Genomic DNA, 230,686 nt, shown 5'->3' on the forward strand with positions numbered 1-230,686 from the left:
ACGAATCGCACGTTACGGTTCCACAAATTGGTGCGATGTATAAAGGTGACCGTTCGCGTAAAGAGACATTGGTGGAGTTTGGCTTCCGTTTACCTTCAGCATTGGATAACCGTCCGATGAAGTTTGAAGAATTTGAGGCGATTTCTCCACAGACGATATTTGTATCAGCGACACCAGGTAACTACGAGCTGGAAAAATCAGCCGATGAGATTGCTGATCAGGTTGTACGCCCAACGGGTCTGCTCGATCCGGAATTGGAAGTACGTCCGGTATCGACTCAAGTTGATGACTTGTTGTCTGAAATTCGCATTCGAGCGGCGAAAGATGAGCGTGTTCTGGTGACGACGTTAACCAAGCGTATGGCAGAAGACTTGACCGAATACCTTCACGAGCACGATGTGAAAGTTCGATACCTTCACTCAGATATCGACACCGTTGAGCGTGTCGAAATTATTCGCGACCTTCGTTTAGGTGAGTTCGACGTGTTGGTAGGGATCAACTTGTTGCGAGAAGGTCTCGATATGCCCGAAGTATCGCTGGTGGCGATCTTGGATGCAGATAAAGAAGGCTTCTTGCGTTCAGAGCGTTCATTGATTCAGACCATTGGGCGTGCAGCTCGTAACATCAAAGGTAAAGCGATTCTTTACGCAGATTCGATCACTAAATCGATGAAGAAAGCAATGGACGAAACGGACCGTCGCCGTGAGAAGCAAAAGGCATATAACGCAGAGATGGGCATTGAACCTCAAGCCTTGAAGCGCAATATCAAAGACATTATGGAGCTGGGGGATATCACTAAGTCCAAACGTCAACGGAACACTAAGCAAGTTCCGTTATCGAAAGTGGCAGAGCCTTCGCAAACCTACGAAATTATGTCTCCACAGCAGTTGGAGAAAGAGATCAGTCGTCTAGAAGCGGCGATGTACCAACATGCTCAAGATCTGGAATTTGAATTAGCAGCGCAAAAGCGTGACGAGATTGAGAAGTTACGCGAGCAGTTCATCGCTAACAGTTGATTGATTGTTTCATTCCATGCCTAAGTGTTTGTGTTTACATAAATCGCTTGGGCACTTTCTTTCCCCTTACTCAACAGACAAAAAAGAAGCCAATAGGCAGTCGGATCTATTGGCTCGTTTTGTGAACATATCGTTCACTAACAACGTCAGTTGGCTAGGTGACCCGAGGGGTCATTAGTTTAAGAGCATGGTTTGTGCCATAATTTAACCTGTTGATATTCGGTTTAGTTTATTTAGAATACCCACAATCTTACGAATGATTATTTGCAAAATGCAAAGCGTAATGCGATTATTATTTAAAACACAACAAAAAATCGGCTAGGCTATGCAACAAATAACAGAAGGTCAAAAGTCTCGTTATCTACTAATGGTAGAAGACACCGCATCTGTCGCGGCATTGTACCGTTCTTACCTAACGCCACTCGGCATCGATATCAATATTGTTGGTACAGGCAGAGACGCAATCGAAAGTCTGAACCACCGTATTCCTGATCTTATTCTGCTCGATCTTCGTCTACCTGATATGACGGGGATGGATGTATTGCACGCAGTGAAGAAAAGTCACCCAGACGTGCCAATTATCTTTATGACTGCCCATGGCTCTATCGATACTGCGGTAGAAGCAATGCGTCATGGTTCTCAAGATTTCTTAATTAAACCATGTGAAGCTGACCGTTTACGCGTCACGGTAAATAATGCGATCCGTAAAGCTACCAAGCTTAAAAATGAAGCGGATAATCCGGGCAACCAAAATTACCAAGGCTTTATTGGCAGTAGCCAAACCATGCAGCAGGTTTACCGCACTATTGACTCGGCGGCGAGCAGTAAAGCAAGTATTTTCATCACGGGTGAAAGTGGTACTGGTAAAGAGGTGTGTGCCGAGGCAATTCACGCAGCAAGCAAACGTGGTGATAAGCCGTTTATCGCCATTAACTGTGCTGCCATCCCTAAAGATCTGATTGAGAGCGAGCTATTTGGTCACGTAAAAGGTGCATTTACTGGCGCGGCAAATGACCGACAAGGTGCGGCTGAGCTTGCTGACGGTGGCACTTTGTTTCTTGATGAGCTTTGTGAGATGGACCTAGACCTCCAGACAAAGTTACTAAGATTCATTCAAACGGGGACGTTCCAAAAAGTCGGTTCTTCGAAGATGAAGAGTGTGGACGTACGTTTTGTTTGCGCAACGAACCGCGACCCTTGGAAGGAAGTGCAAGAAGGGCGTTTTCGTGAAGACTTGTACTATCGTTTGTACGTGATCCCATTGCACCTTCCACCGCTGCGTGAGCGTGGCGAAGATGTAATTGAGATTGCTTATTCGTTGCTTGGTTATATGTCTCACGAAGAAGGCAAAAGCTTCATCCGCTTCTCGCAAGAGGTGATTGATAGGTTCAATAGTTATGAATGGCCGGGTAACGTTCGTCAGTTGCAAAACGTACTGCGCAACATTGTGGTATTGAACAACGGCAAAGAGATTACGTTAGACATGCTGCCACCGCCGTTGAACCAGCCAGTGGTTCGTCAATCGGCATCAAAATTTATTGAACCTGACATTTTGACGGTGTCAGACATTATGCCGCTTTGGATGACTGAGAAAATGGCCATCGAGCAGGCGATTCAAGCGTGTGATGGCAATATTCCACGCGCTGCGGGCTACTTAGATGTCAGCCCATCGACGATTTATCGCAAGTTGCAAGCTTGGAATAGCAGGGACGAAAAACAAAACGTATGAGTATGAACGTATTAAATCAGCAAAAGATTGAAGAGCTGTCTGCTGAGATAGGCAGTGATAATGTGCCCGTTTTGCTTGATATTTTTTTAGGGGAAATGGACACCTATATAACCCGATTATCTGATCTTAAAGGCAATGAGCAATTGATCTATTTGAAAGAGATCAGCCACGCACTCAAAAGCAGTGCCGCAAGCTTTGGTGCAGATCGACTGTGTGATTTGGCTATTGCGATCGACCGAAAAGCGAAGTCGAATCAGTTAGCCGAGCAGGGTGAGGATGCCACAGAGATGCTCGCTTTGCTTGATGTCACACGCGATGCCTATCGCTCTTGGACAAACTAGCGCTTTGTTGACGCTATTCAATGAGCACTAAAACATAAAGCCCTTCCGGTGTGGAAGGGCTTTTTCATTCGAGCAAATGGCTCTAGCTGGAGTCGTTTTCTCGATGCGAACTTTCTAGTTCGACGGCAACTGGTTTTCAATCGCAAGTTTGAGCTTGTCTCGATCATGACGCCAATCGCGATTAGTAGAAGCTAACGACTCGGTGACCACATTCCAGTTCTCAAGCACCTCTGGCTCTGTTTCTTCTGCCAATACGACATCAATCTTTCTTCCTTGGCAAGCACGCTCGCACCATTCGAGTTTTTGCTTCATTGTCATACGCCCAGCAGGACCATACTCTGGACTCAAGTTGGCGACAAAAATCACTTTTGCAGTTTGATTTGCGGCAATAGCTTTACCCAATTCAGGTAGGAGTAGTGGCGGCATAATGCTTGTTAAGAAACTTCCGGGACCAAGAATGATGGCGTCAGCTTCAGCAAGCGCTGTCACAGCTTCTTTGGTTGCGGGAACTTCTGGTGATAGATCGAGGCGACGCAAATCGGTATCCATCTCATCGACGTTGGTTTCGCCTGTAACCCATTGCCCATCGACCGATAATGCGGTGAGATCGGAAGGGTGCTCAGACATAGGCAGAATGTTGACGTCGACTTTCAACATATTGCGAATAAGGTTAATCGCTTCTAATGGGCGTACCGATAGGTTATCCAGAGCGGTCAGCATTAGGTTACCTAGGTTATGTCCGTCGAGTTCGCCAGTACCTTTGAAGCGATATTCGAACATCATGGAACTGATTGATGGCTCAGTGATCAACTGGTTGATACAGTTACGCGTATCACCCCATGCAATACCCCCTTGGCAATGGCGAATACGACCGGTTGAACCGCCATTGTCGGTTGTAGCAACAATGCCAGTTGCATTGCTGCCAAAATCTTTTAATGCTGCCAACATACGGCCTAGACCGTGACCACCACCAACTGCGACCACTTTCTTATCGGTGTAGATATTCATTACGTTCTTCTAATAATCTTGTAAAAAACGACTACAATTTAACTTAATGAGTGCCAAAGGGGTACTCACTAAGCGGTAAATTGTGTTTCTAGAGAGTTTTTTATCACTCAAGTCTGGATTCCATTACAAATATTAAGTATTTTACACGGCAAAGCTATCAGGGGTTTACCTCCTCTGGTTGCCATAACTCCGAGCTCACTATGCTAAGTCTAAGGATAGGCGTTTTGAGCCAGTGACATTCTGTCACAAGGGCATAATTGGAAATGATTATGCCTCCCGTGTTTGGAAAGGTGTTCCGTGGCGCAACAATTCGAAGACAAATTTCATCGTAAGTTCTATTACTTGCGTCTGTCTGTGACTGACGTATGTAATTTCAAATGTACCTATTGCCTTCCTGACGGCTACAAGCCATCGGGCAATAAAAACTCGTCTTTTTTATCTCTCCCTGAGATCAAGCGTGTCGTAAGAGCGTTTGCAGATTGTGGTACCTCAAAGGTCCGCATCACAGGTGGTGAGCCGAGTTTACGCAAAGACTTTACTGACATTATCCATTCTGTCGCAACGACGCCTGGCATCAAAAAAGTCGCTACAACGACTAATGGCTACCGCATGGCGAAACAGGTTGCTGATTGGCGTGAAGCTGGGCTGACTAATATTAATGTTAGTGTGGATAGCCTTGACCCCCGCATGTTCCATCAAATTACTGGTGAAAATAAGTTCACTGAGGTGATGAATGGTATCGAGCGCGCATTTGAAGTGGGTTATGAGCAAGTCAAAGTTAACGTGGTGCTGATGAAAGACCTCAACCACAGTGAGTTGCCTGCTTTTCTTAACTGGATTAAAGACCGTCCAATCCAATTGCGTTTTATTGAGTTAATGCAAACAGGAGAAATGGATGAGTTGTTTGCTAAGCACCATGTTTCTGGTGTTGCGATCCGAAATCAATTAATCGCCAACGGTTGGTTACTGAAAGTCCGTTCTCATAATGATGGACCTGCTCAGGTTTTCGTTCATCCTGATTACAAGGGTGAAATTGGTCTTATCATGCCTTATGAAAAAGACTTCTGTGAGAGCTGTAACCGACTTCGTGTCTCGGCTATGGGTAAACTGCATCTTTGTCTGTTCGGTGAACATGGCGTGGAGTTACGTGACCTGTTAGAGCGCGACGAGCAAGAAAGCGAATTGATTGAACGTATTCAGGCACAGTTGCAAACGAAATCCGTAAGTCACTTCTTGCACGATGGCAACACTGGTATGACGCCGCATCTTGCGTCTATCGGCGGTTAACTCCAATCAGATTTCTCATCAGGAGCAGACGTGGCTTCTGATGATTTTTCCAGAATCGATACCTTGCGTATCAAAAAGCAAATTAAAGAATAGGTGAACAAATGGGTCACGCTGAAAGCAAATTTCAACCTGCAAACATTGCCGTTCTAACGGTATCTGACACTCGTACTGAAGAAAACGACACCTCTGGTGGTTACCTAGTTGAACACGCGAAGGAAGAAGGTCATAACGTCGTTGATAAGCAAATCGTAATTGACGATATGTATAAGATCCGTGCGATCGTTTCCCAGTGGATTGCGGATGAAAACGTACAAGCAATCATGATCACTGGTGGTACTGGTTTCACTTCACGTGACAGCACTCCAGAAGCACTTAAGCCTCTATTCGATAAAGAAGTAGAAGGCTTTGGTGAGCTGTTCCGTTTGGTTTCTTATGAAGAAATTGGTACTTCAACCATTCAATCTCGTGCGATTGCTGGTTTCGCTAACCACACTGTTATCTTTGCAATGCCCGGCTCTACAGGTGCGTGCCGCACAGGGTGGACGAAGATCATCAAGCAACAACTAGATGCAAGTCATCGTCCTTGCAACTTTATGCCACACCTATCTGTATAACCTTTCCTAAAAGCGAAGGAAAAACCATGACCCAATTTACACACATCAATGCGTCTGGCGAAGCGAACATGGTCGACGTGTCAGCTAAAGCGGAAACGGTTCGTGAGGCGCGTGCAGAAGCATTCGTTCACATGGCACCTGAAACTCTGCAATTGATTGTTTCTGGCCAACATCATAAAGGTGATGTGTTTGCAACCGCACGCATCGCTGGTATTCAAGCGGCAAAAAAAACGTGGGACCTAATTCCACTTTGCCATCCTCTATTGCTTTCGAAAGTAGAAGTACAACTTGAAGCAATTGAAGCTGAGAACATGGTACGCATTGAATCCGTTTGCAAGCTAGCAGGTAAAACTGGTGTTGAAATGGAAGCGCTAACGGCAGCTTCTGTAGCTGCATTGACGATTTACGATATGTGTAAAGCGGTACAAAAAGACATGGTTATTGGTCAAGTTCGTCTTCTAGAGAAGACGGGTGGTAAATCTGGTCACTTCAAGGCGGAATAATGATTAAAGTTCTTTTCTTTGCTCAAACGCGTGAACTGGTTGGTATCGATGCGCTTGAGCTCGATGATCAATTCAACAATGTTGAAGCGATTCGTGCTCACTTGGTTGAAATTGGTGAAGGTACAGAAGGTAAGTGGGATCTCGCCCTTGAGCCTGGTAAATTGCTCGCTGCAGTAAACCAATCTATTGTCCCACTGGATACTGAAGTGAAAGAGGGTGATGAAGTTGCTTTCTTCCCTCCAGTGACAGGAGGTTAAGATGGATCCTCGTGTTTCTGTACAGGCTGAAGACTTTTCTGTTGATCAAGAATATCAGCGCTTGTCGGAAGGCACTGCGTCTGGAGCCGTTGTTACGTTTATCGGTAAGGTTCGTGATATGAATCTTGGTGATAATGTGATCGGTCTGCACTTAGAGCATTATCCTGGAATGACAGAAAAAAGCCTGATCGATATCTGTAATGAGGCGGAATCACGTTGGCCATTACTTGGAGTCCGTGTGATACATCGTGTTGGTGACCTTGATACCGGCGATCAAATTGTGTTCGTAGGAGTCTCAAGCGCTCATCGAGGTGCGGCATTTGATGCTTGTGAATTCATTATGGATTACCTAAAGACTAAAGCGCCATTCTGGAAAAAAGAACGTACAACGAGCGATAACCGCTGGATTGAGTCACGAGATACTGACCATCAAGCTGCGCAGCGTTGGGAAAAGTAGAACCGTTTTTTATTCTGCGACCAAATCTACTAAAGCCAGATGTTTATCTCATCTGGCTTTTTCTTTTTTTACGATAAAAACGGAGTTTACTTCCTACTTTGACCTGCCGATAAATTCATCACCTTTCCTTCCTTTCACCTCTCGGTGACCTTGTTCACAATAAAAAATATCGAACAAGATATATGCAATTATTAATTAGACTCAATGTGTCACAAATGTTAATTTTTATACATATATCTAGCATAAGATGCTACCAAAGAGTTTGAATTTAGATTTATCGACAGTTTTGCCTGCCAAATGAACTTGCAAATCTGCATTTATCTACCCAATACAAACTATGTAGTATTTATTGCTAAATATGAGCACTAATTACAGAATTATTAGTTTTTTTGCTACATTTTTATGGCAAATTACTTCAATGATTGCTAATGTGTGCCGCAGTCTTTGTAAGGTTTTAGTGTTTTGTGCTCAGAAAGTGTACTAAAAAATTCTAAAATTCTGACCGTTCCAGTCCCTTGCAGAGAAGTCATGGATGCTAATGAAAAACTTGGAGTTTTACGCATGTATAAGAACAAAATCACCAAAGCCCTTCTTCTAGGTGCTGGTCTGGCAGTGGCTGCCTCTTCTTCTACCGCTTTCGCTGCTGACGTTCCAGCAGGCACTAAACTAGCAGATAAACAAGAACTCGTTCGTGGTAACGGTACTGAAGTTGCAACAATCGACCCGCACAAATCTCAAGGGGTTCCAGAGTCGCATGTGATTCGTGATCTTCTTGAAGGCTTAGTGAACCAAAATGCAGACGGCGACACCATCCCTGGTGTAGCTGAGAGCTGGGAAACCTCAGACAACAAAACTTTCACCTTCCATCTACGTAAAGACGCAAAATGGTCTAACGGCGATCCTGTAACAGCGCAAGATTTTGTATACAGCTGGCAGCGTGCGGTCGATCCTGCGACGGCTTCACCATATTCTTGGTACATGGAATACACCAAGATGAAGAATGCAAAAGACATCGTTGCGGGCAAAAAAGACAAGAGCGAGCTCGGTGTTAAAGCGACTGACGACCACACGCTAGTGGTTGAGCTAGATACCGCCGTTCCTTACTTTGTAATGATGGCTGGTCACACAACAATGAAACCAGTACATAAAGCGACAGTTGAGAAGTTTGGTGATCAGTGGACGAAACCAGAAAACTTCGTAGGTAACGGCGCTTATGTCGTAAACAACTGGGTTGTGAATGAGCGTCTAGAGCTTGTTCGTAACAACGAATACTGGGATAACGACAAAACGGTTATCAACAAAGTAACGTACCTTCCAATTGAGAACGGTGTTGCTGAAATGAACCGTTTCCTATCTGGTGAAATTGATTTCACGTCTAAACTGCCGACAGAGCACTTTAAACGTCTGAAAAAAGAGCACCCAGAATCAGTATCGGTTGAAGGTAGCCTGTGTACTTACTACTACTCATTCAATACTAAGAAAGAACCATTCAACGACGTTCGCGTTCGTAAAGCGATTTCTTACGCTATCGACCGTAACATCGTAGCAAACGCAATTCTTGGTCAAGGTCAGAAGCCTGCTTACTTCCTAACGCCTGAAATTACAGCGCACTTCAACCCTGAGCTACCAGCTTACGGCAAGATGACGCAAAAAGAGCGTAATGCAGAAGCGGCACGCCTATTGGCTGAAGCGGGTTACGGCAAAGACAACCCACTTAAATTCTCTCTTCTATACAACACGGATGAGAACCACAAGAAACTAGCAGTAGCACTAGGTTCTATGTGGAAGAAAACTCTAGGTCTAGACGTAACGCTAGAAAACCAAGAGTGGAAAACTTACCTATCGACTAAAGACCAAGGTGATTTCGAAGTGGCACGCGCCGGTTGGTGTGGTGACTACAACGAAGCATCTTCATTCCTAACCCTAATGGTTAGCTCGAACACAACTGGTGGTCAGCACTGGGGTAATAAAGAGTACGATGCTCTGATTGATAAAGCGATCAAATCGACTTCTGAAGAAGAGCGTACCAAAATTTACCTAGAAGCTGAGCAACTGATGGCGAAAGATATGCCAATTGCGCCTATCTACCAGTATGTTCGTTCTCGTCTATTAAATCCGCACGTTGGTGGTTTCCCTGCAAACAACGCGGAAGAAAAGATCTACACCAAAGATCTTTACATCAAAGCTGACTAATTAAAGTCACTTCAAAACTATAAGAATAAGGCTCACACGCACCATTGAAGGAGCGTGTGCAGCCTATCATTTACATTTTAACTGTCACAGACTGAAAGAGTGAGTTTATGCTTAAATTCATCGCAAAAAGGATATTTGAGGCGATCCCAACCATGTTGGTTTTGATCACCGTATCTTTCTTTCTCATGCGTTTCGCACCGGGTAACCCATTCTCGAGCGAGCGCCCATTACCGCCAGAAGTTATGGCGAACATTGAAGCTAAATACGGTCTAGATAAGCCTGTATTTGAGCAATACACCACATATTTGACCAACGTTATCCAAGGTGATTTTGGTCCTTCATTCAAATACTTAGATTACACAGTAAATGAGCTAATCTCTGTTGCGTTACCAGTATCAGCGAAGGTTGGTTTTATCGCCTTTATCTTCACTGTAATTTTGGGGGTGACGGTTGGAACCATAGCCGCACTCAAGCAGAATACTTGGGTGGACTACGCCATAATGTCAACGGCGATGCTCGGGGTAGTTATGCCGTCCTTCGTATTGGCTCCTGCTCTGATTTACTTGTTCTCTCTCCATTGGAATTTATTCCCCGCGGGTGGTTGGCATGACGGAGGGTGGCAATACATTGTGCTACCTGTGATCGGTATGTCATTGCTCTACGTGGCGACTTTCGCACGTATCACTCGTGGCTCGATGATCGAAACATTGAACAGTAACTTTATTCGTACCGCTCGCGCAAAAGGTCTAAGTTACCGTTACATCATCCTGAAACACGCACTAAAACCAGCTCTGCTTCCTGTTGTGTCATACATGGGACCAGCGTTTGTAGGTATCATCACAGGTTCGGTTGTTATCGAGACCATTTTTGGTCTGCCTGGTATCGGTAAGCTGTTTGTCAACGCTGCCTTCAACCGTGACTACTCGCTAGTAATGGGTGTGACCATTCTGATTGGTTTCCTATTCATTCTATTCAACGCTATCGTTGATATTCTGCTAGCAATGATTGACCCGAAAATTCGCTACTAACAGGGAAGTATGGTTATGTTAACGAAAAAAGAGAATCTTGAAGCGGTCGAGAAATTTGCAGAGAACCTGGAAGTTGAAGGCCGTAGTTTGTGGCAAGACGCCCGTATCCGCTTTATGCGTAACAAAGCGGCGATGGTGAGCTTGTTCATTCTTGCACTGATGACCCTAGCGGTAATCTTCTTACCGATGATTGCCCCTTACGCTTTTGATGATACTGACTGGTATGCAATGCACGTTGGTCCGAGTGCTGAGCACTGGTTTGGTACAGACAGTTTAGGTCGAGACCTTTACGTACGTACGCTGATTGGTGGTCGTATCTCTCTAATGGTTGGTGTTCTAGGTGCATTAGTTGCGGTTGTGATTGGTACACTTTACGGTGCGGCTTCTGGCTTCATTGGCGGTAAAGTTGACCGTATCATGATGCGTATTCTTGAGATCCTATATGCGGTACCGTTCATGTTCCTAGTTATCGTACTGGTAACATTCTTCGGTCGTAATATTGTTCTTATCTTCGTCGCTATCGGCGCTATCGCATGGCTAGATATGGCTCGTATCGTACGTGGTCAAACGCTAAGCCTGCGTAGTAAAGAGTTTATTGAAGCGGCACACGTTTGTGGTGTGAGCAACTGGAAGATCATCACTCGCCACATCGTTCCAAACGTATTGGGTATCGTAGCGGTTTACTCAACACTACTTATCCCAAGCATGATTCTAACGGAATCATTCCTTTCATTCCTTGGTCTTGGTGTACAGGAACCAATGACAAGTTGGGGCGCACTTCTACAAGAAGGCTCACAAACAATGGAAGTAGCAATCTGGCAACTGGCATTCCCAGCAGCGTTCATGGTTGTGACTCTATTCTGCTTCAACTACGTTGGTGACGGTCTGCGCGATGCGCTGGATCCAAAAGACAGATAATTAAAAATAGAAAGAATAAAGGAAGCAATGATGAGTTTATTAGATGTCAAAGATCTGCGCGTCGAATTTACCACGCAAGATGGTATCGTAACCGCAGTAAACGATTTGAACTTCTCTCTGAATCAAGGCGAGACCCTAGGTATCGTAGGTGAGTCTGGTTCAGGTAAGTCACAAACTGTATTCGCAATCATGGGTCTACTGGCTAAGAACGGTATTATCTCTGGTAGCGCGAAATTTGAAGGTCGAGAAATCCTTAACCTTCCAGAAAAAGAGCTTAACAAGGTTCGAGCGGAACAGATCGCTATGATCTTCCAAGACCCGATGACCTCTCTTAACCCATACATGAAAGTCAGTGATCAGCTAATGGAAGTACTGATGCTGCACAAAGGTATGGGCAAAGCAGAAGCATTCGAAGAGTCTGTTCGTATGCTTGAAGCGGTAAAAATCCCAGAAGCTCGTAAGCGTATCACTATGTACCCACACGAGTTCTCGGGCGGTATGCGTCAACGTGTAATGATCGCAATGGCGCTGCTGTGTCGTCCAAAACTGCTTATTGCGGATGAGCCAACAACGGCATTGGACGTTACGGTTCAAGCGCAGATCATGGATCTGCTGAACGAACTGAAATCTGAGTTCAACACTGCAATCATCATGATCACGCACGACCTTGGTGTTGTTGCAGGTTCATGTGACAAAGTACTGGTTATGTACGCGGGTCGTACCATGGAGTACGGCACAGTGAACGAAATCTTCTACAACCCAAGCCACCCATACGCAGAAGGTCTATTGAAGGCTATTCCTCGTCTAGATACAGAAGGCGAGATTCTGCCAACGATTCCTGGCAACCCGCCAAACTTGCTTCGTCTACCACCTGGCTGTCCTTACCAAGATCGCTGCCATCGCGTGATGGATCGTTGTAAGCGTGAAGCACCAATTCTGACGCCATTTGGTGATGGTCGTCAGCGTGCATGTTTTTCTGAATGGGAGGCTTGGAGCAAATGAGTACAGATAAAAAGCTAATTCTGGATGTATCTGATCTGAAAGTTCACTTCAGCATTGCATCAAAATCTGCGTGGCCTTGGTCAAAACCGTCAAGCCTAAAAGCGGTAGACGGCGTAAACGTTCGTTTATACGAAGGCGAGACCCTTGGTGTAGTAGGCGAGTCCGGTTGTGGTAAATCGACATTTGCTCGCGCCATCATTGGTCTGGTGGAAGCAACAGACGGTGAAGTGGTTTGGTTGGGTCAAGATCTGACAAAAATGAAAGACGTCCAACGTCGTGAAACGCGTAAAGAAATCCAAATGATTTTCCAAGATCCTCTGGCTTCTCTTAACCCACGTATGACGGTTGGTGACATCATCGCTGAACCATTAGAAACATTCTACCCAGAGCTGACTAAGCAAGAAGTGAAAGACCGCGTAAAAGAGATGATGGCGAAGGTAGGTCTTCTACCAAACGTTATCAACCGTTACCCACACGAATTCTCTGGTGGTCAGTGTCAGCGTATTGGTATCGCACGTGCTCTGATTTTAAAACCTAAGATGATTATCTGTGACGAGCCAGTATCAGCACTGGATGTATCGATTCAGGCTCAGGTAGTTAACCTATTGAAAGAGCTGCAAAAAGAGCTTGGTCTTTCATTGGTGTTCATTGCGCACGATTTATCAGTTGTGAAACACATTTCTGACCGCGTACTGGTTATGTACCTAGGTAATGCTGTGGAGCTGGGTGAAGCAGATGCGTTGTTTGCAGATCCAAAGCACCCATACACTCGTGCACTAATGTCTGCTGTGCCTATTCCAGATCCGGAAATTGAACGCAGTAAGAAGATCCAGATGTTAGAAGGTGATCTACCATCTCCGATCAGCCCACCATCGGGCTGTGTATTCCGTACTCGTTGCCCTCAAGCAACGGATGAATGTGCAAAGACAAAGCCAAATATCCAAGGTTCTGATATTCATGCAGTTTCTTGTTTGCACGTAGCAGTGTAATTAAATTCGGCCTGTGACGGGCTTAAGCGCGGCTCCTTTTATAGGGTCGCGCTTTTTTTATGCCTACGATCTAGGCTTGATTTAGTTCATTCGAAATTCTTGAACAAGTTGAACTAAGCGGTTGGATTTTAAGCTTTGCATGATTCGCTAATATAGTGGAAAACAGAATCTGAGGAGAGCAGTCATGGGTAAGTTAGTTGAAGGTGTTTGGCACGATGTATGGTACGACACTAAATCAAGTGGCGGTAAATTCGTGCGAGAAGATGCAGGGTTTCGCAACTGGATTAAAAACAAACCGGATGCAACCTATCAACCAGAGTCTGGTCGCTATCACTTGTATGTTTCACTTGCTTGTCCTTGGGCGCACCGAACGTTGATTTTTCGCAGTCTCAAAGGGTTAGAAAAACACATCTATGTCACAGTGGTGTGTCCTGATATGCTAAACGAGGGCTGGCAGATGGGACTGCCTGAGCCATTATTTGGTCACTCCCGTATGCATCAAATTTATACTGAAGCTAAACCGGATTACACTGGTCGAGTTACAGTGCCAGTATTATGGGACAAGAAGACCAATACCATTGTGTCGAATGAATCGTCAGAAATCATCCGAATGTTTAACTCTGAGTTTAATGAGCTAACAGGCAATCATGATGATTATTACCCGGAGCAACTTCAAAGTGTGATTGACGAATGGAATGATTACATCTATCCAAACGTGAATAACGGTGTTTATCGTTGCGGGTTTGCCACAACTCAAGAGGCGTATGAAGAAGCTTTTGATTCACTCTTTGATGCTTTGGATAAAATTGATGCCCATCTCGCGACGCATCGCTACTTAGCAGGTAATAAAATCACTGAAGCGGATTGGCGCTTGTTTACTACTCTTGTGCGTTTTGACGCGGTGTATGTTGGTCATTTCAAGTGTAATAAACAACGTATTGCTGATTACGCAAACATTCAAGGTTATTTGAAAGAGCTGTATCAAATAGAGGGTGTGGCAGAAACCACGGACTTCTACCACATAAAGCGTCACTATTATTTTAGCCATACTGGCATCAACCCAACACAAGTGGTACCGAAAGGTCCTGAATTAGATTTGGATTCACCTCATGGTCGAGAATCTATCTAAGTTTAAAACCTCTAAGAAAAGCGCCATTTGATGTGGCGCTTTTCTTTTTTCTCAATATCTTCTTAGCATCACAGCTTCTTCCTACCAATCACATAAACTGATGATATAACAACCGATCTTTGACCGAGGTGGGGTATGGATATCAATGAGTTTGTCAGTGGCGAGCATCTAATTTGGAATCTGTTTGTTGCTCTGCTTTTGGGTGCGATTGTGGGAACACAACGTGGCTGGGTGATGCGTAATAGCGTCGAAGGCAGTCGCGTTGCAGGTATCCGCACCTTTTCTTTAGTCGGTTTGCTTGGTGGCTTGGTTGGGATTCTTGCCAATCTGTATACGCCTTTGCTACTCGGCTTTGCTCTTATTGCCTTGGTTATTCTTGCTTGCATTGCGTTTGTTATTCAGCAGAAAAAGAGTGAAGACATCAGCATTACTGGTGTCGTCAGTTTAGTCATTACGTTTGTTCTTGGTAGTTTGGCTGTATCCGGTGAGCCGGCTCTTGCTGCGGCAGCTGCCGTTATCACCGCAGTTGTTCTGGACAACAAGAGAGAACTTCATCAGGCGCTTCAACGCCTCCAAGAGTACGAGCTTGATGCCGCTTTGCGCCTGCTGCTCATTTCCATCGTCTTGTTGCCGCTCTTACCTAATCAAGCTTACGGTCCTTGGAATGCACTTAATCCTTATGAGATTTGGTGGATGGTGGTGTTGATTGCCAGTATTTCATTTGTGGGCTACTTTGCGATTAAAATTGGTGGGGCGAAGCGAGGCATTTTGTTTACTTCTGTCTTCGCTGGCTTAAGCTCATCTACTGCGCTCACACTGCAGTTCTCCCATCTTTCACGCGAACAATCGAGTATCAGCCCTTTGCTAGCAAGCGGCATACTATTGAGTTGCGGTACCATGTTTCCTAGGCTGCTAATTGTGCTGTCAGTGATTAACCCTCAGTTAGTGACATTGTTGTGGCCCATCGTCATGATTATGATGATTGCTCTTTACTTCCCTGCTTGGTGGATATGGCGTCGAAGTGAGGTAGGGAAGGTGGAACAATCAAATAAACAAACCAATCCTTTGGCATTGCAATCGGCGTTGTTCTTCGGTGTCGTATTGGCTGTGATTATGCTGTTATCGCATGCACTGTCTGATCTGTTTGGTAATGCTGGTGTTCTGATACTATCTGCGCTATCCGGCATTACAGATGTCGATGCTATTTCCCTTGCTCTTGGGCGACAAAGTACCCAAACCCTAAGTGTGGAAACCGCGGCACTGGGTATTCTGATCGCGGCATCAGTCAATACAGTGGTGAAAATGGGGATGGTTGTCGCAATAGGGGATAAGGCATTGTGGAGAAGAGTTGCACCCGTCATGGTTGGATGCGTGCTTTCTGGCGCTATTTTGTTTTTGGCTTTGTATTGATTTATCCGAACACGAAATGAAAAAAAACCTCGCCGTGGCGAGGTTTTATTATTTTGGAAGAAGCGAAGTTATTAGTTAACTGCTTTTTCTTTTGCTTGGTCAGCTTGATCTGCCTGAATCGCAGTTAGAGCAACTGTGTACACGATATCGTCTACTAGTGCACCGCGAGATAGATCGTTTACAGGCTTGCGCATACCTTGAAGCATTGGACCGATAGATACTAGGTCTGCTGAACGTTGTACCGCTTTGTAAGTCGTGTTACCAGTGTTTAGGTCTGGGAATACGAATACTGTCGCTTTACCTGCTACTGGAGAGTTAGGCGCTTTAGAAGCTGCCACGTTTTCCATGATTGCTGCGTCGTACTGTAGAGGACCGTCGATCACTAGGTCTGGACGTTTCTCTTGAGCAATCTTAGTTGCTTCACGTACTTTATCTACGTCTGCACCCTTACCAGATTCACCAGTAGAGTAAGAGATCATAGCAACGCGAGGGTCGATACCAAATGCCGCTGCAGAATCAGCAGATTGGATAGCGATTTCAGCAAGCTGTTCAGCTGTTGGATCTGGGTTGATCGCACAGTCACCGTAAACCAATACTTGATCAGGTAGCAGCATGAAGAATACAGAAGATACGATAGACGCATCAGGTGCAGTCTTGATGATTTGGAACGGAGGAACGATAGTGTTTGCTGTGGTGTGAACCGCACCAGAAACTAGACCGTCTACTTCGTCGTTCTCAAGCATCATTGTGCCTAGGAATACTGAATCTTGTAGCTTCTCACGAGCAACAACTTCAGTCATACCTTTCGCGCCACGTAGCTCAACTAGACGAGCAACGTAGTTTTCACGAACTTCATCAGAGTTGATGATAGTTACGCCAGCACCTAGCTCAACGCCTTGTTGTGCAGCAACGCGACGGATTTCGTCTGGGTTACCTAGAAGCACACATTCAGCGATACCGCGCTCAGCACAGATAGCCGCAGCTTTAACTGTACGTGGCTCGTCACCTTCAGGAAGAACGATACGTTTGCCAGCTTTACGAGCGAACTCAGTTAGCTGGTAACGGAATGCTGGAGGGCTTAGACGACGAGACTTCTGAGTACCTTCAGTCATAGACTCGATCCAGTTACCGTCGATGTGACCAGCAACGTGCTCGTTGATGAACTCAATACGCTCTTTATCGTCTGCAGGTACTTCGATAGAGAAGCTCTGTAGGTTTAGAGAAGTCTGCCAAGTGTTACCTTGTGCTTTGAAGATCGGTAGACCAGTTTCGAACGCTGGCTTACAAAGACCAGTGATCTCTTCAGGGATGTCGTAACCGCCAGTCAATAGAACTGCACCGATATCAACACCGTTCATTGCTGCAAGTGCTGCTGCAACGATTACGTCTGGACGGTCTGCAGAAGTAACAAGTAGAGAACCTGGTTTGAAGTGCTCAATCATGTTTGGCAGAGAACGTGCACAGAAAGTGATGCTCTTAATACGACGAGTCGCAATGTCACCTTCGTTGATGATGTCAGCATTTAGGTGCTGAGCCATATCGATAGCACGAGTAGCGATCAGATCGATGCTCCATGGCACGCAACCTAGTACACGAATTGGAGAAGTGTTGAAGATTTCCATCACTTTCATTTCGTTTTGCTTCGCGCTGTCTGCATCGTCAAAGATTTCAGATAGGTCAGGGCGAGTACGACCAGCTTCGTCAACAGGTGCGTTTAGCTTGTTGATGATTACGCCAGAGATGTTCTTGTTCTTAGTACCACCGAAGTTAGAACATGCTACTTCGATGCGCTCTTTAAGTTGAGCTGGGTTATCTGTACCAGGAGTTGCAACAAGAACGATTTCCGCGCCTAGAGTCGCTGCGATTTCCGCGTTCACTTGGTTAGCGAATGGGTGCTTACGAGTTGGTACTAGGCCTTCGATAAGCGTTACGTCTGCATCTTTGTTGATTTGGTTGTAACGCTCAACAACAGTTTCTAGCAGCTCGTCCATGTTGTCGTTACCGATTAGGCTTTCAGCAACAGACATCGCTAGTGGTTGACCGATCTTCATATCGCTGTTGTAACCAACGATAGTTGAAGTTAGATCAGGTTGATCACCGCCAGAACGTGGCTGTGAAATTGGTTTGTAGAAAGAAACCTTAACGCCTTTGCGCTCCATTGCGCGAAGAACACCCATGCTTACGCTAGTTAGACCAACACCAGCACTTGCAGGGATAAGCATAATAGTACGAGACATTCGTAGAGTACCTTTAGCTATTGGGGGATAAAAGCTCAACTCTTATTCCATGAATAATTCAGAGAATAGGAGTTAAGCCCCTAAGAAATTCTTTTGGAAGAAAAACTGGCTAGCCGAGTGGCTAGCCAGTTCAATCTATTAAAGACCTGCTAGGCGTGCAGTGTCTTCAGCAATTACTAGCTCTTCGTTAGTAGAGATAACCATTGCTGGGATACGGCTGTTAGCTGTAGTGATAGTACCTTCGCCGCCAAAACGTGCTTTAAGGTTAGCTTCACCATCAACTTCGATACCGAAGATACCTAGACGGTTTAGAACCATTTCACGGATAGGACCAGAGTTTTCGCCGATACCGCCAGTGAACGTGATTGCGTCTAGACGACCTTCCATAGAAGCAGTGTAACCAGCTACGTACTTAGCTAGACGGTGACAGAACACGTCCATTGCACGAGTTGCTTCTTCTTTCTCACCGTAGTTGTCTTCAACGAAACGACAGTCAGAAGTCACTTCAGTTAGACCAGCAAGACCAGACTCTTTAGTTAGCATGTTGTTGATTTCTTCAACAGAGTAACCTAGAGCGTCGTGTAGGTGGAATACGATAGCTGGGTCGATATCACCACAACGAGTACCCATTACTAGACCTTCAAGAGGAGTAAGACCCATAGAAGTGTCTACAGATTGACCGTTCTTGATTGCACAAACAGAAGCACCGTTACCTAGGTGACAGTTGATGATGTTTACTTCTTCAACTGGCTTGTTTAGTAGGCCTGCAACTTCACGAGTGATGAATAGGTGTGAAGTACCGTGCATGCCGTAACGACGGATACCGTGCTCTTTGTATAGTTTGTATGGAAGAGCGTATAGGAAAGACTCTTCAGGCATAGTTTGGTGGAACGCAGTGTCGAATACAGCAACGTTTTGAAGCTCTGGGAAGTTGTGTTTAGCAGCTTCGATACCGATGATGTGCGCTGGGTTGTGAAGCGGTGCGAAAGTCGCAGCGTCTTGAATACCTTTTAGTACGTCATCAGTGATTAGTGCAGATTGAGTGAACTGCTCACCACCGTGTACGATACGGTGACCGATAGCGCCTAGGTTAGCTTTAAGCTCTGGCTTAGAAGCAAGAATAGTTTCAACCATGAACGCTAGTGCTTCTTCGTGTGCTGCACCGTTGCCTAGTTGAGCTTCGTGTTTACCGTCAAGTTTCCACTTGATACGTGCTTCAGGAAGGTGAAGACATTCAGCAAGACCTGATAGGTGCTCTGCACCTGTTTCTGCATCAACAACAGCAAATTTAAGAGAAGAACTACCGCAGTTTAAAACTAAAACTAGCTTAGACATGTGTGACTACCTGTTATTCGTCTGATCAAAATCAGTTAAAGGATGAAAAATTAATCACAAGAATAGACGATACCGCCAAGGGTGCGTACTAATCTTGGTCAAAAATTGTTCTAATTCCGTATAAATGAATAGTGATGAACCCATCCACCACTATGAAGCGATCCGTGCAGAATAAAATCTCGGAGTTGCTTAAATTGTAAATAACGGCAACAATGAGATTGAGGGTCTGCAAAGGATAGCGATAATAGGCAATGATAACAAAAAAATTTTGAAAGAATATTAACTTTCATCAATTTTTTGCGCCTTCAGTTGAAATGTTCAACTATTTTTTAGTGAGAGAGCGGTATGAGCAAACAAGTCGGATTGATCCATAGCCTGAAAGACGGCCAGAGTTACATGGAGATCTGGCCGGTTCGTAAAGAGCTGAACGCCATTTTTCCCGAACAACGCATTATTAAAGCAACACGCTTTGGCATTAAAGTGATGCCAGCGGTTGCAGCAATCAGTGTGCTCACTCAAATGGCTTTTAACAATTATGATGCGCTTCCTCAAGCCATTGTGGTTGCACTGTTCGCAATCAGCATGCCACTGCAAGGCATGTGGTGGTTGGGCAGCCGTTCCAATACTAAGTTGCCACCTGCTTTAGCATCGTGGTATCGAGAGCTGCACCAAAAAATTACCGAAACAGGATTTGCTTTAGAGCCTGCTAAAGCGCGTCCAAGATATAAAGAGCTCGCAGTAATTTTAAACCGAGCTTTTCGCCAACTGGATAAGACTTCATTAGAGCGTTGGTTCTAATCTTCTTGTTCGGTCATCAACTCATTGAAATGGAGTGTGCTTTTAGCCACTCCATTTTTTATGCCCGCAACATGGTTTTTTACTCTTTGCTTATTTGTAATCACCGCCTCTCGTGCCGATTGTGAGATCACAAATGTTACTTTGTTGTTAAATCTTACTTTTCTTTCCTGAGACTTAGCGTTAATAATGATAATTAGATGCACAAAAAGTGCGCAGCTATAAACACAACATCCCATCTTCTACTTCAAAGACTCGTGAGTACGTCAGCAACATTGTGCTTGCAGTTCAAGGACGAAGAAACATCAAGGAGTCATGATGAAAACAAAACGTTTACTCGCCATTGCTATTCTTGCTACGACCACGGCTTTTTCTTCCGCTAGCGTTCTGGCTAAAACCGCGACAGTCGCGGTATCACAGATTGTTGAACACCCTGCTTTGGATGCAACTCGTCAAGGGTTGTTAGACGGTCTGAAAGCCAAAGGGTATGAACAAGGGAAGAACTTAGAGTTTGACTACAAGACAGCGCAAGGTAATCCAGCAATCGCCGTTCAGATCGCACGCCAGTATGTAGGAGAAAGCCCAGACGTCCTCGTGGGTATAGCAACGCCATCAGCACAAGCTTTGGTCTCTGCGACTCGCTCTATTCCTGTTGTGTTTACTGCAGTGACGGACCCTGTTGGTGCCAAGTTGGTCAAATCGATGAGTCAACCAGGAAAGAATGTCACAGGACTCTCTGATTTATCTCCGGTCGCACAGCACGTTGCGTTGATTCAGGAAATCTTACCTTCGGTGAAATCCATTGGCGTGGTTTACAACCCAGGGGAAGCAAATGCCGTCACCTTGGTACAGTTATTGAAAGAGAGTGCAGAGTCAAAAGGATTAAAAGTTGTGGAAGCGACGGCACTGAAAAGCGCAGATGTACAATCTGCAACTCAAGCTATTGCAGCGAAATCGGACATCATTTACGCACCAACAGATAACACGGTTGCAAGCGCGATTGAAGGAATGATCGTTGCCGCAAACCAAGCGAAGAAACCGGTATTTGGAGGCGCGACGTCATATGTTGAGAAAGGGGCTATCGCAAGCTTAGGTTTTGACTACTACCAAGTCGGTGTTCAAACAGCCGATTACGTGGCAGCTATTCTTGAAGGGCAAGATCCGGGTAAGTTAGATGTAAAAGTGGCGACGGGCTCCGATCTTGTCGTGAATGAAGGCGCGGCAAGTAAGCTTGGTATTCAATTGCCAGGTTCTGTTGTGAAACGTGCAACTAGTATGCAGTAAGCGTTGTTTTTAGGTCGGTGTTCTGCCGACCTGATTTATGCAGAAAGGAGCAGTTATGTCTGCATTTGCTTTTTTTGGTGCGCTCGAGATAGGGCTTATCTACGGCTTGGTCGCTTTGGGCGTTTACCTTACGTTTCGTGTCCTTGACTTTCCGGACCTAAGCGTTGACGGTAGTTTCCCTATGGGGGCGGCTGTTGCAGCAACAGCCATCGTTGCGGGCATCAACCCTTGGTTAGCAACGGGACTGGCGATAATCGCTGGTGGCATGACCGGGTGGGTCACCGCTTTTCTTGCCGTTCGTTGCGGCATCCTTCATCTTCTTGCCTCAATCCTGACCATGATTGCGGCATTTTCCATCAACATCCGCATCATGGGAAAACCGAATATGGCGCTACTAGGCGAAGATACGATTCTGACGCCTTTTGAAGCCATGGGAGATGCAATGTACATCCGACCATTGGTCGTGGGCGTATTGGTTTTACTCTCTGCGTTATTTGTTGTGCGCCTTCTAAATAGTGATTTTGGTTTAGGGTTAAGAGCAACAGGCGTAAACGCTCGAATGGTCGCGGCACAAGGAGCCAGTACGGGATTCTACACGTATTTTGGTTTGGCATTATCCAACGGGTTTGTGGGTTTTGCTGGGGCTCTGTTTGCTCAAACAAATAGCTTTGCCGATGTCACGTCTGGTGTAGGGACGATTGTGGTTGGTTTAGCGGCGGTGATCCTTGGTCAGACTTTGATTCCAGGACGCAAAATCTGGGTTGCTGTTTGCGCGGTAATTATTGGTTCGGTGCTGTACCGTCTGGCGGTTGCTTTTGCGCTGAGTTCCGGCATGTTTGGTTTGCAAGCATCGGATCTAAATCTGGTGACAGCGGTGCTGGTGGCGGTCGCTCTAATTGCACCGAAACTTAAACAGAGGATGAAAGCAAAGCAGCGAGTGAGTAATGCCAAACAAGCGGCATCCAAAAACGGCTCAGGGGAGGCGCTATGATTGAACTTAATGACATTCAGGTGACGTTTAACCCTGGTACGATTTTAGAAAATCGAGCCTTAAAGAGCGTGTCCCTAGAGGTTCCTGAGCATCAATTTCTTACGGTGATTGGCTCTAACGGTGCGGGGAAATCAACTCTACTCGGAGCCGTGACGGGGGAAACGCCAATGATTGGCGGAAAGGTGATCATTGATGGGAAAGACGTGACACGGAAAACCGTTGCTCAGCGTGCTACTCAATGTGCGAGGGTGTTCCAAGACCCATTGGCTGGTACATGTGGCGAACTTTCCATCGAAGAAAATATGGCGCTTGCTTACATGCGAGGAAAACGTCGTGGTTGGGGAATGGCTCTTTCTACTAAACGCCGTAAGCTGTTTCAGGAACGCATCAGCATTCTTGGCTTGGGGTTAGAAGATCGCTTAGGTGACAGCATTGGTCTACTCTCAGGAGGACAGCGACAGGCTGTCAGCCTTGTAATGGCAACACTTTCAGACAGTAAGCTGTTGTTGCTTGATGAGCATACCGCCGCGTTGGACCCTCGTATGGCAGCGTTTGTTATTGATTTAACTAAACGCATTGTTACTGAGTTCGACCTTACTGTGATGATGGTGACGCATTCCATGAAAGACGCGTTAGCGTGTGGTGACAGAACCGTCATGCTTCACCAAGGTGAAATAGTGCTAGATGTGGCAGGGGAGCAACGTAAAAATATGCAAGTTCCCGACTTGCTTGAAATGTTCTCTAAAGTGCGCGGAGAAGAGCTGGCTGACGATAGTCTCCTACTAAACTAGCATTGACTGCTCACATCGACTACGCCTACCAAACGTGATCCTCCTTAAGAAAATGACCCATACGGTATTTTTAAAAGGAGGATTTTTAGGCAGAAGCTCTTTATTAAAATAGTGGAATATTCCAATACAAAGAGCACTTGCCATGTCCCTTCCATTTATCTTCCATAGCCAAACGAAAGATGGTCTTGAATTCGATGGGAAACGGCTGACCGTCGTTCTCAAAACGGATGACACCCAATTCGATTGCATCCATGTAAGGTGCGAGCCTGATAATGAAGAATATCTCATTGAGATGCAGCCTCATGGTAAAGCTGGTGAGTTGCAGTTGTGGAAAGGTCAGTTTGCTCCAAACAAAGATCGAGACGTGACACATTACGTGTTTAAACTTGTTAAGGGGGCGAGCCAGTTCTGGTTAGACGCGAGAGGTGTGCATAAGCGCGTTCCGCCCAAAGAGTTTCACTTTAAGTTAAACGTACAATCTCAGCCGCCAAGCTGGGTTCAAGAGCAAGTCTTCTATCAGATCTTCCCAGATCGTTTTGCTGCTAGTCAGGAGCATACCGCTATAAAAAATGCTTATGCACATCACGATTCAAGTGCCATGGTGAAGGCGTGGGGAGATGCCGTTGGAACGCACCAAAATACGGGGGCTCGCGAGTTCTTTGGTGGGGATCTAAAAGGCATTGAACAAAAGCTGGATTATCTATCCGGTCTGGGTGTAACAGCACTTTACTTTAACCCAGTTTTTACAGCGCCAAGTAATCATAAATATGACACAACGGATTACTTCCAGATTGACCCTATGTTTGGCACGAATGAGCAGTTTGCGCAGTTGTGTGAGCAAATTCGTGGCAAACAAATGAAGATTGTTTTGGATGCTGTGTTTAACCACACGTCGGTTCATCATCCTTGGTTTGATATCAAGCAAGAAGGTCAGGGCGCGTATGGAAATCCCAATTCAGATTTCCGTGATTATTACTTCTTCGAAGGTCAAACCAACAACTATATTGGCTGGAAAGGGATTGGTAACCTCCCTGTTCTCAATTTCGAAAATGAACAGGTACGTGATTACATCTACCAAAGTGAAGAAGCTGTGATCAAACATTGGCTCAAACCTCCGTATTGTGTAGATGGTTGGCGCTTCGACGTTATCCATATGCTAGGCGAGGGCGATGGTGCGAAGAATAATGCCCACTATGTGGAAGCTTTCCGTCAAGCTGCTAAGTCCACCAATCCGAATGCATATGTGTTAGGTGAACACTTCTTTGAGGCAACGCAGTGGCTACAAGGTGGACAAGAAGATGGAGCGATGAACTATTATGGCTTTGCCCACCCTGTACGTGCGTTATTTGCCAAACAAGACATTATGTATGATCCGATTGATATCAATGCGTTGGATTTCAAAGAATGGGTAGATGAAGCTCGTGCCAAAGTACCGTTTGCAAATCAGCTGTCGCAGCTTAATCAATTAGACAGTCATGATACCGCCCGTTTTCTGACGCTATTAAATGGAAATGAAGAAAAAATGCAAATGGCGCTTGCATTATTGATGACTTACGTTGGAACACCTTGTCTTTATTATGGCAGTGAAGTTGGACTAGAGGGAGGGCTCGACCCAGACAATCGACGTTGTTTCCCTTGGGACCAAATAACGACTTCTAAATGGTTCCCTTTGTATAAGGAATGGATAGAAATCCGTAAGAAATACAAGGCACTACAATGTGGTAGCTTACAATGGCTTCATTGTGGTGAACAAGTCATGGCATATGTGCGTCAATGGCAAGATGAAGCAATAGTTGTGGCATTTAACCTTAGCGACAGTGACCAAGATGTTAACCTACCATTGTGGCAACTTGGCTTAAATGCTAAACACCTGCATCAATTATTAGACAAAGGTGAACTAATGCCTGTTGAACGTTATTTTTCTGTCAATATCCCAGCAATGAACTGCAAAGTATGGCAGATGGAGTGACTTCGAGCGCCTTCTTTATTAAAATTTATGAATACATAAGTGAAAAACTATAAATAGCCCTTCGATAGCCTAAGCTTTCGAAGGGCTGATATTATTATAATCAATGGTGTTCAATGGGTACTAAAAGGCGATTTAGCCTCAAGTTTGTCATCTTCTTCCCCCTACTATTATTCCTTGCCGTCATGGTGGTGACTGCAAAGAACTACTATGACGCGATGAATCGCTACATTACATTAGAGTACGCGCAAGTTGATCGTGCTATTAATCGTGCTATCAAAGTATTAACGGCGCTGGATTACAGCTTTGTTAACTACTCCAACCCAGCTCACCCTCTGTTTCAAGAGCACAATCATATGATCAAAAATGATCTGTGTTTTGTTTGGCCGATTGATGTGCTGCTTTTAGAAAACAAGCACTCCGGAGGTCTGCCTGCCGTTGAACTTGACTACATGATTGTTGGACAAAAAGAACTGTGTGAACCAGGAACTAAACTGTTTAAGTTGGCAGAACAAAAAGCAGGGTTTGCTCCGTCTTTGTCATTTCTACATGATATCGAATCACATGTGATTGGTATTCACTATATTGATCAGCGTGGGTATGTTATTTCTTCTCCAGATACTTACGCTCAGTACTTTTCCAAAGCACTTTGGGAGACTTTAAAGGCGAGACCTTTCTGGCAGAAAACAGCGCAGGAAACCGTCAAAGTAACCATGTCTGGTCCCGCACCGATGTTAGATCGGCACGATGGGCAAGTAGTGAGCCTGACTGTACCTATCTACGAAAAGGGTAAACACCAAGGCGTTTTATCCATAGATTTTGATGTGGATAACTTACTTGAAACGAATGAAAACCTAATAGGTAAGTTACATATCATCTCTGGAATGATGGACATACCTAAGCATGTAATCCGTTTACAGCCAATAGAACATGAGCGTTTGAGCTCAAATCATCGCATATTCTATGAATACAATTGGTGGGATGAATTTAAGAATTTATTAGTCTTTGAAAAGTACAGCGTGGCTGTAGCGTTTTTCATCTACGTACTGAGTACTGTGGCCTTGTTCTTAGTGAATACCCGTACAGAGCGCCGTTATTTCCAAGAACTAGCGGCAAAAGACCCAATGACGGGGCTGCTAAACCGCCGTGGCATACAAGCGGTTTGGCGCAATAAAATGACCAAAAAACATGTTGCGCTCGCAGTGTTTGATATCGATGACTTCAAAGCAATCAATGATACACATGGTCATGATGTCGGCGACGATGCTATCCGTCTGGTTGCAAAGTGCATACGCGAGAACATCCGCCACTCGGACGTCGCATCCCGTTTTGGTGGCGAAGAGTTTGTCTTAGCGATTTATGATGAAGACTTTGACAGTATGCTTCGCATCTTAGAGCGTGTGCGAAGCGCAATTGCTAAAAACTCACGAAAAGTGGTGTCTGGTGGGTTCACAGTGTCGGGAGGGGTTGAGTTTCAGTCTTCTCCTCAACTGGAAAGCTTTGATGAGCTATTCAAACTTGCCGATGAAAAGCTTTACGAGGCGAAGAGCACGGGCAAGAACAAGATTTGCTATTAAGAATAGAGAAATACAAAAGGGCGATATCATCGCCCTTTTTTATGTACTAATGGGTTTACTCCGCGCTAAGCGACGTGAGATTGCAACTCATCTCGGTAGCGCTGAATATGTTCAACAATAGGCGCGGCTTTGTTAAACGTGCGGATTTCTCTAAATAGCTCGTTGGCTTCTGGGTAAGCTTGACGTAGATAGGAGAACCATTGTTTTACGCGGTTAGGGTAATACAGACCTTTGTCGCCCTTCATCTCAAATTGAGAGTAGTAAATCAGCAGTTCGACAACTTCTGACCAAGCCATTGGCTTATGATCGTATTTCACCATGTTACCAAGGTTTGGGATATTAAAGGCACCACGGCAAACCATCAGAGAATCAACGCCAGTCGTTTCGATGCAGCGTTGACCATCTTCGTAATTCCAAATCTCGCCATTTGCGATTAACGGGATATCAAAACGCTCGCGGATCTTTGTGATGTATTCCCATTTGATTTCAGAAGCTTTATAACCACCTTGCTTTGTACGAGCATGAACCGTTAACTCATTCGCGCCGGCAGATTGAATCGCGTCAACGATTTCAAAGCAGTCTTCAGGGTTTTCCCAACCTAAACGGATTTTTGCGGTAACAGGAATATCCGTAGGTACTGCTTCACGGCACGCTTTTACGACGTTATGGATCAACTCCGGATGCTGCAATAAAGCCGCTCCACCTTTACTTTTATTCACCAATCGAGCAGGGCATCCGAAATTAAGATCAATGCCACGAGCACCAAGTTCTGCCGCCTTGATTGCGTTTTCTGCCATCCAATTAGGCTCTTGTCCAAGTAATTGAACATGAACAGGTACGCCAGACGCGGTTTGTGACCCTTGAAGAAGTTCTGGACACAAACGGTGGAATACGTGATCAGGTAAAAGCTGATCGATCACTCGAACAAATTCTGTCACACACAGATCATAGTCGTTAATTTCGGTCAGGATTTGGCGCATCAAATGGTCCAAAACGCCTTCCATTGGACCTAATACAACTCGCATAGTTTACCTAATACACTTTGGTGGGAAAAAAGAGGGCGATTGTAGCGATGTGAGTGAAGTTTGTCATTAAAAGACTCATCAGCATCGAGTGACATCAACGAGCATCCTATATACCCAAGCATCTCGAGGTTACTTGGGTATAAGCTCTGGGGTATAATGCCGCCAAATTTATGAGAAACCAGATGTCATGCAATACACATTAATTGAGAAAGGTGAAGTTCAGTTCGATGAGTCTTCATTGTTTTTGGAAGGGGCAGTGCTCGCTGCTAACCTAACCACAAAACCATTAGCGCCAGAAACGTGGCTAGAGCCACTGCTTGGTGAGGGCTTTAAAGCTCTTCAGCCTGTCATCGAAGAGCAAATTCACAAACAACACAATTACATCCTGAGAAATGAGTACTCGATTCTCGCGTTGACCAACGATGATTCAGATCAGTTAGCTGACTTTGCTGAAGGTTTTATGTCTGTATGGTCCATGATTGAAGAGCAATGGCATGATGTCGTGCTCAACGATGGCTTAGAGCGTATGTTGCAAGCTTTGCTTACGACAATGATGCTAGCGATTGATGAAGAGCAAACGCAACAGCAAATGCGTGATGCGGGTATTGAAACACCGCCAGCACTAATGGATTTTATTGATCAGCTTGATTTGATGATTAACGAAGTGGCGCTTGGTGCTGATGAGCTAATGGTAGGTAAAAAATCCAAGAGCTTGAATCCGTTTAAGGATGTCGGTCGTAATGACCCTTGCCCATGTGATAGTGGTAAGAAGTTCAAGCAGTGCTGTGGTAAGTAATTGAACTAAAGATAAAAAGCCGACCATGAGGTTGGCTTTTTTGATTGGTTTAATCTGCTTTTAGTCCAATCAGTTGGAGCGTTACTGAATAGGGTTTTTACGCTTTCCGCCAAAGAACTGGGCAATCACAATAAAGGCAAGGGCGACTAAGTTACCTGCAAAGATCACCACAAGCCACTGAGGCATGGAAAGACCAAGGAACTGCCAAACGACCTTCGCACAATCGCCGTATGCTTCAAACATCCACGGAACCAATTGGTTTAATGGTGCCCAGCTAGGGAATGTGACAAACAAATCGCACGTTGCAAATGGCGATGGGTTGAACTGATAGTCCACATGTTGCATCGCTAACATCAAGCCTTTGTAAGCACTTGCTCCCCATGCGGCGAGCGCAATCCAACGTACTAATGGGTTATTGGGTGCAACAAGACCAATCATGGCAGCCACGCCAATCCCCATCATAGCGACACGTTCATAAATACACATGACACAAGGTGCCAGCATCATTACGTGTTGGAAGAAGAGGGCGCAAGCTTCAAAAAAGATGATAGCTAAAAGAAGGAGGAGCCAAGATAAGCGTCCCTTCGAAAACTGGTTTAGTGATGCAAAAATACTCACGATTACGATCCTGTTTGAAATATAAAAAAGCTCTGATTACTCAGAGCTTTTTAACTTGGATAAGTTTCCTAATCAACTCAAATTTTTAGTGTCCACCTGACACAACTGGAGCTAGATCACCACTACTAGGTACAATCCAGCCTGCATCGTAGAAGAATGCTGTCGCTGGTTCTAGGAAGAACATGATACCCATCAGACCAACAAGCGCTAATACAACCGTGTAAGGAAGCGCCATGATCACCATGCGACCGTATGATAGACGAATCAATGGTGCCAGTGCTGATGTTAGTAGGAATAGGAATGCGGCTTGACCGTTTGGTGTTGCAACTGACGGTAGGTTAGTACCTGTGTTGATTGCTACTGCCAGTAGGTCAAACTGCTCACGAGTGATCAAACCTTCCATCAATGCCGCTTTCACTTCATTGATGTAAACCGTACCAACAAACACGTTATCCGATACCATCGATAACAGACCATTTGCTACGTAGAATAAAGCGAGCTGTGTGCCTTTATCTTCTACTGCGAGTACAGAGTCAATCACAGGTTTAAATAGTTCTTGGTCAATAATTACCGCAACAACCGAGAAGAAAACAGCAAGTAACGCGGTGAAAGGCAGTGCCTCTTCAAACGCTTTACCCATTGAGTGTTCCTCGATAACACCAGTGAACGATGTTGCTAGAATAATCACTGAAAGACCAATCAAACCAACGGCTGCCAAGTGAAGCGCTAGCGCAACAATCAGCCAAACCGCGATTAGGCTTTGAACCCATAGTTTTGCAACGTCTTGGTTAGTACGAGTCTTGCGCTCTTCACGGTCGAAATCTACAAGGATCTGACGAACGTTATCAGGCAACTGCGCACCGTAACCAAACACTTTAAGCTTCTCAACAACGGCACAAGTAATCAGACCGCAGAAGAATACAGGCAACGTTACTGGAGCCATGCGGATCAAGAACTCACCAAAGAACCAACCTGCTTGGTCAGCAATAATCAAGTTTTGAGGTTCACCAACCATGGTTGTTACACCACCGAGCGCGGTACCCACACCTGCGTGCATCAATAGTGAACGCAAGAAAGCACGGTAGTTCTCAAGGTCGTCACGTGTTAGCTCAGTAATCGTGTCATCTTGAGTATGGTCATGATCACCAATTGGGTTACCAGAAGCGACTTTGTGGTAAATCGAGTAGAAACCTACCGCTACGCTGATAACCACCGCGATTACAGTCAGTGCATCTAGGAATGCTGACAAAAATGCTGCGGCGAAACAGAACGCGAGGGAGAGTAGCGTTTTCGAACGAATACCAAGCAGGATCTTTGTAAAGATGAACAGCAGAAGCTGCTTCATAAAGTAGATACCGGCAACCATGAATACCAATAGTAGAAGTACTTCGATATTCGCAACTAGCTCATGCTTCACCTGGGCAGGGCTAGTCATCCCGATAGCGACCGCTTCAATTGCAAGTAAACCACCTGGCTGAAGTGGGTAACACTTAAGCGCCATTGCTAGTGTGAAAATAAATTCCGCAACTAACAACCAACCTGCAACAAATGGGTCAATTAGGAAGAAGACAATCGGGTTAATAATTAGGAAGGCTATAATGGCAACTTTGTACCAATCAGGCGCTTTACCAAGGAAATTCTTGATAAAGGCATTTCCGAGCGACATCGGCATGATAATTCTCTTTATAACAAAATTATGAATAGACACTACAATAGTGCTTAAGTATCTGTTTGTTAGACTTATTATTTAGTCTTTTAAAACAATAACTTAGAAAAACAACAATCCATTGTTTTACTGTAGTCTTGCCAAGTTACTTCCCCTGAACTTAAGCACCGCTCACTTTCGACCGCAACTCTACACCCCGGCATTTATTAGTCAATAACAAAACGTGATGCTGCCGACTAAAACTGCTTTTTATTTGTAATAACGCGATCAAAACGGCGTTACTATACCACGAAAAGATTAAAAAAAATCACCTTGGAATTTAAAACCAAGTCAATTACTAGAAAAGATAAATTAAGAAAGAATATTAATCGTAAAACACAAATTTATTTTGCATATTTTGAGCAGAAAAGTGTGACGAGGTAGGCTTTATTTTTCCTGAGTTTGTGGTCTGTACATTTTATTCAAAATATAAATTTTGCGCGTTTGGTTCCAAGTGGTTAACGTTTTAAATTGAAAATATATGTAGAGTATTAACTCTATATTGGGATTTCGTTTCATTTATTGATCGTTAATTTTCGCAAATCGTTAAGTAGTGGTATGATGAGTCGTATCGACCCTTAGAAATCAAGATTGGATAAAAACAGAATGGTCATTAAGGCTAAAAGCCCTGCGGGTTTCGCAGAAAAATACATTATCGAGAGCATTTGGAACGGCCGTTTTCCTCCTGGCTCAATTTTACCCGCTGAACGTGAGCTATCTGAACTAATTGGTGTTACCCGTACGACTCTACGTGAAGTACTTCAACGTCTTGCTCGTGATGGCTGGTTGACTATTCAGCACGGTAAGCCAACCAAAGTGAACCAATTTATGGAGACATCTGGTCTGCATATCTTGGACACGCTGATGACTCTAGATGTTGATAACGCGACAAACATCGTCGAAGACCTGCTTGCTGCACGTACTAACATCAGCCCTATCTTCATGCGTTATGCATTCAAAGCAAACAAAGAAGCGTCTGAGCGTACTATTCAAAACGTTATCGAGTCATGTGAAGCTCTAGTAAAAGCACCTTCATGGGACGATTTTATCGCGGCATCTCCTTATGCCGATAAGATTCTGCAAAGCGTGAAAGAAGACACGGAGAAGGATGAGGCGAAACGTCAGGAAATCCTGATTGCTAAGACGTTCAACTTCTATGATTACATGTTGTTCCAACGCTTAGCGTTCCATTCTGGCAACCAAATTTACGGTTTGATCTTTAACGGTTTGAGAAAACTGTACGATCGTGTGGGCAGCTACTACTTCTCAAATCCAGCATCACGAGATCTAGCGCTGCGCTTCTACCGCCAACTTCTAGAAACGTGTGAAACCGGCCAACGTGATCAGCTTCCTGTTGTGATTCGTCACTATGGTATGGAAAGTGCTCAGATCTGGAATGAGATGAAGCAAGAACTGCCGACCAACTTCACGGAAGACGACAGTTAATCAGCGCTCTTAGCAAAAGATTCAAATACAAAACCGCAGGCATGTACCTGCGGTTTTTTTATTATTATTAGTAGCTCACCGAGAGCAGTCAAACCATCATCGAATCGTTAAGCTAAGGACAGTCTGGGCAATGGTAGGTAAAGGGTCTCTATGATGTCTGAGAGCATCTGGTCATAGGTATTGAACACAGTAAGGGACAAATCAGAAGTAATGTCGTACAACTCCTCTTCGCTCAGTGACAGTATTTCACCTTCTATATATTCATTTAGAGATTGAATCGACCTAGCGGACATCGGAGAGGCAACGCTCAAGGGGCTAATTACTGCCAATTGATTGAGTCTTCTAATCATTACCGATGCGTAATTTCTCATCCTTTCAGGTCCTCCTCTGTCTTGCATGTCTTGAATGCTGATACGGAGCTGTGTCAGCGTTTCTAAGCTATCAATCACGGTTTGCCAATTCATATGGTACTCGTCATGTAACTCGTCTCTCTGGGCAATAGCGAGCCATGCGATGGTAACCTCATCCATTAAGAACAAACTATGGCGGATCAGTTTGCCATGCTCCATCTGATTCCGTGCTACCGTGTTGTCCTGCCATTGTTCTATCAACTTATCGATTTTGATTTGCAGCACGCGATACATGGGTTTGTTCTCAAAGCGAGAAGTTTCCACGAGCTGATGCAGTTTATAACCTAACTCCTGATGAATTTGCTCTATCTCTTTTTCATGATGTTGTTGGTATTGGATAGAGTAGTGGGTCACCGCTCGGTGACGGCGTAGTAGGTGAACCACATCGCGTAATAAGGTGAGTAATTGATATTTGCGAGCATGTTGTTTTTCTCGCTTCGCTGCCAAATGATAGATCCCTGCCAGAATGGCAATCGAGATCAAAGTAGAAATCAAAACAAACATAACCAACTCCTTGTTAGTGCTGTTGACCTAGCAACTAAGTAAGAGCATCTTTGATGCCAATAGTTAAGTTGTTTTAAAACAGTAGCTTAGCTTTTTTATGGATAAAGAACTGTACGATTTTGGTGCGTAATTTCACCAAAAGTGTGAATTTTGTCAAAAAAAATCCCCGCCAAATTGGGCGGGGATTTTTACGTTTGATCGTAAAGTGACGAATTACATTACACGCATGCCTGGTTGAGCACCTTCATGTGGCTCAAGGATCCATAGGTCGCTGCCACCAGGGCCCGCTGCTAGGATCATGCCTTCTGACATACCAAACTTCATCTTACGAGGTTTTAGGTTCGCTACCATTACGGTTAGCTTGCCTTCTAGCTCTTCAGGTTTGTAAGCTGACTTGATGCCAGAGAATACCTGACGAGTTTCACCGCCGATGTCTAGTTGGAACTTAAGCAGTTTGTTTGCTTTTGGCACTTCTTCACACGAGATGATGCGAGCAATACGCATATCAACCGCTGCAAAAGCATCGAACTCAATCTCTTCAGCGATTGGATCTTTATCTAGCTCAGTTTGGCTAGCTTTGTTCTTTTCTGCTTCCGCTTTTTCTTTTGCTGCCATTTCTGCCGCAGCGTCTTCCTTCGATGCTTCGATCATCGCTTCGATGTTCTTAGGATCGATACGGTTAAACAACGCTTTGAACTTAGTGATCTCGTGACCAGTCAGTGGTGCAGCGATGCCTTCCCAAGTTAGCTCTTCGTTTAGGAATGCTTCAGTACGCGCTGCTAGTGCAGGCATCACTGGTTTTAGGTAAGTCATCAGCACGCGGAACAGGTTAATGCCTACAGAACAGATTTCTTGCAGTTCCTGATCTTTGCCTTCTTCTTTTGCAACAACCCAAGGTGCTTTTTCGTCAACGTATTGGTTTGCTTTGTCTGCTAGTGCTGTGATTTCACGGATCGCACGACCAAACTCACGAGTTTCGTAAAGCTCTGCAATGCGGTCTGCTGCTGCAACGAATTCGTTGTATAGCTCAGGTTCTGCAAAGTTTTCAGCCAACTTGCCTTCAAAACGTTTAGAGATGAAGCCAGCGTTACGAGAAGCTAGGTTAACGATTTTGTTTACTACGTCAGCGTTAACACGTTGAGTGAAGTCTTCAAGGTTAAGGTCTAGGTCGTCGATACGGCTGTTTAGTTTTGCAGCGTAGTAGTAACGCAGACACTCTGGGTCTAGGTGGTTTAGGTAAGTGCTTGCTTTAACGAACGTACCTTTAGACTTAGACATCTTCGCACCGTTTACTGTTACGTAGCCGTGTACGAATACATTGTTTGGTTTACGGAAACCGCTGCCTTCTAGCATTGCTGGCCAGAATAGTGAGTGGAAGTAAACAATGTCTTTACCGATGAAGTGGTAAAGCTCAGTTGAGCTGTCTTTCTTCCAGTATTCGTCGAAGTCTAGACCTTCAGTCTTGTCACATAGGTTCTTGAAAGAAGCCATGTAGCCAACTGGTGCATCTAGCCATACGTAGAAGAATTTGTTCTTCTCGCCTGGGATTTCGAAGCCAAAGTAAGGCGCATCACGTGAGATGTCCCACTGTTGCAAACCAGACTCGAACCACTCTTGCATCTTGTTAGCAGTTTCAGATTGTAAAGAACCTGAACGAGTCCACTCTTTTAGCATGCTTTCGAACTGAGGTAGGTCGAAGAAGAAGTGCTCAGAGTCTTTCATGACTGGCGTTGCGCCAGATACTGCTGATTTCGGGTTAATCAGTTCAGTTGGGCTGTACGTCTCACCACAGTTATCACAGTTGTCACCGTATTGGTCTTCTGACTTACACTTAGGACAAGTACCTTTTACGAAACGATCCGGTAGGAACATTTCTTTCTCAGGGTCGAACAACTGAGAGATAGTGCGGCTAGAGATAAAGCCGTTTTTCTTCAGCTCAAGGTAGATGTGAGACGCTAGCTCGCGGTTCTCGTCTGAGTGTGTGCTGTGGTAGTTATCAAAGCTAATATCAAAGCCAGCGAAGTCTTTCTGATGCTCTTCGCTTACTGCAGCGATCATCTCTTCTGGTGTAATTCCCATCTGTTGTGCTTTTAGCATGATTGGCGTGCCGTGAGCATCGTCAGCACAGATGAAGTTTACAGTGTTGCCACGTAGGCGTTGGTAGCGAACCCAGATATCAGCTTGAATGTGCTCAAGCATGTGACCTAGGTGAATCGAACCATTAGCGTACGGAAGGGCACAAGTTACCAGCAGTTTTCTTGGATCGTTTGCCATACTTAATAATCGCTTTTTGATAGGTATAAAAAATAGAGAGTAATACTACCCCATGAGCTTCCTAACGCCAAGGCATCAAACCATGGATTGCCTTAGTTTTTTTGGGGTTCTGAATCTCGCCGCTGGGTGCTACGATTAGATGCATAAAGGAGGTCTCATGCATCAGTTCACTTCAAAACAAGATTTTTGTCATTGGCTCAACCAGTTCCAACATCCACAGTTGGTGGAAAACTGGGCGGACATTCACGGTATTGTCGTGATTCCCGCACAAGGTGGCATTCAAATCACTTTACCTTTCGCGAGTAACGAACTTCAAGTTTCGTTATCCGATTGGATACAAGAGCAACAAGCATCAGGTGACGTTCCTGCATTTGATTTCCAGATTGAGCTCAACGTTAAAGCACTTGAGACTCAAGTCACCAATGCGGTAAAGGGCGTTAAAAACATTATTGCGGTAAGTTCCGCGAAAGGTGGGGTTGGGAAATCAACCACAGCAGTAAACCTTGCCCTCGCAATTGCGCAATCCGGAGCAAAAGTCGGTTTGTTAGATGCCGATATCTATGGTCCATCGGTTCCTATGATGCTTGGTCAAGAAGACGCTAAGCCTGAAGTTAGTGATGCTAAGTGGATGGAGCCTATTTTTGCCCACGGAATCTATACTCATTCTATTGGCTACTTAGTCGATAAATCGGAAGCAGCCATTTGGCGTGGTCCCATGGCCTCTAAGGCCTTATCACAGCTACTGACAGAAACGGATTGGCCAGAGCTTGATTACTTGGTGATTGATATGCCACCGGGTACGGGGGATATCCAACTAACGCTGTCTCAGCAAATTCCAGTAACAGGTACGGTGCTTGTTACAACACCGCAAGATCTCGCATTGGCGGACGCACGTAAAGGTGCGGCGATGTTCCATAAAGTCAACGTGCCTGTTGTCGGCGTCGTTGAGAACATGAGTTACCACATTTGTAGTCAGTGTGGGGCTGTTGAGCATATTTTCGGTACTGGTGGTGCAGAGAAAATGTCACAAGAATTTGGCTTGGCGCTGCTTGGGCAAATTCCGCTTCATATCTCTATGCGAGAAGACATTGATGCTGGTATTCCGACCGTGGCGAGACGTCCGAATAGTGAACACGCTGGTTATTATAAACAACTTGCTGATCGTGTTTGTTGTACAATGTATTGGCAAGGCAAAGCCAAACCTGATGCAATCAGTTTTACTATGGTGAACTGAGTTTAATATTAGCACTGGTTGAATATTGTTCATTTAAACGTTTGCTCGGAGGTTAATCCTCTGAGCTCACAGAAACTTATAACGAAACCCTAATTCCAACTAGTAACGAACGGGTGAACTCCCTATAATCACGCAGTTTATCTTTTTATGTGACTAGAAAATCATCATCGGGTGCAAATTAATGTCTGATAATAATCAATGCGTCATCGTAGGTATTGCTGGCGCTTCTGCTTCTGGAAAAAGTCTGATCGCGAGCACTATTTACAATGAGCTTCGCGAGAAAGTGGGCGATCATCAAATCGGTGTCATCACGGAAGATTGCTACTACAACGACCAAAGCCAACTAAGCATGGAAGAGCGTGTAAAGACTAACTACGACCACCCGAGCGCGTTAGACCACGACCTGCTGTGTGAACACTTAGAAAAATTGGTTCGTGGCGAAGCAGTAGAAGTACCTGAGTACAGCTACACTGAGCACACTCGTACAAGCAATACCACTCCAATGACCCCTAAAAAGGTCATCATTCTTGAAGGTATCTTGCTTCTGACTGATCCGCGTCTTCGCGACTTAATGCACGCGACAGTATTTATGGATACGCCATTAGATATCTGTCTATTGCGTCGTGTTAAACGTGACGTTGAAGAGCGTGGTCGTACAATGGAATCTGTTCTTAAGCAATACCAGCAGACAGTACGTCCGATGTTCATGCAATTTATTGAACCTTCTAAGCAATACGCGGACATCATCGTACCTCGCGGTGGTAAAAACCGTATCGCAATCGATGTTCTTAAAGCGCACATTGCAAAACTTCTGAAAGCTTAAGCGTTTAGACGGCTATATCGCTTTATTTTTGTATGAAGAAGTGGCACCTTAGGTGCCACTTCTTTTTTTTGTTTTTAAATTAGTCAGTTGCACTACAAAATCGGACATTTTTCACGCTTTCGTGGAACGGTCAGCGATAAAACAAGTCTGTGCTTATAATTGTAAAAACACTCGAGCAAGGAAAAAGCGAATGAAGAAACTGCTCTTAATCATTGCCATTCCAATTGTGGCGATCTTAGCTGTCATTTTAGGGTTGGTTATTTTTGTCAATCCAAACCAATTTAAACCACTTATCGTGGAGCAAGCGCAAAAGCAAACTGGATTGGAACTCGTAATCGAAGGGGATATCAGCTGGCAGTTTTTCCCGTCGATTGGTTTCGAATTGGGTCGTACTGAACTGAGAAACCCACAAGGTTTTAGTCAACCAAACCTATTTAAAGTCGAGACAGTAGGTGTTGATGTCTCGGTTACCCCGCTATTAAGCAAACAGCTGGAAATTGGTAATGTCACCCTTGATGGTGCGGAGTTCTATCTTGAAACACTGAAAGATGGCACGAAGAACATTGATGCGTTAACCAAAGCACAAACTCAACAAGCAGAACAAACGACCGAAGCTTCGCCAGAAAAAGCGGCAGACTCACAAAGTGCTGCTTCTGATTGGACGATCAATCTCGCTGGAGTCAGCATTTCAAATGGCTATGTTGAAATCCAAGACAAGCAAACAGGTAGCTACACTAAGCTTTCTGACATTTCTTTAAACCTTTCTCAGTTTGCTTTTGATAACTGGACAACGGCTGATTTCGGCATGAAAGGTGAGATGAATGACCAAACGTTCACAGCACAAGGCAAAGCGGACTTTAAAGTAGCAAAAGGTCTGGCGAGCTACGCGCTGAAAAACATCAACTTTGATGCGACTTACGCTGATCCTGCAAACAAAATTGACTCAGCAACTATTGGCCTAGATACGTTTGAGTTCGATAAAGTGAATAACTTGAGCTATGCATTGAAAGGTGACGCTGGTGGTATGAAGCTCGATATGCAAGGTGGTGGTGAGCTAAGTATCGATAAGGCGATCAGTAAGGTACAACTGAATAAGCTGACGTTGAATGCGACTTTTGAGGGAGATGCGCTACCGCAATCACCAATGAAAGTTGATATGGTCTCTGATCTTTCATTCGACCTCACTAAGAATCATCTGAGCTTTGTGCTCGAGAAACTTACGGCGAACGCAATTGCGCTCGATGGTAAAACAGATGTGACTCTGGGTGATATTCCTAAAGTACGTTTTGCAGTGCATAGTCCTAATATCGATTTGGACGAATTCCTTGGCTTGAATAAGCAAGCTCCTGCGGGTGATAAACCAGCATCAGGTGGCAACAGTAGTGCATCTACTGGTCCTGAAGTTGAGCCGGACTTGTCTGCACTAAAAACGCTTGATGTGAAAGGCAATATTACGATTGACAAATTTAAGGCGGCTAATGCGAAGATGGAAGCAGTGAAAGCAAGCTTCTCTGTTAATCGTGGTGTCTTTGATCTTACTTCATTCAGCTCTAAGTTGTACCAAGGCACGATCACTGCGACAGCCAAACTGGACGCGCGTAAATCACCTGCCACATACTCTGCGAAGAAATCAATCAAAGGTGTACAAGTCCAACCGTTACTTGTCGATGTAGCAAATAACGACATGCTGGAAGGTACTGGTAACATTGATGTCAATGTGAGTGGTAAGAGCCTAACGCCAACTGGCATCAAAAAGAACCTTGTTGGTACAGTGGTGATCAATTTTGCAGATGGTGCTGTGAATGGCATTAACGTTGCTCAGCTAATCCGCGAAAACTACGCGCGATTTAAAGGTCAAAGCATTGAAGGCACAGATGAAGTTAAGAAAACCGACTTCAGTGCGATGACCGCGACGTTGAAGTTAAATAAAGGCACGGTCTCAACGGATAACATGAAAGCGCAGTCTCCACTTCTTCGTGTTCGTGGTAAGGGGCAGGCAAACTACTTGAATGAAACTGTTGATTTCACCATTAGTACTTCGATAGTGGGTTCATTGGAAGGTCAGGGTGGTAAGACCATTGATGAATTGAAAGACATCACTATCCCTATCAACGTTTCTGGCAAATGGGCAGATCCTAAGTTCAAGCTAGTCTTTGATGACGTGTTGAAACAAAAAGCTCAGAAAGAAATTGATCGTGGAGTAGAGAAGCTCACGGACAAGATCAAAGATGAGAAAACAAAAGAGGCGGTAGATGGTTTGTTGAAGAACTTGTTCAACTAAAGGACCAACCTTCTTTATGAGGATATAGGTAAAGTAAAAGGGTTGGCATTGAGCCAACCCTTTTTAGTCTTTTCGGAAGCAACGGCGGACGCTTACCAATCTATGCCTTTCAGAGCTTTAACTCCGGATTCAAAGGCGTGCTTAACGTTTTTCACTTCTGATACTGTATCTGCCATTTCAATCAAAGTACGGTGCGCTCCACGTCCTGTAATGACGACCGATTGCATTTTAGGGCGATTATTTAGTGCTTCGACGACTTCGTCTAAGTCTATGTACCCGTAACTCACCATATACGTTAGTTCGTCGAACAGAACCACATCAATTGATTCATCGGCAAGCATACGCTTACATTCTTGCCAAACAAGTTGGGCGGCTTCAGTATCGGCTGTTTTGTTTTGGGTTTCCCAAGTAAAGCCTGTTGCCATAACTTGGAACTCAACACCTAGCTTTTCAAGTAGGTTACGCTCGCCGTTATCCCATGTACCCTTGATAAACTGCGCTACGCTGCACTTCAAACCATGACCAACTGCACGCGCAATTGTACCAAAACCGGAAGTCGATTTGCCTTTCCCATTACCAGTGATGATCAGTAATAAACCTTTCTCCTCTTGGGCGGCTGCGATTTTCGCGTCTACCTGCTCTTTTACTTTTTGTTGGCGCGCCTTGTGGCGTGCTTCTTTGTTTTCGTCGATAGACATAATGCTTCCTCAATTCCTTTTTTGAACTGACCCAAGCCGATTTGGGTTCATTGAATTATCTCGTTATGATAGACCAACAGTTGATGAAGAAAAACCATCGATAATTCAGGGAATAAAATGAAGAAATTACTCGTTGTTTGTATGGGAAATATTTGTCGTTCGCCAACTGGTGAAGCGGTATTAAGATCTAAAGCCAAAGAACTGGGCATATCAGTGGAAGTGGACTCTGCAGGGACCATTGGTTACCACGCCGGAAATCCGCCTGATGCTCGCGCCATGCAAGCGGGAAAGCAACGCGGTTATTCGTTCAAAGGAATGCGTTCTCGCAAGGTAACAGTTGGGGACTTCGATGAATTTGATATGGTGTTAGCTGCAGACAAAGCCAATCTCGCCGATCTGTTGGATATTTGCCCGGTAGAACACCGTCCTAAAGTGTCGTTGTTTTTAAGTCATGGTGACTCTGATTATGACGAGATCCCAGACCCATATTACGGTGGCGATGCTGGTTTTGAACTGGTACTGGATTTGATTGAAGAGGCGTCAGAAGCGATTTTGAAAAAAATCTGAGTATTTATTAGCTTAAATTGATAGCAAAAGGGATGAGTCATGCTCATCCCTTTTTGTTTTTATTAACCTGCAAGTACGTCGGTTGCAACCTTATAGCTTGGGTCTTCTTTTACGTTGATTTCAACCAAGCTACCTGCTTTATCTAGTAGCTTACGGCAATCTGGGCTCAAGTGACGTAGGTGAAGTGTTTTACCAAGTGCGGCGTAACGCTCAGCCAACGTTTCAATCGCTTCGATTGCAGAGTGGTCTGTTACGCGAGAGTCCGCGAAATCAACGATGATGTCTTTTGGATCGCCATGTGCGTTAAACAATTCTAGGAAGTTTGCCGCAGAACCAAAGAAGATAGGACCGTGGATCTTGTACTCTTTTGAGCCTTCTTCATTTAGACGCGTATCTGCGTAGATGTGCTTAGCATGTTGCCATGCAAACATTAGCGCAGATGCAATCACACCCACGGCTACTGCAACAGCTAGGTCAGTCAGCACCGTCACTACTGTTACAAGAACGATAACGAAGAAATCTTGCTTAGGTACGCGACGTGCAAGTTTGAAGGTTGCCCATTCGAATGTACCGATAACCACCATGAACATGACACCAACGAGTGCAGCAAGTGGAATCATCTCAATGAGTGAAGAAGCAAACAGGATGAACATTAGCAGAGCGATAGCCGCAACGATGCCTGATAGACGACCACGACCACCTGAGTTTACGTTGATCATTGACTGACCAATCATCGCACAACCACCCATTGCACCAAACACAGAACACGTCATGTTTGCCATACCTTGACCGATACATTCACGGTTAGATTGACCGCGAGTGTTAGTCATTTCATCCAGCACTGTTAGTGTCAACAGAGACTCGATCAGACCGATAGCGGCAAGGATGATTGCGTAAGGTAAAATGATTTGCAGAGTTTCTAGAGTGAAAGGTACCGCTGGAATAGAGAAGGTCGGAAGAGAACCCGCCAAAGTCGCTGCTTCATCGCCAGACATAGTACGTAGGAAGTCAACTACGGTACGTGTTTCTAGATCCAAGCCAACAACAAGTGCAGTAACGGTCACGATCGCAACCAGAGAAGAAGGCACTGCCGTTGTGATCTTCGGTAGGAAGTGAATGATAGCCATTGTTAGCGCAACCAGACCTAGCATTAGCAGCATTTGGTCTTGTGGTAGCCACGTTAGCATACCGTTAAGGTCTGGTGCTTTGAACTGACCTAGTTGTGCAAGGAAGATAACGATAGCCAGACCGTTTACGAAACCAATCATCACCGGATGAGGAACGATTCGGATAAATTTACCTAGCTTAAATAGACCGGCTGCAATTTGAAGAATACCCGCCAACATAATTGCGGCAAATAGATATTGAACACCGTGAGTTGCAACAAGCGACACCATAACAACTGCCATTGCGCCAGTCGCACCGGAAATCATACCTGGTCGACCACCGAAAATAGAGGTGATAAGACCGACAATAAAGGCTGCGTAAAGACCAACCATAGGGTCTACACCAGCAACAAATGCAAATGCTACGGCTTCAGGAACCAATGCGAGCGCAACAGTTAGACCTGATAGCACGTCGTTTTTTACGGAGTGCTTAGAAAATTGAGGAAATTCGAACATGTTTTGTATTGAGTTCTCTTGGCGATGAATTTCTCCCGACACATATTCGTATTTGCACAAGTACTGCTGGTGAAAGTGAAGTCACTTCTATCAGCACAAACCGTATTAAAAAAAGAGCCGCATCAGAATGGTGTCGAAAACTTGAGTCGGCGAATGCTACCGAAAAGTGTGATTAAGTTCAACAATGAAGGGGATATTGACGCACAAATGTGATCAGTCATTGATATTAATATAGCTAATTAGAGTTAACACTTACTTCAACAAAAAAGGCTGCCGATTGGCAGCCTTTTGTTTCGTATTTCGCTTAATGCGATGACAAAGTAAAACTTAGTTAAAGTTCGGTTTTGTCATTACTGCTGATGCACGGTTTGTTGCTACTTGGCTACCTGCGCCTTTCGGTGCGTAGCGCTCAGCTTTAAACGGTGCCGCTGTAACCGTAATTTCGCGAAGCTCTTGAGGACCTGGCGCTTTAGTCATTGGAGCACTAGCGCGTGGCTTAGCAGCTACTTTGATAACTTCTGCTTTAGGTTTTTGCGTTTCTACTGGCGTTTCTGCTGTAACTTCTGTTACCGCTTCTTCTGCCACTTCAACGGCTGGTTCCTGAGCTGGAGCTGTTTCAACAGCAGATTCAGTCACTTCGACAACAGGTGCTTCAACGATTGGCTCTACTTGCGTTGTTTCAACTACTGTAGCTTCAGCTTGCTCAGCAACGGCAACCTCTACCACTGGCGCTTCCGCAACAGGCGCTTCTACTTTCGCTTCTACAGATTCTTGAACTTTCGTTTCAACTGCTGGTGCTTCAACAACTGCAGGTTGTTCACGACGGATGATTACTTTACCCATCGCCATTTCAGGGCAAGCAAAACCACCTTGAATTGCAGGAACTGCTGCTGCCGTTACCACTACTTCTTCCTTCACTCGCTCTTCCTTCTTAGGCGCTGGTTTTGGAATGTAACGTGGCATCACTTTACCCATTGCCATCTCAGGAGATGCTACACCACCTTTACGTAGGCGGAATGGGTTAGGACGACGATCGCGACCACGACGACGACGTTGACCGCTTGCACGTAGGTGACGTGGTGAACGGCGGTTACGACGCTGTTTAGACTCTGCTTTGTTGTCTTGTTGCGCTTCTGCTGCTGCCTCAACTGGCTTCTCAACAGTTGCTTCAACTGCTTCAACAGGTTGTGCTGGTACTTCCAGCTCTGCTTGCTCAGCCGCTTGCTGGTCTTTAACACGTACAGATTTGTTTAGTTTGCGACGTTGACGGCGCTCTTTCACTTTCTCTGCTTTTGCGTTTGACTTCGCTTTATTTTCTTCCGGCTTCGCTTCTGAACCAGTACGAGCTTCAGCAGCTAGCTGCAGACCTTTTTCCGCGACTTTCGCGTTAACTTTAGGCTCTTGTGCTTTTTCAGCTTGTTGAGCTCTAGGTTTACGTTTCTGGTTGCGGTTTTGCTGCTTGTTAGGCTGCTGTTGTGTTTCGTTCTGCTCAGTCGCTTGTTCTTCACGCGGTTTACGACGACGTTTGTTATCGCGGTTGTCACGACCTTCGCGGTTATCACGCTGGTTGTTGTTGCGACGACGATCGTTGCGGTCACGCTTGTTGCGCTTGTTATCGCGGTTTGGTTTTTTCTCTTCTTTCTTAGGTTCTTCTTTAACTTCTTCAGAACCACTGAATAGGAAACTACCAATTGCTTTAAACAGACGGCTGAATAGACCTGGTTTTTCTTCTTGCGGAACTGCTTCTTTCTTCTTCGCTGCTGGAGCAGGTTTAGAAGTTGCTGCTGGCGTAGGAGCAGTTTGCGCTGGCGAAGCAAAACCTTTTAATACAGGCTCTTCGATACGCTTAGGCTTGACATCAACCTCTGCTGGCTCTTTGCCTTCTGCTTCTTTCATTGCTTCCAGTTTCTTAGGAAGTAGGTAAGAAAGCAGGTCAAACTCTTCGCCTTCTCGAACACGGATAACTTCGAAGTGAGGCGTTTCCATGTCTGAGTTTGGCACAACCGTAATCTTCACTTCTTGAATACGTTCGATGTGGTTGACCGAGCGACGTTTTTCGTTCAGAAGGTAAGATGCGATCGGCACAGGCACTACTGCTAGTACTTGGGCTGTATTGTCTTTTAGAGCTTCTTCTTCGATCAGGCGAAGTACAGAAAGTGCTAGAGATTCGTTATCACGAACAACACCTGTACCGCTACAACGAGGACAAATATGGTGGCTTGCTTCTGCTAGAGAAGGGCTCAAACGCTGACGAGACATCTCCAACAGACCAAAGCGGGAAATGCGACCGATTTGTACACGAGCACGATCTAGACGAACGGCTTCACGCAGACGGTTTTCAACTTCACGCTGGTGGCGCACCGGTGTCATATCGATAAAGTCGATAACCACCAAACCACCAAGGTCACGTAGACGCAATTGACGAGCGATTTCGTCTGCTGCTTCTAGGTTAGTATTAAGCGCTGTTTCTTCGATATCGCCGCCTTTGGTTGCGCGAGCCGAGTTGATATCGATAGATGTTAGAGCTTCCGTTGGGTCGATTACGATAGAACCACCTGATGGTAAGCGCACTTCACGTTGGAAAGCCGATTCAATTTGGCTTTCGATTTGGTAGTGGCTGAATAGTGGTACTTCGCCTTCGTATTTCTTAACGCGGCTGATGAAATCAGGACGTACTAGTTTGATGTGCTCTTTAGCACGCTCATAAATGGTGTTGCTGTCGATTAGGATTTCACCGATATCACGACGTAGGTAGTCACGGATTGCACGAACGATTACGTTACTTTCTTGGTGGATTAGGAAAGGAGCAGGGTTAGAATCTGCCGCGCCCTTAATTGCACCCCAGTGGTTAAGTAGTACGTTCAAGTCCCACTCAAGTTCTTCTGCACTCTTACCTACGCCAGCAGTACGTACGATTAGACCCATACCTTGCGGCAGTTCTAAAGTGCTTAATGCTGCTTTTAGTTGAGTGCGCTCGTCACCTTCGATACGACGAGAAATACCGCCGGCACGAGGGTTATTAGGCATAAGAACAAGATAGCTACCCGCAAGAGAAATGAAAGTAGTTAGAGCTGCGCCTTTACTACCACGTTCTTCTTTTTCCACTTGAACGATAACTTCTTGACCTTCAGTCAGCACTTCTTTAATGCTTGGGCGACCTTGGTAAGTGTAACCTTCTGGGAAATATTCGCGGGCAATTTCTTTGAGAGGGAGGAAACCGTGACGCTCAGCACCGTAATCAACAAATGCGGCTTCTAAGCTTGGTTCGATACGTGTGATACGTCCTTTGTAGATATTCGCTTTTTTAGATTCATGACCCGGACTCTCGATATCAAGATCGAAAAGTCGCTGGCCATCAACCAGAGCGACACGCAACTCTTCTTTTTGAGTTGCGTTAATTAACATTCTTTTCATTGAAAATTTCTCGTTGTCTTTTCTTTTATCTTTCTTTTCAACTTGTCACTGGCTTTTCGCTCTTTCACGGTGCCTGATCCCATGGCTTATATTTTGCAGCCTCCCGGCTGGAAGGGGATGCTCTAGGGCACTTCAGTCATCACAAATTGCTTTGGGTTTCGTTGGAAACGTTAACTTGTGACCCGCTATTCGGGCGGTAGATACTCAACGTGAATATGCGAGGAGTAGAGTGACAAGTGTGTTGAACTCAACGTGTCTTACGCCAATGCTGCACCTGACGTTCAACAATCTACTCACATTGCTTGGGGATAAATGATTGGTAATGAACAAAATGTAACCAAACCTTCCTTAGCAGCTGTGAACTATAGCAGTGCAGGTGGATATCAGCAATCTGCTTTAGCGCAAACGATGGAAAATTTGGCGCTAAATTCAATTTTTGTAATTTATAACTGGCTGTTTCATAAGCACTTGAGTCTTGCAAACTGAGAAAGACACAAATCAAAACGAGAAGTTGATAAAGGCTTTTAATAATCTAAACAAAAGCTTGGCGAGTTTTAGAACAATTTATGACAACGAGTGTTTCTTTTGCAGCAAGAATAATGTGAAGTCACACAGATTTGGGTTTACAATACCGCGCATGAGCGAAATAAGAACAAAAGTCCAGTTCGTTGATATCGACGAAGATATGGCAGGTCAACGCATTGATAATTTTTTGCGTAACCAATTAAAAGATATCCCTAAGAGCATGATTTACCGAATCGTGCGTAAGGGGGAAGTGCGCGTCAACAAAAAGCGTATTAAAGCCGAGTACAAACTCAAGGCTGGCGATCTCGTACGTATTCCACCAGTAACGGTAGAGAAAAAAGAGGACGACGTTGCGCCAAGCACTAAGTTGAACAAAGTAGCAGAGCTAGAACATATGATCATTTTTGAAGACGATCATATGCTGATTCTAAATAAGCCCTCTGGTACAGCTGTGCATGGTGGCAGTGGTCTTAAATTTGGTGCTATCGAGGCACTTCGTGCGTTACGTCCGCAAGCTCGCTTCCTTGAACTTGTTCATCGTATCGACCGCGATACTTCTGGTATTTTATTGGTGGCTAAGAAGCGTTCAGCATTGCGCCATCTGCAAGCGCAATTTCGCGAAAAGACCGTGAAGAAGTTCTACTTTGCCCTCGTGATGGGGGAGTGGAAAAGCAGCTGTAAGGTCGTGAATGCGCCGCTACTTAAAAACGAAGTGAATAGCATCGTGCGTGTGAACCCAAATGGGAAGCCGTCAGAAACTCGATTCAAGATTCTGGAAAAGTTTGACCAAGCAACGCTTATCCAAGCTAGCCCAATTACCGGTCGTACTCACCAAATTCGTGTGCATACTCAATACACGGGTCACCCAATTGCATGGGATGATCGCTACGGCGACCGTCGCTTCGATGCTTACACTGGGCAAGTGGGCTTAGACCGTTTGTTCCTTCATGCAGCGAACATCAAGTTCCAACACCCATCGAATGATGAGTGGATGGAAATCAATGCGCCGATGGAAGCGAGATTAGAGAAAGTACTCGCGGGTCTGCGTAAGAAGTAGAGGTGAGAGCGGGCTTCACCCTATGGGATAGCAAGACTGCTTCGCTTCGAAAGATGAGAAAAGAGATCCCCAACTCGCTCGTTCCTCACTCTTGAGGATGACGCGCTGCGACTTCTGAATCTAAGTGGGTAATTCTTATTTTTAGAGGAATGGGCTGACACAGCGTCTTTCCCGAGAGCGACGAAAGAGCATTGTCGGGAATCTCTATCTTAGATATAGAGTGATTAGTTTGACGCTGTGATTTTAATCTTCTCGCACTGGCATTTAAAAAAGGGTTGGCGCTTTCTCATGCCAACCCTTTAACGTTTATTAACTATCAATACCTATTACACAATATCTTTTACATAGTACTTTTTACAAAACCTCAAACCCTTGCTTTTGTAGCATGTCGATCAAGTCAATGAGAGGCAGACCTACTAGCGTATTCGGATCTTTGCCGGCTAATTTGTTGAAAAGACAAATTCCCATTCCTTCGCTTTTAAAGCTGCCAGCACAATAAAATGGTTCTTCTCTGTCGACGTATCGTTCAATCTGTTCAAGCGTCAAATCTCTAAAATGAACTTCGAAGGTGTCGAAGCCGACTTCAGTGTGATTCGTGGCTGTATTATGTACCGCAAGCCCAGTATAAAAAGTGATGGTTTTACCGCTTTGAGCCAATAATTGCTTGATTGCATTCTCTCGGTCTAATGGTTTGCCGACTATCTTGTCGTCAATAACACAAACTTGATCGCTCCCGATCACCAAGCTGTCTTGGTCGGTATCACAAGATGTCGCTTTTCCAATCGCAAGCCTTTGCACCAAATCTAAAGGCGTTTCGTTGGGGAAGGGGGTCTCATCGCATTGCGGAGATAAACAAGTAAACGGTACTGATAGCTTTTCCAGCAGTTGTTTACGAAAAGGGGAAGTTGAGGCTAAAACCAGTTGGTAATTTTTCATTTTGAATTACAATTCACGCGAGCATTTCCAATAGGATAATCGATCAAAATTGATTCTGGCTAATGCTCTATATGTTAAGCGTAAAAAAGTACAACTTTTTTGCCTTTTTCTTTGACTAATTTTGATTTGGAAGATAATATTCGCGCCCTATGCAAAAGGTAAAAATACCGCGAACGGTTGATCCAGCAAAGTCCGCACAGAAACGATTAGATTACGATGGCATCATCCAAGCTAGTCTTTTCAAGCGCTTAGCGGAAACAACTGAAGGCGTAAAACGCGACGCAGAAGTCTCATTGTCATTTGATATTGATGAACAGCGACTTGTTGTTATCTCTGGTAAAGCTAACATCGAAGTTGATTTAGAGTGTCAGCGTTGTAATGAGGTATTCACACACATGTGTGAAGTTGAATTCCTTTACACTCCTTACTACGGTGAGAAGACGGAAGAGGAAGCACCAGAAATTTATGATTTGGTAGATCTAAATGAGTACGGTGAATTAGACCTTATACAACTGGTTGAAGACGAGTTCATCTTAACATTACCTCAAATCGCAATGCACGATGATGCGGATTGTAGCGTTGACTCAAATAACATGGTTTTTGGTGAAATTCCTGAAGAAATTGAGGAAGAAAAACCGAATCCATTCGACGTTTTGAAAAATCTGAAAAAGTAACTGGTGTGGTAGCCGCTTCTTCTTTAGGTTTTTAACCCAATAGTATAGGAGTAGGGTCAATGGCCGTACAGAAAAACCGTAAAACTCGTTCTAAGCGCGGTATGCGTCGTTCACACGATGCGCTAACTACAGCTGCACTATCTGTAGACGCGACTTCTGGTGAAACTCACCTACGCCACAACGTAACTGCTGAAGGTTACTACCGTGGTCAAAAGGTTATCAACAAGTAAGGTTGAACCTTTGCAAAGTATTACCGTTGCACTTGATGCAATGGGCGGGGATTTCGGTCCACGCGTAACAGTGCCTGCCGCCGTGCAGGCACTGTCTCATTTCCCAGAGCTAAAAGTGATTCTTATAGGTGATCAATCTCTGATCACGTCTCAATTATCTCAACTTGGTACCTCTACCAGTTCTCGTTTGAGCATTCTTCATAGCGAGAAAGTGATTTCTAATTCAGAAAAACCGTCTTTGGCCCTTCGCAATAGCCAAAATAGCTCTATGCGTATGGCGATTGATCTGGTTTCTGAAAATGAAGCTGATGCTTGTGTGAGTGGTGGTAACACCGGCGCATTGATGGCGCTGTCACGTTTTATTCTTAAGCTGCTTCCTGGTATTGAGCGTCCTGCTTTAGTTTCTGCGTTACCGACCATCAGTGGAAAACGCACCTGGATGCTAGATTTGGGAGCAAATGTGTCGTGTGATGCCGACAGTTTATTCCAGTTTGCCGTGATGGGCAGTGCATTAGCAGAAGAACACCTAGGTCGACCTCCTCGTGTTGCGGTGCTGAACATTGGCGCAGAAGAAATCAAAGGTAACGATTTAGTCAAACGCTGTGCTGAAATGCTTTCTCAAACCGACGCCATCAACTTTGTCGGTTATATTGAAGGTAATCAAATTTTGCATGACGTAGCCGATGTCATTGTTTGTGATGGCTTTGTCGGTAACGTATGCTTAAAAGCCAGCGAGGGAACAGCTCAACTCTTCATCGAAAAACTAAAAACCAGCATGATGGAATCGACGATTAAGGGTTGGATTGCTAGAAAGTTGTTTTCTCGGCTATTTAATGAACTAAAAACACTGAACCCCGACCAGTATAACGGCGCAAGTTTGCTAGGATTGCGCGGCATTGTCATAAAAAGCCATGGAAGTGCGGATGTATCTGCGATTGTCAATGCACTTGGCGAGGCAGTACACGAGGTCAAACGACAAGTACCAAGCCGTATTAGCGATCGTTTGGAAGCGGTTTTACTCGAGAGGCATTATTAGTCTTCATGTATAGCAAAATTTTAGGTACTGGCAGCTACCTGCCATCTCAGGTGCGTACTAACGCAGACCTAGAGAAAATGGTAGACACAAGTGACGAGTGGATCGTAGCTCGCACGGGTATTAAAGAGCGTCGAATTGCAGCAGAAGATGAGACTGTTGCGGACATGGCATTCTACGCAGCTGAAAACGCTATCGATATGGCCGGCATTGATAAAAATGATATCGACCTAATTATCGTTGCTACCACGAGCAGTAGCCATACTTTCCCTTCATCTGCGTGTCAGGTGCAGGCAAAGCTTGGCATTAAAGGTTGTCCTGCTTTCGACTTAGCCGCTGCTTGTTCAGGCTTTGTATACGCAATGTCTGTAGCTGACCAACACATTAAATCAGGTATGTGTAAAAACGTACTTGTGATTGGTGCTGACGCATTATCGAAAACGTGTGATCCGACTGACCGCTCAACTATCATCTTATTTGGTGATGCGGCAGGCGCGGTGGTAATTGGTGCGAGCGAAGAACCTGGCATCATTTCGACACACGTATATTCAGATGGTCAATTTGGTGATCTTCTGAGCCTTCCTGTACCTGAGCGTGGTAAAGATGCAGATAAATGGCTGCACATGGCGGGTAACGAAGTTTTCAAAGTGGCAGTAACTCAGCTTTCGAAGTTAGTGAAAGACACGCTTGAAGCAAACGATATGCACAAGTCTGAACTAGACTGGTTGGTTCCGCACCAAGCCAACTACCGCATTATTTCAGCGACAGCGAAAAAGCTTTCGATGTCACTAGACCAAGTCGTGATCACACTTGATAAACACGGCAACACATCAGCAGCAACCGTGCCAACAGCACTGGATGAGGCGGTACGTGATGGTCGTATTAAACGTGGTCAAACTCTACTTCTTGAAGCGTTTGGCGGCGGATTCACTTGGGGTTCTGCCCTGGTGAAATTCTAAGTTTCACAAGATTCAAAATTTAAGATGCGCTACGGTGCATCTTATTTCTTTTTACTTTGCTTAAAGGAAAACAACATGAGCAAGTTTGCTATCGTATTTCCAGGTCAAGGTTCACAAGCAGTTGGTATGCTTGCTGATCTAGGCGAACAATATGACGTAGTAAAACAAACATTTGCAGAAGCATCTGACGCACTAGGTTACGACCTATGGGCGCTTGTTCAAAATGGACCTGCAGAAGATCTAAACCAAACTTTCCGTACTCAACCAGCTTTGCTAGCGTCATCTGTTGCTATCTGGCGTGTATGGCAAGAGCTTGGTCTTGAGCAACCAGCAAACCTAGCGGGTCACAGCCTAGGTGAGTACTCAGCGCTTGTGTGTGCTGGCGTGATTGACTTTAAAGAAGCAATCAAACTGGTTGAGCTACGTGGTCAACTGATGCAAGAAGCGGTACCTGCGGGTACTGGTGCAATGTACGCGATCATCGGTCTAGATGACGAAGCAATTGCAAAAGCTTGTGAAGAAGCAGCACAAGGTGAAGTCGTTTCTCCAGTAAACTTCAACTCACCTGGTCAAGTTGTTATCGCAGGTAGTAAAGACGCGGTAGAACGTGCTGGTGCACTATGTAAAGAAGCAGGTGCTAAGCGTGCACTTCCTCTTCCTGTTTCAGTGCCTTCACACTGCGCACTAATGAAACCTGCAGCAGAGAAACTAGCTGTCGCGCTAGAGTCTATCGAATTCAACGCACCACAACTTCCGGTTATCAACAACGTTGATGTGGCGGCTGAAACTGATCCTGCAAAAATCAAAGACGCACTTGTTCGTCAACTTCACAGCCCAGTTCGTTGGACTGAGAGCGTGCAGCTAATGAACGAACAAGGTGTAGAAAATCTTCTTGAGCTTGGTCCTGGCAAAGTTCTGACAGGTCTGACTAAACGTATCGTGAAAACACTAAGCGCAGCAGCAGTTAACGACGTAGCGTCGCTAGAAGCCGCTAAGTAATCTGCTCACGATAAGAAAAGGAAAACACAACATGATGAATCTAGAAGGTAAGATCGCTCTAGTGACAGGCGCAAGCCGTGGCATTGGTCGTGCGATTGCTGAACTTCTTGTTGAACGCGGTGCAACGGTAATCGGTACTGCGACTTCTGAAGGCGGCGCAGCGGCGATCAGTGAGTACCTAGGTGAAAACGGTAAAGGTCTAGCACTTAACGTAACTGACGTTGAGTCTATCGAAGCAACACTAAAAACCATCAATGATGAGTTTGGTGCAATCGATATTCTAGTAAACAACGCTGGTATCACGCGCGATAACTTGCTAATGCGTATGAAAGATGACGAGTGGAACGACATCATCAATACAAACCTAACGCCAATCTACCGCATGTCTAAAGCGGTTCTACGTGGCATGATGAAAAAACGCGCTGGTCGCATCATCAACGTAGGTTCTGTTGTTGGTACTATGGGTAACGCTGGTCAAACAAACTATGCAGCAGCAAAAGCGGGTGTGATTGGTTTCACTAAATCAATGGCTCGTGAAGTGGCTTCTCGTGGTGTAACAGTGAACACGGTTGCTCCAGGTTTCATCGAAACTGACATGACTAAGGCGCTAAATGACGACCAACGTGCAGCAACGTTGTCGAACGTGCCAGCAGGTCGTCTAGGTGACCCTCGTGAAATTGCATCAGCAGTTGTATTCCTAGCTTCACCTGAAGCGGCTTACATTACTGGTGAAACTTTGCATGTAAATGGTGGCATGTACATGGTTTAATGCACAGTTCGTGCAAAATAAGCTATTTTACTTTATGAAAAATAGCCTATAGTTGCTGTTAACTGTCATTAAGTTGTCATGCTCATGCGCAAGATTTGTGCATGATTTAAGTCAAAAATGTATTGAAATTCGGTTAAATTCGCTAATTTTGTGGTTTGACCAGCAAGGACCCCCTTGCAAACTTCAATAGTTCGAATAAACTACGGAATCATCGCATTAGGCGAAATCTGTAAAGGAAAAGAAAAATGAGCAACATCGAAGAACGCGTAAAGAAAATCATTGTTGAACAGCTAGGTGTAGACGAAGCAGAAGTTAAAAACGAAGCTTCTTTCGTTGACGATCTAGGTGCTGATTCTCTAGACACTGTAGAGCTAGTAATGGCTCTAGAAGAGGAATTCGACACTGAGATTCCTGATGAAGAAGCAGAGAAAATCACTACTGTTCAAGCTGCAATCGACTACGTAAACAGCGCTCAGTAATTATCTCTCCCAGGCGGTCTCCTAGACCGCCTGTGTTCTTTCTAACTTCTTCTATCCTCTCATAGAAACATTCAATTCCCGGAGAATTATATCGTGTCCAAGCGTCGTGTAGTTGTCACTGGCATGGGTATGTTGTCACCGGTAGGCAACACAGTAGAATCATCTTGGAAAGCCCTGCTAGAAGGTCAAAGCGGTATCGTAAACATCGAGCACTTCGATGCAACGAACTTCTCGACTCGTTTTGCTGGTCTTGTAAAAGATTTTGATTGCACAGAGTACATGTCTAAGAAAGATGCTCGTAAAATGGATTTGTTTATCCAGTACGGCATTGCTGCGGGTATCCAAGCATTGGATGACTCTGGCTTAGAAATTACCGAAGAAAACGCGGCTCGAGTTGGTGTAGCAATCGGCTCAGGCATTGGCGGTCTAGACCTAATCGAAGCAGGTCACTCAGCGCTAGTTGAGAAAGGTCCTCGCAAAGTTAGCCCATTTTTTGTTCCTTCGACCATCGTAAACATGGTTGCGGGTAACCTATCTATCATGCGTGGTCTTCGTGGTCCTAACATCGCGATCTCTACTGCATGTACTACAGGTCTTCACAACATCGGTCACGCGGCTCGTATGATTGCATACGGTGATGCGGAAGCTATGGTTGCTGGTGGTGCAGAAAAAGCATCTACGCCACTTGGTATGGCAGGCTTCGGTGCTGCAAAAGCACTATCGACTCGTAACGATGAACCGCAAAAAGCATCACGTCCTTGGGATAAAGGTCGTGACGGCTTCGTTCTAGGTGACGGTGCGGGCGTGATGGTTCTTGAAGAGTACGAACACGCAAAAGCGCGCGGTGCTAAGATCTACGCAGAGCTTGTTGGCTTCGGTATGTCTGGTGACGCTTACCACATGACTTCTCCAAGTGAAGATGGCTCTGGTGGCGCACTGGCAATGGAAGCGGCGATGCGTGACGCAAACATCACAGGTACTCAAGTTGGTTACGTGAACGCTCACGGTACATCAACACCAGCAGGTGATGTGGCTGAAATCAAGGGTGTGAAACGCGCACTTGGTGAAGAAGGCTCTAAGCAGGTTCTTGTCTCTTCTACTAAATCTATGACTGGTCACCTTTTAGGTGCAGCAGGCTCAGTAGAAGCAATCATCACGGTTCTTTCATTGGTAGATCAAATTGTTCCACCAACGATTAACCTAGATGATCCAGAAGAAGGTTTAGATATCGACCTTGTGCCGCATACTGCGCGCAAAGTTGATATGGAATACGCAATCTGTAACTCGTTCGGCTTCGGCGGTACTAACGGTTCGCTTGTATTCAAAAAAATCGCTGAGTAAAAGTCTCTAACACAGTTTTAGAGTAGCGATACTTGTATTCTAACGGCTCGATGCTTAGCATTGAGCCGTTTTGTTTTATTTGTCGATCAGAAAGCAAGGGTATCTGAATGTTCTGGGTAAATGGACTGCCACAAACACATGTTCCACTCGGTGACCGTTCTTTCCAATATGGTGATGGCTGTTTCTCTACCATCAAAACCAAGAAAGGGCAGTTGGAGCATTGGCAAGCGCATGTTGAACGTATGGAAGCATGCTTAACGACATTACAAATCCCTTTTCCTGATTGGCGTACGGTCTTGGATTGGGCGATGTCGGCAACTTTAAAGGATGAATCTGCCGGAATCAAAATTCATATTAGCCGCGGTTGTGGTGGTCGAGGGTATAGTCCTAGCGGTGTCGAAGGTCCGGTTGTCACTATCTCGAATTTTACATTCCCTGCTCACTACCTTGCTTGGCAAGAGCGTGGCGTGCAATTAGGTGTTTGTGAAACCCGACTTGGAATCCAGCCATTACTTGCCGGACATAAGCACAATAACCGTATAGAGCAGGTGCTCGCAAAGGCAGAAATTGATGGTACTGAATTTGCTGATGCTGTGACGTTAAATGTGCAAAATCATGTCATTGAAACTACAATGGCAAACCTTTTTTGGGTTAAAGATGAAAAGGTGTTCACACCCGGTTTGTGTTTATCCGGTGTGGCTGGCGTGATGCGCCGTAAGGTTTTGGAATATCTCCAAAGCGAAGGTTACTCAGTGCAGGTAGCCGATTTCACACTGACAGATTTGCTCGATGCAGATGAGGTGTGGATGTGTAATTCACTATTGGGTGTAGCACCGGTTTCCGGTATTTCAGCACCAGAGAACAAGATTGACTTTCCAATTGGGAAATTGACTCGACGACTTCAAGGGAATCTAAATACGTGATTAAAAAACTGTTTGCGTTTGTTGTACTGATTGCTGTTATTGGTGCAGCAAGTGTTTTTTACGTTGTTTCACAGACTAAGCAATACGTTAACTCGCCAATTCTTATTGAGCAGCCTCAGCTGTTTACCGTTGAAAATGGCACCAGCTTTCACCGAGTAATGCGTGACTTGGCGAAAGGTAACATCATCGAAGCTTCAGACTACACTCGTTTAATGCCTCATCTCTATCCGGAGCTTCTTCAGGTGCGAGCAGGCACTTACCAACTAGAACCTAACACCTCTCTATATGACACGTTGGAACAACTAAACACAGGTAAAGAACATCAGTTTGCGATTACCTTTGTGGAAGGCAGTCGCTTTTCTGAGTGGGTTGAGCAGTTAAGTGCAGCGCCTTATGTCAAACATGATTTGACCGGATTATCGGAAAAGCAGATGGCTGAAAAGCTGGGGATAGAGCGCGAAAAGCTTGAAGGCTTATTCCTTGCCGAAACCTATCACTACACAGCTGGTACAAGTGAGAGTCAGATCTTAGAGCGTGCTCATAGTAAGCTGAACAAGATTTTGGATGCTCAGTGGGAAGAGCGCCAAGAGAAACTGCCATTAAAAGACAAATACGAAGCGCTGATTCTTGCTTCTATCATTGAAAAAGAGACGGCGATAGACTCGGAGCGTGAGCGTGTCGCATCTGTATTTGTAAATCGTCTTAACAAACGTATGCGTCTACAAACAGACCCTACAGTTATCTACGGTATGGGAGATGCCTATGATGGTAATATCCGTAAGAAAGATTTGCGCACTCCTACACCATACAACACATACACAATCAATGGTTTGCCACCAACGCCGATTGCCATGGCGGGTGAAGCTTCGATTGAAGCCGCGTTAAACCCTGAAAACAGTAACTATCTATATTTCGTAGCAAGTGGGAAGGGCGGACATGTATTTTCGAAATCACTTGCTGAGCACAACCGTGCTGTACGTGCCTATTTAAGAGAACTAAGAAAGAACAAATGATGAAAGCAAACTTTATTGTCGTTGAGGGCCTAGAAGGCGCGGGTAAAAGTACTGCAATTAAAACGGTTTTGGATACGCTGAAAGCTGCAGGTATTGAAAATATCGTTAATACTCGTGAGCCCGGTGGAACCCCTCTCGCTGAAAAGATGCGTGCATTGGTTAAAGAAGAGCACGAAGGCGAAGATTTGAAAGATATGACGGAGCTGCTTTTACTCTACGCAGCTCGTGTCCAGCTAGTGGAAAATGTAATCAAGCCAGCACTTGCAAACAATCAATGGGTGGTGGGTGACCGCCATGACTTGTCTTCTCAAGCTTACCAAGGTGGTGGTCGTCAAATCGATGCGTCGCTGATGAAAAACTTACGCGACACTACGCTTGGTGAGTTCAAACCTGCTTTTACGTTGTACATGGATATCGATCCTCGTGTTGGTCTTGAGCGTGCTCGTGGTCGCGGTGAGCTAGATCGAATTGAGAAAATGGACATCAGCTTCTTTGAACGCACTCGTGAGCGTTACCTAGAGTTGGCTAATGCAGATGACTCTATCGTAGTTATCAATGCAGAGCAGTCGATTGACGAAGTGGCACATGATATCAGAGCTGCACTAAATGTATGGCTTGCAGCTCAGTAAGCTGAGGGTAGATTGAGGTGATTCATGTTAAATGACTTTCCATGGTTACAGCCCGTTTGGGATAACCTCAAAATCAGTTTGAATTCAGAGCGAGTTCCTGGAGCTTTGTTACTACAAAGTGAGAAAGGACTGGCAGTTGAAAAACTGGTTGAACTCTTCAGCCACTCTCTTTTGTGCCAAAACTACACCAGTGAAGCGTGTGGTTTTTGCCACAGTTGTCAGCTAACTCAATCTAATAGTCATCCAGACTTACATTGGGTTAAGCCGGAAAAAGAAGGCAAATCAATTACGGTTGATCAGATCCGCGCTTGTAATCGTCTTGCTCATGAATCATCACAGCTAAATGGATATCGCGTGTTCATTATTGAACCTGCGGAAGCAATGAACGAGTCTGCGTCCAATGCGTTGTTGAAAACACTAGAAGAACCAGGGCAGAAGTGTTTGTTCTTGCTTGTTACACAGAACCATGAGCGATTACTGCCAACGATTCAAAGTCGCTGTCAGCAATGGGTCGTGGCTACGCCTTCAACAGAGCAAGCTATGAGCTGGATGAGTGAGCAAGGGGCTTCTCAAGTGCCCCCTTATGCGCTTAAGTTGAATATGGGTTCACCAATAAATACGCTGGAAGCAGCAAAAAGTGGTGAGCTGGATGAGTATCAAGCGTTTGAGCGCTGCTTGATTGAGACTTTGTCTTCGCCTTTGTCAGATGTGTTTCGGTGCGCGACGTTAATGGCTAAGAATCCAGACAAAGCGTTAGACTGGGCGTGGTATTTGTTGACCGATGCCCAGAAAGCGCAATTTGGTGTTACGGAAGTGGATCTGCTTCCTGGCGCCGCTCAGTTTCAGCCCGGTAGATATAACGGTCTGTATCAAGCGGCCCAAAAGCTGCTTGAATTGAAAGCTCAACGACAAACCTTTCCAGGCTTAAACCTTGAGCTACTATCTATGAATTGGTTAATTGAATCACGAGAGGCATTATGTTCGTAGATTCGCACTGTCATCTAGACAAATTGAATTACGATGACCTTCATATTAATGTTGAAGACGTTATCAACAAAGCTAAGCAAGCTAATGTTACTGAGTTATTGTCCGTTGGTGTGACTTTGGACTCTTTCCCTAAAATGCTCGAAATGATCACACCTTACAATAACGTTCACGCGTCTTGTGGTGTTCATCCTCTTGATGTTGAAAGTGCCTTTTCGATGGATATCTTACGAGAGTACGCGTCCCATGAAAAAGTTGTGGCGATCGGTGAAACGGGGCTGGATTACCATTACAAACCAGAGACCGCCGCACTGCAGAAAGAGCGTTTTGAGCAGCAAGTTGACCTAGCAGTAGAATTAAACAAACCACTGATTATTCATACTCGTAATGCACGTGAAGATACATTAGAAATTCTACGCAATGGCGGAGCCGAAAAATGTGGTGGCGTCATACACTGTTTTACTGAAGATCTGCCTTTTGCAGAAGCTGCACTCGATTTAGGGTTTTACATCTCAATTTCAGGTATTGTGACTTTCCGCCAAGCGACGGAATTGAAGGATGTTGTGAAAGCCCTACCTCTTGAAAAGTTGCTTATTGAGACGGATTCTCCGTATCTTGCCCCTGTTCCACATCGTGGAAAAGAGAACCAACCAGCCTATGTTGTCGAAGTTGCTGCCTATATTGCACAGCTGAAAGAGTGTGCCTTGTCTGAAGTTGGGCAAAAAACCAGCGAAAATTTCCGAAATCTTTTTTTGCGATGAAAAATCAATAGGCAGATTAAAAAAGGGGCTTTTGCCCCTTTTTTGTTGATAAATGCACCAAAAAGATCATTTAGTTTAATGTTTACTAAATTTGTTGATTTAACCGCATCCAAATCCCTCAAATGTAATTTTGTTACTAAAAATAACATCGACCTTTATTTTATTTACGCCTTAAAATTAATTATGTAGATAATAAAATCTTTATAAAACAATAATATAAGTTTAATGCAAACCTTTTCATCGACGGTTTTTAGGTGTGATCTGCGACTTGTTTTGAAACTAAATTTCGTAACTGTGTGGAAAGTTTGAGGGCCATCAATATATATTTAGAGCCGGAAAATATAATGCAACGTGTGGTTACATTTTCATTGGGTGCTAACATTTAGGCTACGGGGGTGTGCCGTTAGTGCCCAAATAATACTTATAATTTATCAGGAGCATAAACATGTTTAAGAACCTTTTTGCAAACCTGCAAAAAGTTGGTAAAGCTCTGATGCTACCAGTATCAGTATTACCAGTCGCAGGTATCCTACTAGGTGTTGGTGCTGCCCACCTAAGCTTTATTCCAGAAGTGGTTTCTAACCTAATGGAACAAGCTGGTGGTTCAGTATTCGGCCAAATGGCACTTCTATTTGCTGTTGGTGTAGCACTAGGCTTCACAAACAACGACGGTGTAGCTGGTCTAGCTGCTATCGTTGGTTACGGCATCATGACAGCAACGCTAGGCGTTATGGCTGGCATCATGGGCGTTGAGAAAATCGACACAGGTGTACTAGGTGGTATCCTTGTCGGTGGTGTTGCTGCTTGGGCATTCAACCGTTTCTTCAAAATCCAACTTCCAGAGTACCTTGGCTTCTTCGCTGGTAAGCGTGCTGTGCCAATCATCACTGGTTTCGCTGCGATCATCCTAGGTGTTGTACTATCTATCGTATGGCCACCAATCGGCGGTGCAATCTCTGCATTCTCTGACTGGGCTGCACACCAAAACCCACAGCTTGCGTTCGGTATCTACGGCGTAGTTGAGCGTTCTCTAATCCCATTCGGTCTACACCACGTATGGAACGTACCATTCTTCTTCGAAGCAGGTACTTGTGTGAACGCTGCTGGTGAAACTCAAAACGGCGTACTAACTTGTTACCTAGTTGCAGATGATGCATCTCGTGCTGCTGGTAATGGCTTCGGTCAGCTAGCGGGTGGTTACATGTTCAAGATGTTTGGTCTACCAGCTGCAGCAATCGCTATTGCTCACTGTGCTAAACCAGAAAACCGCGCGAAAGTAATGGGTATCATGGCGTCAGCTGCACTGACTTCATTCCTAACTGGTATTACTGAGCCAATCGAATTCTCATTCCTATTCGTTGCTCCTGTCCTATACGGTATCCACGCTCTACTAGCTGGTTCTGCATACGTTGTTGCTAACACTCTAGGCTTCGTACACGGTACTTCATTCTCACATGGTCTGATCGATTTCCTAGTTCTATCTGGTCACGCTCAGAAGATGGGTCTGATGGTAGCTGTTGGTCTAGTTTACGCTGTAATCTACTACGTAGTATTCCGCACAGTAATCACTGCTCTTGACCTTAAAACTCCAGGTCGTGAAGATGAATCTGAAGAAGCTGTTGCAACTTCTGGTTCTGACATGGCAGGTGAGCTTGTTGCAGCATTCGGCGGCAAAGCAAACATCACTGGTCTAGACGCATGTATCACTCGTCTACGTGTAGCGGTAGCTGATACAGCTGCTGTTGACCAAGACAAGCTAAAACAACTAGGCGCTGCTGGTGTTGTAGTTGTAGCAGGTGGTGTTCAGGCTATCTTCGGTACTAAGTCTGATAACCTAAAAACTGAAATGGATGAGTGGATTCGTAACCACGGCTAATCTCAGTCATTCATAGAAAAGAGGAGGCTTCGGTCTCCTTTTTTTGTGCCTGTTTTTCATGCTGAAACCACGACGACTAACGGCTTATCTTTAATTTAACGTCCCACATCGTGACACAATACGCAGCCTTACAGTTGTAGCGTTTTTCGTACCTCTCCCTTACTCATTGCTGACATACCAAAACTAAATCATGTTTGAATTATGCACGCCGTTTTTTTTAGAGTGATGACGTGTATGAAAAAACAAATAATGCTGGCAGCAGCACTGTTACCTAGTGTAAGTATGGCAGCAAACCAACCGACGAATTTTTCCGTTGGTATGGCAGTGGATCAGCAATTGAGTGTCGTAGTTGAAATCGATGATAAATATCGAGGTATCATCGGTAATGACGGTATGGCATTTGACTATATCGCGAAACGTGGTTCTTTTGAGCAAAATATGCCGCTGACCTGGTATGTAGGTGTTGGTGGTTGGTACGAGTGGGATGATGAATTTGGTTTTCGTGTTCCGCTTGGCGTGAATTGGGATCTTTCAAAAGGATGGGATCTCTATGCGCAAATTCATCCAGAGCTCGATCTGTATAAAGGACCCGATCTTCAAATTGGTGGAGCTCTTGGGGTTAAATACAGCTTTTGAGTTAAAGCAGATACAAAAATGCCGGCATCAACGCCGGCATTATTCTTGATAAAGGATCGGTATTATTGCTGCTTATCCATCGCTCGCTTGATGCACACAGCTGCGCCACCCCAAGTGATGCCAAGACCAATAACCATCATAATAATTGCACTTGTTGTCATTACGCTTTCTCCTTGCTTACCACGTTAATCAGTACACCAAAAACAAATAGCGCGGCAATCATTGCCCAGCCAAGAGTTAGGTCGTAGCCACCGTAACCTTCTGTTAGAAGGGCATATAGCTTAGTTGCTAGGATAATTGCTAGCATGATTGGAGTAACAAAACGTAGGCAGACTACAAACCATTGACCAATAGAGAAATCTGAACGCTCATTTACATAGTCACGAACTTGTGGCACTTGTTTAAGTAGCCAAGCCATTAAGACGATTTCAACCAGACCGCCAACCATGATGCCGACGTTATTAGCAAAGTGGTCGACAAGGTCAAGTAATAATAGACCTCCGTTGGTTGCAAATGCCATTGAGACAATAAAGCCAATACCAATCACCACGTTTGCCGCTTTTTTACGGCTCCATTTCAGTTTATCGATAACTGCAGATGTTACTGCTTCCATGATTGAGATGTGCGAGCTTAAGCCAGCTACAACGAGAGCAAAGAAGAACAGCGGACCAAGAATATATGGCGCTGGTAACAAATTGATAGCGGCAGGTAGCGTTACGAACGCAAGGCCAACACCAGCAGAGACGACTTCAGTCAGTGGTTTACCTTGCTCTTGAGCCATGTAACCAAGCACTGAGAAGATCATGATACCGGCTAAGATGGAGAAACCACAGTTGATAAGGACAGTCATGAAGGCGTTATTCGTGATGTCTGATTTCTCAGGCAGATAACTGGAATACGCTAGCATGATGGCAAAGCCGATACTTAGGGTAAAGAAGATCTGTCCGTACGCAGCTGCCCACACTTTCACGTCCCAAATCTTACTGAAATCAGGCTCAAACATGTAGTTTACGCCATCTAGTGCCCCAGGAAGGAAAATCATACGACCGATCAAGAACACGACCATGATGAACAAGATTGGCATCATGATTTTTGATGCTCGTTCGATACCTGATTTAACACCACTCACAATGGCCGTGTAGGTGATTGCCCAAGCAATCAGCATGGATACTGCGATCTTCCATTGAATGCTGCCCAAATCCGTTGGTGAGTTATCACCAAGTTTTAGGTATTCACTAAAGAAGAAAGCATTGGTGTCAGAACCCCAACTTTGGGTAAACGACATACCAAAGTAAGAAATTGCCCAGCCAATAACAGCGACGTAGTAAACGGCGATAACCGCAGCTACACCCACTTGGAACCAGCCAAGCCACTCAAACTTGGCGTGGATTTTAGCTAATGTTTTCGGAGCAGAACCACGGTATTTTTGACCCATACTGAATTCCAGAATCATAAATGGAATACCAGCAGTAATCATGGCGAAAAGGTAAGGAATAAAAAAGGCACCACCACCGTTCTCATAAGCCATATAAGGGAAACGCCAGATGTTACCCAGACCGATGGCTGAACCGACTGCAGCTAAGATGAATCCCGCACGGGATCCCCATTGTTCTCGCTTCATATTTGACTCCTGTACAACTCCCTAAGGAATGAAGCTCTTCTTGGCAGGTGTAAATCCCAGCAGAATAAAGGGCAACTGTTATCCGTCAGTTTTCTATCCTAAATTCGGTATTATTGTTACTTTCTGGTTTTTTACTTTGTTTTGCCAATGAAGAATTAGAATTAAATGCTTTAAATTTTGATGTGTGTTTGCAAAAGCTGAAATATTCTTCTGCTTTCTGTCTTCAGACTAACTTTTTACATTATTTATCGCAATAGATTCTAAATGTTAACGGCGAGATTTTATCTGGTTTAAATATTGTTAAATCGTGATTTGCTAGGTTATCTGATCAGTGAGGTGGGGTTATTTTCAGAGTATATGACTGTCTTATTGATGTGATATTGGTCAAATAAACTCTTTTTGATTATTAGGGCGTATCTCTGCGTTCGATACACCCTATAGACGATTTGGCGTCAAAACGATTCTTTAGAAGTGAAAGCCGTTAGAAGCGGAAGCTAAAGCCAATATTGGATTGAAATTGGTTCATCCAGTCGGTTTCAAACTTGATTACACAAGAAGAACCATCAGTAGGAAGCACGCATGCTCCTGAGGTGTCATTGTCAACAACGGTACCTAACCAACGAACTTGAGCGGTCAATGCAAAGTTTTTAGAAAATGTGTACTCAAGTCCTGCGAAAGCACTAGCTGAGAAACCGTATTTGTCATCCACCCAATCAGCATCAGCATATGAAGCACCCAATCCAAGCCCAACATAACTTTGCCAACCTGTCGCCACTGGATAGTAGATGCTGCTTTGAAACTGCAGATAATGGATGTCTGCTGAGTTGTTCACATCTTGTAGTTCAGAAGACTGATTCGAATAGAACAAACCTAAGCGACCCATTTCAAAAGGAGTCTCTACCGATAAAGCGTAGTTAATTGAAGGGTCAAGATCGTAGGTGCGATTGTTTTCATCTTCTACTTTGCCTCCTCCCGTGAAGCCAATGTAGGGAGTGACGATAACGTTTGCTTGAGCTGCCATAGAACAGCCCAATAATACACTCCCAACTAGCCAGCCAATTTTATTGTTCATTTGCTATCTCCTTATTATGACTAAGCTAATTGTGATGCCTTAGTCAAAATCGTGCGACTAAATTAGGCAATTCTTGAACATAATTCACACTGGTGTTATTAATTTGTTACAACAAAAGGAGGTGTCTATGGAACACGATCTAAAATCAGCCCTACTCATCGTCGTTACGGTATTCGCAGTTTTACTCTCTTTTGGCATCATTGCGATTACGACGGCTTAAACTAACGGCATTACGCCTATGATACGCAACAGCGGTATTATCACTGATAGCCATGCTGAGCTCGACATTCAAGTGTATGAGCAGTTTAGAAATGGCAAAACTGCCCTTGTCGCACAAGGAGGAGGGCAGAGAGGGATTTTTACCGCTGGTGTGCTAGACGCATTTCTTCTCTCTAATTTCGACCCATTCGACGAATTCTATGGTACGTCTGCCGGAGCGCTTAACCTTTGTGCTTTCCTTTGCCGTCAGCATGGTATGGGTAAAGCCTTTATAACCGATCTGACCACGGCTCCCGAGTTCTTCCATCTGATCCGCTACATTCGTAAAAAACAGTACTTAGGTTTGGAGTGGGCGCTCGAACGTATTCAAGATTACCCTTATAAACTCGACCTGGATCTTGGTCGCTCTGCGCTAGGTCAAAGAGGAGCGTTTGCTGCGGTCACTAACGTCGATACGCTCTCAGACCACTACTTACCAATACTCGGTGGTGATTGGCTCAATACGATGGTGGCTACATGTGCTATTCCAAAACTGTATCAAGGTGCTGTAAATGTAAACGGGCAGCATTTTGTTGATGGCGGCGTTTCTGCATCGATTCCCGTTCAAGAAGCGTGGCGTAAAAATGCACGAAATATCATAGTGATCCGCACTGAGCCTTTCTCTGAATCGGAAGCCAAAGTGCAAAGTGAGCTTGGTGAAGAAGGGATCAAATGGTACCGAGAGTCCATAAACTCGGTTCAAGAATCTTGGCAAGATAAGGTCCATCAATGGAAGGAAGATTGGAGCAATTTCTTGCAGCAAAAAATTAACGCAGCACATCAATCTAAATTGTCTGGCAGAAAGTTATTAAATGGTGGGCGCTGGCTATTTGGAGCCGATAACCTCTATCGTTTGAGCCATTTGATTGGTGAGAATTTTGATTCTGGATTAGCAGACATGTTGATGATCCACTATCAAACCTTCGAGTTGACGCAAGCTTTCCTTAGCGCACCTCCTGATGATACTTTTATTTTGCAATTGGCGCCGAAAGAGGAGCTGCAATCCTCATCTCTTTTAAGTGACCCTGAAGCTCTTGAGCATGATTATCAGCTTGGTTTGCAAACCGGTTTTAACCTGATTCAGCTTTACGACAAATTAAATATGGAAGGTCGAGAGACAGCCTAGATAATAAAAAGGGCACCATTTCGGTGCCCTTGCTTATCAAGTGTTGAACTTATGCTGACAGGATTCGCATGCAGTTGGTTGAACCAACCACGTCCATAACATCACCTTGAGTGATGATCACCAAATCCCCTTCATCCAATAAGCCTTGTTCTTTTAACGTCACAATTGCATCGTGCGCGGTAGTTAGACCTGCGCCACCTTTTGAGTCAAAGTACACCGGAGTTACCCCACGATAAAGCGCAGCACGATTCAGTGTCGATTCGTTGCGTGATAACGCGAAAATAGGCAGACCTGAACTCAAACGAGACATCATGAGCGCGGTGCGGCCAGATTCGGTCAAGGCAATCATCGCTTTTACGCCTTCCATGTGGTTAGCTGCGTACATAGTGGACATTGCGATGGTTTCTTCTGCGGTTGCAAAGGTGCGATCTAAGCGATACGTCGACAAGCTTGCTTCAGCCATCTTCTCTGCGCCCATACATACTTCTGCCATGGACTTGACAGTTTCTACTGGGAATTGACCTGCTGCCGTTTCTCCAGAAAGCATTACCGCATCTGTACCATCTAGCACGGCATTGGCAACGTCCATGACCTCTGCTCGGGTTGGCATCGGTGCCGCAATCATAGACTCCATCATTTGAGTCGCAGTAATCACGATGCGGTTTAAGCTGCGAGCACGACGGATGAGTTTTTTCTGCACGCCAACAAGCTCTGGATCACCAATTTCTACACCCAAGTCGCCGCGAGCAACCATCACTACATCGGACGCAAGAATAATGTCATCAATCGACTCGCTGGTGGCTACCGTTTCTGCTCGTTCAACTTTGGCAACGAGTTTTGCTTCTAGACCTGCATCTCTTGCCAAACGGCGAGCATAGTGCATATCTTCGCCATTACGAGGGAAAGAAATCGCAAGGTAATCGACTTTGATTTTTGCGGCAGTGAGAATGTCCGCTTTGTCTTTCTCTGTTAATGCATCGGCAGATAAACCGCCACCTTTCTTGTTGATACCTTTGTTATTAGACAGAGGACCACCAACGGTGACGCGTGTATGAACTTTATTTCCTTCGACACTGGTGACTTGCAGTTGAACACGTCCATCGTCAAGGAGCAGGATATCGTTAGGTGAAACGTCTTGCGGTAGCTCTTTGTAATCCAAACCAACGGACTCTTGGTTTCCCTCACCTTTTGGTAAATCGCTGTCTAGTGTGAATTTGTCACCGACATCAAGATGAATTTTGCCATCTTTGAAGGTGGATACGCGGATTTTTGGACCTTGTAAATCACCAAGAATGGCAACTTGACGTCCTAGTTTTGCTGCAATAGCACGGACTTTTTGCGCGCGTTGAATATGATCGTCACTGGTACCGTGAGAGAAGTTCATACGGACGACATTTGCTCCAGCTTTGATGATCTCTTCAAGGACATTGTCTTTATCTGTTGAAGGGCCAAGCGTTGTAACAATTTTGGTTCTTCTTAATATGGAAGTCATAGATTCTCCGAAGAATGCAGGTGTAGGACTAGATAACTCGAATTCTATTCTCGCTAAGTATATGCACAGTATGCGCGGATTGTTGGCATTTAGGTCAAAGTGCTGAAAAAACATCAACACACAGGTGTTGCAACCTAATTTGATGAATAAAATAAGTCATTTTTCAAACAATTTAACAGGAGTCGATTTCTAGTTATTTGATTGAATACACAAACAAACATGTTTATACGTGATGCTTGTCACGGGGATTTATCAATTCACTTCACAATTACTTCGCAAAGTAAAAAAATTATCCCGTTATAGAATTTCGGAGTGCAAGATGTACATGGCTCAACCGGGCCATATTGATCATATCAAACAGGTCAATGCTGGTCGTGTATACAAACTAATTGACCTAAAGGGTCCAATATCTCGAATCGATTTATCCAAGCAAAGTGAGCTTGCGCCTGCGAGTATCACTAAGATCACTCGAGAATTGATTGAAGCCCACCTGATCCATGAAACAACGGTACAGGAAGCAACCAGTCGCGGTCGTCCTGCGGTGGGGTTACAGGTCAATAATGAAGGTTGGCAATTCTTGTCGATGCGTTTAGGTCGAGGCTACTTGACGATTGCACTGCACGAGCTTGGCGGTGACGTTCTTATCGATACCAAAATCGATATCCACGAACGTGACCAAGATGATGTGCTGGAACGTTTACTCTACGAAATTGATGAATTCTTCCAAACCTACGCCGATCAACTTGATCGTGTTACCAGTATTGCGATTACTCTGCCCGGTCTAGTGAACTCAGAGCAGGGTATCGTGTTGCAAATGCCGCATTACAATGTTGAGAACCTAGCGTTAGGTCCTGAAATATACAAAGCAACAGGCTTACCGGTTTTTATTGCCAACGATACGCGTGCATGGGCACTAGCAGAGAAACTGTTTGGTCATTCACAAGACAACGACAACTCGGTTCTTATCTCTATTCACCACGGCTTAGGCGCAGGTATTATCTTGGATGGTCGAGTGCTACAAGGTCGACACGGTAACATCGGTGAACTCGGTCATATCCAAATCGATCCGAATGGCAAGCGTTGCCATTGTGGCAATATTGGTTGCCTTGAAACCGTTGCCAGCTCACAAGCGATTCGAGAAGAGGTTGTGACTCGTATTGCTCAAGGTGAAGCTTCAGTTCTTGCTGAACAAGAAGAAATGAGCATTGAAAGTATCTGTGAGGCGGCTGCAAATGGCGACCCTTTGGCTGTCGATGTTATCGAGAAGCTTGGTCGTTACTTAGGCTCTGCCATTGCGATTGTTATTAACCTATTTAACCCAGAAAAGATCTTAATTGGTGGGGTGATCAACCAAGCGAAAGAGGTGCTTTATCCTGCTGTTCGTCGTTGTATTGAAGAACAAAGTTTGCCGGTTTACCACCAAGACCTTGAACTGGTGGAGTCTCGTTTCTATAAACAAGCGACCATGCCGGGAGCGGCTTTGATTAAGCAAGCACTGTACGACGGTCAGTTGTTGATGAAGGTGATTGAAGGTTAATTTTTCTGACATCAGAATAGGGCATTTACAGAGGGTGAACAGGAAGGTTCGCCCTTTTTTGATCATATGAGCAGAGAAAACTCGAATCTGAGCGCTGCTTCATTGCTATATCAATAGCATTAATGTAATTTTCGTAAGTATTGTAGAACACTCATAAAAAAGTATTACTTTGTTGTTCCAACACAGTTTTCTATAAAGAGTGAAAGGTAGTCGTTCAAAGTTAGGTAGTGGTATGTCCGGAGTGTTAAATACGGTTGATCAGCGTACAAATCTAGTAGGTGAAAACCGACTAGAGCTTTTGCTGTTCACGCTAAATAGTCGCCAGTTATTTGCGATTAACGTTTTTAAAGTGAAAGAGGTGATCAAACTGCCTCCGCTTACTAAGCTGCCAGGTTCTCACTATAACATTCGTGGTGTGGCATCTTTGCGTGGCGAAGCTGTGCCTGTGATTGATTTACGTTGCTCGATCGGTTTCCCTCCATTGCGTGGTGAAGTTGAAGAAGAGAACTTGATCATCACCGAGTACAACCGTTCTATTCAAGGTTTCCTTGTAGGACCGGTTCGCAACATCATCAATACTGCATGGACTGAGATTCAGCCGCCACCATCTACATCAGGACGCTCTAACTACCTAACTGCTATCACCCAAGTGAAAGATGGGGATTCATCTCAAATCGTTGAAATTATTGATGTAGAAAAAGTACTGGCTGAAATCGTTCATTATGACGTGACCATCTCTGACGGCATACTAGATCGAGAACTGGCTCAAGCGATGATTGGACAAAATGTCCTCATTGTCGATGATTCATCAACCGCGCGTAATCAGGTAAGAGACACCTTATCTCAGCTTGGTTTGAACATCATCGAATGTCGCGACGGTTTAGAAGCATTAACGGTTCTTAAGCGTTGGTGTGATGAAGGCAAAGACATCGAAAAAGAATTGCTGATGATGATTACGGATGCGGAAATGCCAGAGATGGACGGGTATAGGCTGACTCATGAAGTGCGTTCTGATTCTAGAATGTCCAAGTTGTTTATCACCTTAAACACATCTTTAAGTGGTAGCTTCAACGAAGCCATGGTGCAAAAAGTGGGGTGTGATCGCTTTATTTCTAAGTTCCAGCCTGATCTTTTGGTTGAAGTTGCACAAGACAGAATGCGTCAAGTTTTATATACGTAGAATTAATCAGTGAGCCCTAAATTAATCCATAAGGATAGGTGATTAATTGAACGGTGATTGCTAAACTGTTTTACATATTTCTGAGAATGAAATATGTAAAGTATATCGCGTCACTTTTCACCTATGAGTCTATTTAGACTTATCAATATAGGGTACTTCCGTTTAATGATATGGTTAACATCGAAAGTCATCATGACTTTATCCTTGTTACTGTATAGGAAATACAAGACTAAGCGTACGGAAACGATGACTGAAGATTAATTCAGCAGAATCAAAAAGGGAGGCTTGACCTCCCTTTACTTTTTTCGGTGCAATGCCTTTTTCTACCTCTAAAACATGATTGCTTAATGGAAGTCGCGTGATTTACTTTTCAGCTCAGCAAGATTGTGCGTGCAATCGATGAGCTTACCTGCGATCACGTGCGTGACTTCGCCTTCACGCTCTAAAATTCCTTTGACCATCAACACCTTTGAAGTGAGATAAGCTTGCTTTTGGGCGCGTGCTGTTGCTCGCCATACCACCACATTGATGTTGCCTGTATCGTCTTCCAAAGTGAAAAAGGTCACGCCAGCAGCGGTGCCGGGAGATTGTCTGCCTGTGACAACACCGACAACCGTCACTAAAGATTTATGCTCTTTTTCGACTAACTGCTTCATCCGAGTAAAACGCGGTAACTTACCAGCTTCTTCCAGCAACGTAATCGGATGGCGACTTAGTGATAGTCCGGTACTGGCATAATCTTCAACTAAGTTCTCGTATTCAGAAGGCTGAGCCTGGTAACTTACCATTGGCTCTTCCATGTGATGGAATAAAGGTAAGTCTGATAGTGAATCCATCGCTGCCCAGCGAGCGTTATAGCGATGACCTGAAAGGATTTGAAACGCATTAGCAGAAGCGAGTAACTCAATATCGCGGCGGTTTCTTAAGATTTGCTTCACCTCTTGGATAGCGCGATAGCCGGAGTTTGGTCGTCGTTCAACTAGCCGAAAGGCGCTTTCCTGATTAAAGCTCTTTACTAAGCGAAAACCCAGTTGCACACCAAGGCGACCATTCGGACGTTTGACCAAATGGTGCTGATAGGAGGAATGATTGATGCAAACAGGCAGCACTTCAACACCGTGTCGGCGCGCATCTTGAATCAATTGTGAAGGGCTATAAAAGCCCATCGGTTGGCTGTTGAGTAGGGCAGTATAGAACTCAGCAGGGTAGTAATATTTCAACCATGCAGAGCAGTAAGCTAGCACAGCAAAAGAGGCCGAGTGACTTTCCGGGAAGCCATACTCACCAAAGCCGCAGATTTGGTCGAAGATGCGCTCAGCAAATTCCAAGTCATAGCCTCGCTCACGCATTCCGTCGATCAGCTTAGGTTTGAACTTGGCAAGATCGCCGTTCTTCTTCCATGCCGCCATTGCACGGCGTAATTGATCGGCTTCACCACCACTAAATCCTGCCGCTACCATCGCCAGTTTGATTACTTGTTCTTGGAAAATCGGCACGCCCATAGTGCGCTCTAGTACGCTTTTCACTTCTTCTGATGGATAGCTGATTGGCTCTTCACCATTTCGTCGTTTTAAAAACGGATGCACCATATCGCCTTGAATTGGACCCGGGCGAACAATGGCAATTTGCACCACCAAGTCATAGTAACGCGCGGGTTTTAAACGGGGCAGCATGCTCATTTGCGCGCGAGACTCAATTTGGAACACACCAACGGTATCGGCTTTTTGGATCATACGATACACGTACGGATCGTCTTGCAATCGCGTGATCTCGGCAATCGACAGTGATCGCTGATGGTGTTTCTCGACCAATTGAAAGCATTTACGGATCGCGTTTAACATACCGAGCGCGAGGACGTCGACTTTCAGTAGTTTTAAACTTTCTAAATCATCTTTATCCCATTGAATAATGGTGCGATCTTCCATCGAAGCGTTCTCAACAGGCACCAGTTCGTACAAAGGACCAGAAGAAATCACAAAGCCGCCAACGTGTTGGGATAAATGGCGCGGAAAGCCAATGATCTCGTTCACCAACTGGATAAACTGCTGACCTTTTAACGACTCTGGCTGCAATCCTAATTCGATGATTTGCGCTTGCCAACCTTGGCTGCGATCACGTCGATTAACGTTTTTGATGAAGAAATCCAATTGAGTTTCTTCAATCCCCAACGCTTTGCCCACTTCACGCACGGCACTTTTAAAGCGATAGCTGATAACGGTGGCTGCCAGAGCAGCACGCTCGCGCCCGTACTTTTTGTAAATATATTGAATGACTTCTTCACGGCGCTCGTGTTCAAAGTCGACATCAATGTCTGGCGGTTCTTTTCTTTCTCGGCTAATAAAGCGTTCGAACAGGACCGAGATTTGCCTAGGATCGACGGCAGTGATTTCTAAGCAGTAGCACACCACCGAGTTCGCTGCGGAACCTCGCCCTTGATAGAGAATGCCTTGTTGTTTAGCAAACATCACAATGTCGTGAATGGTGAGAAAGTAATAGTGATATTGCAGCTCTTCAATGAGTGTTAATTCATTCTCAATGGTTTGATGAATGTCTGAGGGTACGCCCTCAGGAAAACGTCGCTTTTTACCACGCTCGACCAACATACGTAGATAAGTAGTAGGAGTGTAACCGTCCGGAATCAGTTCTGTTGGGTATTCGTATTTCAGCTCTGAAAGCTTAAATGCGCACAAGCTCGCAATATGAGTGCTTTCTGCTAGCCATTCGGATTTGTAAATTCGAGATAGTTTGTTCAATGGACGCAGTGCTCGCTCGGCATTGGATAAGCGACCAAAGCCAAGCTTGTCGACGCTACAACTATGTTTTACGGCGGTTAAGACATGTTGCAATGGTAAGCGCTCAACCGCATGCATTAAGACGCCACCACAAGCGGTAATTGGTAATTCGAACTCGCTTGCCAGTAACTCACAGTGTGTGGTGTAGGCATTATCGTCGCTGTCTAAATGACGTTGAATCGCGACCCATAATCGATGAGCGTGGTGTTGTTGGAGCCAACGCCCCCAATAATGGTCGCTTTCTTGATGAGTAGGGAGCCACAGTACTAAACAGTGACGAATCGACATCAAGTCCCATTCAGACAATTGATAACTGCCTTTCTCGCTACGTCGCCTTGCATTAGTGATGATCCGGCACAGCTCTGCATAAGCTTTACGACAAGGACAAAGCAGCACCACTTGGCACTCATCATTGAGCCAAAACATGCTGCCGACAATTTGCTTGATGTCGAGTTTATGCTGCTCGATGGTCGTATGGGCTTTCACAATGCCCGCGACGGAGCACTCATCGGTGATTGCAATGGCTTGATAGCGATAAAACGCCGCCTGCAACACTAATTCTTCTGCATGAGAAGCGCCAGTGAGAAAGGAGAAGTTGGACTGACAAAACAGTTCTGCGTAACTCATAACGATCTAATAAAAATAACTGTCGATTTAACAAAAATAGCCATGGAGAAACCAATGTTTGTGCTGATCGCGAAATACCCATAACCAGCGACCTTGCTTGGTGTGCGCAATGTAATAATCACGCATGATCTCATCACCATCCCACCATCCAGAGACAATACGCTCAGGTCCATGTACTAGAGATATTTGCTCTTGTAGCGCGATAGGTGCGGGCAATTGCATCGCGGGGCGCAGTAGAGCAGGAACGGTGTTAATTGAGACATCTGGCTCATCGGCTGGGCGATATTGGCTAGCTTTCTCTGGTCTTGGATCGCAGGCAATATTGGGTTTGAGTATTGCGCTTTTGCCCAATTTAGCTTGCAGTAAAGAGAGCAGCTCTAATGCGTTCATTTGCCCTTTTTGCCCAGCAAAAAAATCGCGTGCAGAACTTAAAGGCTCACCTTGGCGTTCTACTTTTAACGTCAGACCGATAACAGGGCCGTTTAACGTGACGGATTCCAAACTCAAACTCGCGAGCTGTTGCCAACGTTGGCACAAGTAATCACCTTGTGCGGATGTGAGCGGAAGGTGCTGTGCTTGCTTGTCTCGCTGGTGGAGGGTTAAACAGAGTTCAAACGCGACTTTATCACGCAGCTTGAGAAAGGTTTCGAGCTGGCGAAGCAACTTAGCTAGTGGCTTTTCAATCCATTGGACGTTTTCAATCTCAAACAGCAGTTCTAAATAAACTTGGAAGGATTCGGTAGGGTGATAAAAGTCGACAGGGTGCTTAAACTGTCCAGTCAGTCGGCCAACGTAGTTCACCAAATCAATATCGAATCGGCGTGCAATGTCTTGTAGTGGCAGTTCAAGTAAGCCTTGCAGTGTGGTGACGCCTACACGTTGTAACTTCTCTACAGTAGCGCTTGATAAATCTGTCAGTGTTAACGGTAGTGGCGATAAGGCTTGTTGTATGGCAGATTTGTCTTCGTTGATGACGTTCGTCCCTGCTAATGCCATCAATTTGGCAGAAAAAGGCGAAAAGCCACATCCGAATTGAAAACTCAGTTTCAGCTCCGATAAGTGAGCTCTGACTTTATTCCAATAGTTTTGGAGCCCTTCATACAGATTAAGCATTGGAGTTGCGCGCAGTAAAATACCTTGGTTTGGCATCAATACGACGTCAGATGTGATCAAATACAGCCATTGCGCAATTTCTTGTAACTTGCTCAATTCGGTTTGCGGATGATAAGGATGCACTTGCAAATCTCGGCACAAAGAAGCCGCGCTACCCAAGCCCATATTTGGTTTAATGCCTTGTTGCTCGGCAATCTCGTTGTATTGAATGATCCGACAACGTTGGCTTTCTACAATCACCACGGGTTGCTCTTGGTTATCGCCAAAGAGTGCGTCTAGCTGCAGGCGAGGGAAGTGCAAATAAATCCACAAAGCCATACTACTAACCTTGATTCGCCAATGGGAAATTGACCACAGTTGATGGAATGTGAGTCGTGGTTGGCATCACCAATTGTGGGTAGTGGTGTTGGAAATTGATGTCGACACTACCTTTGCTCCAACCGCCTTTTCGTTTGAGAACTTCCACGCTAACGCCTTGTCCATGACCTTGCAATTTCAGACTCAACGAAACAGGTAAAGACAAGCGGTTTGTCATATTAGGTTTGAGCATAAACAGAGGGCAAGATCCTTGCTCGCTCGCCACTTGCAGACGTTTTACTTGGTGGATCTCTAGCTCATCTTGCCACAGCAAAACGTTGGTACAAACACCGCTCTTGAGGCACTGCTCCGCTGCCCATAATGCATCGCGCTGATGTTCAGGCGTGACCACCCACACCTGGTTGATGTCTAGCCCAATGCCGTGTAGGAACAATGAATTCATCAATGCTGGTGGCTGAATGAATGCCGTGACTCCTCTCGAAAGGGATGCTTTTAAGTAAGGCGCAAGCAAACGCAGCTCGCCAATGCTGCCTATGGATTCCATTTCCACCACACCGTGAGGAGGAAAGCCGCCACCAAGCAGAGCATCTAGCTCCGGAAAACCAGAACTATTAAAGAACTGATGATCGTCAGCTTTGGTTAGATTTGCTTGCCAAACAAGATGCTGGCTTTTTAAGTGTTGGATGATGTCTTGCATAAATAAAATACCTGTATATACATACAGTATATTTCTGTGATGGAAAGTCGCAAGATTTTTATAGGCAGAAATACGAAAAAAGGCAGCATTTGCTGCCTTTTCAATCAATTATGTGAGGTAACCTAAGTGGGTTATTTACGCTTTGGTTGAGCGTCGATGCACTGACCGTTTACATCAGTGACTGCTGGGTCCATCAAGTGAAGGTAAAGCGGCATGATGTCCAGCGGTGTTTTTAACGTGTTTGCATCTTCACCTGGGTAGGCTTTTTCACGCATACGAGTACGAGTTGCACCAGGGTTAATTGCATTCACACGTATTGGTGTATCACTCAACTCATCAGCCAAGACTTGCATCATACCTTCTACAGCAAACTTAGAAATAGCGTATGGACCCCAGAAAGCACGACCAGAGTGACCAACGGTTGAAGAGGTAAAGACAATACGACCCGCTTCTGATTTACGCATGATCGGTAGTAGTGCCTGAGTCATCAGTACTTCCGCTTTCACGTTGATCTGCATGATGTCGTCGAAGTCTTCTTCATTGATTTGCTCAAACGGACACAGCGTGCTGAGAACACCGGCGTTGTGCAATAGACCATCCAAACGACCAAATTGACCTTCGATGGTTTCTGCCATGTCGATGTAGTGTTGCTTTGTTGCACCTTTTAGATCGAGTGGGATGATCGCTGGTTGAGGGTAGCCCGCAGACTCGATTTCATCGTAAATGGATTCAAGGTTTTGAACGTTTCGACCCAGTAGAATCACAGTCGCACCGTGCTGAGCGTAAGAAAGGGCGGCTTGGCGACCGATACCATTGCCTGCGCCAGTGACAAGAATGACTTTACCTTTTAGGGCATCTGCTGAAACGGAGTAGTTCACGGTAGTTAATCCTTATTATTGTATCTAGTTCCGACGTACAGGCTTCATGTTCGTTTGTGTAGAAATGCGCCTGTTTCTCAATGGAAAATCTTGGTAATCGTGACAAGTTGGTTACAATACACCAATTCATGTGTTATACCAATTCCAGAACGGTTGTCCGGTATGTTATTTGAACGCCATCAATCAGAACAAGAGGTTGCTGATTTTCTTGCCTTCTCTCTGATTTTTCTACGTAACATATTGATGACTATCACTGGTATGAGATAGAGGAACTCTCATTGGAATTTTTATTAGATTACGGTCTGTTTTTGGCTAAGATTGTTACCGTTGTTGCGGCAGTAATTGTGCTGTTGATTATCGCAAAATCAGCGAGTGGTAAGTCGGGTGCAGCAAAAGGCGAATTGGAAGTTACCAACCTTTCTGAACGTCATAAAGATGCGGTAGAGCAGTTGGAGCATCACCTGCACGATGACGCTTTCATCAAAGCTCGTGATAAAGCAGTCAAGAAAGAAGAGAAAGAGAAGAACAAATCTCGCGAGAAAGAAATCAAACAAGCGAGCAAAGAAGGTTCTCTCGATAGCAAGCGCGAACCGCATCTGTTCGTGTTGGACTTCAACGGCAGCATTGATGCAAAAGAAGTAGGCTCGCTACGTGAAGAGATCACTGCAGTATTAGCTGTCGCTCGTGAAGGCGATGAGGTTTTGCTGCGTCTAGAGTCTGGCGGTGGCATGGTTCATGGTTATGGCTTGGCATCTTCTCAACTTGACCGAATCAAAGCAGCGGGTCTGCCTCTGACGATTTCTGTCGACAAAGTTGCAGCAAGTGGCGGTTACATGATGGCGTGTGTGGCAGACAAGATTGTCTCAGCTCCGTTTGCGATTGTGGGTTCTATCGGTGTTATTGCACAGATCCCTAACTTCAACAAACTGTTGAAAAAGCACGATATCGAGTACGAGCAGCTAACGGCTGGTGAGTACAAACGCACACTGACTATGTTTGGTGAGAACACTGACAAAGCGCGCGATAAGTTCAAACAAGAACTTGAAGAAACACACGTACTATTTAAAGACTTCATCCGTGAGCGTCGCCCAGATCTAGAGCTTGAAAAAGTGGCAACGGGTGAGCACTGGTTTGGTACGCAAGCGAAAGAGCTAGGGCTGGTGGATGAAATCAGCACTTCCGACGATCTGGTTGTCGCTGCATGCAAAGAGAAAACGGTACTAGCAGTGCATTACGTGCAGAAGAAGAAACTGGCAGACAAGCTCGCTGGTGTTGCAGGTAAAGTGGCAGACAGTGTCGTGCTTAAACTTGCAGAGCGTGGTCAAAAACCGATTGTCTAATCGATAAGATAACGAGTGAAACTTAAAACGGCGAGAGTGAAAATTCTCGCCGTTTTTTATTGGAACTTTTCTCAATAGCATGAATCCAAGTGCGCGTTGGGTGTAATGCTTTACACGACATTTTTACTCGCTCCAAAAGGCAATTACCCGTATAATACGCGCCTCGAAAACCGAGCAAATTGCTGAAAAAGAAATTATAGGTGGAGAAGAACATGTCCTCTCAAACTCCGGTTGTTACCGTAGATGGACCTAGTGGTGCAGGTAAAGGCACTTTATGTATGTTGCTGGCGAAGAAGTTGGGCTTTCATCTTCTTGATTCTGGCGCAATTTATCGTGTACTTGCACTCGCAGCGATTCACCACGGCGTAGACACTGAGTCAGAAGATGCGCTTGTTCCACTTGCTACTCATCTAGACGTGCAGTTTGTTGCTGAAGGTGACCTAGTAAAAGTGATTCTAGAAGGCGAAGACGTCTCTGGTGAACTTCGTAAAGAAGAAACTGGGATGGCGGCGTCTAAAGTGGCAGCTTTGCCACGCGTTCGTGAAGCATTATTGCGTCGTCAGCGTGCATTTGAGACTGCTCCGGGTCTTGTTGCTGATGGTCGTGACATGGGTACGGTTGTATTCACGGGTGCACAAGCGAAAATTTTCCTTGATGCGAGTGCAGAAGAGCGTGCAAATCGACGCCTTAAACAGTTGCAAGATAAAGGGTTAGATGTTAGATTTGCTGACCTTTTGAGCGAGATCCAAGAGCGTGACGATCGAGATCGTAACCGCCCAGTGGCGCCACTACGCCCTGCAGAGGATGCGCTTGTGCTAGATTCTACGTCGATGACTATCGACGAAGTGGTAGAAAAGGCACTACAATATATCGAATCGAAGCTAGCTGAGTAATTACGCTCGGCTAGGCTAAGAGCGTCGGTCGCAAGGATGATGATTGGCGAATTTAATAACCCCATGCGGTAGGATACCCGTGGACGTTTAATTTATTGAAGATTAAATAAATGACTGAATCTTTTGCTCAACTCTTTGAAGAGTTTCTAAACGAAACAGAATTCCAACAAGGCAGCATCGTTAAAGGTACTGTAGTAGCTATCGAGAACGGTTTCGTTCTTGTTGACGCTGGTCTTAAGTCTGAATCTGCTATCCCTGCTGAACAGTTCAAGAACGCTGCTGGCGAACTTGAAGTTGAAGTTGGCGCTGAAGTAGACGTAGCTCTAGACGCTGTTGAAGATGGTTTCGGTGAAACTCAACTTTCTCGTGAGAAAGCTAAGCGTCACGAAGCTTGGATCGTTCTTGAGAAAGCTTACGAAGAAGCTGAAACTGTTGTTGGTATCATCAACGGTAAAGTTAAAGGCGGTTTCACTGTTGAACTAAACGGTATCCGTGCTTTCCTTCCTGGCTCTCTAGTAGACGTACGTCCAATCCGCGACACTGCTCACCTAGAAAACAAAGAGCTAGAGTTCAAAGTTATCAAACTTGACCAAAAACGTAACAACGTAGTTGTTTCACGTCGTGCAGTTATCGAATCTGAGAACAGCGTTGAACGTGACGAGCTTCTAGAAACTCTACAAGAAGGTTCTGAAGTTAAAGGTATCGTTAAGAACCTTACTGACTACGGTGCGTTCGTTGACCTAGGTGGCGTTGACGGTCTTCTACATATCACTGATATGGCTTGGAAGCGTGTTAAGCACCCATCTGAAATCGTTAACGTTGGTGACGAGATCCAAGTTAAAGTTCTTAAGTTCGATCGTGAGCGTACTCGCGTATCACTAGGTCTTAAGCAACTAGGCGAAGATCCATGGGTAGCAATCGCTAAGCGTTACCCAGAAGGTCACAAACTAACTGGTCGCGTAACTAACCTAACTGACTACGGCTGCTTCGTTGAAATCGAAGAAGGCGTTGAAGGTCTAGTACACGTTTCTGAAATGGATTGGACTAACAAGAACATCCACCCTTCTAAAGTTGTTAATGTTGGCGACGAAGTTGAGGTTATGGTTCTTGAAATCGACGAAGAACGTCGTCGTATCTCTCTAGGTCTGAAACAGTGTAAAGCTAACCCATGGCAGTCATTCGCTGAAGCACAAGCTAAAGGCGACAAAGTTACTGGTAAGATCAAGTCTATCACTGACTTCGGTATCTTCATCGGTCTAGAAGGCGGCATCGACGGTCTAGTTCACCTATCTGACATTTCTTGGAATGTTGCTGGCGAAGAAGCTGTACGTGAGTACAAGAAAGGCGACGAGATCTCTGCAGTTGTTCTAGCAGTAGACGCTGAGCGTGAGCGCATCTCTCTAGGCATCAAGCAAATGGAAAACGACCCATTCAATGCTTACGTTGCTGACAACAAGAAAGGTGTTCTAGTTAACGCTACTGTAACTGCTGTTGACGCTAAAGGCGCTACAGTTGAAATCGCAGAAGGCGTTGAAGGCTACATCCGTGCTTCTGAAGTATCTCGCGATCGCGTAGAAGATGCTTCTCTAATCCTAAGCGCTGGTGATGTTGTTGAAGCGAAGTTCACAGGTGTTGACCGTAAGAACCGCGTAATCAACCTATCTATCAAAGCTAAAGATGAAGCTGAAGAGCAAGAAGCAATGGCATCTATCAACAAGCAAGACGAAGCTGCTTTTGGTAATGCAATGGCTGACGCTTTCAAAGCTGCTAAAGGCGAATAATTTACTCGCTTAAGCTAAAAAGGAGCCGCAAGGCTCCTTTTTTATGCTTGCTACTTTGCGAGTAGTAATACTAATGTTGATAAACTATGCTAAAAAAAGACATTTTTTGATTGCGCATTTTGTGTAAAATTTGTCTAGAATTGATAGCAAGTGTTTGTTGGAATTAGTATTACTTACTATAATGAGTGATAAAGATACTCAAAGAGGGCAACTATGACTAAGTCTGAACTGATTGAAAGACTCTGCGCTGAGCAAACACATTTATCAGCGAAAGAGGTAGAAGATGCTGTAAAAGATATTTTAGAGCACATGGCTTCTACACTAGAGAGCGGTGACCGTATCGAGATCCGTGGCTTTGGTAGTTTTTCTCTTCATTACCGCGAGCCTCGCGTAGGTCGTAACCCTAAAACGGGCGATAAAGTGGAGTTGGAAGGTAAATACGTTCCTCACTTCAAACCTGGTAAAGAGCTTCGTGAACGTGTAAATATGGTTGGCTAAGGCTCTCTTATTAGTTTGAAAAAGCGGCATACTCTCGTGTATGCCGCTTTTTTATAACTAGATTATTGGTAATATACATGGTCTGAAGAAACATTTTACTGCATAATCTTACCTACTTACTCCTCGAAGGGTGATGTAACATGAAAATTATAAAAATCGTTGCTGTTTTAGCTCTCTTTTTAATTGCACTGGCTTTAGGTTCTCAAAACCAAGAGATCGTGACTTTCAATTACCTTTTAGCGAAGGGTGAATTCCACTTATCAACGCTACTAGGTGTGGTCTTTGTGGTTGGCTTTGCTCTGGCATGGGTTATCTTTGCTAGCATCCAATTCAAGACTCAACTTCAGGTTCGTCGTCTGAAAAAGAAACTTAAAAAGTATGAGCCCGCTGAAGCAGAGAAACCTGCTAAACCAGCAGTAGCAAAACAGGCATAAGGATAAGGCTTAACTTTAATGCTTGAACTACTCTTCTTGTTATTGCCGATAGCCGCCGCCTATGGTTGGTACATGGGGCATCGCAGCGCTCAGCAAGACAAGCAGAAGCAATCTCATCAGATATCCCGTCAGTACGTGACGGGTCTTAACCTGCTTTTATCTGATCAGTCAGATAAGGCGGTTGACCACTTTATTGAATTGCTCCAAGTTGATAACGAAACGATAGATACACACCTAGCGTTAGGTAATCTTTTCCGTTCTCGTGGTGAAGTCGACCGTGCAATTCGTATCCACCAAAACCTGATTTCCCGTTCTGGTCTGACTCTGGATCAGAAAAACCTTGCTCTCCAGCAACTGGCGAAAGACTACATGGCCTCCGGCTTTTTAGACCGTGCCGAGAAGATCTTTGAGCAGCTAGTTGATGAGCCAGACCATCGTGAAAGTGCCCTTCAACAGTTGGTGACTATTTACCAACAAACCCGTGAATGGGAAAAAGCGATTCACTACGCAAACCAGTTAGCGAAAATGGGCAAAAAACGCACTCGTATTCGCGCTAACATTGCGCACTTCTGGTGTGAGCTGGCGATGCTTGACCAAGCGGATGGCAATACCAATAAAGCCATTCAACATTTCAAGAAAGCACTTTCAGAAGATCCTAAATGTGTCCGTGCGAGTATTGCTCTTGGTCGCGTGTACTTGGAATCAGAAGACTACAAACACACCATCAAATACCTGACTGGCGTGCTTGAGCAAGATAAAGACTTTATCAGTGATGTACTGCCAACAATTGCCGAGTGTTATCACCACCTTGGTCAAGAAGATGAGCTGGTGGAATTTTTACGAGCATGTATCGATAAGAAAGCCGGTGTATCGTCTGAATTGATGTTGGCACAGCTAGTTGCGCACCATGAGAGTGTGGGAGCCGCACAAGAACTACTAACCAAACAACTATTGAAAAACCCAACCATGAAGGGCTTCTACCGCCTTATTGACTACCATATTGCAGAAGCAGAAGATGGTCGTGCAAAAGACAGCCTTTCTACACTACAAGCGATGGTTGGTGAGCAATTAAAAGTTAAACCGCACTACCGATGCAGGAAATGTGGTTTCTCCACTCATTCCCTTTACTGGCACTGTCCATCGTGTAAAGGGTGGGGGACGATCAAGCCAATCCGAGGATTGGACGGTGAATAATTTTAATGCAGCTGGCAGAGTTTCTGTCCGCTGCATTTTTTTGACCTTTATTTAATAAGAACCAAAAACAGTTAGGAGATGAAATGATCGACCAAAAAGTTATTGTCGCACTGGATTATGATAACCAAGCTGATGCGCTTGCGTTTGTAGACAGAATTGATCCTGCGTCATGTCGCCTTAAAGTAGGCAAAGAAATGTTTACGCTATTTGGTCCTGATTTCGTACGTGAGCTTCATAAACGCGGTTTCTCTGTATTCCTAGATCTGAAGTTTCACGATATCCCGAATACGTGTTCAAAAGCGGTTCGCGCAGCAGCTGAACTGGGCGTATGGATGGTGAACGTACACGCAAGTGGTGGCGAGCGCATGATGACAGCATCGCGTGAAATTCTTGAACCTTACGGTAAAGACCGCCCGCTACTTATTGGTGTGACAGTGTTAACAAGCATGGAGCAGAGCGATCTTGCTGGTATCGGTCTGAACGTCGCTCCTCAAGAGCAGGTTATTCGCCTAGCAACTCTGACAAAGAACGCTGGTCTTGATGGCGTAGTGTGCTCTGCGCAAGAGTCATCTCTACTTAAAAATGAACTTGGAAAAGAATTTAAGCTAATCACTCCAGGTATCCGCCCAGCAGGCTCTGAGCAAGGTGATCAACGCCGCATCATGACGCCAGTAGATGCAATCCAAGCGGGGTCTGACTACCTTGTAATTGGTCGTCCGATTACTCAGGCTGTGGATCCTGCATCGGTCCTTAAGTCAATCAACGATAGCTTAGCAAATATGTAATGTTGATTTGAACCGAACGAAAAAGGTGAAGTGGGAACGCTTCGCCTTTTTTGTTTTTGCTGCACTGAAAAAATAGAGGTAGCTGTAATTGATATCGTTTTGCCTTGACTGTATGGCTAATGGCACTGCTAGGTTCACACTTTGCTAACATAAACCGCTGTGATACTCGGAAAGTGCAACCATGTGTTATGGATGGGTTGCGTTACAAATGTGTAACGAATACTATGGAGTGGATGCATTCACTGCGTTGTAAGGTCAGGATGACCTAGTGAAACTCTCTGATATTTATACGGAAGTGAACAGGACTTCACTTTGTATTCGCTCCCATTATTTCCTTTACTGTGTATTAAACACAGTCGCTTCGAGATTCACTTGTTGTCGTTCTTCTGGTCTTACTGCGCAAACACGACAAGGAAGAAAACAATGATAAAAACTCTGCCATTCTCGGCATTGGCAATGTTAGTGGCGAGCAGCTTTCAGTTAAATGCTGCGGAGCTACCTGCTGACATCGAATGGATTTCGAATAATAACGAGCCTCTTTTCGCTTCTGATGAAGCTGTACGAGGCGGCACTCTGCGCACATATATGATGAGCTTTCCACAGACTCTTCGTAGCGTTGGTCCTGATGCTAACTCAGGTCTACGTCACTACTTTATGGATGGCGCACCTAAATTGGCACAGCGCCATCCAAACACCGGTAAATGGATCCCACAATTAGCCAAAGAGTGGGCGTTCGGTGAAGATAATAAAACAGTTTACTTTAAGCTGGATGAAACCGCTAAATGGTCAGATGGTGAGAAGATCACCGCAGACGACTACGTATTTATGATGAAGTATTACACTTCAGAAGACATCATCGATCCTTGGTACAACGACTTCTTTAAAAACAGTATTGTGAGCGTAGAGAAGATTGATGAATACACAATTCGTGTTAATCTTTCTGTTGCGCAAAGCCACGACTCTCTCATGGTTTTGATCAATATGCCAAGTAACGGCTTCCAACCTCGTCCAGAACACTTCTTTGAGGGTGAAAAGGACGAAAACAAAGACGGTATGCCAGATAACTTCGTCCGCAAGTTCAACTTCAAGGCAGAACCGACCGCCGCCCCTTACTACCTTGATAAGATCAAAAAGGGTAAGAGTGTTACCTTTAAGCACGTTGGTGAAGATTGGTGGGGCTATAACAACCGTTATTACAAAAACCGTTACAACGTAGACAAAGTACGTATCACTGTAATTCGTGACCAAGACATCGCGATGAAGCACTTCGAAAAAGGCAAGCTTGATTACTTTGATATGGTGCTACCTAACCTTTGGCACGACAAAACAAACAGCGATGGCTACACCAAGGGTTATATCCAAAAGTATTGGGGCTTCAACCAATCACCTCAAGGTGCAGGTGGTCTGTGGATGAACACAGCAATGCCGATGCTAGGCAATATAGAAGTACGTAAAGGCATCATGGCTGCAACAGACTACGATGGCATGATTGAAAACATCATGCGTGGTGACTATTCACGTAAGCCACACGGTTTAGGCTTTGGTCATGGTGAGTATGATGATCCAAACAATACACCACCAAAATTTGATCCAGCAGAAGCGGTTAAGCATTTCGAGAAAGCGGGTTTCGATAAAATAGGGGCGGATGGTATTCGTGTTAATGACAAAGGCGAGCGCCTAAGTTTTGCGATTACTTACGGTTACAATTCTCATACTCCTAGAATTGCTTATCTAAAAGAACAAGCGAAATTAGCGGGTCTTGAGTTTACCCTTAACCTTGTTGATGGCTCCTCTGCGTTTAAATACATCCTAGAGAAAAAGCACCAACTGGCATTCCTAAATATGGGCTCAGGTGAAATCCCAGCATATTGGGAATACTTCCACTCAGCGAATGCGAACAAGCCGCAAACGAATGCACATACGAACTACAGTAGCCCTGAGCTAGATAAGTTAATTGAAGCGTATGACAACGAGTTTGAACAACAAAAGCGTTATGACTTGTCACGTCAGATCCAGAAGTATGTTGGTGATGCAAACGTGATCGTCCCAGGTTACATGGTACCTTATACTCGTGTTGCACATTGGCGCTGGCTGATTACACCAAAGGATGCAATGACCAAATCCACCGAGAGCATGTTCCATCCAATGGATATTGGTAACTTCTGGATTGATAAGTCTGTGAAGAAAGAAACAGAGAAAGCGATGAAGAGTGGCAAAGTGTTCCCAGAAGTGACAGTCATTGATGATCGTTACAAGCTTTCATCAAACTAATGCTCTCCCTTAGATAATAAAAAGCCCCGATACTCGATTGAGTCGGGGCTTTTCTCATCGCTTTCAGGAGTCTTTTCTTAAAGCGTGCATTTATCCATGTCTAAGTGCTGCAGAGCGTCCAAGGATGGACAATGTTGTGCCGTTATGGAGTAGAGCACTCATCGTTGGGTTGAGCCAACCTAACGCAGCTGCAAGCATGATTCCGCTATTCACGTATTCTGCGATCTTGATGTTAGAGTTGATCACATGCATGGCGATATTGGCAAGCTCACGCGCTTCTGCCAGTCCGTATAGCTGATCACGAAGAAGCACGACATCGGCAACTTGGCGGGCAAGTTCAGTACCTCGACCCATTGCGACACCGACATCAGCTGCGGTTAAAGCCGGCGCATCATTTACGCCGTCACCAACAAACATAACAGTGCGTCCTTCAGCTTGAAGCGCTTCAACGATAGTTGATTTCTCTGAAGGGACTGCTTCAGCGAAGACTCGATCTAGTTTCAGTTCATCAGCAAGAATGCTGGCTTTGAATTGGCTGTCACCAGTAATCATGATCAGCTCTTTGACACCAAACTGGTGCAGTGCATTTAGCGTGTCTAATGCATCTTCACGCAAGTGATCGCGTAAGCCAATCATGCCGATCAACACATTTTGATGCGAGATGAAGATAAGGTGACGACCTTGCGCTTCATACTTTTTGATCACATCTTCAAATGGTGTGAAGTCAACACTCTCATGCACTTCTAAGAAGTGGCGACTGCCCATTATCAACTCATGATCATTCATGGTGCTCTTGAGACCATGGGCAATCACGTATTCCACTTCACCGTGCTCGATGTGTGGTAGTTGATTGTGTTTTGCCGCGTTTACCACAGCCTGAGAAAGTGGGTGGTTGCTGTGTTCTTCGACAGACGCTGCAATAGCGAGTAAATCACGAGCCGTGTTGGAATCGCATAATGGAATCACATCCGTTACCTGCATATCACCATGAGTGAGCGTGCCCGTTTTATCAAACACACAGGTGTCTATTTTTACCAATTTTTCAATTGCGCTGCCGCCTTTGAACAAGATCCCTTGTTGTGCCGCACGGTACATGATGGATTTGAAGGTTACTGGCGTACTGAGTTTTAGCGCACAGGAGTAATCTACAAGGAATACAGACGCGACGCGGTTAATATCCTGAGTTAGCGCAAAGACTGCGGCTCCGATACCCAAGGTAATTTTCACGCGGCGGTTTGCCATGTCTTGTGTAACCTGCTGAATTTCGCTCTTTTCACTCAGCGAGTCATAAATCAGTTTGGCAATTTTTGCGGTGGTCGCTTCGCTACCGACCTTGTCGACGCGAACTTGAATTGTACCTTCGTGCACGCTAGTTCCAGAGTACACGACAGCACTTTCCTCACGACGAACTGGTACATTTTCACCAGTCAAAGAGGATTGGTTAATCAGTGCTGCCCCTTTGATGATAGTGCCATCAACAGGAATAGACACACCAGGAGCCAGCTCAATGACATCACCAACGTCAAGCTCCGTTGAGTTCACTTGTGTGCGTTGTGTTCCGTCTACGCGCCAAACAATCGATTCCTGAGGACGCATCAAATCAGCCAGTAGTTGATCACTGTTGCGACTGGTCTTTTGCTCCATGTATTCGCCAAGACTGATTAAGCTTTGCGTCATCATCGCAGTACGGTAATCACCGCGCCAAGCCGATAAACCAACAGCAATTGCATCTAAGACTTCAACAGAAATGTTCTTGTCTTTGAGATCGCTGACCCCTTCAAATAAGGTTGGAGCAATCAATGTTGCGGTTGATAGTGCTCCCCATTTGTTGGGCAGTAAAGCCGCCGCGATAGTGCCAATCACGTTCATGGCAATGTCGCCACGCGTAAACTTGTGTTCTGCTTCTTCTTGAGTGGCTTCTGCTAAATCAAGTTGGCTTAGACGTTCTTCAACCGTTTTTGCTTGTAGCAGTTGTGTGTCATATTCGACAACAACAGATTGAGCAGACTCATTGACCCGCACAGCACTGATGCCTTGGATTGCCATTAAACTGGTTTCAATCCAAGTGCCGACATCTTTGTGATGCCTTAATGCTGATGCTTTAAAGCGGATCCGACCGGGAAAGTGATGCTTTACCTGAATCGAGATCATTCTTCGCCTTTGTATAGGTTACGGTAGTATTCCAGCTCTGCTTGTGTGTCTTCTAAGCGTTCTTTAAGCTCTTCTACTTCACCACGGACTGCGGACCAAGCTTTCTCACCAGTAGTCGTAACACCTTGCTGAAACTTTTTGTTTGTCAATAGGTAAGCAACTGCTGCCCCGGCTGCCATACCCATCATAAAATGCGTTTTTGTGTTTTGCTTTTTATATGGTTGCTCTGCAGCCTGCTGTTGTGGATCCACTGCTTGGTTTTGTTGCTGTGGGTAGCCGTAGTAAGGGTAACCGTAGTATGGGTTGTTATTGTTCATCTTTAGATTCCGAAACTTGATCCATTAAGTAAAGACCCGCTGCACCTACGCTGAGAATTGTCAGCATAGAGAGTGCAGGGCGACCGGCCATTTTTTCTGCCACATACGTTGTCGCACCAGCGATTGCTGCAGTCTTAAGTGCAGATTTTGCGGCGCTGGTAGCCATTTCATTAGTGTCGATATTGCCCGCTTTATGCTCTTTCCACTGGCTGGCAATCGTCGCGCTGCCACCTGCGATAGCACCGACTAACATGGCACGATTGGCAGAACTGAGTTTATTGGCTGAATTACTCATGTTCTTTGATAACTGGTTGACCGTTTTCACCTTCGTTTTCTTCACTAGGTGCTTTTTCGGCAACTTCTTTGATTGCAGGTTCTGCTTTGTGACGCTCTACAGATTCTTGGAAGCCTTGTTTACCCGCAGCATAAGTCTCTTTAAAGATTTCACTTCCTGTCGACACGTTCTCTTTCACTGCACTTGCAGTGTTTACGGCGCCTTCTTTTACGCTTGAACCACCAGATTTCAGCATGTCGCCAGCACCTGATACCAAGCCCATTAGTTTGCCGCGCACATTTTCATTGCTTAATAGAAGTGCTGCTGCAGCGCCTACCATAGCGCCTTTCCAAAACTCTTTATCGTTCATACCGAAAGTTCCTAATATCTCTTTAAACATGCCTGCTTCTTCACCGAGAGCGCCTTCTAGCATCGCCTGAGCTTGCTCGAATAATGGATCGCTTTCTGGTGTTTCAGAGGTTTGAGGTGGTTGTTGAGGTTGCTGTGGGTGTTGCATCATCCCCGCATGCGGCCAGTGTGGGGGCGGTGGCATCATTCCCGGATGGAATTGTGCGCCCATGCCCGGCGGCATTTGGTGAGGATGACAAAATGCAGGATGTGGGAAATGCGGCATCATACCCATTTGATGAGGCATCATCATTGGTGGCATTTCACCGTTTTGCATGCTTGCCATGTAAGCATTCGCCATTTCCTTTTGCATTTCCATCATGGCCTTGAAGTAGGCTTCGTATGGATTTGCGTTGTTCAATGAGTCACTCATGAACGTTCTCCATCTAAGTCTAGTTGCTCAGCTATCGCGTAGCATGCTCGTTCAGCAACCTCTTTTGACTCCGAAAACAACGCGTCAATTGCTTTGGGGTTGACTGTTGTTGGGTCGTATTCAATGACGATACTGCCCGTCGCATTATTCAACTTATAGTTTTTGAATGCCGGAATTGAAGAAATGGCTTTCTCGATGTCGTCACTTCGGAAACTGGCAAGATGCGCTACGATGCCGAGCTTGTATTTGAGTCTTACTCTTCCCGGGATATGGTGGCCAATCGATACCCACTTTCTTAGTTTTAAGGCCTGGTCGACGTACTGTTTCATAAAAAAATTATACGGTAAGCGAGGTCAGATTCATTGAGAAAAAGGATCATGTGACGAACTAATTACAAATGCTTTGCGCTTAATCAATTTCAATGCTACTGTTGAAAACAGTAATGGTTATCATTTGGATTGGCGCTAGCATGAATACTTACATTCACAAGACAAATCATAGGCTTAGGGTTCGTTCTGACTATATTAAAGATCACCCCAAAGAGGTCGAAGAATTGATTTGTCAGTTGGAAGAGATTGATGCTGTACGTGAAGTAAAGCATAAGAAATATGCAGGATCTGTAGCGATCAGCTTCGATAGTCGTGAGCTAGATTGTGACAGTTTGATGGAAATTCTAGAAAGTCATCATTGGACGCAAAGCAGCGAAAAGCCTTCTTTTGTTGAGAAAGCAATGGTGAGCGGAACAAAGAGTCTAGTGAAAGGATTAACGGGGGTCGCATTGACTCGTATCGTTGGTCCATCAGTCAGCCGAGTTATCATGAATTTGGCATAAGCGGTTGAGAAAAAGAACATTAAAAAGCCCGGCATCAAGTCGGGCTTTTTTGATCAAGTACGTTTGGCTATCGCTTTACTTGTGACGTTAAGCACTAAGCTTAAACTTCTTCGCTGCGCACTTACAAATGCCATTCGAGAGAGCTGGGCAACGCTTGCAAGGTGGTGATTTCAAGGGCAAATGACCGACTGATTTAACTGAAAATGCAGGTGTTGAATCGTTCGCTGACTGTTTTGATAACGGTACTGAGGGTTTTTTAGGCGCAGTGGTGAAATCAACGACACCGCCAGCATCGTTAAACCAAGATAATAGTGGATTGAGAGGAGCGGCGAGCTCATACGCTGCACTCATTACAGCTTGGTTTGCGACGCCTTTCAGCTCATTAACGAGTTCACTTTGTGAAGAGAAAGTGTGAGATTTTGATGTGGCAGGGCTGCCTAATGCGTTGTTCTTTAAAGCACTAAGCTGTTTATGTGAAGAAGAAGCCATTTTTTTTACGGTTTTCTTCTTCAATTTTTTTAGCGCTTTCTTCGCGTTCATTGCAAAACCTCATACGATAACTGCCGATAATTTAACAGTAATGCGATTAAAAATAAATCTCATTTAAGGTTTGCAAGCGCAATTTTTTACTTTAGCTGGCTTGGTTTCTAAGCAACTAAGTAAGAAGCTTCTAGTAGGTAAGTTTTAGCATCGCCCAACAAAGCAAATTCTTTGTCGATAGCTTTAAAACGTTCATCAATAGAGTCCGTTGCCACAATTTGGCTAAAGGCTTGTACCGAGAAAGTTTCGTTAGACTTAAAGAATTGATGCACATTTTCCAATTGGACTTTATGTATGTGCTCCACCTTGCTTAATGCGGTGGTTAGATCTGAAATGTTAATCGACATTGCTGCTCAAGCGCCTTATCTATTGACCATTAGGTCATAGGATTGGGGATTTGTAGTTTTCGCTAAGGGTATCCTAAGCGACGTGCTTCAAACATGATTGAGATCAGGCTGAGCGCATTTATTGAGCATATTAAGTAGCAAGTAGAGTGTATATTTTCATTATTTCTCGCAATTGCCGTGAGATTGGCGGCACAACTCTTCTAACCATTTTAGGTGGTACTTTCTTAGCTGTTTTGGTGCAAAGTATTTTGTAAGCCAGGTCATTCCACCGCGTTGGGTACTTTCCGTTGTAATACAGCAACCTGTTTTTGTCGGCTCTAAAACCCAAGCGTGGTACATATCAACACCTCCTTTTTTGCCTTTCCATGCCAAGCGTTGATTCAAGGTGTATTCGACTACTGTGCAGTGAAAATCAACCCAAGATGTTTTCCAACGAAACATGGTGTTTTTGCATAACGTGCTATCGCCACTTAAGATCTGAACCATGGTTTTAGAGTGACGCCATGCCGGCCACTCAGGAGCACGAACTAGATGTTGCCAAACAACTTCTGGTGGTTCAGGGATCTCGATTTGGCTGCGTACGTGTATATGAGAATGTTTAGGGTGGTAATAATCTGGCCAGATAACTTCCGATTTATTCATCATTAAGCTTTGCCTAAGTGAGAAGGTTATTACTAGCTTAGAAGATCCTGCGTTAGCGTGCTGCAGCACCTTATGTTGAGGGGACTAAAAATATAGTCCAAGACCAATAAGAAAACCATGAGAGGCAGTATCGTATTCGAAGGTTCCTTTATTGACATAGTCCACCCAAGTCGATTTGTAAGCCAGGTTAATGTCCGACCAATCGTTCATGTGATAACGCAAGCCTATTTGTGTCGCATAAGTAAAGTTCGTATCTGCTCCAAGACCAGCGTCTAAGCTTGCATGAAAACGCCAGTCTTTAGTGAGATTGTTTAACCAACGCACGCCCACTAAGAAATCAACCCAGTCCTCTTTGATGTTTAATCTGTCTACGAGAATGCGGTTATCGTTACGGTAGACTTTACCTTTGATGTCGTTATCCCACCAACGTAAGCCAAACATGTAATCAATCATGCCAAATGAATGGATTTCTCGTTGGAACACTTTTGCTTCAAGTACGCCTTGTCTGACGTCCAGATCTGCACGATAAGTAACATTAGGTAAAATGCCAGATAGATTATTCGCACTGCCATTTAGATCCATAAAGCTGTAATCGAGGTAATAACCCCATTTATTTTTGTACACTCCTTCAAGCCTTGCCATCGCACCAATATCAAGATGATCCATGATGAACTTAGGATCTACGTCAAGGTCAGTTGAGAAATTCCCCATTGTGGAATCGCCATTAATATTCAGAGCCTGCATGTAGATTTCAACACTATGCTGCCAATGGCATGGTGACGAGTATGTATCGCCTGCCATTGCAAAAGGTGTTATCAGATAAGAAGAGAGCAGAGAAAGAACCGGCAGGATTTTCTTAACCATATCAACGTCCATATTTTAATTAAATGAGTTGCATAAAGATTAGCGTAGGGCATGGAGTGTGGTAATTCAAAAACGACGACTAACGGAAACGCTTTATTTCACTCACAGTATCGCTAGATATGGCTTAATAGTGTTTTCTCTGGATGATGTTGAGAGAAGAGGGCGATTAGAGATTTGAGGAAGAAAACGCCCACTCCTCAATTGGAGTGGGCGAGAGAGTTTTATAGTTGAGCAGCGATTTGATCAGTAAGGTTATTCAACCCAGCGGAAAGCGCGTCAACAAGCGCATCATAACCTTCGTCTTGTAAAGGCAGTTTGATTGTTACAGGTGCACTGTTTTTCACTTTGCCATTCGCATCAATGATAAGCCATTCTCCTTCAATTTCTGCGTTTCCTTCATAGCTACCATTAAACTTACTCAGCGATAACTGAAGTTTACTTTGGTCACTTTGGTCGAGTAAGTTGTTCACTTCTACCGGCCAGTATTGGCTTTGCTTAGCACGTAGATCATCAATCATGCGTTGAGTAATTTGCTCAGAGATACTGTGCGCCCACTGGTTGTGTTTTGCTTGAATGATTTGAGTCTCAGATGTTCGGTACACAATGCCACTGTCAGCAAGATAGCTTGCTAGTTGAGCTGGACGAACAACAAGCTGTGGACGTTGTGCAATCATGGTGTCGCTGATTTTCGCTGAGCTTGCTTCAGGCAACACATACAATGCCCCGGTGTTTTCTGGTGCACTGCTACAACCTGCCAATAGGGCAGAAATCAATAAAAGTCCGCGTTTCATTATTTTTGCCCTCTAACAGGAATTGGATCATTCACTTCATCTTCACCAAAGACCAATGAGTTTGGTTTTTCATTTAGTTGCTTAAGAACGGGCTTGAACTCCGTCATTACCTGCTCCAACTCTTTCAATGTGGACTCCATCTCACTATACATAGTGGAATTCGGACCATAACCATCCAAGGTTTTCTGCAACTGTTCTAAGCTCTTGCGAATGTCTTGTGGAATGGCTTTGGTATCGTCTTGGTTAAGCAATTTGTCGACACTGTTTGCAACGCGCTCAGCAGAAGCGAGAGTGCGCTCTGATGTTTTCAGGGTTTTATTTAATGATTGAAGCGTCTCTTCCATCGGTAAGCTATTAATTTTGGTCAGGAAGTCATTTACTTGGCGTTGTACTTGAGCGAACCCACCTTGTTTGGTCGGGAATACGTCTAAGCCTTCAAACTCGCTTGGGACGTATGGGTCTTCATCAGGATAAAAATCGGTATCAATGTACAATGCGCCAGTCAGCAGGTTGCCGGTTTTTAGTGTTCCACGAAGCCCTTTAGCAAACTCTTCTTTCAGTTTCTGTTTGAAAAGAGGTAGCTTGTCGGCAGGCAAGTCGTTGTACACGCGTCCAAGTTCAATACGAACTAAGACAGGAATTTTTTTCGCAGAGAAATCTTCGTCTGGCGTTGGCATACGCATTGGCACTTTCATTACAGTACCGATACGTAGACCGCGATATTCCACGGGTGCTTTACGTTTAAGACCACGTACTGATTCTTCAAACATCATGACAAACTGGATGTAGTCGTCGTACATGCCTTCACGCACTTGCTTAACGTCATCGAATAAACGGAAGTGCGTCATATCCTCTTTGACTTCATCTCCCGCTCCTAAGCCAGGTAGGGTATCAAAGACAACCCCTCCAGTGATTAAGCTTTCAAGAGAGCCAAACTTCACCTCAAAACCTTCGGCGTTCAGTTGTAAGTCAACACCTGAACTTAGCCAAAAATGAGTCTTAGTGCGCACAAGGCTGTCGTATGGTTTGAAGATAAACAGTTGGTACAGTGCTCGGCGAGTATCCACGTCAAAGCTAGTGGTTTCTACACGCCCAACGGTGAAGCCTTTGTAAATCACCGGATCGCCAACGCCGAGTTTGCCTGCTTCGCGGTGGGTCAAGACAATGCGTAGACCCTCTGCATCAGGGGAGGCAACGGGTGGAACGTCAAGTACGTTAAAGTGTTCCTTTTCAACTTTGGAGTTGCCTGGTTGCAGTTGGATATAGGCACCGGAAAGTAGCGTTTCTAAACCAGAAACTCCCTCCCGACCAATACGCGGTTTGACGACCCAAAACATCGAATCCTCACGCAGCATACGATCGGCATCTTTGTTCATTTGTGCCGTGGCAATAATGTGGTCGTAATCTTTGCTGAGCTTAACATCTGTGATCACTCCCACTTTTACATTGAGTGCCTTGATTTCGGTCTTGCCGACTTCAATGCCTTCTGCTGTTGGTAGCTTCAGAGTGATCTCGGGACCAGTACTGTTGATGTATTGAAACAACATCCACGCTCCCATCGCCAGTGCAAGGATCGGGATGATCCAAATTGCGGAGACCTGCTTTTGCGGTTTTATTTGAGCGGTTGCTTTGTTCTCATCACTCATATTTAGCTTTCTCAGTTAAGTTATTCGTCATTGGCTTCTGCGCTTCGTTTTGTGGTAATTGCCATAACAAACGCGAGTCAAAAATCATGGCAGAGAGCATGGTGAAAATGACCACTGCCGCAAATGAAAGGGCAGCAGGACCAGGGTAGATCGCCATTAGGTTTTGCAGTTGTACTAACGCAACCAAAATCGCGACCACAAAAATATCAATCATTGACCAGCGCCCAATAAACTCGGTCATTCGGTACACTTTTAAACGCGAGATACTTTCCTCTGGTGGCAAGTATTGAGCTTTCTGCGCGTTGTAATAAAGCCATGCTAAGGCGAGCATTTTTGCCATAGGAATGAAGACACTAGCAAAGAAAATAACGGCAGCGATTGGGTAGGAGCCTAGTTGCCACAGCAGCACCACACCCTCCATGATAGTTGAACCTTCGGAATGACCAAGGCTAACGGTATACATCATTGGATAAAGGTTGGCTGGAATGTAAAAGATGATAGAGGCAAACAACAGTGCCCATGCTTTCTGTAAGTTATTCGCAGGATTGTATTTATGAACTGGGCTATGGCAACGAAGGCACTTTTGATGTTTAGTATCTTCGATAGGGTTAAGCTGATGGCACGTGTGGCAACCAATGTGATTATTGTCATGGTGCGTATCACCTTCTTTCACATTTGGTAGTTCGATAGATGGGATGAAATGCCCCCATAGCCAGCTCTTATCTACCATAGAAATACACTTCACCACCAAAACTGTGTATACACAGAATGCCCAGAATGAACTGCCCATGCCTATCTCAGCCAGCGAAGCAATCTTAATTAGGCTCACTAATACGCCAATTAAAAAGACATCGACCATCAACCAAGGTTCGACTCTAAACAGAATTCGACACAGAGTCTTCGCCATGCGAATTTGTTTTTTACTCAATGGATGCTTGAGCGACTTCAAGGCTTCAAGATGAAGGAAAAGAATCAAACCGACGTAGATAGCGGGAAGGATGACAACGGTCGCAAGTAATAAAGCGCCAAGGAGCGCATTATGAAATTCCGCTAGCATCTTCGCTGCGTGCATTAGAGTGATTTCTTGAGATAAACCTTGAACGCTGAACGACATGAATGGGAAAGAGACACTCAAAACTAGCATGATCAAACAAGCGACCGAGACAGCAAGAACGCTTTGATACGGTTTCGCGTTGATTTTAGTTAGCGAATGCTCACAGCGAGGACACTGTGCTTTTTGACCTTGTTCGATATCAGGAATACGAACGACCAAGCCGCACTCTTCGCAGGAGATCAATTGACGTGAATTAGGTTGGGTGCTCATTCATTAATTATTTCGTACTTTTAATAACTAAGAATAACCCTTTTTCACGTTATGCGCTTGTTTTTGCGGGATTGTTTACACGTTTCTTACCTGTTTAATGCAAAACCAGCCTTAGAGACTGGTTGTTGCGTTATCCAGAGAGGGTGAGGAGCGACGAGACGCTCTAATGTTCGTTTTAAGCTTTCGCGTCTTGTTCAAACTTGGCTTTGATGAAATCAATGAAGGTTCGCAGACGTTTAGGCTGGTAGCGGTCACGATGGAAAATCGCTGACAGAGGTACCGATGGTATTTCCCATTCTGGCATCACTTTGACCAACTTGCCTTGCTCTACTTCTTTGTCACAGTAACTTAAGGGTACGCGAATAATGCCGTTACCGTAGAGTGCGCCCATCACAAGAGCGCGACCATTCTTACAACGTAAGTTACCTTTCACTATCACGTCACTGTGTTCAGTTGGTGTAGCAACGTTACGGTAGCTCCAACGCGTAACTGAGCCTGTGAGAGTACGGTGTTTCGCCAGCTCTTTGGGGGCGACTGGTTCGCCATGTATTTTAAGGTAACGTGGGCTCGCGAGTGTGACCATGTCGATCATCATCAACTTACGCGCAACGAATCCCGCGTCTTCCAGTTCCCCCATACGAATCGCAACGTCGAACTGGTCTTCGATCAAATCAATTCGAGGTGAAGAGAAGTCCAAATCCACAAATACATCTGGGTATTCCGACATGAATTCATTGACGTATTTAGCGACGATGTCTTCGCCGATATAACCGCCGACGCAGTTCACTCGGATCAACCCTCGAACTTCTTGAGTATCGTCGACAGCGGCAATTAATGCTTGGTCGATATCATGCAGTGCTTTTTCGCATTCTTGGTAAAAACGTTCACCGGCATGAGTCAAACGTAATGTTCGCGTAGTTCGAGTGAGTAGAGTCACGCCCATTTGCGCTTCGAGCCCACTGATTTGGCGAGACACATGGGAACGCGATACTGAAAGGGCTTCTGCCGCTTTGGTGAAGTTGCCCAGTTGAGCAATCAAAACAAAGGAGCGAATATCAGCAAGATTAACTTTATTGAGCATGTTGAATTATTTACGGAAATGGTAGTCATAAGACTATCATAATTAGCTACCAATGAGAGCGGCGCAGAAAATTCATACCACTTGAGGTTTATATAAACTTGCGTATGATTCCCGCCAACGATTGACAATCAAAACGAATATGCTTGCATCCACTTCACAATCTGCTACATCCCAACATCAAGGGAAATGGCTCCTAGCTTTGATTGGCTGGGTGATTGTGGTGTGCCTGTTGAAAAACTCCGGCTTGATGTTCAGTTGCGCCATGCAATATGACTCGAACACGACCTCGGTGTTGCTTGATGGGGGGCGAGTTAATGATGTCACAAAGATTGAGAGAGCCGACAGTGGGCACGATACGGGGAAATGTGAGTTATCTGAAAAACTGATTCAATTTGCTCAACAGCAACTGGAAACCATGGTTGTTGTACTGTTTATTGGTCTCTTCGTATTAGCCATGTGGCGCTGCTGCGCATTTGCTAACCAAAGGCAATGGACAGAACCGATAATCCATAAGTATCGGGTCCATCTCACCCTATGTGTATTCCGTGAATAACAAGTGATTTCTGACGAGTATTTTTCCGTCAGTATTTTCTACACTTGTTTTTAACTAGGAATCACTATGAACCACATTAAAAAAACAACTCAAGCTGCGGTTATGATCTTCATGACGTTAGCGTTGAGCTTATTCTCGTTATTTGCCCAAGCACAGACGACAGACACCGGGTGGCTGACCAACCCTCAACATCCACCTGTACAGACGCGCTTTGTACTTACCGGACAACAAGATCCCAATACCAACACACTTACTGGTTATCTTGATGTCAAACTCACCGGCGATTGGAAAACCTACTGGCGTTCACCGGGTGAAGGTGGCGTCGCGCCTTCTATTGATTGGGAAAAATCACAAAACCTAACCAAAGTGGATTGGCAATGGCCGTACCCGCAGAAATACGAACTGCTTGGTATTGAAACGCTGGGTTATAAAGGTGACACCGTTTTCCCAATGACGTTGCACGTCGAAGACATGAATAAACCAGTGACGATTGATGCGACGCTGACACTGTCTTCGTGCACGACCATTTGTGTCCTGACGGATTATCACATTCAACTGTCTTTCCTACCTTCCGACTTACAAGTTGATGAAGGAGTGATGTTTACTTACGCGCAAGCAGTGAGCAGTGTGCCTCAGCCTTCTCCTTTTGTTGAAGTTACGCAAGCAAACTGGGATGCGAGCCAATCTAAGTTGCAAATCACACTGACCAACTCACAAGGATGGCAGAAGCCAGAAGTGTTAGTCGATGGTGTCGATGAAACAACGAGCGATTACAGCTTCAAGTTGGAAGGGCTGCATCAAGAGGGCAATACGCTTACCGCAAACTATTTAGTGAATACTTGGTTGGGTGACGTAGAGCTGGATAACCAATCGCTTTACGTCTCAATCAAAGATAACAACCTACTGGCGCAAGAAACCGCGCAAGCAAAAGCGGGTGTTATCACGCAAGCTTTGCCAACCACTTCACTGGTGAACATATTCTTGTTTGCGCTACTAGGCGGCTTGATTCTGAATATCATGCCTTGCGTACTACCAGTACTAGGTATGAAGTTAAGCAGCATTGTGGCCGCACAAGGTGTTGAACGTCGCCAAATTCGCACTCAATTCATCGCTTCTTCGTTAGGTATTCTGACTTCGTTCTGGCTTTTGGCTGGGTTTATCTTAGTGTTGAAGCTGACAGGTAATGCTATCGGCTGGGGTGTGCAATTCCAAAGCCCTTGGTTCTTAGGCTTAATGCTGCTGGTGACCGGATTATTTGGCGCCAACATGCTTGGTTTATTTGAAATTCGCCTGTCTTCAGGTACGAATACTTGGCTAGCGTCGAAGGGCGATAACTCGCTATTTGGACACTACGTGCAAGGAATGTTCGCGACTCTGCTTGCAACGCCTTGTTCTGCGCCTTTCTTAGGTACCGCCGTTGCGTTTGCACTGGGTGCGGACGTAGCAACGTTGTTTGCTATTTTCACCGCACTGGCATTAGGCATGGCACTGCCTTGGATCTTAGTCGCTATCTTCCCGGGTATCGCGTTGAAGTTACCAAAGCCAGGGCAGTGGATGAATGTCGTGAAAATCGTATTCGGCATCATGATGCTGGCAACCAGTGCATGGTTGTTGTCATTGATGGCGAATCACTTACCCGTATTTTGGGTCATCTTAATCGGCTTGGTTGCATTCATCGTTATTATGGCGCGTGTCAAGCGAGTCTACGGTAACAAAGCGCTGGCAGCGTCAGGTATGGCATCGCTCATCTTAATCGCTGGTGGACTGATGCTAGGCAGCATGACAGCGAATCATTGGGCAACCCCTTTGCCTGAAGACTTGGCTTGGGAAAAGTTATCGAATGAAGCGATTGCGGAACACGTGAAAAATGGTCGCGTAGTATTTGTGGATGTGACTGCTGACTGGTGTGTCACTTGTAAAGCCAACAAGATAGGTGTGATCTGGCAAGATCCAGTTTACTCATTGCTGCAAAGCCCTAATGTTGCGACGTTAAAAGGCGACTGGACGCATCCTAATAGTTCAGTCACCGATTTCTTAAGAGCACATGGTCGTTTTGGTGTGCCATTCAACATAGTTTATGGTCCTGCTGCCCCAGAAGGTATTCCTTTACCAGTGATTTTGACTGACGATGTTGTGGTGAAAGCCATTGAGCAAGCAAGCGGAGGTGTGATTAAGTGAACACCGTAAAAAAGCGCAAGTCGCTGAAATATTGGCTTGGTCAAGCGCTACAAATCATCCTCATGGTGACTGTTATATCGGTCGCGATGGATTGGTACCGCACCAAAGACATTCCCAAAGAGCATGCGCCGCCTCTTAGTGCAATCATGGCGGACGGTGAGTTCGTCGATGTGATTGCCAAAAGCCATGATGAGCCTGTTGTCGTGTATTTTTGGGCAACGTGGTGCCCTGCGTGTAAGTTTGTTAGCCCTAGCGTGAGTTGGTTGAGCAACTATTATGAAGTCGTTGCTGTTTCTGGTGCCTCTGGTCCAGAAGAACGTGTACAAAAATTCATGCAGGCAAAAGACTACCAGTTCGATAATGTCAATGATCCCAAAAGCACCATCATGCAAGAATGGAGCATTAGCGTAACTCCGACTATCTATGTTGTAAAAGATGGGAAGGTAAGTTCAATTACAACGGGTGTTACCACACCAGTAGGTATTTTAGCGAGGATCTGGATGGCTTAAATCAATGCGTAGCACGTCGACTTTTTTCACGCTTTTACAAGGACATAAGTGTATAGGTGACTAGGGCGTGCTACATTGGCAAGCGTTCAAGAATTCAAGGAGGAATCATGGACGTTGCCAAAATGTATGATGAAGTATCTGAGCGCTACCAAAAGTTAATTGAAGACAGCCAATATGTTGGTCCACGTTGGGTCGACGGGAAGCTAAAAACACTCAATCTACGGCAAGGCTCAGCCCTTGACTTGGCTTGCGCCACAGGCAGCATCGGGAAAGTCATAAAATCTCATTACCCTGATGTCGTCCTACATGGCTTGGACATCTCCTCCAATATGGTGAACAAAGCGCGCGAAACCAACTTATATCAAAGCGTCAATGTTCATGATCTTGACCAACCTTTTTCCCCACTTTTCAATCAAACCTTCGACATCATTACCGCTCTCGGATTCACGGAATTTCTCGTCGATCCCCAGTCGCTACTTCAATGTATTGCTGAGCTGCTAAATGCTGATGGGCGTTGCTTTATCAGTTTCCAATGTCACGACCCAGATGGAAAAGATCTGCCGAGAAACACCTACAGTGGCACAGTCGTACACACCGCTTACACCGAGAACGAAGTTCGCGAGTTCAGCCAAAACGCAGGGCTTAAAGTCGTATCGCTTGAAAATCTTGTCGGTTATACATCAGGTGCAGGTTATGTATGCCGTTACCTGGTCTTAGAGCTACGAAAGCCAAGTTAATCAATCAAATAAACAAGGCGTGCTGAAGGAATACACGGTATTTCCTGCGTTAAGTATGTTTCCGCAGGACTGTTTAAGTATGCGGTTTAAAAGGGGATAAGCATGAAGTGGACGCTATGGTTTATTGCTTTTATCGCGGTAGAAGTTATGGCAAAAGAACCACTTAGAGTTGCGATCAATCAAGCACCGTATTCCGCCGTTTTACGGCTCACGAGTTTTGAAGAAATAAAGCAAGGTGTTGATGCATACTACGAAATTCAAGCTGACGTACTCGAAGAGATTCGAGGGAATTTTTCGTCTCACATATCTTTCAAAATGTATGCAGCGAAGGGAGATGAGCCAAATTTAGGAGCTGCAGCATCGATTATTGTGCTCTGTCATGATGACCAAGGGTATTTTTGGCCCGGCACTGGTTCTGAGTTTAAGGCGAGTAAGCAAAATATCGCTATCGCTAAAGAGGCGGCTGAATATCAAACTGAAGAACAAGAGTTGTTTTCTCTATGCCCGCAATAGTGGATATTGAACCACGGAGACGGCAGGGGTTTGTCCTCAAGTTGATTACTTAACTTATTGAAAATTAAGAACTGTCATACCATTGTCGCCATGGTGTCACATGACAAAAAGGCGACTGTCGTCTGTGCGTCGTTTTTATAGTGTCGATCTTGCGGCACGATGTGAACATCATTGAATGAATAGGGATATGTGATGCAAACAGGGAAAACAATTTTAACCAGCTACTTTGAATGGAAAGGACATGACATTACTGTCCAAATCTCAATGTTAAGTGGCAAAGAGTGGGTTTACGTCGATGGTGAACTCGTATCCCAAAAGTCCAATTGGTACTTTAAATCCAGTCATATGATTGAGATTGAAGGAGAGAAATTAGAAGTCCAAATTTGCCTAAACGGTAAGTGGATGATAACGGTCTTCCTAAAAAAGGGTTATCGAAGTATTGATGAGTATGAATTTGGGCTAACTCATTTCCAAATTCTCAAAGGCATTGGTGTTGCTTTTGCATGTGGTTTGCTTGTTGGTTTTGTCACTATCGCTGTGTTTTTTGGTGGGAAAGGGTGAATGGATGCAATTAGATACCTCAAAAATTCGCCACTTAAGGCAGCACAAAGCATGGACCCAACAACAACTCGCCGATATCTGTGGGTTAAGTTTACGCACCATACAACGTGTTGAGCTTCACGGAAGTGCTTCTTTGGAGACGGGGCGTTCTCTGGCGGCTGCATTTGATACCGAATACACGGCACTTTTGGTCAATGCTAAACCTGATAACTATGGGAGTAACGAACCTTCATCTTTTAGCTATTCTCCTAACCTTATATTAATTAGTGTAGGAATGTTTGTATTCGGTGTATTGGTCGGTGCACTTGCAATGCTCCTATTAAGATAGATTGGGTTACACCGCATGCCCAAAGCAATGTGCTCTGGGCATAACAGATTGATTTTGATATTAGACGACTTGCTCGTCTGGATGACTCCACATCAATGGATCAGAAAAAGGTCCCTTGATGGATGAAGTGGACTCACCAACCCCAGTTAACGCGTCTGCTGTTAACTCTCGTGCAAACCAGCAATCTAAAGGCGCATTGGACGGTACAGGTAGTAATACGCTGTGAGTCGTGTTGTAACGATTCGCATAATGCATCGGATCGCCCATTACAAAGATAACGTCAGCGTTTAACTGCTTTTCTGCTTCTTCCATCAATCTTGTCGCATAACCTTTGCCTTGGAACTCAGGTAGTACCGCAAGTGGTGCAAGTACATAGCATTTTAGGTGTGGTGCTGCGTCAATCACGATAGGGGTATAGCAGGCGTGTGCTACGCCTTCGTAGACGATTGAAAAGCTGCCATCTGCAATAAGATTGTCGGCAAATTCTGCATAGAGTTTGGCGTGTCTCTCATCATATAGCCCACCGGCTTTCGCGAACGCCTCGTATTGAATTTGATAAGGTGTATTCATTGGTTTCTCCTTAGTTTTTATATTTAATTTACTAAACCGACTGACCGTGCAGTCAGTTAGTTTAATCAAAAAAATCACGCAACGAGATGTGCATGATTTTTTGGTTGGTTTAGCAGTACTTTTTGATGAACTCTTGCCTGATTTCTTCGATAGGGAAGTCCTCATTGAGTAAATAGTTCATGGCAATACCATCGATCTCCGCGATGAACATTTTTGTCACGACAACAGGGTTCGGGTGCCCCAGTGAGCGAAAAACTTCTTCAGTGGATACCTGTAAACCTTGGTAGCGTTTGTCTATCAGATCGACAACAATCGCTCTCGTGGTCGGGTGAACCATCACACTAAAATTGAACTGATAAATCTTGCGGTGTTCAGGAACGGTCATACCATCGAAGATCGAGTGGATCATTGCTTCTAAGCGATCGTCATTCTCTGATACGTGTTCATCACTCTTATCTGTTTCTTCGATAATCTGAGTGATATGAACAAAAACTTCTCTTAACAGTTCGTTTTTATTTTTGAAGTGGTGAAACACCAAGCCTTTTGAAATTTCAGCCTTCTCACAAATGGTGGAGACGGGCGTTTTCTCAAAACCATGTTCCGCAAATAACTGCGTTGCAACTTCAATGATCTGTTGTCTTTTGTCCATAGTACTCGCTCTAAATACCGACTGACCAATTGGTCAGTTTTGCGAATAATAGTGTGTTTTTTGATCTTCCGTCAAGTCTTAATAGGATCAAAACAGCAGTGTTGGTGCTTTCGAAGTGAAGTAAAAAGCATTGAGTCATTTCCAAACTGCAAAATCAAAGCGGTAGTGGGTGGCTTTCATCTCGTGGGCTTGCCCGTATTTAATAGTATTGGTGGTACTAAAGACGACATCAAAGCATTAGGTAAAGTCTTGTCAGAATATCCTGTTGAGAAGTTTTACACGGGTCACTGTACGGGGATGAAGGCGTATCATTTACTGAAAGAAGTGCTTGTTGATCGCCTAGAGCATTTACCAACTGGTCGCCGTGTTGAAATTTAACCAATGATCATTTTACGCCAAGTTCAGCGATTCACTCCGGCTATTGTCTTTTAGTGATTACATAGCCATACCAAATATGACAAATATCCTACATTAAAGCCGATATTATCCTAGAACTTTGTGTTCACGAGATGGTCACAAGACTACACAACAATAACTGGTATCAATGATGGCAAAAACTTGGCTTGTCTCTGCTGTGAGCGTTGCGCTGCTCGGTGGCGGTGCGTATTACTATCTGCAATCTTCGGCTCAGCCGGAAGCGTTTCCAACTCTAGCGGTGGAAAAAGGAACCATTGAAAAACAAGCGGTCGCTGTTGGTAATATTGTTCCAGCGCACTCGGTTTCTATTAAGTCACAAATTGACGGTATCGTTGGTGAAATCTATGTCAACGTCGGCGAAAAAGTAAAACAAGGGCAACCCTTGATTAAGGTGCGTCCTAACCCGACACCTCAAGCACTGACGGATGCGTCTACCGATTTGATGCGCAGTGAAGCGGATCTTGAATCAGCCAAACAAAAGCTTGCTAACCTAGAGAGCTTGGTCAAGCAGGACATCATTCCTAAAAACTATGACGAGTATGTGAGTGCACGATCAGCGGTTAAGTCTGCTCAAGCGAATGTATTGCAAAAACGTCAGAACCTTGAGTTGATTCGTAGCGGCGAAGCCTCTATCGGGAATGCACGTTTGACATCGACCATTTATGCGCCGATTGATGGCACTGTTCTTAACCGTAAAGTGGAAGTCGGTGAGCCGATTATTTCTACACAGTCAAGCCAAGAAGCAACGGCAATGATGTCACTGGCTGATATGAATAGCCTGATTTTCAAAGGCAGCGTGAGTGAACATGATGCTGCTCAGCTTTCCCCGGGCATGCCAGTTGTGATCACTGTCGCTCCTTATCCAGATGTTGAGATCTCTGGAGTGCTGACTAAAGTTGCCATTCAGTCTGAGAACTTAAACTCACCTGCTGGAAACGCATCCGCGAAAAGTTTCGATAATGGCTTTGGCGTTGAAGTGGGCGAACTAAGTATTCCGAAAGAAGTGCGTTTGCGCTCGGGTTTTTCGTCGACGGCAAAAATCACGCTAAAGAAATCAGAAAATGTTTTAACACTGCCAGAGCGTGCGCTTCAGTTTAATGGCGACACACCAAGCGTTTTGATCCCAGACACTTCTGAACAAGGTTTCCACTCACAACCAGTAAAACTCGGACTATCGGATGGAATTAATGTGGAAGTGCTTGATGGTGTCGAACTGAATGAAGAAATCATCGACAACAGCATGATGATGGGAGCCGCTCATGGCTAAGTTAACTTTGTCCAAATTAGGCTGCGCGATATTAGCTGCCACGTTAAGTTTGCCTAGCTATGCGATTTCTATCGAGCAAGCGTGGCAACAGGCAAAACAAAACGACCCAAATTATGAAAAAGCTAAGATTGGCGTGCAACTTGGCGAGGTCGGTGTTGATGCGAGTCGCAGTTCACTTTTGCCCGGTTTGACTGCCACGGCGTCTTCAAACTGGAGTGAGTCAGCAGACAATACCAACCGCTACGGGGCATCCCTCTCTCAAACCATTTGGGACAGCAGTTTGTGGTCAGACTTAGACCGAGCAAATGCAAACTACCTTAAAGCGCAGTTGGAGTTGACTCAATCACATAACGAATTGGCGCAAAGGCTCCTATCGTCTTATCTGGATGTTGCGAGTGCGCAAGGCGATTTGCAACTGGCGCAATCTAAGCTAGAAGAAGGCAATAAGTTACTGAAAATAATCGAGAAGCGGTATCGTGCAGGTAAAGTGAAATCGGTTGATGTAGAAGAGATTCGTGCGACACAGGTTTCTGAACAAGCGGGTATTTTAAGTGCTCAAGCTGACTTAGAAGTGAAAAGAGCGACACTGGCAGCTTTAATCAACCAAACGCCACAAAATGTCGATCAAATTCGTACTGATTCGCTCATCCAGCCACCAATGTTGGTGAACTCCCAAGAGCAATGGTTGAAACTGGCAAAAGACAGCAGTCCTGAGCTATTAGTCGCTGCGCAAAATGTCAAAGCCAGTGAGTTTGCCAAAGATTCAGCGAAAGGTGGTTACTACCCCACGTTGAAAGGTGACATTGGTTACAACGATGATGATCGACGCAAAGACGGTGAGTTCAACGCTGGCATCACCTTGAGCGTGCCAATTGACCTCAACGGTGCAACGCGCGCTAAAGTTGATGAAGCGTCACTTAATATCCTCAGTGCGAAACAAGATTTGCGTAAAGTTGAAATCGATATTCATAAGCGCGTTATCCAGCAGTTTACTCAGGTCGAGATCAACTGGAACCAAGTGCTGATGGCAAACGAGCTTGTGCTTTCTCGCGAGAAAGTCTTACGCAGTAAAGAGAAGCTTTACGACGCAGGATTGTTGGAAGTCTCAGAGGTTATCAGTGCGCACAACAGTTTGTTTGAAGCCAAAAATAGCCTAAAAACCAACTTGTACAGCTATTGGCGTCAGCGCATTGGTTTGCTTCAAACTGCAGGAAAGCTGGATGATGACACGATGGCGTTGATTTCTCGAGCTTTTAACTCATGACCAATCTATTACAGCAAACCTGGCAAACTTTGATGGCGCATCGTATGAAAAGTGCGTTGGCGATCATTGCTATTGCTTGGGGTGTCATTTCAGTGGTGGTGTTGATTGCGTTGGGAGAGGGTTTCTATCGTCATCAAACTCAACAGCTTTCTTTTTTGATGAACAACGTCCAAGTGGCATTTCCCTCAAGCACAAGTAAGGCTTGGCAAGGCTTACCGGCTAGGCGTCAAATCAGTATTTCACAAGAGCAAGTTGAGATGATCAAGAGCGCGGGTTTTGTCGAGGATGTTTCCAGTGTGTATGCCAAGTGGGATGGCAGCGTTACCAATGAAAAAGGACAACGTTTATCGAGTAATGTGAGTGGCATAGATTCGACGTATTTTTCACTAATGCAAAGCAAGTTTGAAACTGGCTCGCGCCATATCTCACCGAGTGATATCCACAATCACACACGCGTCGCAGTATTAGGTGAGCAAATCGCGAAGATGGGGGCACTTACCATCGGTAATACAGTGAAAGTTAATGGCATTCCTTTTCTGGTAATTGGCGTACTCAAAAATGAGGACTCTGGTATTTCTTTTGGTGATAACCGTACCGTCTTCATCCCTCAAACGACCTATCGAGATCTGTGGAACACCAAGCCATGGATGTTGTTGATGAAGCCTGCCGCGGGTATGGATGCCTATTCATTTAGGAAAAACGTTGCTGACTTTTATGCGAAATTGCTTCATTTTGATCCTAACGATAGAGATGCGATTGATATGCCAGATTTTAGTGAAGGAGCCTCATTGATTAAGGGGATCTTCCGTGGCATTCAGGTGTTCTTGGGCGCAAGTGGTGCTATGACCATGGCTGTTGGTGCACTTGGTGTTGCCAATATTATGTTTCTGTCGGTGACTGAGAGAACAAGAGAGATTGGGGTTCGCTTGGCGATAGGCGCGACTCAAAAATCGATACTGAATCAGTTTATTTTAGAAGGGCTCATTCTTGTTGCTGTTGGAACCGGAGTTGGGCTGATGTTTGCTTATAGTATTGTGACCTTACTTAGCTCAATCACCCTTCCTGAATGGGTTGGTATACCGGTGATAACACTCGGCTCTATTGTATGGTCACTCTTAGTCACGCTGATTTTGGCACTGATGGCGTCATACTTTCCTGCAAGACGAGCCTCTCGTCTCACACCAGTAATTGCTTTGAGTGCGAGGGCATAATCATGCTGTTACCAATGAGACAAATCTTCCAAGAGATGTCAGCAGAAAAGTTGCGTTTAGGCTTAACGATTTTGGCGGTGGCGTGGGCAACGCTTTGTATCGCTGCCATGCTGGCTGTTGGTGAGGGAATTCGACAGGGCGTGCTGAAAACGGCGCAAAATGGCAATGGTAATCTGATCTATCTGACTGGGGGGATTGCGACGGTTGATCATGGCGCTTTTCATCAAGGTAAATTTCTTACGCTTAAGATAGATGACGCTAAAGTCATCAAGGCATTACCTGAAGTAGCCAGTGTAGCACCCAGCGCGAAATGGAATGAAAACATCACGGCAGGAAACCGAGGATCATGGCAAAAGCCGCTCGCGGTTCCAACGGATTACGCATCAATGACTAATCTGAAGCCTTTATCCGGCGGGCGATGGTTGAATCCACTTGATCAAAAACAGATGCGCAAAGTGGTTGTGCTCGGTTATTCATTAGCTGCGGATTTGTTCAACCCAGTTGATGATTTTAATTGGTTTGCTGCTGTTACCTTACAAGCCGATCCGGTTGGTAAAAAGGTTAAAATTGGTAGCGAAGAGTTTACTGTGGTCGGGGTACTTGCCAAAAACAGTGGACGCGTTGAGCAAGGCGATGACATCAGCTATTCGAGCTTTGTTCCGCTTGCGACTTGGCAACGCTTTCATGCAAATGGTGATATTGGTGGTATTAATGTTGAGCCAAAATCGGAGACCGACCGCAAGAGGTTGGCTGAAACCATTCGCCAAGTGATTGCGCGTAAACATGGAGCCAGTGTCAGTGATGAGCAAGTCGTACAAGTGGAAGATATGTTCATGCAACAAAAGAGCATGCAGCAGTTCCTGATAGGTTTGCAAAGCTTTCTCGGCATTATTGGTTTTGTCACGCTAGCTGTGGCTGGTGTTGGGATCGCGAATGTGATGTACGCGACTGTTAAACGCTCTACCCGAGATATTGGAGTTCGTATGGCGGTAGGGGCAACGCCAACGGCGATCCGTCTGCATTACTTAGTTCAATCGTTAATGACCATGATGATGGGAGGCGCGTTGGGGCTCGGTGTTACCTACAGTCTCATTTCCGCAATCAGTGCCATCAATCTAGAAGGGAATGTCTTCTATGAGGATCTCGGTAAACCGGTTCCAGAACTTTCGTGGACTGTGGTTGCGATAGTGATCTCTACCTTGGTGTTTATCGGCGTCGCGTCAGCTTGGTTACCTGCCAATCGGGCAGCCAAAGTGAGTCCGCTGGAGGCACTACAAAGTGAATAATAATAACTCTGGAGAAAGCATGGTGAACAAGCCGCTTGTCGAGCTGACTAATATTTGTAAGTACTACGCGAGTGGTGAGGTCGAAGTACGTGCACTAGACGGCGTTGACTTAACCATCAACCAAGGAGAGTTTCTTTCTATTCTTGGACCATCTGGCTCTGGCAAATCGACGCTGATGAATATGCTTGGTTGCCTGGATAAACCGACGAATGGTGAATACGTTTTGGGTGGTCAAAATGTTGCAAGCTTAACTGCTAATGCTCTAGCAGGGATTCGCAATCAAAAGATTGGTTTTGTGTTTCAGAGCTTTAATTTGCTTGAATACGCAACGGCTCTAGATAATGTCGCATTACCGCTTGTGTATTCGGGTATCAAAGCTAAAGAGCGTCGCCAACGTGCCGCAAAATTGTTAGAACAAGTGGGGCTAGGGGATCGACTCGATCACAAGCCGAACCAGCTTTCAGGTGGTCAAAAACAAAGGGTTGCGATTGCACGAGCTTTGGTTAATGACCCGCAAATTATCCTTGCCGATGAACCAACTGGTGCTTTGGACTCCAAATCAGGTGCAGAGATTGAAGCCTTGTTCAACCAACTTCATGCAGAAGGTCGAACCCTCATCATCGTCACACACGACAACGCTTTGGCAGAGCGTACTAAACGCATCATTACGATTAAAGATGGTAAGGTGATTTCAGACCGCAAACCGGATTAGAGATTGTCCTTCGGTGTCTATCGTTCACTTAAGCGTTGATACTTAACTGTTGATACTTGACTGTTGTCGATGAAAGCGCACTTGGATGTTTGTCTGAGATGCGCTTTTTTATTGAATATTGAGCGAAAAAAAGCGTGAGCTAGGTTTTTAAATAAGCTTATCAATCTGTTAGATAAACTCTTCTAGTTGCTGAGATTGCGCTAATGTGCCATTGTCGAATCTACGTTTCATGCTAGCGTGATATGACATTCATAGCGGATAAACTTATGCCAAACCCAACGCCAAGAAAAAGTGGAGATCTCCACGTTCAAGCGGTTACTTCTGAAATCCAGCACTATTTACAGGCGAAAACGCTTCCGAAAGCAGATGGGATTGCTTCGGGGACTGCGCGATTTATCATTGAGCAGCAAAGTAACATCTCTCAAGTCACGAACAAATTTGAGGCTGACAACTCAAATGTCGCTCCTGATCTAACCTTGCATCTAGCTAATGGAGACGTTGTTTGTGTCAACCTGTTCAAAATAAGGCCTAAAAGAGTGATACAGCCAAAGAATTTAGGAGCAAAAAGCTTTATTGCAAAATACTTTGGATCAGCTTCCCTTCAGAGTGAATTCAATGATTACTTTGCTAAGGTTTACCGTCAGTTTTTACTCGATAGTGCTAATCGCATAGTGGGTGATGTGTCTAATGAGGCGACAGAACGTGAATTGAAGCGTTTACTAAAAGAGTCTTGTCCTAAGTTCACGCAAGAACTTGAAGAGTTTCGCAGTAAGCTTCTTTATGAGCTGAGAGAGAAATGCTTTGGCTTGTTTCTGGATGAATATAACCAAGCCTCTGAAACCATCGAAAAGGCATTTAACTCCTTATTTATGACTGACTCCTTCAATGTTATTACTCAGTATGATGGCGAAAGGCTAAAGGGTGTTAAAGAATTTAAAATTGATGTTCACGAGATAAAAAACGTCAGCATATCCAAGGTTGGCTCGAATTCCGTTGGCATTACTGCCGACAATATTACGCTGTTGATCCGATTTAAGTTTGAAAGTGGTCCTGACTCTGCGATCAAGCTAGCGACCAGCTACGCAACACCTAAAGCTGAGAATAAGATCGCTCAGGACAATGCGCGATCTTTGCAGCAGTTTAACGATGCTTTGTCTGTTACACATAAACCTGAAGGTGGGAAAGCGAATTCCAACGCAATCGGTAAGTGCTCCGAAGCTATTTTTTATGCTCAGCTTCTCAAGGTAAACCCAAATGTCATCCAGCTTGATAACCATGCGTTTATTGAGATGTTCGCGAAATATTCACCGGATATTACTGCTACAGAGTTCGAAGGGATACGAGCGACTTCTGTTGGTGCAGTGGATGGTTTAAGCGCGTTTTTGAAAGAAAAGCATGGTGACTTTAAGATCGATTCTATCGAGCTAGTGCCTGATGCGTATTTGGACAACCGCCTAAACACTGCCGATATTGAGTTAGTGATACGAGTAGGAGATAAGTACGTAACGGAACCTATCTCTCTGAAGGCCATTGCTAAGGCGACCAATACCATTAACTGTAAAAACCCGGGTATTGGGCAAATTTTGGGGAACACTTATTTCGACCTCAGACAAGAAGAGCTCAATGGCACGCTTGAGGTGCTTAAAGAAACGTTCATTAATGATGATGCAGGACGAAGTAGGACGTTGGAATGCCTCTCGGGCAATATTGGTAAACAACTCGCTAACGCGGTAGAAAATGAGCCACAAAAGCTCATTAAAGGCACTAAAGCGTTGTTGGGTAGTGCGCTGGTGGTTGTGGTCTATTATGCGGACAACAAGTATGCAGTGCTAGAACATGACTTTTCGATTACCAAAGTTCAGGTGCATCGAGACACTCCTTCTTTAATTCAAAACACCTTGTCTTGGTCTCATGGTGGGGATCAAGTGAGATTACGGGTCAAATTCAGTGGGGGTCAATCTCACGGCTGGACATCAATCAAGTTGGCATGCGCTTATACCTTTGCCAAAGAAAGAATCCGCAGTAATGTGTGATTGATACATACCCAAGTGACCTCAAGGCGCAGGATTCGGTGAGATTGGTTTAGGAATATGGCTCGAATGTTTTCTGTTCAGCCCTTTGTTTGAAGGGCTTTCTACGGTTGAGAAGTTAAGTAGGTTGTATTTCTGCAACCTTTGTTTGGTCATATAAAACTTGCTTGTAAATGAGAATTACTTTCAATAACATGAAAAATCTCAGTTAAATGGACATCAGTATCTGGAATGCAGTCAGAATCAGTGACCAAAGTAAAGAATGCGTTTCTTTCTGGAATATGGGCGACCTTAGTCAGTATAGGCATCGGATTTACATTCAAAATCTGGCTTGCTGCTTGGGTGCCGAAAACCGACCTAGCCCTATTTCACAGTGTGGTTGATATCATCTCGCTGTCTATGATTCTAATGACTGGGTTTCGATCTTCTATGGTCGTTACTTATTCTCAAACTCAGAATGACACGGATATTATCAATATCTTTCGATTCACTCTGATTTTGGTTGTTTTGATTACTTGGGGAGGTGTGATTCCCTATATCAAACACAGCCTTAGTATCGGAGTGGAGTATCTTCAGTTAGTCGGGATAATCTTTGGTCTTGGACTTAAACTGTACTTTACGAACCTCGTCGCGATGTACCGCCTGTACGATATTACTAACCGTACGACTTGGCTTGACCCTTCACTCAATGTTCTTCTGTTTTTGTTCGCCTATTATGTTGCTGGATACAGCGCACTAACGGCATTGTTTTATGGGTTGACCATTTCTTCACTCATTACCGCTTTGTACATGTACATCAGCCGCCGCAAAGTGATTTCTACTCTCCCAATTAAACCGGTACGTTTAGATCCGGACATGTTTGGTTATGTGAAGAAGAGTTTTACAGCTACGCTTGAGGCGGGTGCCAGCATTCTGATGATCTACATCGCGGTGTTACTGACGATTCGTTACTTTAGTGTCGATGAGCTGGGGGACTTTCAGGTGGTAGTTCGCCCAGTATTTACGTATATGACCATGTTGTTTGTTTTCCCTATCTACCGGTTCGTATTGCCAGAGCTGTCGGTCAAAATCCGTAACGGGGAATACCAAGAGATTCAGTTGATACGACGTTGGGTGTTCAAACTGTCGTTTATTGTCAGCGCTGTTTTCTTCACGACGATGCTGCTGTTTGGTTCAAACATTGTCGCTGGGCTTTTCCCGCCGGAATATATGGGTGCAGTACCAGTGCTGTTTCATTTTTCTATCTTCTTTATTTTCATGATGCTCAACGCTTATCAACTTGCGTATATCAAAGCGAATGGTTATTTCAAAACCAGCTTGTTTATTCGCTTGTCAGGTATCGTGACCTTAGTTGTTATGTTCTACGTGATATCCGCATTTACCCACAATGTCGTCGCCATCATTGTCGCTTTGTGTCTTGGTTATCTGATGATGTTTATCTTATCGAGTTTCAAAGAAAAGCAGATTCGTGAATCACTATTGCTCGATCCGGTTCAACCGTAGAAAGCCGCAGTTAATCGGTCTTGCGGGGAAGTGGGAGGCGGGATTGGCTCTGTCCTAAAACGCAAAAAGGTGACCTTACGATCACCTTTTGTATTCATCATTCCTATTCATCTAGATAGATTCACAAATAGGTTTTCTGGTTGCGTCTGTCTTAAAGGTTAGCAACGAACTGCTGGTTAAACTGAGCGTTTACTTTGTCACTTAGCTGTTCGTATTTCTCGCTCAATGCAATTTGTTGAGTCTGTAGTTGACCTGTGGTCAGGTTAGCGGTGTGAAGCTGACCCATCTCTTCCATAAAGCCACTTGTTAGCTGGCTAAAGATGGCATCTTTGCCGATGATAAAGCTAGCGAAGTTCTCTTTTACAAACGCTTGTTCATCACTACTCAAGTTTTCTAAACCAAGACGAGCTTGGTTCGCTGAGGTCACATCATCAAACGTCGCTTTTGCCGGATCAGTACCAGGCTTTAAGTACGCTGCTTCATTTTTGAAGTCTGCTGCTGTATGTGTTTGTGCGTTTTCAATCAGCTTTTGAGAAAAGCCTCTTACTTCAAAAGTAGACTGTACTGGCTTATGGTCACTGATATTCTCAAAACCTTCAGTGATAACACGGGTTTCATGGTTTTGTAAGTTGCCTGTTTTGTTGGTTAAGCCAGTATTATCGAGCTCACCGAAGTCAGGACGGTCGCGACCTTCTTTCTGTTTAATGTTGCCAGTGTGCTTATCAAGTTGCATGTAGGTGTGGCTATTAAGTGGTTTGAACTTAAAACCGTGCTTGGCAAGGTGCGTATCATCGTGTGCGACAGGATCGTACATTACGTCAGAACCTTCAGCGATACGCTTTTCACGCTCATTTAGGTCACCAGTGATCAGAACCTCTTCGTTCGGTTTGATCCCCTCCATCAACTTGTTACCTTCGAATTCACGTTTGACTTCTTTGTTAGAGTCCAAGTGTGCAGAAATGACGTTTAAGGCTTGACCATTGATCTCCAAAGCCGTTTTTACGCCACCCTTATTACCAGTGATACCCATGAAGAATTCCATGTTTCGACCACCGATACCGTGACGGTATTCAGACTCTTTTTTGACATTAATATCGACGCCGTCTTTTGCAAAAACAGACATTGACGTGTAGCTAACACCTTCACCAAGACCTTTCGTCATAACTTTCATTTTGTTTTGACTCAGAAGGTTCATACCATCAAGCTCAAGATCGTTAGCAAGTAATTTAGACTCTTGTTCCGCAAACAAGACTACATCATAGTCGCCTTTTTGAATCAGGTTTTGGAAGTAGTTCTTTGTGTCTTCCGGCATCTTTTGGTTTGCTTGGTTATAGGTCAAAGTTAAGACCTTAACGTTGCCGCTGCCTTCTTTTTTATGCAGTTGCTGATTCATCTGATTTAGCTTTAAATCACCGTTTTTTGAAGAATCGGCTTTACTAAAGAAACGATTAAAAAAACTGCGATTCTCTTTTTGTTTTAGAGTAACGTCACCATCGCTATTTTTAGTTACGCTGTACTCTTTACCAAATACAGAACCAAATTTAACGGTATCGCCTTCTTTGGCGTTAGTTTTGATATTTTGAATATCTGCGAGGTCTAAATTACCTCGATGCTGGCTATTAATTTGAATTGTAGACATACATTAAACTCGTATTTTAAATAGGGGGATTCGCAGTAGAGATTAAATAAAGATCCCAGCAGGAAGTGTTTCTGGGATTGTCTCTGCGTTATCCGCTTGCTCAATAAAATGGTGCCATTGCTCCATTCTTTCTAACAGTTGCTGAAAAGTGTTCTGCACATAATCTTGAGGTTTGTTTGAGAGAGAAATAACCTTGTAGATAGTTAATCTTCGGCTATCAGGCATTAGACCGATACCAAAACCACCACGGAAAGGTTCAAGTGCATGTTCGCCAATCGCGATGGCAATCTTTTCTGGAAGAGGGGTTGGTAACTCCACAGGGCTGGTGAGAGACATGTGTAAGTTAATGGTGGCTTCGTTCTTAAATACGGTTAAGAAAAGTGCGTCATCATGGTTATTCGTATCCGATGATAACTCGCACTGAAATAATCCGTTTTCATCAAAATCCGCGCCGTTACCTAAAAAGCTGATACTTTCTTGATAAATATCCATTGTGTTCCTTCTCTGTATTTTTCTGATGGTTCTTATTTGAATGAGAAGAATTATAAAGATGAGGGAATCGCAAGATATTAAGTATGGACGTAAGTTTTTATAATTACTTTCATTCGCTTTGTTGGCTGGTTTTGTCTAAGCCATGAATTTCTTTCATGTTCAACGTGAAGTAATACCAATATTCTTCACGCAATGAAGCAAGTATAAAAAACAGACTGCTCTGGTGTCAGGCACTGTACAGTTGTTTTTGGTCCGAATCCTTCAAGATAGAACGCTGCACAAACTGACGATTGGGATAATCAAAAAACAAAACTATCCCCAAGAACAGAGCGAGTAATCAGTCAGCGTTTATCTAAGGAAATAGGATACCAAGTCACCATGAATAACGATTTCACCTTTGCTATCAAAAGCATTCGTTTTGATGAGAACTACCAACCGTCAGACAGCACCCGTATCACCACTAACTTTGCAAACTTGGCTCGTGGGAGCAGTCGTCAAGACAACCTACGTAATGCACTACGAATGATCGACAACCGCTTTAATGCATTGGCACATTGGGATAACCCGACTGGCGATCGCTATTGTGTGGAATTAGAAATCATCTCGGTTGATATGGATATCCAAGGCAGTGGTGAAGCATTCCCTTCCATCGAAGTGCTTAAAACCAACATTGTTGACCGCAAAACCAACGAACGTATCGAGGGGATTGTGGGCAACAACTTCTCTTCTTATGTGCGTGACTATGACTTTAGTGTTTTACTGTTGGACCACAATAAAGACCAGCCGAAATTCAGTATCCCAGCAGGTTTTGGTGAACTGCATGGCAAGCTGTTTAAAGCCTTTGTGAAATCAGAATCGTACCAACAACATTTCCAGAAGCCGCCAGTGATTTGCTTGAGTGTATCGGACAATAAAGTGTACCGCCGCACGGAAAACCAGCATCCGGTTCTAGGTTTTGAATACCAGCCAAATGAATCATCACTAACCGAGCAGTACTTCAAAAAGATGGGCTTGCAAGTGCGCTACTTTATGCCGCCAAACAGTGTCGCGCCGTTGGCGTTCTACTTCTTCGGCGACCTTTTGAATGACTATTCGAACCTAGAGCTGATCAGTACCATCAGTACCATGGAGACGTTCCAAAAGATTTATCGACCAGAGATTTACAATGCGAACGCGGTAGCAGGGCAGTGTTACCAGCCAAACTTGAAGAACCTCGATCACTCGTTGACCCAAATCGTTTATGACCGCGAAGAGCGCAGCCAGCTTGCAATTGAACAAGGGAAATTTGCTGAGGAGCATTTCATTAAACCTTATCAATCAATCCTTGAGCAATGGTCTGCCGCTTACGCGTAATCAATTTAGAATTTGAAAGGGAATGACGATGAAAACACTATTACCGACTTCAACAGCAGGCAGCTTACCTAAGCCATCTTGGCTTGCAGAGCCTGAAACACTTTGGTCACCATGGAAACTGCAAGGCGAGGAACTCATTGATGGTAAACGCGATGCGCTGCGTGTCTCTTTACAAGAGCAAGAATTGGCAGGCGTCGATATTGTTAGTGACGGAGAGCAAACTCGCCAACACTTTGTGACGACATTTATTGAACACCTTAGTGGCGTAGACTTTGAGAACCGAAAAACTGTGACCATCCGTAACCGCTATGATGCGAGCGTGCCGACGGTTGTTGGTCCCGTAAGCCGAACCAAACCCGTGTTTGTGGAAGATGCGAAGTTCTTGCGCCAGCAAACCAAACAACCGATCAAATGGGCGCTGCCGGGACCGATGACGATGATCGATACGCTTTACGACGCTCACTATGGAAGCCGTGAAAAATTGGCATGGGAGTTTGCCAAGATCCTTAATCAAGAAGCAAAAGAGCTTGAGGCGGCAGGTGTCGACATTATCCAATTTGATGAGCCGGCATTTAACGTCTTTTTTGATGACGTGAATGACTGGGGTATTGCTTGCTTAGAGCGCGCTATCGAAGGACTAAAATGCGAAACGGCAGTGCATATTTGTTATGGCTACGGCATCAAAGCTAACACGGATTGGAAGAAAACTTTAGGCACTGAATGGCGACAGTACGAAGAAGTGTTCCCAAAACTGCAAAAATCAAACATCGATATTATCTCGCTTGAGTGTCACAACTCGCGCGTGCCTATCGAACTACTTGAACTGATCCGTGGCAAGAAAGTGATGGTTGGTGCAATTGATGTGGCAACCAACGAGATTGAAACGCCAGAAGAAGTAGCAAATACACTACGAGAAGCACTTAAGTATGTCGATGCCGATAAACTCTATCCTTGTACTAACTGTGGCATGGCACCTTTACCTCGTGAAGTTTCAACTGCAAAGCTGAATGCACTGAGTTTAGGGGCGCAAATCATCCGTAACGAGATTGCTGACTAATTTTTGTATCGATAGTTAAGGATACAGAGAAAACCAAGACTGAGTGCTTGGTTTTTTCTTTACGCACAATGTTAACGACACCAGGGTTAATAATTGATTACTTCCTGCTCAGTAGGGAGCTTCTTCCTGTATTCAAAGAACTGGGCGATCAAGTTGCAGACGACCATTAATGTCATCACACCAATCTGTACGTGAGTCAGGGAATCTCCCATGAGCGTGACGCCTAAGATCATCGCCAGAATCGGGTTAAAGGTGCCAAAGAAGCTGAGCTCATTAGTGGTAATTAAAGGGATGGTATAGACATAAGCTCCGTAGGCCACTGAGGTTAACCCGATGACAATCCAACCCATCGCCAGCCATTGTTCTAAGTTCTCTGGCAATAAAGGAACCGTGATGATTCCCCCCGAAAAAACGTCCCAATAGGCGAGAGGCAATAAAATGATGCCGCCAAAGATGAGCTTCCATGTCAGTAACTTCCACCAATGGATTTTCTTCATCACGTGTTTAGCAACAACACTTCCTGCAATCAATGCACTCATGGCACCAACCAAGAGTAATACCGCTGATAGGCTGATGGGTGCGCGGCTGGTTAAGAATAGATAAGCGGAACACGCCAATAGCACCATTGCCGACATCAATTGGATCATGGAGGGTTTGATTTGATGCGCGATCCCCATGATTGCCAAGCTCACAACAGGCAAAGCGATCATGCCTACTCCAACCAAAGTACTAGGCAGTCGCAGTGCTGCAGCGAATAACAAACCAAAAAACAACGCAATATTAAGGAAGCCAATTAAAAGTAGAGCAGGGAGCTCTGATAACTTGGGCATAGTTGGCTTTAAAATCAATAGGATGAAGCCAGCAGGTAGGGCTCGCCATACTGCTAGTGCAAAAGGTGACCAACCCACAAACTCTGATGAAACGACGGCGTAAGTCGTTCCCCAAAGTAAGGGCGCTAAGATTGCCAAGATGATTTTCATGCGTTGCCTCGATCCAGTTTTAAGTAAATTATGTTTAAGTAAACATAATTTACTTAAACATAAAATGAGGTTAAAGTCACCTTAATTGATCTTTTCTCTGATCTGCTGAATCTAAAATCAGATCATGCGGACGTCAGGCAAGAGAAAGGAGTAAAAGCATGAGTGAAATAAGAGGTGATGAAGGTGTTGGATTTGGTAAAAGCAGTAATTAAAACCCTAATAGGCTTTTTCGTAGATGTTTTCGCAATTTCAGTAATGGTACTATTTACGTTCGGTCTTATTCTTGAAGTTCTCTACTTCGATGCAAAGCTTGTTTTTAAAAAGCAGCATCGCCGTGTATGGCACAGTGGTGATAAGCAACAAGAGTAGAATGGTATAGAGCGTTATTACACGGATTCATTATTTTGAGCATGACGAGCAAGCAAGTTGCAGAACAGTGGCTATCGATAAACCAAGAGTTGGACGGAAATATTATTGAACTTGTGACATTGTTTGTTCGGTTTGGTACTTCACTTTCTGACGCCAGAAGCCACTTTTGCAAGAAGCATGGATTAAACCCGTCGGAGTTTGATGTTTTAGCGACATTATACCGTTCAGGCAAGCCTTATGAGCTGACGGCAAAAGCACTCAAAGAGCAGACATTATTGCCATCTTCAGGCGCACTATCAAACCGATTGGAGCGCTTAGAAGCAAAAGAGCTTGTCGTCCGAAAACATGATTTAGTTGATAAGCGCTCAGTTAAAATATCGTTGTCAAAACAAGGGCTAGCGCTGGTTGCCGCAATGGGGCCCGAGTTTTTTGGTGAAATGGCAACGTTATTTGCAGCACTTCCCAATGAACAGCGACAATCGCTGTTGAGTTTGATGAGCTCACTTCAGGCATAAGCGCGTAACATTAGTTAAGCATTACGGGATATAAAGCTCGAATGCCGCTCACAGTAAAATGAGCGGCATACTTCGTTTTCCGCCTCAGACAAGGCTTAATTCAATTCCACGTTCTTCACCTCAGGATGCTTCAATAACATCACGCGAATCCAGTGGTGTACTACCCACATCACCATGGCGGTCAGCAGCACTGCTACGAATATCGAACTAAAACGGTACAAGATGGAGAAGAATGCGTCTTTCTGTTCAGGCACTAAGGAAGTGGTGAGTGGTACAGATAACGCTGACATTGCCGAGAAGGCGATAGCTGCTTTGACCTGACCTTTAGTCAGCCACAAGCAGAAAGGTCCCATTGCAATAGTAAACGCCAGCCAAAACAACAGACCGTAGCCAAACCAACTGCCCAAGATTAACTGCACCGCCATACCCGCGATACAACCTAGCGCTGTACCGATGATACGGATTTTCGCCATGGCCATTGAGCCTGCCAGTGTCATTGGCGTTAGGATGATGAGGATTGAAGCCTGCGCCGAAAGCGAGTCGTACAAATCACCTATTTGGAACACCAAAAATGCTGCCATCGCTACTACCCAACCCATAGCAACTTGGCTGATGTAGTCGATATCGCTTTTTACTGGCGTGGTCATTTCTGTTTGCAAGATCTTCGACTCTGGCTCTGGGAATAACCAATAAGCGAGAGCACAAACGAAGATGTTACTGAAAGAGATCACCCAAAGATTGACGTTGAACTCTTCAATATCCATGAAATCGTAGCTAGCAAAGTTCAGAACAATCGAGCCAACCAATAACCCCATGTAGCCAAATAAATACGTCTTTGGGTTCATCATTGCAACGCACTTAAACAACATCATAATGCCCACCGCAGCAAACATTAGTAAGGGATGAAACTGAAGGTATTCAAGAATAAAGGTCGCTTGTACTGTGGTCCAAATTGCGGAGAAGAAGACCATCAAAACTAAGGGTAAGCTGAAGTGGTCCATGCGTCCAAGAACGAACAATGGCAGCATGATGGCAAAAAAGCCGTAAGACCAACCAAAGATCATGCTCAATGCCAATCCCATTGAGCAGCCAAACCAAATACGTAGTGTCTTCATCACTGCCACCTAATAGATAAAGTGGAACCAGCTTGCGAGGTGGATCTGTGCTTGTGCCATCAGTTTCCAGAATGGACTGTTGTCTGGGTAAAGCACAATGGTGGCACGTGAACCGACGAATAACGATGAAGGAAGCGCCTCTTGGCTGGTCAAATTAACGCGAGTGCGCTGCGCATCACGTACCCAACGATTGTTTACTTCTACTTTGGTCAGTGCACCGTTCGGCGTTTGTTGTGCCGCAGCAACACCATAATCACGGCTGGATAAATCGAAATCGTATACTGAGCCTGGATTGGCATCGAACGCCACCATTGCGTGATAGTTTTTATCAACTCCTGCGACGGATTTTTCTCGAAAATCTGCTGCAACCCACATAGAACCAGTTGGGACAAATGTCAGCATTGGCATATTGGTGTTTGCCATGGTACCCACTTCTAACTGTAGGTTCGTTACAACGCCGTCGCTTGGTGCCATGACTGCCGTATTGGCAAGATCGAGCTGGGCTTTTTCAATGCCATTTTGGGCAATACGTACCGCAGTGCTTTGCCCTTTTTTATCCCCCAGTTGCGCTTCAATCACTTTCAGGTTTTGTTGCTCGGCTTTAAGTGCCGCGCGAGAGACTTGGTTTTGCGCGTAAGCGTTGTCTAGCGTGGACTGTGAAATCACCTTTTGTTTAGATAGCTTTTGTAATCGTGTGTACTCACGATGAGCGTTGTTATAAGTCGCTTCGGCGCGCGCAATGTTTGCTTGCGCAGCTTCACGTTGAGAGTAAAGGGTCGCTTCTTTTTCATATGCCGATTGTAGAGATAGTTCAGCTTGCTCTAGAGCAATCTTGTATTTTCTATCGTCAATCTTGAATAGGACATCACCTTGGTGGACTGACTGGTTATTTTCAATCAGTACGTCGGTGACTTTTCCTGAGACTTCAGGTGCAACTTGCACCACATAGCCCTGCACTCGACCTTCGGTGGTGATGGGAGCGTGGCGGTCGGCAATAATAATGTAGAAAAATAGTACAATGAACAGGACAATAAGTGTTCGCATCCAGTGTTTGAATTTATGATCCGCTGTCATAACTGATACCTGAATTTATGGGGCTAACAAGCAAATAAGACAAAGGATTATAGAGAAGTTGGTCACAGTTCAGTAGAATGGCAATAAGTGCATGAGCGACCTAAAAGTAGGACAATGAACGTAAGCTTTGATGATCTTCACTTGTTTAGCCAAACCGTGGTGCACGGTGGCATTAGCGCGGCAGCGCAGGCAAATCAATTGCAGCGCTCAAAAGTAAGCCGTCGCTTGCAGGAATTAGAGAAAGCCTTAGGCTGCCCATTATTGATCCGTACAACACGAACGATAGAGTTAACCGAACATGGTAAGCGTTTGTTTGAATTGGTTGGGCAACCGATAGAACATATTCAGCAAGGCTTGAATGTCATGCATGAATATCAACAAGAGTTGACGGGGAAAGTGCGTGTCGCGATTCCATCCGCCTTGATGAGCTCGGCAGCATTTAACTGGATTATAAACGAGTACACCACGCGTTATCCTGAGATGTCGGTTGAGATTGAAAACCATCAAGAGAGTGTGGATCTCAAGCGCCAAGCGTTCGATCTACAACTCCTACCGAGTGTGGCCAAAGTGTCTGATGACAGTTACGTTCAATTCAGCTTGTTGCCATATCGTAGCCACTTCGTTGCATCTCAAGCTTACCTTGACGCGCATCCACAACTGCAAAGTATGGAAGATTTAAAGCATCACCGTTTGCTAACAAATCGCTACAACGCCGATTTGTTAGACCCTGAACTTCATGTCGCTGTGAGGTCGGACGATTTAAATTTGCTACGTCTAATGGCGATTGCTGGTAATGGCATCGCCTTTATTCCACAGGTGCATTCAAAGCCAGCGCTGGAGGACGGTAAGCTGGTCGAGGTTTTGCCGGAATTTACCCACCCTAAGCAGCATTTGACACTGATTTATCCTTCTAATTTGTTCTTACCCAATAAGGTAAAGGCATTGATTGATTTGTTTAGAGAAAAATTCAAATAGCGTGAGCAGACAGTCACTTTGTCACTTTGCTTGACGGCGGAGATACTGATTCTTGATTTAGAATTACTAGGGTCTGTTGACCTTTTGCGGTTAAATTTTGTTCGAGATAAAAGCGTTTTAATCGCGGCGAGAGGTTTGTAGCCTAGTTATTCTAAGCAAAATCCTCTCAACAAAGAGTAAAACGCTTTTAGCCGAACCCTTCGGGCAGCGTTTGTGGCTCCTTTCTACTGCGTTATCGGCTTATCAGGTAGGGCAACTACATTTCAAAGCCTCTGCCTTGTATAAAGAACCCACAAACTGCTGCAAAAATCAGCTCAAAAGGTCAACAGACCCTAGATCTTTAAATCGCCGCCGCGTCTACAAACCAAGTCATTCTCGCTGAACCTAGCATTTCGAGGTTACTTGGGTATACATTGATTATGTTCGAAAGCTTGGAGCAACAAAGAAAGGTGCTTCAAGCCCGCAAAGGAGATAAGAATGCTATCGAAAAATACAACTGGTCTTATTGTTGTCGATGTACAAGGTAAACTCGCAACCTTGATGCACGAAAGTGAAGCCTTGATTGAAAGCACCACCAAATTAGTCAAAGGCGCGAAAGCTCTGAATTTACCGATTGTTTGGCTTGAGCAAAATCCGGAACGTTTGGGACCAACAGTAGAACCGATCCGAGAGGTGTTGGATAAGGCGCACTTGCCGATCGCAAAGTACACTTTTGATGGTGTGAAAGAACCAACATTCAAACTTGCAGTAGAAAACGCCAATATTGATACGTGGTTAGTTTGTGGTATCGAAGCGCATATTTGCGTATATCAAACGGCGGTATCGCTGCGTCAAATGGGCTTCAAAGTGGAGCTAGTGACCGATTGTGTCTCTTCGCGAACAGCGGCAAACAAAGCACTGGCACTAGCAAAATTAACCGCAAACGGAGTCGGCCTGACGAGCGTAGAGATGTGCTTGTATGAAATGGTAGAAGATTGCAGAGCGCCAGAGTTCAAATCTATCCTAGCGCTTATTAAGTAACGCTACTTCGTTTATTCAAATTCTCGTTGATACCTTGGCAACATCGATTCGTTGCCAAGTAACCCACCTTGGTGGATATAAATCAACGTTTTATCTTCATTCTCTGCCAACCACGGCTTTAGGCATTGCCACATGTAAGGGTCATACAGTAGATCGAATTCTAGGTTGGTTTGATCGTAGAGCGCATTCCACGTCGCGTAATCGCTTTGATATAAACGACCGAAATGATGTTTATCGCGTACTGAGAGAATAGTGGGGTGATTTTCGGTTTCTAGCGTGTTGAATTGCTCAGTGAGGTAGTGCGCATCACCCACACAAGCACAGGTCACGACCTCGATTCCATGAGGTTTTAAGTGTTTACTTAAGTACAGTGCGGTGGTTCCGGTTCCCGATGGTAACGCCACTACAAACTGTTTTCTGCCTTCAAGGCGTGTCCAATCAAGCAGCTCTCTCGCTAGTTGTTTTACCCCAGCTTCGGCAATCTTCGCTTTACCACCTTCCGGGACGACCAAGGTCGTATCGTCCAAGCCTCGTACTTGCTCGATGTATTCGGTTGGATGCAGTGTTGAACCAAGGTCTTGCATCGCGGTGATGCTCATACCTAAATCAAGCGCACCTCGATAGTTGCCGATAGGGGAGTCTTTAAGCCAAGACGGAATATGTTGAACATAGAACTCGAAGTTCCAGCCTTTGATTTGCGCCAGAGCGGCAAGAGAGTACATCGCATTGGATTGAGCTGAGCCGTAGCTGATGAGCGTTTTGGTATCGCTGTTCTGTGTTTCCATCAACGCCATAAATTTACGTGCTTTGTTCCCAGAAAAGTGAGAATGCAGCATGTCATCACGCTTAAGAAAAAACGTGTGACCATTAAAGTTATGTTGAGTTATCGGGCTTTCAGAGAGTTTCATGCTACTGCTGACGTGTCCAACCACGCGACCTTGCCGTTAAAAAGGGCGCGTAGTGTAACGCCATTAAACCCAGATAAAAAGTCTGGGTTTCAGAGCATCAGATTCGGTTATTCCTGATGCTCTATCATAAGCACAATGGGTTTCTTTAATAAGACGATATTCCATGGCTCGCCTTTCTGCCTCAAGCCACGTAAACTACGCCGCTTATTTCTACTCAATCAGAAGGCTTGGTTTTGCAGACTCTAGAACAATTAAAAACAGGACAATTAGTAGGAATTAAACAACTAAAGTTGGCGGAAGGGCTGACAGAGTTTCCTATGGAAATTTTAGAGCTTGCAGACACGCTTGAAGTATTAGATTTATCTGGCAATGCACTGTCTGAATTACCACAAGAATTAGAAAAGCTTACCAAGCTAAAAATCATTTTTGCTTCGAACAACCTGTTCACGCACTTACCAGAGGTGTTGGGAAAGCTTCCAAGCCTAGAGATGGTTGGGTTTAAAACCAACAAAATTAAAGAGGTAAGTGAAGCGTCACTACCAACTCAGTTACGCTGGCTGATCCTGACAGACAATGAGATTGAAGTTCTTCCAAACAGTCTGGGTGAAAGGTCGCGCCTAAGAAAGCTTGCTCTGGCGGGCAATCGCATCAAACAACTGCCAAACAGCATGGAAAACTTGGTCAACTTGGAATTGATTCGTTTATCTGCGAACCAGTTAGAGTACTTCCCGGATGTATTGATGAAGCTGCCTAAATTGGCGTGGTTGGCTTTCGCAGGTAACCCATTCTGCAAGCATCCATCTTCGCTAGACAGTGTGCCTAAAGTGACCACAAGCAGTTACTCGCTTAACCATGTTCTTGGTCAAGGTGCGAGTGGTGTGATTTCTCACGCGAACTGGACTGACGCTCAATATGACTTCCCGAGTGAAGTGGCGGTGAAAGTGTTTAAGGGTGAGGTCACCAGTGATGGTTTCCCTCATGATGAACTTGAAGCATGTTTACAAGCTGGTCATCATGACAACTTGGTCAAATCTATCGCGCAAGTGGATGACGGTACTGAGCTTGCTCTAGTGATGGAGCTGATACCAAACAGCTACTACAACTTGGGTTTGCCACCAACTCTTGAAACTTGTACTAGAGACACCTTCCCAGAAGGGTTCAAGTTGACGATGACTCAAATTGAACTGATTGTAGAGCAGATGGTAGATGTGTTTAATCATCTGCATGACAACAAGGTGTGTCATGGTGATCTATACGCTCACAACACATTGGTTAACGCGCAAGGGCAGATGATTTTTGGTGACTTTGGCGCGGCGAGCATTTACGGATATTTATCGGACGAGCAGCAAGCAGCCATCAGAGCAATCGAGGCGAGGGCATTGGCGTGTTTTATCGAAGATTTACTTTCTGTTGGTGACGCGTCTGAGGTGGACTCTGAGATGCATCAGCGATTGAGTACGCTAGCGGCATCGCTATACAACGCCTAACTCTACAACGCTTGGAGTCGAAAGGCATCGACGCACAGGAGTTGTCATCAGACGATAGTGCAAAGTCGGTGCCTTGGTCTGAGGGTGGAATGCACTTGGCTAGGTTTGATGTTCCAATGCAAGATTTATAACGGCTTCGCACCCACCGTCTGGGTGAGTTCCGATGTCAAATTGCCAGCCGTAGCGGTGACACAGGTCATCCACAATCATTAAACCCAACCCATGCCCTTCTGAATGAGGGATACTGGAAAAACCTTCCCCTTCATCACGAACCCAAATGGTATCTTCGTTCATGCCAATATGGATCGCCCCGTATGGCGTCGCCGCAATGCCATTTCGGATCAAGTTACCAAGAATGATGGTCAAGACCGCATTGGTAGCGCGCGTTTTGGGGTTGCCGTTTATCTGCACATCAAAACTGAGTGCTTTCTCATCCGCTTGCGCCTGACTTTGCGCAATAATTTGAGTGAGCTCTTCTTCGCTAATGCTTCGTACGGGTGAGTCATCTGTATTGCGTTCATACCGCACTAAGCCGAGTAGGGCGTCCACCATCGTCGACATTTGTTGCGTTGCATCTTGAATACGATGAACCTGTCGCGTTTGAAAATCCGTACTGGCGCTTCTAGCCAATAAACTGCTTGAGCCTTTCATTACCGTCAATGGTGTGCGTAGTTCATGGCTTGCGTAACGTGCAAAAGCTTGCTCCCGCTTGATGACTTGATTGATCTTACGGCGATATTCATTAAGCTCATCCGCTAAGGTTTGAAACTCTTTTGCCGAACTCTCTGGCACACTAAAGGTTTGGGTTGGATCACCTTGGTGTTGGTCAAGTTGCGTTTTTAGGGCGTTAACAGGCTCGATCAAGCGTTGTGATAACCGCAGTAACAAGCTACCAAACAAGAACACCAAGACTGCGACGATAGACAGCACCATAGCAACCACCATGATGAACTCTTCGGTGGTAATTTCGATTTCATCAATCAGGGATACGAGGATTACTGGATGCTCTACACCTTTACTGGTGTAGGTGCTCATATAAATCATTCTTGAACTTGGCTCATCCCCGACTTCATCCAAAAAATGTTTTTTACCTATTAAATACTTCTGAAATGGGGCAGGTACTAAGGCAATGTCGTTGTAGGCGGTGGTCAATAGGTCTAATTGTATAACGCCTGCATTTGGATGAGATTGAAAGTGTTCGATCGCCTCTTTTTTATCGATCATGATCCGGCGCTCGCCGACGCGATCTTCTGACCATAAAAGAGCACCAGTGATGAGTGTAAAGCAGAAAATACCGATAACGACAGAAACGAAAGAAAAAAACAGAGCGAGCCGCCCTGTCATACTTTGTGTGCTTTGCGTACTGGCAAGTAAGCGGTTGATCATGCACCTGTCTCCAAGCGGAAGCCAACTTTTGGAACCGTAATGAGCACATGTCGTTCGAACGGCTTATCAACTTGGTTTCGCAGTTGGTAGATATGGCTGCGCAGTACGTCGTTGTTCGGCTCGTTCTCTTGCCATAGACGAAATGCAATGTCTTCGCGAGTGACGACATCTGGTGCGTTCTTCACCAACATTTCCAAAATCGTATAAGTGGTCGGATTGAGGGCGAGAAGCTTATCTTGGCGATACGCTTTACGGGTTTTCTGATCGATTGAGACTTCACCATAGGTTAACTTGCAAGACGCGACCGTACCACGATAACGGCGAATCAAAGCGGTCATGCGTGCTTCCAATATGTCTAGATCGAAAGGTTTTGTCAGATAGTCATCCGCACCGTGGTTGAAACCTTTTAACATGTCGTCTCGACTGTCGAGTGCGGTGAGCATCAATACAGGCGTATTGTTGCCTGCTTCGCGTAATTTATTGCACACAGTTAAGCCATCCATGCGAGGTAACATTAGATCAAGCAGAATAATATCGAAGGTATTTTCCATCGCTAATTTCAGACCAAGCTCGCCATTGTCAGCGTAATCGAGTTCCATACCCGCACACTCAAAATAGTCGAACAGCATGCCTGCAATTTCTCGATTGTCTTCGACCAAAAGTACGCGTTTCATGTATTTCTCTCCAATTTGGCAGGTTTTGGAAATTAGGGACTTTTCTTAACAGAACATTATGCACTAAGGGTGTGAAAAAGATGTCAACAACATCTCTTTCACATGGTGACTTGTAGACTGCATCCATTCATTGGATTTAGTGGAAGAGTAGCATGTCAACCTTCAACATTCACGCCGCAACCTTTTCAAAGGTGAGCCAACACGCTGGACCTAAAACAGTCTTGTCTGTTGTGGTGCCATTCTTTAACGAGCAAGAAGTCTTGCCAGAATTCCATCGCCGTCTCACAGCAGTATTGGATGACATACCTGAGCGATGTGAAATCGTGTATGTCGATGACGGTAGCAAAGACGACAGTTTAATGATTGCTCAAAACTTTTCTCAATCTTCTAGCGACGTTCGCTGTCTAGCACTTAGCCGTAACTTTGGTAAGGAATCGGCGATGAGTGCCGGTCTTGAGCATTGTCATGGCGAAGCTGTGATCGTGATTGATGCCGACCTACAAGATCCACCAGAGCTTATTCCAAAGATGCTATCTAAGTGGCGTGAAGGTTACGACGTGGTCAACATGCAGCGCAGCGAACGCCATGGCGAGACATGGTTTAAGCGCTTTTCAGCGGCGTGCTTTTACAAAGTCTTAAACAGTATGGCGAAGCTTGATGTTCCGGAAAATGTTGGAGACTTTCGCTTATTAAGCGCCAACGTTGTCAAACACATCAATGCTCTGCCAGAGCGTAATCGCTATATGAAGGGCATTTTTTCTTGGCCTGGATTTAAGCAAGTTACGGTGCCGTTTGAACGTGATGCTCGCTTTTGCGGTGAAACCAAATGGAATTACCTCAAGCTGATCGGACTCGCGATGGACGGTATTACTTCCTTTTCTATCCGTCCTTTACGCCTAGCAACGCTTGCAGGTGCGTTAGTTGCGTTCAGTGCATTTATCTACGGCGCATTCATTGTGATGAAAACGGTCGTATTTGGAGAGCCAGTTTCCGGCTATCCATCCATGATGGTGGTTCAACTCGCACTTGGTGGTGTCCAATTGCTCTCTATCGGGTTGCTTGGTGAATACATCGGGCGCATTTTCATCGAAACCAAGCAACGACCTCTTTACCTTATCCAGTCTGTTTTCGAGCGACCAGCAAAACATCAAACCATCCAAGCTATGAAGTTTAAATTTGGAGAATCTGCGTAGTCATGAGTATTAATAAAACCCACCTATGGCTGTTGTTGGCGTTCGCGTTGTTACTTCGCCTTATTTCTTTGGCTACGTATCCACTTATGGACACGACAGAAGCTCGCTATGGCGAAATGGCGCGTTTGATGGTGGAGACAGGTAATTGGCTCACCCCACAATTTGATTACGGCGTGCCATTTTGGGGTAAGCCACCTCTGTTTACTTGGATGAGTGCGTATGGCATTGAGTTATTTGGGCTAAATGAGTTTGCGGTGCGCGCACCTCATTGGTTAGCGGGTGTCGCGACTATTATTTTTGTTGCAGCCATGGCGCACCGTGCTGGTTTTAGTGCGCTTGTCGCATCGTTAGTGTTGGCAACATGTGGCATTTTCTCGATTGCAGCGGGCGCGGTGATGACGGATATGGCGCTCACGTTAGCTATGACAATGGCTATGTTTGGCTTTTATTATTGTTGGCTCGGAAAAGACAAACACAGCCAACTTTGGGGCTATCTGGGGTTCTTCGGTCTGGCGTGTGGGTTACTCGCAAAAGGTCCGGTTGCGATTGTTATCATGGGGATTGCTGTCTTTCCTTGGCTGGTTATTCAGCATGGCTTTTTTGGTGCTTTTAAAGCCTTGTGGCAGCGTTTTCCATTGATTTCAGGCTTAGCGTTGATGTTGGCGATCGCACTGCCTTGGTACATCATGGCGGAGATGGCGACGCCGGGGTTCATTGATTATTTCATTGTTGGTGAGCACTTTAAACGCTTTGTCGTAAGTGGATGGGAAGGGGACCTATATGGTTCTGCTCATGACCAACCACGTGGCATGATTTGGCTATTCTGGCTGCAATCGGCTGCGCCATGGTCGCTCGTGTTGCCTGTTCTGGTGTGGAAGCGCCGACACACAATCAAATCAATAGAAACGGATCATCAAGGCTTGTTCAGTTTCTTAATGTGTTGGCTGATCTCGCCAATGGTTTTGTTCACTATGGCAGGGAACATTTTGCCGGCCTACGTGCTACCAGGTGTTCCTGCATTGGGTATCCTGATTGCAATGTTAGTGGATAAATATGACTTTAAGTGGCTTACTGGCACGGCAGCAGTGTTACCTGTGCTGCTCATGATCGCAATGTTGGTCTTAAACATGGGCAAAGCAGACAGCCGAAGTGATCGTATTCTATTTGCAGAGATCACCGACAATGCACCTGTTTTTTACATTGGGAAACGTCCGTTCTCTGGTCAATTTTATAGCCAAGGACAAGCGAAAAAACTGGAAGATGTAACAGAGCTCAATCAACTAAATAAGTTCTACCTCATTGGTAAAGAACGACAAGTTGACAAGTTGATCCATGATAACGCCTTGAGCTGTACTAATGAGTTTACTGCTAAGTCAAAGCGCACGCTCTATACCTGCGTTATATACCCAAATAACCTCGAGATGCTAGGTTCAGCGAGAACGACTTGGTTTGTAGACGCGGCGGCGATTTAAAGGTCTAGTGGGTCGAAATCAAGAATCGGCAACAAAGTATACAAGCCAAGACCCTTATATTTGCAAAGAGCGCCCTTTGGGAGCGTGTCTTTGACTCGCTTTTTTAGTCAAACAAATGGTCGCGTCAAACAACTTGGGAAGAGCTGGCTATTACACAGCGTTGTTTTCCTTGCTCTCGAATCAATGACAACGCTCTGAATTCTGCATCTTGAAGTCACTTGGGTATAGGGTAACGTGATGAGTAGATTATTGACATTTGCTATGGTGGGTGGTGTCGGCTTCATCGTCGATACCCTCATTTTTATGGTTTTATTTCAATGGGCTGGGGTCGAATTAATGATAGCTCGAGGGCTGGCATTTTGCGTTGCTGCGACCACAACATGGTTGGGCAATCGATGTTTGACGTTTTCGCAATCAACAAAGGATAGAGCATTTAACCAATGGCAAAAGTTTATGCTTAGCGCAAGCATCAGCGCATTACCAAACTTTGCCGTTTTCAAAGTCACCACACTCTTATTGGGTACACAAGGGACAACAGTTTACATTGCTTTAGTGATGGGAATTTTGGCGGGTATGGTGAGCAATTACTTGCTGAGTATGCACTGGGTGTTCCAACAATCGAGCAAATAATGGCTTGGTTATCCAGATAATAATTGCAGTGAAAACAAAAAGATGAGGAAAATTAAATGTGATCTAAATCACGAAATGATTAATCGACTCGTAAGCATACCTCTACTTTAATATTTGATTACTTTCATATAAAAGCCATCTTTTTTGTAAGGTTTAAGTTCCGTAAATACAAAGAGTTATACTATCAACTTAATCACTTTATTTATTGTGCAGCTCATTACCTTTAAATATAAAATCCCCTCGCCAGTTAATTCTGTTAATAAAATTGATCTTTCTGTTCTTTTTCTGTTCATATCTTGGCGCCTCCTGTTCACTTCTGTTGTTTAAAATCCACGATATTTCAAAAACTAACGCCAACTTATTTTTAGTTACAGAGGTTTCTATGTTTAACAGTATACGAACGCGAATTGCGGTCAGCGCTGGTGGAGCGATGGCTTTCACTTTGCTTATTGCCATGGGAATGACCACAAACGCATTTACCGATGTAAACAAACAAGTGAACGAGAAGGTCAAAACGCAGTTAACAGATGCGACCAACACCGACTTGCAAAATACCGCAATTCAGCAAGGTTTGAATGTAGCCAACCAACTCGATCCTGTGTTGGCAAACCTTAAACAAGTACGTTCGATTATTGAGCTAAGTGCAGAGACAGATGCGAGCGCAGATCTTATTGTTAAACAGTTTACTGCCGCATTAGAAGCACAAAACAAAGCCGTATTTGCTGGTTATATGGTTTGGCAAGACAAAACATGGTCACAGCAAACGACTTTTAGTCCTGAAATCGGCTTTAACAGCCAAGGCTACCTCGCACCTTTCTTCTCTCCAAACGATAAGAATAGCTTTGACGCTGTCGCAATGGAGAGCTTTAGTAATACGGAGTTAAACAACAACGGTGAGCGTAAAGACGATTGGCACTTAATGCCTTACGAAACAGGCAAAACTTTCGTAATGGAGCCGTACTTTTATCCAGTTCGTGGTAAACAAGAGTTGATCACTACCATCAGTCAGCCAATTAAGCAGGATGGTAAAATCATTGGCTCACTCGGTTTTGATCTCTCGCTACACGAGCTGCAAAGTCAGAGTGAGTTGTTTGCACGAGAGCTGTTTGAAGGACAAGGAAAAATCCTTATCACATCATGGAAAGGCATTACATTGGCAAACAGTCGTGATGCAGAAATGGTAGGCAAGAAGGTGTCTTCTGAGCTTGCAGCACAGTGGGCAAACATTCAGTCGATCGCGAAAGAAAAAGGCGCTGGTCTCGTTACTTTTGGTGGTGACGAATATGCGATTACGTCAATTGAAACGAGTGATGCTCCGTGGGTAGTCATGGTGTCAGTTCCCAGCAACTATCTTACAAAAAGCGTCGACACCTACCAACAATGGAGTGATGAGCAGAATACAAAAGCGCTTGAAAAAGGTGTGTGGGCGGGGATCATCGCTGCTCTTTTAGGTATTGCTGCTATGGCGTTTATTGCCAGCTCTTTAGGTAAAGTGCTCAATAACTTAGTTGAGCGCTTTAAAGATGCGGCACAAGGCGAAGGCGATCTGACCTACCGCATTGAAGTGAAAGGCAAAGATGAAACAGCGCAGCTTGCCCACTGGTTCAATACTTTCTTATCCCGTATGCAAGAAATGTTGTTGACGGTAATGAGCACGGCAGATCAGGTAGATAAGAACGCCACAGAAGGTCAGACGCGAGCAGCGGCATCTCGTGATCAACTCAACGCGCAGGTGAATGAAGTGAATTCACTGGCAACTGCAATCAATGAGATGAGTGCAACCGCGCAAGAAGTTGCAAACTCTGCGGTTCAAGCGGCTGCCGCAGCAAGCCAAGTGCAAAGCAACAGCCTAAATGGCATGACACGCATGGACAATGCGGCGAGTGCGGTCGATAACTTAGCGATGCAAGTCAACGATGCACAGCAGCAAACGCAAAACTTGGTCGATTCTAGTACCGCGATTCAGGGTATTTTGAGTGAGATTGGTGGCATTGCTGAACAAACCAACCTGTTGGCACTGAATGCAGCGATTGAGGCGGCACGTGCAGGTGAAGCGGGTCGAGGTTTTGCAGTAGTAGCGGATGAAGTTCGAAATCTAGCAAATCGTACTCAAGGTTCAACAGAAGAAATCCGCGCTATGTTGGCTCGCTTAGAACAAGAGACACAATCTATTGTCGTGTTGATGGAGCAAAGTCAGAAACAAGCCATTGATACCAAGGGCGAGACTCAAGCAGCGCATTTGGCTCTGTCTGAAATCAACCAAGCGATTGAAGTCATCAATGACATGAACAATCAGATTGCTTCTGCAGCTGAAGAGCAAAGCTCCGTTTCAGAAGAGATCAACCGCAATGTTGTGATCATCAACGATACGGCGGTAGAGGTGATGGACACCATGACATCATCGGTTGAAATCAGTAACGAGTTGACGGTCAAAGCTGGCGATCTTCACGGAGAGCTCAGTAAATTCAAGCTTTCCTAGTTTGTTTTTACTACCCTATAGTTTTATCGAACCGAGCGCATCGAGCGCTCGGTTTTTTTATGTCCTAAATAACCTGTCCAATTTTTTCTTCTGTATCTGCGTCTTTTTAAATTCAGATTCGTCTTATAGGTATGGAATGGAAACAAGTCGATTGTACGCCCACATATCTCAAGGTGACTTAGATATACAAATTGGGTATGTGAGATGAAATTTTATTCATCTTGTGTCGTGGTTTGAGCGTTTTGATTGAAGTTGATTTTATAAATCAACTTGCATGTAGAATGAGAATTTACCGTGTGTGGTTTTTACTGAATCTTAGAACTTGTTCTAGATCATTAAAGTATTCAAAAATGCAATCTTTGATTTTAAATATTTAAACTTTGACAAGGTTTAAGAAATTAAACCAAATTCATATGTTTTTGGTGATCTTGTTCAACTATTGTGCGTGATTTTGATCATTTATTCGATTTTTGCTGGTGTTTTGAGCGTGAGTCTGCGGTTTACAGAAGTTTACTCTGTATTGCTGAACCTACCCGAAAGGAGTAGTTTTTAGTCATTGAGTTCAAAAATGTAAACCGAAATGATGAGCGTAAAGCAAGTTAGATTCACCGACGAAGACAGAGCATGTTTAAGCAACTATTTTCGCTTGGCAGATACAATCGCCGACTTGATCGGACCGTATTGCGAAGTCGTTATTCATTCATTTGAAAGCTTAGAAAATTCAGTCGTGAAGATTGTAAATGGTCATCATACTGGGCGTGAAATTGGCTCGCCAATCACTGATTTGGGCTTACGTATGTGGAGCACCTTCGAGAAAACGGGCGAGGTCTCTCCGAAGAGTTATTTCACCAATGCCGCCGATGGTTCGCTACTGAAATCGACCACGTGCATTTTGGCTGGTCCAGAGCAAAAGCCGATTGGCATGCTATGTATCAACATGAATTTATCTTTCCCATTCCCTGAGATCGTCAAGACGCTGATGCCACAGTGTCACGTATCACAAACCTTGGTCAGTGAGACCTTCAGTAACAACGCCAATGATGTCATCAAGCAAGCGTTAAGTGCTGCCACGCAAGAGGTTGACCAAGATGAGACGGTTTCAGCTAAAGGTCGTAACAAAGCCATTATTCGTTGTTTGTTTGATAACGGTGTATTTGAGCTAAAAGAAACGACGACACAAGTATCAGAGCAACTTGGGATTAGCCGTCAGGCGGTTTACAAGTTTATCCGAGAATTTAAATCAGAATAAAATTAATCACTTAGGAGTTGTATCGTGAAAAAAACTATTGCCACTGAACAAGCACCAGCAGCTATCGGTCCTTACTCTCAAGGCACAGCTTATGGCGACATGGTTTACACATCAGGTCAGTTGCCACTGGTTCCAGAAACCATGCAATTTGTTGAAGGCGGCATCAAAGAACAAGCTCGTCAGTCACTAGAAAACTTAAAAGCAGTTCTAGAAGCAAGCGGTGCGGGTCTAGACACAGTATTGAAGACGACATGCTTCCTATCAGACATGGAAAACTTCGCCGCCTTTAACGAAGTGTACACAGAGGTATTTGGTACAGAAAACGCACCCGCTCGCTCTTGCGTTGAAGCAGCAAGACTACCAAAAGACGCATTGGTTGAAGTTGAAGCCATTGCATACAAAAAGTAACCGATTTTCGGACATAAATGGGTATCAATAGGAGATTCTCATGAGCGTTTCATTTATTGGATTGAGCATCCTGTTCTTTGGGTTCTACGCATTACTTGCGAACTTCAAAAAACAAAAGAAAAGCTTTAACTTCCGCGTACTGAGTGCGCTTGCTGCTGGCCTGTTATTCGGCGGTGCAATTCAGCTCGTATTCGGCGTAGGCAACGTTGCAACGGCAGGTTTTGCTGAACTGATTTCTGTGTTCGGTAAAGGCTACATCAAGCTTCTACAAATGATCGTAATCCCACTAGTATTTGTGGCGATGATCTCTTCGATCATGAACGTAGAAGGCGGCGGTGCACTATCGCGTATCGCACCAAAAATCATCGGTATTCTACTTTTCACTTGTGCTATTTCTGCTGCAGTGGGCATCGCAAGTATTTACCTGTTCGGTATCGATGCAAACGCACTAGTGAGCACTATCGGCACTAACAGCGCTATTGAAGCGCGTGGCGACTCTCTGATTGCAACGCAAGATGCGATGGCGAGCAGCGGCCTGTCAGGTATGGCTCTGTCTATCATCCCAACGAACATCTTTGACATGCTAACGGGCTCTCAACGTACTTCGACGCTATCGACCGTCCTGTTCGGTATGTTCCTTGGCTACTGTATCCTGCAAGTGAAAAACCGTAAGCCAGAGAAAGTGCAAAACTTTGTTGATTTCATCAACTCAGCAAAAGAAGTAGTGCTTTCAATGGTACGTGAAATTCTGAAGCTGACGCCTTACGGTGTATTTGCTCTGATGACTACGTTCATGATGACAAACGATTTGTTCGCACTAGCAGAAATGGGTCGATTCCTACTAGCAAGCTACGTGGCAATCGGTGTAATGTTCGCTATCCACTTCGTGATGGTGTCTTTGTTCGGTCTGTCTCCTGCGAAGTTCATGAAGAAAATCTGGCCAGTGCTCGTATTTGGCTTCGGTTCTCGCTCAAGCATGGCGGCAATCCCACTAAACGTTGAAACTCAAACTCAACGTCTAGGTGTGGACGAAGAAACAGCAAACATGTCAGCAACATTCGGTACCAGTATCGGTCAGAACGGTTGTGCGGGTATCTACCCAGCAATGCTAGCTATCATGGCGGCTCAAGTAATGGGCATGCCAGTTGACCTAGGCTTCATCCTACAACTGATTGCTGTCATCGCGATTGCTTCATTCGGTATCGCAGGTGTTGGTGGCGGTGCAACGTTCGCAGCAGTAGCAGTACTGACTATCATGGGTCTAGACATTACGGTTGTGGCGATTCTGGTTTCTATCGAAGCACTTATCGACATGGCTCGTACCGCGCTTAACATTTCTGGCTCAATGTTGTCAGGCGTGCTAACCGCGAAGAAGAATGGCTCACTAAACACTGAGCAATACAACGCAGATGTGGCTGCAACAGTGTCAAAAGAAGCTGCAGTCTAATTTCCAAACTTAATAAAGAGCACCCAACGTGGGTGCTCTCCGTTTTTCCTGAGTTCAGGTTATTTAGGTAATAAATATGAAAGTTGTTGTCGTAGGCGGTAGCGCTGCAGGTATGAGTTTCGCAGCGAAATACAAACGTAATCAGCCATCAGATGAAGTGATTGTGCTGGATAAGCGCGATTACATCTCGTTCGGAGCGTGTGGCTTACCTTACTTTGCTGGTGGCATGTTTGATGACACTGAGCGCATGATTTCTCGTACGCCAGAACAAGCGATTAAATCTGGTTTAGACGTGCGCATTGAAACTGAAATGGTGGCACTAGACCGCACAGAAAAGCAGATCAAAGTTCGTCACCAAGGTGAAGAAAGCACCATCGATTACGATATGTTGGTGATTGCCACGGGCGCGCGTCCAATCGTGCCATCGTTTGGAGAGTTCAACCCAGAGCACGTATACACGCTAACCAGCATGGAAGATGGTTTGGCAGTAAAAGAAGCGCTTAAGGACAGCAACAAACAACGCATTTGTGTGATTGGCGGTGGTTTTATCGGTCTTGAAGTGTTCGATGCTGCGCACCTACTAGGTAAGCACGTCACCATCATTGAGCGTGAACAACACGTGATGAGTCGTCAGTTCAGCCCTGAAATGATTGAAGTGGTAGAAGGCGCGATTCGCGAATCTGGTGCTGAGCTAAAAACCGGTTGTAGCGTATCAGCCATTCGCGACGCAGAGCAGGGCGGTTACATCGTAGAAACCAACAATGGCAATGTAGAAGCAGACGTTGTGATCATGTCACTTGGTTTTAAACCAAACACAGAAGCATTCGAGTTACCAAAAGCAGCGAACGGCGCATTGTTAGTGGATGAGTTTGGCGCAACAGAAGATGCACACATTTACGCTGCTGGCGACTGTGCAGTGGTTCACCACATGGCGCTGGGCAAATCAGTGTATGTTCCACTGGCAACCACAGCGAATAAGCAAGCGCGCATGATGGCTGACAAACTTGCTGGCAAAGACACTTACATGAGTGGTTTCTTGGGCTCGTCTTGCTTGAAAGTGCTGGACTACGAACTGGCATGCACAGGCGTATCGGAACTTCTAGCTAAAGAACACGGTTTGGAAGTGAAGGTTTCAACCATTTCAGATAAGAACCAAACCGACTACTACCCAGGTCAAGAAGACATTAAAGTGAAGCTGGTTTACCACCCAGAAACCAATGTATTGCTTGGCGGTGAAATCGTGGGCAAGAAAGGCGCAGTAGGGCGAATCAATGCACTCGCTGTTGCCATCACTGCGAAGATGACCACACAGCAACTAGGTTACATGGACTTCTGCTACGCACCACCATTCGCACGTACATGGGATGCACTAAACGTTGCAGGTAACGTAGCGAAATAAGTTAGCTGTCCACGTAAATCAAACAAAACAAAAGGGCTCCAGAGTTGTTTCTGGAGCCCTTTTTAATGCTTGTTTTGAACTATGAAGCAGGAGTGGCTTGCTGTTCACCAGCTGCTTTTAAGCGTTCAATTTCTGACTCAGTTTGCCACTTGCCGTTGTATAGGTACTCTCGCTCTGGAAGCGGGGCATTTGACGCCCTTAAATCAAATACCTCATCGGTTTGATATTTTCTACTACAAACTGGAATACTAAACAGTCTTGATTCTGGCTTCGATTCAAACAGTTTTTTGTGGTCATCTACCTCTGTACAATCCAGTTTGTAGACCTTTGACAGTTGCGCGACCATGGATTCTAAATCCGCTTCAGTTTTAAAGAAAACATAACAATCTGATCTATCCTGTGAGCGAAAGATAGTCTTATGAGCAGTATCTCGATATCTGCATATGTCCTGCTTAAAATAGAACTGAATCACTTTCCTTTTCTTGTTGTAGTCCGCAAAAAGCCAATCTTCTCGTTCGCCTACTCTCACTTCTGTTGCTTCATCAGGCTGTCGTTTAAGCATACCAAATGAAACCAATATAAACCCACCAGCTCCGGCAAGAACCATGGGGTCAGCAACCCCAACCATCACGACACAAACTATTGCTCCAATCCAACCCATGGCTTGAGTCGCAGAGTTGACCCAATTCGGTAAATCACGTCGCTTTTTTATAACCAATCCGCGATCGGACAAGGTGTAATCATAACGATTGTCCAAACCAAATGTCAGATAAGATACACCAGACATGATTATCGTTAGACCCGACAAAATGTAAGTTAAGATCATTTCGCTACTATCATGTAGGAAATAGGTAAGAACAAATAATGGGCTGACTGCGGCTATAGCAATCGATAAGTATAAGAATCGAAAAGGTTCTTCAATATCGTACTTGTGCCAGACTGTCAGATTATTCCCTTTCAGGATCTGTTGTTCTTGCGCCTCTTGATAAACCGCCAACTCTTCTGGGGTGATATAAAATGGTGAATATGCCAAGGGTTACTCCTTGGCTAAAATTGAAGATATATATTCTAAATCAGGTAATGGAGCGTTTGATGTTCGTAACGTTCCCACTGCTTCTAACGGGTAATGTGTCCCGCGGAATGGCGTTGTTTTGTATATTTCTGGAAGTTTCGAGAAATCGAATAAGTCTTTCGCTTTTTGGACTTCTTTACAATCCAGTTCAAACTCTTGATTAAGCATGTTTAAGGTTTCCTCTAATTGCTTTGGTGAAGAGACGAATAGATAGGAACTTCCAATAGAGTGGTATCTTGTTACCGTTGTTTTAGCAGTGTCTTGGTACGAGCAGTCATCGTGTTTATGATATAGTTCGATTACTTTTCTATTTTTGCAGTATTCACAACAAAGCCAATTTTCACGGAGAGCCACAAGTACTTCAGTCTCCTCATTTGGTTGTCGCTTTAGCATTCGAAACGAAACCAGTATAAACCCCCCGGCTCCGACAAGAACCACAGGTCCGGCAAACGCAACCATCAATATACATACAATAGCTCCAATCCAGCCCATGACTTGAGTTGCAGAGTTTACCCAATTCGGTAAATTACGTCGTTTTTTTATAACCAACCCGCGATCGGACAAGGTGTAATCATAACGATTGTCCAACCCAAATGTCAGATAAGATACACCAGACATGATTATCGTCATACCCGATAAAATGTAAGTTAAGATCATGTCACTGTTATCATGTAGGAAATAGGTAAGGAAAAATAATGGACTGACAGCGGCTATAGCAATCGATAGGTATAAGTATCGAAAAGGCTCTTCAATATCGTGCTTATGCCAGGTTGTGAGGTTCATCCCCTTTAGAATTTCTTGCTCTTGTTCTTCTTGGTAGGCCGAAAATTCTTCTGGCGTGATGTAAAAAGGTAAATAAGCCAAGGGTTACTCCTTGGTTGTATTCAGTTCTGCTTTGCGTTGGTCGATTTCCGCTTCGCTTAGCCATAAGTCACCACGCAAGTATTTTAGTTCGGGTAATGTGGCATTCTGATTTCTCAGGCTATCTACTTCGCTTAGTAGATATTTAGTTCCTCTTACTGGAATATCTTGAAGTTTTTCGTACATTAGGTCTGTATTGAAAAGCTGTTTAATATTGTTTTCTTCAGAGCATTCGATGTTCCACTTGTTAACTAACAACTTCAACAAGTAATCCACTTCTGATTCAGTTTTACAAAATATATAACTTCGACCACGAGTTTGGTTTCGACTGATTTCTGTATGCTCAATGTCAAAGAAATAGCAGTCGTCAAATTTGTGATAAATCACAATGAGTTTTCGCTGTTTGTTGTATTGAGCAAACAATGAATCTTTGCGAAGCCCCACTCGTACTTCAGTTTCTTCTTCAGGTTGGCGCTTCGGCATGCGAAATGAAACTAAAATAAATCCACCAGCACCGACTAGAGCCATTGGTCCTACTGCGATTACCATAAATACGCAGACTACTGCTCCAAACCAACCCATCACTTGCGCTGCTGAGTTCACCCAAGTAGGGAGATCACGTCTCTTTCTCAAGACCATACCTTGCTCGGATATGGTGTAGTCATAACGATTGTCCAAACCAAATGTCAGATAAGACACACCAGACATAATTATCGTTAGACCCGACAAAATGTAAGTTAAGATCATTTCGCTACTATCATGTAGGAAATAGGTAAGAACAAATAATGGGCTGACTGCGGCTATAGCAATCGATAAGTATAAGTATCGAAAAGGTTCTTCAATATCGTACTTGTGCCAGACTGTCAGATTATTCCCTTTCAGGATCTGTTGTTCTTGCTCTTCTTGATAAGCCGAAAACTCGTCTGGGGTGATGAAAAAAGGTAAATAAGCCAAGGGTTACTCCTTGGCTGTTGTTAGTTCAGATTTAGATTTTTCAATCTCAGACTCGGTTTGCCACTTGCCGTTGTAAAGGTATTCCCATTCAGGGATAGGTGCGTTTTGAGCTCTAAGTTCAAACGTATCATCCAGGGGGAACTCTAGGCTTCTTGCTGGTTCCGAGAGCAAGTCGTCAGGTGAATAAGCATTGAACAAGGCTTTGATATCCTCGAATTCGGTACATTTAAGTTGATACTCTTCAGAGAGCTTTTCCAGTACTCTTTTTAAGTCATTGGTTGATTTAAAAAATAGAAAACTCCTACCGCGATTATGGCATCGATTAACGGTCGTTTTCGCTACATCTCTGTAATCGCAATCGTCATACTTATGATAGAGAGTAATAACCTTGCGTTTTTTGTTGTAGTAAGCAAATAGCCAATTTTCACGCTCTGCAATTCTGATATTTGTGCGCTCTTCGGGTTGGCGTTTAAGCATTTTGAATGAGACCAAAATAAAAGCGCCTGCGCCAGCGAGAGCCATTGGGCCAGCGACAGTTACCATTAATATACAAATAGTAACCCCAATCCAGCCCGTTGCTTGACTAGCGCTGTTCATCCATTTCGGAATGGTACTACGAGATTTAGTAACAAGCCCTTTTTCTGAAAAAACATAATGGTATCGCTTTAAAAGCCCCCACCTCATCAGAAAATAAAAAAGCATGGAGCAAAATGACAAAACAGACGCTAAGAAAATTGTGTCATCGGTTCGTTCAAAGTTTGCTAAGGCAAAAAATATCGCAATACAGACACACAAGGTTACGAGAGTAAAATAGAGGTGGATGTATCGAGAAGGCATCTCGACGTTTACAACACTCCAACGTAAAACATTGCTACCTGAGCTGATTTCTTGCTCTTGAGCCTCTTGATAAACCGCCAACTCTTCTGGGGTGATATAAAATGGTGAATATGCCAAGGGTTACTCCTTGGCTGTTGTTAGTTCAGATTTAGATTTTTCAATCTCAGATTCGGTTTGCCACTTGCCGTTATATATACGTCGCCATTCAGGAAGCGGGGTGTTTTTAGCTCTCAGGTCAAAGGTATCGGCTACCGGAAATTCAAGGCTACGAGAAGGGATATCTTCAATTCGAGGCTCAGGTCTTCCTTCAAAAAACGCTTTATGGTCTGGAAAATCAATACATTCAATGCCGTACTTGTTTGAAAGAGTATCTAGCATTGCATCAAGGTCTTGAACAGTCCTAAAGAATATGTAGCTATAACCACGAGTTTGAGCTCTGAAGACGGTGTTTTTCTTTAAATCTCGTTTAGAGCACTCGTCATACTTGTGGTAGAAGCGGATTACTTTACGCTTTTTGTTGTAGTAGGCGAACAGCCAATCTTCACGCTCGCCGACTTTAATTTCAGTTATTTCATCTGGTCTACGTTTTATGAGTCCAAATGATAATAAGATAAATCCCCCAGCCCCTAAAAAGGCTATTGGGCCAACAGATAAGACCATAAATATACATACGACAACTCCAAACCAGCCAACAACTTGTGTTGCCGTATTCATCCATTTAGGAATATTACGCCGTTTTTTTACTATGAAACCTTTATCTGAAAACGTGTAGTTATATTTAAAGTCGAGCCCCAATGTCACATAACTAATTGAAAATATGAATAATACCACGCAAATTGAAGCGAAGTGTTGGAGCCAGCTACCATCCCAAAAACCAACAAAAAAAGTAAAAATTAGGAATGGGATCACAGGAGCAATAGAAAGGCATAAAAACTTGTATCTAAAGCTCTCCTCTACGTCATATTTTTTCCAAGTGTGTACGTTATCTCCCTCATAGAATTGTTGTTCCTGCTTCTTCTGCTTAAGGGCTAACTCCTCTGGGGTGATATAAAATGGTAAATAAGCCAAGTGTTACTCCTGTAAAGCTATTGTGCCTACGGCAGGCGTTAATGACTTTTTAATCGTTGTTTGTTTCATATTGTCTGAAATTGCAGTGTAACTTGCACTTTGTTTTACACTATTCTGGAACCAGTACACGTGACGATGTTCTACATCGCTTTCATACTCGTATGACACCTTAAGGGCGATATATTGAGTTGACTCATCGATGGGCAGCTTCACTATGTATATTGAGTTTTCTTTCGTAGCGTCAGTAATTGGTTGTAGCGTCTCTAAATCGACGTTGTTGTACCAAGAGCCTGATACTAGTTCATCTTCTGTTGATGTTGTACTGGTAATTAGTTCAATACCATCATGCGCGACTGCACTTGGTACCTCAATGCGTATTTCTAGCCCAACTGATTCACGATGAGTATATTGAGGATATGCAGTAATATTTTCTATAGGTTTGTGGAATATGATAGGTTGCTGAATAATTGATTGTAAGTTAAACAGAGCTTCTTTTACCAAAGCACTGTTTTGTGCTTCTCTTTCGAGCATGCTTGGAGCTTTGCTCCATTGTGATTTACTTGGATGATATCCCCATGGCAATTTGTCCAACCATTTCTGATAATCGTCTTGCTTTAAATCACTGAGTGTTAAATATACAAATAGATAAAGCGCCGTGATGATGACTAAAGCTGCAGTTAGTGGGCCACCAAATGTTATATTTACAGGTAGCCAACCTGTAACACCACCCATTTGTATCAAACCAATGGCACTGGTAGCGGTCAAAGTGTATGTGTTTATTTTCTGAAGGGTCTGCTCTATACCATATACTTCATTTTCCCTTTCATAGGAGCGAATGGCCTCTACTCCGGAAGCGAAAGCACCTAAAGCACCAGTAACAGCAAGCCACTTATTAAATGCTTTTAAGCTATCAAGAGCTAAGTTATCAAAACCATCAACTTGATCTGCTGCTAGTACTTTAAGTGTTTTGAAGGAATGAGATCGCAACCTATGATCCCCTTGAACTGTATCCCAAAACTTACCTGTACGAATACCTGTCCAAGCACCGGCTGCATAAAACAGCTTTTGTTGAATGTCCAAGAAATCATCGTGAGACATGAGCCCAGTCTCTTGAATACTGCTCATCGCATCAGCAAGTGCGAGACAGTTGAAAATTAGAGCTAGGAAACCTAGGCCACCCACATCTTCAAACCGTTTATTAAGATTACTTAACCTGTTATCCCATATGTCTTTACGCATTTGAATTGTTGCCTCAAGTACGTCATCTGGAAGTTCTATGTAATGTGGGTATTCCAACGTCGCAACGGCCAAGCTTTTTTGAAGGTGCCGCTGTTGCTGGAGAGCATTCTTATACTGCTTGTTTGATATAGTTTTATCGCCCTTGTTGAAGGCTGCTAACACTTCCTTGTTTTGATTCGATGCGATGAGTTTTTTATCATGATTAGATTTCCAAGAACCAAAATTTTGTGCGTAGCCTTTGTTGACGTTGATTGGAGTATCCATCGACAGACGTTCTACAACGGCAGCTCTTATGTAAAAACTTTTTCGGGTGAACGGTTTTGACAATAGAGATATTATGATGATGGACGCTTGGGCTGTAAGGCTAACGCCAACCTCTATTGCCCCCTTCAATAAAGCGCTGTTAGTCGCTTTGAATATGCTATCTAGCTCATCGAACCCTTTTGCTATATCTTTTAAAAATTCGGTTTCGGCAGTATTTGGGTTAGAAATAAAGTCCATTACTTTTGCATACATACCCACACGGTTACTTGCCTCCGAAACGTAGTCCATAAACTTTTTGTCTGAGCTTTCAGTGTCTGGAACATTTTTGGCAACGTCTACTTCACCTACCTGATTTGAAACTTGTTCAGGAATTAGCTTCTCCACTTGTTTAAAGAGACTACGACTAAACCCGGAAGTGTAGAGTGCAAGTAAACTGGTTGGTTTATCCCATTGGCTTTCAGCCCATTGGCGGTCTTCTTCTTGCACCACCAAAGTAAATGACTCAACGGCTTGTTTATGAAGTTGATACAAGCTGTATTGTGTATCTTCACTGTATAGGTCGAAGGTTCTTTCGAGATGATGGGGCGTTAAGGACTCCATGACTGCTATAAAGTCTCGTTTTACTGAGACAACTTCGGCAAGCATGGTCTCTTTTTGTTCTGACAGCTCTTGCATCTCACTCAGCATTTGCTTCCAGTTGAGCTGCTTACGCCAACGCTCAGTCGCTATCCATTGCTCGTATTTACCAAATCGGTTTGCTGAAATGCCATATTTCTTCTGTATGGCCTCTGCTATTTCTGAAGTGGATTTTTGGTAATCATCGATAGCTTGCTGGGAAAATGAAGATGGCATTCCTTTGATGATAGCTGCTTGAGATTCACTGGTAAGGTCAACCATTGCTGAGTTGTCATAGTAATCCGCCATGTCCATATAGAATTCAAGCTCTTGGTTTTTGCGCTTTACTCCTGTAGGCATGTCTATATTGTCGCTTGCACCGAACATACACAACTGCATGGCGGTCTGCATCAAGCTCCACTGGTTTGAAAACTGGTCAGTGAAAAGGCGGTATGGGCTTGCGGCACCAACAAAATGCAGTGATATATCTTGAATGTCTGCGGCGTAATCTTTTATCGCGACGAAGTAGCCCGACTCTTCTTCTGGAATCGAAGAGGTCAAATCACTCTCGGCTGCGACAGGTTTAAAGGTAGAACCATCTTCGTCAGCTTTGGTGACGATGCCTGAATCTGCAAAACGCCCATCATCAACGGCAGAAGATTCAATATCAGCAACTTGGGTTAATTTATCTATTGATGCAATGTTGTGCTGATTCTCGTTTGCAGACAGAACAACAGTCTGCATGCGATCGATATGATTACTCGGATTGTTAAGGACGCGCATGAACATGTTCCATGTCCAACGGTGTTCAGAATAACAAATCGACAGCACGCTCCCATCTTCGTAAGTAAGAAAAGGTTTTGCGCCTTCTGGTGTCCCACGCTGTTCGGATTCTGGGCTTTCCGACTCTCCCAGCTTGTAGAGCGTGAATTGCGTTCCTTTGATTTCGTATTCGTCTAGGCTTTTGTTGATTGCATCATAGACATACAACCAACCATCGCGAAGCTGACGCAAGGTATAGCCAACGGTATTGAGTTTGGCTGGGCCTTGGCCTTTCCATTCGTCAGGCAAACCAAAAGGTTGCGTTTCTTCTGTCTCTAGCTGATCGATGGCGTAGCGAACAGGGATGAAGTGTGCCGGTAAAGCCTCCGTTGGTTCTTTCTCGGTTTTTAAATTGAGAGGTTCTGGTTCAGACGGCGGTGGCGGATCGATTTTTTTGGTTTCTCCCTCCCAAAACATACTGCGCTCTGGAGGCGAGCCAGCCATATCATCGGATGCGGTGGTTGGAACGGTATTCAGAGATTTCAACGTGCCATCGCTTTCAAATGCCTGAACAGCTTCTTCGTGGGTATAGCTGTTGTCGTGCCAAAACATCGAAGTTTTTGGAGGAAGTGGATTACTCATCGTCAGCCTATGTTTAAGAGTTTTACTCCATTAGGCAAATATCGCACCAAAATAAAACAACTATAAATCAGCATGTTAGGTGTTCTACAACTCTGCTTTAACCAAAAAGTTGTTTGTTTTTCCAAGAAGTTGGTTGGCGTATACCATTTTTTGTATCGAAAGAGACCAAGTGTGGTTTGAAAGAGCTTGTTCTAAAGAGCAATGATTATCCAGACAAAAAAAAAGGCTCCAGAGTTAACTCTGGAGCCCTTTTTTAGCATTCAAGTTCTATTGAATTAACGACGTTTTGGTTTGCGTTGACCTGCTGGTTTGCCTTGACCTTGAGGGCGACCTTGACCTTGCGAGCCCGTACCGTTTGAGCGATTTTGGTTGTTGCTACCAGGGCGTGAGCCAGAATTTGGACGTTGACCGTTAGCGCCGCCATTACCGCGGTTTTGGTTTCCACGACCTTGTCCATTTGAGCCGCCTTGTGCTTTGCCTGAACCGTTGCGGTGACCAGATGGCTTGCCATCACGTGAGCCACCTTCAGAGCGCTTGTTCAAGTGACCACCGAAGCCTGGTTGGTTCTTGGTGTGTTTGGTTGCAAAACGATTTGTGCCGTGGCGACCAGACTTACGACGTTGCGCTGGTGTCAGTGCATCAATGTCTTCTGCAGGGACTAGACAGGTTGGCTTGTCACCAATCAAGTGCTTTTTACCCATGCTGATCAGTGCTTCACGGATCATCGGCCAGTTAGCTGGATCGTGGTAGCGAAGTAGGGCTTTATGTAGGCGACGTTGACGTTCACCTTTCGCTACTGGCACATCTTCACGTTGCTTGTACTTCACGCGTTTCAGAGGGTTTGTCTCTGAGTAGTACATCGACGTTGCGTTACACATTGGTGATGGGTAGAAGTTCTGTACTTGGTCACATTCGAAGTTGTTCTTCTTCAGCCATAGTGCCAAGTTCAGCATGTCTTCATCTTCAGTACCTGGGTGCGCCGAGATGAAGTAAGGGATCAGGTATTGTTTTTTACCCGCTTCCGCGCTGTACTTCTCAAACATCTCTTTAAAGCGGTCGTAAGTACCCATGCCCGGCTTCATCATCAGATCCAGTGGACCTTTCTCTGTGTGCTCTGGTGCAATTTTCAGGTAACCACCGACGTGATGAGTCACAAGCTCTTTGACGTATTCTGGTGATTCAATCGCAAGGTCGTAACGTACGCCAGATGCGATCATGACTTTCTTCACACCTTCTACTTTACGCGCGGCGCGGTAAAGATCGATGGTGTGTTTATGGTCTGTGTTTAGCTTGTTACAGATGCCCGGGAACACGCAAGAAGGGCGACGACAGTTTGCTTCTGCTTTCGGATCGCTACAACCAAGACGGTACATGTTTGCTGTTGGGCCACCCAAGTCAGAGATTGTGCCCGTAAAGCCTGGAACTTTGTCGCGGATCTCTTCCAACTCATTAATGATGGACTCTTGCGAACGGTTTTGGATGATACGACCTTCGTGTTCGGTAATTGAACAGAAAGAACAGCCACCAAAACAGCCACGCATGATGTTAACCGAAGTTTTGATCATGTCGTAAGCCGGGATCTTTGCTTTGCCATACATAGGGTGAGGAACACGCGCGTACGATAGGCCGAATACGTAATCCATTTCTTCTGTCGTCAAAGGAATTGGCGCTTGGTTTACCCAAAGCTCACGGTCGCCATGACGTTGCAATAGAGCACGACCCGAATATGGGTTGGTCTCTAAGTGCAGAACACGGCTGGCATGGGCATAAAGAATGCGGTCGTTGTGCAATTTTTCGAAGGCTGGTAGGCGCACCGCTGTGTTCGCTGCATCATGACGTGATGGACGAATCGTGATTGGCTGTGCAACAGGCTCTTCTTTTTTAGTATCGCACTGAGTTTCCACTTCGTATGGGTTCTTTGGTACGAACGCTTCTTTACGAGGTTTCTCAATACGAGAAGAATCGATAACGGTGTAACCTTCTGGTTCAGCTGGTAGGTTAACTGCCGTACCGCGAATATTGGTCATGGTAGAAATATCTTCGCCATCAGCAAGACGGTGAGCCACTTCCACTAGGGCACGTTCTGCGTTACCAAAAAGAAGGATGTCAGCTTTTGCATCGAACAGAACAGAGCGGCGCACTTTATCTGACCAATAATCGTAGTGAGCTACGCGACGTAAGCTAGCTTCGATACCACCAAGAACGATAGGCGTGCCTTTATAAGCTTCACGACAACGTTGCGAGTACACCAACGTTGCACGATCTGGGCGTTTTCCGCCTTCGTTGTTTGGCGTGTAAGCATCATCATGACGAAGTTTTTTGTCCGCCGTGTAACGGTTGATCATGGAGTCCATGTTACCCGCGGTGATTCCGAAGAACAGATTTGGCTTACCAAGCTGCATGAAAGCGTCTTTGTTGTTCCATTCTGGTTGAGCAATGATACCGACGCGGAAGCCTTGTGCCTCCAACAGACGACCGATGATTGCCATACCAAAGCTCGGGTGGTCCACATACGCGTCACCCGTGACAATGATAATGTCACAACTATCCCATCCTAGGGCATCCATTTCTTTGCGACTGGTCGGCAAGAAAGGTGCCGTACCAAAACACTCAGCCCAGTATTTTTTGTACTCATGAATAGGAGTAATGTCGTTGGTCATATTTTGCTCTCTGTTCCAAGGAGCGCGAATTATAGCGATTTGATGATCAGGTATCTATACCCAACTCTCTTAATCAAGCTTAGTTCAGCCACTTTTATTTCTAGATGAAAATGACTCGCAATTAGAGGTGGCTTTTCTTGTGTTATCTCCTTCTAGCCCTTGTGGTTATTGCCTTTGTCTAAGATTAAAAATTATCGTTACGCAATAGTGTGCTTATGTAAAACTCTTCCTATAATTTAACTAGTGCATACAAATGCATACGTCATTTTGACTCCAAATAATGACTGAATGCGTAGACATTCCAGATTGTGTTTTGACCACTTTGCAATCATAAAAAAACAGCAAAACGCGGCGACACGATGGGAAATCATTAGACAGAGTGAAAGGCTAAAAATAGGGGGCTAGGTAATGAGTGAAGTATTGTCTATTGCACAAGGAGAAGTGCACCCAGCGTCCGGTCAGCATCAAATCATCGAGTGGTCCTATGATATCTACACTCGAGAGTTTGAATGTGACCAACGAGGGATGATGTCCATATTCGGCTTAAAAGAGCCATTAAAAGGGTTGGATGATTTGTTTGACCACATGCTGCTGGGTCAACAGGGGGCTGCGAGGGAGAAAGTCTCTCAAGTAGAGCTTAATGGCGGGCATGGCAGTTTGTCTTGCTGTTTAATGCCTAACGAATCCATGCTGGTTCACGTTGATTTGAGTTTTGAACGTCTTAATGATCATGTGGTTCAAGGTATGGTTATCCCCCAACTCAGTATTACAGGTTGTGAAGAGCTGGCAAAAATTCTCGAAACGATTTTTGATTTGCCAAACGTTGGCATCTTAGTCGCCGATCAGGAAACAAGAATTCTTGGCTGTAATCGAGCCTTTGAGCAGCAAATGGGGTATGAAAATCGTGATATTGTTGGTTTGAAAACCTACATTTTTAGCTCGGACCATCACAGCAAAGCTTTTTATGACGATATCTGGGAACAGATTGATCAAGAAGGTTTCTGGAATGGGAACCTATTGAGCCGCACTGCCAACGGTAGCAATCAAGCGCATCATTTATGTATTTATCGTTTGAACTTCACTTCGGGTCGAACGCTCTTTCTTGGTTTTTCGACGGATATTTCTGCATCGTTATTGTGGATGAAGAAAGCCGGAGAACAACCCCAACAATGGTCTGCTTTCCTGCCTCCACGTGAAGAGTTCGAATCTCGACTTGCCAAGCTAGTACAAGAAACTGGTAACAAAGAGCTTAATATCGTTATGACTCTGCGTCCTAATTTCTCACCAAAAACCATACTCGAACAACAACTCGGTCTTGCTGATTTTGTGATGCGCAGCCGACACGCGAGTATTGCCGGTCAATTGTCAAAAGATGTGTTTGTGGTGTGTTTGCAAACTCCGCACTGTCAGTGGTTAAGCCCTCTACGTCTGATCCAAATTGCACTAAGAGGCTTCTTTGTTGAACTAAGAAATGAATTAGGAACCAGTATGCATGATGTGATTGTAGAGGGACAAATGGGGGTGTCAGTCCTAGGCTACGATACTAATAATCCAAGACAGGCACTAGTACACGCTGCTCAAGCGATGGTTTCCTCATCTTCTGGGGATAAGAGCTACTTCAATTTTTACAACAGTGAACTGCACGATGAGTTGGTTAAGCGTCATCATTTAGAGGCGTTTTTAAGAACGCAAATTGAGAGTCAGTTGGTTGATGTGTATTACCAACCGATCATTGAAACTCGTAGCGGAAAGGTGGTGAAGTTCGAAGCTTTGGCGCGCTTTTACCACCATAACAAAACCTATGACACGCAAGAAATGATTTCTGTAGTCGAAGACTTGGAGTTGGTCGCCGCTTTGGATGATGTGGTATGCCGAACGGCGCTGAAGCAATTGCCTCATATTCAAAAAGTGTATGGTGAGGATATTGGTTTAACTATTAATCGTTCATTAAATACCAAATTGGATTCGTTGCAAGTATTGCAAAGCTCGTTTGATTTGATTGCTGAAAGTGGAGTAGATCCAAGTCGAATCACTATTGAGCTCACTGAAACGGCTTACTTTGAACAAGACCAAGAACACACCACTGCCCTTGAAGAGCTACGAGGGCAGGGTATTAAGATCGCCATTGATGACTTTGGTACGGGGTACTCTTCGTTTTCTTATCTGGAAAAGGGGCAGTTTGATCTGCTTAAAATCGATCGTAAGTTTGTCAAAGATATCGAAGAGGGAAGCACTAAATACAACATCGTGAAGATGATTACGGAACTGGCACACAAACTTGGCGTTAAAGTCGTTGCCGAAGGCGTTGAATCGGAACAGGAATTACAAGTGCTTGCGAATGTGGGGGTGGATTACATGCAAGGCTTTTTGTTTTCTCAGGCGGTGCCATTGGTGTTACTAGATAAGCCGCAATGCCATCAGAAACGCTTTAAGGACGTCAAGGTTAAGCCAACTCACGACGCTCCTTTGTTGTCATTGAGTCATCGTGACGTTCGTCGCTTAGACCCGGGTGAGCCATTGTCGTTAGCGGTTGAATTTATGAACTTGAGCCCGGATGCGCCGCTCGTAGTCGTGAATGAAAAACGCTGTGTCGGACTGATCACCAAAGAGCAGGTGAACTTGCATTTGACGCCTGCAATGGGGACTGATTTGGAGTCAGAAAGAGAAAACCGCATTTGGAAACGTCCGGTAAACCAAATTATGAACACGGAATTTGAGCAAATAGATGCGAGTATTTCAGTTTCACAAGTTCGCGAGTTGGTCAAAACAGGCAAAAAATTTCCTTGGATTTTATGTAACTCGCAAAATGAATACCGCGGTTTATTGACCCAAGAAGATGTATTGACGTATCTAGCCACGCTCTAGTCGTGGCTTGGCCGTAATAAAGCACAGTAGCATGTTGGGTTTAGGTGGTTTGGCGATAGGCGATTTGCTATTATCGCCACCCCAAAATGACTTTTGAGTTTGTATTCAACATGATTCAACAACTGCTGTTAACTTTTCCTCCAATGCTGTTTGGCGCTCAAGCGCTGTTGACGTTGCTTTTGATCAAAGGTGATATTTGTCCTGGTCAACGTGGTCGTCTGCACAAGATGCTGCCATCTATAGGTATTCTTTGGTTGGCAGTAGCGTCGCTTCGTATTGAAGCATTCATGATCGTATTCGCGATTTTCTACTTCTACTCTCAAGTTCAAACTAAGAAGACACGTGAGAAAGGTCCGCTATGGGCGTTGCATCTAGCGAATGGCTTAGCGTTTGCGTATGTGAGTATCCAAGTATTCGAGCAAGCGCATTGGGCGGCTTCTGCGTCAATGGCTGTCATGATTTTCTTTTTGGGGGCAGTATTTGCTCAGTTGCTTCTCGTTATCGCGCGCAGTCGTTTGCAAGCTTTCCACCGCATTTTACCTGTGGCTGGTGTGGTATCGGGTATGTTGCTAGTCGTGCTGACCTTGTTTTCTGCATATCAACTTGATGAAGCAACACTGAACTCAGTCACACAGCATATCTTGGCGTCGCTAGCCATGTTGATCATAGCGATTGTGGTTTGGTGTTGGCACATCTTTACGCACAAAGCACCGAATAAGGCTCAGCTTGCTGCAGCGCTGCTGCTTGCTTTGGCATCCATGACAAGTCTCCAAGGTCTGTTTCTACTTGGCGCGTAAGCTGCTGGGTTATCCTTTCCCCATACAATTTCACAAATGAGCTCGGGATTTAGACCGAGCTCACTTTCAAATCATTCGATTAAGTCTACGCTTTAGTTATAGCCTCTATTTGTTTAGAGCGCGCCTAGACGCATGTGCTCAACAAAACCCTGAGGCTAAATACCTTGTCTTAGAGGAGTGTCGCTATGGACTTAAGCAATGTGAGTAACTGGGACAGCATTATTTTGCTGGGTATCGTCAATGAAAAGCTGCGCTTAGAATGCGACAGTTTCGAAGAGCTGGTTTCTATGTACGAGATGGATGTTGAATCGGTAGTGGGCAAGCTTGATATGCTCGGCTATCAATATGACCCACTTACCAATCAGTTCAAATCTTACGAACGCTAATCTTGTCTCTATATCTGAATCATTAAGCCATCTTGATGCCATCAAGGTGGCTTTTGCATTGTTGGCGTGCCGTGGCAAAGAATGCTTGTAGATAGCGCTTCTCCTTTTCTGAATTTCGTGTTGCGGCAAACAAACGACGCCATAACCCATTACCAAAAGGCTTACTGGTGATGAGCCCTTGGCGCGAAAACTCTGAAATCGCCCAATTAGGCAGTGCGGCAACACCTAATCCTGCTGACACCATTTGCACTAACATCAAAGTATTATCTGCTTGCTTCCACTTCGCAGGTTCAATCCCCGCTGGCTGCAAAAAGTGTTTCACGACATCTAATCTCTGTTTCTGAACCGGGTAGGAGAGCATGGTTTGATCGGCAAGATCTTCTGGTTCAATGATGTCTTTATTGGCAAGCGGATGGCTGGTGGACGTGATCAAACGCATTTCGAAATCAAACAGCGGCTCATAGTGTACTTCTGAGCGTGGTTGAATGTCAGATGTGATCACCAAGTCAAGCTCTCCGGCAAGCAACGCAGGGAGAGGTTCAAAACCAAAACCGGAAGAGAAGTCGAGCGTGACACTTGGCCAGGTAACTTGGTATTCCTTCAACGCAGGCATCAGCCATTGAAAGCAAGAATGGCACTCGATAGCCATATGTAAACGTCCATTGACATCTTCTTTCAAGCTCGCGAGTTCATTCTCTGCTCGGGCGAGTTTGGGTAAAACGTCATCGGCAAGACGAAGTAATATTTCACCTTCGGATGTGAACTTCACTGGGCGTGTTTTACGCAAAAACAACTGAGCACCGATGCGAGATTCAAGATCTTTGATTTGGTGAGAAAGAGCGGATTGCGTCAGGTGCAGTGCTGTCGCTGTGGCCGTGAGTGACCCTGTGTCTCGTAACGAGGTCAGAGTGCGTAAGTGTTTCAACTCTATCATGAATCCCATTCATCCTTGTATTTCTACCATGAGCTTTATTAACTTACCGATAAAAATTGGATATGTAAACGTCTAGACGTCTATTTGTTTTGGGAGATTACGAGTGAGCGCTCTCATTATGAATTTTCCTAATAAACAAGTTGAATAATTGGATGTTGTTCAATTAGCCCCTCAGAGAGATAGTTTTAGCCATCCAGACATCTTGGTGAAATTTAATCTCGATGTACTGACTCAAACATCAGACACTGAAAAAGGAATACGGACATGACAACGACAACGCATATTCTTGGATACCCACGCATTGGCGAAAAGCGCGAGCTGAAGTTTGCACAGGAGAAATACTGGCGAGGAGAAATTGAACAAACTGAGCTTAAACAAGTAGGGGCGACACTTCGTGAAAAGAACTGGGCTACTCAAGCTGAAGCAGGATTGAGCTTCGCGACGGCTGGCGATTTTGCTTGGTATGATCATGTATTGACCACCACTCTGTTGCTAGGGCACACACCAAAGCGCCACGCTAATGGCTTTCCGGATTTAGACACACTATTCAAAGTCGGGCGTGGGCAATCTCAAGCGGGTTGCGATTGTTCTGGGGCGGCTGCGTCTGATATGACCAAGTGGTTTAATACCAACTATCACTACATTGTGCCGGAGTTCAGCAAAGACGATTGTTTTGAAGTCAGTTGGCCTCAATTGTTCGAAGAGGTGAACGATGCCATAAAACTGGGTCATAATGTGAAACCCGTTTTGTTGGGACCATTGAGCTACCTGTATTTAGGAAAAGAAATCGAAGAAGATTTTGATCGCCTCACCTTATTGCCAAGATTGCTAACCGCTTATCAAGCGATTCTGTCCAAATTAGCAAATCAAGGCGTCGAATGGGTCCAAATCGATGAGCCGATTCTTTCTCTGGAGCTTGAAGAGAAGTGGGGCGACGCATTCAAATTGGCATATCAAGTCATTCGTAGCGATGTCAAAGTTCTACTTACTACCTATTTTGATTCGGTGAGTGACACGTTAGATAAGATTGTCGAATTGCCAGTTGATGGCCTTCATATCGATTTATCCGCGTCGCCTGAGCAGCTTGATGAGGTGGTGGAAAAACTGCCACAAGGTTGGGTACTTTCTGCGGGTGTGGTGAATGGTCGTAATGTATGGCGCTCTGACTTGAGTGCGCAGCGTGAACGTTTGCAACCCGTTAAGGATAAACTTGGTGACAATCTATGGGTAGCCAGCTCTTGCTCACTGTTACACAGCCCTGTGGATTTGGATCTTGAGCCAGCGCTCAGTGATGAAGTTAAAAGTTGGTTTGCGTTTGCCAAACAAAAAGTCACGGAAGTTGCGTTACTTGGTCGTGCGCTCGATGGTGACCACAACGCGATATTGGCGTGTGATACATATAGCCAACCAATTAAAGATCGCAAAACGGCTGCTCATGTCAACAAGCCACATGTGCAAGCCCGCTTGAATAGCATCTCAGCATCCTTAACTGAGCGCAGCGCACCCTATGCAGAGCGAGCTGCGCATCAAGCGGAAGTGTTAGGGTTACCTCTACTACCAACGACGACGATTGGTTCCTTCCCTCAAACCAGTGAGATTCGTGTTCAGCGCAGTGCGTTTCGTAGTGGTCAACTTTCGACGGATGACTATCACCAAGCGCTAAAAGGGCACATTGCAGATGCGGTTAGACGTCAAGAAGCCCTCGATCTTGATGTATTAGTGCACGGTGAAGCAGAGCGTAACGATATGGTGGAGTACTTTGCAGAAAACTTAGCAGGGTTCCAGACGACGAAGTTTGGCTGGGTTCAAAGCTACGGTTCTCGTTGCGTTAAGCCTGCTATTGTTGTCGCAGATATTGAACGTGAAAAACCAATCACGGTTGAATGGTCAACTTATGCTCAGTCTTTAACGAATAAGCAAATGAAAGGGATGCTGACAGGACCAGTGACAATTCTATGTTGGACTTTCCCTCGTGAAGATATCACCCGTAAAGCAATTGCTGACCAACTTGCTTTGGCACTGCGCGATGAAGTGTCTGATTTACAACAGGCTGGCATCAATATCATTCAAATTGATGAACCTGCTATCCGTGAAGGTTTGCCGCTGAAAAAACGTGACCATAAAGCGTATCTGCAATGGGCTGTCGATGCATTCAAGATCGCGGCGGCAAGCGCTAAACCAGAAACGCAAATTCATACGCACATGTGTTATAGCGAGTTTAATGAAATCATTGATTCTGTTGCCGCGTTAGATGCAGATGTGATTACCATTGAAACTTCGCGCTCGAACATGGAATTGCTCAAAGCGTTCGAAGACTTCAATTACCCTAACGAAATCGGTCCGGGCGTTTACGATATTCACTCGCCGAACATTCCATCGGAAGAATGGATCGAAGAGCTAATCAAGAAAGCGGCAGAGAAGATTCCGGCACAGCGTCTGTGGGTAAATCCTGATTGTGGATTAAAGACGCGTAACTGGCCAGAAACAGAAGCTGCGTTAGCGAATCTAGTCTCCGCGGCGAAAAAGCTACGAGCGGAGCTGGTTTAGTCGTGAAGATTGAGTAGAAACGAAAAAGCGAGGGGATAGCCCCTCGCTTTTGCTTGTTTGTGATTGGATTAAGCTAACCATTCCAACCTTTACTGTGGCTTTTGACTCGCCGTACAGGTTTGTTCTGAAACCAACTCGTCTGCCATCAACTGACCACGAGAATTTCTAATTTTAATGCGGTACATCAAGCCCATATCGATCTGTTCACGCACTGTTGGTGTGTTGCAGTAAGTATAGATACTGGTGTTCAGTACTTGATTTAGTGGTTTTGCACCGAGTGCATCGTCGTTATAGATCATCATCATCTCAACCACATTTTTGTTGGATGATACGCGTAGGATCTTGAGTGGACCGTATTCGAGCGGTAAACCCGCAGAGAGAACGCCTGCACGATTAGATGCCATCAATTCAAGTTGACGCTGCTTATCATCATTCGATGAACAACCCGCCAAGGCACCTAATGCGAGGAAGAGACACAGTAATTTTTTCATAACTTAAAACACTTTTTTGAACGGTTTTACGATCACGTTTTCGTAAACACCCGCCGCAATATAAGGATCCGCATCAGCCCAAGCTTGCGCATCTTCCAAAGATGCGAACTCGGCGATTACGGTCGAGCCAGTAAAGCCCGCTTCACCTGGATTGTCAGAATCGATAGCTGGCATTGGACCGGCGGTCAACAAGCGACCTTCGTCATGAAGCTGTTGCAAGCGCTCAAGATGTTGAGGGCGAACACTCAGACGCTTTTCCAATGAATTCTCGACGTCCTGAGAAAAGATGACGTACCACATAGCATAGTTCCTTAATCGGTGGGGTAAAGCCTTAATTTAACGCCTTTTTTGTGCCTCTCACAAGTCAACATAAGAAATTGTGAGCTTCTTCCTAGCATTTGGTCCCTTTCGGGGGCTTTGTTACTTCAGAATTGGGCGAGGCTTACCATCACTGTCGATAGCGACATAGTTAAAGGTGGCATCACAAACCATGAAGCGGTCTTCAACACCATCAACTTTGACTGGTTTTACCCAAACCTCTAGATCAACGCTCATCGAAGTGCGACCAATTTTACTGCATACGCCGTAGCAACATACAACGTCCCCAACGCTAACAGGCTTTTTAAAGGTAATGCTGGAAACTGACACAGTAACAACTCGACCTGAAGATATTTCTTTGGCCAAGATTGCGCCAGCTAAGTCCAACTGAGACATGATCCAACCGCCGAAGATATCGCCGTTGGCATTGGTGTCGGCCGGCATTGCCAAAGTACGAAGCAGTAATTGCCCTTTAGGTGAATGACCTTCTTCACTCATGATGACATCCTAATATTTCTAATATGCAAAAAATGGAGCAAACAACAAAACAGCGACCCTTGGGTCGCTGCGAATAATCAATGTGCGCGGATTATAGCAAAACTGAGTTTTTAATCATCAACCGATACATCGGATGAGTTTTCTTTCTGCTCTTTGTCGTCTTTTGGTAGATGTTTGTAGATATAAAAGCCTGTTGCAATCATATAAACCACTGTCGCAATCAATAAGCCAAACACCTTAAAGTTAACCCATACATCAAGCGGTAAGGTATACGCGATGTAGAGATTGAATACGGCGAAGAAGGAGAAAAAGCCAACCCAAGCCCAGTTTATTTTGTTCCAGACGGCGTCAGGTAGCGTTAATTCTTTGCCTAACATGCCTTTTATAGCGGATTTCCCCATGGCGTGACTTACCGTTAAGCCAACGGCAAACATGACGTAAACGATGGTTACTTTCCATTTAATAAAGTTGTCGTCATGCAGGAAGATGGTCATACCACCGAAGACCGCCACCATAATGAAAGTGACCAGTTGCATCTTTTCCACTTTTTTGTACAAGGCAAATGTTACAACCAACTGGATTGCCGTTGCGACAATCAATGCGCCTGTCGCCACATAAATGTCGTACATCTTGTATAGGGCAAAAAAGATAATCAGAGGGATAAAATCAAGGATTTGCTTCATATGGCAAATACTACCTAGTTGTTGAGTTGAGGACAGTCTAGCGAAATCTGAGGCAAAGTGAACATCTATATACCCAAGTGACTTCAAGATGCAGGATTCAGAGCGTTGTCATTGATTCGAGAACAAGGAAAACAACGCAGTGTAATAGCCACCTCTTTCCAAGTTGTTTGACGCAGTAATCGGGTCAATGACACGCTCCCAAAGGGCGAGTTGTCTTGGCTTGTATACTTTGTTGCCGATTCTTGATTTAGGCCCACTAAACCTTTAAATCGCCGCCGCGTCTACAAACCAAGTCATTCTCGCTGAACCTAGCATCTCGAGGTTACTTGGGTATAGGTCGAAAGGAAAATAAAATTGCCGCTCAAGAAGCGGCAATTTGAGGTAACAAGTAGGTTAGGCGACCTCTTGATATCGAGTAATGAGCGTTTTCACGTCCTCTAGATAACCTTCGCGTAGTAGGTTGTCGACGGTCGCTTCAAGCTCGTCATGACTCATGGTGAAACATGTTGATTTGCCGGTCATTAAATTCAGGTACTGGTGATACTCTTCTTCGGTGTAATGTCCAACACGGTCAAGCAATAAGGTTTTGATGCCGTGGTGTATCAAGCCGTAATATGTGTGTCTATGAAGCATCATGTTCACTCCTTATCAAGCGACTCTTCCTTGTTGTTGAGGGCTTGAATCAATGGATAATTCGATTTGTACTTCAGTAATGCATATCAGGTGCCAACTATTCGCTCTGTGTTTCAAAAGTGTGCGAAGCCGCGTCCTTATCTAGCCACTCTTTGAGAACATGACGTAGAGCAGCCAAGGTGGTGGGCTTCTCTAACCGTCCATCCATGAGCTTGCTAATCATCTCCAGTTCACGTTCTCCAGACTCTCCAGATAAAGCGATGATAGGGGTATAAGCGGACATTGCTTTGATGTGCTTACTCGCTTCAAAGCCATTCATCACAGGCATCTGCACATCCATTAAAACCAAATCCACGGAGTGGTTTTTAAACATTTCAACGGCATTCTCACCGTTGTTGGCTTGCAGGCTATTCACGCCGAGTTGGTTTAAATACATCTTCACCAATGCACGTTGCACCTCTTTGTCATCAACAATGAGTACTGTTGGTGCATCTTTATCTATTGATACGTTGTCAACGACGTTTTGTTCAGTGCGTGGCTGGTTTTGTTTCCAGTCATTGAAATACGGAGTCCGCAGTGTTTCTGCTTTCGGTGCGTTGGGCACTACAGGGAAATACAGATGGAATTCGGTAAACTCACCGCGCTTCGATACACATTCAATTCGTCCACCAAACGATCGCATAACGCGTTGACAGTAGCCCAACCCTAAGCCACTGCCGCCACTCTTTTGATGTGAGAAAAAGTCATCAAAAATTTTATGAGAAATGGTTTCGTCTATGCCTGGACCTGTATCTCGAAAGATCAGTACGTTCTCGTAAGAACCGGTTTTGGTGCTGATCTCAATTTGACTGTCTGGATAAGAGTCAAAATAGTAAATTGCGTTGCGAATGAGATTGAAAATGACAAAGTTGAATAAGGTTTCATTAAGTTTTGCCACAAAGTCAGCGTGTTGCGGTAAGCGGATTCGTTCAATAATCTTCTCATTTTCAAAACCGTAGCGACTTACGGCTTGGTCTACAGCCTTATGGATAGAGGTCATGGCAATCGGCTCGTGCTCAGGTGAGCTATCACTGACCTCGCGCAAAATGATATCGATTAATTGGCGGCCGCGTTGGATCGCTGTTTGTCCATTCTCAATATCAACCAAGATCTGTTCGGTCGGTGCTTGAGATTCGATGTGCTGCTTTAAGGCTTCAAATTGCAACTGCACTTGGGCGAGTGGGTTGCGCATCTCGTGAGCAATCGAATTGGCAAGTGCTCGGCTTTGGCGAATACGGCGATCTGCTTCGATCGTGCTTTGTACTCGAGTAAGCAGCGTCTGCAAGGCGGAGATTTCCTCGTTAGAGAACATCTGATTGTTGATTTTATGCGGCGAGACCAATAGGTGCGTGACAGATTTACCCTGACCAAACAGCGGCATCACCAATGCTGTATTGTTCGAACTCATCTTATCGTAAAGCGCTTTCATTGAACGCTTAGCTGGAACTTTGTATTCAAGTTCTTCAGAAAGCTCATCAAAGACAAGCACTGAATTGTTTGATGAAAGGTAATCTTCGTAGAATGTTTCATTGTAGTTACTGGTGACCAGGCGCAGCTTGTCATTAGGAATCTGCAGCAGTGTTCCTAAGCGGCGCATTGCATCATCAATTGAGAGTTTAAAGTCCTCTTCTAGCGCCAATATTTGTTGGACAGGTGTCTTTTTATCACCGTAAATCAGGAAAGAGGCGTAACGGCTTACGCGTTTGTATAGCAAGCCCCAAGTGATCCCGATTAAAGCGCAGATCGGCGTGGCAATTAACCATTGGTTATTGTCAGTCATCGGGATAAAGATAGCCCCCAATGGAAGCACGAAAATAGCACATACCAATAAGGCACTTAACGTCATGTACGCTAGGTACTTCACGCTGTAGAAGCGCGAGGTCAGCAGTGCATACCCGACAAAGAGCATCTCACTGATCGACAGCGCGGGTGGCAACCATGTCAGAGAGAAATCACCCAAGAAGTAGGTCATACCAAGATGAATGGTCGCGGTAGAGAGCATGAATACTAAAATGCCCGCGATCATGTAGTTGGTTTTTGCTAGCGTAAGTTTGCTGCTGTTTGCTCGCATGGCGACGAGGTTGACCAAAGTGAGCACAACGAAACTGACCAAACCAATAAAGAAATAGGACGTGTGTGAGCCAAATTCGATAACAAACTGGCTAGGACCTTCAATATCGACGTGTTCGACTGTCAAATCTGGACGCAAATTGATAAACAGTGAATACACCGTCAAGGTGACAAAGATACCTTGCTGCCACAAATGCACTTTGCCTTTGCGTTGCTCTGCCGCAAGCTGGCAAGAAAAATAGTAAGCAAAGGCGAAAGCAAAAAAGGATGCTAAGTTAGCAAACTTCGCCATAAAGATACCCGCCGAAGCACCAAGCTCAGGCAAGAGATTGGTATGGAAGTAAGCGTTACTGCTGATCCACGCAATGATACACACTGAATACGCAATGTAGGGCGCATGGTGTGTACCAAAGATCACTTCGTTCTTTTGTTTGAGTCGATAGCAGTAATAGCTTAACCAGATCATCACCACTGCCACTGTCGCAAGTAACGTGATGGCTTTGGTGTAAACGATTGCCTCTAAGCTGAGATCAAACATGTTCGTCCCTTTCGACCGATTTGCCTTTTCTTATCGCACTTACGGTGCGTTTGTAGTGGCGAAAATCGATGTTATTGAAGGCTTTGACCATCATTTCAAAATTCCAAAATCCACGGTAAGTCTGTTTACCGTCATTGTTTAGGTCGCAATATCCCGAATGGAAATACGCTTCTTTATCAATTGCTTTATAAAAGTTGAGCATGAAAGGTTGCTCAATGATTGTGAAGCCGACTTTGTAACCTGCTTGGTGCAAAACACTCATTAATTCTTTTTGAGCAAGATAGAGATAGTAGAGCTTTTGTTGAGCATTTCCACTTACCGTCAGTCGCAATACTTCGCATACCGATTTTTTATCAGACAATTGTAACTTGAATTCGTTATCAAATTCTTGGAGAGAGTAACACTTTGACAGTGTTGGCGATGTAAACAGCTGTAAGCGAGCTAGGGTCTCTTCTGCGTGCTCTGGTAAGCAATAATGCCACTTTGCATTGCTAAACTGCGGCGCATAACTTAGCCATGTATTGTGTATCTGCCAATCCTGAATCAAAGCTGAAGCAACGAGCGTTGGACATGATTCTTCATCTGGGTGCTTGAGTAAGATGAAGTGCTTACCGACTTGAGATAGAAAGAGTAAAGGCAACATTTCGTACCACTTTTCACCTTGTATAAAAAGCTCAAGATTACTCAATGTAATTGCATCACTGATTGACATTGCATGCGGATGGCTGGGGATTTGTACCGCAAGTTGCGCATCTTCTATTCGCTCAATCAATGCGCCGTAGTACGCGCTGTCCTTAAATGGCAAGGAGGGCGAAGTAGGGGCAGACGTTGTGAATGGAGCTTTGGCTTTGATCGCGGCAATTTCGCACGCGCACCAAAACTCGAGCCAATGCATGTAACATTGACCGACGACCTTTTCTAGCAAAGCAATATCGGCTGAAAGTGTGCTTGGGTAACGTTGCACAAGATCTCGATAGTCCATCAATTCGAACAGCACAGAAAAGCTGTTGTCCTGATGTTCAGGGAAGATAGAGACTAATTGGTTTCTGCGATAATCAGTAATAGTCTGAAATAGAGCAGCGCGCTCGTGCGGTTGATATGCGTTGATGACGAGTTCAAGCAATGCTTGCTGTTTTGTTTCGATAGGCAGACAGCTCGTCGACAGTGAGCCTAAAGACGACGTAAATTTCATGGTTCAACCTAGCCTAGGTTTATTGATTTTTTATGTTTATGGCTCCCTTATATCACTTGAGAAAAAATATGCCATTGGTTTCTATTTAAATGGTTACTTACTGCAATGTTAAGTACAAAAAAAGCCGCTCTTTTGAGCGGCTTGTTTAAAATGCGTTCAGGCTTATGCTTCTTGCTTTTGAAGCTCAACTTGTGCCGCTTCTTCTTCAACTAAAGCATCTACGATAACTGCACATGCAGCGTCACCGGTGATGTTTAGTGCGGTACGAATCATATCGAAGATACGGTCTAGAGCGAACAATAGTGGCAGACCTTCGATTGGAATACCTGCAGCAAGCAGTACTGCAACGACTAGGAATGACGGGCCTGGAACACCAGCTTGACCTACTGCACCTAACGTTGAAGTCACGATGATAGCGATGTACGCGCCCATGCCTAAGTCGATGTTGAACAGTTGCGCGAAGAAAATTGCAACCAGACCATAGTAAATTGCGTTACCGGACATGTTGATGGTTGCGCCAAGAGGAAGAACAAAGGATGCTGTTGAGTTTTTAACGCCCAGCTCTTTCTCACACGTATCCATTGTAACTGGTAGTGTCGCCATCGATGAAGCTGTAGACAGGGCAACCGCTTGTGGCTTCTTCATTGCAGATACGAACTTTTTCGCCGATGTCTTAGTGAAGATGTGCACCATTGCTGGGTACACAACGAAACCGAAGACAAGGATTGCTGCAACGTAAACAACGAAAAGCTTGAACACTACCATTAGAGCGCCAAACCCGAACGTACCCACAGCTTCAGCCATAAGACCGAATACACCAATAGGGGCAATAATCATGACCTTGTTGATCATCCAAACCATTGCGTCAACGATGCAGTTTACGCCATTGATGATTGGTTCACGGCGTGCTTTTTCTTGTTTTGAAATCGCAATACCGAAGAACATACAGAACACAAGGATCTGAAGGATGTTCGCTTCGTTTAGTGATTGGAAAACGTTCGTTGGAATCATACCAGTGATGGTAGCCCAGAAAGTAGGTAGTTCACCTTTTGAAGCGTACTCAGCAGAAAACATGCCTTCAACGCCAGAAACGTCGATACCCATGCCCGGTTGGAATACTTCACCCATAAACAGCGCTAGTGCAACAGCGAGCGCTGACGTTAGACCGAAGTAACCTAGGGTTACTAACCCCACTTTACCTGCAGATTGGCTGTTACCTAGACCAGCCGCACCTGAGATCAGCGCTACTGCAACCAAAGGGATCACAAGCATTTTGATCAGGTTGATAAAGATAGCACCAAGCGGCGCGAATACAGTCGCACTTTGACCCATGAAGGCACCAACGGCAGTACCCACGATCATTGCAATGACGACTTGCACGCCAATGTTGTTTAGCAAACTCTTTTGTTTTAACACTTCCATAACCTCTGTGCTAATAATATGTAAAATCCTAAAATTACCCACCAATCTAAAGTTGTTATTTGGATAATTATATCGCCTTGCTTTTTACACTTATCATTCACAATTAGCAATACAATTTCCGTACAAACTGACCAACTAACTGGGAATTTATTGATGAATGATAGTTTTTTAATCAGAGGCAAACGATTGCTATCGATCGCAGTGATATTTTTACTGGGTGATGTTTATAAAATAGATGGTAAGGAAGAGGAGAATTTAGAGAATGGATGTTAAAAAAAAGATCGATTCCGAATGGTTGATAAGGAATCGATCTCATATTCTAAAAATCAGTAATACGTTATTTTTGTGTTGCAGCTTTCATTGCTGAAACAAACTCGCCAAGCTTGTTGAGCATGGTTTGCGGTTGCTCTACGTTTGCTTCAATGATCTTCACAACAGCCGAACCAGAGATAGCACCTGCAGCACCTGATTCTAGTGCTTCTTTTACTTGAGCTGGCTCTGAGATACCAAAACCGAGTAACGCTGGTGGCGCATTGAATTGGTTCAGCTTATCTAGCATATGACCAACTGGCATGTTTGCTTTGGTTTCTGCACCAGTAACGCCGGCACGAGAGAGTAGATAAGTATACCCACCGCCAAGCTCTGATACTTGCTTAAGCGTTTCGTCACTGGCTGTAGGTGGCGCGATAAAGATTGGGTGAATACCAAACTTCTCAGCGGCTGCGACAAACTCTGCACTTTCGTTGGTTGGTACGTCTGCAATCAGAACAGAATCGATGCCCGCTTTTGCACAACGCTCATAGAAGTTCTCGATACCACGTGAGTAAACAAGGTTTGCGTACATCAGAAGACCAATTGGTAGCTCGGGGTATTTCGCTCGGATCTTACCAATTTGCTCGAAGCAGATATCAGGCGTAGCACCAGATTCTAGAGCACGAATGTTCGCCCCTTGAATTGTCGGACCATCTGCCAGTGGATCAGAGAATGGGATACCCAGCTCTAAAGCATCTGCACCGGACTCCACGAGCGTTTCCATGATTTGGTAGGACTGTTCAGCGTTTGGATCGCAAACCGTTACGAACGGTACAAACGCGCCTTGGTTTTTCTCGTTTAGGCGCTCAAACATCTTTGCATAACGGCTCATTAGATCGCTCCTTTTTCTTCTAGGATGGCGTGCACAGTGAAGATATCTTTATCACCACGACCTGATAGGTTTACAACTAACAATTGCTCTTTTTCTGGGTTCTCTCGAGCCATACGCAGGGCGTGTGCCAGTGCATGAGAAGATTCGAGAGCAGGAATAATACCTTCATGACGCGCAATTTCTTGAAATGCTTCTAGTGCTTCATCATCGGTGACGTTGTCATATTCGGCACGACCAATAGCGTTAAGATGCGCATGCTGTGGACCTACAGATGGGAAGTCTAGACCCGCAGAAACAGAGTAAGACTCTTCTACCTGACCGTTTGGATCTTGCATCAAAGGTGCTTTCATACCAAAGAAGATGCCCGTTTTACCGTGCTTAAGTGGTGCACCATGTTGGTCTGTATCGATGCCTTTACCCGCAGGTTCTACACCAATTAGGCGAACGCTTTCTTCTTCGATAAAGTCAGCAAACATACCAATCGCGTTTGAGCCGCCACCGACACACGCGATAACGGCGTCAGGAAGACGACCTTCACGTGCCAAAATCTGATTCTTCGTTTCTTCACCAATCATTCTCTGGAAATCACGAACGATCGTTGGGAATGGGTGAGGACCTGCAGCTGTACCTAGTAGGTAGTGCGCGTCTTCATAAGTTGCAGACCAGTCGCGTAGCGCTTCGTTACATGCGTCTTTAAGTGTTGCTGAACCTGAGTGAACCGGAATTACTTCAGCACCCATGAGTTTCATACGGAATACGTTCGGGCTTTGACGTTCAACGTCTTTTGCACCCATATAAACACGACATTTCAGACCAAGTAGCGCACACGCTAGTGCAGTTGCTACGCCGTGTTGACCTGCGCCGGTTTCTGCGATGATTTCGTTTTTACCCATGCGTTTCGCAAGCAGCGCTTGACCTAACACTTGGTTAGTTTTGTGTGCGCCACCATGAAGTAGATCTTCACGCTTGAGGTACAGTTTGGTTTTCGTACCTTTAGTTAGGTTACGAGTTAGAGTCAGAGCTGTTGGACGCCCCGCATACTCTTGAAGAAGCGTCATGAATTCACTGCGGAATTCTGGATCTTCTTGTGCGTCGATAAACGCTTGCTCTAGTTGCTCTAAGGCTGGAACTAGAATTTGCGGAACGTACTGACCGCCGTATTCGCCAAAGTAGGCATTCAGTTTTGCCATGGTGATATTCCTTCTCGTATTTTTTTCGCTACGAATAGCTTTAAATTTTTAGCTACAAACAGCTTTAGTAGTTGCGAATTGCATTGAATGCCGCGAGCAACTTCTGTGAATCTTTCTTACCTGGTGCGCTTTCTACACCAGAATTTAAATCTAGTCCCAAGCAGCCCAAATTTGCTGCTTGTCTTGCATTCTCTGGCGACAACCCGCCAGCCAGCATAATTTGACTTGGGTCGCCGATCAGTGACCAATCAAACACGTGACCTGTTCCGCCTGTTTGAGTGCCAACTTGAGCATCCAAAAGATGGCGGTCTATGTTATCTACAAGCAGTTCTGGCTTGGCATCAGTAACGCCGTAAGCTTTCCAGATTTCAACACCTGATGGCAGCTCTGCTTTGAGTTGGTTGACGTAAGCTTGATCTTCTTGACCGTGCAGTTGGACTGCTTTTAACCCCAGAGAGGTCACCATTGAAGCAACAAAGTCGATGTCGTGGTTTTGGAATACACCTACATAATGAAGAGGTGCGCCACTCATCGTTAGACGAGCACTTTCCAGATCCACAGCACGCTTTGACTTTTCAACAAAAATTAGACCGCCAAACACTGAGCCAGCTTGGTATGCCTTTGCAGCATCATCAGGATGAGTTAAGCCACACACCTTGTTTTCACCCAACGTCACTTTACGAACCGCAAGCTCTAGGTTGTCTTCTGCCATCAGCGAGCTACCAATCAAGAACCCGTCTGCGTATTCCACTAAATCACGAACTTGTTGATGCGTATAAATGCCAGACTCTGAAATCACGGTTGCGTTTGGTGCTAATTCGCGAATTGTTGGTGCCAGTTCTTTAGTACGATTCAAATCAGTACTTAGGTCGCGCAAGTTACGATTATTGATTCCGATGACACGCGCTCCTAACTTAACCGCGCGATGAAGCTCTTCTTCGTTGCTAACTTCAGTCAGAATACCCATGTTTAAACTGTGTGCCGCTTCTTCTAGCGCTTTGTACTCTTCGTCATTCAGGACTGAAAGCATCAGCAATACGGCATCGGCGCTGTAATGACGCGCTAGGTAAACTTGGTAGGCATCTACCATAAAGTCTTTGCACAGAACGGGTTGTTTGACTTGACCACGTACTTGAGGAAGAAAGTCAAAGTTACCTTGGAAGTACTTTTCGTCTGTTAATACCGAAATTGCATCAGCATGGTTGTTATAAACCGATGCAATGTAATCCAAGTCGAAGTGATCACGAATCAAACCTTTAGAAGGAGATGCCTTCTTGCATTCGGTGATGAATGCCGTCTTTTCGCCACTCAGAGCGTCGTAGAAGCTGCGGTCCGATGGCAGCAAATCAGACTGAAATGTGCTTAGCGGTTGAGACAACTTACGGTCTGCTACCCATTGATATTTATCGCGGACAATTTTCGCCAGTACTTCTGCCATTTCTGCTTCTTTTTTAGAAACGTGCTCAGACAGGTTGTCAGCTTGCTGAGTGTTGAAGTCAGTCATCTTCTTCAATTCCTTAAGCGTGTGCGGCAAGTTGTTGTACCAATTGGTACGCCTTGCCTGAATTCATTGCCTCAATCGCTTGTTGCGTGTTGGCTTTTAAATCTTCGTCACCGAATAGACGCATTAGCAGAGCAACGTTCACCGCCACTGCACCCAATTGTGCGTCTGTACCTTTACCCGTCAGGATATTGGTAATGATCGCCTTGTTTTCTTCAGGATCGCCACCTTTGATTGCTTCTAACGGGTGCGCTTCTAGACCGAAGTCTGCTGGTGTTAGCGTGTACTCAGTGATCTTGCCGTCTTTGATTTCTGCAACCGTTGTTTCGCCATGAATCGCGACTTCGTCCAAACCACTTCCGTGTACCACTGCGGCGCGCTTCATACCCATTTGTAGCATGGTTTCCGCGATAGGACGAACCAGTTCTTCACTGTAAACACCCATCAATTCGATGTTTGGACGAGCTGGGTTAATCAGCGGACCAAGAATGTTAAAGATGGTGCGTGTTTTCATAGTTTGACGCACAGGCATCGCATGGCGCACACCACCGTGGTATTGAGGTGCAAATAGGAAAGCAACACCGATATCGTCGACCGCTTTGCGCGTATCTTCTGCGCTCATGGCTAGGTTGATACCAAATGAATCAAGAAGGTCAGAAGAACCCGATTTGCTTGAAACGCTGCGGTTGCCGTGTTTTGCTACTTTTAGACCACATGCTGCAGCAACAAATGCCGCGGTGGTTGAAATATTGATGGTGTTGTGACCGTCTCCACCAGTACCTACGATATCTGCGAAATCGTAATCTGGGCGAGGAAATGGGTTTGCGTTTGCCAGCAGTGCTTTTGCCGCACCCGCAATTTCATCCGGTGTTTCGCCTTTGATTTTTAGTGCAGTCAGTGCTGATGCCATCAAAATCGGATCGAGTTCACCACGGATGATGATGTCGAACAGTTGTTGGCTCTCTTCCTGAGTCAGTGACTCTTGCTCGTACAACTTGGTAATAATAGGGTTGATGATTGCTTCCATATTTCCTCTCCTAAATTTCTTATGTGCCAAGCGCTTTTTTAAGCAGTGAGGGAATTCACTGAAGTTTGTACTTCGAGTGCCCATTCAATGGCATTGGCCAACAGTGTCGCTCCGTAGGTCGTCATAATAGATTCCGGGTGGAACTGGAACCCGCAAACTTTATCTTCTTCATGTACAACAGACATGACCAAATCATCCACTTCTGCTGTGATGGTTAGGCTCTCAGGAACCTTGGTTGCAACTAACGAGTGGTAACGTGCAATTGCAAGTGGTGATGGTAGGTTTTGGTAAATCGCATGGTTTTGGTGCTCCATCATAGAGACCTTCCCGTGAATGATTTCGCCTGCACCAGCAACGGTACCGCCGTAAGCTTCAACAATTGCTTGGTGACCAAGACAAATACCAATCATAGGAACTTTGCCTTTCAGCAATTGAATTAGCTCTGGCATTGAGCCTGCTTCAGACGGCGCACCAGGACCTGGCGATAGCAGTACCACAGGGTTCTCAAGCTCATTCACTGCTTGTTCAATGGTTTTTGCTGGAATGTTGTTTCGGTAAATCTTGACTGAGTGACCTAGCGAGCGGAACTGATCCACAAGGTTGTAGGTGAACGAGTCAAAGTTATCGATAAAAATGATATTAGCCATCTCAGAACCCTATTCCTTATTGTGACTTATGTGCTGCTTGAATAGCAGAAATTACCGCTTGGGCTTTCCCGCGTGTTTCGTCTGCTTCTGCTTGTGGATCAGAATCAAACACCACACCTGCGCCTGCTTGAACTTGAGCAATGCCGTTCTCAACATAAGCTGAGCGGATCACGATACAAGTATCTAATGTACCTTCGCCGGTAAGGTAACCTACTGCGCCTCCGTAGCTACCGCGGCGTGCGCCCTCTACATCACGAATCAACTGCATTGCACGAATCTTTGGTGCGCCAGTTAGTGTGCCCATGTTCATACAAGCTTGGTAAGCGTGCAGGGCGTCTAGATCGTTACGTAGTTGCCCAACGACACGAGATACCAAGTGCATTACGTGGCTGTAGCGGTCGACTTTGAGTAAGTCTGCGACGTGGCGAGTTCCAGCTTGAGCAATACGTGCGACGTCATTTCGTGCTAAGTCGACTAGCATCATGTGCTCAGCGTTTTCTTTCATGTCAGTGCGCAATTCGAGTTCGATACGGCTATCCAAGTCAAAATCGATATCACCGTTCGGACGTTTGCCACGGCGGCGAGTCCCTGCGATTGGGTAGATTTCAATTTGGTTAGTGTCTGTTTCGTACTTGAGCGCACTCTCTGGTGATGCTCCGAATAGAGTGAACAGCTCGTCTTGCATGTAGAACATGTAAGGGCTTGGGTTGCTCTGTTTTAGCTCTTTATAAGCTGTCAATGGAGAAGGGCAAGGTAGCGTAAATCGGCGAGACGGTACGACTTGGAATACATCCCCTTTTACGACGAACTCTTTTAGGTCACGAACGATTTGGCAGAAGTCATCGTCAGACACGCTTGGTCTAACTGTCACATCCGCGATTTGCTCTGCACTTGGCAGTAGTTTTGGTGCTGCGCATTGTGCACTGATTTCTGAGATGCGAGTTTCTAGCGCTGTTTTTTCTGAATCATCAACAAATAAAGTTGCTTGCAGCTGACAAGATTCTGTTTGGTGGTCCACAACCAGCAGTGTTTCGGCGACGTAGAAAACATAATCTGGGCATTGGTTTGTGGCTTCTGCTTTGCCCAGTGGTTCGAAGTTAGCGACCAAGTCGTAGGCAAACAAACCACCAAGGAAAATCGCGTGTTTGTCTTGGTCCGAGATATCGAAGCTGTGCTGAACCAAACGCAGCGCATCAAATGAAGAGGCTTCACGCAGTCGAGAGTCTTCATCTAGCGTGTCGCACGGGTGGGTGAAATCTAAAGTCAGTGTTTCGCCATCGAGCTCACTCTCGACATCACCACGGATGTTTTGGTTTAAGTGAGTTAGTAGGTTCTTACCGTTATTGGTCAACGCTTGCATCTTGACAGTGTGACCGTAACAAACGATGCGTACGGCTGAATCAACAATCAACAGCGACTTCAAATCTTGCTTTGAATCGATCTCAGCAGATTCCAGCAGCAGACTGTCAGTTTTGTTCTCACATAATGTGTGGAACAAGCGAGTCGGGTCTTGAGTATAAGGGACGGAAGCCGTCAGTACTTCAAGCTGTCCAAGTTTCTTAATTTCAATGGCCTTGTTCACAAGACCTCCTTATAGCTGTTTTATATCTTCCTGCCGTACATAGTCGCATAAAGCAAACGTTCACCCAATCTAGTTTTGGTCATATCCGATGAATGTTTGAGCAGTTAACTGTGAGGTAGACGGCAAAACAAAAAGCCCGCTGAAGTAGCGGGCTTTGTGACATTTCATTCGTTAAACTAGAAGTACACGTTCGCCCACCAAGAACTTGTCCAAGTGCGCCACCAAGCTAGATCAACAGAATTCATCTTATTAGGACGATCTGCAACTTTCGCTTCCTGGTTTTGGTTAAATTCTTGTAACATGGTGAGCCTTAAATTAGGTACTTCGTATTTATGTACTAGTTAACTAGTGCAGAGATAAAAAGTCAACCCCAAAACAGCATTAAAACGACAAAAAAATGAGAATTGATTTACACAGCCACACCACTGCATCAGATGGTCGCTTTGCACCACATGATCTAGTAGACAGGGCATTGAGTTTTGATATCGAGGTTTTGGCGATCACGGATCATGATACGGTTGACGGCTTAGCTCCGGCCAAGCAATACGTTGAAGAAAATAATCTTCCGATAAAAATCATCAACGGTATCGAGATTTCCACGGTTTGGCAGAATAAAGATATTCATATTGTTGGGTTAAACATTGACCCGGACAGCCCCGCGTTGGTTGAGTTAATCGAGCAACAAAAAAAGCATCGCGTTACACGTGCAGAGCTTATTGCGGAACGTTTACAGAAGGCGACCCGTGAAGGTGTGCTGGAAGAAGTGCAGCAAATAGCTGGTAATGCGCCTATTACCCGTGCGCACTTTGCTAAGTGGTTGGTCGACAACGGTTACGCCAAGACCATGCAGATGGTGTTTAAGAAGTTTCTGACGCGCACCAATCCGGGTTATGCCCCACCAAACTGGTGTTCAATGAAAGATGCGGTAGATGCTATTCATGCCGCGGGTGGTCAAGCGGTACTCGCGCATCCGGGGCGTTACCAACTGACGGCAAAGTGGGTAAAACGCTTATTAGCCGCGTTTGTTGATGCTGGTGGAGACGCTATGGAAGTGGCGCAACCCCAACAAGCGCAACAAGAAAGACGCAACTTGGCGGATTATGCTATACAATACAAACTATTAGCGTCTCAAGGCAGTGATTTTCACTATCCATCACCGTGGATGGAGTTGGGAAGAAACCTTTGGTTACCTTCGGGCGTAGAGCCAGTTTGGAAAGATTGGGGAATTGACCCTTCTCTAGAAAGCGCTGAATAAGACGGAGTCTAGACTCCATAAAAAAATATAGAGCCGAGAGGTTCGATAATGAGGAATTACAATGAGCCAGTTTTTTTACGTTCATCCAGAAAACCCACAGGCTCGCTTGATCAATCAAGCAGTAGCAATCATTCGTAACGGCGGTGTTGTGGTGTATCCGACCGATTCCGGTTATGCACTAGGCTGTCAATTGGAGAACAAGCAGGCGTTAGAACGCATCTGTCAGATTCGTCGTCTGGATGACAAGCATAACTTTACTTTGTTATGTCGTGATTTGTCGGAGTTATCTCTGTATGCGCGTGTTGATAACGCCGCATTCCGACTTCTGAAAAATAACACTCCTGGTCCTTACACTTTTATCTTCAAAGGCACAAAAGAAGTGCCGCGTCGTTTGATGAACGCGAAACGTAAGACCATTGGTATCCGTGTTCCAGATAACCGTATCGCACTTGATCTGCTTGAAGCGTTAGGCGAGCCAATGATGTCGACGTCGCTGATCTTACCGGGTAGTGATGTTACTGAGTCAGATCCTGAAGACATCCGCGATAAGCTTGAGCATGCGGTAGATGTGATCCTTAATGGCGGTTATCTTGGTGAGCAACCAACGACAGTGATTGATTTCAGTGAAGGCGATGCTGTTGTAGCACGTGTTGGTTCGGGCGATCCTGCACCATTTGAATAGTTCGCTCTATTGGTAATGAAATAAGAAAGGGAGGCACAGAAGCCTCCCTTTTTATTTTTAATAAAGCCTATCGCTGAGCATTTAGCTTATGCGAAATCGAAGATATCAATGCCGTGGTGTTCGACGTAGTTCATGTATCCCGCATCAATGCCTTTTAGTGTGACTTCAACATTGAACTGATCGCTTGAGAATACAGCCCAACCAAAATCGTTGTAAGACAGAGTCAGATCGTCGGCGGAATCCAAGAATGTATCGCGAATGCCATCGTCATTGGTGTCTAGACCCATATCAAAGACCAACTTGTCGTGGCAAATATTAAAGTCGAGAATTTCTGCTTTTACTTCAATGTCGTTTGATGAGACGGGTTGGTCTGGCACACCGATGGCAAGGCGATTGGTCATTACGAAAGTGTCATCACCGCAACCTCCAGCGATCACCGAATGACCGTCACCGACCACGACGGTATCATCGCCCCAACCAGCGTTGATGAAGTTGTTACCTGAGTAGTCAAAAATCGTATCGTCGCCACAACCACCAAACAACAGGTCGTTGCCTAGACCGCCAGACAGAAAATCATCACCAGAGCCACCTGAGATGAGATCATTACCTCGGCCACCTAACAGGTGATCGTCACCACGACCCCCATAGACATAGTCATTACCGCCGTAACCAACAAACTTATCATCGCCGCCGAAGCCAACAAAAATATCGGTCGTGTTCGAACCTAATGTGCCCGTTAGATCGTCATCTGCTGCCGTACCAAATATCCAATTCAGGTCAAGATTTGTATGAGACATTTATTATTCCTTTGTTTTGTTTGAGGGAGCTAGCAAGCTATTGGGTTTTCTTTGTTACCACTCTGATAATTTTATCAGGTAGGTCAGGTTTTTAGAGGTGAAAGGCGACCTATAATAGTGCGGTTCTCGATGGTCTTTGTCTGGTACTAAGTTGGACAAATTGATGAGGGAAGTGTGAGTTTATGGCCGATATTTTGCTACGCCAATGTCGACGATTTCGCTTACATTAAGTCGTAGAATCTCGTATAATGTCCGACCGAAAAAATCCCAATAGGTTGGGTAACTTGCACAATGAAGACCAATTCTGGTCTCGACGTCTGTGAAGACGACACATAGGTAGATAAATGAGCGAAAAGTTACAAAAAGTATTAGCACGTGCTGGACACGGTTCTCGTCGTGAGATCGAATCGTTAATTAAATCTGGTCGCGTTAGCGTGAACGGAATCGTAGCTAAACTTGGTGAAAGACTAGAAGATGAGAACAGCGTAGTTCGTATCGATGGTCACATTGTGTCTGCAAAGGCACAAGAAGAAGTGATCTGTCGTGTATTGGCTTACTACAAGCCAGAAGGTGAACTATGTACTCGTCACGACCCTGAAGGTCGTCGCACTGTTTTCGATCGTCTGCCAAAAATTCGTGGCTCTCGTTGGATTTCAGTTGGTCGTCTTGATGCGAACACATCTGGCCTACTGCTTTTCACAACTGATGGTGAATTGGCAAACCGCCTAATGCACCCAAGCCGTCAGGTTGAGCGTGAATACCTAGTGCGTGTGTTTGGTGAAGTGAACGAGAAAAAAGTTCGTAACCTAGTAAGTGGTGTAGAACTTGAAGATGGTATGGCTCGTTTTGAAGACGTAGTACACGCGGGTGGTGAAGGTATGAACCACACGTTCTACGTAGTAATTAACGAAGGTCGTAACCGTGAGGTTCGTCGTTTGTGGGAATCTCAAGAATGTACGGTTAGCCGTCTAAAACGTGTTCGTTACGGTGATATCTTCCTAGACAAGAAACTACCTCGTGGTGGTTGGATGGAACTTGACCTGAAAGAAGTGAACTACCTGCGTGAGCTTGTAGAACTTCGTCCAGAGAAAGAAACCATGCTTGATCTGAACAAAGACAACACATCACGTAAGCGTGAACGTGCTCGTAGCCAAAAAATCCGTCGCGCAGTGAAGCGTCACGAAGAGCGTGTTAACACACCAAAAGGTCGCAGCAACAATCCTTCTCGTCGTAAGCCGAAGAAGACTGCAGGTGACCAAGGTGCACGTAACAAGCATCGTTAATCGATAGCAGAAAATCAGAAAGGCTTGCCAAATCGGCAAGCCTTTTTCTTATCGAGCCTTTCGAGCTTATGAGCTTTCATGTCTTTCAATCATGCTTGTGCAATTAATAAACATAAAAAAACACCAGCATGAGGCTGGTGTTTTTGATCATGATAGGGAAAGCGTTAGTCACGTTTCCAAAGCATATGACAGAACTTATGTTCTGGGTCTCGACTGATTAGCATACGAGCAAAAACGTCATCAAGCACGTCATTTTCCTCGTTTACTAAGCCGATTCGAACTTCTGCATACACTTCTTTGTCGATATCGAAGCCAACGTGTTCAACCCAGTCATCACCAGTTTCAACAAGTTCTGCGGCACCACGATCTTCAAATTGCGCAGTAAACAGAATGACATCAGCGGGCTCTAGGTTATCTGGAGCCATCTCAAGGAAGATGTCGTACGCAGCGTCGATAACGTCGTCGTAAGAAATCAAATCAGACATGCTTATGCTCGGCTCATGTATTTACGTTCAGTCGTGTTAATGATAACACGGTCACCAGTTGCGATGTATTCAGGAACTTGGATTACAAGACCTGAAGCAAAGCGTGCTGGTTTAGTACGTGCAGATGCAGAAGCACCTTTGATTGAAGGGTCAGTTTCTTCAATCACTAGCTCAACAGAAGATGGTAGTTCGATACCCACAGCAGCACCGTTCACAAGGATAATGTGGATACCTTGTGTGTCTTCGTTGATGAACAGCATGTCGTCTTCAACTTCATTGTGCTTGAATGTGTATTGTGAGTAGTCTTCGTTGTCCATGAAGATGTGCTCATCGCCGTCAGCGTATGAGTACACAACTGCACGTTTGTTCATTTCTACTGTTTCAACAACATCATCAGACTTGTAACGCTCGTCTACACGAGCACCAGTGTTCAGATCTGTACAACGCATTTTGTAGATTTTAGCGCCGCCACGACCGCCAGGAGTCGTTACTTCGATGTCTTTAACTAGAAGAGTTTTACCATTAGACTCGATTGCGAAGCCTTTTTTGATTTCACTTGCCTTTGGCATTGTATTTTCCTATTACACTTATTAAGCAAAACTTGGTGATTATAGCGCTAAGTTCTTTGTCTGGCATTAAAATTCCACTCAGTAATTTGAACATTAATAAGGAGATGAATAGGCTTGATCCAAACGTAATGCTGGTGGATCATATAGCCCTTCGTCCGTTAAAAGCTTGAGATCGCGTTTTCTTCAATGTCTCTCCCTATTATCGATCCAAAATATCCTTTCCAACCTGAATTCGAACCTCTGCTCAGAGAAGTTCTCGCATGCCTGAAAGGTGGGCTTGGCGCAAACTTGCACAGTGTTTACGTCTACGGTAGCGTGGCCCGTAAGTCTGCGGTCGCAGGTAGATCGAATCTTGATATGGTGGTTGTGACAAAGGCGGGCTTTGAAAACAACCGCGCGACGCTACTAAACACCATCAAATGGCGAGCACAGCAAGGGTATCCTCACGTGAAAGGGGTGTCGATTCGCACGGCGTTGGTCAATGAAGTAGCCAATCTCGATAGCATTTTTACTTGGGGTTTTATGCTCAAGCATTGCTGTGTGTGTGTTTATGGTGATGATCTGGCAGATTGCTTTGGTGATTATGTACCAAGTTGGGAGATTGCCAAGCACTGGAACATGGATGTGGAAGATTGGCTATCGGTGTATCGTACCAAGATTGCACAAGCACAAAGTGTTGAAGAGCTGGTCAGTGCTCAAGTTATTATCGCCAAGAAATTGCTTCGCGCTTCGTATTCTTTAATCATGTATCGTGATAAACGTTGGTTTGACGACCCGCTTAAATGTGGCGAAGTGTTTTTGCAGTATCACCCAGAAAAGCAACTTGAGATAGAACGCCTTGGTATTCTGCTCTCTGGACGTCCTATCCCTAAACGCTCTGTGGTTGGGTTATTGGACGGTTTTGGCGATTGGTTAGTAAAGCAATATCAGAAAACCGAATTCCGCATTGGTTAACGCCAACAGCGTTAGCGCCTTTCCAATTTCGAATCTGATTTAGAACAGCCCCATCTGTGGTGCAGATAACTGCTCGAAGTCTGTGCCAATGAACGGCAAAATAGCGTCCGCGATCGGTTTTAGCTGTTTATCAATATAATGCTGATAGTCGATAGGGCTATTACGGTACTCATGCGGTTCTGGTCCGTTAACAGTGATCAAATATTCAATTCGACCACGGTTTTGATACTGCAGTGGTCTGCCTAATTTAGCATTGATGTCATCGGCTAAGCGCGCAGCGCGTACTTGTGGCGGAATGTTCTTTTGGTATTCGTGCAGCTTGCGACGTAAGCGCTTTTGATAAACCAATTGATCATCAAACTCGCCACTATTGGTTTTTTCAACCATCTCTCGTACGTAATCACTCGGATCTTCACCATGGAAAATCATTTGGTACAAGGTGTTTTGGAAACGCTGCGCCAGCGGTGTCCAGTCGGTGCGTGCGCTCTCTAACCCTTTAAAGATGATACGTTCTTTTTCACCTTCACCAATTAGACCAGCGTAGCGTTTCTTTGAGCCAGTTTCTGCGCCTCGAATAGTCGGCATCAAGAACTTGCGATAATGGGTTTCGTATTCTAGCTCAAGAATCGAATTAAGATTGTATTCATCACGAAGGTGATCACCCCACCATTGATTAATGTATTCGACCAGTTCAATACCAATCTTATCGGCATCTGCTTGGCTATACGGACCATTTAACGACACAAAAGTTGAATCGGTATCGCCATAAATCACTTGATAGCCTTTGGCTTCGATCAGCACCTTGGTTTGCTTCATAATTTCGTGCCCACGCATGGTGATGCTTGAAGCAAGGCGGGTATCAAAGAAACGACAACCGGAAGAACCAAGCACGCCATAGAAAGAGTTCATGATGATTTTGATAGCTTGCGAGAAGGCTTTCTCATTGTTCTTCTTTGCGACGTCGCGGGCTGCCCAGAGCTTTTCGATCATCTCGGGTAGAAAGTGTTTCGAGCGATGGAACTGACCACCACGAAATCCCGGTACCGCTTCATCTTCTGCTTTGCCGATTTCAAGCTGTAAGCCCTCGACCAAACCCATAGGGTCAATCAAGAATGAGCGAATAATAGAGGGGTAAAGACTCTTAAAATCGAGCACCAATACGGAATCGTAAAGGTTCGGGATAGAGTCCATCACATAGCCCCCTGGGCTGGCGATCCAGTTTTCTGGATGCAGGTTTGGGGCAACATAGCCTGCTCGGTGGATTTGCGGCAGATACAAATTGGTAAATGCGGCTACTGACCCCCCAACGCGGTCTAATTCCACACCTGTTAGGCGGGAGCGTTCTATCGCGAAGTCGAGTAGGTGAGTGTGGTCAAAAATCTTGTTAACCAACACACAGTCTTGCAAGTTGTATTTAGCGAGAGACGGCTTGTCTGAACGGTACATGCGATTGATTTCATCCATTCTGTCATGCACGTTATGAATTTCTTTACCTTCGCCAAGGAGTTCTTGTGAAACAGACTCAAGTGACCAAGAACGGAAATGGTAGGTCGCGGTTTTGAGCGTATCGATACCATCCAGCACAACACGACCAGGAATAGAGATAAAGCCCTGTTGGCTTTGTGCTGAGCTGCGGAAGAAACTTGGCTGGTCTGCACGACCTAATATCAGCTTCATGTTATGCCACTCTGCGCGCTTATGCAGCAGACGGAAATCGAAGTCGATAACGTTCCAACCAACAATCACATCTGGGTCAAATTGCTTAAACCACGCAATTAAAGCATCGAGCAAAGCCTTCTCATCTTTTACCCATTGAATTGGCGTCTCTGCTTGTTCCGGTTCGCCAATCATAATCACGCGTGAATCAACAGGGCTATCTAAACCAATCGAGTAGAGAATGCCTTTCTCTGAGCATTCCAAATCTAGAGAGACCACATGCAGCTTAGGTTGGTATTCACCTGTGCGACACTTTGCATTTTGAATGCGTTGGAAGCCGTTTAGTGATTGTTGGTTACCGGTAAACTCCATACTGCCTTTGATAAAGCGTTCCATCAGATAACGATCGGCAAGTCGTACATCGCCCTCGAAATGGACGATGTCGTTTTGCTTCAGTTCATCTTGTAGAGCGAATGCGTCTTTCGTGGTCTGGGTATAACACGCGGCTAAAGGAGTTAGTTGGAAGTTCTTTAACTCAAGCGAGCGTATGTCGACAGCAATTTGCTTAGAAGTGGCAAATCGCTTGGTTTGCTCTATTTGTGCTTGCTCGATAAAGAAGACCGGTCTTTCTCCTTGAATCAACAATTGGGTCGGACCATTCTCGGTCGAAAGCCAAAGCTCAATTTGAGTTTGACCTTTGATGTCTCGGGCTTGTCGAGTGAGAAGGAAGCCTTGTTGGATATTCAATAGAGAAACCTTGTAAATCAATGAAGCACGTATTCTATCATTAAGAACTGTAAAAATAACCAGTGAAATAGAGTGGTTGTATTTCGCAGGTTAAAAGGACGTGTTGCGGGAGTACAAAAGCAGAGATAACCCGCTTATGGAATAACCATTTATAGGTGATATTGCGTTTCGCTGAGCAAAGTGAAATCTAGTTGCTTGATTTATTGGAGTTTATGTTGTTAATTAGCTTGTCTTAAAATTCGGCTTTGCACAGAGCACACTCAAATAATAGAGTGGTTTATGAATAAGTTCTTGCCAAACTTTGCGTTTAAGCACATATTCATAGAAAGCAATTTTTTGTCTTATGCGTTAGTATATAGGCACTCATACTGATATCCACATTGACCAAAGTTATGTGGGTGCAGAGCCAATAAAAGTGTGGAGATACAAGTTTGATAAATGTTTTCCTTGTAGATGATCACGAGCTGGTTCGCACAGGGATACGACGTATTATTGAAGACGTCCGTGGAATGAACGTAGCAGGAGAAGCTGACAGCGGTGAAGAAGCAGTAAAATGGTGTCGCAGTAATCATGCAGACGTCGTTTTAATGGATATGAACATGCCAGGAATTGGCGGCTTGGAAGCCACTAAAAAGATTCTTCGCGTGAATCCTGATGTAAAAATCATCGTATTAACCGTTCATACGGAAAATCCGTTCCCAACTAAAGTGATGCAGGCGGGTGCTTCTGGTTACCTAACCAAAGGTGCAGGTCCTGATGAAATGGTTAACGCAATTCGTGTGGTTAACAGTGGGCAGCGTTACATCTCGCCCGAGATCGCGCAACAGATGGCATTGAGTCAATTCTCACCAGCCTCAGAAAACCCATTCAAAGACCTATCTGAACGCGAATTGCAGATCATGATGATGATCACCAAAGGGCAGAAAGTTACGGATATTTCTGAACAACTGAATTTAAGTCCAAAAACAGTCAACAGCTACCGCTACCGTCTGTTTAGCAAATTGGACATCAATGGTGACGTTGAGTTAACACACTTAGCGATCCGCCACGGAATGCTGGACACCGAGACCCTTTAGTGTGAATCAACCCTTCGATTCGGCTTCCTTTCTCAAGACAGTAACTCATCAGCCCGGCGTTTACAGAATGTACAACGCCGAGGCTGTTGTTATTTATGTCGGCAAAGCCAAAGACCTCAAAAAGCGTCTCTCCAGTTATTTTCGCAAGAAAGTCGACAGTGAGAAGACACGTGCACTCGTCAGTAATATTGCCAAGATTGACGTCACGGTGACCCATACCGAGACGGAAGCGCTCATTCTTGAGCACAACTACATCAAGCAATATCTACCGAAATACAACGTACTTCTGCGTGACGATAAATCGTACCCGTACATTTTTATCAGCGGTCACAAACATCCGCGATTGTCTATGCATCGTGGTGCGAAAAAACGCAAAGGTGAATACTTTGGACCGTATCCGGATTCGGGCGCAGTACGAGAAACCTTGCACTTATTGCAGAAAACGCTTCCTGTTCGACAGTGTGAAGACACCGTGTATTCCAACCGAACGCGTCCATGTTTGATGTATCAAATCGGTCGCTGTGCAGGTCCGTGCGTGAGCACGATTATTTCTGATGAAGAATACGACGAGCTGGTGGGGTTTGTTCGTTTGTTTTTGCAGGGTAAAGATAAACAGGTACTTGAGCAGCTTATTGAAAAGATGGAAGTGGCAAGCCAACAGCTTCGTTTTGAAGACGCAGCCAAATTCCGTGACCAGATCCAAGCGATTCGACGTGTACAAGAACAACAGTACGTTTCAGAAGACAGCATGGATGATATGGATGTACTTGGCTTTGCCCAAGAAAACGGTATTGCTTGTATCCATATTTTGATGATTCGTCAGGGTAAGGTGCTAGGCAGTCGCAGCCATTTCCCAAAGATTCCACAAAATACAAGTCAACAAGAAGTGTTTGATAGCTTCCTTACTCAGTATTATCTGAGCCATAACGAGGCACGTACCATTCCTTCTCGTATTATTTTGAATCAAGAATTGGGTGGCGATATAGAGCCTATCCAACAAGCTCTAAGTGAAGTGGCAGGTCGTAAGGTTCAGTTCCATACCTCTCCAACGGGTTCACGGGGTCGTTATCTAAAACTTTCCAATACCAATGCGCTTACTGCCATTACGACCAAAATTAATCACAAGATGACCATTAACCAACGCTTCAAAGCGCTGCGGGAAGTTTTGGGGATGGAAACTATTGCTCGAATGGAGTGTTTCGATATTTCGCACACTATGGGTGAAAGCACCATTGCCTCTTGTGTGGTTTTCAACAGTGAAGGTCCAGTTAAGCAAGAGTATCGTCGTTACAACATCACCGGAATTACTGGTGGTGATGACTACGCAGCGATGGGGCAAGCATTGGAGCGTCGTTATTCGAAGCAACTCGATGTAGAGAAGATTCCTGACATTATCTTTATCGATGGTGGTAAAGGTCAGTTGAATCGAGCGCACGAAATCATTGCTCAATATTGGGGGGATTGGCCTAAGCGTTCGACCATGATCGGTATTGCGAAAGGGGTAACTCGTAAGCCAGGTCTTGAAACCTTAATTACCGTAGATGGTGATGAGTTTAACTTGCCAAGCGATGCTCCAGCATTGCACCTCATTCAACACATCCGAGATGAGAGCCATAACCATGCCATTGCAGGGCACAGAGCGAAACGTGGAAAAACGCGTCGTACCAGTGCTTTAGAGGGAATTGAAGGGGTTGGACCAAAACGCCGTCAAGCTTTGCTCAAATACATGGGCGGTTTACAAGAATTAAAGCGTGCAAGTGTCGAAGAAATCGCCAAAGTACCGGGAATTAGTCACTCTTTGGCAGAAATTATTTTCCAAGCATTGAAACAATAAGGAAAATCCCGCAACATTAAGCCGCAATGTGTAAGAGAATAATAAAATGCGTTTGAATATCCCGAACATTCTATCTCTACTAAGACTGTTCCTAATCCCAGTTTTCGTGGTTGTTTTCTATCTACCTTACTCTTGGGCACCGTTTGCAGCAGCAATGGTTTTCTGGGTCGCAGGTTTTACTGATTGGCTCGACGGCATGTTGGCTCGTAAGCTAGGTCAAACATCGCGTTTTGGCGCTTTCATTGACCCAGTAGCAGATAAGGTTCTGGTAGCAACAGCGTTGATTTTGATCACGGAGCATTACCACACCATTTGGGTGACTATCCCAGCTGTAACAATGATAGCGCGTGAAATCATTATCTCCGCATTGCGTGAATGGATGGCAGAAATCGGGAAACGAGCCAGCGTCGCAGTTTCTTGGGTTGGTAAAGTAAAAACGGTATCGCAAATGTTCGCTTTATGGGTACTGATTTGGCGTTACGATGATTGGATGGTGTGGCTTGGCTTTGGTGCTTTATATGTAGCAACCTTCCTGACGTACTGGTCAATGGTTCAGTACTTAGCTGCGGCGAAAGATGATCTCCTTAATGAAGAACATCATTAAAACAATCCATCACAAATAGCATTTTAAAAAGCAGGCTCTATCGCCTGCTTTTTTTCTATCTCGATTTTATGAGTGAATTTTATGTGATCTAAGTCTTGTTTTTGTTCTATCAGCACTTGGCGATGGTTTATGGCTTTGATTATCAACACTTGAAATAGAAAATCCCCCAAAGAGATAGGGCGGTGGAGAAGCCCAATATTCATGATAAACAAGTGTATTTGGTGTGGTTTCAGTATCAAAACTAATCAATTTACCGTCTTTCGCACAAATTCTGGTCAAACGATTTAAAAAAATAAAAATAGTGTTGACTCGATCGCTCGAATCCGTAGAATGCATCCCGTACCCAAGAGAGCAAAGCTTGAAAGGGTGGTGAGAAAAGTTAAGCTTTCTTCACAAGTGAGGCGCCTTGGCAGAGTGGCTATGCAGCGGATTGCAAATCCGTGGACCTCGGTTCGACTCCGGGAGGCGCCTCCATTATTCTTTTGAGAGTGAATGACTTTCGAGAATAAATGCGACACTAGCTCAGTTGGTAGAGCGCAACCTTGCCAAGGTTGAGGTCACGAGTTCGAACCTCGTGTGTCGCTCCAAATTAAAATGATATGGCAATTAGCGGTATCAGATGGTGTTTTACTTTTCTGTAAAGGCATCACAAAGAATATTTGTGTGCCCTGGTGGTGGAATTGGTAGACACAAGGGATTTAAAATCCCTCGACGTTCGCGTTGTGCCGGTTCAAGTCCGGCCCGGGGCACCATCTCAAATCTGCGACACTAGCTCAGTTGGTAGAGCGCAACCTTGCCAAGGTTGAGGTCACGAGTTCGAACCTCGTGTGTCGCTCCAGATTTTAAAGCCCAGCATAAATGCTGGGCTTTTTCATTTCTGTTGTTTTCTTTTCTCTGAGCTTCTTCTTTCCTTCCATGCTGGCATAGATACCTCTGCTGCGTACTTTATTTATCCTGAATTTCCTTGCTTTACTACGCACGAAATACAGCCTCAACTAATCACCTTCACGCGTTTACTTTTCTGTCGAGTTTAAGAAGACCTTCTGCGATGCGCATCAATGTTGAGGTAAATTAGTCCAATAAACGTTTGCTGTGATTGTGATCTCAGTCAATATGCAACCTGTGAAAAGATATTGCCAGAAGATTTTATTTTGTGATAAATTCGCGCGCAATCTCGGAGCGTATTATTACGACTTTGATTCTCTGGGGGATACGCGTAGTGACCATTCAAGCTGATTGTGACACTACGTAGGGTAGGTATCGGCAAAGCCATTTGTCGATAGACGGGATACTAGTGCTGTAAGAAACAGCATGTTAATGGGAAACCCAACATTGAAACCTTTAAACAAACACACACTAATCAGCTTCATACTGCCGAAATGTCCTGTTTTACAAAACGGGTGCATTACGGAACCTTGATTACTCTCCAATCAAAATAAAAAGTCGCGCTTGTCGTGACGGGTTATCTGTATTTGTCGTTTAGAAAATGACGAATGCGGAGGTGTATCTGTATATCCTGTTATTTAATACTAACGAGAATAAATACAGGAAAGAGAATCATTATAATTCAAGGGATTATGTAGTATGAGCACTGCCTTTGAAGTCGATAACACTATCGCAAATTACTTTTCGTCTCAGGTTCCAGTTGTTGAAGGAACGTATGATTTAACGCCTGATCAAGTTCTTATCGAACAAGCAGAGCATGAATCGGAAGTACGTTCTTACCCACGTCGCTTGCCAATCGCAATTAAACAAGCTTACGGCTGTTTGGTTGAAGATACGCGTGGTCAAATCTTTCTAGACTGTCTTGCTGGGGCGGGTACGTTGGCTCTGGGTTACAATCACCCGGAAATCAACCAAGCGTTAAAAGAGCAGTTAGATTCTGGTTTGCCGTACCAGACTCTGGATATCGCAACGTCTGCGAAAACACATTTCATTAAGTCTGTTAAAGGCTTCCTTCCTCAAGAGCTAAGCGACAACTGCGTGATTCAGTTCTGTGGTCCTTCGGGTGCGGATGCCGTTGAAGCGGCTATTAAATTAGCGAAGCAAACCACGGGTCGTAACACCATGTTTGCTTTCCGTGGAGCCTACCACGGTATGACAAATGGCACCATGGGTATGATGGGGAACTTGGGTACCAAAGCTCGCCGTACTGGATTGATGTCAGATGTGCACTTTATGCCATTCCCATACAGCCTACGCTGCCCATTTGGGCTTGGCGGTGATGAGGGTGCGAAAGCGAGCATCCGCTATATCGAGCGTCTCTTGAACGACGATGAAGCGGGTATCATGAAGCCGGCAGCGATCATTGTGGAGCCAGTCCAAGGTGAGGGTGGTGTTATTCCTGCGCCTGCATTCTGGCTACGTGAACTACGCCGTATTTGTGATGATCACGGTATCTTGTTGATCTTCGATGAAATTCAATGTGGTGTTGGTAAGTCAGGTTACAACTTCGCATTCGAAGAAGCGGGCATTGTTCCTGATATTTTATGTTTGTCTAAAGCAATCGGTGGTGGCTTACCTATGTCACTACTGGTGATCAACAAACAACACGATACATGGAAGCCAGGTGAGCACACCGGTACTTTCCGTGGTAACCAATTGGCAATGGTCTCAGGTGCAAAAGCACTAGAAATCATCCAGCGCGACAACCTTGTTGAACATGCGAACGTCGCTGGTCAGTATTTACGCTTTGGTCTTGAGAGCATTCAAAAACGCGTTAACTGTATCGCGGATGTTCGTGGCAAAGGTTTGATGCTTGGTGTTGAGATTAAGCATCCAAATGGCGAGTTGAACAAATTTGGTGAGCCTCTAGCTGATGGTCAATTGACACTTGCTATTCAACGTGCGGCGCTTGAGCGCGGCTTGATGGTTGAAAAGGGCGGTCGTGAAGGCTCTGTAATTCGCTTCCTTCCACCTCTTATTATCTCTTTTGAGCAAATCGACTTTGCGCTTCGCGTACTCGAAGAAGCGATTATTGCAGCGGGTGGCAGTCATATTGAAACTGCACCACAAGAAGAATGGAAAAAGCACTTTATTCAAACTGGTGAACTTGGTGGTGCCGAATTCGCGTCGGTTATGAATCACACTACCGCTGTAATGAAATCGGTGTTCGAACAAGTGAACGCACCATACTCTGGTATGAACCCTCAGTTGCTGGAAGCAGCGATTAATGCAGTCGATCTAGACAACAAAAATGCGTCGTTAAAGTCTGTCATCGATGAAGCTGCTGAGCTTGTTGCAAAGAATGCGATTTTCACCCAGCACCCAGATTGTATTGCGCATCTACATACCCCTCCTCTCATGCCAGCGGTTGCGGCAGAAGCCATGATTGCGGCGCTAAACCAATCTATGGATTCATGGGATCAAGCTTCCTCTGCGACTTACGTAGAGCAAAAAGTGATTAATTGGTTGTGTGACAAGTATGAGTTGGGTGAGAAGGGCGACGGCATCTTCACCAGTGGTGGTACGCAAAGCAACCAAATGGGGCTAATGTTGGCGCGTGACTGGATTGCACACAAGCTAAGTGGTCACTCAATCCAAAAGCTGGGTCTTCCTGATTACGCAGACAAACTGCGCATTGTGTGTTCTAAGAAATCACACTTCACGGTTCAAAAGTCAGCATCTTGGATGGGACTGGGTGAGAAAGCAGTGATGACCGTCGATGCGAACGCTGACGGTACAATGGACGTTACTCAGTTAGATCAGGTTCTAACACAGGCGAAATCAGAAGGTCTGATCCCATTCGCCATTGTTGGCACGGCGGGTACGACTGACCACGGCGCAATTGATGACCTTGATTTCATTGCTGATATGGCAGCGAAGCACGAGATGTGGATGCACGTTGATGGCGCTTACGGTGGCGCACTGATTCTGAGCAGTCACAAATCTCGCCTGAAAGGTGTAGAGCGTGCGCACTCTATTAGTGTCGATTTCCACAAATTGTTCTACCAAACAATCAGTTGTGGTGCGTTGCTGGTGAACGACAAGTCGAACTTTAAGTTCCTACTTCATCATGCTGACTATCTGAACCGAGAACACGATGAGCTACCAAACTTGGTGGACAAATCTATTGCAACCACGAAGCGCTTTGATGCATTGAAAGTGTTCATGACGATGCAAAACGTGGGTCCTAAAGCGCTGGGCGATATGTACGATCACCTGTTGGTACAAACTCAAGATGTTGCCGAGATGATTCGTGCACACGATCAGTTCGAGCTTTTGGCTGAGCCGGCACTTTCTACGGTTCTATTCCGCGCAACCAATGTACGCACAAACAACGCATCTGCAGATTTAGATGAACTAAACAAAGCGTTGCGTCTTGAAGCGTTGACTCGCGGTATCGCAGTTCTCGGTGAAACCATCGTTGATGGTAAGACCGCTCTTAAATTTACGATTTTGAATCCTTGTCTGACGACAGCGGACTTTGAATCTTTGCTCTTGAAAATCAACACGCTAGCAGTTGAGCTAGTTTAATAAAGGTAACGGAAAACTATGGCAGTTCTACAGATTGGTGCAGGCGGCGTTGGCTGGGTTGTTGCACATAAAGCAGCACAAAACAACGACGTTCTGGGTGATATCACAATCGCATCACGTACTATTGGTAAGTGTGAGAAGATCATCGAATCGATTCAGAAGAAAAACAACCTGAAAGATTCAGCTAAGAAACTAGAAGCGCGTGCAGTGAACGCTGACGACGTAGATTCTCTGGTTGCTCTTATTGAAGAAGTAAAACCGGATCTTGTCATCAACGCGGGTCCACCGTGGGTTAACATGCCAATCATGGAAGCGTGTTACCGAGCAAAAGTTTCATACCTAGACACATCAGTAGCGGTTGACCTATGTTCTGAAGGTCAGCAAGTACCACAAGCTTACGATTGGCAATGGGGTTACCGTGAGAAGTTCGAGGAAGCGGGCATCACAGGTATCCTGGGCGCTGGTTTCGATCCAGGTGTAGTCTCGGTATTTGCAGCGTACGCTGTGAAGCATCTGTTTGACGAAATCGATACGATTGATGTAATGGATGTTAACGCGGGTGACCACGGTAAGAAGTTCGCGACCAACTTTGACCCAGAAACGAACATGCTAGAGATCCAAGGTGATTCATTCTACTGGGAAAACGAAGAGTGGAAACAAGTACCTTGTCACTCTCGTATGCTAGAGTTCGATTTCCCGAACTGTGGTTCTCACAAAGTGTACTCAATGGCGCACGATGAAGTTCGTTCGATGAAAGAATTCATTCCAGCAAAACGCATTGAATTCTGGATGGGTTTCGGTGACCGTTACCTAAACTACTTCAATGTGATGCGAGATATTGGTCTACTAAGCCCAGATCCACTAACGCTGCACGATGGTACAGTCGTTCAACCTCTGCATGTACTAAAAGCGCTATTGCCAGACCCAACATCTCTAGCACCGGGCTACACAGGTCTAACGTGTATCGGTACTTGGGTTCAAGGTAAGAAAGATGGCAAAGAGCGTAGCGTGTTTATCTACAACAACGCAGATCATGAAGTCGCGTACGAAGACGTTGAACATCAAGCGATCTCTTACACGACAGGTGTTCCTGCGATCACAGCTGCGCTGCAATTCTTCCGTGGTAAATGGGCTGACAAAGGCGTGTTCAACATGGAACAGCTAGACCCAGATCCGTTCCTAGAAACAATGCCAACAATTGGTCTAGATTGGCATGTTCAGGAATTAGAAGCAGGTCAGGGGCTTCCAGTTATCCACGAACTGAACAAGTAAGGCACTTACACTAACGATTTCTTTTTATCGTGTTTTGAGGTGCGCGCGTTAATTGTTACAAACAACGCGTGCATCCTAAATTCAATTAGAAGTTTCAGTGCAAGCTGCGCTTATTTGAATCATCAATCTAAGCCGGTGCGATCGCATCGGCTTTGTTCGGTTTTATAGTTCCTTCATTTTTATGAGGGGATCTAAGGTATTAACATGCAACAAAACGAACTTAAAACCCCATACTTCATGATCAATGAAGACAAATTGATTGAGAATCTAGAGAAGGCAAAACAGCTAAAAGATATCTCTGGTGTGAAGTTAGTGTTGGCACTGAAGTGTTTCTCTACATGGGGCGTATTCGACATTATCAAGCCTTACTTAGACGGTACAACCAGCTCTGGTCCTTTTGAAGTGAAGCTTGGTTATGAAACCTTTGGTGGAGAGACTCATGCTTACAGTGTTGGCTACAGCGAAGATGACGTACGTGAAGTAGCAGATATCTGCGACAAGATGATTTTTAACTCTCAGTCGCAGTTAGCAGCTTACCGCCATATTGTTGAAGGTAAAGCGTCGATTGGTTTGCGTCTAAACCCGGGTGTAAGCTATGCAGGTCAAGACTTGGCGAACCCTGCACGTCAGTTTTCTCGTCTAGGCGTACAAGCTGACCACATCAAGCCGGAAATTTTCGATGGCATTGATGGTGTGATGTTCCACATGAACTGTGAGAACAAAGATGTGGACGCATTCATCAGTCTGTTGGATTCGATCTCTGAGCAGTTTGGCGAGTATCTCGATAAGCTGGATTGGGTTAGCATGGGCGGCGGCGTGTTCTTTACGTGGCCGGACTACGATATCGAAAAGCTGGGGCTTGCACTGAAAGCTTTCTCTGAAAAGCACGGCGTACAAATGTACCTAGAGCCGGGTGAGGCAATCATCACTAAAACGACGGATCTTGTCGTGACTGTGGTAGACATTGTTGAGAACGTGAAGAAGACTGCGATTGTGGATTCAGCAACTGAAGCACACCGCTTAGATACTTTGATTTATAACGAGCCAGCATCGATTCTTGAAGCAGCAGAAAATGGTGCACATGAATACGTCATTGGCTCGTGCTCTTGTTTAGCTGGTGATCAGTTCTGTGTGGCGAACTTTGAGCAACCACTGGAGATCGGACAGCGTCTGCACATTCTAGATAGTGCGGGTTACACCATGGTGAAACTGAACTGGTTTAACGGTCTACGTATGCCGTCGGTATACTGCGAACGTTCAAATGGTGAAATTCAAAAGCTGAACGAATTTGATTATTCAGACTTCAAACGTTCTCTGTCTCAATGGACAGTGAAGTAATCACCTTTTCATTTGATTGAACGTAAAAAGAGCAGCGATGAGCTGCTCTTTTTTATTATGCATTGCTTAGGTTTACCGAGTGCTTTGGGCTTAAGATCAGCTTTCGACAATCACACGAGTATCTTCGCTGAGCGATTCTAACTCATTCGCTACATCATCAATTTCCAGTTCACTCGGCAACTTGATTGCCATCTTAGCGCTAAACAAGCTTGAACTTACACCTCCGCCACCGGCGATAAACACTCGTTGACAGTCCATGTCTAAAATCGAAATGCCTTGTCCATCGAGCACGTGGGTGATTTCGTTGACGATGCCTGCACGATCATTGGCGTCCAGACGAAGCTGAAAGACCGTATCTTCACGGTGAGAGTGAGGCTCGGAATCAACGAATTTTACGATGAGGGTTTGGCAAGCAGAGAATGCCTCTTTCACTGTGTTGGCATTTTCCTCTGGTAGCTCGATTTTGATCACGCCGGCAACCTGATCCTCAATAAAGTTCACTTTACTGATCAGCCATTTGCCTTCGTTTTCATGGGTAACCGCTGCAAGCTGTTTGATGGTCGCTGGTGATGCCTGACCGACGAAATTAACGATAAACACAGTGTTCATAATGGTCCCCTCCCGGAATAAGGTTTGGACGCGGCACGGTTAGACGTATCGCTATAGTTATTTGAGCTTAAGGTTTAAAACTTAAGTTATTGGAATTAGTCCTTAAATTCAGTGTAGGTGCTGGAGGAGGGTTAGGTTTGATAAAGGTCAATTTTTGACGCTAATTCGTGATGCAAATAATAAAAACTATGCTTGGGGCACAAAAAAAGCAGCCCTCAGGCTGCTATTTAACAGTTTGGTTTTAGAAGGTGACCTTCATTTCAAAACCGTAGAAGACGTTATCGTAGCTTGCGCCGGAATCCATCGCAAACTTCGCTGCGTCTTGGTTGCCAAACCAAGGTGATGAACTGAATTGGAATTCTGCGCTACCGCCCCATGCATCTGATACCCAGTAGTGAATGTGTCCGACTGGATTGAGGAAGAATAGAGAAACGTCCCCAACGGTTTCTGAGCCCATTACTTCACCACCATTGGCAACGATGTCTTGTTCCGCTGTTAGCATCATTTCACCCACTACAGCACCAAAGAATGGAGTAATAAACAAGTCCTGCCATGATGGGATTTCAGCAAAAGCTTCTACACCGTACTCCCAGAAGAACGTCGACATGGTCGCAGAATACAAGAAGGATTCAAATTCGTTATAGCCAGCGTGGCGCGCAGCCGTATAGTAAACACCACCGAAGTAAGGGTGCATGACGTAGTTTAGAAAGTGCTCATCTCGGTCCCATACTGGACCGCTTGAAACGTTGTCTTTCCACTTGCTGCCTAGCTTACTCATGTCACGATCTTCTTCGTCCCATTTTGTAATGCTCTCAGGCAATAAAGTCATCAAACCTACCGTAGCCACACTCAAACCAAGAATGGTGTAAGTTTGACCCATGAGATAGTCCCAATCTTTGTCTTTTGGCACGATCATATGCTTCGGTTGAAGGCCTGCGTCGAGATTTAAAGAATCATCGTTATCAAGTCCCATCGCAAAGCGACGATTTTGTGGCTCGAAGCTATACAGAGTGGTCGTTTCGCAGTAACCTGACAGGCAATCAGGCGTGTAAGAGAACTCAATATGGTTACTCATATCGTACTGGCTTGCATTTGCGGTAGCAGATGCCGTCAGAACAAGACCACTTAGAGTTTTCTTGAACATGGATGATTTTGACACGAAGGTCTCCGAGTTGTTGGTTTGATGATCGGGCTCACAATTATCCCTTAAAAGAACAGCCATTTAAATACTTGACCTACATTTAATCTCAACAAATTAACTATGAGATTAGTCCAATAAAATGAAAACGATATAGGCACAATGTCGAAAAAATGTGGATTTTGCCTATTTTCAGGAGTCAGTTGTGAAAATTGCTATGCTAAGTACCGGTGAAGAGGTCCTTCACGGTGATATTGTTGATACAAATGCAGCTTGGCTGTCGAGCTTATTTTATCAACATGGATTTGGCTTAACGAAGCGCTCGACCGTTGGTGATAAACAATCGAGTTTGATTGAAGAGTTTTTGATGCTCAGCTTCAATAATGACGTGGTGATCGTGAATGGTGGTTTAGGACCAACCACAGATGACATGAGCGCAGCGGCAGCAGCGAAAGCAGCAGATTGCAAATTAGTGTTATTTAAAGACTGGTTAGCACACCTAGAGGCGATGTATGCCCGTCGTGGTATCCCAATGCCGGATAGCAATCTCAAGCAAGCTATGCTACCGGAAACGGCACAAATTGTTGATAATCCGATTGGCACGGCTTGTGGCTTTAAAATGCTGATCAATGATGCGGTGTTCTATTTCACCCCAGGTGTACCAAGTGAATTTAAGTTAATGGCAGAGACGCAAATTCTGCCAGATTTGAAAAAACTCTTCCCTGAAGTAGAAAGTGCATCTTGTAGCCGAATTTATACGTTTGGTCTGTCTGAATCTGGTATATCGGACAAGCTTGACCAAATGAAGCTTCCGCCTGGTTATGAGCTGGGTTATCGCTCTTACTTACCCTTTATCGAAGTGAAACTGTTTGGTCCATCTCAGCATATTGAGCAACGCATGAAGTTGATGCAGATGATCCATAAGCACCTTGAAACCAATTCTGTAAGTGTCGATGTACCTATGGTTGAACATGTCGGTCAGCTACTAACAGATAAAGCGCTGACACTATCGGTGTCGGAGAAAAGCAGTGCAGGGTATTTAACGTATTGGCTAAATAGTGATGAAAAAGTCGCTGAGCAATTCGGTCACGGTTGGGTTCTATCAGGAAACAATCAAACCATTGCAGATGAAGGGGACCCACTAGCAGCGACGTTTGCTCTAGCTGGTGCGACACGTGAAAAGTGCGCCACCGACTTGGCTTTAGTTACGGGAAAAATTGAAGAAGGCATTTTCTCTGTTGCTCTTTCCACGTCAACAGGAGAGTGGGGCGCCCTATACAAACTTTCAAGAAAATATCAGCAAGATGATCAGGTTAAAGTCATCAGTGCTGCGGCACTGGATATGCTACGCCGTTATCTAGAACGCAAGCCGATGTCGGCTCAATACGCATTCTTGGAAAAGATTAAAGAAATGCACATTCCGAGCAGTGCTCTTTAAAAGGATGTCGAGCTGTTTAGATAGTAAAAGTAGACAGTAAAAATAAATAGTAAAAAGCCAAGGCGGTTGCCTTGGCTTTTTTGTACTGGCTGGTGGCGTTTATGCGCGTTTTTCTTTCATCGCGTAATTCACACCACTGAGCGAAATTTCGGATTTCGCTTTGCAAATACAAGGCAGAATTTCGTCTGGCTGAGTATACGCCATTGCAAAACCAACATACTCCACGTCACCTGATTCCAATTTACAGCGACATGCACCACAGTGTCCGTCACGGCAATTGTATTCAGGTAGTAAGCCCGCTTGCTCCATCGTCTCCAAAATTGTGTTAGATGGATTAGACTCAATGCTAACGAGTTTGTTGATTTTGATGCTTGGCATTACAGCTCAAATCCTTCGAAGTCGTCTGCACTTACTTCATTGTCAATCTGACCAACAAGGTAAGAAGAGATTTCTGCTTCCTGCGGTGCAACTTGAACGTTATCCGATGACAACCAAGCGTTAATCCATGGGATAGGGTTTGAAGTTGCTTCAGGGTATGCTGCTGGTAGACCTACCGCTTGCATACGAATGTTTGTAATGTATTCAACGTATTGGCTAAGGATATCTTTATTTAGACCAATCATTGAACCATCTTTAAATAGGTATTCAGCCCATTCTTTCTCTTGCTCTGCCGCTTCTTTGAATAGGTCAAAACAGTCTTGTTTTGCTTCTTCAGCGATTTGCATGAAAGAGAAGTCATCTTGACCGTTACGTAGCAGGTTGATCATATGCTGAGTACCGTTCAAGTGAAGCGCTTCATCACGAGCGATGAGCTTGATGATTTTCGCGTTACCTTCCATAAGCTCACGTTCAGCGAAAGCAAATGAACATGCGAAACTTACGTAGAAGCGGATTGCTTCTAGTGCGTTCACTGACATCAAACAGACGTACAATTTCTTCTTCAGATCGTACAGGCTAACTTTAACCGTTTCACCGTTAAGAACGTGTTCGCCTTCACCGTAGCGGTGATAGTCGTTTGTCGCTTGGATCAGGTCATCGTAGTAATGCGCGATGTCTTTCGCACGCTTAAGGATGTGCTCGTTTTCTACGATGTCATCGAATACAACACTTGGATCATTCACGATATTACGGATGATGTGCGTGTAAGAACGAGAGTGGATCGTCTCAGAGAACGACCAAGTCTCGATCCAAGTTTCTAGCTCAGGTAGAGAAACCAGAGGAAGTAGCGCAACGTTCGGGCTACGACCTTGAATTGAGTCAAGTAGCGTTTGGTACTTCAGGTTTGAGATGAAGATGTGCTTCTCATGGTCAGGTAGCTTGTTGTAATCAATACGGTCGCTAGATACATCAACTTCTTCTGGACGCCAGAAGAAAGACAATTGCTTTTCGATAAGCTTTTCGAAGATCTCGAATTTTTGCTGGTCGTAACGAGCTACGTTCACTGATTGACCAAGGAACATTGGTTCCTTCAGTTGGTCATTTTTGTTCTGGTTAAAAGTACTGTAAGCCATAATGCCTCAATTCCTTTTAGACCTCCCCAAGCGGGGAGGCGTTCGATTGTTTGTTACTACGAATTGTTTAAGTGGGGGAGATTAAATCTTACAACCGCCGCCTGCACAATCGTCATCTTGTGGTTGAACTGCGTCTTTCTGGTCGTCTTTCGCACCGTCACGAGTGTTATGGTAGTAAAGCGTCTTCACACCAAACTTGTATGCAGTCAGAAGGTCTTGAAGAAGTTTCTTCATTGGCACCTTACCGCTCTCATAACCAGAAGGATCGTAGTTTGTGTTTGCAGAGATAGCTTGGTCAACGAACTTCTGCATAATGCCCACAAGGTGTAGGTAACCGTCGTTAGAACCGATGTTCCAAAGCAGTTCATAGTTGTCTTTAAGCTCAGCGAAATCTGGCACAACTTGTTTCAAGATACCGTCTTTCGACGCTTTAACAGACACGAAACCACGTGGCGGCTCAATACCGTTTGTTGCGTTAGAGATCTGAGAAGATGTCTCAGAAGGCATTAGCGCAGTCAGTGTTGAGTTACGCAGACCGTGTTCCATGATTTCTTGACGTAGGCTGTCCCAATCGTAGTGCAGCTCTTCGTCACAAATTAGGTCAACGTCTTTCTTGTAAGTGTCGATAGGCAGTAGACCTTTCGCGTAGTTCGTTTCGTTAAACGAAGGACACTTACCTTGCTCTTTCGCAAGCGCAACAGAGGCTTTCAATAGGTAGTATTGAATCGCTTCAAATGTACGGTGAGTTAGACCGTTTGCGCTGCCGTCAGAGTACTTAACGCCATTCTTCGCTAGGTAGTATGCGAAGTTGATAACACCAACACCCAGCGTACGACGGTTCATTGTCGATTTGTATGCAGCTGGTAGTGGGTAATCTTGATAATCAAGCAGTGCATCTAGCGCACGAACAACAAGCTCAGACAGTTCTTCGAAGTCATCCAGAGACTTGATTGCACCAAGGTTAAACGCAGACAGTGTACATAGCGCGATTTCGCCCGAGTCATCTTCAACGTTAGTTAGTGGCTTGGTTGGCAGCGCGATTTCCAAACATAGGTTTGATTGACGAACTGGTGCTACTTCTGAATCGAACGGGCTGTGCGTATTACAGTGGTCTACGTTCTGAATGTAAATACGACCAGTTGATGCGCGCTCTTGCATTAGAAGAGTGAACATTTCAATCGCTTTAACGGTCTCTTTCTTGATTGAAGGATCGTTTTCGTATTTCACGTATAGACGCTCGAATTCTTCTTGGTTTTCGAAGAATGCGTCGTACAGACCTGGTACGTCAGATGGTGAGAATAGCGTGATGTTGCCACCTTCCACTAGGCGTTGATACATCAGTTTGTTCAACTGAACACCGTAGTCCATGTGACGAACACGGTTCTCTTCAACACCACGGTTGTTCTTAAGAACCATTAGCGAGCGCGCTTCACCGTGCCATAGTGGGTAGAACACAGTTGCTGCACCACCACGAACACCACCTTGAGAACAGCACTTAACTGCTGTTTGGAAGTATTTGTAGAACGGGATACAACCTGTATGGAATGCTTCACCACCACGGATCTCAGAACCTAGTGCACGGATACGACCAGCGTTGATGCCGATACCAGCACGTTGAGAAACGTAACGTACGATTGAGCTTGCTGTTGCGTTGATAGAATCTAGGCTATCACCACACTCGATCAGCACGCATGAGCTGAACTGACGAGTAGGGGTACGTACACCAGACATGATTGGTGTAGGTAGAGAAATCTTAAATGTCGATGTCGCATCGTAGAAACGTTTGATGTAGTCAAGACGCGTTTCTTTTGGGTAGTTAGCGAACAAGCAAGCAGACACTAGAATGTAAAGGAACTGAGCACTTTCGTAGATTTCACCCGATACACGGTTTTGAACGAAGTACTTACCTTCTAGTTGTTTTACAGCAGCGTAAGAGAAATCAAGGTCGCGCTTGTGATCGATGTACGCATCAAGCTCGTCCAATTCAGCTTTTGTGTAGTCTTCTAGGATGTGTTGGTCGTACTTACCCATATCAACAAGACGAGCTACGTGGTTGTAAAGCGTTGGCGGCTCATATTGACCGTATGCTTTCTTACGTAGGTGGAATACCGCTAGGCGAGCAGCTAGGTATTGGTAATCCGGTGTTTCTTCTGAAATCAAATCTGCAGCAGACTTGATGATAGTCTCGTGGATATCTGTCGTCGTAATGCCGTCGTAAAACTGGATGTGAGCACGTAGTTCTACTTGTGATACCGATACGTTGTTCAGGCCTTCTGCAGCCCAAGTAATAACGCGATGGATTTTCTCCAGATCGATAGTTTCTTTGCGGCCATCACGTTTAGTGACGGTAAGTTGTTGGTTCATTCTGCTTTATTTCCCTAAGAAAACTGATAAAAGCCGTATTTTTGTTTGTTTATGTGCAAAACTTGTAAAATTTGCGGCGGCTTTGTGATCAAAGTCTATCTATATATTGTAGTCGAAACACAAGATATAGGGGTTCATTTGTTTGCGAGTTACAAGATAGTGCTGTTACCCCAATTTTTCAAGGCACAGGTTTGGGATGACTTGTGGATAACTAACAAAATAAAAAAAAACAGTAAGTGAACACTAACCGATGAGAAAAGGGCTGACTTGAATGGGGAAAAATACGTTTTTTAAATCGGTTCATAAATAACCGCATGTAAAAATATTTTCCTTGATCTTTGACAGTTTTTGTTTGTTAAAAATAGTTTGGTCAAAATGGAATCTAGAGCACTTTTTTTCGACAGAAATTGACAAAAAAAGCGGCGCATCTATGCTACCGCTTTTTCTCAATCTTGATGCTCGTTTTTTGCTTAAGCGTCAATCGAACCATCAATATTTTGTAGTATGAACGATGTAGTTTACATCCACATTACGACCAAGTTTGTAGCTATCGTTGAGTGGGTTGTAATGTAAGCCTGTGATACCCATCTCGGTAAGGTCTGTCTGGTCAATCATCTTCATCATTTCACCAGGTTTGATGAACTTCTCATGATCGTGTGTACCTTCTGGCACAATCTTAAGCAACTTCTCTGCACCCACAATGGCAAATAGGTAAGATTTGATATTACGGTTCAAGGTAGAGAAGAAAACGTGACCGCCAGGTTTGACCAATGCAGCACAAGAACGAATCACTGAAAGTGGATCTGGAACGTGTTCAAGCATTTCCATGCAAGTGACAACGTCATAGATTCCTGCATTTTCTGCTGCGTGGTCTTCAATCGTGCTTTGGATGTAAGTCAACTTAGTGCCAGTCTCAAGTGCATGCAGGCGAGCGACCTCAAGAGGCTCTTTACCCATATCCAAACCAGTAACTACTGCACCTTCTTTAGCCATGCTCTCAGCTAGGATGCCACCACCACAGCCAACATCGAGCACTTTTTTACCAAATAAGCCGTCTGCTTTCTCTAGGACATAGTTCAAGCGAAGCGGGTTAATTTGATGAAGTGGCTTGAACTCGCCTTCTAAATCCCACCAACGAGAAGCCATCTCTTCGAATTTCTTAATTTCACTTGGGTCGACGTTTTGTGCTTTAGTCATGATTGTTATATCGCTTCGCTAATAGTCCTTTGGAAGGCGAGATTATACTCCAATGGTACGATACGTTAAAACTGGTTCTTTTCTCACAATCGCTACAGGAGAGATTTTTGACTGATGTTGGTGGAAATATAGTCAGTTTTCATAAAGATATGGGATGAATGTGCAAATTCTCTTCATTTAACCCATAACCAAGCTCACAACCTGATAAAACGAGTGGGAAAGTGATGCCCCGTTGATGAATTGTGTGTTATATTTTTGCACCTTACACGTATCGTAATTACGATCAGATAATAGAGGGATAATGGCTCTATGAGCGATTTAGCTAAAGAGATCACGCCCGTAAACATTGAAGATGAGCTTAGAGGTTCATATCTAGACTACGCGATGTCTGTCATCGTGGGTCGTGCTCTTCCAGATGTGCGTGATGGCCTAAAACCAGTACACCGCCGCGTTTTATTCGCGATGAACGTACTAGGCAACGATTGGAACAAACCATATAAAAAATCAGCCCGTGTTGTCGGCGACGTAATCGGTAAATATCACCCACACGGTGATAGTGCTGTGTACGACACAATCGTACGTATGGCTCAGCCGTTCTCACTTCGTTACATGCTGGTCGATGGTCAAGGTAACTTTGGCTCGATCGATGGCGACTCTGCTGCGGCAATGCGTTATACCGAAGTACGTATGGCGAAAATGGCCCACGAACTTCTGGCTGACCTAGACAAAGAAACTGTGGACTACGTACCTAACTACGATGGTACGGAGCAAATTCCTGCAGTTCTTCCTACTAAGATTCCTAACCTACTGGTAAACGGTTCTTCCGGTATCGCGGTAGGTATGGCAACCAACATCCCGCCACATAACCTTGGCGAAGTGATCGATGGCTGTCTTGCATACATCAATAATGAAGAAATCACTATTGATGAGCTAATGGATTACATTCCTGGTCCTGATTTCCCAACTGCGGCGCTTATCAGCGGTCGTAAAGGTATTGTAGACGCGTACAAAACAGGTCGCGGCAAAATCTACATGCGTTCAAAAGCGGAAATCGAAGTGGAGAAGAATGGTAAAGAAACCATCATCGTCACTGAAATCCCTTACCAGGTGAACAAAGCTCGTTTGATCGAGAAGATCGCTGAGCTAGTAAAAGATAAGAAAGTAGAAGGCATTAGTGCGCTACGTGACGAGTCTGATAAAGATGGTATGCGTATCGTAATTGAATGTAAGCGCGATGCAGTGGGTGAAGTTGTTCTAAACAACCTTTACGCACAAACTCAGCTTCAAACCACTTTCGGTATCAACATGGTTGCGCTAAACAACGGCCAACCTCAGCTATTCAACCTAAAAGACATGTTGAAGTGCTTCGTTGATCACCGTCGTGAAGTTGTGACTCGTCGTACTATTTTCGAATTGCGTAAAGCGCGTGAACGTGCGCATATCCTTGAAGCACTTTCTCTTGCTCTTGCGAACATTGACGAAGTTATCGAACTCATCAAAAACGCACCAACTCCAGCTGAAGCAAAAGTTGGCTTGGTATCGCGTGGTTGGGATCTTGGTAACGTAGCATCAATGCTAGAGCGTGCTGGTACTGACGCTGCACGTCCTGAATGGCTAGAAGATCAATACGGTATCCGTGATGGTCTGTACTACCTAACAGAAACTCAAGCTCAAGCGATTCTAGAACTTCGCCTACACCGTCTAACTGGTCTAGAGCATGAGAAGATTCTTGATGAATACAAAGCGCTATTGGACGAAATTGCAGAGCTAATGCACATCCTTGCAAGCACTGAGCGTTTGATGGAAGTGATCCGTGAAGAACTTGAAGCGGTTCGCGATGGTTACGGCGATGAGCGTCGTACAGAAATCACAGCAGCTAGCCATGACATTGACATGGAAGAGCTGATCGCTCGTGAAGACGTAGTAGTAACTCTGTCTCACGAAGGTTATGTTAAGTACCAAATCCTAAGCGACTACGAAGCTCAGCGTCGTGGTGGTAAAGGTAAGAGTGCAACGAAGATGAAAGATGAAGACTTCATCGAGCGTCTACTTGTTGCAAATACTCACGATAACATTCTGTGTTTCTCAACTCGTGGTAAGACTTACCGTCTGAAAGTTTACCAATTACCTCATGCAACTCGTACTGCACGTGGTAAGCCAATCGTAAACATCCTTCCACTTGAGGAAGGTGAACGTATCACGGCAATCCTTCCGGTAGATGAGTTCTCTCCAGAGAAGTTTATCTTCATGGCTACGGGTGACGGTACGGTTAAGAAGACACCTCTGAACCAGTTTGCTAACGTACGTTCAAACGGTCTGATCGCAGTTAACCTACGTGATGATGACTCTTTGATCGGCGTTGATATCACTACAGGTTCAAGCGATATCATGCTGTTCTCTAAAGCAGGTAAAGTGGTTCGCTTTAGCGAAGACAAAGTACGTGCAATGGGTCGTACAGCGGCAGGTGTTCGCGGTATGAAGCTAGCAGATGATGATCAAGTGGTTTCTTTGATCGTTCCATCAAACGAAGGCGATATCCTAACGGTTACTCAAAACGGTTACGGTAAACGTACTGAACTAGCGGAATACCCAACGAAAGGTCGTGCAACTCAGGGCGTTGTGTCTATCAAGGTTTCTGAACGTAACGGTCCAGTAGTTGGCGCGGTACAAGTAGAAGAAGGCGACGAGATGATGATGATCACCGACGCTGGTACTCTAGTTCGTACACGTGTTGCGGAAGTTAGCCAAGTTGGTCGTAATACTCAAGGTGTAACACTTATCCGTACAGCTGAAGATGAGTCAGTGGTTGGTTTGCAGCGTATTGATGAAGTTGAAGAAGTAGAACTGCCAGAAGGCGAAGAAGCGGAAGCAACAGAAGCAAATGCAGAAGGTCAAACGCCTGAAGCACCAGCAGCGGATGATGCAGCAGAAGGTTCTGAAGAAGAGTAATCTTTTCCTTTACATCTAAGTTTGAAAGCCGAGCATTACGCTCGGCTTTTTTGTATCTGTATCAACGCAATATTGAGAGGAAGTCAGTAAACTGAACCAATATTTGCTTGTGGGGTACATTATGTCTGCTTGGTTCTTCGTTGCCATCACTCTGATGGGATTATTCGTCGTGGTGTTATCGCTCAGCGCTTCAAAGGTCAAACCGGCTCAATGGTTTGGGCTTTGTACTTTAGTTTTGGTTGTTACTAGTGCAAGCTTTTTACTCTTGCGACAAACGCCACCGCCAACAATGCAAGCCGAGATGTCACGTATGACCAATGCACGGGATATCATGCAAGAGATCCAAGACCAGTTGCGCGAAGACCCAAATAATGCAGCATTGTGGTTTCAATTAGGGCAGGGCTATCTTGTTGAAGGGGAGCTTGATGGAGCATTGATTTGTTTTGATTATGCTATTCAGCTTAGTGACGTTGTTAGTGCCACCCAACTTGCCGCGAAAGCCACCACACTATATTACCTCCACCAACAATCCATGACGGAAGAAGTCACTCTGCTACTTGAGCAAGCCTTACAGCTCGAGCCGCACAATGAAGCCGCTTTGTCTTTGATTGCAAATGACCACTTTTTGTCATTTCGTTTTCAAGAAGCCATTGATACCTGGGTACTATTATTAGATTCCAATGATCCTAATTTGGATCGTGTACAAATCATAAACTCAATCAACAAAGCGAAAGAGTTGTTGTAAGCATATAATTAGGGGGCTGTTGACCCTTCGTGCTGATTTCTGCAGCGAATTGTTGGGCCTTTACACAAAGCAGAGGTTTTGATGTGCAGTTCGTCTTTATGAGAAGGCAAAAACGCAGTAGAAGTGACCCATAAACGCTACCCCAAAGGGGCGTCTAAAATTAACCGCGAAAGATAAACAGCCTCTGGAGCAGTAAAAGGAAAGTGGGTGATGAATGAACAATAAAGCGTTAGGGATATTAGCGGTGCTATGCGGTTCCGTGTTGGCGGGTTGTACCTCTTCCGATCATTCCGGTTCCTCATCTTCGGCTTATTACGCTTCTGGTTACTACGACCCATGGTGGTACGATCATGATGATTATTGGATTTACTACTACCCAGGTTGTTGTGATAACGATGACGAGTATAAAGAGAAGTTGGAAGCGTGGTGGAACGGTTTGGATGAAGAACAACAACAATCCATCAAAGACAAAGTTGAAGATTGGAAAGACGATGATATGTCCGCCAACATCGACACCATGAAACGTCAGCTTGACGATCACTGGCAATCGCTACCAGAAGAACAAAAGCAGGAGATTCAAACTAAATGGGAGAATCGTCCGGAACGCATCGAACCAGCGTTGATGCAAGACAAAGCATTGAAAGAAAAAGTGCAACAAAGAGAAACGCGACCAGAGACAAAAGTTCAACGCCCGGTAGCAAAACCTAGCATTCAAATGCCTAAAACACGTCCAAATATACAGTCCAGACCGAGACTTCCTCGCCGTTAATTATAAGGCGAGCTGGGTTTAGTTCGTCTTTTCCTACGATCAAACAAAAAGGGCGCATTGTGCGCCCTGTACTTTGCATGGTGTTATCTTAGTTGATTAGTACGTTGCTTCGCGCTCCGCTGCTGCTTTATCCCAATCTGGAACCACGGTCTCTAAGAAGTGGTTCTTGTCCGCGTTCATTTTTTCCATATCCATCCCAAGAGCTTGTTGTGCTTTGGCCTTAGTTGAAATATCAGGGATCTGTACTGGGTCAGTAATGCCTTTCGTCGCTAGTAAACGAACCAGCTTAGTACGGGCGTCTGCTGCGCGGTCGACTGCAGTACCCAGTACTTCAAGTGCCACTTCAGGCGCGTGCATATGAACGCCATGAGAGGCAATTGCGTAATCCCAACGCCATTGTGCATGGCGGATATCTTGAAGGATAGGTTGCATCTCTTCTTCTGTTGCCCCGGCTTTCCATGCAGCTCCTGCCTCAAAGTGCGCTGCCACGATTTGCTTCTCGGCAGTGAGCTTCATGTTCAGTACTTGCGCTTTGCGAGTCGAAACGATGCCTTGCAGCTGTTCTTTGGTTTGGGTATGACATTGCGCACACGTGTCTTCGAAACGATCAAATGGGTTACCCACTTTGTGATCGGTGTAAACTGTGCCGTCTTCTTTGGTTACTTTAGGCATGTGACAGTCCACGCAGACCACTTTGTTTTTGCCATGGATACCATCACGCCACGTTTCGTAACCCGGGTGCTGTGCTTTCAACATTGGTGCCTTGGAGACTGCATGCGTCCAATCTTTGAAATTTAGCGCGTCGTAGTATTTCTCCATGTCATTAACGGTAGTGCCCATGTCCCATGGGAATTTGACGGCTTTCGTCGGACCCGTAAAGTAGTACTCTACGTGACATTGCGCACATACTGATGCTTGTTTATCTAGGCGAGATTGCTGATCAAAGTTTTTGCCTATTGTATCGAGTGCACGTTCTACGTATGGACGGGTCAATGCTAAAGCAGGCTCACCTTTCTTAAACTCTTCAGAGCGTGTGTCATGACAGTCAGAACAACCGATCGGGTTGACGATTTCTGAGCCTAAACGTGCCCATTTCCCTTCGAAATAACCGTCTTCACCTCGCTCTTCAATCACACGCGCCACATCTGGGCTTTTACAGCTCCAACACGCCATTGGCATGGGACCGGACTTCTCATCGCTAGGTGCACCGGTACGTAGAGTTTGGCGAACATCATCGAGTGCGTAAAAGTGACCGCGTGCCTTGTTGTAGTCTTTCGCGAATCCATAGCCTGCCCATAAGATTACCATGTTCGGATCTTCGCCTAGGGCATCTTCAATATGTTCGCTCTCAGAGGTGGCTTTCCATGAGTGGTATTGGTCAGGGTGTTGTTGCTCAAAGGCATCATTGCGAGGGTCCATGAGACCTTTCTCTTCTGCTGCCAACGGAGCGCCGGCCAAAAATAATTGGCTGGCGAATAAGGTCGCAACCGCGATTGGTGCGCTCATCCAGTGTTTTATGCTCACGGTGTTATCTCCATATTCGTTTTTATTAGCAGCGTTGTGAGGAGCTATTCCAAATAAGAATCGGAGATCTAAAGTTAATATTATTAGTTAATTAAGGAGATGAAATAGTGAGCGAAACTTGTCTTGTTTTAGATCAATTTACACCAGTGATCTCAATCATATTTAGATTTATATACCCCTAAAGGGGTAGTGGTTAATGTCTTGTTTGATAAGGGGTTGGCTTTTTAACCATTTTAAAAATAGGGTGATTTAGTTCGCTTTTTGAACAGGTGTTTCTACCCCTTATGAATAATAGAGGTATTATAAATATAGGTTTAGCGTTGTGGCTTTCCGAAATAAGAATTGATGTCATTTGAAGATTTGGAAAATATCTTCAGAGGAAATTAATTGTCGCTCAAATAAATAGTTGAGAATAGTTATCAATTATTATCGAGCTAAGGAAAGAAAAATATGGGCAATATAAAATTGACCATAGAGACAATGCTGAAATTTCTCTTCATCCTTGCCATCTATGGTTTTACCATCGCCGCCCATGCGACTTCTTCAGAGCCAATTGATGGAGCTCAATCTGAGCGTCATCAAGTCGAGTTAATCCGTGACAGAGACTATAAATGTCTGCAATGTCACAAGGATGCCAAAGAGACTCTGAACCTTTCGCATGATCCTCAAGCGTTACTCAGTCAGGGTAAACAGCTTAATTGCACCAACTGCCATAGTAATATCGGTCCTGACCATCGAGAAGGCGCGCCTGATGTAATCAAGTTTTCAGCGGCTCAATCGAAAGCGGTGCACGACAAAGTGTTCTTAGACCCAAGCTTGATCCTCAAAGCGAACAGCCAGTGTGTGGATTGTCATACACCAACAAAGCTAAGAGAAAGCCACTGGACACATGATGTGCATGCTAAAAATCTCACTTGTTCAAATTGTCATGATGTACATGCCGCCAAAACTAAAGCGCTGTCGTACGACAGAAAGCAACTGATCAAACAGTGTGTGGATTGTCACTCTGAATTTGCCGTCAAACCTGAGCTCGCAAAAGAAGAGGAGAGATAGCATGAAATGTTCGAGAAGAAACTTTTTAGCCGGCAGCGGCGCATTGATATTGACCACGGGCGTTGCAGGCACCTCTGTTGTGAGCTCCTCTCTTTATGCCAGCGACAGTGAACAAGGTAAACGTTTAGGTATGGTGCATGATGAGAACGCTTGTATTGGGTGTACCGCCTGTACTGATGCCTGTAGAGAAGTAAATAAGGTGCCTGATGGCGTGACACGCCTTAAAATTCACCGTGGTGAACCGATTGGTGAATTTCCTGACGTGGAGTATCAGTTCACTCGAGAGTCCTGCCAGCATTGTGATAACCCTCCTTGTGTATATGTATGCCCAACAGGGGCTGCCTATAAAGATGAAGCGACTGGTATTGTCGATGTACACAAGGAAAAGTGTGTCGGTTGTGGTTACTGTCTTGCTGCTTGTCCTTATCAAGTGCGTTTCTTTAATCCCGTCGACCATTCTGCGGACAAATGTAACTTCTGTAGAGACACCAATTTAGCGCAAGGTAAACAACCAGCTTGTGTTGAATCTTGCCCAACTAAAGCGCTGATATTTGGCGATCTGAACGATCCAACGAGTGACGTGAGTAAAGCGATAGATAGCCATGTGGTGTACCGCGATAAATCACATTTGGGTACGCAACCTAAGCTGTACAAAATTCCGCATAGTAAAGGGGAGGTATCATCATGAACGGCTTTGAAAGTGCTTTCCATTTTGACTCGCTAGTCTGGGATTGGATCATCGCGATTTACTTATTCTTAGCGGGCATGTCGGCTGGAGCTGTGATGATCGCGCTCTATCTTAAGCGCAAAGTCATTGAAGGTGATCCGGCGAATAATGGCATCATGAAAGCAATGGCTTGGCTAGCACCATTTGGCATTATCTCGGGATTAGTGATTTTGATTTTCCACTTAACCAAACCTCTCGAGTTTTGGAAGATCATGATTTACTACAACCCGACGTCAGTTATGTCGATGGGCGTCATCCTGTTCCAAGTCTATATGATTGTTTTGTTCGTGTGGATTGGCACTATTTTCCGTCATCAAATCATCCGTTTTTGTGAAGGAAAATTGCCGAGCAAATTGCTCGATTTGGCGGATACTGTCTTGATCAAAGCAGGTAAAGCGAATAATGCCGTAGAATTGTTCTTAGGTTTCTTGGCGATTGTACTCGCGGCATACACTGGCTTCTTATTGTCTGCACTCAAGACTTACCCAATGCTCAACAATCCAGTGCTACCAATCTTGTTCCTATTTTCAAGTTTGTCTTCCGGTGCTGCGGCCAGTTTGATGTTTGGTATCTTGGTATTTAAAGAACCAACCAGCAGTCCTAGTGTGTCATGGGTACACGGATTTGAACGCCCAGTCGTATTGTTTGAGTTGTTTGTCCTAGTTACCTTCTTTACCGGACTGATCTTCAGCGGTGGTCAGAACGAAGTCGCGGCTTGGAATGCGATATCGACGGGTTTTTGGGCACAATGGTTCTGGGGAGGCGTGATCCTCATCGGCATGTTAATGCCTTTGACGCTCAATTGGTTGACGCCTGCCGAAGTTCGTCACAAAGGTGGCTATGTGTTCGTAGTGACTTCTTTGAGTTTGGTTGGGGTATTGATGCTTCGTACCTTCATTCTCTATGCCGGTCAAATGACCATCGTATAAAGGAGGAAAAATGGAGGCTGAGCTGGGATTTTTCTTATTGATACTGGTCGGTGTCGCATCGACTTGTACGGCATTATTGCATTGGATGAGGCGCGCCATGAATAAGAAGGTGGTATTGCCCCATCAAATAGCGATGTCACACATCATCAGCTTAGCCTCTTTAGTTTGTTTAACCCTATTGATCATCAGTTTTATTCAGGACAACTTCGCCTTAGAGTACGTGGTCACTCATTCTAATAGCCAATTGCCCATGGCGTTTAAAATTGCTGCCGCATGGGGAGGACACCAAGGCTCGATGTTGTTCTGGGTGGTCACGTTAAGTCTTTGGGCTTCCTACATAGCACGCAAGTTACCTATTAGTGGGCAATACACCGCTGATTGTTTAGGTATTATGAATATTCTGATTGCGGTGTTTGCGTGGTTTACACTCCTTACTTCTAATCCATTTGAATACGCGCAAGAGTTGGCTACACAAGGGCGGGATTTGAATCCGATGTTGCAAGACGTAGGGCTGATTATTCATCCACCTTTGCTGTATTTGGGCTACGTTGGTTATGCGGCAATTTTGGCATTTGCTCTAGCGGCGCTGTTAGGTCCGCGACCAATTCATGAATGGTATAACGCAGCACGTGGTCCAGTACTTTTTGCTTGGGGCACTCTCACGTTGGGTATCATCGTTGGGTCTTGGTGGGCTTATAACGAACTTGGATGGGGTGGCTGGTGGTTCTGGGACCCAGTAGAAAATGCGTCGTTGCTTCCTTGGCTAACTGGTGGTGCGTTACTTCATAGTGGGGTCATTGCGACGAGAAACAAGGGGGCAATTTGGAGCACTTATGCGTTAGCTTTTGCAACATTCAGCTTGAGTATTCTCGGCACATTTGTGGTGCGTTCTGGTGTGCTCACTTCGGTGCATGCATTTGCTGTAGATCCAACCAAAGGTCTTGTATTGCTTAGCGTGCTGTGTCTGCTAGTGATAGTGACTTTTGCCTTGCTTATCACCAAAGGCGAACATATCGCCCGTTTTCAACTTCGCACATTAACCAGCCGAGCCTACACCGTTTATTTTGCAATTGGATTGCTCGTTATGACGACAGCAATCGTCTTTCTCGGCACCTTTTACCCTATGCTTTATCAACTCTTGGGGTTGGGGAATATTTCAGTAGGAGCACCGTATTTTAACAGCCTTATCTTCCCTTTAAGCCTGCTAGCGCTCGTTGCTCTTGTGCTAATGCCCATCCTGAAATGGAGTAAAGGCATCAATCAGACGATGGCTTCCCAAACCGGAACTGCAGGCGCGATCTCGTTTGTTGTCGGGTGTGCTTTTATCTTTACTGTCGACGTTATTCATCTGACAAGCCTTATCACGCTAGTATTGTCAACGTGGGTCGGAGTGTCACATGCCTTAATGCTATTTAAAACAGAAAATAGACGTTTGCGGTTACCAATGGTGTTTGCGCATATTGGCTTTGCGGTAGCATGTTGCGGAGCTGTGTTTAATAGTGACTATTCATATGAATATAATCTGCGTGTAGAACCGGGTACTACGTCTCAAAGAGCTGATATTAGCATCGACTATCATGGGATAGAGTGGCGAGTAGGTCCAAACTACACCGCCGAGCAAGGAATGATCGATCTGCGCCTTGAGGACGGTAGCCGTCTCAACTTTACGCCAGAGAAACGCCATTACCCTGTGCGAGTGATGAATATGACCGAACCAGCGATTCGCTCGCGGTGGTATGGGGATTACTATGTGACGTTAGGTGATAAAGTCGATATTCATGCTTATGCGATTAAAGTGCAGTATCGGGCTGGGATCTGGTGGATCTGGATCGGCGGCATTCTAGCGGTGCTAGGTATGTGCACGACATTAATGACGAAAAGAAAAGAGGCATTCAATGCGACCGAGAAATACGCTTAAACTAGCAGGGTTAGTCGCGAGTGTGATTGCATTTGCTGTTGTAGCGACTATCGCGTTATCAGATAGACCGAATGTCGAATTGTCTCAGCAGCGCAATTTATCCATCCCTGAATTTACCGCCACGTCTTTACTTTCGGGTAATGACGTCACTCAGCAAGTTTTTAAAAAGGAACAGTATAAATTACTGAATGTTTGGGCATCTTGGTGCGGCATATGCAAGCGTGAACATGAAGAATTATTGCAACTTGCTGAGCTTGGTGTCGTTATTATTGGACTGAATTATCGAGACAACAATCAAGCTGCTCGTGAATATTTGAGCTCTAAACGAAATCCATACATAGAGGTGATCAGTGATCCAAATGGTAGGCTTGCAGTTGAGCTAGGGGTTATTGGAACACCAGAAACGTATTTGATTGATCAAAATGGCAAGGTGTTGATCAAATATCGAGGTGAGTTAACTTCGGATAAATGGAACGATATATTTTCAGGTTATTTGAATGTTTCGATTTAATTATCTATTTCTCATGCTAGTCACGTTTGCGTTATTTTCTTCTTCGCTAAAGAGTGAAGAAATTGTGCAGAATGTTGATCTGTTTGAGTTTCATTCTATTGAACTGCAACAACGCGCAACGAGATTAGCCAAGACATTACGCTGTCCGCAGTGTCAGAACCAAAACTTAGTTGAGTCAAACGCGCAGGCTGCAAAAGACCTGCGTTTGAAAGTGTATACCATGGTGAATGAAGGCCATTCAGATCAAGAAGTGAAAGATTATTTGGTGACTCGTTATGGGAATATTGTTCTATATAAACCACCATTTAATTATTCTACTGCCATGCTGTGGATCCTTCCGGCGTTATTTTTGATCTTTTTTGTCCTATATTCGATCCGAATGATAAGGCGTGATTAATGTGACCGTTATTCCACTATTAAAAATAAATTGTGCACATAACAAACAGAATGTTATCATTTTCTCGAATTTATGAATGCTTCAGCGAATAGCAAACGATATAAATTGAGCTGGAGGAGTAATAAAGAATGAATAGGTGTACGCAGTGGATTCAGTTATAACGCAATTAAAAAAGGACTTTTATTCGCAGATTCGTGCATTGCAGTCACCGAAACTGCCTCAAGTCACTTCATCTCTCGCGGTGTTGACCGACGAGGAAATTCAAGAACTCGAAGCGGTCTGGATTGAGCTCGCCGTGTGGAAGCGAAGCCAAACGCATTGAATGCCAGATTTTAATAACTCTTTCTAAACCCCAGGCAAATATGTCTGGGGTTTTTTTATTGTAGTTCGTCATAAATGTTATATTATAACAATTGTAAAGTCGGCTAGCGGGTGTTATTCCGATAGGATTTCCAAGCTTGTCACACATAAGAATAGGGCTCGTTGTGATCTCAACATTGAAAAATGCGGTATCAATCCCCATAGTTGAAGAGCAAATGAGAACAATCCCATGAATGCAATAACGAACATGCATCAAGCAATAAATCGAGTGAGTGTAGATATGGCGGAAGTACGTGCCAGAGTAGATTTTAAAGTCGGGGCTAACAGTAACATTGATGCCGAAATCCTGTCTTTTCGCGGTCTGAAGACGGATAAAGAGCATGTAGCAATTATCTTTAAGCAAGCAGACCAAACACAAGACATGCCTTTAGTGCGCATGCACTCTGAGTGTCTGACTGGTGATGTGTTCCACTCTTCACGCTGTGACTGTGGCGAGCAATTGGAAGAAACCATCAACCGAATGGGTGAGTCAGGTGGCATTATCTTATATCTTCGCCAAGAAGGTCGCGGGATCGGTTTGTACAACAAAATTGATGCGTACCGTTTACAAAGCCAAGGTATGAACACATATGAAGCCAACAACCACCTAGGCTTTGATGATGACTTGCGCGATTTCACCGAAGCGGCACAAATGCTTGAGGCGTTAGGGGTTGGAAAAATCCGTCTCGTAACTAATAACCCTAAAAAAATCCGTGAGTTATCGGAATACGGAATTGAAATTACAGAGGTTGTCAACACTTCAGCGCACATTAAAGATGGCAATGAAAATTATCTTAAAGCAAAGGTTTCACACGGGAAACACCACCTAAAGGTTTAATCTTAAAGATAAATTTGACAATAATGACTGTTAAAGGCCTCATTTTTATGAGGCTTTTTTTGTATCTGGAGTTGCAAATAAATTGTAAATTTGTATTATCTCGGGACAAAAGTGCAAATAAGAATAATTAGCACTACCAATACGATAATTAAAATGCTCAACAAGGATGCTTCAGATGAATGCAAAAACAGTATTAGTCCAATCTATTGCTGCATCACTCCTCATTGCCAGTGGTTCTACGGTTGCTGCGACAGTAACTAAACAACAAGTGGTCGAACATTATGCTGACGTGGCACACGCCGTGTTCGCTGATTCTGTGACTACAGCGAAAACACTCGACGTAAAAATCGATGAGTTTCTTGAATCCCCATCAGCGAAAAAGCTTGAAGAAGTTAAACAAGCTTGGCTTCACGCTCGCGTACCATACCAACAGTCTGAAGTTTTCCGTTTTGGTAACGCAATCGTCGATGATTGGGAAGGTCAGCTTAACGCATGGCCGCTCGATGAAGGTCTGATTGACTATGTCGCTTCTGATTACCAATATGAGCTTGGTAACGAAGGTGCTGCAGCAAATATCATCGCAAACACAAGCCTACAAATTGGTGCGTCTAAGCTAGACGTTTCAAAAATTACACCAGAGTTGCTAGCGGATCTAAACGAAGTGGGTGGCTCTGAAGCAAACGTTGCTTCTGGTTACCACGCGATTGAATTCCTACTTTGGGGCCAAGATCTAAATGGCACAAATGCGGGTGCGGGTCAGCGTGCTTATACTGACTTTGTGGTTGGTTCTGAATGTACGAATGATCATTGTGACCGTCGTGGTGAGTACCTAAAAGCGGCTGCAGATCTGTTGGTTCAGGATCTTGAGTGGATGGAGAAGCAGTGGTCTTCGGAAGTAAAAGGTAATTACCGTGAAGAGCTTCTAAGCGAATCTGCGGATAATGGTCTTCGTAAGATGTTGTTCGGCATGGGCTCTCTGTCTCTAGGTGAACTAGCGGGCGAACGTATGAAAGTAGCGCTAGAGGCAAACTCTACTGAAGATGAGCACGATTGTTTCTCAGACAACACGCATAACTCTCATTACTACAATGAGCAAGGCATCTACAACGTTTACACAGGTACGTACAAAGGTGTTGACGGAAAAGAACTGTCTGGTCCAAGTATTGCGGATTTAGTCGCTCAAAAAGACAAACAAGCGGCAAAAGAGATCCAAAAGCAGTTTGATACAACACGTAGCCAAGTGGGCGAGCTGGTTACTTCTGCAGAGAAGAATAACCAACACTTTGACCAGTTGATCGCAGCTGGTAATACGCAAGGCAATGCGTTAGTCAATGACACGATTATGTCATTGGTAGCTCAAACAGGTGCGATTGAGCGAGCGGCGAACATCGTCGGTATCGACAGCTTAAGCCCTGATACTGCTGATCACGAGTTTTAATAAGAAAACCATAATAAATAAGGGCTCTTTGTGAGCCCTTTTGCCGTTTGAGCTCGTTGTTATCACACCTGTCGTATTAGTAGAGCAATGATATGAAGCCATACCTATATTCTGCGCTAGTCGCGCTCCTTTCTTCTTCTGCCATGGCTTATGATGTTAAGTCTGGTGGCAAAACCAGCGTCAAAAAAGACGGCGCTAACGCGTATTCTCTTCCTGCTGCCAACCTGCCGATGAGCAAACGGCTGGACTTTAGTGTCGGCAACAGTTTCTTCCGTAACCCTTGGGTACAAGCGCCTGCATCAACAGACGCTCGCGATGGACTGGGACCTTTGTTTAACACGAATGGTTGCCAAAACTGCCATATCAAAGATGGGCGTGGTCATCCGCCGGAAAAAGACGATTTGCATGCGGTCTCTATGCTAGTGCGCCTCAGTATTCCAGCAATGACTCCGGAGCAGAAAAAAGCGTACATCAAAGATGGCGGTATCCCTGAGCCAACTTACGGTGGGCAGCTACAAGATTTTGCACTGCAAGATCAAACGCCGGAAGGCAAGATCAATATCAGTTACACCGACGTGCCAGTTACTTTTAAAGATGGCACCAGGGTCGTACTCAGAAAGCCAGTGCTGCAAATTACGGATTTAGGTTATGGGGCGATGCACCCTGATACAGAGTTCTCTGCGCGTGTTGCTCCGCCAATGATCGGTCTTGGTTTGCTGGAGAGCATTCCCGATAAAACGTTGCTGGCTTGGGCTGACGAGCAAGATACAAACAAAGATGGTATCTCTGGCAAAGTGAATAAAGTGTGGGACATCGAAAAAGACGATTTCTCAATTGGTCGATTTGGCTGGAAAGCAGGGCAACCGACGCTCATGCAACAAAACGCCGCTGCATTTAACGGCGATGTGGGTCTAACTAGTCATTTGTTCCCGAACGAAAACTGCACTTCTAAGCAGACGATTTGTGATGACATGCCTAATGGCGGCAAACCAGAGGTGAGTAAAAATATCCTCGATTTTGTTGAGTTCTACAGTCAACACCTCGCAGTACCGGCACGTCGAAATATCAATGATCCCGAGGTTCAGCTTGGTCAGCAGATTTTTGCGTCTTCTGGCTGCGAAAGTTGCCACAAGACGAGCGTAAAAACCGCTAAGCGACCGGAATTACCGGCTCTTTCTGAGCAACTTATTCACCCTTATACCGATATGCTTCTGCATGACATGGGTGATGGCTTGGCAGATAACCGTCCTGAGTACCTAGCGAATGGCCGTGAATGGCGAACCGCGCCGTTATGGGGGATTGGTTATACCGAAGAGGTAAATGGTCATACTTACTTCTTACATGATGGTCGTGCACGTAACTTAATGGAAGCCGTATTGTGGCACGGCGGCGAGGCAGAAACGGCTAAGCAAAACGTTTTAGCGCTCAACAAGAAAGAACGCGACGCATTGATCGCATTCCTGAATTCTCTATAAGGAGCCAACCATGAAAAAAACTTTGTTAGTGAGTGCGATTGCCGCAACGTTAAGTTTGGCTGGCTGCCAATCGACAAACGGGTCAAGCTCTGTTGAGCCCGAGAGTACAAGCCATATTTCACAAAACGTATACGAGGTGGAGTTTAACGCGGCACAGGCGTTTGTAACTCAGACAACCAAGTTAGAGCAGAGCCTCACAGAATACTGTGCTTCACAAATGAAAGGTGACGCACAAATTAAGCAACAATGGCATCAAACCATGTTGGTGTGGATGGCATTACAAGGGCAAGAGCGTGGACCTGCGACTGCATTAGAGCAGAGCTGGAATGTGCAATTTTGGCCAGATAAGAAGAACACGACTGGACGAAAAATGTCGGTCTTAACGAAGTCTGACCAAATTTGGAGCGCAGAGGATATTTCGACTCAAAGCGTAACAGTACAAGGGTTGGGTGCGCTGGAATGGTTGCTTTACGACAAGGCGTCGAGTTTATCTACTAATAGCAATACGTGTGCTACCAGTATTGCGATTGCAGAAAACCTTAATAACAAAGCAAACATCATTGCAGATTCATGGGCACAAAACCCATGGAAGTCATTAGACATGACAGAGTGGGAGTCTGAGTACATTTCGTTGCTGTCTAATCAATTAGAATACAGCATGAAGAAGCTGAGCCGTCCATTGGCCAAAATAGGCAAACCGCGTCCTTATTTCTCAGAATCATGGCGTTCACAAACTTCATTGTCTAACTTGAAGGCTAACCTTGAAGCGTTACAGGCTCTCTATCTTGCTAACGGCTCTGGTTTAGATGCATTGCTTCGTGAGCAGGGGCATAGTGAATTAGCTGATCGTGTTGTTCATCAATTTGATATGGCGTTGGATACGTGGCCTGAAGATAAAAGTTTGTTTGCCGCGCTGCAAACCAAAGACGGTTATCGAATGGTTCTCGCACAATACAACAAGCTTGAGCAACTGAAGTATCTGATCCACGAAGAGGTGGCTATCGAACTTGGTGTCGTTATAGGATTCAATGCAACCGATGGTGACTGATCAAACTCGCCGAACCTTACTGAAAGCCGCTTTGTTTGGAGCGGCTGCCCCTGTTATGCCGTTCGGTTGCACTTCAACAAACACACGCGAGCCTGCTTTGATTGGCTGCTCTATCATTGGACGCGACAAATACGCTGCCGTAGTTGCCGATGAACATGGCATGCCGCTGTCTTCGCTGCCAATCCCTGAACGGGGTCATGGCGTGGCGACCAACCCGCAAGGTCATGCGGTTGTCTTTGGTCGTCGTCCCGGCACCTTTTTTATGGTGTTTGACTATCGTTCGGAGCAAATGGTCAAACTGGAGTTAGCAAAAGCGGACCGCCATTTCTATGGGCATGGTGTTTACTCCCATGATGGTCATTACTTATTTGCCACTGAGGGGGAAAGGGGAACAAGCCGAGGGATCATCGGAGTTTATGATGCGCAAAGGCAGTATCAAAAAATCGATGAATTGAGCGGATTTGGTCTCGGACCTCATGAAGTCATCATGATGCCTGACGGCGCTTTAGCCATTGGTGTTGGTGGCGTCCACACGAATGGACGCGAGCCGCTTAATATAAATACCATGACGCCAAGTCTGAGCTATCTTTCGCAAGAAGGAAAATTGTTAGACCAAGTGTCTTTACCCGATCATAAGCTGAGTATTCGTCACCTTGCACATGATGGTGTTGAGACAGTGCTTTGCGGTCAGCAATATCGTGGTGAGCCGGATGAATACCCAGCTTTGATCGCCATGCATACGCGTGGTGGTGAGATGCAAGATTTGCAAGCTGAACCGGAGCAGTGGGCGCGTTTTAATCATTATGTGGCAAGCATTGCTGCGACAGAAGATTGGATATTAGCAACATCACCTCCGGGAAGTTGTTACGGTATTTGGTCGAAATCCACCGGGCAGTTGGTTGAATTGAATGCACTACCAGATGCTTCTGGTGTCGTCACTTACGGTGATGAGTTTCGCGTCAGCTCTGGCGCAGGGAGAGTGGTCGAACAAAGACCTACAGAGTCAAAGAATACTTTTGCTAGCGGCGTTCAATGGGATAACCACTGGGCGAGAATTGTCTAGAAAGATCATTAAGTAACATCTTATTGAGGATCTTGTTGGCATTTTCGTTTGCAGATTCTTAATTTTAAAGCGGCAACCCGTGAGATATTTGCCATACTTTTTTTATGGCACGTAACGAAGGGATCGTTTCAGTGATTGCTAGACTCATAATGATAACGGCACTTTTGGTGCCGTTTTGCAGCTTTTCAACCGTGGTTTCTCCCGATGCATCTGCACAAACAGAGCAAGAGGGCGCGGTTGATCAGTTGTCTGTGGAGAAGATGATCCACTATCCAGATGTCATCGATCAGCTCTACCAAAGCACCAACTACCGTCTCAACTGGGAAAATGAAACTGATGTTGATCAACTCATCTTTCAAATTGAGCTGGTGGCATTGGCGGATGTGACCTCTGAATTTGATGACCAACTGCGACGTATTGAACAAGTACGCGAACAAGGTGATGAGCTTGACTTTGATCTGGTGATGAGTGATTCACTCCTCATGTATTTGTCCTACCTTGAACAAGTTCCACAAGAAGGCATCAATTGGCTATTTGCAAATAAAGTTCACGTTAAACTGCCTGCGCCAAGTATCGAAACGCTGTCGTTGTTGAGTAATGAAATCACGGTAGGCAAACTTGACCAGTTTCTTGCCGAACTTCGCTCCCCCCTACAAATGGATGCATCATTTAATACCGCCTTTGCTTCATTATCGACTTACGCGCAGTTTGAGTTCCCTTTGTATCAGCAAGAGCAGAGATTGGCGAGAGTCGGAGACGAGCTATTTGATAAATCGAGCCTGATAGCGCGGATGCAAATCGTGGGCGTTGAAGTCGGTCATTTAGACACAGAGACCACACGTTATGATGAAAACCTAGAACTGGCGGTGATGGAGTTTCAACGTATTCATGGCTTGAAGCAAGACGGTATCATCGGCCCCAATACGATTCGCTGGATCAACTTCTCTCCTGAGCAACGATTGCACTCTCTAGCACTTAACGCAGAGCGCTCGCGGATTTGGGCAAAAGAGCGTGATAACGTGGTGTTTGTCAATGTCCCCGGCTACGAAGTGACCTACTGGCATCAAGGACAAGCACTGTTTGAATCCAAGGTAGTGGTAGGGAGAGCATCACGCAAGACCCCAATCATGACGGGCACGCTCGATTCCGTTATCTTAAACCCAACTTGGAATGTTCCTTGGAAGATCATGGTTAAGGACATCATCCCTAAGGTGAAGCGTAATCCCATGTATCTGATCGAGCATAATATCCAGATCATCCGATCATGGACCTCGCAAGAGATCATTGACCCAACCACAATTAACTGGGCAACGGTCAACCCAAGAAGCTTTCCTTACCGGATGAGACAGTCATCGGGTTCGCACAATGCTTTAGGGTTGTACAAGTTTAATATGCCGAACCCACAAGCAATCTATCTACACGATACTCCAAGCAAAAACTTGTTCGATCAAGATCGGAGAGCATTCAGCTCAGGGTGTGTTCGCGTTGAGCATGCTGATCAACTTGCTGAGTTGCTCTTTAAAACGCAAGGTCTTGAAGAACGGTTAGCGAAAAAACGTCAAAGTGGACGTCGCTCCAACACCTCAGTGCCTTTGAGTGAGCGAATTCAAGTGCACATCATTTATCAAACCGCGTGGTTAGAAGAAGGCACGCTCTACTACCGCGATGATATTTATCAATACGACGACCAAGGGTAAAGGGCACACTTAATTTAAGAAAATTTACAATTAAGAAAATCTGTTTTTTGTTCAATAAGTAAGCAAAAAATCCAGCCTAAAAGCGACAAGCCGGACCGGTTTATGCATTTGACGCGTTAAATAGGTTTCGGTAATGTCCGCTGCTCGTACAGTAATTGAGCAGTATATTTGTCATGGTAAGTCGTAATTTTTCCCGTCGTGATTTTCTTAAAATGACCGCTGGTGGTGTTGTGGTCGCCTCGGCGATGCCAAGTTTGTCTTGGGCCTCATTGCCTGATGAACCTCGTGTGCTTGCGATGAATAATCTCAATACTGGTGAGCTTTTGGAGTCATGCTACTTCAACGGTAGTACTTATGTGGACGAGGAACTTAAACGGCTTGATAAGTTTTGTCGTGACCATCGTCGCAACGAAATCCATCCAATGGACCGCCGCTTATTTGATCAAATCAGTCAGATCCAAGCACTGATAGGTACCGATGCAGAGGTAATTGTGATTTCAGGGTACCGTTCGCCTCTAACGAATGCATCGCTACGCAACAACTCTTCTGGCGTGGCAAAGAAAAGCATGCACATGGAAGGCAAAGCGATCGATTTTCGCTTAGATGGCGTCAAGCTTTCGACCGTGCGTGATGCCGCATTAAGTTTAAAAGCGGGTGGTGTTGGCTATTACCCACGCAGTAACTTTGTACATATCGATACCGGCGCAGTACGTTCTTGGTAATGCCTGCCTAAGACTTAATTTATTGACGTAGAAAGTCGTTAATTACCCATGGCTCAGCGCTTGAAGTCACTTTGGCTTAATGTCATAGTTGCCGCAGTTTTCACGAAAATTTATTCGGTATAGGTTATCTATGGCTCTGAAGTTCCAAGTTGTTCCCGTAACATCTTTCTCTCAAAACTGTTCTATTGTCTGGTGTGATGAAACCATGAAGGGCATTGTGGTTGATCCGGGTGGTGATGAAAAGCAACTGGCAATGCTGATCAAAGAGTTGGGTGTTGAGGTTGTAAACCTAGTTCTGACACACGGTCACTTAGACCATGTGGGCGGCACTGAACCATTATCTGCTCTTCTTGGTGGCACTGAAATTGTTGGGCCACACAAAGCGGATAACTTCTGGTTGCAAGGCTTGGAAGGTCAGAGTCAAATGTTTGGGTTCCCATTGACTGAAGCGTTTGAACCACATCAATGGCTAAATGAGGGCGATAAGGTCTCTTTTGGCAACCAAACTTTAGATGTTATTCATACGCCTGGACATACGCCTGGTCACGTTGTGCTTTACAGTGAAGAAGCTCGTCTTGCTTTCGTTGGTGATGTTTTGTTTAACGGCAGTGTAGGTCGTACAGATTTCCCTCAAGGGGACTTCAATACATTGATAAGTTCGATCAAAGAAAAGCTGTGGCCACTCGGCAACGATGTAACTTTCGTTCCTGGGCATGGCCCACAATCGACGTTTGGTCATGAACGCAAGACAAACCCATTCGTTGCAGACGAAATGCCTCTATATTAAGGCGCATTGAATTAAGCATCTGGCTCGGCGGCAGCTAAGTAACGTCGAGCCAATCCCACAAACTCTTCAGCTTCTCGGTCTAAGTCACTGGCTGAAATAAACACGTCATAGCCGTAAAACTGCCTCTGATACTTCATTCTATTCGCCAGCATGGCTTGTAGACCTTCGTAATGCATGCCTTCTTGATTAATGTATGGAGCGGGGTCTAACACCATATCTTCAAATTTTGTTTCGCAATTATTTTGTCTTGCGCCTAAGTAAAGCAAAGCTCGTTGCCCTAATAAAATTTCCGTTGCGATTCGAGGACAGATCGAGTTGAGATAAGGGGAATAGTGCTTTAAGCGAATACCAATCCAAGGTAAAGGCTGATGCCAACCTTCTTGCTCGTAGGTGCAAATACCGATTGAATCAATGTCTTTCCAACGTAGTACCCAGCCGCCTTTGAAAAGATGTTGCTGGAAATGAGAAGCGGTGAGCGTGAAAGAGACCTGGCTCTTTTTGATCATTACAATGGCAAAGCCAACGATGAGTGCCATCAAGATCACCGACAACATGGCTTGTTTCCACCCTGGAGCAATTAAAACCAGAAATAAGGTAATCGTGACAACCATAAACATGATCAATTTGTTGATGGGGGAGTCAGATTTGAAATGTGAGTTGCTGAGATGCCGCGTTTCCATGCTTTTAGCCTCATTGAACAATGGTGTTGAGACTCTTGTTTTTGATATTCATTTACTTGCTTATCAGAAACAAAGAACCTCTGTTTTTATACCCAGTATTCAATAAATCCGTTCACAATTTATCTGATTAAATAGTAGACGTTCTATGCAATGAGCGCATTTTTCATCGCGTTTCGCCGCTAAAACCTACAAATCGTTTGTGATTTTTGGTATAAAACGCGCTTCAAATTTTCATCCCTGCTGAGATGCAGTGAACTGGAGAAATATTCAATGAGACTTGCTCATAAGCGTAAAGTGCAGATGAAACTGCAAAAACGCATTAAAGCGACAGTAGCAAACGTAGTTGCAGCACCGAAGGCGGCTAAACCTGTTGTTGAGAAAGCAGCAGCACCTTCCGTTGCTAAAAAAGCTGTTGCTGAAAAAGCAGTAGCTGAGAAGAAAGTAGCTGCAGCAAAAACGGTTGAGGTTGCACTTACTCCTAAGCAGCAACAAGTACTAGATATCGTTGTAGCAAACGCAGAAGGTATCAACCCTAAAGGTATCGGTCTGGCTGCTGGTCAAGAAGACACTAAAGCGGCATCATGGGCTACTGGCGCACTGAAGAAGCTTCTTGAAGAAAACCTAGTTCAAAAAGAGCAGTTAGCAGGTAACAAAGTTATCTATAAAGCAGTTTAATTACCGCTGTAATTCTGTTTTTTGCATTAAATACCTCGGCATTGGTCGGGGTATTTTTTTACCTTAAGAGCGGCTTTTTCCCTTCCATAATTGAGCATTCTAACGATACAAACCCGTCATTTGTCACAATTTATTAAATACTGTGTAAATTCTTTCGCAGTTAACCACGTACGTGGTTTCTATACTGCTCTCTCCAAATGAAATAGATAACATTCTGATTTTACGACTTTGTTTCATGATGATCGCTTATCACCTACGCAGAAATACGTAATACTAACGACTAAGCCTAGCTTATAGACACCGATTTGTTGCGTGTTCATGCCCATTTCTTACTTCCAAGTAATGTCCCATCTTCTATATCGAATCCTTATGTAATGGATGACAACAATAACCTTGGTGACAAAGGACGTGAACGATGAGTCTTATCCAAAAATCTTTGAAACGAGTACTCAAAGCGACAGCGATGGTAGCAACCATGGCATTTGTAGCGACTTCTGCTAACGCTGCTGACGATAAAGTGTATCGCTTGAAACTAGCGGAGACTTGGGGACCGAATTTCCCTATCTTCGGTGATGCAACAAAGAACATGGCGAAAATGGCAGAAGAAATGTCAAACGGACGCCTACAAATTCGTATTGATTCCGCAAACAAGCATAAAGCGCCGCTTGGCGTGTTTGATATGGTGAAATCCGGTCAGTACGACATGGGACATTCCGCTTCTTATTACTGGAAAGGCAAAGTACCAAACACCCTTTACTTCACCTCTATGCCTTTCGGTATGTTGCCAACAGAACAGTACGCATGGTTTTACTACGGTGGTGGTATGGAGTTGATGGAGAAGGTTTATTCTCCGCATAACTTGCTGTCTTTCCCTGGTGGTAACACCGATACCCAGATGGGCGGTTGGTTCCAGAAAGAAATCAAATCAGTAGATGATCTAAAAGGTCTGAAAATGCGTATTCCGGGTTTCGCTGGGGAAATTCTCGCAGAGCTGGGTGCAAAACCAACAAACATCGCACCGGGTGAGCTATACACTTCTCTTGAACGACGCACGATTGATGCATTGGAGTGGGTAGGACCATCTCTGGATTTGCGTATGGGCTTCCACAAAATTGCTCCTTACTACTATACAGGTTGGCATGAGCCAGGTACCGAACTGCAGTTCCTAGTGAACAAACGTACTTGGGAACGCCTACCGGATGATCTAAAAGCGATCTTGCAAGTAGCGATGAAAGCGGCGGCTTACGATATGTACACGCAGTCTAAACATGAAAGTGGTAAGAACTGGGCATCTATCCAATCAGAATACCCAGACGTACAAGTTAAAGACTTCCCACCAGAGGTGATTTCAGCGCTGCGAGAAGCGAACGAGCGTTTGCTAAAACAGCATGCTGAGAAAGACGCGCTAGCGAAAGAAATCCAAGAGTCACAAGCAAGCTACATCGAGCAAGTACGCCCTTGGTCCGACATTTCACACCGAGCTTACCTAAACAGCCAAGCTCAGCAATAACTTCGTATCGCAGGCTATTTCGAGTGATTTAGCCTGCCAATGAAGCCCAAGAAAACTTCTCTTAGAGAAGGTCATAACAAGTGCTCCGCGAACCAGCGGAGCCAATCTCCCCCACGTTCCATGGAGTTCGGAATGAGAAGCCTTATTTATATTGAGCGAATCTTTAACCGCTTCGGTGATTTTCTAGGCTGGTTATCCAGCATCTTATTTATTTTGTTGCTAGCGAACGTGGTGTACGACGTTGTCATGCGCTACGTGTTCAATGACGTCTCGATCGCCTTTCAAGAAATGGAATGGCACCTTTTCTCTGCCGTGTTTTTACTTGGTGTGCCTTACGCAATTAAATCCGGCGGACACGTACGCGTAGATATTTTCTATGAGCGCTTGTCATACAAAGCGCAGTCCATAATCGACATTTTAGGCACCTTACTTTTTTTGTTTCCTTTTTGCCTATTGGTTGCTTGGTTTGGTGTCGACTTTGCAAAAGAGAGTTACGCGCTGGGCGAGACATCTGGAGATCCGGGTGGTTTGCCATACCGATGGATCATTAAAGGTATGATTCCACTTTCGTTTTTGTTTATGGCGGTAAGCGGAGTTGGTTTGCTGCTTCATTCCATCAACAAAATTATTAACCCTCATCTTATCTATGCCGGTAACAACGGTAAGTCGTAAAAGGAATTCAGTATGATCGGTATAGTGATGTTTTTTGTGGCGTTATTTGCGCTACTGCTTGGTTTTCCTGTTGCCTTCACCTTTGGCGGCATCGCATTAATTTTTGGCGTATGGGCAGAAGGCATTGAGATGTTTGCTTTCATGCCTTATCGCATTCAATCCATCATGGAGAATACGGTACTGATGGCAGTACCTCTGTTTGTCTTCATGGGATTAGTGTTGCAAAAGACCCGATTGGCTGAGCAATTGCTTGAGTCGATGGGTCGTTTGTTTGGTGGTATTCGCGGTGGTATTGCCATTTCAACCGTGTTGGTGGGTGCCTTGCTTGCCGCATCCACGGGGGTAGTCGGTGCATCGGTAGTGGCAATGGGGTTGATCTCCTTGCCAGTGATGCTTAAGTACAATTACGACAAAGGATTGGCTTGTGGCACCATCTGTGCGTCGGGCACGTTAGGTCAAATCATTCCGCCTTCCATAGTTTTGATTCTTCTGGGGGATGTTCTCGGTGTACCAGTCGGGGATTTGTTCCAAGCTGCAGTGTGGCCGGGATTGGTGCTGGTGGGCGCGTATGTGATCTACATTTTGATTTACGCCAAACTGAACCCTGAAGCAGCCCAGCCTATCGAGCGTGATGAGTCTATCAGTCGTAAAGAAGAAGTGATTACTGCGTTGAAAGCCGTACTGCCACCGTTGGCGTTGATTATTGTTGTTCTCGGCTCTATCTTTGCGGGTATTGCTACCCCAACAGAGTCTGCAGCACTGGGTGGGGCTGGTGCAATTGTATTGTCGTTGCTTTACAAACAGTTTAGCTGGTCGATGGTGTATGAAGCTTCGAAAGAGACCGTAAAAGTGACCGCGATGGTCTTTGCGATTTTGCTTGGGGCGACGGCATTCTCAATGGCGTTTACGTACACTGGGGGAGATTACCTTGTTGAAGAGTGGATGTTGGAACTTCCGGGTGAAAAATGGGGCTTCTTGATCATTACCATGTTAGTCATCCTTATCCTTGGATTCTTCATCGACTTCGTAGAAATCTGTTTCATTATCGTGCCAATCATTGCACCTGTTGCCGAGTTGATGGGTATCAACATGACTTGGTTTGCGATTTTGATTGCGATGAACCTGCAGACCTCATTCCTAACACCGCCTTTTGGTTTTAGTTTATTCTACCTAAAAGGTGTGGCTCCAGCAGGCGTGACCACTCGGGATATCTACCGTGGTGTGATGCCATTCATTGCGATTCAGATTGTGGTACTTGCTTCATTGCTATTTTTCCCAGGATTCTATGGCATGTCCTAATGCAAGTAAGAAGCAAGGAATTGTGATGTGAAAATTTTCACCTTTTGAGACAAGTTGTTAAGCTGATTAGTGAGCAGGGTCTGTGATGTTTCGAACCGATTTTAATCGCGAAAGGTCAACAGCCCCAAGCCTAATCAGCGTTTCATTGGAGGGAAGGATGCCTCTCAAAGCCAAGTTAATCTTGTTGGCACTGATCCCTGTGGTTTTGGTGTCAGCCAGTATCAGTTGGATTTCCATTTACCAAGCGAAAACCTTGGGGCAGCGTGAGGTGGAAATCTTTCATCAGAACTTAATTCAATCCAAAGAAGCGGCACTAAAAGATACCGTAGATCTCGCCTTTGATGCCATTTCTCATATCTATAACGATCCTATGCTTGAAGAGGCTGACGCGAAAGCGCGCGTAAAAGCGATCCTAAACCGCTTACGTTACGGTTCAGACGGGTATTTCTTTGCCTACGATAAGCACGGTACGAACCTTGTTCATCCCATTCTCCCGGACTTAGTCGGACAAAATTTACTGCATATTCAAGATGAAAATGGCGATCACCTGATTGAGGCTCTGCTTTATCAAGCGCAGCTTGGGGGCGGGTTCCATCAATATCTATGGCAAAAGCCCTCTACGGGGGAGGTGGTACCAAAGCTGAGCTATGCGGCATGGCTTGATAAATGGGATTGGATGATTGGCACTGGGTTGTATATTGAAGATGTGAGCCGTGAAGTCGCCAATATGCGTGCGGCAATCAATCAAAATATCGAGACTACCTTTTTCACCGTGGTGATTATTCTGGTGGTTACGGTGGCGGTGATCATCGTATTGACACTTGCCATCAATTTACACGAGCATCGTTTAGCGGATAAGAACCTAAAAGAGCTTGCCCACAAAACGGTGATGTTCCAAGAAGATGAGAAAAAACATCTGGCGAGAGAGCTCCATGATGGCATCAATCAATTGCTGGTTTCGAGCAAATGTCACCTCGATTTGATGGCGCATCGTATTGAAGATGAAAAGCTCAAAGCTCACCTAGATAAATCTCAACGCTCGTTGATCACTGCGATTAATGAAGTACGCCATATTTCTCACCAACTGAGACCAAGTGCCTTGGATGATATTGGCTTAGAAGCCGCGCTTTCTACACTATTGCAAGATTTTCATTCGCACTCTGGTATGGACATCGATAGCCATTTTGATACCGAGCAAGTGAAGTTGAAATCTGAAGTGGCTACAACCTTGTATCGTGTGGCTCAGGAATCTTTAAACAACATTGAGAAGCACGCCAAAGCAAAAAAGGTCACAGTAATTTTGCAAAAAATGGGCAATATGCTGCAATTACTGATACGAGACGACGGTACGGGTTTTATGGTCAACCCTTCAGTGCACCGACAAGGAATTGGATTGCGGAACATGCGTGAGCGTGTTGAGTTTATCGGAGGCGAGTTTGAACTCATGAGCGAGCCCGGTTTGGGGACGGAAATCACCGTATTGTTAGATTTGGATGGATTAGTTTATGGATAAACCAATTAGCGTGGTGATAGTTGATGACCATCAGGTGGTGCTTGATGGTTTTATGGCGCGTTTGGAACTGGAACCTGATATTGATGTGATTGGTACGGCGAGTAATGGGCTTGAGGCAATTGAAGTATCAAAGCTTCTCAATCCAGATGTCATCTTGATGGATATCAGTATGCCAATCATGAATGGCATTGAAGCTACTGGCGTAATTAAGGAAGAGCGTCCAGAGAGCAAAATTTTGATGCTCACCATGCACGACAACCGCGAATACATCATGAAGGTGATGCAAGCTGGCGCGGTAGGTTACATGCTGAAAGAAATTTCAGCAGAGAAAATGGTGCAAGCAATAAAAACGGTGAACCAAGGATCGACTTACTTTTGCGAATCCGTTACCCAGACCTTATTTACGCAGGATGTCGTCCCGGCAGCGCAAAAGCCGAACCCACTTAGCCGCAGGGAAGAAGCGGTACTTAAGTTAGTGGCGCAAGGAAACAGCAGCAAAAAGATTGCGACGCTGTTGGACATTAGCTATCGAACGGTAGAAACGCACCGCCATAACATCAAACACAAACTGGATTTGCACTCGACGGCTGAGTTGGCGAAATACGCTTTTGAAACAGGATTGATAGAGTAGGCAGGGGCGCCCTCATGCTTTCATACATCAGAGCGCTCGAAGGGATACTTATTCAGGCTTGGTAATACTGCCAAGTTCAAGCATAGGGGCAACATCAATATCTTCTGCATTCATCATGGTCGAGATGCGCTGCACAGAAGACAAAAGCAAGCTCTGTTCCCACTCTTCCAGCTTTTGGAAGCGGCTAATAAAATGCTCTTGCAATGGCGTCGGGGCCTGTTTTAAGGCTTCTTGTCCTTTCTCCGTCAATACCGCGTGAACTTTACGCTTGTCTTCGACACTGCGGCGGCGCTCAACAAGTTGGTTGCGCTCTAAGCGGTCAAGGATAGTGGTTGCCGTTGCCTGACTCATGTTGGTATGGCTAGACAATTGTTTGATAGTGACGTTATTTAATTCACTAATGGCACGCATCAGGATCAGCTGAGGAGCCGTCAAACCAGACTCTTTGCTTAACTTCTTAGAATGTAAATCAATAGCGCGGATGATCTGACGAATCGAGACCAAAACTTCTTCGTACTTTTCCAATTTCGTAATCCAGTCATTAAGGGATCATGTAACGAGGCGACACTAACTCAAATGCGCTGTTATTTAAAGGGCTTCGTTAGGGATCGCGACACCAATTTTCAATAATTTGCCTTGGCTCTCCTTATTGTTTTTAAGGTCATTGAGCGAGGAAAAAAGCAACGACTAGAATTATTATAGTAAGAAATGTTTGTGGTCTAAGTATTGCTGTGGTTGTTTCCGCTTTTTTAGCTACACTTTTCTGATTGAAATGTAAGTTATTGGATTTTTTATCAGCAAAAGATAGACAAAAACGCCTCAAATGGTAGGATCTTCCACTTTCATGGAAAATAAAATGTATCGTGTTCAAATGATTTTTAATGCCTTGTTAAGAAGATTGAACATAAAAAGAGAGGAATAATGACAAAAGGTATAGATAAGTACAGTATCGACAGTACCGACTATACGGTTGGTCAAGACAACGTCCAGAAATGGGGTTTTGACGTACATAATCCTGTTTTTGGTATCAGTGCTGGTTTCATTGCACTGTTTCTTATTGCTGCACTTGTGCTGGACGCACACACCGCTAAGACCGCACTCGACGGCATTAAGTGGAAAATCATCGGTTCTTTTGACTGGCTGTTTATTATCTCTGGTAACATCTTCGTTATCTTCTGTTTAGCTCTCATCGTTTCACCAATGGGTAAGATTCGCCTTGGTGGTAAAGATGCTGTCGCTGATTACTCATTCATGTCCTGGCTGGCAATGTTGTTTGCTGCTGGTATGGGTATCGGTTTGATGTTCTGGAGTGTGGCAGAGCCAGTAGCGTACTTCACTGGTTGGTATGAAACCCCGTTGGGTGTAGAAGCAAACACACCAGAAGCCGCGAAGCTAGCACTAGGTGCGACCATGTTCCACTGGGGTCTGCACCCATGGGCGATTTACGGTGTCGTGGCGCTATCTCTTGCTTTCTTTACTTACAACAAAGGTCTGCCGCTTTCAATGCGCTCGATTTTCTACCCGTTATTGGGCGATCGCGCATGGGGTTGGGCAGGTCACATCGTGGATATTCTAGCGGTATTGGCAACCTTGTTTGGTCTGGCGACTTCTCTAGGTCTAGGTGCACAACAAGCGGCAAGTGGTATTCACCATGTCTTTGGCGTTGAACCAGGACTAGGACTGCAAATTGTCGTTATCACTGTTGTTACGCTATTGGCGGTTGTTTCTGTTGTTCGTGGTATTGATGGCGGGGTAAAAGTCATCAGTAACATCAACATGGTGATTGCTTTCTTATTGCTTATCCTTGTTGGTTTGATCGGCTGGGCGGTAACACTAGGCTCTGTGCCAACCACATTGATGGCTTATGTTGAGAATATTATTCCACTGAGTAATCCGTTTGATCGTACTGATGAAGCTTGGTTCCAAGGTTGGACAGTATTCTACTGGGCTTGGTGGATCTCATGGTCACCATTTGTAGGTATGTTTATCGCTCGAGTTTCACGCGGTCGTACCGTTCGTGAATTCATCACTGCGGTTCTAATTGTACCGACAGCAGTTACCTTGATTTGGATGTCGACATTCGGTGGTCTTGCTATCGACCAAGTGATCAATAATGTGGGCGAGCTAGGTGCAAATGGTTTGACTGATGTTTCCCTTGCGATGTTCCAAATGTTCGATGTATTGCCATTCGGTAACATGCTATCCATCATTGCAGTCGTACTCGTATTGGTATTCTTTATTACTTCTTCAGACTCAGGCTCATTGGTTATCGACAGCATCACCGCTGGTGGTAAAGTCGACGCACCAGTGTTACAGCGTGTATTCTGGGCATTCATGGAAGGTGCGATTGCGGTTGCATTACTGTGGATCGGTGGTTCTGAAGCTGTTCAAGCGCTGCAAGCGGGTGCAATTTCTACTGCACTGCCATTTACCGTCGTTTTATTGGCGATGTGTGTCAGCCTGCTTATGGGTATGAGAACCGAACGTCAATAATTGATAAGATTTATAAATATTACTTAAATATTAGTAAGTTAAAAAAGCCAGCGTTTTGCTGGCTTTTTTTGTGTGATTTTTCTGACGGTAGACAAAATAATGACGAAATAAGTCATTAATTTACAATGAGTTAATGTTTTATTTTTATTAGTAAAATCTCGTGATTAGTGATTAAAAAATGTGTAATATTCACCCACCTTAACTGTTCTCCCAACCTCTATAATAATTATGAAATTATCATTAAAACAAAAGCTAATTGGCGCAAGCCTCTCTGCTGTTGTTGTGATGGCAACAGC

General features: G+C 44.8%; 206 protein-coding genes, 4 tRNA genes, 1 pseudogene, 1 riboswitch and 1 other annotated feature (2 of these 213 running past the window's edge). Of the genes and pseudogenes, 132 read left to right on the forward strand and 79 right to left on the reverse strand.

The features are described 5' to 3' along the window. From uvrB to luxU, 3 genes are all read left to right on the forward strand, one after another. A protein-coding gene (gene uvrB / locus QMY49_RS03220) for an excinuclease ABC subunit UvrB (protein ID WP_005444695.1) crosses the window boundary here: on the forward strand, positions 1 to 1,016 show its 3' portion. Its footprint begins 1,015 nt before the window's first position; the window shows 1,016 of its 2,031 coding nt (coding positions 1,016–2,031); the start codon falls outside the window, past its left edge; the stop codon is at positions 1,014 to 1,016. A 325-nt stretch (positions 1,017 to 1,341) separates the two neighbouring features. Continuing rightward, a complete protein-coding gene (gene luxO, locus QMY49_RS03225; protein ID WP_005444697.1) occupies positions 1,342 to 2,745 on the forward strand; it encodes a quorum-sensing sigma-54 dependent transcriptional regulator LuxO in 1,404 nt (467 codons plus the stop codon). Further along, positions 2,742 to 3,086, forward strand: a complete 345-nt coding sequence (luxU, locus tag QMY49_RS03230) for a quorum-sensing phosphorelay protein LuxU (RefSeq protein ID WP_005444699.1) — start codon at positions 2,742 to 2,744, stop codon at positions 3,084 to 3,086. Before luxO ends, luxU begins: the two co-directional genes overlap by 4 nt. Positions 3,087 to 3,200: 114 nt before the next feature. On the opposite strand, the gene QMY49_RS03235 is transcribed toward luxU, so the two are convergent. Then, a complete protein-coding gene (locus QMY49_RS03235) occupies positions 3,201 to 4,094 on the reverse strand; it encodes a YvcK family protein (protein WP_005444701.1) in 894 nt (297 codons plus the stop codon). Between the two features lie 175 nt (positions 4,095 to 4,269). Continuing rightward, positions 4,270 to 4,403: riboswitch (molybdenum cofactor riboswitch) on the forward strand. Here QMY49_RS03235 and moaA point away from each other — a divergent pair. The 12 genes from moaA to QMY49_RS03295 all read left to right on the forward strand — a co-directional run bounded on the left by moaA (position 4,392) and on the right by QMY49_RS03295 (position 15,881). Then, positions 4,392 to 5,381 carry a GTP 3',8-cyclase MoaA gene (gene moaA, locus QMY49_RS03240; RefSeq protein ID WP_005444703.1) on the forward strand — a complete coding sequence of 330 codons (990 nt, stop codon included), beginning with the start codon at positions 4,392 to 4,394 and terminating at the stop codon, positions 5,379 to 5,381. (Overlaps the previous riboswitch by 12 nt.) Before the next feature lie 101 nt (positions 5,382 to 5,482). After that, positions 5,483 to 5,995 carry a molybdenum cofactor biosynthesis protein B gene (gene moaB, locus QMY49_RS03245; RefSeq protein ID WP_283312762.1) on the forward strand — a complete coding sequence of 171 codons (513 nt, stop codon included), beginning with the start codon at positions 5,483 to 5,485 and terminating at the stop codon, positions 5,993 to 5,995. A 26-nt stretch (positions 5,996 to 6,021) separates the two neighbouring features. Next, positions 6,022 to 6,498, forward strand: coding sequence for a cyclic pyranopterin monophosphate synthase MoaC (moaC, locus tag QMY49_RS03250; protein ID WP_005444714.1), 477 nt, complete (start codon positions 6,022 to 6,024; stop codon positions 6,496 to 6,498). Beyond that, on the forward strand, positions 6,498 to 6,755 hold the full coding sequence (moaD, locus tag QMY49_RS03255; protein WP_005444716.1) for a molybdopterin synthase sulfur carrier subunit: 258 nt from the start codon (positions 6,498 to 6,500) through the stop codon (positions 6,753 to 6,755). The genes moaC and moaD overlap by 1 nt, the downstream gene beginning before the upstream one ends. 1 nt (position 6,756) lies before the next feature. Next, positions 6,757 to 7,212, forward strand: a complete 456-nt coding sequence (gene moaE, locus QMY49_RS03260; protein ID WP_009702831.1) for a molybdopterin synthase catalytic subunit MoaE — start codon at positions 6,757 to 6,759, stop codon at positions 7,210 to 7,212. Between the two features lie 561 nt (positions 7,213 to 7,773). Next, positions 7,774 to 9,405, forward strand: coding sequence for an ABC transporter substrate-binding protein (locus tag QMY49_RS03265; RefSeq protein ID WP_009702147.1), 1,632 nt, complete (start codon positions 7,774 to 7,776; stop codon positions 9,403 to 9,405). Between the two features lie 107 nt (positions 9,406 to 9,512). Continuing rightward, the gene (gene oppB / locus QMY49_RS03270) at positions 9,513 to 10,433 is read left to right on the forward strand and encodes an oligopeptide ABC transporter permease OppB (RefSeq protein WP_005444724.1); all 921 of its coding nucleotides are present in this window, start codon (positions 9,513 to 9,515) and stop codon (positions 10,431 to 10,433) included. A 15-nt stretch (positions 10,434 to 10,448) separates the two neighbouring features. Continuing rightward, positions 10,449 to 11,351 carry an oligopeptide ABC transporter permease OppC gene (oppC, locus tag QMY49_RS03275; RefSeq protein ID WP_005444726.1) on the forward strand — a complete coding sequence of 301 codons (903 nt, stop codon included), beginning with the start codon at positions 10,449 to 10,451 and terminating at the stop codon, positions 11,349 to 11,351. Positions 11,352 to 11,381: 30 nt separating this feature from the next. Continuing rightward, positions 11,382 to 12,353: an ABC transporter ATP-binding protein gene (oppD, locus tag QMY49_RS03280; RefSeq protein ID WP_005444728.1), complete on the forward strand. Its 972-nt coding sequence runs from the start codon at positions 11,382 to 11,384 to the stop codon at positions 12,351 to 12,353. Then, complete coding sequence (oppF, locus tag QMY49_RS03285) at positions 12,350 to 13,342, forward strand: murein tripeptide/oligopeptide ABC transporter ATP binding protein OppF (RefSeq protein WP_009698507.1); 993 nt, start codon at positions 12,350 to 12,352, stop codon at positions 13,340 to 13,342. Before oppD ends, oppF begins: the two co-directional genes overlap by 4 nt. Before the next feature lie 184 nt (positions 13,343 to 13,526). Then, positions 13,527 to 14,471: a glutathione S-transferase family protein gene (locus QMY49_RS03290; protein ID WP_283312768.1), complete on the forward strand. Its 945-nt coding sequence runs from the start codon at positions 13,527 to 13,529 to the stop codon at positions 14,469 to 14,471. Positions 14,472 to 14,606: 135 nt separating this feature from the next. Next, positions 14,607 to 15,881 (forward strand): MgtC/SapB family protein, encoded by a 1,275-nt coding sequence (locus tag QMY49_RS03295; protein ID WP_283312770.1) that lies wholly within the window; start codon positions 14,607 to 14,609, stop codon positions 15,879 to 15,881. A 71-nt stretch (positions 15,882 to 15,952) separates the two neighbouring features. Here QMY49_RS03295 and pta read toward each other — a convergent pair whose 3' ends face one another. Together pta and QMY49_RS03305 are read right to left on the reverse strand one after the other, a co-directional pair. Continuing rightward, positions 15,953 to 18,118 (reverse strand): phosphate acetyltransferase, encoded by a 2,166-nt coding sequence (gene pta, locus QMY49_RS03300; protein WP_005439640.1) that lies wholly within the window; start codon positions 18,116 to 18,118, stop codon positions 15,953 to 15,955. A 138-nt stretch (positions 18,119 to 18,256) separates the two neighbouring features. Beyond that, positions 18,257 to 19,453 (reverse strand): acetate kinase, encoded by a 1,197-nt coding sequence (locus QMY49_RS03305; RefSeq protein WP_005444740.1) that lies wholly within the window; start codon positions 19,451 to 19,453, stop codon positions 18,257 to 18,259. A 345-nt stretch (positions 19,454 to 19,798) separates the two neighbouring features. Here QMY49_RS03305 and yfbV point away from each other — a divergent pair, with 345 nt between their 5' ends. From yfbV to QMY49_RS03335, 6 genes are all read left to right on the forward strand, one after another. Further along, positions 19,799 to 20,251, forward strand: a complete 453-nt coding sequence (gene yfbV, locus QMY49_RS03310) for a terminus macrodomain insulation protein YfbV (RefSeq protein WP_005444743.1) — start codon at positions 19,799 to 19,801, stop codon at positions 20,249 to 20,251. Between the two features lie 315 nt (positions 20,252 to 20,566). Next, positions 20,567 to 21,532, forward strand: coding sequence for an ABC transporter substrate-binding protein (locus QMY49_RS03315; RefSeq protein ID WP_005444747.1), 966 nt, complete (start codon positions 20,567 to 20,569; stop codon positions 21,530 to 21,532). A gap of 55 nt (positions 21,533 to 21,587) precedes the next feature. Then, positions 21,588 to 22,523 (forward strand): ABC transporter permease, encoded by a 936-nt coding sequence (locus QMY49_RS03320; RefSeq protein WP_005444749.1) that lies wholly within the window; start codon positions 21,588 to 21,590, stop codon positions 22,521 to 22,523. After that, the gene (locus tag QMY49_RS03325) at positions 22,520 to 23,314 is read left to right on the forward strand and encodes an ABC transporter ATP-binding protein (protein ID WP_005444750.1); all 795 of its coding nucleotides are present in this window, start codon (positions 22,520 to 22,522) and stop codon (positions 23,312 to 23,314) included. The genes QMY49_RS03320 and QMY49_RS03325 overlap by 4 nt, the downstream gene beginning before the upstream one ends. Positions 23,315 to 23,456: 142 nt before the next feature. Next, positions 23,457 to 25,283 carry a maltodextrin glucosidase gene (gene malZ, locus QMY49_RS03330; protein ID WP_283312774.1) on the forward strand — a complete coding sequence of 609 codons (1,827 nt, stop codon included), beginning with the start codon at positions 23,457 to 23,459 and terminating at the stop codon, positions 25,281 to 25,283. A 113-nt stretch (positions 25,284 to 25,396) separates the two neighbouring features. Beyond that, complete coding sequence (locus QMY49_RS03335; RefSeq protein WP_017189371.1) at positions 25,397 to 26,857, forward strand: sensor domain-containing diguanylate cyclase; 1,461 nt, start codon at positions 25,397 to 25,399, stop codon at positions 26,855 to 26,857. Between the two features lie 65 nt (positions 26,858 to 26,922). Here the strand turns inward: QMY49_RS03335 and dusC are convergent, their stop codons facing one another. Further along, positions 26,923 to 27,882 (reverse strand): tRNA dihydrouridine(16) synthase DusC, encoded by a 960-nt coding sequence (gene dusC / locus QMY49_RS03340; RefSeq protein WP_050922730.1) that lies wholly within the window; start codon positions 27,880 to 27,882, stop codon positions 26,923 to 26,925. A 187-nt stretch (positions 27,883 to 28,069) separates the two neighbouring features. Between dusC and QMY49_RS03345 the strand changes: the two genes are divergently transcribed. Beyond that, positions 28,070 to 28,678, forward strand: a complete 609-nt coding sequence (locus QMY49_RS03345) for an SEC-C metal-binding domain-containing protein (RefSeq protein WP_005444758.1) — start codon at positions 28,070 to 28,072, stop codon at positions 28,676 to 28,678. Between the two features lie 81 nt (positions 28,679 to 28,759). On the opposite strand, the gene dsbB is transcribed toward QMY49_RS03345, so the two are convergent. Continuing rightward, a complete protein-coding gene (gene dsbB / locus QMY49_RS03350; protein WP_283312776.1) occupies positions 28,760 to 29,296 on the reverse strand; it encodes a disulfide bond formation protein DsbB in 537 nt (178 codons plus the stop codon). Positions 29,297 to 29,381: 85 nt separating this feature from the next. Then, a complete protein-coding gene (gene nhaB / locus QMY49_RS03355) occupies positions 29,382 to 30,968 on the reverse strand; it encodes a Na(+)/H(+) antiporter NhaB (protein WP_009698498.1) in 1,587 nt (528 codons plus the stop codon). Between the two features lie 639 nt (positions 30,969 to 31,607). On the opposite strand from nhaB, the gene fadR reads away from it, so the two are divergent. Further along, positions 31,608 to 32,447 (forward strand): fatty acid metabolism transcriptional regulator FadR, encoded by an 840-nt coding sequence (gene fadR / locus QMY49_RS03360; protein ID WP_005444763.1) that lies wholly within the window; start codon positions 31,608 to 31,610, stop codon positions 32,445 to 32,447. A 107-nt stretch (positions 32,448 to 32,554) separates the two neighbouring features. On the opposite strand, the gene QMY49_RS03365 is transcribed toward fadR, so the two are convergent. Both QMY49_RS03365 and metG read right to left on the reverse strand, forming a co-directional pair. Further along, positions 32,555 to 33,361, reverse strand: a complete 807-nt coding sequence (locus tag QMY49_RS03365) for a hypothetical protein (RefSeq protein WP_017817846.1) — start codon at positions 33,359 to 33,361, stop codon at positions 32,555 to 32,557. Between the two features lie 213 nt (positions 33,362 to 33,574). Beyond that, positions 33,575 to 35,635 (reverse strand): methionine--tRNA ligase, encoded by a 2,061-nt coding sequence (metG, locus tag QMY49_RS03370; RefSeq protein ID WP_017817847.1) that lies wholly within the window; start codon positions 35,633 to 35,635, stop codon positions 33,575 to 33,577. Positions 35,636 to 35,792: 157 nt separating this feature from the next. Between metG and apbC the strand changes: the two genes are divergently transcribed. From apbC to QMY49_RS03385, 3 genes are all read left to right on the forward strand, one after another. Next, positions 35,793 to 36,869 (forward strand): iron-sulfur cluster carrier protein ApbC, encoded by a 1,077-nt coding sequence (apbC, locus tag QMY49_RS03375; protein ID WP_283312780.1) that lies wholly within the window; start codon positions 35,793 to 35,795, stop codon positions 36,867 to 36,869. Positions 36,870 to 37,050: 181 nt separating this feature from the next. Beyond that, the gene (udk, locus tag QMY49_RS03380) at positions 37,051 to 37,692 is read left to right on the forward strand and encodes a uridine kinase (protein ID WP_005433235.1); all 642 of its coding nucleotides are present in this window, start codon (positions 37,051 to 37,053) and stop codon (positions 37,690 to 37,692) included. Positions 37,693 to 37,882: 190 nt separating this feature from the next. After that, positions 37,883 to 39,973 (forward strand): AsmA family protein, encoded by a 2,091-nt coding sequence (locus QMY49_RS03385; protein ID WP_005444772.1) that lies wholly within the window; start codon positions 37,883 to 37,885, stop codon positions 39,971 to 39,973. Between the two features lie 92 nt (positions 39,974 to 40,065). Here the strand turns inward: QMY49_RS03385 and cobO are convergent, their stop codons facing one another. Then, the gene (gene cobO / locus QMY49_RS03390; RefSeq protein WP_005444774.1) at positions 40,066 to 40,671 is read right to left on the reverse strand and encodes a cob(I)yrinic acid a,c-diamide adenosyltransferase; all 606 of its coding nucleotides are present in this window, start codon (positions 40,669 to 40,671) and stop codon (positions 40,066 to 40,068) included. A gap of 117 nt (positions 40,672 to 40,788) precedes the next feature. On the opposite strand from cobO, the gene QMY49_RS03395 reads away from it, so the two are divergent. After that, a complete protein-coding gene (locus QMY49_RS03395; protein ID WP_005444780.1) occupies positions 40,789 to 41,238 on the forward strand; it encodes a low molecular weight protein-tyrosine-phosphatase in 450 nt (149 codons plus the stop codon). Between the two features lie 62 nt (positions 41,239 to 41,300). Here the strand turns inward: QMY49_RS03395 and QMY49_RS03400 are convergent, their stop codons facing one another. Together QMY49_RS03400 and rne are read right to left on the reverse strand one after the other, a co-directional pair. Beyond that, a complete protein-coding gene (locus tag QMY49_RS03400; protein ID WP_005444782.1) occupies positions 41,301 to 42,860 on the reverse strand; it encodes a SulP family inorganic anion transporter in 1,560 nt (519 codons plus the stop codon). A gap of 327 nt (positions 42,861 to 43,187) precedes the next feature. Further along, positions 43,188 to 46,274 carry a ribonuclease E gene (rne, locus tag QMY49_RS03405; protein ID WP_283312785.1) on the reverse strand — a complete coding sequence of 1,029 codons (3,087 nt, stop codon included), beginning with the start codon at positions 46,272 to 46,274 and terminating at the stop codon, positions 43,188 to 43,190. A 312-nt stretch (positions 46,275 to 46,586) separates the two neighbouring features. Between rne and QMY49_RS03410 the strand changes: the two genes are divergently transcribed. Both QMY49_RS03410 and rluC read left to right on the forward strand, forming a co-directional pair. Continuing rightward, on the forward strand, positions 46,587 to 46,760 hold the full coding sequence (locus tag QMY49_RS03410) for a hypothetical protein (protein WP_017189381.1): 174 nt from the start codon (positions 46,587 to 46,589) through the stop codon (positions 46,758 to 46,760). Positions 46,761 to 46,911: 151 nt separating this feature from the next. Further along, positions 46,912 to 47,856, forward strand: coding sequence for a 23S rRNA pseudouridine(955/2504/2580) synthase RluC (gene rluC, locus QMY49_RS03415; protein ID WP_005444789.1), 945 nt, complete (start codon positions 46,912 to 46,914; stop codon positions 47,854 to 47,856). A 354-nt stretch (positions 47,857 to 48,210) separates the two neighbouring features. Here rluC and QMY49_RS03420 read toward each other — a convergent pair whose 3' ends face one another. Continuing rightward, positions 48,211 to 48,792 (reverse strand): Maf family protein, encoded by a 582-nt coding sequence (locus tag QMY49_RS03420; protein WP_005444793.1) that lies wholly within the window; start codon positions 48,790 to 48,792, stop codon positions 48,211 to 48,213. A 149-nt stretch (positions 48,793 to 48,941) separates the two neighbouring features. Here QMY49_RS03420 and yceD point away from each other — a divergent pair, with 149 nt between their 5' ends. The 15 genes from yceD to QMY49_RS03495 all read left to right on the forward strand — a co-directional run bounded on the left by yceD (position 48,942) and on the right by QMY49_RS03495 (position 62,098). Continuing rightward, positions 48,942 to 49,466: a 23S rRNA accumulation protein YceD gene (gene yceD, locus QMY49_RS03425; protein ID WP_005444794.1), complete on the forward strand. Its 525-nt coding sequence runs from the start codon at positions 48,942 to 48,944 to the stop codon at positions 49,464 to 49,466. Positions 49,467 to 49,525: 59 nt separating this feature from the next. Continuing rightward, positions 49,526 to 49,696 (forward strand): 50S ribosomal protein L32, encoded by a 171-nt coding sequence (gene rpmF, locus QMY49_RS03430; protein WP_005396978.1) that lies wholly within the window; start codon positions 49,526 to 49,528, stop codon positions 49,694 to 49,696. 10 nt (positions 49,697 to 49,706) lie between these two features. Continuing rightward, positions 49,707 to 50,732, forward strand: a complete 1,026-nt coding sequence (gene plsX, locus QMY49_RS03435) for a phosphate acyltransferase PlsX (protein ID WP_005444797.1) — start codon at positions 49,707 to 49,709, stop codon at positions 50,730 to 50,732. Positions 50,733 to 50,737: 5 nt separating this feature from the next. Then, positions 50,738 to 51,688 (forward strand): beta-ketoacyl-ACP synthase III, encoded by a 951-nt coding sequence (locus tag QMY49_RS03440; protein ID WP_005444799.1) that lies wholly within the window; start codon positions 50,738 to 50,740, stop codon positions 51,686 to 51,688. Positions 51,689 to 51,763: 75 nt separating this feature from the next. Beyond that, on the forward strand, positions 51,764 to 52,687 hold the full coding sequence (fabD, locus tag QMY49_RS03445) for an ACP S-malonyltransferase (RefSeq protein WP_005444801.1): 924 nt from the start codon (positions 51,764 to 51,766) through the stop codon (positions 52,685 to 52,687). Positions 52,688 to 52,721: 34 nt separating this feature from the next. Then, a complete protein-coding gene (fabG, locus tag QMY49_RS03450; protein ID WP_005444803.1) occupies positions 52,722 to 53,456 on the forward strand; it encodes a 3-oxoacyl-ACP reductase FabG in 735 nt (244 codons plus the stop codon). 245 nt (positions 53,457 to 53,701) lie between these two features. Continuing rightward, entirely contained in the window at positions 53,702 to 53,935 is a 234-nt protein-coding gene (gene acpP / locus QMY49_RS03455; RefSeq protein WP_004406112.1) for an acyl carrier protein, read from the forward strand. A gap of 93 nt (positions 53,936 to 54,028) precedes the next feature. Beyond that, positions 54,029 to 55,276 (forward strand): beta-ketoacyl-ACP synthase II, encoded by a 1,248-nt coding sequence (gene fabF, locus QMY49_RS03460; protein ID WP_005444811.1) that lies wholly within the window; start codon positions 54,029 to 54,031, stop codon positions 55,274 to 55,276. 107 nt (positions 55,277 to 55,383) lie between these two features. Next, the gene (gene pabC / locus QMY49_RS03465; RefSeq protein WP_005444813.1) at positions 55,384 to 56,199 is read left to right on the forward strand and encodes an aminodeoxychorismate lyase; all 816 of its coding nucleotides are present in this window, start codon (positions 55,384 to 55,386) and stop codon (positions 56,197 to 56,199) included. After that, positions 56,196 to 57,212: an endolytic transglycosylase MltG gene (gene mltG, locus QMY49_RS03470; RefSeq protein WP_038897690.1), complete on the forward strand. Its 1,017-nt coding sequence runs from the start codon at positions 56,196 to 56,198 to the stop codon at positions 57,210 to 57,212. Before pabC ends, mltG begins: the two co-directional genes overlap by 4 nt. Beyond that, positions 57,209 to 57,841 carry a dTMP kinase gene (gene tmk / locus QMY49_RS03475; protein WP_222326368.1) on the forward strand — a complete coding sequence of 211 codons (633 nt, stop codon included), beginning with the start codon at positions 57,209 to 57,211 and terminating at the stop codon, positions 57,839 to 57,841. The genes mltG and tmk overlap by 4 nt, the downstream gene beginning before the upstream one ends. A gap of 24 nt (positions 57,842 to 57,865) precedes the next feature. Further along, positions 57,866 to 58,828: a DNA polymerase III subunit delta' gene (locus QMY49_RS03480; protein ID WP_283312789.1), complete on the forward strand. Its 963-nt coding sequence runs from the start codon at positions 57,866 to 57,868 to the stop codon at positions 58,826 to 58,828. Beyond that, positions 58,819 to 59,586, forward strand: coding sequence for a TatD family hydrolase (locus QMY49_RS03485; protein ID WP_009698484.1), 768 nt, complete (start codon positions 58,819 to 58,821; stop codon positions 59,584 to 59,586). The genes QMY49_RS03480 and QMY49_RS03485 overlap by 10 nt, the downstream gene beginning before the upstream one ends. Before the next feature lie 445 nt (positions 59,587 to 60,031). After that, entirely contained in the window at positions 60,032 to 61,462 is a 1,431-nt protein-coding gene (ptsG, locus tag QMY49_RS03490) for a PTS glucose transporter subunit IIBC (RefSeq protein WP_005439576.1), read from the forward strand. Positions 61,463 to 61,696: 234 nt separating this feature from the next. Then, on the forward strand, positions 61,697 to 62,098 hold the full coding sequence (locus QMY49_RS03495; RefSeq protein ID WP_005444828.1) for a hypothetical protein: 402 nt from the start codon (positions 61,697 to 61,699) through the stop codon (positions 62,096 to 62,098). A gap of 62 nt (positions 62,099 to 62,160) precedes the next feature. Here the strand turns inward: QMY49_RS03495 and QMY49_RS03500 are convergent, their stop codons facing one another. From QMY49_RS03500 to QMY49_RS03510, 3 genes are all read right to left on the reverse strand, one after another. Next, the gene (locus QMY49_RS03500) at positions 62,161 to 62,259 is read right to left on the reverse strand and encodes a MetS family NSS transporter small subunit (protein ID WP_005444829.1); all 99 of its coding nucleotides are present in this window, start codon (positions 62,257 to 62,259) and stop codon (positions 62,161 to 62,163) included. After that, positions 62,259 to 63,719, reverse strand: a complete 1,461-nt coding sequence (locus tag QMY49_RS03505) for a sodium-dependent transporter (protein ID WP_009698483.1) — start codon at positions 63,717 to 63,719, stop codon at positions 62,259 to 62,261. Before QMY49_RS03505 ends, QMY49_RS03500 begins: the two co-directional genes overlap by 1 nt. Before the next feature lie 481 nt (positions 63,720 to 64,200). Continuing rightward, the gene (locus QMY49_RS03510) at positions 64,201 to 64,791 is read right to left on the reverse strand and encodes an outer membrane protein (protein ID WP_017817853.1); all 591 of its coding nucleotides are present in this window, start codon (positions 64,789 to 64,791) and stop codon (positions 64,201 to 64,203) included. A gap of 127 nt (positions 64,792 to 64,918) precedes the next feature. Between QMY49_RS03510 and cydH the strand changes: the two genes are divergently transcribed. After that, positions 64,919 to 65,011: a cytochrome bd-I oxidase subunit CydH gene (gene cydH, locus QMY49_RS03515; protein ID WP_005444835.1), complete on the forward strand. Its 93-nt coding sequence runs from the start codon at positions 64,919 to 64,921 to the stop codon at positions 65,009 to 65,011. Between the two features lie 18 nt (positions 65,012 to 65,029). Then, on the forward strand, positions 65,030 to 66,175 hold the full coding sequence (locus tag QMY49_RS03520) for a patatin-like phospholipase family protein (protein ID WP_222326370.1): 1,146 nt from the start codon (positions 65,030 to 65,032) through the stop codon (positions 66,173 to 66,175). Between the two features lie 49 nt (positions 66,176 to 66,224). Here QMY49_RS03520 and pyk read toward each other — a convergent pair whose 3' ends face one another. Next, positions 66,225 to 67,667, reverse strand: a complete 1,443-nt coding sequence (gene pyk / locus QMY49_RS03525; protein WP_005444839.1) for a pyruvate kinase — start codon at positions 67,665 to 67,667, stop codon at positions 66,225 to 66,227. Positions 67,668 to 67,986: 319 nt separating this feature from the next. Here pyk and mlc point away from each other — a divergent pair, with 319 nt between their 5' ends. Further along, a complete protein-coding gene (gene mlc, locus QMY49_RS03530; protein WP_005444840.1) occupies positions 67,987 to 69,204 on the forward strand; it encodes a sugar metabolism global transcriptional regulator Mlc in 1,218 nt (405 codons plus the stop codon). Positions 69,205 to 69,436: 232 nt separating this feature from the next. Next, a complete protein-coding gene (locus QMY49_RS03535; RefSeq protein WP_005444843.1) occupies positions 69,437 to 70,384 on the forward strand; it encodes a chemotaxis protein CheV in 948 nt (315 codons plus the stop codon). A 344-nt stretch (positions 70,385 to 70,728) separates the two neighbouring features. Here the strand turns inward: QMY49_RS03535 and QMY49_RS03540 are convergent, their stop codons facing one another. The 4 genes from QMY49_RS03540 to QMY49_RS03555 all read right to left on the reverse strand — a co-directional run bounded on the left by QMY49_RS03540 (position 70,729) and on the right by QMY49_RS03555 (position 76,809). Further along, positions 70,729 to 73,803: an error-prone DNA polymerase gene (locus QMY49_RS03540; protein WP_283312796.1), complete on the reverse strand. Its 3,075-nt coding sequence runs from the start codon at positions 73,801 to 73,803 to the stop codon at positions 70,729 to 70,731. Between the two features lie 27 nt (positions 73,804 to 73,830). Further along, entirely contained in the window at positions 73,831 to 75,234 is a 1,404-nt protein-coding gene (locus tag QMY49_RS03545) for a Y-family DNA polymerase (protein WP_045489575.1), read from the reverse strand. Between the two features lie 4 nt (positions 75,235 to 75,238). Beyond that, entirely contained in the window at positions 75,239 to 75,931 is a 693-nt protein-coding gene (gene imuA, locus QMY49_RS03550) for a translesion DNA synthesis-associated protein ImuA (RefSeq protein ID WP_049536751.1), read from the reverse strand. 131 nt (positions 75,932 to 76,062) lie between these two features. Continuing rightward, a complete protein-coding gene (locus QMY49_RS03555) occupies positions 76,063 to 76,809 on the reverse strand; it encodes a YciK family oxidoreductase (protein WP_005444850.1) in 747 nt (248 codons plus the stop codon). A 278-nt stretch (positions 76,810 to 77,087) separates the two neighbouring features. Between QMY49_RS03555 and sohB the strand changes: the two genes are divergently transcribed. The 8 genes from sohB to QMY49_RS03595 all read left to right on the forward strand — a co-directional run bounded on the left by sohB (position 77,088) and on the right by QMY49_RS03595 (position 86,005). Beyond that, positions 77,088 to 78,149 carry a protease SohB gene (gene sohB, locus QMY49_RS03560; protein ID WP_005444853.1) on the forward strand — a complete coding sequence of 354 codons (1,062 nt, stop codon included), beginning with the start codon at positions 77,088 to 77,090 and terminating at the stop codon, positions 78,147 to 78,149. A gap of 212 nt (positions 78,150 to 78,361) precedes the next feature. After that, positions 78,362 to 79,042 (forward strand): (d)CMP kinase, encoded by a 681-nt coding sequence (cmk, locus tag QMY49_RS03565; protein ID WP_010449241.1) that lies wholly within the window; start codon positions 78,362 to 78,364, stop codon positions 79,040 to 79,042. Positions 79,043 to 79,152: 110 nt separating this feature from the next. Beyond that, positions 79,153 to 80,823, forward strand: a complete 1,671-nt coding sequence (rpsA, locus tag QMY49_RS03570; protein WP_005444855.1) for a 30S ribosomal protein S1 — start codon at positions 79,153 to 79,155, stop codon at positions 80,821 to 80,823. Positions 80,824 to 81,036: 213 nt separating this feature from the next. After that, a complete protein-coding gene (gene ihfB, locus QMY49_RS03575; RefSeq protein ID WP_005444856.1) occupies positions 81,037 to 81,321 on the forward strand; it encodes an integration host factor subunit beta in 285 nt (94 codons plus the stop codon). Positions 81,322 to 81,461: 140 nt separating this feature from the next. Further along, positions 81,462 to 81,755: a lipopolysaccharide assembly protein LapA domain-containing protein gene (locus QMY49_RS03580; RefSeq protein WP_005444857.1), complete on the forward strand. Its 294-nt coding sequence runs from the start codon at positions 81,462 to 81,464 to the stop codon at positions 81,753 to 81,755. A gap of 18 nt (positions 81,756 to 81,773) precedes the next feature. Next, on the forward strand, positions 81,774 to 82,949 hold the full coding sequence (gene lapB, locus QMY49_RS03585) for a lipopolysaccharide assembly protein LapB (protein ID WP_005444858.1): 1,176 nt from the start codon (positions 81,774 to 81,776) through the stop codon (positions 82,947 to 82,949). A gap of 83 nt (positions 82,950 to 83,032) precedes the next feature. After that, the gene (pyrF, locus tag QMY49_RS03590) at positions 83,033 to 83,734 is read left to right on the forward strand and encodes an orotidine-5'-phosphate decarboxylase (RefSeq protein WP_005444860.1); all 702 of its coding nucleotides are present in this window, start codon (positions 83,033 to 83,035) and stop codon (positions 83,732 to 83,734) included. Positions 83,735 to 84,157: 423 nt separating this feature from the next. After that, positions 84,158 to 86,005, forward strand: coding sequence for an extracellular solute-binding protein (locus QMY49_RS03595; protein ID WP_005444862.1), 1,848 nt, complete (start codon positions 84,158 to 84,160; stop codon positions 86,003 to 86,005). Positions 86,006 to 86,095: 90 nt separating this feature from the next. Here QMY49_RS03595 and QMY49_RS03600 read toward each other — a convergent pair whose 3' ends face one another. The 5 genes from QMY49_RS03600 to QMY49_RS03620 are packed head-to-tail and all read right to left on the reverse strand — an operon-like array spanning position 86,096 to position 89,857. Continuing rightward, positions 86,096 to 88,156, reverse strand: a complete 2,061-nt coding sequence (locus QMY49_RS03600) for a heavy metal translocating P-type ATPase (RefSeq protein WP_050935838.1) — start codon at positions 88,154 to 88,156, stop codon at positions 86,096 to 86,098. Next, positions 88,153 to 88,473: a hypothetical protein gene (locus QMY49_RS03605; RefSeq protein WP_005444865.1), complete on the reverse strand. Its 321-nt coding sequence runs from the start codon at positions 88,471 to 88,473 to the stop codon at positions 88,153 to 88,155. The genes QMY49_RS03600 and QMY49_RS03605 overlap by 4 nt, the downstream gene beginning before the upstream one ends. Further along, the gene (locus QMY49_RS03610) at positions 88,463 to 88,768 is read right to left on the reverse strand and encodes a magnetosome protein MamC family protein (RefSeq protein ID WP_005444866.1); all 306 of its coding nucleotides are present in this window, start codon (positions 88,766 to 88,768) and stop codon (positions 88,463 to 88,465) included. The genes QMY49_RS03605 and QMY49_RS03610 overlap by 11 nt, the downstream gene beginning before the upstream one ends. Beyond that, positions 88,761 to 89,528: a YtxH domain-containing protein gene (locus tag QMY49_RS03615; RefSeq protein ID WP_009698467.1), complete on the reverse strand. Its 768-nt coding sequence runs from the start codon at positions 89,526 to 89,528 to the stop codon at positions 88,761 to 88,763. Before QMY49_RS03615 ends, QMY49_RS03610 begins: the two co-directional genes overlap by 8 nt. Beyond that, positions 89,525 to 89,857 (reverse strand): HMA2 domain-containing protein, encoded by a 333-nt coding sequence (locus QMY49_RS03620; RefSeq protein ID WP_005444868.1) that lies wholly within the window; start codon positions 89,855 to 89,857, stop codon positions 89,525 to 89,527. The genes QMY49_RS03615 and QMY49_RS03620 overlap by 4 nt, the downstream gene beginning before the upstream one ends. Before the next feature lie 140 nt (positions 89,858 to 89,997). On the opposite strand from QMY49_RS03620, the gene QMY49_RS03625 reads away from it, so the two are divergent. Beyond that, on the forward strand, positions 89,998 to 90,360 hold the full coding sequence (locus QMY49_RS03625; protein WP_230544365.1) for an HMA2 domain-containing protein: 363 nt from the start codon (positions 89,998 to 90,000) through the stop codon (positions 90,358 to 90,360). A gap of 87 nt (positions 90,361 to 90,447) precedes the next feature. Here QMY49_RS03625 and QMY49_RS03630 read toward each other — a convergent pair whose 3' ends face one another. The 8 genes from QMY49_RS03630 to QMY49_RS03665 all read right to left on the reverse strand — a co-directional run bounded on the left by QMY49_RS03630 (position 90,448) and on the right by QMY49_RS03665 (position 97,595). Continuing rightward, a complete protein-coding gene (locus QMY49_RS03630) occupies positions 90,448 to 90,900 on the reverse strand; it encodes a hypothetical protein (protein ID WP_256892725.1) in 453 nt (150 codons plus the stop codon). Positions 90,901 to 91,007: 107 nt separating this feature from the next. After that, positions 91,008 to 91,247, reverse strand: coding sequence for a hypothetical protein (locus QMY49_RS03635; protein WP_005444872.1), 240 nt, complete (start codon positions 91,245 to 91,247; stop codon positions 91,008 to 91,010). 159 nt (positions 91,248 to 91,406) lie between these two features. Then, positions 91,407 to 91,889, reverse strand: coding sequence for an SRPBCC domain-containing protein (locus QMY49_RS03640; RefSeq protein ID WP_009698463.1), 483 nt, complete (start codon positions 91,887 to 91,889; stop codon positions 91,407 to 91,409). Positions 91,890 to 91,973: 84 nt separating this feature from the next. Continuing rightward, on the reverse strand, positions 91,974 to 92,753 hold the full coding sequence (locus QMY49_RS03645) for a hypothetical protein (RefSeq protein ID WP_283312813.1): 780 nt from the start codon (positions 92,751 to 92,753) through the stop codon (positions 91,974 to 91,976). Positions 92,754 to 92,974: 221 nt separating this feature from the next. Continuing rightward, positions 92,975 to 93,544 carry a PqiC family protein gene (locus tag QMY49_RS03650; RefSeq protein ID WP_009698461.1) on the reverse strand — a complete coding sequence of 190 codons (570 nt, stop codon included), beginning with the start codon at positions 93,542 to 93,544 and terminating at the stop codon, positions 92,975 to 92,977. Continuing rightward, positions 93,544 to 95,190, reverse strand: a complete 1,647-nt coding sequence (pqiB, locus tag QMY49_RS03655; protein WP_283312815.1) for an intermembrane transport protein PqiB — start codon at positions 95,188 to 95,190, stop codon at positions 93,544 to 93,546. Before pqiB ends, QMY49_RS03650 begins: the two co-directional genes overlap by 1 nt. Continuing rightward, the gene (locus tag QMY49_RS03660; RefSeq protein ID WP_005444882.1) at positions 95,183 to 96,514 is read right to left on the reverse strand and encodes a paraquat-inducible protein A; all 1,332 of its coding nucleotides are present in this window, start codon (positions 96,512 to 96,514) and stop codon (positions 95,183 to 95,185) included. Before QMY49_RS03660 ends, pqiB begins: the two co-directional genes overlap by 8 nt. Positions 96,515 to 96,689: 175 nt before the next feature. Next, positions 96,690 to 97,595, reverse strand: a complete 906-nt coding sequence (locus QMY49_RS03665; RefSeq protein WP_069219085.1) for a LysR family transcriptional regulator — start codon at positions 97,593 to 97,595, stop codon at positions 96,690 to 96,692. A 139-nt stretch (positions 97,596 to 97,734) separates the two neighbouring features. Between QMY49_RS03665 and QMY49_RS03670 the strand changes: the two genes are divergently transcribed. The 7 genes from QMY49_RS03670 (at position 97,735) to QMY49_RS03700 (ending at position 102,974) form a co-directional block, all read left to right on the forward strand. Then, positions 97,735 to 98,148 (forward strand): hypothetical protein, encoded by a 414-nt coding sequence (locus tag QMY49_RS03670; protein WP_283312819.1) that lies wholly within the window; start codon positions 97,735 to 97,737, stop codon positions 98,146 to 98,148. Between the two features lie 66 nt (positions 98,149 to 98,214). Then, positions 98,215 to 100,326, forward strand: coding sequence for a protein-disulfide reductase DsbD family protein (locus QMY49_RS03675; RefSeq protein ID WP_283312821.1), 2,112 nt, complete (start codon positions 98,215 to 98,217; stop codon positions 100,324 to 100,326). Further along, complete coding sequence (locus QMY49_RS03680) at positions 100,323 to 100,835, forward strand: protein disulfide oxidoreductase (RefSeq protein WP_009700000.1); 513 nt, start codon at positions 100,323 to 100,325, stop codon at positions 100,833 to 100,835. The genes QMY49_RS03675 and QMY49_RS03680 overlap by 4 nt, the downstream gene beginning before the upstream one ends. A gap of 107 nt (positions 100,836 to 100,942) precedes the next feature. Beyond that, positions 100,943 to 101,572, forward strand: a complete 630-nt coding sequence (locus QMY49_RS03685) for a class I SAM-dependent DNA methyltransferase (RefSeq protein WP_114091968.1) — start codon at positions 100,943 to 100,945, stop codon at positions 101,570 to 101,572. A gap of 102 nt (positions 101,573 to 101,674) precedes the next feature. Next, positions 101,675 to 102,085, forward strand: a complete 411-nt coding sequence (locus QMY49_RS03690) for a hypothetical protein (protein WP_029790899.1) — start codon at positions 101,675 to 101,677, stop codon at positions 102,083 to 102,085. Between the two features lie 192 nt (positions 102,086 to 102,277). Then, a complete protein-coding gene (locus QMY49_RS03695) occupies positions 102,278 to 102,646 on the forward strand; it encodes a hypothetical protein (protein WP_005444911.1) in 369 nt (122 codons plus the stop codon). 4 nt (positions 102,647 to 102,650) lie between these two features. Next, positions 102,651 to 102,974, forward strand: coding sequence for a helix-turn-helix domain-containing protein (locus QMY49_RS03700; RefSeq protein ID WP_005444913.1), 324 nt, complete (start codon positions 102,651 to 102,653; stop codon positions 102,972 to 102,974). 60 nt (positions 102,975 to 103,034) lie between these two features. On the opposite strand, the gene QMY49_RS03705 is transcribed toward QMY49_RS03700, so the two are convergent. Then, positions 103,035 to 103,544, reverse strand: a complete 510-nt coding sequence (locus QMY49_RS03705) for a GNAT family N-acetyltransferase (protein ID WP_005444916.1) — start codon at positions 103,542 to 103,544, stop codon at positions 103,035 to 103,037. Positions 103,545 to 103,653: 109 nt separating this feature from the next. Continuing rightward, the gene (locus QMY49_RS03710; RefSeq protein WP_239923341.1) at positions 103,654 to 104,193 is read right to left on the reverse strand and encodes a TetR/AcrR family transcriptional regulator; all 540 of its coding nucleotides are present in this window, start codon (positions 104,191 to 104,193) and stop codon (positions 103,654 to 103,656) included. Between the two features lie 126 nt (positions 104,194 to 104,319). Between QMY49_RS03710 and QMY49_RS03715 the strand changes: the two are divergent. From QMY49_RS03715 to QMY49_RS03750, 8 genes and pseudogenes are all read left to right on the forward strand, one after another. After that, a pseudogene (locus QMY49_RS03715) lies at positions 104,320 to 104,571 on the forward strand (hypothetical protein); the annotation flags it as partial. Between the two features lie 169 nt (positions 104,572 to 104,740). After that, a complete protein-coding gene (locus QMY49_RS03720; protein ID WP_005444921.1) occupies positions 104,741 to 105,877 on the forward strand; it encodes an efflux RND transporter periplasmic adaptor subunit in 1,137 nt (378 codons plus the stop codon). Beyond that, a complete protein-coding gene (locus QMY49_RS03725) occupies positions 105,870 to 107,141 on the forward strand; it encodes a TolC family protein (RefSeq protein ID WP_038898649.1) in 1,272 nt (423 codons plus the stop codon). Before QMY49_RS03720 ends, QMY49_RS03725 begins: the two co-directional genes overlap by 8 nt. Further along, positions 107,138 to 108,352, forward strand: coding sequence for an ABC transporter permease (locus tag QMY49_RS03730; RefSeq protein WP_005444932.1), 1,215 nt, complete (start codon positions 107,138 to 107,140; stop codon positions 108,350 to 108,352). The genes QMY49_RS03725 and QMY49_RS03730 overlap by 4 nt, the downstream gene beginning before the upstream one ends. A 2-nt stretch (positions 108,353 to 108,354) precedes the next feature. After that, positions 108,355 to 109,638, forward strand: coding sequence for an ABC transporter permease (locus tag QMY49_RS03735; RefSeq protein ID WP_283312830.1), 1,284 nt, complete (start codon positions 108,355 to 108,357; stop codon positions 109,636 to 109,638). A 19-nt stretch (positions 109,639 to 109,657) separates the two neighbouring features. Beyond that, a complete protein-coding gene (locus QMY49_RS03740; RefSeq protein ID WP_005444936.1) occupies positions 109,658 to 110,350 on the forward strand; it encodes an ABC transporter ATP-binding protein in 693 nt (230 codons plus the stop codon). A 266-nt stretch (positions 110,351 to 110,616) separates the two neighbouring features. Further along, positions 110,617 to 112,383 carry a hypothetical protein gene (locus tag QMY49_RS03745; RefSeq protein ID WP_283312833.1) on the forward strand — a complete coding sequence of 589 codons (1,767 nt, stop codon included), beginning with the start codon at positions 110,617 to 110,619 and terminating at the stop codon, positions 112,381 to 112,383. A 228-nt stretch (positions 112,384 to 112,611) separates the two neighbouring features. After that, positions 112,612 to 113,883, forward strand: a complete 1,272-nt coding sequence (locus QMY49_RS03750; RefSeq protein ID WP_038898644.1) for a polysaccharide biosynthesis protein — start codon at positions 112,612 to 112,614, stop codon at positions 113,881 to 113,883. 151 nt (positions 113,884 to 114,034) lie between these two features. On the opposite strand, the gene ati2 is transcribed toward QMY49_RS03750, so the two are convergent. Both ati2 and ati1 read right to left on the reverse strand, forming a co-directional pair. Then, positions 114,035 to 115,522 carry a T3SS effector inositol phosphatase Ati2 gene (ati2, locus tag QMY49_RS03755; RefSeq protein WP_283312836.1) on the reverse strand — a complete coding sequence of 496 codons (1,488 nt, stop codon included), beginning with the start codon at positions 115,520 to 115,522 and terminating at the stop codon, positions 114,035 to 114,037. Between the two features lie 42 nt (positions 115,523 to 115,564). Next, entirely contained in the window at positions 115,565 to 116,014 is a 450-nt protein-coding gene (gene ati1 / locus QMY49_RS03760; RefSeq protein ID WP_005444944.1) for an Ati1 family type III secretion system chaperone, read from the reverse strand. A gap of 378 nt (positions 116,015 to 116,392) precedes the next feature. Between ati1 and QMY49_RS03765 the strand changes: the two genes are divergently transcribed. Further along, on the forward strand, positions 116,393 to 117,367 hold the full coding sequence (locus tag QMY49_RS03765; protein WP_005444946.1) for a DUF1852 domain-containing protein: 975 nt from the start codon (positions 116,393 to 116,395) through the stop codon (positions 117,365 to 117,367). 28 nt (positions 117,368 to 117,395) lie between these two features. Next, positions 117,396 to 118,424, forward strand: coding sequence for a methionine synthase (locus QMY49_RS03770; RefSeq protein WP_005444948.1), 1,029 nt, complete (start codon positions 117,396 to 117,398; stop codon positions 118,422 to 118,424). Positions 118,425 to 118,510: 86 nt separating this feature from the next. Here QMY49_RS03770 and QMY49_RS03775 read toward each other — a convergent pair whose 3' ends face one another. Next, positions 118,511 to 119,404 carry a DMT family transporter gene (locus tag QMY49_RS03775; protein ID WP_045489511.1) on the reverse strand — a complete coding sequence of 298 codons (894 nt, stop codon included), beginning with the start codon at positions 119,402 to 119,404 and terminating at the stop codon, positions 118,511 to 118,513. 177 nt (positions 119,405 to 119,581) lie between these two features. Between QMY49_RS03775 and QMY49_RS03780 the strand changes: the two genes are divergently transcribed. Next, positions 119,582 to 119,773 (forward strand): hypothetical protein, encoded by a 192-nt coding sequence (locus tag QMY49_RS03780; protein WP_005444950.1) that lies wholly within the window; start codon positions 119,582 to 119,584, stop codon positions 119,771 to 119,773. A 41-nt stretch (positions 119,774 to 119,814) separates the two neighbouring features. Beyond that, positions 119,815 to 120,288, forward strand: coding sequence for a MarR family winged helix-turn-helix transcriptional regulator (locus QMY49_RS03785; RefSeq protein WP_050936843.1), 474 nt, complete (start codon positions 119,815 to 119,817; stop codon positions 120,286 to 120,288). Positions 120,289 to 120,383: 95 nt separating this feature from the next. Here the strand turns inward: QMY49_RS03785 and QMY49_RS03790 are convergent, their stop codons facing one another. Continuing rightward, positions 120,384 to 121,403: a DUF2955 domain-containing protein gene (locus QMY49_RS03790; protein ID WP_005444960.1), complete on the reverse strand. Its 1,020-nt coding sequence runs from the start codon at positions 121,401 to 121,403 to the stop codon at positions 120,384 to 120,386. Between the two features lie 9 nt (positions 121,404 to 121,412). Further along, positions 121,413 to 122,477 (reverse strand): HlyD family secretion protein, encoded by a 1,065-nt coding sequence (locus tag QMY49_RS03795; protein WP_172580819.1) that lies wholly within the window; start codon positions 122,475 to 122,477, stop codon positions 121,413 to 121,415. 114 nt (positions 122,478 to 122,591) lie between these two features. Between QMY49_RS03795 and QMY49_RS03800 the strand changes: the two genes are divergently transcribed. Both QMY49_RS03800 and QMY49_RS03805 read left to right on the forward strand, forming a co-directional pair. Next, on the forward strand, positions 122,592 to 123,452 hold the full coding sequence (locus QMY49_RS03800) for a LysR family transcriptional regulator (protein ID WP_283312844.1): 861 nt from the start codon (positions 122,592 to 122,594) through the stop codon (positions 123,450 to 123,452). 477 nt (positions 123,453 to 123,929) lie between these two features. Continuing rightward, complete coding sequence (locus QMY49_RS03805; RefSeq protein ID WP_005444966.1) at positions 123,930 to 124,472, forward strand: isochorismatase family protein; 543 nt, start codon at positions 123,930 to 123,932, stop codon at positions 124,470 to 124,472. An 11-nt stretch (positions 124,473 to 124,483) separates the two neighbouring features. On the opposite strand, the gene QMY49_RS03810 is transcribed toward QMY49_RS03805, so the two are convergent. Further along, on the reverse strand, positions 124,484 to 125,380 hold the full coding sequence (locus QMY49_RS03810) for a 1-aminocyclopropane-1-carboxylate deaminase/D-cysteine desulfhydrase (protein WP_283312846.1): 897 nt from the start codon (positions 125,378 to 125,380) through the stop codon (positions 124,484 to 124,486). Between the two features lie 233 nt (positions 125,381 to 125,613). On the opposite strand from QMY49_RS03810, the gene QMY49_RS03815 reads away from it, so the two are divergent. Beyond that, complete coding sequence (locus QMY49_RS03815) at positions 125,614 to 126,867, forward strand: leucine-rich repeat-containing protein kinase family protein (protein WP_283312849.1); 1,254 nt, start codon at positions 125,614 to 125,616, stop codon at positions 126,865 to 126,867. Positions 126,868 to 126,966: 99 nt separating this feature from the next. Here QMY49_RS03815 and QMY49_RS03820 read toward each other — a convergent pair whose 3' ends face one another. Together QMY49_RS03820 and QMY49_RS03825 are read right to left on the reverse strand one after the other, a co-directional pair. Beyond that, positions 126,967 to 128,253, reverse strand: a complete 1,287-nt coding sequence (locus QMY49_RS03820) for a sensor histidine kinase (protein ID WP_283312852.1) — start codon at positions 128,251 to 128,253, stop codon at positions 126,967 to 126,969. After that, the gene (locus QMY49_RS03825) at positions 128,250 to 128,927 is read right to left on the reverse strand and encodes a response regulator transcription factor (RefSeq protein ID WP_005444974.1); all 678 of its coding nucleotides are present in this window, start codon (positions 128,925 to 128,927) and stop codon (positions 128,250 to 128,252) included. Before QMY49_RS03825 ends, QMY49_RS03820 begins: the two co-directional genes overlap by 4 nt. Before the next feature lie 152 nt (positions 128,928 to 129,079). On the opposite strand from QMY49_RS03825, the gene QMY49_RS03830 reads away from it, so the two are divergent. The 8 genes from QMY49_RS03830 (at position 129,080) to QMY49_RS03865 (ending at position 139,204) form a co-directional block, all read left to right on the forward strand. Further along, on the forward strand, positions 129,080 to 130,120 hold the full coding sequence (locus QMY49_RS03830; RefSeq protein WP_155487629.1) for a glycosyltransferase family 2 protein: 1,041 nt from the start codon (positions 129,080 to 129,082) through the stop codon (positions 130,118 to 130,120). Between the two features lie 2 nt (positions 130,121 to 130,122). After that, positions 130,123 to 131,592, forward strand: a complete 1,470-nt coding sequence (locus tag QMY49_RS03835; RefSeq protein ID WP_005444982.1) for an ArnT family glycosyltransferase — start codon at positions 130,123 to 130,125, stop codon at positions 131,590 to 131,592. 237 nt (positions 131,593 to 131,829) lie between these two features. Beyond that, complete coding sequence (locus QMY49_RS03840; protein WP_017817886.1) at positions 131,830 to 132,222, forward strand: GtrA family protein; 393 nt, start codon at positions 131,830 to 131,832, stop codon at positions 132,220 to 132,222. A 382-nt stretch (positions 132,223 to 132,604) separates the two neighbouring features. Continuing rightward, entirely contained in the window at positions 132,605 to 134,701 is a 2,097-nt protein-coding gene (locus tag QMY49_RS03845) for a methyl-accepting chemotaxis protein (RefSeq protein WP_283312859.1), read from the forward strand. A gap of 580 nt (positions 134,702 to 135,281) precedes the next feature. Further along, entirely contained in the window at positions 135,282 to 135,950 is a 669-nt protein-coding gene (locus tag QMY49_RS03850) for a helix-turn-helix transcriptional regulator (RefSeq protein WP_005444988.1), read from the forward strand. Between the two features lie 24 nt (positions 135,951 to 135,974). Beyond that, complete coding sequence (locus tag QMY49_RS03855; protein ID WP_283312861.1) at positions 135,975 to 136,358, forward strand: RidA family protein; 384 nt, start codon at positions 135,975 to 135,977, stop codon at positions 136,356 to 136,358. Positions 136,359 to 136,398: 40 nt separating this feature from the next. Continuing rightward, entirely contained in the window at positions 136,399 to 137,805 is a 1,407-nt protein-coding gene (locus QMY49_RS03860; protein ID WP_005444993.1) for a cation:dicarboxylate symporter family transporter, read from the forward strand. Between the two features lie 76 nt (positions 137,806 to 137,881). Next, entirely contained in the window at positions 137,882 to 139,204 is a 1,323-nt protein-coding gene (locus QMY49_RS03865) for a CoA-disulfide reductase (protein ID WP_110414834.1), read from the forward strand. A gap of 79 nt (positions 139,205 to 139,283) precedes the next feature. Here the strand turns inward: QMY49_RS03865 and QMY49_RS03870 are convergent, their stop codons facing one another. From QMY49_RS03870 to QMY49_RS03900, 7 genes are all read right to left on the reverse strand, one after another. Next, positions 139,284 to 140,237, reverse strand: coding sequence for a hypothetical protein (locus tag QMY49_RS03870; protein WP_283312867.1), 954 nt, complete (start codon positions 140,235 to 140,237; stop codon positions 139,284 to 139,286). A 3-nt stretch (positions 140,238 to 140,240) separates the two neighbouring features. Next, a complete protein-coding gene (locus QMY49_RS03875; RefSeq protein WP_283312868.1) occupies positions 140,241 to 141,140 on the reverse strand; it encodes an APC family permease in 900 nt (299 codons plus the stop codon). Between the two features lie 3 nt (positions 141,141 to 141,143). Continuing rightward, positions 141,144 to 142,091, reverse strand: a complete 948-nt coding sequence (locus QMY49_RS03880; RefSeq protein WP_283312871.1) for an APC family permease — start codon at positions 142,089 to 142,091, stop codon at positions 141,144 to 141,146. A 3-nt stretch (positions 142,092 to 142,094) separates the two neighbouring features. Next, positions 142,095 to 143,045, reverse strand: a complete 951-nt coding sequence (locus QMY49_RS03885; protein WP_283312873.1) for a hypothetical protein — start codon at positions 143,043 to 143,045, stop codon at positions 142,095 to 142,097. Positions 143,046 to 143,048: 3 nt separating this feature from the next. Further along, on the reverse strand, positions 143,049 to 143,996 hold the full coding sequence (locus QMY49_RS03890) for a hypothetical protein (protein ID WP_283312875.1): 948 nt from the start codon (positions 143,994 to 143,996) through the stop codon (positions 143,049 to 143,051). Between the two features lie 3 nt (positions 143,997 to 143,999). Next, positions 144,000 to 147,518, reverse strand: a complete 3,519-nt coding sequence (locus tag QMY49_RS03895; RefSeq protein ID WP_283312877.1) for a T6SS effector BTH_I2691 family protein — start codon at positions 147,516 to 147,518, stop codon at positions 144,000 to 144,002. Positions 147,519 to 147,793: 275 nt separating this feature from the next. After that, positions 147,794 to 150,178: a YgiQ family radical SAM protein gene (locus tag QMY49_RS03900; protein ID WP_283312879.1), complete on the reverse strand. Its 2,385-nt coding sequence runs from the start codon at positions 150,176 to 150,178 to the stop codon at positions 147,794 to 147,796. 408 nt (positions 150,179 to 150,586) lie between these two features. On the opposite strand from QMY49_RS03900, the gene QMY49_RS03905 reads away from it, so the two are divergent. The 3 genes from QMY49_RS03905 to QMY49_RS03915 all read left to right on the forward strand — a co-directional run bounded on the left by QMY49_RS03905 (position 150,587) and on the right by QMY49_RS03915 (position 154,226). Further along, a complete protein-coding gene (locus QMY49_RS03905; RefSeq protein ID WP_050940848.1) occupies positions 150,587 to 153,043 on the forward strand; it encodes an EAL domain-containing protein in 2,457 nt (818 codons plus the stop codon). Between the two features lie 86 nt (positions 153,044 to 153,129). After that, on the forward strand, positions 153,130 to 153,840 hold the full coding sequence (locus QMY49_RS03910) for a hypothetical protein (protein WP_017189428.1): 711 nt from the start codon (positions 153,130 to 153,132) through the stop codon (positions 153,838 to 153,840). 185 nt (positions 153,841 to 154,025) lie between these two features. Beyond that, positions 154,026 to 154,226 carry a DUF4250 domain-containing protein gene (locus QMY49_RS03915; RefSeq protein ID WP_005445023.1) on the forward strand — a complete coding sequence of 67 codons (201 nt, stop codon included), beginning with the start codon at positions 154,026 to 154,028 and terminating at the stop codon, positions 154,224 to 154,226. A gap of 22 nt (positions 154,227 to 154,248) precedes the next feature. Here QMY49_RS03915 and metR read toward each other — a convergent pair whose 3' ends face one another. Further along, a complete protein-coding gene (gene metR, locus QMY49_RS03920; protein ID WP_283312886.1) occupies positions 154,249 to 155,160 on the reverse strand; it encodes an HTH-type transcriptional regulator MetR in 912 nt (303 codons plus the stop codon). Between the two features lie 264 nt (positions 155,161 to 155,424). Here metR and metE point away from each other — a divergent pair, with 264 nt between their 5' ends. Next, positions 155,425 to 157,707, forward strand: a complete 2,283-nt coding sequence (gene metE, locus QMY49_RS03925; RefSeq protein ID WP_283312887.1) for a 5-methyltetrahydropteroyltriglutamate--homocysteine S-methyltransferase — start codon at positions 155,425 to 155,427, stop codon at positions 157,705 to 157,707. Positions 157,708 to 157,796: 89 nt separating this feature from the next. On the opposite strand, the gene QMY49_RS03930 is transcribed toward metE, so the two are convergent. The 15 genes from QMY49_RS03930 to trpL2 all read right to left on the reverse strand — a co-directional run bounded on the left by QMY49_RS03930 (position 157,797) and on the right by trpL2 (position 172,984). Beyond that, on the reverse strand, positions 157,797 to 158,198 hold the full coding sequence (locus QMY49_RS03930; protein ID WP_005445026.1) for a GspS/AspS pilotin family protein: 402 nt from the start codon (positions 158,196 to 158,198) through the stop codon (positions 157,797 to 157,799). A gap of 3 nt (positions 158,199 to 158,201) precedes the next feature. Continuing rightward, complete coding sequence (locus tag QMY49_RS03935) at positions 158,202 to 158,498, reverse strand: YciI family protein (protein ID WP_005445027.1); 297 nt, start codon at positions 158,496 to 158,498, stop codon at positions 158,202 to 158,204. A 120-nt stretch (positions 158,499 to 158,618) separates the two neighbouring features. Next, the gene (yciA, locus tag QMY49_RS03940; RefSeq protein ID WP_005445028.1) at positions 158,619 to 159,014 is read right to left on the reverse strand and encodes an acyl-CoA thioester hydrolase YciA; all 396 of its coding nucleotides are present in this window, start codon (positions 159,012 to 159,014) and stop codon (positions 158,619 to 158,621) included. 110 nt (positions 159,015 to 159,124) lie between these two features. Then, on the reverse strand, positions 159,125 to 159,697 hold the full coding sequence (locus QMY49_RS03945) for a septation protein A (protein ID WP_005445030.1): 573 nt from the start codon (positions 159,695 to 159,697) through the stop codon (positions 159,125 to 159,127). Between the two features lie 393 nt (positions 159,698 to 160,090). Then, positions 160,091 to 160,333 (reverse strand): hypothetical protein, encoded by a 243-nt coding sequence (locus QMY49_RS03950; RefSeq protein ID WP_009698417.1) that lies wholly within the window; start codon positions 160,331 to 160,333, stop codon positions 160,091 to 160,093. A 94-nt stretch (positions 160,334 to 160,427) separates the two neighbouring features. Next, positions 160,428 to 162,977 carry a quorum-sensing autoinducer 1 sensor kinase/phosphatase LuxN gene (luxN, locus tag QMY49_RS03955; protein WP_009698416.1) on the reverse strand — a complete coding sequence of 850 codons (2,550 nt, stop codon included), beginning with the start codon at positions 162,975 to 162,977 and terminating at the stop codon, positions 160,428 to 160,430. Then, positions 162,970 to 164,169 carry an acyl-homoserine-lactone synthase gene (locus tag QMY49_RS03960; protein ID WP_017189433.1) on the reverse strand — a complete coding sequence of 400 codons (1,200 nt, stop codon included), beginning with the start codon at positions 164,167 to 164,169 and terminating at the stop codon, positions 162,970 to 162,972. The genes luxN and QMY49_RS03960 overlap by 8 nt, the downstream gene beginning before the upstream one ends. A gap of 162 nt (positions 164,170 to 164,331) precedes the next feature. Continuing rightward, the gene (locus QMY49_RS03965; protein WP_005445037.1) at positions 164,332 to 165,591 is read right to left on the reverse strand and encodes a dicarboxylate/amino acid:cation symporter; all 1,260 of its coding nucleotides are present in this window, start codon (positions 165,589 to 165,591) and stop codon (positions 164,332 to 164,334) included. 337 nt (positions 165,592 to 165,928) lie between these two features. After that, entirely contained in the window at positions 165,929 to 166,735 is an 807-nt protein-coding gene (gene trpA, locus QMY49_RS03970; RefSeq protein WP_009698413.1) for a tryptophan synthase subunit alpha, read from the reverse strand. Continuing rightward, entirely contained in the window at positions 166,735 to 167,925 is a 1,191-nt protein-coding gene (trpB, locus tag QMY49_RS03975) for a tryptophan synthase subunit beta (protein WP_005445041.1), read from the reverse strand. Before trpB ends, trpA begins: the two co-directional genes overlap by 1 nt. A gap of 64 nt (positions 167,926 to 167,989) precedes the next feature. Beyond that, positions 167,990 to 169,429, reverse strand: coding sequence for a bifunctional indole-3-glycerol-phosphate synthase TrpC/phosphoribosylanthranilate isomerase TrpF (trpCF, locus tag QMY49_RS03980; protein ID WP_033008711.1), 1,440 nt, complete (start codon positions 169,427 to 169,429; stop codon positions 167,990 to 167,992). A gap of 13 nt (positions 169,430 to 169,442) precedes the next feature. Beyond that, positions 169,443 to 170,453 (reverse strand): anthranilate phosphoribosyltransferase, encoded by a 1,011-nt coding sequence (trpD, locus tag QMY49_RS03985; RefSeq protein WP_005445045.1) that lies wholly within the window; start codon positions 170,451 to 170,453, stop codon positions 169,443 to 169,445. A 38-nt stretch (positions 170,454 to 170,491) separates the two neighbouring features. Then, complete coding sequence (locus QMY49_RS03990) at positions 170,492 to 171,100, reverse strand: aminodeoxychorismate/anthranilate synthase component II (RefSeq protein WP_038898629.1); 609 nt, start codon at positions 171,098 to 171,100, stop codon at positions 170,492 to 170,494. Between the two features lie 16 nt (positions 171,101 to 171,116). Further along, positions 171,117 to 172,682, reverse strand: coding sequence for an anthranilate synthase component 1 (locus tag QMY49_RS03995; protein WP_053052627.1), 1,566 nt, complete (start codon positions 172,680 to 172,682; stop codon positions 171,117 to 171,119). A gap of 126 nt (positions 172,683 to 172,808) precedes the next feature. Further along, positions 172,809 to 172,912 (reverse strand) — a sequence feature (Trp leader region). After that, the gene (gene trpL2, locus QMY49_RS04000; protein ID WP_283312893.1) at positions 172,859 to 172,984 is read right to left on the reverse strand and encodes a tryptophan operon leader peptide; all 126 of its coding nucleotides are present in this window, start codon (positions 172,982 to 172,984) and stop codon (positions 172,859 to 172,861) included. (Overlaps the previous feature by 54 nt.) 95 nt (positions 172,985 to 173,079) lie before the next feature. On the opposite strand from trpL2, the gene rnm reads away from it, so the two are divergent. Together rnm and QMY49_RS04010 are read left to right on the forward strand one after the other, a co-directional pair. Further along, the gene (gene rnm, locus QMY49_RS04005; protein ID WP_283312894.1) at positions 173,080 to 173,937 is read left to right on the forward strand and encodes an RNase RNM; all 858 of its coding nucleotides are present in this window, start codon (positions 173,080 to 173,082) and stop codon (positions 173,935 to 173,937) included. A 61-nt stretch (positions 173,938 to 173,998) separates the two neighbouring features. After that, positions 173,999 to 174,619 carry an L-threonylcarbamoyladenylate synthase gene (locus QMY49_RS04010; protein WP_005445057.1) on the forward strand — a complete coding sequence of 207 codons (621 nt, stop codon included), beginning with the start codon at positions 173,999 to 174,001 and terminating at the stop codon, positions 174,617 to 174,619. A gap of 86 nt (positions 174,620 to 174,705) precedes the next feature. On the opposite strand, the gene QMY49_RS04015 is transcribed toward QMY49_RS04010, so the two are convergent. Further along, positions 174,706 to 175,416, reverse strand: a complete 711-nt coding sequence (locus QMY49_RS04015) for a calcium-binding protein (protein ID WP_009698409.1) — start codon at positions 175,414 to 175,416, stop codon at positions 174,706 to 174,708. A 344-nt stretch (positions 175,417 to 175,760) separates the two neighbouring features. Here QMY49_RS04015 and rluB point away from each other — a divergent pair, with 344 nt between their 5' ends. Beyond that, entirely contained in the window at positions 175,761 to 176,699 is a 939-nt protein-coding gene (gene rluB, locus QMY49_RS04020; protein ID WP_005445061.1) for a 23S rRNA pseudouridine(2605) synthase RluB, read from the forward strand. A gap of 164 nt (positions 176,700 to 176,863) precedes the next feature. On the opposite strand, the gene QMY49_RS04025 is transcribed toward rluB, so the two are convergent. Then, positions 176,864 to 177,184 carry an HI1450 family dsDNA-mimic protein gene (locus tag QMY49_RS04025; protein WP_005431208.1) on the reverse strand — a complete coding sequence of 107 codons (321 nt, stop codon included), beginning with the start codon at positions 177,182 to 177,184 and terminating at the stop codon, positions 176,864 to 176,866. 2 nt (positions 177,185 to 177,186) lie between these two features. Further along, on the reverse strand, positions 177,187 to 177,753 hold the full coding sequence (efpL, locus tag QMY49_RS04030) for an elongation factor P-like protein EfpL (protein WP_005445063.1): 567 nt from the start codon (positions 177,751 to 177,753) through the stop codon (positions 177,187 to 177,189). A 186-nt stretch (positions 177,754 to 177,939) separates the two neighbouring features. Here efpL and QMY49_RS04035 point away from each other — a divergent pair, with 186 nt between their 5' ends. Then, positions 177,940 to 178,707, forward strand: coding sequence for a nucleotidyltransferase family protein (locus tag QMY49_RS04035; RefSeq protein ID WP_256892757.1), 768 nt, complete (start codon positions 177,940 to 177,942; stop codon positions 178,705 to 178,707). Between the two features lie 39 nt (positions 178,708 to 178,746). On the opposite strand, the gene QMY49_RS04040 is transcribed toward QMY49_RS04035, so the two are convergent. Next, complete coding sequence (locus tag QMY49_RS04040; protein ID WP_038898625.1) at positions 178,747 to 181,110, reverse strand: DNA polymerase II; 2,364 nt, start codon at positions 181,108 to 181,110, stop codon at positions 178,747 to 178,749. A 431-nt stretch (positions 181,111 to 181,541) separates the two neighbouring features. Between QMY49_RS04040 and uvrY the strand changes: the two genes are divergently transcribed. The 10 genes from uvrY (at position 181,542) to nspC (ending at position 191,710) form a co-directional block, all read left to right on the forward strand. Further along, positions 181,542 to 182,186, forward strand: a complete 645-nt coding sequence (gene uvrY / locus QMY49_RS04045) for a UvrY/SirA/GacA family response regulator transcription factor (protein ID WP_005434947.1) — start codon at positions 181,542 to 181,544, stop codon at positions 182,184 to 182,186. A gap of 1 nt (position 182,187) precedes the next feature. After that, a complete protein-coding gene (gene uvrC, locus QMY49_RS04050) occupies positions 182,188 to 184,020 on the forward strand; it encodes an excinuclease ABC subunit UvrC (protein WP_283312903.1) in 1,833 nt (610 codons plus the stop codon). Between the two features lie 46 nt (positions 184,021 to 184,066). After that, a complete protein-coding gene (pgsA, locus tag QMY49_RS04055; RefSeq protein WP_005445072.1) occupies positions 184,067 to 184,624 on the forward strand; it encodes a CDP-diacylglycerol--glycerol-3-phosphate 3-phosphatidyltransferase in 558 nt (185 codons plus the stop codon). Positions 184,625 to 185,024: 400 nt separating this feature from the next. Beyond that, a tRNA-Cys gene (locus QMY49_RS04060) sits at positions 185,025 to 185,098 on the forward strand. A 37-nt stretch (positions 185,099 to 185,135) separates the two neighbouring features. Then, positions 185,136 to 185,211: transfer RNA gene (locus QMY49_RS04065), tRNA-Gly, on the forward strand. A gap of 78 nt (positions 185,212 to 185,289) precedes the next feature. Beyond that, a tRNA-Leu gene (locus QMY49_RS04070) sits at positions 185,290 to 185,376 on the forward strand. A 10-nt stretch (positions 185,377 to 185,386) separates the two neighbouring features. Beyond that, positions 185,387 to 185,462 (forward strand) — tRNA-Gly (locus QMY49_RS04075). A gap of 746 nt (positions 185,463 to 186,208) precedes the next feature. After that, positions 186,209 to 189,100 carry a pyridoxal phosphate-dependent class III aminotransferase gene (locus QMY49_RS04080; RefSeq protein ID WP_050938468.1) on the forward strand — a complete coding sequence of 964 codons (2,892 nt, stop codon included), beginning with the start codon at positions 186,209 to 186,211 and terminating at the stop codon, positions 189,098 to 189,100. Between the two features lie 18 nt (positions 189,101 to 189,118). Beyond that, entirely contained in the window at positions 189,119 to 190,372 is a 1,254-nt protein-coding gene (locus QMY49_RS04085; RefSeq protein WP_005445078.1) for a carboxynorspermidine synthase, read from the forward strand. Between the two features lie 204 nt (positions 190,373 to 190,576). Beyond that, positions 190,577 to 191,710: a carboxynorspermidine decarboxylase gene (nspC, locus tag QMY49_RS04090; protein WP_283312907.1), complete on the forward strand. Its 1,134-nt coding sequence runs from the start codon at positions 190,577 to 190,579 to the stop codon at positions 191,708 to 191,710. A gap of 96 nt (positions 191,711 to 191,806) precedes the next feature. Here the strand turns inward: nspC and QMY49_RS04095 are convergent, their stop codons facing one another. Further along, entirely contained in the window at positions 191,807 to 192,319 is a 513-nt protein-coding gene (locus QMY49_RS04095; protein WP_005445081.1) for a glycine cleavage system transcriptional repressor, read from the reverse strand. Between the two features lie 241 nt (positions 192,320 to 192,560). After that, entirely contained in the window at positions 192,561 to 193,463 is a 903-nt protein-coding gene (locus QMY49_RS04100) for a DUF3943 domain-containing protein (protein ID WP_005445090.1), read from the reverse strand. Between the two features lie 199 nt (positions 193,464 to 193,662). Here QMY49_RS04100 and QMY49_RS04105 point away from each other — a divergent pair, with 199 nt between their 5' ends. After that, complete coding sequence (locus QMY49_RS04105; protein ID WP_045489435.1) at positions 193,663 to 194,895, forward strand: CinA family nicotinamide mononucleotide deamidase-related protein; 1,233 nt, start codon at positions 193,663 to 193,665, stop codon at positions 194,893 to 194,895. A 99-nt stretch (positions 194,896 to 194,994) separates the two neighbouring features. Here QMY49_RS04105 and yfaE read toward each other — a convergent pair whose 3' ends face one another. From yfaE to ubiG, 4 genes are all read right to left on the reverse strand, one after another. Beyond that, positions 194,995 to 195,273, reverse strand: a complete 279-nt coding sequence (yfaE, locus tag QMY49_RS04110; protein ID WP_005445095.1) for a class I ribonucleotide reductase maintenance protein YfaE — start codon at positions 195,271 to 195,273, stop codon at positions 194,995 to 194,997. After that, entirely contained in the window at positions 195,273 to 196,406 is a 1,134-nt protein-coding gene (gene nrdB, locus QMY49_RS04115) for a class Ia ribonucleoside-diphosphate reductase subunit beta (protein ID WP_005445097.1), read from the reverse strand. The genes yfaE and nrdB overlap by 1 nt, the downstream gene beginning before the upstream one ends. An 81-nt stretch (positions 196,407 to 196,487) precedes the next feature. Further along, a complete protein-coding gene (gene nrdA / locus QMY49_RS04120) occupies positions 196,488 to 198,770 on the reverse strand; it encodes a class 1a ribonucleoside-diphosphate reductase subunit alpha (RefSeq protein ID WP_005445098.1) in 2,283 nt (760 codons plus the stop codon). Between the two features lie 489 nt (positions 198,771 to 199,259). Next, on the reverse strand, positions 199,260 to 199,967 hold the full coding sequence (gene ubiG / locus QMY49_RS04125; RefSeq protein WP_005445102.1) for a bifunctional 2-polyprenyl-6-hydroxyphenol methylase/3-demethylubiquinol 3-O-methyltransferase UbiG: 708 nt from the start codon (positions 199,965 to 199,967) through the stop codon (positions 199,260 to 199,262). Between the two features lie 309 nt (positions 199,968 to 200,276). On the opposite strand from ubiG, the gene gyrA reads away from it, so the two are divergent. The 3 genes from gyrA to QMY49_RS04140 all read left to right on the forward strand — a co-directional run bounded on the left by gyrA (position 200,277) and on the right by QMY49_RS04140 (position 204,430). Beyond that, on the forward strand, positions 200,277 to 202,916 hold the full coding sequence (gene gyrA, locus QMY49_RS04130) for a DNA gyrase subunit A (protein WP_005445103.1): 2,640 nt from the start codon (positions 200,277 to 200,279) through the stop codon (positions 202,914 to 202,916). A gap of 121 nt (positions 202,917 to 203,037) precedes the next feature. Continuing rightward, positions 203,038 to 203,661, forward strand: coding sequence for a TPR domain-containing protein (locus QMY49_RS04135; RefSeq protein ID WP_005445105.1), 624 nt, complete (start codon positions 203,038 to 203,040; stop codon positions 203,659 to 203,661). Positions 203,662 to 203,875: 214 nt separating this feature from the next. Next, on the forward strand, positions 203,876 to 204,430 hold the full coding sequence (locus QMY49_RS04140; RefSeq protein ID WP_283312911.1) for a hypothetical protein: 555 nt from the start codon (positions 203,876 to 203,878) through the stop codon (positions 204,428 to 204,430). A gap of 96 nt (positions 204,431 to 204,526) precedes the next feature. On the opposite strand, the gene nrfA is transcribed toward QMY49_RS04140, so the two are convergent. Then, a complete protein-coding gene (nrfA, locus tag QMY49_RS04145) occupies positions 204,527 to 205,954 on the reverse strand; it encodes an ammonia-forming nitrite reductase cytochrome c552 subunit (protein ID WP_283312913.1) in 1,428 nt (475 codons plus the stop codon). A gap of 450 nt (positions 205,955 to 206,404) precedes the next feature. Here nrfA and nrfB point away from each other — a divergent pair, with 450 nt between their 5' ends. The 15 genes from nrfB to QMY49_RS04220 all read left to right on the forward strand — a co-directional run bounded on the left by nrfB (position 206,405) and on the right by QMY49_RS04220 (position 220,917). After that, the gene (nrfB, locus tag QMY49_RS04150; protein WP_017817906.1) at positions 206,405 to 207,007 is read left to right on the forward strand and encodes a cytochrome c nitrite reductase pentaheme subunit; all 603 of its coding nucleotides are present in this window, start codon (positions 206,405 to 206,407) and stop codon (positions 207,005 to 207,007) included. A 1-nt stretch (position 207,008) separates the two neighbouring features. Then, positions 207,009 to 207,695 carry a cytochrome c nitrite reductase Fe-S protein gene (gene nrfC, locus QMY49_RS04155; protein ID WP_005445109.1) on the forward strand — a complete coding sequence of 229 codons (687 nt, stop codon included), beginning with the start codon at positions 207,009 to 207,011 and terminating at the stop codon, positions 207,693 to 207,695. After that, a complete protein-coding gene (gene nrfD / locus QMY49_RS04160) occupies positions 207,692 to 208,663 on the forward strand; it encodes a cytochrome c nitrite reductase subunit NrfD (protein ID WP_005445111.1) in 972 nt (323 codons plus the stop codon). Before nrfC ends, nrfD begins: the two co-directional genes overlap by 4 nt. A gap of 10 nt (positions 208,664 to 208,673) precedes the next feature. Next, positions 208,674 to 210,581 carry a heme lyase CcmF/NrfE family subunit gene (locus QMY49_RS04165; protein WP_283312917.1) on the forward strand — a complete coding sequence of 636 codons (1,908 nt, stop codon included), beginning with the start codon at positions 208,674 to 208,676 and terminating at the stop codon, positions 210,579 to 210,581. Then, entirely contained in the window at positions 210,559 to 211,092 is a 534-nt protein-coding gene (locus tag QMY49_RS04170; RefSeq protein WP_009698391.1) for a DsbE family thiol:disulfide interchange protein, read from the forward strand. The genes QMY49_RS04165 and QMY49_RS04170 overlap by 23 nt, the downstream gene beginning before the upstream one ends. Beyond that, the gene (nrfF, locus tag QMY49_RS04175; RefSeq protein ID WP_005445117.1) at positions 211,079 to 211,489 is read left to right on the forward strand and encodes a heme lyase NrfEFG subunit NrfF; all 411 of its coding nucleotides are present in this window, start codon (positions 211,079 to 211,081) and stop codon (positions 211,487 to 211,489) included. Before QMY49_RS04170 ends, nrfF begins: the two co-directional genes overlap by 14 nt. Positions 211,490 to 211,634: 145 nt before the next feature. Beyond that, a complete protein-coding gene (locus tag QMY49_RS04180) occupies positions 211,635 to 211,811 on the forward strand; it encodes a hypothetical protein (RefSeq protein ID WP_005445119.1) in 177 nt (58 codons plus the stop codon). Positions 211,812 to 212,090: 279 nt separating this feature from the next. Further along, complete coding sequence (locus QMY49_RS04185; protein ID WP_005445121.1) at positions 212,091 to 212,687, forward strand: GTP cyclohydrolase II; 597 nt, start codon at positions 212,091 to 212,093, stop codon at positions 212,685 to 212,687. 175 nt (positions 212,688 to 212,862) lie between these two features. Then, positions 212,863 to 214,125 carry an imelysin family protein gene (locus QMY49_RS04190; RefSeq protein WP_050903244.1) on the forward strand — a complete coding sequence of 421 codons (1,263 nt, stop codon included), beginning with the start codon at positions 212,863 to 212,865 and terminating at the stop codon, positions 214,123 to 214,125. A 92-nt stretch (positions 214,126 to 214,217) separates the two neighbouring features. Further along, positions 214,218 to 215,600, forward strand: a complete 1,383-nt coding sequence (locus tag QMY49_RS04195) for a di-heme oxidoreductase family protein (protein ID WP_283312926.1) — start codon at positions 214,218 to 214,220, stop codon at positions 215,598 to 215,600. Positions 215,601 to 215,610: 10 nt separating this feature from the next. Continuing rightward, positions 215,611 to 216,648 (forward strand): imelysin family protein, encoded by a 1,038-nt coding sequence (locus QMY49_RS04200; RefSeq protein WP_017189465.1) that lies wholly within the window; start codon positions 215,611 to 215,613, stop codon positions 216,646 to 216,648. Further along, positions 216,629 to 217,711: a DUF1513 domain-containing protein gene (locus QMY49_RS04205; protein WP_017817910.1), complete on the forward strand. Its 1,083-nt coding sequence runs from the start codon at positions 216,629 to 216,631 to the stop codon at positions 217,709 to 217,711. The genes QMY49_RS04200 and QMY49_RS04205 overlap by 20 nt, the downstream gene beginning before the upstream one ends. 131 nt (positions 217,712 to 217,842) lie before the next feature. Further along, positions 217,843 to 219,408 carry a L,D-transpeptidase family protein gene (locus QMY49_RS04210; protein WP_026138236.1) on the forward strand — a complete coding sequence of 522 codons (1,566 nt, stop codon included), beginning with the start codon at positions 217,843 to 217,845 and terminating at the stop codon, positions 219,406 to 219,408. Between the two features lie 173 nt (positions 219,409 to 219,581). After that, on the forward strand, positions 219,582 to 220,130 hold the full coding sequence (gene mepK, locus QMY49_RS04215) for a peptidoglycan L,D-endopeptidase MepK (RefSeq protein ID WP_005445130.1): 549 nt from the start codon (positions 219,582 to 219,584) through the stop codon (positions 220,128 to 220,130). Between the two features lie 130 nt (positions 220,131 to 220,260). Further along, positions 220,261 to 220,917, forward strand: a complete 657-nt coding sequence (locus QMY49_RS04220; protein WP_152163181.1) for an MBL fold metallo-hydrolase — start codon at positions 220,261 to 220,263, stop codon at positions 220,915 to 220,917. Between the two features lie 11 nt (positions 220,918 to 220,928). Here QMY49_RS04220 and QMY49_RS04225 read toward each other — a convergent pair whose 3' ends face one another. Continuing rightward, on the reverse strand, positions 220,929 to 221,597 hold the full coding sequence (locus tag QMY49_RS04225; protein ID WP_005445138.1) for a DUF2982 domain-containing protein: 669 nt from the start codon (positions 221,595 to 221,597) through the stop codon (positions 220,929 to 220,931). A gap of 270 nt (positions 221,598 to 221,867) precedes the next feature. Here QMY49_RS04225 and QMY49_RS04230 point away from each other — a divergent pair, with 270 nt between their 5' ends. The 6 genes from QMY49_RS04230 to QMY49_RS04255 all read left to right on the forward strand — a co-directional run bounded on the left by QMY49_RS04230 (position 221,868) and on the right by QMY49_RS04255 (position 227,897). After that, complete coding sequence (locus QMY49_RS04230; protein WP_005445139.1) at positions 221,868 to 222,272, forward strand: hypothetical protein; 405 nt, start codon at positions 221,868 to 221,870, stop codon at positions 222,270 to 222,272. Positions 222,273 to 222,687: 415 nt separating this feature from the next. Further along, complete coding sequence (locus QMY49_RS04235; protein WP_005445140.1) at positions 222,688 to 223,782, forward strand: TRAP transporter substrate-binding protein; 1,095 nt, start codon at positions 222,688 to 222,690, stop codon at positions 223,780 to 223,782. Between the two features lie 132 nt (positions 223,783 to 223,914). Continuing rightward, positions 223,915 to 224,454: a TRAP transporter small permease subunit gene (locus QMY49_RS04240; RefSeq protein ID WP_069687333.1), complete on the forward strand. Its 540-nt coding sequence runs from the start codon at positions 223,915 to 223,917 to the stop codon at positions 224,452 to 224,454. 12 nt (positions 224,455 to 224,466) lie between these two features. Beyond that, a complete protein-coding gene (locus QMY49_RS04245; protein ID WP_005445143.1) occupies positions 224,467 to 225,753 on the forward strand; it encodes a TRAP transporter large permease in 1,287 nt (428 codons plus the stop codon). A gap of 157 nt (positions 225,754 to 225,910) precedes the next feature. Continuing rightward, positions 225,911 to 227,266 carry a cache domain-containing protein gene (locus QMY49_RS04250; protein ID WP_005445145.1) on the forward strand — a complete coding sequence of 452 codons (1,356 nt, stop codon included), beginning with the start codon at positions 225,911 to 225,913 and terminating at the stop codon, positions 227,264 to 227,266. Then, positions 227,259 to 227,897 carry a response regulator gene (locus QMY49_RS04255; RefSeq protein ID WP_005445147.1) on the forward strand — a complete coding sequence of 213 codons (639 nt, stop codon included), beginning with the start codon at positions 227,259 to 227,261 and terminating at the stop codon, positions 227,895 to 227,897. Before QMY49_RS04250 ends, QMY49_RS04255 begins: the two co-directional genes overlap by 8 nt. A gap of 48 nt (positions 227,898 to 227,945) precedes the next feature. On the opposite strand, the gene cosR is transcribed toward QMY49_RS04255, so the two are convergent. Next, the gene (gene cosR, locus QMY49_RS04260; protein ID WP_005445149.1) at positions 227,946 to 228,422 is read right to left on the reverse strand and encodes a MarR family transcriptional regulator CosR; all 477 of its coding nucleotides are present in this window, start codon (positions 228,420 to 228,422) and stop codon (positions 227,946 to 227,948) included. Between the two features lie 396 nt (positions 228,423 to 228,818). On the opposite strand from cosR, the gene QMY49_RS04265 reads away from it, so the two are divergent. Both QMY49_RS04265 and QMY49_RS04270 read left to right on the forward strand, forming a co-directional pair. Continuing rightward, positions 228,819 to 230,390: a BCCT family transporter gene (locus tag QMY49_RS04265; RefSeq protein WP_005445152.1), complete on the forward strand. Its 1,572-nt coding sequence runs from the start codon at positions 228,819 to 228,821 to the stop codon at positions 230,388 to 230,390. Positions 230,391 to 230,618: 228 nt separating this feature from the next. Then, on the forward strand, positions 230,619 to 230,686 hold the start of the coding sequence (locus QMY49_RS04270; RefSeq protein ID WP_005445153.1) for a methyl-accepting chemotaxis protein. Its footprint extends 1,816 nt past the window's final position; 68 of the gene's 1,884 nt are visible here — the first part of the coding sequence; its start codon is at positions 230,619 to 230,621; its stop codon lies beyond the right edge, outside the window.

The organism is Vibrio harveyi (assembly GCF_030060435.1).
Taxonomy (GTDB): domain Bacteria; phylum Pseudomonadota; class Gammaproteobacteria; order Enterobacterales; family Vibrionaceae; genus Vibrio; species Vibrio harveyi.

Bases quoted from the DNA above. Each gene is read 5' to 3' on its own strand.
- luxO (WP_005444697.1), top strand. From the start codon at position 1,342: ATGCAACAAATAACAGAAGGTCAAAAGTCTCGTTATCTACTAATGGTA.
- luxU (WP_005444699.1), top strand. From the start codon at position 2,742: ATGAGTATGAACGTATTAAATCAGCAAAAGATTGAAGAGCTGTCTGCT.
- QMY49_RS03235 (WP_005444701.1), bottom strand. From the start codon at position 4,094: ATGAATATCTACACCGATAAGAAAGTGGTCGCAGTTGGTGGTGGTCAC.
- moaB (WP_283312762.1), top strand. From the start codon at position 5,483: ATGGGTCACGCTGAAAGCAAATTTCAACCTGCAAACATTGCCGTTCTA.
- moaC (WP_005444714.1), top strand. From the start codon at position 6,022: ATGACCCAATTTACACACATCAATGCGTCTGGCGAAGCGAACATGGTC.
- moaD (WP_005444716.1), top strand. From the start codon at position 6,498: ATGATTAAAGTTCTTTTCTTTGCTCAAACGCGTGAACTGGTTGGTATC.
- moaE (WP_009702831.1), top strand. From the start codon at position 6,757: ATGGATCCTCGTGTTTCTGTACAGGCTGAAGACTTTTCTGTTGATCAA.
- QMY49_RS03265 (WP_009702147.1), top strand. From the start codon at position 7,774: ATGTATAAGAACAAAATCACCAAAGCCCTTCTTCTAGGTGCTGGTCTG.
- oppB (WP_005444724.1), top strand. From the start codon at position 9,513: ATGCTTAAATTCATCGCAAAAAGGATATTTGAGGCGATCCCAACCATG.
- oppC (WP_005444726.1), top strand. From the start codon at position 10,449: ATGTTAACGAAAAAAGAGAATCTTGAAGCGGTCGAGAAATTTGCAGAG.
- oppD (WP_005444728.1), top strand. From the start codon at position 11,382: ATGAGTTTATTAGATGTCAAAGATCTGCGCGTCGAATTTACCACGCAA.
- oppF (WP_009698507.1), top strand. From the start codon at position 12,350: ATGAGTACAGATAAAAAGCTAATTCTGGATGTATCTGATCTGAAAGTT.
- QMY49_RS03290 (WP_283312768.1), top strand. From the start codon at position 13,527: ATGGGTAAGTTAGTTGAAGGTGTTTGGCACGATGTATGGTACGACACT.
- QMY49_RS03295 (WP_283312770.1), top strand. From the start codon at position 14,607: ATGGATATCAATGAGTTTGTCAGTGGCGAGCATCTAATTTGGAATCTG.
- pta (WP_005439640.1), bottom strand. From the start codon at position 18,118: ATGTCTCGTACTATTATGCTTATCCCTGCAAGTGCTGGTGTTGGTCTA.
- QMY49_RS03305 (WP_005444740.1), bottom strand. From the start codon at position 19,453: ATGTCTAAGCTAGTTTTAGTTTTAAACTGCGGTAGTTCTTCTCTTAAA.
- yfbV (WP_005444743.1), top strand. From the start codon at position 19,799: ATGAGCAAACAAGTCGGATTGATCCATAGCCTGAAAGACGGCCAGAGT.
- QMY49_RS03315 (WP_005444747.1), top strand. From the start codon at position 20,567: ATGAAAACAAAACGTTTACTCGCCATTGCTATTCTTGCTACGACCACG.
- QMY49_RS03320 (WP_005444749.1), top strand. From the start codon at position 21,588: ATGTCTGCATTTGCTTTTTTTGGTGCGCTCGAGATAGGGCTTATCTAC.
- QMY49_RS03325 (WP_005444750.1), top strand. From the start codon at position 22,520: ATGATTGAACTTAATGACATTCAGGTGACGTTTAACCCTGGTACGATT.
- malZ (WP_283312774.1), top strand. From the start codon at position 23,457: ATGTCCCTTCCATTTATCTTCCATAGCCAAACGAAAGATGGTCTTGAA.
- QMY49_RS03335 (WP_017189371.1), top strand. From the start codon at position 25,397: ATGGGTACTAAAAGGCGATTTAGCCTCAAGTTTGTCATCTTCTTCCCC.
- dusC (WP_050922730.1), bottom strand. From the start codon at position 27,882: ATGCGAGTTGTATTAGGTCCAATGGAAGGCGTTTTGGACCATTTGATG.
- QMY49_RS03345 (WP_005444758.1), top strand. From the start codon at position 28,070: ATGCAATACACATTAATTGAGAAAGGTGAAGTTCAGTTCGATGAGTCT.
- nhaB (WP_009698498.1), bottom strand. From the start codon at position 30,968: ATGCCGATGTCGCTCGGAAATGCCTTTATCAAGAATTTCCTTGGTAAA.
- fadR (WP_005444763.1), top strand. From the start codon at position 31,608: ATGGTCATTAAGGCTAAAAGCCCTGCGGGTTTCGCAGAAAAATACATT.
- QMY49_RS03365 (WP_017817846.1), bottom strand. From the start codon at position 33,361: ATGTTTGTTTTGATTTCTACTTTGATCTCGATTGCCATTCTGGCAGGG.
- metG (WP_017817847.1), bottom strand. From the start codon at position 35,635: ATGGCAAACGATCCAAGAAAACTGCTGGTAACTTGTGCCCTTCCGTAC.
- apbC (WP_283312780.1), top strand. From the start codon at position 35,793: ATGCATCAGTTCACTTCAAAACAAGATTTTTGTCATTGGCTCAACCAG.
- udk (WP_005433235.1), top strand. From the start codon at position 37,051: ATGTCTGATAATAATCAATGCGTCATCGTAGGTATTGCTGGCGCTTCT.
- QMY49_RS03385 (WP_005444772.1), top strand. From the start codon at position 37,883: ATGAAGAAACTGCTCTTAATCATTGCCATTCCAATTGTGGCGATCTTA.
- cobO (WP_005444774.1), bottom strand. From the start codon at position 40,671: ATGTCTATCGACGAAAACAAAGAAGCACGCCACAAGGCGCGCCAACAA.
- QMY49_RS03395 (WP_005444780.1), top strand. From the start codon at position 40,789: ATGAAGAAATTACTCGTTGTTTGTATGGGAAATATTTGTCGTTCGCCA.
- QMY49_RS03400 (WP_005444782.1), bottom strand. From the start codon at position 42,860: ATGTTCGAATTTCCTCAATTTTCTAAGCACTCCGTAAAAAACGACGTG.
- rne (WP_283312785.1), bottom strand. From the start codon at position 46,274: ATGAAAAGAATGTTAATTAACGCAACTCAAAAAGAAGAGTTGCGTGTC.
- QMY49_RS03410 (WP_017189381.1), top strand. From the start codon at position 46,587: ATGATTGGTAATGAACAAAATGTAACCAAACCTTCCTTAGCAGCTGTG.
- rluC (WP_005444789.1), top strand. From the start codon at position 46,912: ATGAGCGAAATAAGAACAAAAGTCCAGTTCGTTGATATCGACGAAGAT.
- QMY49_RS03420 (WP_005444793.1), bottom strand. From the start codon at position 48,792: ATGAAAAATTACCAACTGGTTTTAGCCTCAACTTCCCCTTTTCGTAAA.
- yceD (WP_005444794.1), top strand. From the start codon at position 48,942: ATGCAAAAGGTAAAAATACCGCGAACGGTTGATCCAGCAAAGTCCGCA.
- rpmF (WP_005396978.1), top strand. From the start codon at position 49,526: ATGGCCGTACAGAAAAACCGTAAAACTCGTTCTAAGCGCGGTATGCGT.
- QMY49_RS03440 (WP_005444799.1), top strand. From the start codon at position 50,738: ATGTATAGCAAAATTTTAGGTACTGGCAGCTACCTGCCATCTCAGGTG.
- fabD (WP_005444801.1), top strand. From the start codon at position 51,764: ATGAGCAAGTTTGCTATCGTATTTCCAGGTCAAGGTTCACAAGCAGTT.
- fabG (WP_005444803.1), top strand. From the start codon at position 52,722: ATGAATCTAGAAGGTAAGATCGCTCTAGTGACAGGCGCAAGCCGTGGC.
- acpP (WP_004406112.1), top strand. From the start codon at position 53,702: ATGAGCAACATCGAAGAACGCGTAAAGAAAATCATTGTTGAACAGCTA.
- pabC (WP_005444813.1), top strand. From the start codon at position 55,384: ATGTTCTGGGTAAATGGACTGCCACAAACACATGTTCCACTCGGTGAC.
- tmk (WP_222326368.1), top strand. From the start codon at position 57,209: ATGATGAAAGCAAACTTTATTGTCGTTGAGGGCCTAGAAGGCGCGGGT.
- QMY49_RS03480 (WP_283312789.1), top strand. From the start codon at position 57,866: ATGTTAAATGACTTTCCATGGTTACAGCCCGTTTGGGATAACCTCAAA.
- QMY49_RS03485 (WP_009698484.1), top strand. From the start codon at position 58,819: ATGTTCGTAGATTCGCACTGTCATCTAGACAAATTGAATTACGATGAC.
- ptsG (WP_005439576.1), top strand. From the start codon at position 60,032: ATGTTTAAGAACCTTTTTGCAAACCTGCAAAAAGTTGGTAAAGCTCTG.
- QMY49_RS03495 (WP_005444828.1), top strand. From the start codon at position 61,697: ATGAAAAAACAAATAATGCTGGCAGCAGCACTGTTACCTAGTGTAAGT.
- QMY49_RS03500 (WP_005444829.1), bottom strand. From the start codon at position 62,259: ATGACAACAAGTGCAATTATTATGATGGTTATTGGTCTTGGCATCACT.
- QMY49_RS03505 (WP_009698483.1), bottom strand. From the start codon at position 63,719: ATGAAGCGAGAACAATGGGGATCCCGTGCGGGATTCATCTTAGCTGCA.
- QMY49_RS03510 (WP_017817853.1), bottom strand. From the start codon at position 64,791: ATGAACAATAAAATTGGCTGGCTAGTTGGGAGTGTATTATTGGGCTGT.
- cydH (WP_005444835.1), top strand. From the start codon at position 64,919: ATGGAACACGATCTAAAATCAGCCCTACTCATCGTCGTTACGGTATTC.
- QMY49_RS03520 (WP_222326370.1), top strand. From the start codon at position 65,030: ATGATACGCAACAGCGGTATTATCACTGATAGCCATGCTGAGCTCGAC.
- pyk (WP_005444839.1), bottom strand. From the start codon at position 67,667: ATGACTTCCATATTAAGAAGAACCAAAATTGTTACAACGCTTGGCCCT.
- mlc (WP_005444840.1), top strand. From the start codon at position 67,987: ATGTACATGGCTCAACCGGGCCATATTGATCATATCAAACAGGTCAAT.
- QMY49_RS03535 (WP_005444843.1), top strand. From the start codon at position 69,437: ATGTCCGGAGTGTTAAATACGGTTGATCAGCGTACAAATCTAGTAGGT.
- QMY49_RS03540 (WP_283312796.1), bottom strand. From the start codon at position 73,803: ATGAGTTACGCAGAACTGTTTTGTCAGTCCAACTTCTCCTTTCTCACT.
- QMY49_RS03545 (WP_045489575.1), bottom strand. From the start codon at position 75,234: ATGGCTTTGTGGATTTATTTGCACTTCCCTCGCCTGCAGCTAGACGCA.
- imuA (WP_049536751.1), bottom strand. From the start codon at position 75,931: ATGCAAGACATCATCCAACACTTAAAAAGCCAGCATCTTGTTTGGCAA.
- cmk (WP_010449241.1), top strand. From the start codon at position 78,362: ATGTCCTCTCAAACTCCGGTTGTTACCGTAGATGGACCTAGTGGTGCA.
- rpsA (WP_005444855.1), top strand. From the start codon at position 79,153: ATGACTGAATCTTTTGCTCAACTCTTTGAAGAGTTTCTAAACGAAACA.
- ihfB (WP_005444856.1), top strand. From the start codon at position 81,037: ATGACTAAGTCTGAACTGATTGAAAGACTCTGCGCTGAGCAAACACAT.
- QMY49_RS03580 (WP_005444857.1), top strand. From the start codon at position 81,462: ATGAAAATTATAAAAATCGTTGCTGTTTTAGCTCTCTTTTTAATTGCA.
- lapB (WP_005444858.1), top strand. From the start codon at position 81,774: ATGCTTGAACTACTCTTCTTGTTATTGCCGATAGCCGCCGCCTATGGT.
- pyrF (WP_005444860.1), top strand. From the start codon at position 83,033: ATGATCGACCAAAAAGTTATTGTCGCACTGGATTATGATAACCAAGCT.
- QMY49_RS03595 (WP_005444862.1), top strand. From the start codon at position 84,158: ATGATAAAAACTCTGCCATTCTCGGCATTGGCAATGTTAGTGGCGAGC.
- QMY49_RS03600 (WP_050935838.1), bottom strand. From the start codon at position 88,156: ATGATCTCGATTCAGGTAAAGCATCACTTTCCCGGTCGGATCCGCTTT.
- QMY49_RS03605 (WP_005444865.1), bottom strand. From the start codon at position 88,473: ATGAACAATAACAACCCATACTACGGTTACCCTTACTACGGCTACCCA.
- QMY49_RS03610 (WP_005444866.1), bottom strand. From the start codon at position 88,768: ATGAGTAATTCAGCCAATAAACTCAGTTCTGCCAATCGTGCCATGTTA.
- QMY49_RS03615 (WP_009698467.1), bottom strand. From the start codon at position 89,528: ATGAGTGACTCATTGAACAACGCAAATCCATACGAAGCCTACTTCAAG.
- QMY49_RS03620 (WP_005444868.1), bottom strand. From the start codon at position 89,857: ATGAAACAGTACGTCGACCAGGCCTTAAAACTAAGAAAGTGGGTATCG.
- QMY49_RS03625 (WP_230544365.1), top strand. From the start codon at position 89,998: ATGAATACTTACATTCACAAGACAAATCATAGGCTTAGGGTTCGTTCT.
- QMY49_RS03630 (WP_256892725.1), bottom strand. From the start codon at position 90,900: ATGAACGCGAAGAAAGCGCTAAAAAAATTGAAGAAGAAAACCGTAAAA.
- QMY49_RS03635 (WP_005444872.1), bottom strand. From the start codon at position 91,247: ATGTCGATTAACATTTCAGATCTAACCACCGCATTAAGCAAGGTGGAG.
- QMY49_RS03640 (WP_009698463.1), bottom strand. From the start codon at position 91,889: ATGAATAAATCGGAAGTTATCTGGCCAGATTATTACCACCCTAAACAT.
- QMY49_RS03645 (WP_283312813.1), bottom strand. From the start codon at position 92,753: ATGGTTAAGAAAATCCTGCCGGTTCTTTCTCTGCTCTCTTCTTATCTG.
- QMY49_RS03650 (WP_009698461.1), bottom strand. From the start codon at position 93,544: ATGAAACGCGGACTTTTATTGATTTCTGCCCTATTGGCAGGTTGTAGC.
- pqiB (WP_283312815.1), bottom strand. From the start codon at position 95,190: ATGAGTGATGAGAACAAAGCAACCGCTCAAATAAAACCGCAAAAGCAG.
- QMY49_RS03660 (WP_005444882.1), bottom strand. From the start codon at position 96,514: ATGAGCACCCAACCTAATTCACGTCAATTGATCTCCTGCGAAGAGTGC.
- QMY49_RS03665 (WP_069219085.1), bottom strand. From the start codon at position 97,595: ATGCTCAATAAAGTTAATCTTGCTGATATTCGCTCCTTTGTTTTGATT.
- QMY49_RS03670 (WP_283312819.1), top strand. From the start codon at position 97,735: ATGCTTGCATCCACTTCACAATCTGCTACATCCCAACATCAAGGGAAA.
- QMY49_RS03675 (WP_283312821.1), top strand. From the start codon at position 98,215: ATGAACCACATTAAAAAAACAACTCAAGCTGCGGTTATGATCTTCATG.
- QMY49_RS03685 (WP_114091968.1), top strand. From the start codon at position 100,943: ATGGACGTTGCCAAAATGTATGATGAAGTATCTGAGCGCTACCAAAAG.
- QMY49_RS03690 (WP_029790899.1), top strand. From the start codon at position 101,675: ATGAAGTGGACGCTATGGTTTATTGCTTTTATCGCGGTAGAAGTTATG.
- QMY49_RS03695 (WP_005444911.1), top strand. From the start codon at position 102,278: ATGCAAACAGGGAAAACAATTTTAACCAGCTACTTTGAATGGAAAGGA.
- QMY49_RS03700 (WP_005444913.1), top strand. From the start codon at position 102,651: ATGCAATTAGATACCTCAAAAATTCGCCACTTAAGGCAGCACAAAGCA.
- QMY49_RS03705 (WP_005444916.1), bottom strand. From the start codon at position 103,544: ATGAATACACCTTATCAAATTCAATACGAGGCGTTCGCGAAAGCCGGT.
- QMY49_RS03710 (WP_239923341.1), bottom strand. From the start codon at position 104,193: ATGGACAAAAGACAACAGATCATTGAAGTTGCAACGCAGTTATTTGCG.
- QMY49_RS03720 (WP_005444921.1), top strand. From the start codon at position 104,741: ATGGCAAAAACTTGGCTTGTCTCTGCTGTGAGCGTTGCGCTGCTCGGT.
- QMY49_RS03725 (WP_038898649.1), top strand. From the start codon at position 105,870: ATGGCTAAGTTAACTTTGTCCAAATTAGGCTGCGCGATATTAGCTGCC.
- QMY49_RS03730 (WP_005444932.1), top strand. From the start codon at position 107,138: ATGACCAATCTATTACAGCAAACCTGGCAAACTTTGATGGCGCATCGT.
- QMY49_RS03735 (WP_283312830.1), top strand. From the start codon at position 108,355: ATGCTGTTACCAATGAGACAAATCTTCCAAGAGATGTCAGCAGAAAAG.
- QMY49_RS03740 (WP_005444936.1), top strand. From the start codon at position 109,658: ATGGTGAACAAGCCGCTTGTCGAGCTGACTAATATTTGTAAGTACTAC.
- QMY49_RS03745 (WP_283312833.1), top strand. From the start codon at position 110,617: ATGCCAAACCCAACGCCAAGAAAAAGTGGAGATCTCCACGTTCAAGCG.
- QMY49_RS03750 (WP_038898644.1), top strand. From the start codon at position 112,612: ATGCAGTCAGAATCAGTGACCAAAGTAAAGAATGCGTTTCTTTCTGGA.
- ati2 (WP_283312836.1), bottom strand. From the start codon at position 115,522: ATGTCTACAATTCAAATTAATAGCCAGCATCGAGGTAATTTAGACCTC.
- ati1 (WP_005444944.1), bottom strand. From the start codon at position 116,014: ATGGATATTTATCAAGAAAGTATCAGCTTTTTAGGTAACGGCGCGGAT.
- QMY49_RS03765 (WP_005444946.1), top strand. From the start codon at position 116,393: ATGAATAACGATTTCACCTTTGCTATCAAAAGCATTCGTTTTGATGAG.
- QMY49_RS03770 (WP_005444948.1), top strand. From the start codon at position 117,396: ATGAAAACACTATTACCGACTTCAACAGCAGGCAGCTTACCTAAGCCA.
- QMY49_RS03775 (WP_045489511.1), bottom strand. From the start codon at position 119,404: ATGAAAATCATCTTGGCAATCTTAGCGCCCTTACTTTGGGGAACGACT.
- QMY49_RS03780 (WP_005444950.1), top strand. From the start codon at position 119,582: ATGAAGGTGTTGGATTTGGTAAAAGCAGTAATTAAAACCCTAATAGGC.
- QMY49_RS03785 (WP_050936843.1), top strand. From the start codon at position 119,815: ATGACGAGCAAGCAAGTTGCAGAACAGTGGCTATCGATAAACCAAGAG.
- QMY49_RS03790 (WP_005444960.1), bottom strand. From the start codon at position 121,403: ATGAAGACACTACGTATTTGGTTTGGCTGCTCAATGGGATTGGCATTG.
- QMY49_RS03795 (WP_172580819.1), bottom strand. From the start codon at position 122,477: ATGACAGCGGATCATAAATTCAAACACTGGATGCGAACACTTATTGTC.
- QMY49_RS03800 (WP_283312844.1), top strand. From the start codon at position 122,592: ATGAACGTAAGCTTTGATGATCTTCACTTGTTTAGCCAAACCGTGGTG.
- QMY49_RS03805 (WP_005444966.1), top strand. From the start codon at position 123,930: ATGCTATCGAAAAATACAACTGGTCTTATTGTTGTCGATGTACAAGGT.
- QMY49_RS03810 (WP_283312846.1), bottom strand. From the start codon at position 125,380: ATGAAACTCTCTGAAAGCCCGATAACTCAACATAACTTTAATGGTCAC.
- QMY49_RS03820 (WP_283312852.1), bottom strand. From the start codon at position 128,253: ATGATCAACCGCTTACTTGCCAGTACGCAAAGCACACAAAGTATGACA.
- QMY49_RS03825 (WP_005444974.1), bottom strand. From the start codon at position 128,927: ATGAAACGCGTACTTTTGGTCGAAGACAATCGAGAAATTGCAGGCATG.
- QMY49_RS03830 (WP_155487629.1), top strand. From the start codon at position 129,080: ATGTCAACCTTCAACATTCACGCCGCAACCTTTTCAAAGGTGAGCCAA.
- QMY49_RS03835 (WP_005444982.1), top strand. From the start codon at position 130,123: ATGAGTATTAATAAAACCCACCTATGGCTGTTGTTGGCGTTCGCGTTG.
- QMY49_RS03840 (WP_017817886.1), top strand. From the start codon at position 131,830: ATGAGTAGATTATTGACATTTGCTATGGTGGGTGGTGTCGGCTTCATC.
- QMY49_RS03845 (WP_283312859.1), top strand. From the start codon at position 132,605: ATGTTTAACAGTATACGAACGCGAATTGCGGTCAGCGCTGGTGGAGCG.
- QMY49_RS03850 (WP_005444988.1), top strand. From the start codon at position 135,282: ATGATGAGCGTAAAGCAAGTTAGATTCACCGACGAAGACAGAGCATGT.
- QMY49_RS03860 (WP_005444993.1), top strand. From the start codon at position 136,399: ATGAGCGTTTCATTTATTGGATTGAGCATCCTGTTCTTTGGGTTCTAC.
- QMY49_RS03865 (WP_110414834.1), top strand. From the start codon at position 137,882: ATGAAAGTTGTTGTCGTAGGCGGTAGCGCTGCAGGTATGAGTTTCGCA.
- QMY49_RS03895 (WP_283312877.1), bottom strand. From the start codon at position 147,518: ATGAGTAATCCACTTCCTCCAAAAACTTCGATGTTTTGGCACGACAAC.
- QMY49_RS03900 (WP_283312879.1), bottom strand. From the start codon at position 150,178: ATGACCAACGACATTACTCCTATTCATGAGTACAAAAAATACTGGGCT.
- QMY49_RS03905 (WP_050940848.1), top strand. From the start codon at position 150,587: ATGAGTGAAGTATTGTCTATTGCACAAGGAGAAGTGCACCCAGCGTCC.
- QMY49_RS03910 (WP_017189428.1), top strand. From the start codon at position 153,130: ATGACTTTTGAGTTTGTATTCAACATGATTCAACAACTGCTGTTAACT.
- QMY49_RS03915 (WP_005445023.1), top strand. From the start codon at position 154,026: ATGGACTTAAGCAATGTGAGTAACTGGGACAGCATTATTTTGCTGGGT.
- metR (WP_283312886.1), bottom strand. From the start codon at position 155,160: ATGATAGAGTTGAAACACTTACGCACTCTGACCTCGTTACGAGACACA.
- metE (WP_283312887.1), top strand. From the start codon at position 155,425: ATGACAACGACAACGCATATTCTTGGATACCCACGCATTGGCGAAAAG.
- QMY49_RS03930 (WP_005445026.1), bottom strand. From the start codon at position 158,198: ATGAAAAAATTACTGTGTCTCTTCCTCGCATTAGGTGCCTTGGCGGGT.
- QMY49_RS03935 (WP_005445027.1), bottom strand. From the start codon at position 158,498: ATGTGGTACGTCATCTTTTCTCAGGACGTCGAGAATTCATTGGAAAAG.
- yciA (WP_005445028.1), bottom strand. From the start codon at position 159,014: ATGAGTGAAGAAGGTCATTCACCTAAAGGGCAATTACTGCTTCGTACT.
- QMY49_RS03945 (WP_005445030.1), bottom strand. From the start codon at position 159,697: ATGAAGCAAATCCTTGATTTTATCCCTCTGATTATCTTTTTTGCCCTA.
- QMY49_RS03950 (WP_009698417.1), bottom strand. From the start codon at position 160,333: ATGATGCTTCATAGACACACATATTACGGCTTGATACACCACGGCATC.
- luxN (WP_009698416.1), bottom strand. From the start codon at position 162,977: ATGTTTGATCTCAGCTTAGAGGCAATCGTTTACACCAAAGCCATCACG.
- QMY49_RS03960 (WP_017189433.1), bottom strand. From the start codon at position 164,169: ATGAAATTTACGTCGTCTTTAGGCTCACTGTCGACGAGCTGTCTGCCT.
- QMY49_RS03965 (WP_005445037.1), bottom strand. From the start codon at position 165,591: ATGGAAGTGTTAAAACAAAAGAGTTTGCTAAACAACATTGGCGTGCAA.
- trpA (WP_009698413.1), bottom strand. From the start codon at position 166,735: ATGAGCCGTTATGCAAAGATGTTTGAGCGCCTAAACGAGAAAAACCAA.
- trpB (WP_005445041.1), bottom strand. From the start codon at position 167,925: ATGGCAAAACTGAATGCCTACTTTGGCGAATACGGCGGTCAGTACGTT.
- trpCF (WP_033008711.1), bottom strand. From the start codon at position 169,429: ATGACTGACTTCAACACTCAGCAAGCTGACAACCTGTCTGAGCACGTT.
- trpD (WP_005445045.1), bottom strand. From the start codon at position 170,453: ATGGAAGCAATCATCAACCCTATTATTACCAAGTTGTACGAGCAAGAG.
- QMY49_RS03990 (WP_038898629.1), bottom strand. From the start codon at position 171,100: ATGGCTAATATCATTTTTATCGATAACTTTGACTCGTTCACCTACAAC.
- trpL2 (WP_283312893.1), bottom strand. From the start codon at position 172,984: ATGTTACAAGAATTTAACCAAAACCAGGAAGCGAAAGTTGCAGATCGT.
- rnm (WP_283312894.1), top strand. From the start codon at position 173,080: ATGAGAATTGATTTACACAGCCACACCACTGCATCAGATGGTCGCTTT.
- QMY49_RS04010 (WP_005445057.1), top strand. From the start codon at position 173,999: ATGAGCCAGTTTTTTTACGTTCATCCAGAAAACCCACAGGCTCGCTTG.
- QMY49_RS04015 (WP_009698409.1), bottom strand. From the start codon at position 175,416: ATGTCTCATACAAATCTTGACCTGAATTGGATATTTGGTACGGCAGCA.
- rluB (WP_005445061.1), top strand. From the start codon at position 175,761: ATGAGCGAAAAGTTACAAAAAGTATTAGCACGTGCTGGACACGGTTCT.
- QMY49_RS04025 (WP_005431208.1), bottom strand. From the start codon at position 177,184: ATGTCTGATTTGATTTCTTACGACGACGTTATCGACGCTGCGTACGAC.
- efpL (WP_005445063.1), bottom strand. From the start codon at position 177,753: ATGCCAAAGGCAAGTGAAATCAAAAAAGGCTTCGCAATCGAGTCTAAT.
- QMY49_RS04035 (WP_256892757.1), top strand. From the start codon at position 177,940: ATGTCTCTCCCTATTATCGATCCAAAATATCCTTTCCAACCTGAATTC.
- pgsA (WP_005445072.1), top strand. From the start codon at position 184,067: ATGCGTTTGAATATCCCGAACATTCTATCTCTACTAAGACTGTTCCTA.
- QMY49_RS04080 (WP_050938468.1), top strand. From the start codon at position 186,209: ATGAGCACTGCCTTTGAAGTCGATAACACTATCGCAAATTACTTTTCG.
- QMY49_RS04085 (WP_005445078.1), top strand. From the start codon at position 189,119: ATGGCAGTTCTACAGATTGGTGCAGGCGGCGTTGGCTGGGTTGTTGCA.
- nspC (WP_283312907.1), top strand. From the start codon at position 190,577: ATGCAACAAAACGAACTTAAAACCCCATACTTCATGATCAATGAAGAC.
- QMY49_RS04095 (WP_005445081.1), bottom strand. From the start codon at position 192,319: ATGAACACTGTGTTTATCGTTAATTTCGTCGGTCAGGCATCACCAGCG.
- QMY49_RS04100 (WP_005445090.1), bottom strand. From the start codon at position 193,463: ATGTTCAAGAAAACTCTAAGTGGTCTTGTTCTGACGGCATCTGCTACC.
- yfaE (WP_005445095.1), bottom strand. From the start codon at position 195,273: ATGCCAAGCATCAAAATCAACAAACTCGTTAGCATTGAGTCTAATCCA.
- nrdB (WP_005445097.1), bottom strand. From the start codon at position 196,406: ATGGCTTACAGTACTTTTAACCAGAACAAAAATGACCAACTGAAGGAA.
- nrdA (WP_005445098.1), bottom strand. From the start codon at position 198,770: ATGAACCAACAACTTACCGTCACTAAACGTGATGGCCGCAAAGAAACT.
- ubiG (WP_005445102.1), bottom strand. From the start codon at position 199,967: ATGACTAAAGCACAAAACGTCGACCCAAGTGAAATTAAGAAATTCGAA.
- gyrA (WP_005445103.1), top strand. From the start codon at position 200,277: ATGAGCGATTTAGCTAAAGAGATCACGCCCGTAAACATTGAAGATGAG.
- QMY49_RS04135 (WP_005445105.1), top strand. From the start codon at position 203,038: ATGTCTGCTTGGTTCTTCGTTGCCATCACTCTGATGGGATTATTCGTC.
- QMY49_RS04140 (WP_283312911.1), top strand. From the start codon at position 203,876: ATGAACAATAAAGCGTTAGGGATATTAGCGGTGCTATGCGGTTCCGTG.
- nrfB (WP_017817906.1), top strand. From the start codon at position 206,405: ATGGGCAATATAAAATTGACCATAGAGACAATGCTGAAATTTCTCTTC.
- nrfC (WP_005445109.1), top strand. From the start codon at position 207,009: ATGAAATGTTCGAGAAGAAACTTTTTAGCCGGCAGCGGCGCATTGATA.
- nrfD (WP_005445111.1), top strand. From the start codon at position 207,692: ATGAACGGCTTTGAAAGTGCTTTCCATTTTGACTCGCTAGTCTGGGAT.
- QMY49_RS04165 (WP_283312917.1), top strand. From the start codon at position 208,674: ATGGAGGCTGAGCTGGGATTTTTCTTATTGATACTGGTCGGTGTCGCA.
- QMY49_RS04170 (WP_009698391.1), top strand. From the start codon at position 210,559: ATGCGACCGAGAAATACGCTTAAACTAGCAGGGTTAGTCGCGAGTGTG.
- nrfF (WP_005445117.1), top strand. From the start codon at position 211,079: ATGTTTCGATTTAATTATCTATTTCTCATGCTAGTCACGTTTGCGTTA.
- QMY49_RS04185 (WP_005445121.1), top strand. From the start codon at position 212,091: ATGGCGGAAGTACGTGCCAGAGTAGATTTTAAAGTCGGGGCTAACAGT.
- QMY49_RS04190 (WP_050903244.1), top strand. From the start codon at position 212,863: ATGAATGCAAAAACAGTATTAGTCCAATCTATTGCTGCATCACTCCTC.
- QMY49_RS04195 (WP_283312926.1), top strand. From the start codon at position 214,218: ATGAAGCCATACCTATATTCTGCGCTAGTCGCGCTCCTTTCTTCTTCT.
- QMY49_RS04200 (WP_017189465.1), top strand. From the start codon at position 215,611: ATGAAAAAAACTTTGTTAGTGAGTGCGATTGCCGCAACGTTAAGTTTG.
- QMY49_RS04205 (WP_017817910.1), top strand. From the start codon at position 216,629: ATGCAACCGATGGTGACTGATCAAACTCGCCGAACCTTACTGAAAGCC.
- mepK (WP_005445130.1), top strand. From the start codon at position 219,582: ATGGTAAGTCGTAATTTTTCCCGTCGTGATTTTCTTAAAATGACCGCT.
- QMY49_RS04220 (WP_152163181.1), top strand. From the start codon at position 220,261: ATGGCTCTGAAGTTCCAAGTTGTTCCCGTAACATCTTTCTCTCAAAAC.
- QMY49_RS04225 (WP_005445138.1), bottom strand. From the start codon at position 221,597: ATGGAAACGCGGCATCTCAGCAACTCACATTTCAAATCTGACTCCCCC.
- QMY49_RS04230 (WP_005445139.1), top strand. From the start codon at position 221,868: ATGAGACTTGCTCATAAGCGTAAAGTGCAGATGAAACTGCAAAAACGC.
- QMY49_RS04235 (WP_005445140.1), top strand. From the start codon at position 222,688: ATGAGTCTTATCCAAAAATCTTTGAAACGAGTACTCAAAGCGACAGCG.
- QMY49_RS04240 (WP_069687333.1), top strand. From the start codon at position 223,915: ATGAGAAGCCTTATTTATATTGAGCGAATCTTTAACCGCTTCGGTGAT.
- QMY49_RS04245 (WP_005445143.1), top strand. From the start codon at position 224,467: ATGATCGGTATAGTGATGTTTTTTGTGGCGTTATTTGCGCTACTGCTT.
- QMY49_RS04250 (WP_005445145.1), top strand. From the start codon at position 225,911: ATGCCTCTCAAAGCCAAGTTAATCTTGTTGGCACTGATCCCTGTGGTT.
- QMY49_RS04255 (WP_005445147.1), top strand. From the start codon at position 227,259: ATGGATAAACCAATTAGCGTGGTGATAGTTGATGACCATCAGGTGGTG.
- QMY49_RS04265 (WP_005445152.1), top strand. From the start codon at position 228,819: ATGACAAAAGGTATAGATAAGTACAGTATCGACAGTACCGACTATACG.